A 230,686-nucleotide genomic window follows, 5' to 3' on the forward strand; every position below is an offset into this window, starting at 1 on the left:
GGGCATTCAGAGCGCAGAACGGATCATGGCGAAACTGATTCTGAAATTCGCGCGAAGGCCGAAGCTGCGATTGAAGCTGGATTGGTCGCAATTGTTTGTATTGGCGAAACCGAAGAAGAGCGCAAATCAGGTAAGACGCTGGATGTTTTAAAAACTCAGCTTGCAGGTTCAGTTCCGGATAATGCAACAGCTGAAAACACGGTTATTGCCTATGAGCCTGTTTGGGCGATCGGCACGGGCTTGGTGCCAAGCAATGGTGATGTTGAAGAAGCGCACGCGTTTATCCGTTCAGAGATGGCGTCACGTTTTAATGCTGAAGGCGAGAAGATGCGCTTGCTATACGGCGGATCAGTTAAACCATCAAATGCTGCTGAATTGATGGCAATTGCAAATGTTGATGGTGCATTAGTTGGCGGTGCGAGCTTGAAATCTGAAGACTTCCTCGCCATTTGTAAAGCAACAGCTGGTAATCTGGGGTAGTTTGAGCATTCAAACACCTCAATTTACATCTCTTTTCGAGCTGGTTTCGAATTGGGGCTTGGAAATATCGCAAAGCTCGTGTATGGAGCCGCGATAAAGTTTTATTGTTCGTGGCTTTGGCCCAGAGATTTCGGAAGAATTTATGGAAACCGTACTGATCGTAGTTCATTTGATGATTGTTGTCGCGCTTGTCGGCGTTGTGTTGTTGCAGCGTTCTGAAGGCGGTGGCTTGGGTATCGGTGGCGGCGGCAGCGGCGGCGGTCTGATGACAGCGCGCGGTGCAGCGAGTGCATTGACACGTGTAACAGGCATTTTAGCGGCTGCTTTCTTTGCAACATCTTTGGCACTTGGCATTCTTGCAGCCAACAACAATCCTTCATCTGGTATTCTAAACCAGATCGAAAGCACAACGCAGGGCGATGGTAACGGTATTTTGAACCAACTTGGCGGTTCAGACACAACAACAACGCCAGAGCCAGAGAGCACAGAACCTTCAGTTCCAACTGGGAACTAATCGCTCCACGCTTAACGAATTTGAAAGCCCAGCTCATCCAGCTGGGCTTTTTTTTGTAAATATTCAGGCACCGTAGTTTTTACATTTTGGAAACTATCCACGAAAAACATTGCCTGATTTTATTTTTTGACTAGCGGAATCGGTAAAAACGAGCTATCGCTTCAATCCCATGGCACGATATGTATTTATAACTGGTGGCGTGGTTTCTTCCTTAGGAAAAGGTGTTGCTTCTGCTGCTCTAGGCGCTTTGCTGCAGGCTCGAGGGTATCGAGTGCGGCTGCGTAAACTTGACCCTTATTTGAACGTTGACCCGGGTACTATGAGCCCGACTCAGCATGGTGAAGTATTTGTCACCGATGATGGCGCGGAAGCTGACCTTGATCTAGGTCACTATGAGCGCTTCACAGGCCGTTCTGCTGTGAAGATGGATAACATCACCACTGGGCGGATCTATAAAGATATCATCGACAAAGAACGCCGCGGTGATTATCTAGGTGCAACCGTTCAGGTCATTCCGCATGTAACCAATGAAATCAAAGACTTCGTGCTTGATGGCAATGAAGGCTATGACTTCGTATTGTGTGAAATCGGCGGTACTGTGGGTGATATTGAGGCAATGCCATTTATGGAAGCCATTCGCCAGCTTGGTAATGATTTACCGCGTAATAGCGCAATTTATCTGCATCTTACTTTGATGCCGTTTATTGCAGCTGCAGGTGAACTTAAAACCAAACCTACTCAGCACTCGGTGAAAGAGCTGCAAGCTATGGGTATTGCGCCGGATATTTTATTGGTCCGCGCAGATCGAGAGATCCCTGAGGAAGAGCGACGTAAACTTTCGCTGTTCTGTAATGTACGTCCTTCAGCGGTTATCCAGGCGCTAGATGTCTCAAGTATTTATGACGTTCCGCTTGCATATCACCAAGAAGGTCTTGATGATGAGATCTTAGCCGCCTTTGGCATTGATCCAGCGCCAGCGCCACGTTTGGAAGCTTGGCAGGATGTTTCAGAGCGTATTAAATCGCCTGAAGGTGAGGTTACAATTGCGATCGTTGGCAAATACACCGGTCTAAAAGACGCTTATAAATCGCTTATGGAAGCGCTTTATCACGGCGGAATTGCCAATAAAGTCAAAGTTAAATTCCAATGGATTGAATCGGAAATCTTTGAAAAAGAAGATCCAGCACCATACTTGCAAAAAGTTCATGGCATTTTGGTGCCGGGCGGCTTTGGTGAGCGCGGAACTGAAGGTAAGATCGCAGCGGCTCGTTTTGCACGCGAAAAGAAAGTGCCTTATTTCGGCATTTGTTTGGGTATGCAAATGGCGGTGTTGGAAGCTGCGCGCAATCTGGCTGGCATTGAAGATGCAACATCCAGCGAGTTTGAAAAAGGTGGCACCAGCATTGTTGGCTTGATGACTGAATGGGTTAAAGGCAATCAGCTGGAAAAACGCACAGCGAGCGGCGATTTGGGTGGTACAATGCGCTTGGGCGCCTATACAGCCTCGCTTAAAGAAGGCACGCGCATTTCTGATATTTACGGATCGCAAAGCATTTCTGAACGTCATAGACACCGTTATGAGGTTGATGTGAACTATGTTGAGAAGCTCGAAGAATGTGGTTTGACCTTCTCAGGTCTATCGCCAGATGGCGTGTTGCCAGAAACTATCGAATATGAGGATCATCCGTGGTTTATCGGGGTGCAATATCACCCAGAGCTCAAATCTCGTCCACTTGATCCACATCCGCTCTTTGCAAGCTTTATTGAAGCAGCCTTGACGCAATCGCGCTTGGTTTAAGAGTTCGATTATATTGCCCGTGGTCTTTGGCATATTTGAAAAAGATGCAGGATACATGTGGAAGATAAATGACACTTGTTCATATAGTTGATGCATTCACAGATGTTCCTCACACGGGAAACCGGGCAGGTGTGGTCTTGGATGCATCAGATTTATCGGTTCAGGATATGCAGGATGTAGCCAAATTCACAGGCTATTCAGAGACTGCTTTTGTTTTGCCTCCCGTTGGAACCGATCATGATTTATGGGTGCGATATTTCACTCCAAGCATTGAAGTCCCGATATGTGGCCATGCAACGATTGCGACCCATTTTCTTCGGACACAAAAAGGATACAAAGATGAATATCCTTTGAGAGTGAAAACCGGAGCTGGAATCCTGCCTATTTCTATCACAAATGTAGATGATGAGCTGATGGTGGAAATGGTTCAAGCGCAAGCGACATTTTCGCAAGAATTCGATCAAGAACTCCGAAAAGAACTTGCTGATGCTTTGAATTTGTCGCTCACTGACTTTTGTAATAAACCTATCCAAATTGTATCTACCGGACATTCGAAGGTGATGGTTCCGATGAAAAGTCGGGAGTTGATGGATAGTCTTACACCTAATTTCGGTGCGCTTGCTAATTTGAGTAAGAAAATTTCGTGCAATGGATTTTTCACATTTGTTGTAGAAGGTAGGCGAGATTTACCTGCAACGTTTGGGCGTATGTTTGCGCCAGCAATTGGTATAATGGAAGATCCGGTTACGGGTAATGCAAATGGTCCTGCGGGCGCCTATCTTGTAAAACACGGCATTATCACATGTGAAAAAGAGCTCAGTTATACGGCACATCAAGGTATTGCGATGAAGAAGCCCGGGAAAATGCAAGTATCAGTTAGACGAAATAATGATGCTCTGAATGTAAAAATTGCAGGCAAAGCAGTCGTTGCTGGTACTCTAGAGTACAATTAACCCGAAATTCATCCCAATTATTGTACGAAGGCCAATTATTGTCAGCAGGATTGTGATCTATTGCCTCGCTGCGGTTATCTCCAGCTAATCCTAGAGCTAATCAACAACCCAAAGAACAGGCAGGGGAATCGGTTGTCGGGCGTGAAGGGTGATATAGATCATTGACTGAGCGAAGCGGCACTCACGCAATCGCGTTTGGTTTAAACGCTCAGAAATTAAGCCATTTTCATTGAGGAACGTCCCAACCATCCGGTTTGGGGCGTTTTTTCATGGCCTGTGCTGATTGTCTCAAAACCAGATCGCTGCCAAAAAGCAATCCCATCTTTGTTATTAGGATTTGCACCAACATGAACGCCACGATCACCTTTTTTGATCGCAATTGTGAGCCATTTTTGCAGTAAACTTGTCCCAATACCGCGGCGTTGCATAATTGGCAGCAAATTCATATGCATATGCGCGGGGTATCGAGTTGATATCTCCTCATCAACCAAACGCGGATTATGCATTCGATCAATGCGAATTTGATCCATCGTCCAGTTATCACGATCAGCGGGATTGGGCGCTTCATATTGATTGCGCAATTTGGGCCACCATTCCCGCTCCAAACGCTTTTCCCAATTTTGTGTATCAAGAGTGCCTACGACATAACCAACAACCTGATCATTATATTCAACCACAATTGCATGTTCGGGTTCTAAGAGAACATAAGGTGCTGAATAGATGTGTCCCATCAGTTTCGGATCGTCATAAAGCGCTGTTGCATCACGTCCGTTGTCTCCGGTTTGTACGGAAATTTGATAGATATCGCTTAGATCTTCTGATCGGAACGGTCTTAAAATATGCATGTGCGTGTGATCTTCTCCGGAAACGGAATTCCATGAAAGTTGTTGTATCACACTAGCACAATGATCGTTTAAAATTCATCCCAGTTTTTACGGTCAGAATTTGCATCTCCTGCCAAGCCTGCAGCAAGTCTGCGACCAAGGGAGCGAGCAGGGGAGTTTGATGGAGATCGTGACGGGCGATATTGATCATCAACTGGTCGAATTGAGCTGTCGTGGCGAGATGTTTCAGAACGCTCTTGAAAACCGCGTGGTGCTGGGCGTTGATGGCGCTCATCGATGTTTTCTCGCGAAGAATATCCATTTCCCTGATTATAATTCTCAAAAGGACGGCCGGATGTTAGGCGAAAACGTTGAATCAAACCCTCGAGTTGAGATGACAAATCAATCAATCCTTCGCATGATCGATTGGTTTCTTGCACCATGGTCGCATTTTGCTGGGTAACCTGATCCATCTGATTAACGGCTGTATTAATCTCTGCAAGCGCCGTTGATTGCTCGGTGGCTCCCGTTACGATGGATTGAATAACCTCGTTAATCGAGGCCACACTACTTTCAATTTCAACCAGCGCTGAACCAGTGTCATTGACCAAGGATACGCCGGTTTCAACTTGCGAAGATGAGGTGTCGATCAAAGCCTTAATTTCTTTTGCCGCATTGGTGGTGCGTCCCGCAAGTTCGCGCACTTCTTGGGCAACAACCGCAAATCCTTTTCCAGCTTCTCCAGCGCGCGCGGCTTCCACACCAGCATTAAGTGCAAGCAGGTTAGTTTGGAACGCAATTTCATCAATAACCGAGATAATTTGGGAAATTTGCGTGGCAGATTCTTCTATTTTCGTCATGGCATCAATTGCGTTGCGTACAACAATGCCAGACTTTTCAGCACCATTTTTGGTTTGTGTCACCATATCACTTGCTTTGTTGGCTTTTTCTGTTGATTGGCGCACAGTTGCTGTCACTTGATCCAGCGCTGCAGCTGTTTGTTCAAGTGACGCGGCTTGCTGCTCTGTTCTGCGTGATAAATCATCGGATGATGCGTTTACGCTATCAGCAGAAAGCCGGACCTGTTGGGTTGCTTGTGAAACATCACTTAGCGTTGAGGCAAGAGTTTCAATTGAAGAATTGAACGCGTTCCGTAATTTTTCAAATTCTGGGGCAAATTCTTCTTCCAATCGATGCGTAAGATCACCTCTTGATAGCTGCGTTAGTCCATCCGAAAGCTCAGCAATACAATGCGCTCGTTCTTGTGCTGCTTTTGTTTCACGCTCAAGATTTGCCACATCCTCATCAGATTTTGCCTGACGTTCATGCTCTGCGGCATCGCGCAATCTTTGTCGTTCAATTGCAGCTTCTTTAAGCTCTGAAACAGATTTTGCAATATCCCCAATCTCATCATTACGCTCTGTAAGGCTTAACTCTTTCGAATAGTCTTCATTACTCAACAACGCCATATAGGCGGTAATTTCGCCAAGTGGTTTGATCGCTTTGAGGCGAAACAACATAACACCAATGACGACAATTAATATCGCAGCGCCGATTGCGGCATAAATGACTAGATCATAGAAAAATGCTTTTGACGCTACTAATTGTTCGGTGTTTAAAAGCTCTGTATTTGCTAATTCAACGAATTCTTCAACAGCTGTTTGCTGGGCTTGAAATGCCTGTAAAAGTGCACCTAATGCAATATTGATTTCAAGATCACTATTTGTGCGTAAGGCCGGAATAAAGGTTAGATCGAGCACTTGCCAGAATTCTGCGCTTTTTGGCAGAACCTGATCTTCAAGGGCGGTACGCATTTCAATAGGAATGTCACGTCTTTGCCAGTGGGAAACTTGGCTATCAAATTCAGTTCGAAAATCTGTAATTTTTGCTGCGTTTACATCGCGAAGCGTTGGATGGACAAACATTTCATTTGCCAACAGATATGCCTGATTCACATTCATCTGTGAGGGAGCAACATCACCGAGCAAGTCTTTACCGGTGACTATTTCTTGATAAATCGGACCATTTACGCGCAACTGAGAAGAGGTATATTGTTGTGTGATCACCAAAGCCAAAATGCCAAGGGTCACAATGGTTGCGAAGATACTAAGTTGTCCTGCGATTGTCTTTGTCATAATTTCAATCTGTCTGCATTCAATTCATCGTAATGTTCGATAATTCTCATAATTACGAACACACGATTCCATTCGTTACTGCTATTTTTAGGCATCGAAGCTTACGCAAGGGTGGATTTTGTGGCGGGAATTGACTGTAATTAGAATGTCAAAATTCGCTGCTAAATGGGGTAAAACAGGAAAAACTACGGAGATTTAGCTCTCAATCTTGCATTTTTGGTACTTATTGCTATGACACAATCCATAATCTCCCAAGTTAACAAACGAATGATGACAGTTTTGCATAAATAAACTCGTTTATTGACGATAAATCCAAAAAGGAAAACGACACATGACATCCATTGTGGACATTAAAGCCCGCGAAATCATTGATAGCCGAGGAAACCCAACTGTTGAAGTTGACGTTACACTCGAAGATGGTGCGTTTGGACGCGCAGCAGTGCCTTCCGGCGCATCAACTGGTGCCCACGAAGCTGTTGAGCTACGCGATGGCGGGTCACGTTATTTGGGTAAAGGTGTTCAAAAAGCAGTTGGTGCTGTCAACGGTGAGATCTATGACACAATCGTCGACATGGAAGCTGAAGAGCAAATCGCCATCGACAAAGCAATGATTGATCTTGATGGTACGCCAAATAAAGCGCGCTTGGGTGCCAATGCGATCCTAGGTGTTTCACTTGCTGTTTCAAAAGCTGCAGCTGAATCTTCACGTTTGCCGCTTTTCCGTTATGTTGGCGGTCCAAGCGCACACGTATTGCCAGTTCCGATGATGAACATCATCAATGGTGGTGAGCATGCAGATAACCCAATTGATTTCCAAGAATTCATGATCATGCCTGTTGGCGCTGATACATTGTCAGACGCTGTTCGTATGGGTTCAGAAGTGTTCCATACACTAAAGAAAGAGCTTTCTGCAGCTGGTCACAACACAAGTGTTGGTGATGAGGGTGGTTTTGCGCCAAATATCGAAAGCGCACCTGCGGCTCTTGATTTCATCATGTCATCAATTGAAAAAGCTGGCTACAAGCCTGGCGAAGACATGTATCTTGCACTTGATTGCGCCTCTACTGAATTCTTCAAAGATGGCAAATATGTGCTTGAGGGTGAAGGCCGTACACTAGACGCTGGCGAAATGGCTGGGTACCTTGATGAGCTTGTCAATAAATACCCGATCATCTCAATTGAAGATGGCATGGCTGAAGACGACTGGGATGGTTGGAAACTATCAACTGAAATGACTGGTTCTAAATGTCAGCTCGTTGGTGATGATCTGTTCGTAACAAACTCATCTCGTCTCCGTGACGGTATCAAAATGGGTGTTGCAAACTCAATCCTCGTTAAAGTCAACCAAATCGGTTCATTGTCTGAAACACTAGATGCTGTTGAAACAGCGCACCGTGCAGCTTACACATCTGTGATGTCTCACCGCTCTGGTGAAACTGAAGATGCAACGATTTCTGATCTAGCTGTTGCTACAAATTGTGGCCAGATCAAAACAGGTTCATTGGCACGTTCTGACCGGTTGGCGAAATACAACCAGTTGATCCGTATTGAAGAAGAGTTGGGCTCACAAGCCGTTTATGCTGGCCGCTCAATTTTGCGCTCCTAGTATCAGCGCATATACTAAATTTAAAAAGCGGCTTTCCAGCCGCTTTTTTTGTGAGAATTTTTTCCGTTTGATAAGACTAAATTAATCATCATGGACGATATTACTAACCACGAGGTCTAGTAATGCGTACTCGCTTTAAACGAAAAATGATTGCCCTACGAGCAGGGATGTATTTGCTTGGGTTGGGCTGTGTTTGTTACTTTGCATATCATGCAGTAACGGGTACTTATGGCTTGCGTTCTGGCAAGGAAATGCAGGATCGAATTGCCGAGTTGCAGTTGCAAGCAGAGGCATTATCTCAACAACAACAGTATCTTGAGAAGCAAGTCAGATTAATGAGCGATGGCTCAATGGAAGCTGATATGCTTGATGAGCGTGCGCGCAATCTACTTGCGGTGTCACGCGAAGATGAAATAGTCATTTACCTCGATTAGTCATGTTAACTGAATATCAGTTAATATTAAAAAATCCTATATAAAACATGGCATTAGTGCGAATGGCAGCTATGCATTAATACTGTTGCTGTTATTTAAAATTTGAAATATGATCGCCCAAACAGCAACTTTGGGAGATTTATATGGCTGCTCGAAAGACCACTCGGTCGACGTCCCGCAAATCATCAACAAAAAAGCCGTTATCGGCCAATCCGTTAGTGATTTCGACAAAGAAACTGAATTATCTGCATATCGCGAAATGTTATTGATCCGCCGTTTTGAGGAAAAAGCAGGTCAGCTATACGGTATGGGTGTTATTGGCGGTTTCTGTCACCTTTACATTGGTCAAGAAGCAGTCGTTGTCGGCATGCAAATGGCACTTAAAGATGGTGATCAGGTAATCACAGGTTATCGTGATCACGGTCACATGCTGGCTAAAGGCATGACAGCGCGCGGTGTGATGGCAGAGTTAACAGGTCGCCAGGGCGGATACTCCCGCGGTAAGGGCGGCTCCATGCACATGTTCTCCAAAGAAAAAGAATTCTATGGTGGTCACGGCATCGTTGCAGCGCAAGTTTCGCTGGGTACTGGTTTGGGTTTTGCCAATAAATATCGCGGCAATGATCACGTATCAGTGGCTTATTTCGGTGACGGCGCAGCTAACCAGGGTCAGGTTTATGAGAGCTTTAACATGGCATCTCTTTGGAAACTTCCGGTTATCTATATTGTAGAGAATAACCGTTATGCGATGGGTACATCAGTATCGCGTGCATCTGCACACACAAACTTTGCTGATCGTGGTGCTGCATTTGATATTCCTGGCTACCAAGTCGATGGTATGGATGTTCGCGCAGTACATGCTGCAGCACAAGCTGCTGTTGAGCACGGGCGTTCAGGTAAAGGTCCAATTATTCTCGAAATGATGACGTATCGTTATCGTGGTCACTCAATGTCTGATCCTGCGAAATATCGTACAAAAGACGAAGTTCAAAAAATGCGTTCCGAGCAGGATCCTATCGAGCAAGTGAAGCAGCGTTTGCTTGAAGGTGGTTTGGCAACCGAAGATGAGCTGAAGGCCATCGATAAAGAAATCCGCACAATTGTTGCTGATAGTGCTGATTTTGCGCAAAACGATCCAGAGCCGGATGCATCTGAGCTCTATACAGACATTTTGGTTTAAGGGAGGTCATTACCAATGCCTATTGAAATTCTAATGCCTGCCTTGTCTCCAACAATGGAAGAAGGCAATCTTGCTAAATGGCTGAAAAATGAAGGCGACAGCGTGGCTGCCGGCGACATTTTAGCTGAAATTGAAACAGACAAAGCAACAATGGAAGTTGAAGCTGTTGATGAAGGCGTGATCGGAAAGATCATGGTGCCAGCGGGCTCTGAAAACGTTAAAGTCAACGAAGTGATCGCAGTTCTGCTTGAAGAAGGCGAAAGCGCAGATGATATTGGTAAGGCCGCAGCACCAGCTGCAGCGCCAGCGCCGGAAGCCGCTCCTGCCGCGGAAGCTCCAGCACCAGTTGCAGCCGCTCCAATTGCCGTTGAAGTTGCATCTGATCCAGATATCCCAGCCGGAACCGAAATGGTGCCTATGACGGTGCGTGAAGCTTTGGGTTCAGCCATGGCTGAAGAAATGCGCTCCGACGATGATGTATTCGTTATGGGTGAAGAAGTTGCTGAATATCAAGGCGCTTATAAGATTACGCAAGGTTTGCTCGATGAATTTGGCGCGCGCCGCGTGATTGATACGCCGATTACTGAGCATGGTTTTGCTGGTGTGGGTGTTGGTGCGGCAATGGCTGGTTTGAAGCCAATTGTTGAGTTTATGACATTTAACTTTGCAATGCAGGCGATTGACCACATCATCAACTCAGCTGCAAAAACACTATATATGTCAGGTGGCCAAATGGGCGCACCGATCGTATTCCGTGGGCCAAATGGCGCAGCCGCTCGTGTGGGTGCGCAGCACTCTCAGTGTTATGCTGCATGGTATAGCCAAATTCCGGGTCTTAAAGTTGTCATGCCATATACAGCTGCTGACGCAAAAGGCTTGCTAAAAGCTGCAATCCGCGATCCAAACCCAGTGATCTTCTTGGAAAATGAAATCCTATATGGTCAAACATTTGATGTGCCAAAAGTTGATGATCTTGTGTTGCCAATCGGTAAAGCACGTATTCATAAAGCTGGTAAGGATGTAACCATGGTTTCATTCGGCATCGGCATGACTTACGCGGTTAAAGCTGTTGAAGAACTCGCCGAGATAGGCATTGATGTTGAATTGATCGATTTGCGTACAATTCGCCCAATGGATCTTCCAACAGTTATCGAATCTGTGAAGAAAACAGGTCGTTTGGTCACTGTTGAAGAAGGCTTCCCACAAAGTTCAGTTGGTTCTGAAATTGCAACACGCGTGATGCAGCAAGCATTTGATTATTTGGATGCGCCAATCATCACAATTGCAGGTAAAGATGTTCCAATGCCTTATGCGGCAAACTTGGAAAAACTGGCTCTGCCAAATGTGGGTGAAGTGATCGACGCGGTTAAAGCGGTAACTTACACAAGCTAAGGGAAGGGAAGATTATGCCAATTAATATTACCATGCCTGCCTTATCTCCAACCATGGAAGAGGGCACGTTATCATCCTGGCTTGTGAAAGTGGGCGATGAAATTGGACCTGGCGATGTTATCGCCGAAATTGAAACTGATAAAGCGACAATGGAAGTTGAAGCGGTTGATGAAGGCACAGTCCTTGAGCTTCTCGTTGAGGCTGGGACTGAAGGCGTGAAAGTCAATTCAGTCATCGCGACAATCTCAGGTGAAGACGAGGGTTCAGCTCCTGCACCAGCGGCTGCACCTGCGCCAGCGGCAGAAGCACCTAAAGCTGCGCCTGCTGCAGCACCTGCGCCAGCAGCTCCGGCTGCAGCGCCAGCTCCTGTTGCATCAGATGGTTCTCGCGTATTCTCATCCCCGCTTGCGCGTCGGATTGCAAAAGATGCAGGTCTGGAGATTTCAGCTGTTTCAGGATCAGGTCCAAAAGGCCGTATCATCAAACGCGATGTTGAAGCAGCAATTGCAAGCGGTGTGACAAGTGCACCAGCTGCTGCGCCAAGTGCGGCTTCTTCAGCAGCGCCTGCGGCTTCTAAACCAACATCAATGTCAGATGAGCAAGTGCTTAAATTGTTTGAAGAAGGTTCATATGATCTGGTCAAACATGATGGTATGCGCAAGACAATTGCGTCTCGTTTGCAAGAATCAAAGCAAAACGTACCGCATTTCTATGTGTCTGCGGATTGTGAACTTGATGCGCTATTGGCTCTACGTAGCCAGCTTAACAAAGGTGCGCCTTTAAAAGACGACAAGCCTGCATATAAGATCTCAGTCAATGACATGGTGATTAAAGCTATGGCGCTTGCCTTGCGCGATGTGCCGGAAGCCAATGTGTCTTGGACAGACGATAATATGGTCAAGCACAAGCATGTTGATGTGGGTGTTGCTGTATCCATCGAAGGTGGTTTGATTACTCCAATCGTTCGTAAAGCAGAGCAAAAAACGCTTTCAACCATTGCCAATGAAATGAAGGATTTGGCCGGTCGTGCGCGTGATAAGAAGCTTTCACCATCTGAATATCAAGGCGGCACAACAGCTGTATCTAACCTTGGCATGTTCGGCGTGAAAAACTTCTCAGCGATTGTAAACCCTCCGCATTCAACCATTTTAGCGGTTGGTGCGGGTGAAAAACGCCCTGTTGTTAAAGATGGCGCGCTTGCCGTTGCAACTGTGATGACGGTTACACTTTCAACGGATCACCGTTCTGTCGATGGTGCTTTGGGTGCTGAGCTGATGGCTGCATTTAAAGGCTATATCGAAAACCCAATGGGGATGCTGGTTTAGGAACGGGTAATGAAAAACGTTCTTTGCTTCGGTGATTCACTAACTTGGGGTTTTGATGCACAAACTGGCGGCCGTCATGCATTAGACGACCGCTGGCCAACCGCACTGTCAAAAGCTCTGGGTTCAGATGTGCACATTATTGCAGAAGGCCTTAATGGTCGCACAACTGCATTTGATGACTATATGGCTGATTGTGACCGTAATGGTGTGCGTATATTACCGACGCTCCTAGCTACGCATAAACCGCTTGATTTGGTCATTGTGCTTTTGGGCACCAATGATCTGAAACAAATGGTGGTTGGCAATGCAGTGGCCAGCGTAAAAGGCTTAGAACGTATTATTCGTATTATCCAGCGGCATGAATCGCATGAAATGGGTGCATCTCCCGATATTTTGATCGTTTCACCACCAAAATTTTGTGAGACGGCCAACACAGATATCGGAGCGTTGTTTGTAGGTGGAATGGACGAATCTAAAAAGTTCCCGACCCTACATGCGGATTTAGCAGATGCATTTGGTTGCGGCTTTTTCGATGCCAATTCCGTGTGCGAAACGACACCGATTGATGGCATTCACTTAGATGCCAAAAACACAAAAGACTTGGGCGAGGGATTGGCCTCGACTGTTAAACTTATGTTGGGGCTTTAGCCTCAGAATTTAGGAGACATAAATCATGTCTAACAAATACGACGTTATTATCATTGGTTCAGGTCCTGGTGGATATGTCACTGCCATTCGCGCAGCACAATTAGGCCTGAAAACGGCTATTGTTGAGCGCGAGCATTTGGGCGGTATCTGCCTCAACTGGGGGTGTATCCCAACTAAAGCGCTTCTCCGCTCAGCTGAAATGATGGATCATGCAGCTCATGCAAAATCATACGGCTTGACGCTTGAAGGGAAGATGACGGCAAAGGTTGAAGATGTTGTGGCGCGTTCTCGCGGGGTATCTGCTCGTTTGAACGGCGGTGTTGGCTTCTTGATGAAGAAAAACAAAATCGACGTGATTTGGGGCGAAGCAAAGCTTAAAAAACCAGGTGAGATTGTTGTTAGCAAGCCATCTAAACCTGCATATGAGCCACAAAACCCGATTCCAAAAGGTATTTTGCCAGAAGGTACTTACACAGCCAAACACATCATTGTGGCAACAGGCGCACGCCCGCGTGCATTGCCTGGTATTGAGCCTGATGGAAAACTGATCTGGACCTATTTCGAAAGCATGGTGCCAAAAGAGATGCCTAAATCTATCGTTGTGATGGGTTCTGGTGCGATTGGCATCGAGTTTGCAAGCTTCTACCTTTCAATGGGTGTTGAAGTCACCGTTGTTGAATTAATGAAGAACATTATGCCTGTGGAAGACGAAGAGATCTCCACAATCGCGCGCAAAGCGCTGGTCAAACGCGGCATGAAAATCATCAATGAGGCAAAAGTCACCAAAGTTGATAAGGCGGCTAATAGCATTACAGCCCATGTTGAAACCAAGGACGGTAAAACTCAAGCAATCAGCGCTGATCGTTTGATCTCAGCTGTTGGTGTTCAAGGCAATATCGAAAATCTTGGCCTTGAAGAGCTTGGTGTAAAAACTGATCGTGGTTGTGTGGTCATTGATGGCTACGGTAAAACCAATGTTGAAGGTCTTTATGCCATTGGCGACGTTGCTGGTCCACCAATGCTTGCGCATAAGGCTGAGCATGAAGGTGTCATTTGTATTGAGAAGATTGCCGGTGTTCCGGGTGTTCACCCAATGGATAAAGGCAAAATCCCGGGCTGTACATATTGTCACCCGCAAGTGGCGTCTGTTGGTCTGACAGAAGCTGCAGCGAAAGAAGCTGGCCGCGACATTAGAGTTGGTCGCTATTCATTTGTTGCAAATGGTAAAGCCATCGCACTTGGCGAAGACAATGGCATGATCAAAACGATCTTTGATAAAAACACGGGCGAGCTTTTGGGTGCACATATGGTTGGTGCTGAAGTTACAGAGCTTATTCAAGGATTTGTTGTGGCTATGAACTTAGAGACAACGGAAGAAGAGCTAATGCACACCATCTTCCCGCATCCAACCTTGTCAGAAATGATGAAAGAAAGCGTGCTTGATGCCTATGGACGAGTGTTGAACGCATAAATGAAGCTATTTTTGATCCCAATGTTAGTCGGTTTTGTGCTTGGAGCGTTTGGTGGCATGGCTGCCATTCAAGGGCGTGGCTCGGTTGATTTGGGATCAACAAGTTATGAAGGCTGGACGGGAATACTCGTTGTTGCGGGCATTTTGGCCGCAGTTGGATTTGTAATCGGTCTGATTTTATGGCTGCTGGTCAGAACACTGAAAACAGCGCAAAAGATTGACGCGGATTAATCAACGCTTCATACCGTCACATTGTATAAGTTACGAAATTACCTATCTTAGGTTAAAGCGAATTTGGAGTTTATAAAATGGTTACCGTCATCGATACGACCAGACCAGAAAAAGCAAAGCTTAGACATCCGGAAAAAGCGCATAAACCGGATAATGAAATTACAAAAAAACCTGATTGGATCCGCGTTAAAGCGCCGGTGTCCAAAGGTTACAAAGAAACCCGTAAAATCGTTCAAGACAACAATCTTGTAACGGTTTGCGAGGAAGCTGGCTGTCCAAATATCGGCGAATGCTGGGATAAAAAACACGCTACCTTTATGATCATGGGTGAGATTTGCACCCGCGCATGTGCATTTTGTAATGTTATGACTGGTAAACCCAACGCGCTGGATCAATCAGAGCCTGAAAATGTGGCTAAAGCCGTCGTTGAGATGGGCCTAAAGCACGTTGTGATCACATCGGTTGACCGTGATGACTTAGATGATGGTGGCGCAGAGCATTTTGCGCAAGTGATTGGCGCGATCCGTAAAGCATCTCCTGAAACAACAATTGAAATCCTGACACCTGACTTTTTGCGTAAAGATGGTGCTTTGGAAGTTGTTGTCGCTGCCAAACCTGATGTGTTTAATCACAATCTTGAAACTGTAGCGTCGAACTATCTTACTGTGCGCCCTGGTGCACGTTATTTCCATTCAATGCGATTGCTACAGCGCGTTAAAGAGCTTGATCCAACAATTTTCACCAAATCGGGTATCATGGTTGGACTTGGCGAAACACGCAACGAAGTCTTGCAATTGATGGATGATTTCCGTGTTGCAGATGTTGATTTCCTGACAATCGGTCAGTATTTGCAGCCAACGCGCAAGCACCACAAGGTCGTAAGCTATGTGACGCCTGATGAGTTTAAATCATATGAAACAAATGCTTATGCCAAAGGTTTCTTGATGGTATCAGCGAGCCCGCTCACGCGTTCTTCGCACCATGCGGGCGATGATTTTGCCAAGCTTAAAGCGGCGCGCGACGCTAAAAACGCAAAATGAGTTTAATCGTTTATGCCTAAATTTGAGCGTACGCATATCGTCAATCACAAGGCGCATGACATGTTTGATCTTGTCGCAGATGTGGAAAAATATCCTGAATTTTTACCTATGTGCGAAGCGCTTACGATACGCGAAACACGTGAACGAGCTGGTAAAACCTTGTTGGTTGCTGATATGACCGTTGGGTATAAATCGATCAATGAAACATTCACAAGCCAGGTATTTTTAAAGCCTGATGACATGGTAATTGAAGCGAAATATATCGATGGTCCGTTTAAACATCTCGATAACCGCTGGCGCTTTACAGATATTGAAGGCACAAACACCTGCGAAGTTGATTTCTATATCGACTACGCGTTCAAGAACATGGCTTTGGGCGTGTTGATGGGTTCGATGTTCGAGCGCGCTTTTGCCAAATTCACGCAAAGCTTTGAAGCTCGCGCTGATAAGATTTATCGGGTATAAATCAAACCGTCAAAACGGGGGTGCATTGTGAAAATTTTTTTATATATCTGCGCAGGCATATTGCTGATCGGCCCACTTCTCGCGTGGACTTGGATATCAGCCATGGCATGCGCCTTTGTAAATTCATCGAGTTGCGGCGTTGATATCGGCGACTTTATCAACCCGGAATTTTTAACGCTTTATGCATTGCCGTTTTTACTTGGCATTGTTTGTTTTTACTTTGCCCGCAAACGTAAATCTGCAGGCAAAGAAGAATTAAAGAGCGATCAGTCTCGCTAACTTATCGCGTTATTTACTGGCGTTAATCGCAGCCGTTTGAAACGCTTTGTCGTCCAGTTTATCAGTTGGGTTTCTTGGTGCGCCACCACCTTCACCCATATATTCATCACGTGTTCCGATGAAGTAATAGCCGCCTTTACCGCGTGGTGCGATGACATAGCGTTCATGAAGTTCAAAATCACCTTCTGTGCAACGGATCTCGCCAACATGGATTTTTGTACCATCAAAGGTCTTGCGGCCCGAGCTTGATTCAAAATCCCCCTCGCATTTCTTTTCCTCTGCAGCGATCGATGCTTCGATCAATTGGCTTTCACTCATTCCACCATTATCCGGAACAATATGCGTCACCAATAAACGTGCGTTACCTTCCGCAACAGCATGATAACCGCTGAGATCTTCTTCAAGCTGATCATTTGGAATAAGTTTAATGTCCGACAATCCTGCATAGCCAATCAGTGCAAACATTTTTTGTGTTGCTTCAAGTTGATGTGCTGGGTTGTTGTCGTTGATTATGGTTGTCTCAGCCATATCTGGTGCAGCAGCAGCCGGCGCTGATACACTTGGTGCGGGTTGTGACGTTGCAGGCTTATTTTGTGCCGTGCTTGTGCCAAACCCTTTAGACGCATTTGTGCGCGCGACATGATAATCAACGCATTTAGACAGGCGCGCTACAACGCGTGATGTGCCGGTTAAGCGGAAGTCATAGGTATAAGAACCATCATAGACATATAATTTATTGCCACGACGAAAACGCGAGATCATCGAAGGATCGTACGGCATTGGCATAGTGACGAGCTTAGGCGTGGCTGTTGTTGCCGTTGCTGAAAACCAAGCGCTGCGATCAATACGATATTGCATAGTAAATTGGTTGCCAGTCGTTAAATTCCAGTGCGGCGAGCCAAATCCAAGCACCCATCCATAGGTTTCATCGATCTGAATGCTCATCGATATGCCATTGCGATAATTAGCTGTCGCTGTGCAGGATAAAAACGAACCGTCTTGATCTGAAACGAACGCTTCACCATTCCATGCACCTACTCTAAAACTTTCAACGGATCCAGCAAAGCTAGGAATGGAAAAGGCGACCAGCGTTAGGCAGGTTTTTGCCAGCAATTTGATCATGAGTTGCTCCCCGATATATCGTGTAATTTGGTGTTTTTATGTTTTGTCTACACTCTGCTAAACTTTTTGAAAAAGTCAATTAGTCGAGCGAAATTGTTGATAAAAATCAATAAAGTTCATACTTTAGTATTAGCCGATAACCATCAAAAGTTCGTTCAAAGCGCGGTCAACAGTTGCTTGCCTGATGTCATCGCGTGACTTATCTGAACCTAAAAGCAATTTATGGGTTTGAACGCCATCATGATTGGCAATGCCCATATAGACGAGGCCAACGGGCTTTTCATCTGAGCCGCCGCCTGGCCCCGCAATTCCGGTCACCGCCACACTCACATCGGCTCGAGAGTTATTGAGCGCACCTAACGCCATCTCATATGCAGTTTGATCGCTGACGGCGCCGTGCTTTTCTAAAGTTTCTTCAGATACGCCAAGCATATCCATCTTGGCTTGGTTGGAATAGGTGACAAAGCCGCGGTCTACGACACTTGATGAGCCTGCAATATCGGTTAAGGCACCTGCGATTAAGCCTCCCGTGCAGCTTTCAGCCGTTGCAATCATCATTCCAGCTTCGGTGTATTGTGTGATGACATCAGCAGCTTTGCTCATGATTTTGCACCATAGACAACTGTTGCTGTTGCAATTGCTGCAATGCCTTCTTCACGGCCAATAAAGCCAATTTTTTCATTCGTTGTTGCTTTGACGGAACAACGCACAACATCGATGCCCAAAATACTAGCCAGACTTTCGCGCATTTTTTCGCGATGCGGTCCAATTTTTGGCTGCTCAGCAATCAAAGAAACATCTGCATTGGTGATGATACCGCCGTGATCGCGAATGATTTTCGCCGCATGTTCCAAGAAAATATAAGAGGCTGCGCCTTTCCATTGTGGATCGGTCGGCGGGAAGTGGTCGCCAATATCACCTTCGCCGCAAGTGGCAAGCAATGCATCTGTTAAAGCGTGAAGCGCCACATCAGCGTCTGAATGGCCGGAGAGGGCTTTGTTATGGGGGATATCAATGCCGCATAGGGTTACATGATCACCATCGACCAATTGATGAACGTCATAGCCATTGCCGGTTCTGACATCTGCAAATGCAGGCGTGAATTTTTCATTGGCCATTGTTATATCTTCCAAAGTCGTCAATTTAATATTGTTTTGTTTGCCAAGAACGATGAACACATCATCACCCATCCACTCAATCAACGCGCAATCATCTGTGAAATCAGAGCGTTGCGATTGTTCGGCCTTTAAATGTGCGGAAAATATTGTCTCAAAGTTAAAGCCCTGCGGCGTTTGTGCTGCATAAAGATTTTCGCGAGATACAGTATCTTCGATAATCATATTATTATCTGAACGCTTAAGCGTATCAGTGACCGCTATAGCTGGTAAAACAGCCTTATGATCGGTCGATAAAGCGTTTAAAACATCGCTGATTAACGTCTTTTCGATAAACGGGCGAACACCATCATGGATGAGCACAAATTCTGGTTCAAATTCAGATGCTGCCTTTAATCCATTTAAAACAGATTGTTGGCGTGTCTTACCACCATGAACCATTGTAATGTTTGTAAGGTCCAAATCTCTGCAGGCGTTTGCAATAAGATCATCATCGTCTGCATGCGTTACAATAATGATATGCGATATCCCATCATGCTGGATAAATTTTTCTAATGCATGGGTTATAACTGGCTGATTGCCGATGATGCGATACTGTTTCGGTCCATCAATCAAGCCACCTGCGCGTTCACCGCGTCCTGCCGCCACAATAATAGCCACATTTTTATGAACTGAATAATTTGACATAAATGCGATATATTTTCCAAAACAAAATAAAGCCTAGCCCGTTGTAAACTTTAAGTAAAAGACTTACCAGATCAAATTAAGCATATCGAAATTATTTTGAGTAAATCGATATTATCTCTTGGCAAATAGGTTTTTAGTGTCTAAAAATAAGGCAATACGTATTATTGCACTTTTGAAAGGCAGATTGTGCTAGAGCTCATTCGCCAGCCGCTGAATATCAATCAAATTGAAACCAGAAATAGGGTGATACAAGCCCCTTTGTCCGGGATTTCTGACCTGCCTTTTCGTCAATTGGCCTATGAATATGGTGCTGGCATGGTTGTGACCGAAATGGTCGCAAGCCGTGAATTGGTATGTAATTCGGCAGAATCATTTGTACGCATGCAGGGCGAGGGTATCAAGCCTCATGTCGTTCAACTTGCGGGTCGCGAAGCCAAATGGATGCGCGATGCTGCTAAAATTTGCGCCGATAGTGGTGCCGATATGATTGATATCAATATGGGGTGTCCTGCGAAAAAAGTTACCGGTGGATATTCCGGTTCTGCCCTTATGAAAGATCTCGATCTTGCTCGAGAGCTCATCGACGCAACGGTTAAAGCGGTTGGTATTCCTGTATCTGTAAAAATGCGTTTAGGTTGGGATGTCGATAGTATCAACGCCCCTGAACTTGCCAAAAGTGCCGAAGATTTAGGCGCGCAACTGATAACCGTTCACGGAAGAACACGTAACCAGTTTTACGAAGGTAAAGCTGATTGGCAAGCCATTCGTCGTGTTCGTGAAGCTATTTCTATCCCGCTCATCGCAAATGGTGATGTTGAAACTGCGCAAGATATTCAGGCAATTCTTGAGATTTCGGGTGCGGATGCCGTGATGGTCGGGCGTGCCAGTCAGGGTCGTCCTTGGCATTGCGGCGCTCTTGCTGGCAACGATAATATTCCAAGAAGTACGAATGAAATTACAGCATTTGTCGAGCGTCATTATCTCATGATGATTGATCACTATGGCGAAAAGATAGGTGTGCGCCAGTCACGCAAACATCTGAACTGGTACTTAGAACGTTTTGCGGCCGATATTTCCGCTGAAGATCGCGCCGATATCCTGTCGTCAAAAAGCATAAATCATGTTGTTAAAAAAATGACGCAAGCCATTGAAAATAAATTTTTAATTCCAGAAGGAGAAGTCGCTTGATATCCATCAATAAAGATCAAGCTGCTCTGGTGCTCAATGCATTGCCGCACGCTGTTGTCATGGTCGATGCGGAAGGCTTTATCATCTCTGCAAACTGGGAAGCTGAAGCGTTTTTAAGTGCCAGTTTGTCCCATCTGACAAATCATAAATTGCAAGAGTTCATGCCCTTTGGAAGCCCGGTATTAAATCTGCTGGAACAGGTTCGGGAACGCGCCGGTCCGGTTAGCGAATATCGCGTTGATTTAAGCTCTCCTCGTTTGGGTGAAGAAAAGCTGGTGGATATTTACGCATCTCCTGTTGGCGGCAACAGCTCAGATGCTGTGATCGTATTTCAAGAGCGTTCGCGAGCTGATAAAATTGATCGACAACTCACCCATAGGGCTGCGGCAAGGTCAGTTTCCGGCTTAGCCTCAATGCTCGCGCATGAGATTAAAAACCCATTATCTGGCATACGTGGTGCTGCGCAATTGCTTGAATCATCGGTTAGTGATGAGGACAAAGCACTAACAAGACTTATTCGTGAAGAAACCGATCGTATTGTATCCTTGGTCGATCGCATGGAAATCTTTTCAGATGAACGCCCAATCGATCGCGTGGCGATAAACATTCACTCAGTACTTGATCATGTGATTGCAATAGCAAAAGCGGGCTTTGCGCGCGATATTGAGTTTGAACAATTATACGATCCGTCTTTGCCTTTGGTATATGCAAATCGAGATCAATTAATTCAGGTGTTTTTAAACCTTGTAAAAAATGCTGCTGAAGCAGTTGCCGATACACCAAACCCCAAAATTTCAGCCATGACGGCCTTCCGTCCAGGGATTAAACTATCTGTTGGCTCATCACGTGAGAGGGTTTCTCTACCGTTGGAATTTACAATTAGAGACAATGGCCCAGGGATTCCAAATGATTTGCTTCCGCATTTATTCGATCCGTTTATCACGACAAAAACCAATGGCTCGGGTCTTGGTTTAGCGTTGGTTGCTAAAATCATCGGAGCTCACGGTGGGATCGTAGAATGCGACAGCCAAAAGGGAAAAACCCTTTTCAAAGTACTTATGCCTATTTCACAAAATGAAAAGGATCATGACACCTCCCAGTCTGATCCCCAAGGAGCAGAATAATGTCAAAAGCAACGATTTTAGTCGCAGATGATGATGCCGCCATACGAACAGTCCTAAACCAAGCTCTCAGCCGTGCTGGATATGATGTCAGAGTAACATCTAATGCGGGCACATTATGGCGCTGGGTTGCTGCAGGTGAGGGTGATTTGGTGATCACAGATGTTGTGATGCCTGATGAAAATGCATTTGATTTGCTGCCACGGATCAAAAAGGCGCGTCCAGATCTGCCAATATTAGTTATGAGTGCGCAAAACACCTTTATGACGGCGATACGCGCGTCAGAAGGCGGTGCATATGATTATTTGCCAAAGCCGTTTGATTTAACTGAGATGACATCGATCATCGACCGCGCGCTCTCTGAACCTAAGCGCAGCACAAATCCAATAAGTGATGATCATTCTGAAACAATGCCTTTGGTTGGGCGTTCAGCTGCCATGCAAGAGATCTATCGGGTTCTCGCGCGCCTAATGCAAACAGATCTAACGCTTATGATTACAGGTGAATCGGGCACAGGTAAGGAGCTTGTTGCACGCGCATTGCATGATTATGGCAAACGTCGCAACGGTCCATTTGTTGCGATTAACATGGCTGCGATCCCACGAGATTTGATTGAATCTGAACTGTTTGGTCACGAAAAAGGCGCCTTCACCGGTGCGCACAACAAATCAACCGGCCGTTTTGAACAAGCTGAAGGTGGTACGTTATTTCTCGATGAGATTGGCGATATGCCAATGGATGCGCAAACTCGTTTGCTGCGTGTGCTTCAACAGGGGGAATATACAACGGTTGGCGGACGAACGCCTATTAAAACTGATGTTCGTATTGTGGCTGCGACGAATAAAGATCTGAAGATATCAATTAACAAAGGTGAGTTCCGCGAAGATTTATTTTACCGTTTAAATGTTGTGCCTCTTCGCTTACCGCCATTGCGCGATCGTGCGGAAGATGTGCCGGATCTTATTCGCCATTTCATGCAGCAAAATATAGGTGAAGGGCTTGATGCTAAACGTTTCGAAAAAGATGCGCTCAATCTTTTGAAAAACCATTCCTGGCCTGGAAACGTGCGTGAGTTGGAAAACTTAGTACGCCGTATCATGGCACTTTACCCCCAGGATGTGATTACCAGCGATATCATCGCAACTGAGTTGCAATCAGGTGATGAAACAACACCGGAATATATTTCGGTCGCGCAAGGGCCGATGACGATTGCGCAGGCTGTTGAAGAGAATATGCGCACTTATTTCACAAGTTTTGGTGATGGTTTACCTCCTGCTGGATTATACCAGCGTGTGCTCGAAGAGGTCGAATATCCTTTAATTCTTGCCGTTCTAACCGCAACCCGCGGGAACCAAATTAAGGCTGCAGAGTTGTTGGGATTAAACCGCAACACATTGCGTAAAAAGATCCGCGAGCTGGGAATTGCGGTTTATCGCTCGTCAAAACCAAGCTAATTTGCAAACTTAAGCGTTGCATTTTCGCCACATTGTTGCTTCATTGACACAATTAGATTGATGATTTGAAACGATTCTGAGGTTAATTAAGAACATTGACGCCGATTGATGCAGATTTTGATGCTTCGACTGAGAAGAATTCGTTTTTTCGTAACCCACGATTTCTCCTGGTCATCGTAGCGCTTTTTAGCGCGGCCATCTCATTTGTAGTTTTGCTTGGCTTAACGCCTATTAGACCTGAGCAAAACGTTATCACGGCTGCGGTGATCATTAACTCGCTTTTGGTCGCGTGTCTGCTGATCATGATCATTGTTGAGTTTGTCAGGTTATTAAAGGCAAGAAAAGTCGGTAAGGCTGCCGCGCAACTACATATCAGGATTGTCGCACTTTTTAGTATTGTTGCCATCACGCCAGCTATTTTGGTTGCTGTGATTGCTTCGTTAACGCTCGATGTGGGGCTTGATCGTTGGTTTTCTATCCGCACGAAAGCAATTGTAAATTCCTCTTTAAATGTTGCGGAAGCTTATGAGCTTGAAAATGCGCGTTATTTAAATGGTCAGGTTTTGTCCATGGCGCAGGATTTGGATAGTTCACGATCTCTATACTTCTTAGACCGCACCGGTTTTTTAGAGTTCTTCAATCGTCAAACGGTTGCGCGAGAATTGATTGGTTCAAAGCTTGTTCAGCAAGATGGTACGATCATTTTGCAAACAGAGCTTGAGGATGGGGGCACCGTCCCCAATATTCCCGAAGGTGCCATTGATGATGCTCAAAATGGATTACCGGTTTTAATCGCTTCCGGCCGAACAAATTTGGTGGGAGCGGTTTTAAAACTTCGCAATATTCCAGATGCATATCTTTATGTTGTGCGTAGTTTGGACGACGAGGTAATTCGTGCAAAACAGCTTATGGAAGAGGCAACGGCGGAGTATAATGCGCTTGATCAAGGTCGCTCCAACCTTCAAATCGCTTTTGGTGTGTTATTTACCGGTTTTGCGCTGATTTTGCTATTGTCAGCTATTTGGATGGCGATTGCAGTTGCAGATAGACTGGTTCGCCCAATTCGTCGATTAATCACGGCATCTGATGAGGTAGCAAAAGGAGACTTAAACGTTTCGGTCCCTGTACACAGCTCAGATGGTGACGTGGGGTCACTGACCATGACATTTAACAACATGATCGCAGATATTCGGGCGCAGCGTGATGAGTTGCTTACAACTAAAGACCAAATTGATGATCGCCGCCGCTTTACAGAAGCTGTGCTAACGGGTGTTTCAGCAGGTGTTATCGGTGTAGATGCTGATGGCATCATAACCATTGTTAATAAATCCGCATCAATCATTCTTGATCGGCCTGTTGATGGCCTGATTGGTCAACCAATTGAGGATGTAGCGCCAGGTTTTGTGTCTATTTTTGTTGAGGCGGGTCTGAAATACCGCAATGAATTCCGCCGTCAGGTTACAATGGCAAATGGTGGTAAAGAGCACACTTTGGATGTGAAGGTCACACGCGAGGAAACATCAGATGGTCATGAATCTTATGTTGTAACGGTCGATGATATTACCGATTTGGTGATCGCTCAAAGATCAACTGCTTGGGCAGATGTCGCTCGACGTATTGCACATGAGATTAAGAACCCACTCACACCAATTCAGCTTTCTGCTGAACGGATTAGGCGTCGCTTTGGAAAGTATATCCCAGAAGATGGCAAGCAAGTGTTTGAACAATGCACAGATACAATCGTGCGTCAGGTTGGTGATATTGGCCGTATGGTCAATGAGTTCTCCTCATTTGCGCGTATGCCAAAACCGGTCAAAACACAGCAAGATTTGCGCGATATCTTAAAAGATGCGGTATTTACCCTTGAAGTCAGCCGCTCTGAAATTAGTTTTGAGCAGGATTTGCCGGAAGAGCCGATGCTGGGAGACTTTGATTCTCGTATGCTCGGACAAGCGTTTGGTAATCTTATTAAGAACGCAACAGAAGCTATTGATGCAGTTCCAGATGACACGCCGCGCGATAAGAAACGAATTTTGGTGCGAGCAGTACAGTCCGCAGATAAACATGATTATATCGTCGATATTATCGATAATGGCAACGGTTTGCCAAAGGAAAACCGACATCGTTTGTTAGAGCCCTACATGACCATGCGGGAAAAGGGTACAGGGCTCGGCTTGGCAATTGTAAAGAAGATTGCGGAAGATCATGATGGCTCGTTGGAGTTACATGATGCACCATCCGATTTTGATGAAAATCCAGGTGCAATGTTTAGGGTCATCTTGTCAGCACATGCAAGCGAACAACCAGAAGAAAATGAAGAAGTAGTACAAGGACAAGCAGATGCCGTCTGATATTTTGGTCGTTGATGATGAAGAAGATATTCGGGAAATTGTATCCGGTATTTTAGATGACGAAGGGCATGAAACAAGAACTGCATATGACAGTGACAGTGCACTGGCAGCAATTGAAGAGCGTGTCCCGCGCCTTGTGTTCCTTGACATATGGTTACAGGGAAGCCGGTTAGATGGTTTGGCTTTGCTGGATAATATCAAATCGAGATATCCCGATTTACCCGTTATTATGATTTCCGGGCACGGCAATATTGAGACAGCTGTGTCTGCCATTCGCCGTGGCGCATATGATTTCATTGAAAAGCCGTTCAAAGTTGAGCAACTCATCATGGTGTGCGAGCGGGCGATTGAAACCTCAAAATTAAAACGCGAAGTCCGTGATCTTAAAAAGCGGACCGGTGGCGACAATATTGAGCTTGTCGGTCCATCGCAATCGATCACTCAGCTTAAGCAAAATATTGATAAAATTGCGCAAACAAATGCGCGCATTATGATCAAAGGGCCGTCAGGGGCTGGCAAAGAACTTGCAGCGAGAATCATCCATAAAAATTCAAATCGATCAAATGGACCCTTTGTTGTTCTAAACTCTGCAACGATTACACCTGAACGCATGGAAATTGCGCTTTTCGGGACAGAAAATAACAATGGTAATGAGCGCAAAATTGGCGCTTTGGAAGAGGCGCATGGCGGCATCTTATATTTAGATGAAATCGCTGATTTGCCGCTTGAGACACAAGGCAAAATCGTTCGCGTTCTCGTTGAGCAACAATTCGAACGTGTTGGCGGCACCAAACGCGTTAAGGTGGATGTGCGTGTATTATCCTCAACAGCACAGGTGTTGGAAGAGTTGATTGCTCAAAAGCTCTTCCGTGAAGATCTTTATCATCGTTTATGTGTTGTGCCTCTTAAAGTGCCGGCTTTGCGCGATAGAAGTGAAGATATCCCATTTTTGGTCGATCATCTCATGCGTCAGATTTGCGAACAAATGGGTGTGAAAAAGCGTACGATTACAGATGATGCACTTGCGATTTTACAATCGCATTCTTGGCCTGGAAATATCAGGCAGCTTAAAAATTTGATCGAACGATTGATCATCCAGGCCCAAGATCAGGATGCATCTATTCCCATAGGTATTGAAATGCTGCCAGACGATGTCTCAGAAGCTGTGCCGCAAATGGGTGAGGCGGGCCAACAACACATTATGTCATTGCCAATTCGTGAAGCACGTGAAGCATTTGAACGCGAATATCTGCTGGCACAAATTAATCGATTTGGTGGCAATATCTCCAAAACGGCTAATTTTGTTGGCATGGAACGTTCAGCACTACACCGAAAATTAAAATCACTTGGTGTTTAAAACCACCTTGCACCCATAGTAATGTCATCGCGAATAGTTTAAACCAAACCCTCAGACGGCCTAAGCCGAATTGAATTTGGATAAAGGAAAGCCATGAAAGTTATTATTTGTGGTGCAGGGCGTGTTGGTTATGGCATCGCCGAGCGATTAGCAGCCGAAGAAAATGATGTATCTGTTATCGACACATCAGAAGAATTGGTCCAGGCCATCCGTGATACGCTTGATGTTCGAGGATATATTGGCCACGGCGCGCATCCAGATGTGCTGGCTCGAGCTGGGGCAGAGCAAGCGGATATGATCATTGCTGTGACTTTGTCTGACGAGGTCAACATGGTGGCCTGTCAGGTTGCGCATTCGCTCTTTAATGTTCCCAAGAAAATTGCTCGGATTAGAGCTCAGGGCTATTTGCATTCGCATTGGTCTGATTTGTTCTCACGCGAGAACATGCCAATTGATGTGATTATTTCACCTGAAGTCGAGGTCGGTTGGACCGTATTGCGCAGAATTGCGCTTCCTGGTGCGATCGATGTGACAAGTTTTATCGATGATAAAGTGGTTATGACAGCCATTGAATGTCGTGATGATTGTCCTTTGGTTGATCGACCTTTGGTGCAATTAACCGAAACTTTCCCCGATTTGGTGACCACCGTTGTCGGTATTTGGCGCAATGAGGAGTTTATCGTTCCAAGTTCGTCAGAGCAGCTAAATACGGGCGATGTGGCTTATGTTTTAACTGAACAAAGCCAGGTAAATCGCGTGCTCGGCCTATTTGGGCACAACGAAGAAGAAGCTCGCCGCATTGTTATCGCAGGTGGTGGTAATATTGGTGAGTTTGTTGCGAAAAAGATCGAGCAAAATCAACCCAAAACCCGGGTTAAAATTCTCGAACTTAATCGCGACCGCGCTCTCAAAATTGCAGATGATATGCAGCGAACTGTGGTACTAAACGGTTCATCCATTGAGCAAAAAATACTCATTGAAGCTGATATTCAGGATGCTGATTTGATGATTGCACTGACCAATGACGATCAGATCAATATTTTGTCTTGTGTGATGGCAAAGCATTTGGGATGTGAGTCTAATTTGGCATTGGTCAACAGCCCAACATACCAGCAATTTACCAAGTCTTTGGGAATCGATGCGGATATCAACCCACGCTCAGTGACGATCTCTCGCGTGTTGCAACATGTTAGACGAGGGCGCATTCGCTCAGTCTATACATTGCAGAAAGGAGCCGCAGAAATCATTGAAGCCGAAGCATTGGAGACCTCAACACTCGTTGGTAATCCTCTTAAGGATCTTGACTTGCCAAAGGGCATGCGCATCGGTTCAATTTATCGCGATGGTAATATTATTCGCCCTGACGGCAACACTAAAATTCGGGCTAAAGACCGGGTTGTGATATTTGCCAAAGCTGAAGCGGTTAAAAGTGTTGAGCAATTGTTCCGCGTTAGTCTTGAGTTTTTCTAAAGGGCGTTTGAATGACTGGCATAGTCCACGTAATTGCCCTTGCCATAGCTGGCTTATCCTCAGTTTTGCTGTTTCCAATCCTCGTTGGTTTTGGGGAGGGGAACACTCAGCTTGCAACGACCATGCTAATATTTGGAACACTCGGTATATTCGTTTCCATAACAGTATTGGCAGCTATCGCCGATCAAAACTATTCTTTGTCGCGATCATTTAGCTTTTTATCACTGGTGATTTTGTGGCTAGTCACACCATTATTTGCTGCATTCAGTTTCATGATTTTTGCCAATATGCATTTCAGTGCGGCATGGTTTGAGGCTGTTTCAGCGCTGACAACATCGGGTGCATCGCAATTGCCGTTAGAAGTCTCCCCCAAATCACTTTTGGTTTGGCGCGCTTGTGTAGAATGGTTTGGCGGCTTTTTAACCTTGGTGTCTATTCTTCACGTTCTTGCACCGGGTGAATTTGGGGGGCTGTTAAATACGGAACGCCAACTCAAACCAAGATCCGTCAGTAAGACTTGGCTACCAAATTCTGGTAGTTATCAGCGGTTAATTGGCGAATATATGTTCATCACCCTCATCATTGCTTGTGCTTTAATGATCACGGGTGTGAATGGGTTAGATGCTATTATGTTGTCGATGATATCGCTTGCAACAGGCGGCTTTGTGCCATTTGAAGGCGATCTTGACCAGACAGTGGGTCGATTTGGCCAGTTGGTAATTATATTTGGACTTTTCATTGGCACGGTCAATATCTTTTGGCGTCGAAGTATTATTCGCCAGCCGCGTGCATTTTTTCGTAAAAATGTAGAACTTAACTACATTCTTCTAGGTCTCGGTTTTTTATCGCTTATCTATGCTCTGCGTTTTGCAACATTGGCAGGCGGGCAAATATCATTAGAAAAAATGATCGATTATCTTGTCGAAGGGTTGTTTTCAGCAACTTCCTTGGTTGCGACGAGCGGAATGCAAACTCGCGAAGGTGCGATTGCAGTGATGCCAGACATATTGGTCTTAATCGTTATTGTTATCGGTGCGAGCATTTACTCGACAACAGGCGGCATTAAAATATATCGGCTATCGATGATGGCACGTCATGCACTTAGAGAATTATCTAAATTGATCCATCCTGGCAGTGTCAAAAACCTGCGCTTTGGCGATGTTGTGATCGATGAACAAAAGATGGGGGCCATCTGGTCGCATTTTATTTTGTCATTGATTGTTATTGGTACAGGCGCATTTATTATCTCAATATTTGGTTATTCATTTGAGGCCGCCATCACACTTGCGATATCGCTATTTTCAAATGCTGCTCCAGTTTATGATGCACTTACACCCCCACTTGTTGATTTAACGCAAGATCAGCTGTCTTGGCCGCCATTAGATGCTGTGGAAAATTATTCCTATATTTTGTTTAGTTTACTAATGTTGATTGGCCGATTGGAAGTTATCGTTGTATTTGCCGTACTAAATATAAGGTATTGGATGGATCGATGACTCGCGGTAAACTGGGAAATAATATATAATAATAAGGTATTTACGGCTACATTTCTTACTCCTATTAAAATATTATTCCAAAAAAATCTTTGCATCCCTAGATTTTGGGATTCAATGTTTGTAGCCTTATTGCTAAGTCAAGTTTAAGTAACCGTTTCTACGCAACCGCATGCAGAAACAAAAAATAGATCCGATAAAACAAACTAGAATACGGAGAAATAAGTCATGGCGGAAAAATCACAAAACTTGCAGGACATTTTCCTCAATAGCGTTCGCAAACAAAAAATGTCATTGACGATATTTTTGATCAATGGGGTGAAGCTAACAGGCGTTGTTACTTCATTTGATAATTTTTGTGTTCTCTTAAGACGAGATGGCCATTCACAACTGGTCTATAAACATGCTATTTCGACCATAATGCCAGGTCAGCAACTACAGATGTTTGATATCGAAGAAGGTGCTGGCGATCAATAAGGATCAATAGTCATCGATACGTTCGACAAAAAATCAATTGAAAAAATAGATGGCCTTTATGCAACTCAACCTGATGAAGAGGTAGGTGCAAAGGCCATTGTAGTTGTGCCTTCTATTAAGCAACGCGTTAAAAAAGATGCAGCCGGGAATGTGATTTCTCATATTCCCCGCGATGATCAAGCGCGCAAAGAAGAAGCGATAGGTCTAGCGAGTGCAATTAACCTGAATGTCGTGGATGCACAAATCGTAACTTTAGCAGCTCCCAAACCATCTACATTGATGGGGTCTGGTAAAGTGAAAGAAATCCACGATCTTATTCACCTTTATGATGCTGAACTTGCAATTGTCGACCATCCGCTAACCCCGGTGCAACAAAGAAATTTAGAAAAAGAGTGGGAATGCAAGGTGATCGACCGCACAGGTCTCATCTTGGAAATTTTTGGCCGCAGAGCGTCCACCAAAGAGGGTGTGTTGCAGGTCGAGCTTGCGCATTTAAATTATCAACGTGGTCGTTTGGTCAGGTCTTGGACCCACTTGGAACGCCAACGCGGTGGTGGTGGCTTTATGGGTGGCCCGGGTGAAACGCAGATTGAGGCCGACCGCCGAATGCTGCAGGATCGTATTGTGCGGCTTGAGCGCGAGCTCGAGCAAGTGCGCAGAACGCGGAGTTTGCACCGTTCCAAACGCCAAAAAGTACCGCATCCAATTGTTGCACTTGTCGGCTATACCAATGCCGGTAAGTCTACATTATTCAACAAGATAACCGGTGCTGGCGTGTTAGCGGAAGATATGTTGTTCGCAACACTTGATCCAACATTGCGTCGTATGGCGCTTCCGCTTGGCCGTATGGTTATATTGTCTGACACAGTGGGTTTCATCTCAGATCTTCCAACGCATTTGGTTGCGTCTTTCCGAGCGACTTTGGAAGAAGTCGTTGAAGCTGACCTTATTTTGCATGTGCGCGATATGACGGACCCTAACCACGAAATGCAGGCTAATGACGTGATGAATATCCTGAGCGATTTGGGCCTTAAAGACAAAGACAATGCCAATATTTTGGAAGTTTGGAATAAACTTGATGGCTTGGAACCTGAAATTGCCGAGCAATTCCACGAAAAAGCCTTAGCTCATGAAAAGGCAATTGGGGTGTCTGCACTCACAGGTGAGGGGATTGATGAGCTTCTAACCCGTATTGAAACTGAATTGTCGGGTCTTGTGGTTCAAAGAACTATCTCATTGCAACCAAATCAGATGAATGTGCTGCCTTGGATATATGAACATGGCAAGATTATTGATCGAATTGACCAAGAAGACGGATCAGTGAGCCTTGATATTGAATTGACAGAGCATGATGCTCAGGAGCTGGTTAATCGCTATAGACTGAAGTTTTTATAGCGTTTTAGCTTCTTGCCAATAGGCTTCCATTTCTTCCAAGGATGCGTCTTCAAGACTTTTATTTGATTGTCGTAATCTGTCTTCAATATGGGCAAATCTTTTACGGAATTTGGTGTTTGTGTCTCGCAATGCCATTTCGGGATTAACATCCACATGGCGGCCGAGATTAACCAGTACAAACATAAGATCGCCAAGTTCATCTTTAATTTTATCATTGTTTTTATTGGCAATTTCTGCGCGCAATTCGGCAATTTCTTCTTCCATTTTGTCCAAAACCAGATTGGGATCATTCCAGTCAAAGCCAACTTTGGAGGCTTTCTTTTGAATCTTTAATGCTTCCTCATTTGCTGGCATTGCGCGTGAAACTTGATCCAAAAATCCATTGCCTTCGCTTGGTAATCCTCGTGCTGCTCTGCGTTCTAATCGTTCGCGTTTTTCTTCTGCCTTGATTTCATCCCATTTGATTTTAACAGCTTCGCCGGTGTCAGCATCCCCGGTGCCAAACACATGGGGGTGGCGACGGACCATTTTCTTATTGATTGCAAGAACAACGTCTTCAAAGGAAAATAATTCTTCTTCTTTGGCCATTTGCGCATGAAATACGACCTGTAATAACAGGTCTCCCAGCTCATCGCAGAGGTCTTCTGGGTCATTTCGCTCAATAGCGTCTGCAACTTCATAGGCCTCTTCAATTGTGTATGGTTTTATCGACTGAAAGTCCTGTTTGACATCCCAAGGACACCCGGTTTCCTTATCGCGTAAGGCCGTCATAATATTCAACAAATCGCCAATATCGCCGGATGCTTTCATAGTCATTTCTTTCATAAATTTGCCAATGCCGTAGAAATTGAATTTAGAGGTATTTTGGCCAGATGAGAATTGATTTTCTCTTCAACTCACCGAAAAGAGAAAACTGATGCTCTTTGGTTTGTAAACTTCGACAATGGTTCCTTCAATTTGCGCGCCATTTTGATGAAAATGCACTTAAGAAACTACTTGGGTACAATTATGTCTAACGTTGAGAACAAATTGATTGCATTTCCTGCCTTCTTCAAGGTGGAAGGCGAGAAAGTTGCGATCTTCGGAAATGGTGACGAAGCATTCGCAAAATTGCGTCTGTTATCAAACACCCGTGCCGACATCATCGTTTATGCTGATGCCCCTGAAGCTGACCTTGTTGCTTTTGCGAAAAAGAACCAGGTTAAGATCGTCAGAGAGACATTTACGAAAGAACATCTAAAACACGCTGTGATGGTTTTTGCCGGAACTGGTGATGATGCTCTAGATCGCAAAATTGTTGATGAAGCTCGTGCACTTAAGATTCCTGCGAACGCAGTTGATCAACCTGATTATTGTGATTTTTATACGCCGGCGCTTGTTAATCGTGCGCCGCTTTCCGTTGCTATTGGTACAGAAGGCGCAGGACCCGTTCTTGGTCAAATCGTTCGTGCGCGTATTGATCAAATGTTATCTCCCTCACTTGGTCCTCTTGCACGTTTAGCCCAGCAATACCGTAAAGCAGTTGATCACATGCTGCCGCGCGGTGTGACACGTCGCGTATTCTGGCGTCGTTTCTTTACCGGTGATATCGCCGACAAAGTTGCCATGGGCGAAACCTCCCAAGCGCGTCGCATCGCAACTCGTATTTTGCGTGAGCGCGAAGAAGCACAAGGTCATGTATGGCTTGTTGGCGCTGGCCCTGGCGCTGAAGATTTGCTGACTTTGCGCGCGCAACGCGTGATGATGGAAGCGGATGTAATCTTATATGATGCATTAGTGCCTGAAGCTGTGGTCAATATGGGTCGCCGTGATGCAGAACGCGTATCAGTAGGTAAACGCAAAGGCTGTCATTCAAAGTCACAAAACGAAATCAACGAATTGCTTGTCTCGCTTGCAGGTTCAGGTAAGCGCGTTGTGCGCCTTAAATCAGGTGATCCACTTGTTTATGGGCGTGCGGGCGAGGAAATGGCAGCATTGCGTGATGCCAATATTTCCTATGAAATCGTTCCTGGGATCACATCAGCATTTGCAGCGGCCGCGGATTTTGATCTACCGCTTACATTGCGCGGTGTTTCATCATCACTTGTCTTCACAACAGGTCATGATCTAACGGGCGAAGCATTGCCAGATTGGGCACGACTTGCAATTTCAGGTGCAACAATAGCCGTTTATATGGGGCGCACTGTTGCAGCAACTGTTGCAGAACGCTTGATGGAAGCGGGTCTTGATGCCAACACAACTGTTGCAGTTGTTGAAAATGCCGGCCGCGACACCAAAAAAATGCTGCATGGCACGCTTAAAAACCTTCCAGCACTAGAGCACCGAAATGATCTATCCGGCCCTGTGATGGTCATTATCGGTGACTCAGTTGCTGGGGCGTCTTTTGAAAATTCGACGCCACTTATTCAATCTGTTCCACAAGAACAGCCACAAAACACGTATCTCGGAGTGTAAATTATGTCTAAAGTATTGACTGCAAACAAACTTATCGATGGAAACAGCGTTTGGCTTAATGCGCAAGGTGAGTGGATTGAAACAATCGCTGACGCATTTATCGCACGTCATGATGAAGCTGTTGCTGCTTTGGAAGAAACTGGCAAAAAAGCTGTTTCAGATAATCTTGTTGTTGATGTTGCTGTCATCGACGTGAAAGAGACAGAGCAAGGCATCTGGCCTATCCGCTTGCGTGAGCGTATTCGCTCTCACGGTCCAAGCGTTGCTTATGGTTATGAAGCACTTGTTCAAGAGCAAACTCAAGCTGCTTAGTTATCGACAAGTGGTGGTCTAAGTTAAGCTTTTAAGGAATACTAATGTACAGATATGATGAATTTGACCATGCTTTTGTAAAAGAGCGCGTCGCACAGTTTCGCGATCAGGTAGAACGTCGAGTTAATGGAGACATCACCGAGGATGCCTTCAAACCTTTGCGTTTGATGAATGGTCTATACCTTCAGTTGCACGCCTATATGCTCCGCATTGCTGTGCCTTATGGCACAATGTCACCGGTGCAAATGCGTAAACTTGCGCATATTGCACGGACATATGACCGCGGTTACGGGCATTTCACAACGCGCCAGAACATTCAGTTTAACTGGCCAAAGCTTTCAGATATCCCTGATATCCTCGAAGAGCTTGCAAGCGTTGAAATGCACGCGATCCAGACATCTGGTAACTGTATTCGTAATGTAACAACTGACCAGTTTGCAGGTGCCGCAGCAGATGAGATCGCTGATCCTCGTCCTTACGCTGAGATTTTGCGTCAGTGGTCATCTGTACACCCTGAATTTTCGTTTCTACCGCGTAAATTTAAAATCGCTGTAACTGGCGCACCGCATGATCGCGCTGCGATCCAGGTACATGACATTGGTTTGCAACTTGTGAAGAACGAAGACGATGAAATCGGCTTTAAGGTCTATATTGGTGGCGGGCAGGGCAGAACGCCAATGATCGCTAAGAAAGTCCGCGATTTCCTTCCCGAAGAAGATCTGCTGACTTATGTAACAGCGATTATGCGCGTTTATAACTTAAACGGACGTCGCGATAACAAATATAAAGCACGTATTAAGATCCTGGTTCATGAAACTGGTCTTGATGAGTTGAAAGCGCAAATCGAAGCTGAATGGCAGCATTTGAAAGACACAGATCTTAAATTGCCGGATGCTGATATTGAAGCGATTACCAAGTATTTTGAAAAACCAAATCTTGCAGATCGTGCCGAAGGTTGGGGTCAGTTGGCTCAGTGGAAGAAAGCGGATGCTGCTTTTGCCACATGGATCCAGCAAAATGTTGGCCCGCACCAGCATCCTGATTATGGCACAGTGACAATTTCACTCAAACCAATTGGTGGTGTGCCGGGTGATGCAACGGACGCGCAAATGGATCTTGTTGCAGATTTGGCGGAAGAATATGGTAATCACGAAATCCGCGTTACACACGAGCAAAATCTTGTGTTCCCGCATGTCGCGTTAGCTGATTTGGAGCCACTTTATCGCGTTCTAGCAGCAAACGGTTTAGCGACAGGTAATGCAGGTCTTGTAACTGACATCATCGCTTGTCCGGGTCTTGATTATTGTGCGCTTGCAAATGCGCGTTCAATTCCGGTTGCGCAGGAGATTTCAAATCGTTTCGGCGATGCTGAGCGTCAGAAAACAATTGGTGAATTGAAGATCAAAATCTCAGGCTGTATCAATGCCTGTGGTCACCACCATGTGGGTCACATTGGTATTTTGGGTGTGGAGAAAAAAGGTACTGAATTGTACCAAATCACACTTGGTGGTTCTGCTGATGAAAACACATCTGTGGGCCAAATAATGGGTCCTGGTTTTGAACCTGAAGCCATCACCGATACGATTGAAAAAGTTATCGACACGTATCTCGAACTTCGCTCATCTGATGATGAAACATTCATCGAAACATACCGTCGTTTGGGTATGAAACCATTTAAAACAGCGCTTTATGGCGAAAAGACAGCCGCTTAGGAACTAATGATGTCAAAAATCTGGACAAAAAACGGCTTTCAAAGCGAAAACGAATGGGGTTTCCTGTCAGAGGGTGCTGAGTATCTTTCTGTTGAAGATGCAAAGGGTTCAAGCGAAGGCAATTTAGCGGTTCGCGTTGAACCAGCTGATGATGTGAACGATCTTGCAGACAAGCTAGAAAGCATAGCTCTAATTGCGGTGAATTTCCCGACCTTTAATGATGGTCGTGCTTTTTCGCATGCAGCTCTACTTCGCGATCGCTTTGGTTTTAAAGGTGAAATCAGAGCTTTTGGTCAAGTATTGTTAGATCAGGTGCCACTGATGCTGCGTTGTGGTATCGATAGTTTTGAAGTCAGTGATGAAGCAACTATCAAACATCTTGATGCCGGTCACATTCCTGGTATTGAGCATCACTACCAGCCATCCATGAATGAGCCTGCAAAAGCGAATTCATATTCTTGGCGTTATATGGCCAATTCTGGCTGATCATTATGCCAGTTTGAATTTATTTATCACGGCGACTTGCGTAATGCGGGTCGCCGCTTGCATATTAGCACTGTCTCACATTGTGAGACTCGCAATGACTGATTAACGGTAAGTGCGTGTAGGGGAAGTGTCTAATGATTGATAAACTGGAATTCTTTATTGCGCTCGCAAAACATCAGCATTTCGGACGCGCAGCCGATGCATGCGGCATCACCCAGCCCACACTTTCATCTGCCATTCGTCAGTTAGAAGATCAGCTAGGCGTTGTCCTTGTTCAGCGTGGTTCAAGGTTTAAAGGGCTCACACAAGAAGGCCAGCGCGTGCTTGAATGGTCGCGACGTATTGTTGATGACACACGTTCAATGCGCGAAGAAATGCGAACAGCGCGCAATGGTTTGTCGGGTCATGTTCGCATTGCAACCATCCCAACAGCATCGGCAATGCTGCATGAGTTAACAGCTCCCTTTATCAAAAAACACCCAAAGGTGACGCTCTCTGTAACAGCCTGTACTTCAATCGAAGTGCTGGCGAAGCTTGAGAATTTCGATATTGATGTTGGTATCACTTATCTTAATGATGAACCTTTGACCGGCCGCACTGTTTCTTTACCGCTTTATGCAGAGCGTTTTCAGCTTATTGTTAAAGAAGGCAGTAAGCACAGTGAACGCAAAGATATTACATGGGCAGAACTTGGTGATATCCCATTATGTTTGCTTACACCGGACATGCAAAACCGCCGAATTGTAAACAAACACTTAGAAGATGCGGGTGTAAGTGTGAAACCTGCCCTTGAATCAAATTCCATGTTGGTTTTGTTCTCTCATATCATGAACGGTGAGTGGGCGAGTATCATTCCGGTGAATATCGCCGATCTCATGGGATTTGGTAAAAATCTACGTGCCATTCCAATCAAAAACCCTGATGCCAAACACATTGTCGGTGTGGTTGCTGCAAAGCGTGAACCCAATACACCAAATGTTTCGGCGCTGCTGCAAGAAGCACATGTTTTAGCTAAGAAAAATCTTATTGTTTAGCTTGAAATAACGATTGAAATTATCAATCGTTCAACGGAATAGGATTATTGATTTCCACCCTGAAACAAGCAATTGTGGGCATATGAAACTATGCTTAAGGGTAGATGCATATGTCATTACATGCGAATGCTGAAGAAGTAATATCGGTTACTTCAGAAATTGTGCAAGAATTACAATCACTTGAAGGGCCTATGCTGCCAATCTTGAATGAGATACAAGATCATTTTGGTTTTGTACCGCAAGATTCGTTGCCAGTTATTGCCGATAAATTAAATCTATCAAGAGCGGAGGTTCATGGTGTTGTCAGCTTTTACCATGACTACCGCAGCGAACCTGCTGGCGATCATGTGGTAAAAATTTGCCGCGCCGAAGCGTGTCAATCCATGGGTGTAAACGCGCTTTCAGAGAAGCTTTTATCGCTATTGGGCATTGGCTGGGGTGAGACATCTGAGAATGGGAAAGTCACAGTTGAAGCAACATATTGCTTAGGATTGTGCGCATGCGCTCCTGCTGCTATGGTGGATGGGAAATTGGTCGCCCGTCTTGATGATGCTAAAATCGAAGCTCTTGCGAAAGAGGTGAGCCAATGACCACGAAGATCTTTATTTCACAAGATAGCGCAGCGGTTGCACTTGGTGCGGATGATGTCGCATCAAAAATCGCAGATAAAAACCAAGATGTTCAGATCGTTCGCACCGGTTCTCGCGGTATGATTTGGCTTGAGCCAATGGTCGAAGTTGAGACAGATCAAGGTCGAGTAGCTTACGGTCCGGTCAACACCGATGATGTTGGCGAACTTATTGATGCGGGCATGTTAGATGGCAAACAAGACCATGCTTTAAGTCTTGGTTTGACAGAAGAAATTCCGTTTTTCAAAAAACAAACACGCCTCGTTTTTCAACGTTGCGGCATCACAGACCCGCTCTCTATGGAAGATTACAAAGCAAATGACGGTTTAAAAGGTCTTCAAAATGCGCTTGCGAAAACACCAAGCGAAGTTGTGAGCCAAATCACTGAATCAGGCCTTCGTGGTCGAGGTGGCGCAGGTTTCCCAACAGGAATTAAGTGGAAGACAGTTCTCGAATCGCACAGCGTTCAGAAATATATCGTTTGTAATGCCGATGAAGGCGATAGCGGTACATTTGCTGACCGCATGATCATGGAAGGCGATCCGTTCGTGTTGATCGAAGGTATGATCATTGCAGGTCATGCTGTGGGCGCGACAAAAGGTTATATCTACCTTCGCTCTGAATACCCCGATGCTGGTATCATCCTCAACAAGGCCATCAAAATCGCCAAAGATGAAGGTGTTTTGGGTCTGTCTGTGCTTGGATCAGGATATCCATTTGATATTGAAGTACGCATTGGGGCAGGGGCATATGTATGTGGTGAAGAAACATCATTGCTCGAAAGCTTGGAAGGTAAGCGCGGCATTGTGCGCGCAAAACCACCACTTCCAGCGCATAAAGGCTTCATGGGTAAGCCAACTGTGGTCAATAACGTGATTTCACTTGCATCCGTTCCGATCGTTATGGATAAGGGTGCGAAATTCTATGCTGATTTTGGTATGGGTCGCTCTCGCGGCACAATGCCAATTCAAATCGCAGGTAATGTTAAACAAGGTGGATTGTTCGAAGCAGCCTTTGGCATGTCACTGGGTGAAATCGTTGACGAAATCGGCGGTGGCACAAATTCAGGACGTCCAGTTCGCGCCGTGCAAGTGGGTGGTCCATTGGGCGCTTATTTCCCACGTGATTTGTTTGATACGCCATTTGACTATGAAGAATTCGCCGCAAAAGACGGATTGATCGGACATGCCGGTATCGTTGTCTTTGATGACACGGTAGATATGCTCGCACAGGCACGTTTTGCTATGGAGTTCTGCGCAATTGAATCCTGCGGTAAGTGCACGCCTTGTCGGATCGGTTCAACGCGCGGCGTCGAAGTGGCTGATAACATCAAAAACGGTGTTGATGCGGAAGAGCAGATCGAAATTCTCACCGATCTTTGTAATACAATGAAATTTGGCTCACTCTGTGCCTTGGGTGGTTTCACACCTTATCCAGTGATGAGCGCACTCACCCATTTCCCTGAAGATTTCTTTCCTGAACAGCAAGTTCAAGCGGCGGAGTAATAGACATGACTTTGATTAAAGAAATAGATTTCGGAACGCCTGAATCAAAATCAGAAAACATGGTTTCACTCATCGTCGATGGGGTTGAAGTCACAGTGCCAGAAGGCACATCTGTCATGCGCGCCTCGCAAGAAGCCGGGATTAAAGTGCCAAAGCTTTGCGCCACAGATATGGTCGATGCTTTCGGATCATGCCGTTTGTGTTTGGTTGAAATTGAGGGCCGCCGCGGAACGCCTGCATCTTGTACAACACTTGTTGAGCCGGGCATGGTGGTTAAAACGCAAACCGAGCCACTTAAAAAGATCCGTAAAGGAGTGATGGAGCTATATATCTCCGACCACCCGCTTGATTGTTTGACATGCGCAGCCAACGGCGATTGCGAATTGCAAGATATGGCTGGTGAAGTTGGTCTTCGCGATGTTCGTTATGGCTATGAGGGTGAAAACCACGTTGTTGCGCGCCAAAACGGTGAAGCAAACCCAAAATATAAGCCTAAAGACGAGAGCAATCCTTATTTCACTTATGATGCATCTAAATGTATTGTTTGCTCACGCTGCGTGCGTGCATGTGAGGAAGTGCAGGGCACGTTTGCATTGACTATTGAAGGTCGCGGGTTTGATAGCCGCGTTTCACCGGGCATGGTGGGTGACGACTTCATGTCATCTGAATGCGTATCATGTGGTGCATGTGTGCAGGCCTGTCCAACAGCCACTTTGCAGGAAAAATCCGTCATCGAAATCGGTCAGCCGGAACATTCGAAAATCACCACATGTGCGTATTGCGGTGTGGGTTGTTCGTTTAAAGCTGAAATGCGCGGTGAAGAACTCGTCCGCATGGTGCCGTATAAAGATGGTAAAGCAAACCGCGGACATTCATGTGTCAAAGGCCGCTTTGCTTGGGGCTATTCAACGCACAAAGACCGCATTTTAAACCCAATGGTTCGTGAAAAGGTCACTGATCCATGGCGCGAAGTGACGTGGGATGAAGCATTCAAGCATATCGCTACAGAATTCCGCCGTATTCAATACCAACACGGTCGTGGCGCAATTGGCGGTATCACATCATCGCGTTGTACAAACGAAGAAACATATCTCGTTCAAAAACTAATCCGCGCAGGCTTTGGCAACAACAATGTTGATACATGCGCGCGCGTTTGTCACTCACCAACTGGTTATGGTTTGGGTCAGGCATATGGCACGTCTGCCGGAACGCAGGATTTTGATAGCGTCGAGCACACAGATGTCATGATTGTGATTGGTGCCAATCCATCTGCCGCGCACCCTGTATTTGCGTCTCGTATGAAAAAGCGTCTACGTGCTGGTGCAAAGTTGATCGTTATCGATCCGCGTAAGACGGAAACTGTTAAATCAGCGCATGTGGAAGCAGCACATCACTTGCCATTACGGCCAGGTACGAACGTTGCAGTTCTAACTTCACTTGCACATGTGATCGTAACGGAAGGCCTATTTGATGAAGCCTTCATTCGTGAACGGTGTGACTGGTCAGAATTTGAAGATTGGGCGTCATTTGTATCAGATGAGCGTCATGCACCAGAAGCAATTGAAGAATATACAGGTGTTCCAGCTGACGAATTACGCCAAGCAGCGCGTTTGTTTGCAACAGGTGGAAATGGCGCGATCTATTACGGCTTGGGAGTAACTGAGCACAGCCAAGGTTCAACAACGGTTATGGCGATTGCAAACCTTGCTATGGCAACTGGTAATATTGGTCGTAAAGGTGTGGGCGTAAACCCACTTCGTGGTCAAAACAACGTGCAGGGCGCTTGTGACATGGGTTCCTTCCCGCACGAATTGCCGGGCTATCGTCATATTTCAGGTGAAGCAACGCGCGATATCTTTGAAAAAATGTGGGGTGTTGAGCTTAATAAAGAGCCAGGGCTTCGTATTCCAAACATGCTGGATGCGGCTGTTGAAGGTTCATTCCGCGGAATTTACATTCAAGGCGAAGATATTTTGCAATCAGATCCTGACACAAAACACGTTCAAGCTGGTCTTGCTGCTATGGAATGTGTTGTGGTGCATGATCTTTTCCTTAACGAAACAGCCAATTATGCGCACGTCTTCTTGCCAGGTTCAACATTCCTAGAGAAAGACGGAACCTTCACCAATGCTGAACGCCGTATCAACCGTGTTCGCAAAGTCATGAGCCCGAAAAACGGTTTGGCGGATTGGGAAGTCACGCAAAAGCTGGCTCAAGCCATGGATGCTGACTGGAATTATAGTCATCCATCTGAAATCATGGATGAAATTGCAGCGACTACACCAAGCTTTGCCAATGTGTCTTATGATCTGTTGGAAGAAAAAGGTTCAGTTCAGTGGCCGTGTAATGAGAAAGCTCCTGAGGGTACGCCGATCATGCACTTGGACGGTTTTGTCCGCGGTAAAGGGCGCTTCATTCGTACAGAATATGTTGCAACTGATGAGAAAACAGGACCTCGTTTCCCGCTACTTCTAACGACCGGTCGTATCCTGTCTCAGTATAATGTGGGTGCGCAGACGCGCAGAACAGAAAACTCGCAGTGGCATGAAGAAGATTTGCTTGAAATTCATCCGCATGACGCTGAACAACGAGGCGTTAAAGAAGGTGATTTCATCCGTCTTGCTTCACGTTCGGGTGAAACAACATTGCGCGCCACGATCACAGATCGTGTGGCAACGGGTGTTGTGTATACAACATTCCACCATCCGGATACGCAAGCTAACGTGATTACCACTGACTTCTCTGACTGGGCAACAAACTGTCCTGAATATAAGGTGACAGCGGTACAGGTGAGCCCATCAAATGGTCCATCTGAGTGGCAAATTGGCTATAATGAGCAAGCAATGCAATCCCGGAGAGTTGCACCGGCTGAACCAGCCGAGTAAAGTTTGTTGTGCTATGACCGAGAAAACGCCAAAGATGACAGATAATGCGCCGCGTCGAATGACGTTTGCGCATGTCTCGCGCACCATTGAGCGCGATGGAAAGACTGTGGCAGCTTCTCGTGCAGTTCCCGAAGAAGTGCCAGTGGCGCTTAGTTTCGGGGGCACCACGCATGCAGTCATGATGGCGTCACCCGCTGATCTAGGAGATTTCGCAATTGGCTTTTCGCTGTCTGAGCGCATTATCAGCCATAAAGACGATATTACATCTATGGATATCATCGATGTGGGCGAGGGGCTGGATATTCAAATGCAGCTCAAGGATGATCTGCAATCTGAATTTGCCGCCAAACGCCGCGCTATGGCAGGGCCCGTGGGATGCGGATTGTGTGGGATAGAATCAATTGAAGACGTGATGCGCGCATTGCCCAAACGAAAGGAAAACACTTTCTGTTTGGAGCATTCAAGCATTGCTAAAGCGATTGATCAGCTCAACGATAAGCAGGAAATGCGCGCTGAAACTGGTGCCGTGCATGCAGCCGCCTTTATCAATTCTGATGGTGATATCAAAGTGTTACGCGAAGATGTTGGCCGTCATAACGCACTTGATAAAGTTATCGGTTCCATCGCGAGCCAAAATCTGAACGCGTTTAACGGTGCGATCGTTATCACATCTCGCGTGTCTGTTGATTTAATCCAGAAAGTTGTTGTGTCTGGTGCACCGATTTTGATTGCCGTGTCCACACCAACAGCGCTTGCCATTCGAACAGCAAAAGAGGCTGGTTTGACATTGATTGCGCTGGCGCGAAAAGACAGTTTTGAAATTTATACCCGGCCTGAACGTGTTCGTCTGCCGCTGAATAATAAAGAGGATAATGCCGATGTCGCATGATCAAAGTACAGAGCAAATTCGCGCAAATAACGACGCCAAACTCATTCGCATGGGCAACCAAATTGCGACGTTCTTCTCCTCGCAAGCGGGCGATACAGGTGGCCAGGATGTAGCAGAACACATTAATAAATTCTGGGAACCGCGCATGCGTCGACAGTTTTTTGTGCTAGCGGATAGCTCAAGCGACAAGTTCCATGATTTGCTAAAAGCCGCAATTCCGCATATCAACAAGCCCGAAGAGTTAGAAGAAAGCTAAAAGCATAATCTGCTAAGTTTTTGGGAGGGCGTGGTGTGATTTGGAATAACAATCGATTATGCGATTTACTTGGTATTGAACATCCAATCATACAAGCGCCCATGGCAGGCGCAACCAGTCCTGAAATGGTGGTTGCGGCGTGTAATGCAGGTGCCCTTGGATCGCTCGGTAGCGCAGAATATACATCTGACAAATTAATCGCAGAATTTGACTTTATTCGCGCCCACACAAATGCGCCGTTTAATGCCAATTTCTTTACTCATGATGAGCCAAATATCGATCCGATCAAAGGACAAGCTGCGCGCGATCGATTGAAACCATGGTATGATGGATATGAACTTGGAAAAGTACCTGAAGCAATTCCTTCAAGCCGTTCTTTTCACAAAGAAATATGCGATACCATTTGCGAGATAAAACCAGCTGTGGCAAGCTTTCATTTCGGCCTTCCAGATGCGAAATTGGTTGCCCAAATAAAATCATGCGGTATTAAAATTCTTTGCAGTGCGACATCCGTTAAAGAAGCTATATGGCTTGAGCAAAATGGCGTTGATGCAATCATTGCGCAAGGGTTTGAAGCTGGTGGCCATTCAGGCTGGTTTATGGATCGAAACGGTGCGGATTTAACCGGTATGTTTGCATTGGTGCCGCGCATTGTTGATGCTGTTTCTGTGCCGGTGATCGCTGCAGGCGGGATCATGGATGGGAGAGGGGTGGTTGCTGCCCTCGTCCTTGGTGCATCTGGTGTACAAATGGGAACTGCATTTATCTCGTCGCCTGAGAGTCTTTTGAGCGATGTTCATAAGAAAGCAGCCAGCCAAGCTTCGGGCGATGATACAGTTCATTCAACCGCATTTTCAGGCCGTAAAGCCCGTTCAATTGTCAATAAATATGCGAGCGAATTTTCACATGTTTCTGACTGGCCGGATTTTCCAATCGGCAATACATTGAGTAAGCCATTGCGTAAAGCTTCATCCGACCGCGGTCTGCCAGATGCAATGGCCTTATGGGCGGGCCAAGCGGTTGGCTTAAATCAGTCTAAGTCCACCGCCGAAATTATTGAGAATATTGTGCGCGAGACAAAATCAATATTGTCAGATTTTCGTTGATCGATGATCAGTCCACTAGGCTTTCTTTATCCGTAGCGTTTAAATTCATATACAGATTGTCGCGTAGAATACGAACCGCTTTATTGATCTCGCTTATTTTCTTCACGCTCAGATCGGAATTGTTGAGAAGCTCGCTTGCAATGCATCCCGCATTAAATCGCAGGTCCTGACCTTTTAAGGTGAGGGAGGTAATAACTTCTCTTTCGTTTTCAGGATTTCTAACGCGTGTGACGAACCCAGCAGCTTCAAGCCGTTTAAGCACCGGTGTAATCGTGCTTAACTCCAAGCTCAACTCACGCGCGATTGAACCAACAGTCTGACCATCTTCTGCCCATAACAGGTTAAGAACAAGATATTGCGGGTAGGTAATACCCATCTCATCAAGCAAGGGTTTATATGTGCGCTGTATCGCCAAACTCGCTGTATAAATCCCCAAACATATATGATCATCAAGGCTTGGCGGGATTGGAAATTGTTGCTGTTCAGTCATGTAAGGCACCTAAATAAATTACTTATTGCGATAAATATTATCTTGACAGGTAAATGTCAAACACATAACACTTATCGCGATAAGTATTATAACATGTATTAACAAGGATGATGAAAATGTCAGTCAATGTACTCTACACAGCCAAGGCTTTTGCCACAGGTGGTCGCGATGGTTATGCACAAACTGAAGATGGAAGCTTTAAGGTCAAACTCGCCACACCAACAGAGCTTGGTGGTGATGGTAATGGTAACAACCCAGAGCAAATTTTTGCAGCGGGATATTCAGCTTGCTTCTTAGGTGCGATGAAATTCTTCGCGTCACAAAACAAACATCTTAGCGTGCCAGAGGATGCAAAAGTTTCAACATCGGTTGGCATTGGTCCACGAGAAGCTGGCGGATTTGGCATCACAGCTGAAATTGAAGTTTCATTGCCTGGTGTTGATGCAGCAGCAGCGCAAGAGCTGGTCAATGGCGCGCATGAACAAATCTGTCCGTATTCTCATGCGACCCGCAACAATGTTGATGTGAAAGTTTCGATAGCCTGATAGCGTCTAACGTTTGATCGGGTGAGGTTATGTGCCGGGCTGTCAGGTGATTGCTCGGCATATTTTATGCAATATCTGCGCAACATATTGAATTCTATATTATAATAAAGTTCCATAATATATCTTATGCGACTTTTGTATTTTGTAATCTCGTGTGGATGGGTGTCTTACGCACCACACAGCATGCTCCGCACAACAGGCACACTCTGCCTCATAATTATATAACCAAAAAGTGCGAGAGATGTAATTCACAAGATTGATTAGCTTCTGTAATGTGAGACGCGAATGACTGCGGAGAACTTCATGAGCCAAACAATCGCTAATCATAATGCAGATCGCTTGCGCGCGCTTTTAAAACAAGATGACATTATTAAGATGCCGTGCTGCTTTGATGCGCTCTCTGCCAAGCTGATTGAGCAAGCAGGATTTGATCTGACGTTTTTATCTGGCTTTGGCGCGTCAGCTTCGCGTCTGGGTGCACCAGATACGGGTCTCATGTCCTATGGCGAAGTGCTTGATCAAGCGCGTAACGCCATGCAAGCCATTTCAATTCCGATGATTGCAGATGGTGATACGGGCTACGGCAATCCGATGAATGTGCATCGTACCGTTCAAGGGTTTGCGCAAGCCGGATGCGCGGCAATAATGATCGAAGATCAAGTAGCGCCTAAACGTTGTGGTCATACGCAAGGCAAAAGCGTTGTGAGCCGTTCAGAAGCGATTGAGCGTGTTCATGCAGCGATTGATGCGCGTCAAAGCCATGACATTTTGATCTTAGCTCGCACTGATGCACGCCGAGAGCATGGGCTGGATGAGGCGATTGCACGTATGGAAGCATTTGCGGAGCTGGGAGCTGATATATTTTTTGTTGAGGAGCCTTATAACGTTGATGAGATGAAGGCGATCTGCGGCGCTGTCGATGGAGTGCATATGGCGAATATGCTGGAAGGTGGGCAGACCCCTATCCTACCGCCTGATCAGCTTGCCGAGATTGGCTACTCTATTGCTGCTTATCCGCTCACGCTGATGTCAGCTGCGATGAAAGCGATGAACACAGTGCTTGATAATCTCGCTAATGGTCAATCGTCAGAGGAACATTTGCTTGATTTTGCCGATTTACGCGAACAAATCGGGTTTGACGCGTATCACAAGAAAGCAGAAGAATTGGCAAAACGTAAGCGCGATAAATAGCTTAACTGTCTTCGCTGTCCACGATTTGATGAACTTCAATCACATTGCCATCTGGGTCATAAAAGAAAACTTGATGCCAGCCTTTAACGGCATTGCTGCCCCAGTCTGAATAAGGCACGTCATGTGTTTTTAAATGAGCTTTAAACGCTTCAATATCATCCGTTCGATAAGCGATATGCCCACGTTCTAGTGGGTTGACCACTTGGCCTGACCGGAATGAATTTAGAACATCTTTTGGGGTTAAATGCATTTGGATATCACCATCGGTGACAAAGGAAACGTCCCCCACTAAACCTTTGTCTTGATTAAGAGGTGGCAATTCTTTTGGGTCTTCATCACCCAGTGTTAAAACATCTCGATAAAAACGATCCATCTCTGGGACATTTGTTGAGCATAAATTGATGTGATGGAGCTTTAATTTCATAATTATAACCAACCTGTTGCTAATGCGCTTGCCCATTCTGGTCGACCGTTTTGTTCGGCCAATTCAGACATTTTCATGTGATCATACGCGATCTGCCGAAAAGTCACATCCCAGCCGAGTGTGGTTTTCTCAACAATGGCGTAAGACGCATTCGCGTTTCCCGTTTCAACCTTGTGATAAATAGGTTGATCATCATCATAGCCTGGGCACCCTACACTACCAGGATTTACCAGCATTTGCCCATTTGTGAATTTGCATGTTCGAGGAAGGTGAGTATGACCACATAAAATCAGTGAGCAATCAACGCCCGTTGCATGCGCTTCGATTTCCTTTTGCGTGCGGGTAACAATTTCAGCCTTTTCGGTGACACGTTCCATCCAGTAAGTCATATCGCTCGTCGGCGTGCCATGACATAAAAATACATCATCTTGGAAGATCAATGTTTCAGGAAGCGCGCGCAGCCAATCAAAATGCGCTGGCGAAAGCTGACCATGAGAACAGGCGTCTGACGGTCCCATATCCTCGCGCTTTTGCTCGATTAAATATCGATCATGATTTCCGCGAACTGTGGGAAAATTATATCCCATCAATATGTTTGCCGTTTTCCCCGCATCTAACGGACCACTAAAGCAATCTCCCAGATTAACAACATCCGAAATCTGTTGTTTTTCAATGTCTTTAAGCACCGCTTCAAGCGCAAGATAATTGCCATGAATATCAGCAATGACAGCTAGTTTCATCTGTTTAACCCCGAGATTGCGCTATGCGACTGCATTGAAACTTTTTGATTTCAGATTAAGATAGACTGGATTTTGGCGAAATTGCCAACATAAAATGGAGCGGGTCCCATGTTCAGAATAATCTTCATCGCATTCCTGTCTAAATGCATGCTGTTAGTGCTACCGTCTTTTGCCTTTGCGACAGGCGGCGTGCATTGTGAAACCAAGGATCAGCATGCGTCGATCAGCATTGGCATGGGACGGGTTCCAATATATGCACCGCTGAACGCATGGGTCAGTCATGGTGATAAAGTGTGGATGGATGTGCCGCGCGAGGATGAAATTGAATTGGGCCTCAGCCAAGGCTTGATCAAGAATAACACGCTCACCGTTGATTTCGTCGATGTTCAAGCATCAGACATCATTATCTCACTCTTTGTGGACTATTCAGGCGACGATGAAGGTGAGGATGGGTATAAAGGCACCCTCTCCTTTTTAACTGGCGAAAGCTATACAGTTTATTGTTTGTTTGAGTAGGCTTCGAGCTACTTACAAACGCGGGATGCGATATATTTCGCAAAGTCGAAATTAGGCCGCTCGAGATGCGATAATGGACCGGGTTTAGCAAGACCTGAACAAATGCCTTTATAAACGGCTTCGGTGCATCCCTTATCTTCCATATTCACATCGTCCAGCAATGCTTTGGTGGTGGCTAACATGTTTTCCCCATCAGGATCATTGGCAAAATCAGGTGACATGCCGCCGCCATATAGGATCTGCACTTGATTAGGGCCCTTAGGGTGCAAGCTTAAATACCAAAAATAGCCCGGTGTAAGCGTGATCATTAAGCTTGGATAAATCGAAATCAAATAAGTCGTAATCCGGCGTTCGCCTTTTAAACGCGTATTATCCGGATGCGCGATAGACAGCTTAAATTCAGGATCCTTGAGGATTGTGTGATAATTAAAGCTTGGCGGACTGGTTGGACAATCCATTTTGTTTAAATCAACAGACCAACCAATGGTATCGGAGTGGCAAACTGGCAAGTGATAGCTTTCCATAAAGTTCTCGGCCAAAACCTTCCAATTGGTGTCCCATAAATGGGTTTCTGAAAACGTCTGCTGGTAACTTGCCATGTCGAAGTCTTCGATCATGGCTTCAGCTTCTGAAAGTTCAGATGCAACTGGCTTTGCATCGGGATTAAGCGATACCATGATCCAGCCGAGCCAGATCTCGCATTTAACTTGCGGAAGTTTCAGCTTGTCCTTACAAAATGCATCATTACGTCCCATACCAGGTGCACCACGCATAGAACCATCCAAATTATAAGTCCAGGCATGATAAGGACAGACGATCGTCTTGGTGTTGCCAGACCCTTCAAGCAGCGTGGACATACGATGCAAGCAAACATTGGATTGTGCTCGAATTTGACCATCGCCATCTCGTACGACCATAATTGGCTGACCGGCAAGCTCAAATGTCAGGTAATCGCCCTTGTTCTTTAAAGTTTCCGCCCTGCCCGCACAAAACCAGTCTTTCTTGAATATGTGTTCAATTTCGAGGTCTAGAAATTCCTGGCTGGTGTAAACACTTTTGGGCATTGCCCTTGCTTGATTAAAGGGTACATTAACATTCTGGCGCAGCTCTTCGGCAGCTTCAATTTTAGTGTCCACAATTCCCATGGCAAAAGTTCCCATTCTTGCGTTTACAATCGTATAATTGTGGTAAAAACGAATTGCGTCAATTCTAAAATTTAATTTCAAAGGTTGAGCTTATTTTATCTCATGTTTACATCCGGTTATGAATAATAAGAGGAAATAAAACATTCGTGTCATCAAACCATATCTTAATCACCGGATGTTCAGGCGGTGGTAAAACAACCTTGATAAACGCATTGGCGGAAGAAGGTTTCAAAACAGTTTCTGAACCGGGTCGACGCATAGTTGGCGAAGAACTTACATCCTCTGGCAATGCTTTGCCTTGGGTAGATCTACGAGCATTTTCAGAACGTGCATTAGCGATGGCGGAGGACGATCTTGCTCAAATGAAAAAGGAAAAAGATCTCGTTTTTTATGACCGAGGATTACTAGATGCAGCGCTCGCCGTTAGCCATTCTGGAGGTGATGATTACAGAAAAATACTCGGAGATACGTTTTGCTATTCCAAAGATGTTTTTTTAGCGCCACCCTGGGAAGAGATTTTTGAAAATGATGGTGAACGTAAACATGATTTTAAAGCGGCAGTTGAAGAATATGAGCGTATTTCAGCAGCTTTAAAAGAGCTTTGTTGCAACATTCATTTGCTTCCCAAAGTAGAGGTCAATGATCGCATCATTTTTGTTTTAGAAATATTGCAAAAATAAAATAATGAGCCAGATAGTTTGATTACCAACGATATCAGCAAGATAGCTTGTTATAAGAAAATCTGATGATAAATATCAAATAATAGTATTATATCTTATTAAAATTATTTGTTACGTAACAGACATATTCGATTCCTATTTTAAATGGGAATTCAAGGGTAGAATAATAACAGACGTAATTTGGAGAGAAATATGAACGATATGTCCACAGGTAAGTGCCCGGTCATGCATGGCGCTATGACATCAGCTGGTGTCAGTGGCACACGAAATGCTGACTGGTGGCCCAACCAATTGAACCTGAAAATTCTAAACCAGAACACAGCGCAAGTTGATCCATTTGGTAAGAAGATTAATTACTCTGAAGAGCTAAAATCACTTGATTTTGATGCTTTGAAAAAAGATCTTGCTGATTTGATGACAGATAGCCAAGATTGGTGGCCGGCAGATTATGGTCATTATGGTCCATTCTTCGTTCGCATGTCATGGCATAGCGCTGGTACTTATCGTACAGGCGATGGCCGAGGTGGTGCAGGTACTGGCACTCAACGTTTTGCGCCACTCAATAGCTGGCCAGACAATGTCAGCTTGGACAAAGCGCGTCGTTTGGTTTGGCCTATTAAGCAAAAATACGGCAACAAAATTTCCTGGGCTGATTTGCTTGTGCTTGCAGGTAATGTCGGCATGGAAACTATGGGCTTTAAGTCATACGGCTTTGCATTTGGTCGTGAAGACTGGTGGGAGCCAGAAGAAGACATCTACTGGGGTAAAGAAACAGAATGGCTGACAAATGAGCGCTATTCTGGTGTACGTGATTTGGAAAATCCACTTGCGGCCGTGCAAATGGGTTTGATCTATGTAAACCCTGAGGGTCCAGATGGTAATCCTGATCCAGTGGCATCTGGTATTGATATCCGCGAAACATTTGCGCGTATGGGTATGAATGACGAAGAGACAGTTGCGCTTGTTGCTGGTGGCCATACATTTGGTAAGGCCCATGGTGCCGGTGATGCAGGTCTCGTTGGCCCAGATCCTGAAGCTGCTCCAATTGAGCAAATGGGCTTTGGTTGGAAAAACGGTCTTGGTGATGGTCATGGTGTTCACACAACATCATCAGGCATTGAAGGTGCATGGAATGCGACCCCTATCGAATGGGATATGGCATATTTCGACGCGTTGTTTGGTTATGAGTGGAAACTTGTAAAATCACCGGCAGGCGCCCAACAATGGATCGCAATTGGTGGCGAAGGTACTGTGCCGGATGCACATGATCCAAACAAAAAACATGCGCCAATGATGACAACAGCTGATATGGCCCTGCGTATGGATCCAGTATACGAGAAAATCTCTCGTCACTACCATGCAAACCCTGATGTCTTCCACGATGCATTTGCACGTGCCTGGTTCAAACTACTTCACCGTGATATGGGTCCAAAAGTACGTTACCTTGGTCCTGATGTGCCTGAAGAAGATCTTATCTGGCAAGATCCAATTCCTGCCGTTGAGCACGAAATTAATGCAAATGATATCGAAGCTCTGAAAGCTAAAGTTCTTGCGTCAGAGCTGACAATTCCTGAACTTGTTTCCGTGGCTTGGGCATCCGCTTCAACTTTCCGCGGTTCAGATAAGCGTGGTGGTGCAAATGGTGCACGTATTCGTCTTGCACCTCAGAAAGACTGGGATGTAAACCAACCAGCTCAACTTGCAAAGGTTCTGGGTGTGTTGGAAGGTATCCAATCTGAATTCAATCAATCTGGTAAAACTGTTTCAATAGCTGATTTGATTGTTTTGGCAGGTTCTGCAGCTGTTGAAAAAGCAGCTAAAGATGCAGGTCACGATGTGAGCGTTCCTTTTACACCGGGTCGTGGCGATGCAACTCAAGAACAAACAGATGTTGATAGTTTTGCTGTCCTTGAGCCGGAAGCTGATGGTTTCCGCAATTACGCCAAAGCAAACTTTACGGTATCTGCTGAAGAAATGCTTGTTGATCGCGCGCAACTTCTCACGCTAACTGCACCTGAAATGACAGTATTGGTGGGTGGACTTCGTGTTCTTGGCGCCAATTTTGGTGATACAGATCACGGTGTATTCACATCTCGCAAAGGTCAGCTTACCAATGACTTCTTCACATCAATTGTTGATATGAGTGTTGAGTGGTTTGGTGTTGAAGGTTCAACAGAACTCTTCGAAGCACGTGATCGGAAGACTGGTAAGATCCAGCGAACTGGTACACGTGTTGATCTCGTGTTTGGTTCAAACTCTATCCTTCGCGCATTGTCAGAAGCCTATGCACAAGATGATGCAGAAGCAGCATTTGTAGAAAACTTTATCGCTGCATGGACAAAAGTTATGAACCTTGATCGTTTCGACGTTGCATAATTTATAATTTACAGAAAATAATAATGACGGCGCCTTTCACCAGGCGCCGTTTTTTATTGCGTTAAAGTTCATCTAGATAGGCTCGGACGCAAGTTTGCACATGCCGAAAGCGATCGCCGCCCAAATGCTTGCCACCATACCAGCGGGTAACGACGACGATTTGGTTTTTAATCTCATCGCGCTCGAGCATTCGCAAGATCACCATCCCTGCTCCGCTTTCACCATCATCATTTTTAAGTGCGCCTTCATCGCAAATAACACCCCATGTGTTATGGGTGGCTTTGGCAAACTTCTTATTGCGCTTGAGTTCTTTGATAAAAGCCTTCGCTTCATCCGCTGATTGGCAGATGCCACCTGAAACCGCATATTTTGAACCACGATCGCTCACAACATTATCAATAATCTTCATGGCAGGTTTTCAACTCTATTGGGGAGGTTGAGCGGCGTTATGATTTGAATATCAGAATGCATTTGGTTTTGAAATGGCGGAATGAGTTTGTGAAAGGCTGCAATTTGCGTAAACGCATTTCGTAAATCCTGTGCAACATCATGATGAATAACGGCCGTGATTTTTTCTGCATGTAACAGGTCGATATTTTCTTCATCCAGATCATGGGCAATATAGATTTTTGGATTAAGCTGAAAATCATGAAGTGTTTGAATAATTGCTTCATTCCCACCACCCATGGAGTATACCGCGTCGAGCTGTTCTACCCCTTTAAGTGCGTTTTTAACTTCATCGGATGTATGTATAGATAGTCCATCACCACCTTTTGCAATAATCAGCTTTGCATCAGGTTTTGAACGATTTAATGATGCTTGAAACCCTTCTAACCTCAGATCCTCACCTGAAAAATTCGATCGCCGAATGGTCGTCAATATTGTTGAATTGGGATTAAACAGCAGTTTATCCATCAAATAGGCGGCTGTTTTACCCGCTTGATAATTATCAATGCCTGCATATGCAATGCGTTTTGAACTTGGTTGATCAGTGACAAATGCTAAAACGGGAATATCGTTATCAACAAGATCATCAATTAATATTTGAACACTTTTGCGCTCTTGAGCTGCTACGATGACACCTTGCGAACCACGCTTTTTAATGGCGCTTAGCAAATGAAGGATTTCCTGTTCAGCAAACTTAGCTTTTAAATGAAATCTTGGTCGGAATACTGCCGGGCTTAAGCCAGTAATCACGCGATTACAGGCAATTTCAACTTCGCGCGAAAACCGTTTGGGCGCCTCTACAATAATATCTATAAATAATCGGCGTCCTTTTGCTGATAATTGTGCTTCTTGATCTTCCAACTCTTTAAATGCTGCATCAACGCGTCGCTTCGTTTGTGGGCTCACATGCGCGCGACTGTTGATCACGCGGTCCACCGTTGCCGTACTTAGTCCTGCCTGAAGGGCAAGCTCTTTTATTGAAAATCTATGAGTCATTGATGTGTTTTTGATGTATTTTACATCTTTAGGCAAGCTTGGTTTCTGATATTCTTTTTAAAAATTGGAGGAATCAAACATGGCAAATTACGCACTATCCCAAACATCGGGCTATTTCTTGCCCAACGATTGCAAGCTTTCAGACCTTGAAGCCTTAACCGCATTATCCTTGGAAAAGGATGATTTAACTTTTGCAACAGATGTTCAAAAGAACATACCCATTTATGACATGAACACCTTGCGTGATCGTTTGCGTATGCCCTCTGCTCGACGAGCTTTAATGGCGGAGTGGGCCTATATATTCAGTGATAGTGCGGGTGTTGTTGTTTTAAAAAATGCCTATGAAGATACGACTTGTATCGATGAAGCCTCTGAAATTTTCCAACAAATCATTGCAGAAGAGAAACAAAAGAACGGTGAAGGCGCTGATCACTTTGCAGCGGCTGGCAATAACGATCGAATTTGGAACTCGCTTCAAAAGCTCTGTGAAAAATCACCAAAAGTGTTTGCCAAATATTTTGCCAATCCAGCAATAGATACAGCCTGTGAAGCATGGCTTGGGCCTAATTATCAAATGACTGCACAAGTGAACTTAGTGCGCCCCGGTGGTAAAGCCCAGACCTGCCACCGAGACTATCATTTAGGTTTCCAAACTGAAGAGATGTGCGCGCGTTATCCGGTTCAGGTGCATTTGTTATCACCATTAATGACGCTGCAAGGCGGCATTGCTCATTGTGATATGCCGATTGAAAGCGGGCCAACAAAGTTGCTACCGTTTTCGCAAAAATACGCCGCTGGATATGCTGCGTATCGTCGTGCCGACTTCCAGCAGCATTTTGAAGACAATTATGTGCAACTGGAACTGAATAAAGGCGATGCACTGTTTTTCAATCCAGCGCTCTATCATGCCGCTGGTGAGAATACGAGCCAGGACATTGAACGCTTGGTCAATCTTATGCAAATCGGCAGCGCTATGGGTCGCACGCTTGAGAACATCGACAGAATTGGCATGTGTAAACTGCTCTACCCTGCCCTTAAAGACGTGATCGCGAATGAAAACTTGTCGCCAGCGGAAATAAACGCTGTTGTATCGGTCTGTGCTGAAGGCTACCCGTTCCCAACAAATCTTGACACCGATCCGCCTGTTGGTGGATTGGCACCGGAAAGTCAAAAAGATATCTTCATGAAAGCCCTCGGCGAAAAATGGTCAGATGTTAATTTCGAACGTGCTTTAGATGCGCAAGCCGAAAAACAAATGCCGTAGATAGTTTGTTCAAGTGCATGCAAGAATCGGGCTGCTATCAAACAACGAACTTGGCATTGTCATCGCTAAAGAAAGGCGGTGACAAATGACCCATGAAATTTCAGATCAATATTGGAAAGCTGTGGTGGAATCAGATTCAAGCTTTGATGATTTATTCCTTTACGGAGTGAGCTCAACCGGTATTTATTGCAAGCCAAGTTGCACATCTCGAACACCTCTTCGAAAAAATACAATAGCTTTTGAAAATGTGCATGCGGCAATAAGTGCAGGATTTCGCGCTTGTTTACGGTGTAAACCCGAGAAATTGGACTAGTACAACCCCCAAAATTTAGTCAAACTGCTTCTATACATATCGGTCGATTATTTTCATTTTAGAATATTGACCATATAGTCAAAAAATGCGTAGTCTATAAAAATAGCAAGCGTTTGATTTGCCTATTTTGAAGTCATTGTGATGTTTAAGGGGATTATTTCATGACAGCACCCGGCGAAAACCTGAAGATTAATGGCGATCGTTTGTGGGATAGCCTCATGGATATGGCAAAAATTGGCCCCGGTATTGCAGGTGGTAACAACCGCCAGACTTTGACCGATGAAGACGCGGAAGGCCGCGCACTCTTCCAATCCTGGTGCGAAGCAGCCGGCATGACAATGGGCGTTGATACTATGGGCAATATGTTTGCAACGCGAGAAGGCACAGATCCTGATGCCCTCCCCGTTTATGTAGGTTCACATTTAGACACGCAGCCAACTGGTGGTAAGTATGACGGTGTCTTAGGTGTTCTAGCCGGACTTGAAGTCATCCGCACAATGAATGATCTGGATTTGAAGACCAAACACCCGATTGTCGTAACTAACTGGACCAATGAGGAAGGCACACGCTTTGCGCCAGCCATGCTCGCTTCTGGCGTTTTTGCCGATATGCACACCCAAGACTGGGCATATGATCGTGAAGATGCAGAAGGTAAAAAATTCGGTGATGAGCTTAAACGCATCGGCTGGGTCGGTGATGAAGAAGTTGGCGCACGTAAAATGCATGCGTTTTTTGAGCTGCATATTGAACAAGGTCCGATCTTAGAAGCTGAAGATAAAGATATTGGCGTGGTCACTCATGGTCAGGGGCTGTCTTGGACGCAAGTGACCATCACAGGCAAAGAAAGCCACACAGGTTCAACACCTATGCCAATGCGCAAAAATGCTGGCCTTGCCATGTCAAAAGTATTGCAATTGGTGGATGAGATCGCATGGAGCCATAAGCCTGATGCAGTTGGTGCGGCGGGCCATATTGATGTGTTCCCAAATTCCAGAAACGTTATTCCGGGCAAAGTCGTCTTCACAGTTGATTTCCGCTCTCCGAATTTAGCTGTGATCGAAGACATGGAAAGCCGTCTCAAATCAGGTGCGAAAGCAATCTGCGATGAGATGGGCATGCAGGTCGAATTTGAAAAAGTTGGCGGTTTTGACCCGGTTGAATTTGATGAAGCGTGCGTGACAGCGGTCCGCAATGCAGCAGAACGATTAGGATATAGCCATAGAAACCTCATTTCCGGCGCTGGTCATGATGCCTGCTGGATTAACCGTGTTGCACCAACGGCTATGGTTATGTGTCCATGTGTTGACGGATTATCGCACAATGAGGCGGAAGAAATTTCAAAAGACTGGGCAACGGCAGGCGCAGATGTTCTAATGCATGCAGTTATCGAAACCGCAGAGATTGTGGCATAGTCGAAATAATAGACGATAAAACGTCAGGCAATCATAATAAGGGAAAGTTCATGACAAAAGTTATCAAGGGTGGAACAGTCGTCACAGCTGATTTGACGTATAAGGCTGATGTTCTTGTTGAAAATGGCGTGATTACCGAAATCGGTCCTGATCTTTCAGGCGACGAAGTTTTAGATGCAACAGGTTGCTATGTGATGCCAGGCGGCATTGACCCGCATGTGCATTTGGAAATGCCGTTTATGGGCACCTATTCTTCCGACGATTTTGAAAGCGGCACACGCGCTGCACTTTCTGGCGGTACAACGATGGTTGTCGACTTTTGCCTGCCTTCACCGGGTCAATCGCTCCTTGAAGCAATTCAAATGTGGGACAATAAATCCACACGTGCGAATTGCGATTATTCCTTCCATATGGCGATTACCTGGTGGGGTGAGCAGGTCTTTGATGAAATGGAAACCATCGTCAAAGAAAAAGGTATCAACACATTTAAGCATTTCCTTGCCTATAAAGGCGCTCTCATGGTCAATGATGACGAGCTTTATGCATCTTTCTCCCGATGTGCAGAGCTCGGCGCCATCCCAATGGTTCATGCTGAAAATGGCGATGTGGTTGCAGAACTATCAGCAAAACTTTTGGCAGCTGGTAATGTCGGACCAGAGGCACATGCCTATTCACGTCCACCGCAAGTGGAAGGTGAAGCCACGAACCGCGCTATCATGATTGCTGATATGACGGGCGCGCCGTTATATGTTGTTCATACATCTTGTGAAGATGCTCATGAAGCTATTCGCCGTGCGCGCCAGCAAGGTAAGCGCGTATGGGGTGAACCGCTGATCCAGCACCTCACATTGGATGAAAGTGAATATTTCAACAAAGACTGGGATCACGCAGCGCGTCGTGTGATGTCGCCTCCGTTCCGCAATAAGCAACATCAGGATAGCTTGTGGGCTGGCCTGCAATCAGGTTCACTCTCGGTTGTTGCAACCGACCACTGCGCATTTACCACGGACCAAAAACGTTTTGGCGTGGGTGATTTCACCAAAATTCCAAATGGTACCGGTGGTCTGGAGGACAGGCTACCAATGCTTTGGACCCACGGCGTGTCTACGGGCCGTTTGACTATGAATGAGTTTGTGGCCGTAACATCAACCAACATTGCCAAGATCATGAATATCTACCCGAAAAAAGGTGCGATTTTAGTCGGTGCAGATGCTGATATTGTGGTTTGGGATCCCGAAAAAGAAAAAACCATTGCAGCAAGCGCGCAGCAATCTGCCATTGATTACAATGTGTTTGAAGGCAAACATGTCAAAGGCCTGCCGCGTTATACACTCTCCCGTGGAGCAGTGACTGTTGAAGATGGAGATATCAAGACCAAGGAAGGTCACGGTAAATTCGTCAAGCGTGAGCCAAACGGTACGGTCAACAAAGCGCTTTCAACCTGGAAAGAGCTCACCAATCCGACACCGGTCGAACGCACCGGTATACCAGCGACAGGGGTTTAATCTATTGAACCGAGACCATGTTCGTCGGCCTGTGAAATAGGAATATAAGTTGGAACAAAATTCTCAAGCTGTGATTGCGGCAAAGAACCTTAATCTCGTTTTCGAGACCAATGATGGTTCCGTGCATGCTCTCAAGGATATCGATCTGACCATCAATAAGGGAGAGTTTGTCTCCTTCATCGGGCCTTCGGGTTGCGGCAAGACGACCTTTTTGCGTGTTGTTGCTGATCTAGAGCAGCCAACGGGTGGTTCGATTACCGTTAATGGCATGACACCACAACAAGCGCGTGAGGCTCGCGCATATGGCTATGTGTTTCAGGCGTCTGGTCTATATCCTTGGCGGACAATTGCTGGAAATATCAAACTTCCGCTGGAAATCATGGATTATAGCAAAGAAGAGCAGGACAAACGGGTAAAACAAGTGCTTGAGCTTGTTGAACTCGATAGCTTTGGCAATAAATATCCATGGCAATTATCTGGCGGTATGCAGCAACGCGCAAGTATCGCAAGAGCGCTCTCCTTTGATGCGGATATCTTGCTCATGGATGAGCCATTTGGTGCGCTTGATGAGATTGTCCGCGATCACTTAAATGAGCAGCTTCTAGCGCTATGGGCGCGGACAGAAAAGACCATCGGTTTTGTGACACACTCAATCCCAGAAGCGGTTTATCTTTCGACCAAGATCGTTGTTATGAGCCCGCGTCCGGGCCGTATTGCCGATGTGATTGAAAGCACGTTGCCAAAAGAACGTCCATTGGAAATCAGAGACTCAAAAGAGTTTTTAGAAATCGCAGCCAGAGTGCGTGACGGATTGCGCGCCGGACATCTGGACGATTAATCATGAAGAATTTGATCGCTGTCTTAACTGTTGTTTTCGCCATTATCATCATTTGGTATGGCGCGGCATTTATGATGAATAAGCAATGGACGCTTGATCAGGCAGAACGGGTTGGCACGACAGTTACAACATCTGAAGTGTTTAAAGACACCATGGCGCAAGAGCGGCCTCAGCTCCCTGCCCCGCATCAGGTTATCACTGAGATTTGGAAAACAACTGTTGAGAAGAAGATCACGTCCAAACGCTCATTGATCTATCATGCTGGGATCACGCTATCTTCAACATCGCTAGGGTTTTTGATGGGGTCTTTACTCGGCATTACTTTGGCGATCAGCATAGTTCATTCGCGCGCTATGGATTTATCTGTCATGCCGTGGATTATTGCCAGCCAAACAATTCCGATATTGGCGATCGCGCCGATGATCATTGTGGTATTAAATGCAGTGGGCATATCGGGCTTGGTACCAAAAGCAATGATCTCGATGTATCTCTCATTCTTCCCGGTCGCTGTAGGAATGGTAAAAGGTTTACGTGCGCCAGACACAATGCAGCTTGATCTCATGAAGACCTATAGAGCAAGCGCCTGGCAAACATTGATTAAATTGCGCCTGCCCTCATCCATGCCGTATCTATTTACATCGTTAAAGATCGCCATGGCGGCATCCCTTGTGGGTGCAATCATTGGTGAATTGCCAACTGGTGCTGTCGCAGGACTTGGCGCAAGATTGCTTGCGGGCAGTTATTATGGTCAAACCATTCAAATTTGGTCAGCGCTTATTTCAGCTGCGGTATTAGCGGCCGTGCTTGTTATGCTCATTGGTGCGCTACAAAACATCACCCTTAAACGCATGGGGATGTTGCGATGATTTGGGCGTTCGTTGCAATTCTGTTTTGGCTGGGTGCATGGGCGCTCAATATCTATTTATCGCGTGGCAAACTCACCAAGCGCAATAAATTCATGATCCCCTTCCTGTTTGGCGTGACGATTCTTGTGCTCTGGGAAGGCCTTGTGGTTGGTTTAAACGTCTCACCTATCATATTACCACCGCCGTCAGCCGTTGCAGCCAAATTTGCTTCAAGCCTTCCGATTTTGTGGGAAGATTTTGTCCAGACCTTCGTTAAAGGTGCGTTATCGGGTTATATCATTGGCTGCAGTTCAGCCTTTATTCTGGCAATTCTGATCGATCGATCACCATTTTTGCAGCGCGGATTGCTGCCAGTTGGAAACTTTGTCGCTGCGCTACCGGTGATTGGCATCGCGCCTATATTGGTGATGTGGTTTGGCTTTGACTGGCAGTCAAAAGCAGCGGTCGTTGTAGTCATGGTTTTCTTCCCCATGCTGGTGAACACCGTGCAAGGGCTAAAACAAAGCGATCATATGCAGCGTGATTTAATGAAAACCTATTCAGCTAATTACTGGCAAAGTCTATTAAAGCTGAGACTACCAGCTGCTATGCCGTTTATTTTTAACGGTTTAAAAATTTCGACAACGCTTGCACTCATTGGAGCAATTGTCGCGGAATTCTTTGGCTCACCCATCAAAGGCATGGGCTTTAGAATAACAACTGAAGTGGGTCGCTTGGCTCTAGACATGGTTTGGGCAGAGATCGTCGTTGCTGCCCTTGCTGGATCTGCTTTTTACGGCATAATGGCCTTAATAGAAAAGGTCGTAACATTTTGGCATCCATCCCAACGATAGAGAATAAGAAGATGGAACCGAAACCAATTAACAAGAAACTGGATGGAGTGAACAGATGAAAAATCTAATCAAAACAACACTCGCAGCTGCACTCGCCCTTGGCGTTACAACAAGTGCATATGCGGCAGACAAAGTTGCTTTGCAGCTAAAATGGGTAACACAAGCGCAGTTTGCAGGCTATTACGTTGCTGCAGATAAGGGCTTTTACGCTGAAGAAGGCTTGGAAGTTGAAATCAAACCAGGCGGACCGGATATTGCCCCAGCACAGGTTATTGCCGGTGGCGGTGCGGATGTCGTTCTAGACTGGATGCCATCAGCTTTGGCGTCACGCGAAAAAGGCTTGGGTCTGGTTAATATCGCTCAGCCGTTTAAATCATCAGGTATGATGCTAACTTGCCGCAAAGATTCAGGCATCACATCACCTGCAGACTTTAAAGGTAAAACGCTAGGCGTTTGGTTCTTTGGTAACGAATATCCATTCCTATCATGGATGAGCAAGCTTGGCATTCCAACAGATGGTTCTGAAGGTGGTGTAACTGTTCTTAAACAGGGCTTTAACGTTGATCCAATTCTCAACAAACAAGCTGATTGCGTGTCAACTATGACATATAACGAATACTGGCAGATCATTGATGCTGGTTTGTCAGCTGATGATTTGGTTGTCTTTAAATATGAAGATCAAGGCGTAGCAACATTGGAAGATGGTATCTATGTTTTGGAAGAGAACCTAAAAGATGAAGCCTTTAAAGACAAAATGGTTCGTTTTGTTCGTGCGTCTATGAAGGGTTGGAAATATGCTGAAGAGAACCCAGATGAAGCCGCAGAAATCGTTCTTGATAACGATGCATCAGGTGCTCAAACTGAAAAGCATCAGAAGCGTATGATGGGTGAAATCGCCAAGCTGACTGCTGGTTCAAACGGTTCACTTGATGCAGCTGACTATCAGCGTACTGTTGATACCTTGTTGGGCGGTGGTTCAGATCCTGTGATCAGCAAAGCACCAGAAGGCGCTTGGACATCTGAAATCACAGATTTGGCTCTGAACTAAGCATAACAAAATTTGAAAATCAGAAAGCGTCTCAAGTGATTGGGGCGCTTTTTTTATTCAGCTGCTTGAAGCGGTCTTTTCAATGTTATGAGGGATAAAACAATATCTAATATGCGAACCAGCATGACACGAATTGGTTTTTCCAAAATCAAATGTACAAGGTATGATAAGCCAATAAATAAAGGGATTAGCAATAGTGCAATTAACAATGGGGAAATACCCATATCTGTTGTGTGGCGTAAGACAGCATAACCAATTTCCTGATGCAACAGATAAAGCGGGTATGAGATTGCCCCAAGCGCCAATGCTAGTGATTTTTTTACAGGCACATCTTTCAAATAAACCCCAAGGAACACTATAGCGATACACATGAAAGAACAAAATGTCGTCGTTACTAAACTAGGTTCTGCGAAAAATTCAGGATATTCGCTGCGTGTCGCAAGATCCTGAATACCCAAACTCAACGAGAACACAGAATAAAGCATCAAGACAATATGTGTCAGCGTCCATTGTTGACGCCGAGCATGCCATATCACAATGCCTGCAACGAAAGCGCCTGTGTAATAGGTGATAAACACCATCTCAATGACGGGGTTTTCGAAAACCAAAATATTTAAAAGTGAAATTGCCAGCCAGATGCTACAAACAGATAATAAATTGCGATGAAATACACCAAAACCAATAAGGACAAACACCCAAGCATAAAACACAAATTCCAACACAAGTGTCCAATAAACCCCATCAACAAATGGCTGACCGAGAATTTGTGGCAATAGGATCAAGTTCGCTGCCCAGGTTTTGATCGTCAGCGCTTCAGGTAAACCAAACATCATAAGTGCAATCGCACTAATCGTCATGCAAGCCCAAAATGCAGGCATTAGGCGCGAAATTCGATTAGCCATAAATTGCGGCGCATCCTTCCATCCGGATGAATTGGCGCTCACATGAGTAATAACAAAGCCTGAAAGTATGAAAAACAAAGGTACGCCTAAAAAGCCATACTTAAAGAATACAGCGACTATTGAAATATCGCTAACGTTATACCCAGTAACCCCTGTTGCAGGCCCAATATAGCCGTAATGCGTGATGACGACCCAAAGAGCAGCCAAAAAACGCAATAGGTCTAAATTTGCGAAATATTCCTTTTTACTTTCCATAAACTATGAAATGTCTCAAATCGGAGTATTTATCAAGAAAACGGTAGAATCCGGGTTAACGAAATCTTTCTTAAAAAGATAAAAGTTTACCCATATTATTGCTCAATCGCAGATAATTACAGGATCGTGTTTTTCAAAACATTAGTTGATTTTTGATCAAATTATCGTCGCAGTTTCGCCCCTCGCCCAACATAATATTTCGACATCTTAATCTCGTTCGCAACACAAAAACGCAGCGATTATTTGCTGAAAGTTGAGAACATAAACGGCGCCTAAGTCAGCCACAAACCAAAAGGCTCATTGGCTTGGCGCCACCTATAAAAAAGGAGATTTATGATGAAAAAGATTCTAGCGATTACAACTGTATCATTGATGGCAATTAGCACAGCACACGCTGCTGAATTTGCTGATTTGGACATCAATAAAGACGGGGTTTTGACATTCGAAGAGGTCAATGGTGTCATGGCTGACGTGACTGAAGAAGTTTTCAACAACATCGATCTCAATCAAAACGGTGCGTTAGATCAAGACGAGTTTGCTGCCGCTGAACTCTAAGAACTCAAAACCGCACTAAATTATACAACAAACATCCCTAATAGAGATTGGGCGGCCATTTGGTCGCTCAATTTCTTATTGTCCTTTGGGTAATGCTTAAAGCGTCCGGACTATCTGCATCCCATCATATGCCGGCTGCATGTTGTCAGGTGTATAGGCCATAACCGCATCGTAATCGAGCGGGGTATGCATATGCGTAGTGATCGCGTTTTTGGCACCCAGTTTTTCAACCCATTCAATTGCCTGATCAAGTGAGAAATGACTGACATGCGGCTTCATCAAAGTTGCATCAATGATCAGTGTTTCAAGACCTTGCAGCTTTTCAATGCTCTCTTGGGGGAATTCATTGACATCGCAGCAATAAGCAAAATCACCTATACGAAGACCAATGGAACGAATATTGCCATGAATTTGATCGATCAATTCAATCTCAATAGTGCCACCCTCACCTGTAATACAAAGTGGTTTGTTTAAATTTGAGAATAAATTGGTTTGCACAATCGGCGGGTAATTACTGTCTTTGGGCGATGTAATTACATAGCTAAATGCGGATTTAAGATGCGTGAGCGTTGTTTCGCTTAAATAGATATCGATCTTCTTCCTGCCATCAAGCGCAAATGTTCTTAAATCGTCAATGCCATGGATGTGATCTGCATGCGCATGTGTATAAAGCACACCGTCAATGCGTCTTACTTGCGCTGAAATCATCTGTTCGCGAAAATCTGGGCCCGTATCCACCACAACAGTGGTTTTATCGCCATTTTCAGCAAATTGTTCGATAAGCAGACTGGAACGACGACGTCGGTTTTTGGGATTATCTGGGTTACAAGCACCCCAATCACCAGATGGACGGGGAACGCCTGGAGATGACGAACATCCCAATATTGTAAAAACCTGTTTTACGGGCGTAACGTCCATTAAAATACCATCTTTTTAAACAGGTCTCGACAGTTTTGAGTAGTCTGATCCCAAAGCGCATCTTCGCTTAGGCCAACAGTTTCAGCCAAAACCCGTGCTGTATGAACTGTATAAGACGGTTCATTGCGTTTGCCGCGAAATGGCATTGGTGCAAGATATGGCGCATCTGTTTCAACCAGCAAACGATCATGTGGCACAGATTTAGCAATCTCACGCAGTTCATCTGACTTTTTAAAGGTTAGTATGCCTGAAAAGGATACATAGCCGCCGAGTTCAACACCTTTTTTAGCCAATGCGGCGCCAGATGAAAAACAATGCAAGATAAAGGGAAACGCGCCTTTGGCGCTTTCGTCTTCTAATATTGCAATCATGTGATCATCAGCGCTACGCGAATGCACAACCAATGGCAAACCGGTTTCGCGTGCTGCCCAAATATGGTTGCGCATAACCTTTTCCTGCACCTCAGGAGGGGCATTATCATAATAATAGTCTAAACCCGCCTCACCGATCGCAACGCATTTAGGATGCTCAGATAATTCAAGCAGTCTTTCATATGGGATATCAGGCTCTTCGCCAGCATTAAGTGGATGTGTGCCCACTGAACAAAAGACATTTTCATATCTTTCAGCTACAGCTTTAACCTGATCAAACTTATTGATGCGGGTGCAGATCGTCACCATTTTACCAACACCCGTTTCTTCAGCGCGCGCGATCAATTCATCCCGATCTTCATCGAACTGTTCAAAATCAAGGTGACAATGGCTATCGATTAAAAGGCGTTCAGCGGACATTTTTATTCGCTTTTTTCCGTTTCAACATAGCGCGGGAATACCCCTGAAGGCTTAGGTAAATCTATCCCAGCTACAAGTCGGCCCGCCTCACCCAATTGTGCAAAGGAACGTTCATCTTCACCCACCGCCAATAGATCGAGCAATTTGCCAGATGATGTTGGCATGACAGCTTGAGATAAAATCGCAACCTGACGAATAATCTCAGCGGTTAGATAAAGCACTGTGTTCATGCGAGCAGGATCTGTCTTTTTAAGCGCCCATGGCTCTTGTGAAGCAAAATAGCGGTTTGTCTCAGATACACATGCAAACACTGAACCCACATATTGGTGCACGGCTTGCGTTTCCATGGCTTTGCGAGAAATTTCCAAAAGACCATCTACCTGTGAAAGGATCTCTTTATCTTCATCGGACAATTCACCACACACCGGAACTTTTGCTTCGCAGTTCTTACCAATCATAGAAAGCGAACGCTGTGCAAGGTTACCAAGATCATTAGCAAGATCTGAATTAATACGGTTCACGATTGCCTCGTGGCTATAACTTCCGTCGTTACCAAACGGGACTTCGCGCATGAAGAAATAACGCGTTTGATCTAGACCATAATCTTCAACCAATGACGCTGGATCAACGACATTACCGGTTGATTTAGACATCTTTTCACCCTTGTTGAACAAAAAGCCGTGCGCAAATACGCGTTTTGGCAGATCGATACCTGCAGACATCAAGAATGCCGGCCAGTAGACAGCGTGAAAGCGAATAATGTCTTTGCCGATGATGTGTGCGTTTGCAGGCCAGAAATCCCATTTCGCATCATTCTCATCCGGAAAACCAAGACCGGTGATATAGTTGGTGAGCGCATCTACCCATACATACATCACATGCTTATCATTGCCGGGCACCGGCACACCCCAATCAAAAGTCGTACGTGATATTGAAAGATCTTTCAGGCCAGACTTAACAAATGAAATAACTTCATTACGGCGGGAATTTGGACCAATAAAATCAGGATGATCCTCGAAATATTTTAAAAGAATATCTTGGTATTTCGACAAACGAAAGAAATAGCTTTCTTCCTCGACCCATTCAACGATTGTGCCTTGCGGTCCATAGCGTTCGCCATCTTCGCGAACTTCTGTTTCATCTTCCTGATAATAGGCTTCATCACGAACAGAATACCAACCGGAATAGCTGTCGAGATAAATATCGCCATTGGCTTCCATGCGCCGCCAAATCTCTTGGCTTGCTTTATAATGACGTTCTTCACTTGTCTGAATGAAATCGTCGTTTGAAGCACCTAAAATTTCAGTCATTTTTTCAAACTCGGCAGAGTTTTTTGCAGCCAATTCTGCAGCTGTAATGCCAAGCTTTTCAGCTGTTTGCAGCATTTTTTGACCGTGCACATCCGTACCCGTTAAAAAATACACATCTTTGCCATCCAAACGCTGAAAGCGCGCCATGACATCTGTTGCAATCAATTCATAGGCATGACCAATATGTGGTGCGCCATTTGGATAAGAAATTGCAGTCGTGATGTAGTAACGATTAGTGTCGGTCATTTTAGTTCAATCTGAAATTCAATAGTTCTTGAAAGTTATATTGGCTGTTTAAGTCAAAACTCTTGCTATGGCTATGCCTTACAACAACCTTTTTGTAAACTTATTGCAGCGCATCCATCATTGAAAACAGGCTAAGGAGTGTCTGTTTTCTATCAAGATTATAAGTATCGGATTCGAGCTTGTGCTGGGTGAGTTTGTCCGACAATTCAGCCAGCTCTGAGGCTTTTTGGCTTTGGCCGTTATGAGCGCTCTGTTTTGCCAGATTCATCACATGGCTGATCATATGTTCAACAAAGAAGTTATAGCTGACATCCTGATCACGCGCTGCAAGGCTTTCACATAGTTTGTGCGTTGTCTTGCGGTCAACGGTGCTATCAGGCGCGATAATCTCGTTAAATGTTTGAATGAGCTCAGCACCACCGTAATTTAACACCGTTAAAGCACGAGAAACCGAACCGTCTGATAAATGCAGTAATTGCTTAATATTGTCCTGATCAAGATCACGCAGCGCATCAAGATGCGTTAAAGCCTTCTCAAGTGGTTCGTCATCAAGCGGTTTAAGCCGAATTGATAAACATCGCGATCTGATGGTTGGTAGCAAGCGTCCCGGGGAATGTGATAAGACCAAAAACAATGCTCTTTTGGGTGGCTCTTCTAAGATCTTCAAAATTGCATTGGCTGCTGATCTATTTAAATCATCTGCAACATCAATAATAGCAATACGCCAATTGTTTGATCCCGAGGTTTGCGAAAAAAAGCGCCCTGTCTTGCGTATGTCATCAACAGTGATTGCAGATTTGACTTTACCCGTTTTGGGATCGGTTTCGCATTTAATATGCATCAAGTTATGAGACGCGCCACCAGCAATTTGTTTAAATACCGGACTGTCTTCGTCGGGATCTGCCAAATTGTCCGGCGCTTGATCATATTCAGGATTGCTCAGCACATGGTTAGCAAATTTAAATGCAAGCGTTGCCTTGCCGATGCCTTGCGGCCCTTCAAGTAAGATAGCGTGATGTACTTTACCGGTCTTATAAGCATTGGCTAGAAATGTTTCGCTTGAAGCGTGGCCAAATAGCTTGGTGTTTTCCTTAGGTGGTATAGCGCCATCTATTACATCGCTCATGCAGTTTTGCTCTTATTCTGCGCCCTGGATTTTGGTTTCTTTTGCGATGGCAACAATGGTAGAACCATCTCAACTGCTTTAAACACGTCGTCTGCAATATCATCGATATCACCCATACCATCCACAACGGTGCAGCGGATCGGTTCGTCTTTAGCAAGCTCCAAAAACGCATTACGTCGCAGCTCATGCGTTGCAAGCTCTTCTTTTTCAAAGCGATCTAACTCTTGCCCAGCACTGCGATCTTTTGCCCGCGCGATACCCATTTTTGCGGGTACATCGATAATAATAGTTAGATCGGGCACCATCCCATTAACGGCAACACGCTCTAAGTTCTTTAACAAAGTTGCTTCGATATTACCTGTCACACCTTGATAAATTCGAGTAGAATCGGCAAATCTATCGCACAATACTATTTTGCCAGCTTCTACAGCTGGGCGAATGACCTGTTCGACATGGTCACTGCGTGCAGATGCAAATAAGAAAGCTTCCATCCGAACACCAAATTCTTCAGCAGCACCTGATAACAAAACATGTCTGGTTGCTTCAGCGCCAACAGAACCGCCCGGCTCTCTTGTGACAACAACGTCATAGCCGAGTTTTTCTAACGTCGCTGCAGTAAGCTTGATTTGGGTTGATTTACCGGCACCTTCACCACCTTCAAAAGTAATAAAACGCCCCTTATACATTTTCAATTATACCGCCTGCGACTCGGATTGTGACTGAACTGTTTTCATCAGACTCACGTTTAAACTTTGCACAAGTTATAGGAAACTCTTTGAAAATAGAACCGCAAAAATACCATCTAACTATCGCGCTTTTAGATCATATCACAGCCAAAACAACAGCATTTCTTTAAATGCATCCCATGCTTGGCGGTGAAGCGGGCCAGGTTCAACCGAATTGGCCGCATACAATGGTGCTGTTCGGCTCAGTGTTTCGCCAACCCAAATTCTAATCTCAGCGATTTCATCACCTTCTTTAACCGGCGCTGAGATCGGCCAATTATATGCAATTCTGGCTTTCAAACGTTCTGTATTTCCAACACCCAACAATATGTCAACATCGCTGTTTGTGATCAAATTGACCTTGCCACCCAGCCCTCCATAAACGGGTGCTTGTCCTACTTCTTCACCTTCTTCAAAGATCAATTTAGGCTGAAAATTACGTAATCCCCATTCCAAAATCTTTTTGGTTTCAGAAATGCGTTGCTTTTGATCCTTCATACCGCTCATAGCAAGGAACAAGCGCTGACCATTTTGTTCAATTGAAGACACAATTCCGTAACCAGAAGCTTCAGTAAACCCGGTTTTTAAACCATCCACGCCAATCCCAGCGTTTAACAGCGGGGCGCGGTTAAGTTGACGAATTTTATTCCAGGTAAATTCTGTTTCAGCATAATATTTATAAAACTCTGGATACGTATTGAACATGTGTTGCGCTAAATGCACGAGTTCTTTCATCGTAACTTTCGCATCGGGGTGCGGCAAGCCGGTGGGATTTGCAAAAACGGATTGAGCAAGGCCAATTTCTCTGGCACGTTCTGTCATGCGTGTTGCAAAGTTTTCTTCGCTGCCTTCCATGCCTTCAGCTAAAATAATGCAAGAATCATTTCCGGACTGAACAATTGCCCCTCGAATTAAATCCTCAACACGAATATCAGAGCCCAATGCTGCAAACATAGTGGAGGTTCGTGAAGGTGCGCCACCCGTGCGCCATGCATGTTCTGAAACATTATATTGATCTTCAAGGGTGATCTCTCCACGCTTGAGCGCGTCAAACACCACTTCCATAGTCATTATTTTTGCAAGCGATGCAGGTGGAATGAGGTCATTTTCATTTTTTGCAAACAAGACAGTGCCAGTTCGCGCATCAATTAAATATGCTTGCTTTGCTTTTGTTGTGAAGTCGATGGCAAATAGCCGAGATGACATCAAAAACAATGCAACAAGGATAAATAATGCTTGCTTAGATGTGTTTACGAAGGCGTACACCTAGAAATCTCCCTCACATGCATTTAACAACGAGCAATTTATGGATTGCTGTTATACATCAAATGCAAGAGTTTTGAAGTAGATTAGTTAGATTTACGTAACTTGTATTTTTGCAACAGCTTAGCTTTGATAAGTTTCTGTTTAACTGTTTCCGCTTCGCTAACAGATGTAAGCTCAATCGGCTTGTCAAAATCAGGTGTTACAGAAGGAGTTTCAACAACTGCAACATTGTTGTCAGATGGTGTTACAGTGCCTGTAACTTCTGCTGAAGGGACATAAACCTTAGGTCCTGCAATTGTCGTTAACAAATCACGACGCGGTGCTTTAGCAACAGGCGCTCTGTTAACGGCAACGGTGGTTGGCTCAGCAATTTTCGGTTTTGACTTGAAGATGTTTGACGCAAATTGCGTGCTTCTTCCAACTATTCCCTGCCCGTTTTCACGATAAGAAGAGCTCAAATAAGCCATGTCTTGTCCATGCAGAGGCGCACGGCCAATATATTGCACACGAACCTTAGCAACGCCTTTAGCTTTAGTTTCCAAAGTGTCTGCGGCGCGTGATGACAAATCAATAATACGACCATGTGCATAAGGACCACGATCATTCACGCGTACAATCACTGATTTACCGTTCGCTTGGTTGGTTACGCGCGCATAACTTGGCAGCGGGAAAGTTGGATGAGCAGCTGAAAGGTGATTTTGATCGTAAATTTCACCATTAGCTGTTAGACGACCATGAAAGTTCGGACCGTACCAGGAAGCCATACCAACCTTATCATAGTTGAATTCTTCCTTAGGATAGTACCACTTTCCTTTGATTTTGTAGGGCTTACCAACAACTGAGCGGCCACCACCCTTTTTAACGCGATTTGATGTCGTTAAACGCGGACTAGCTGCAACACCATAAGCAGCAGATGAGAACTTTGTTTCGTTATTAATATCAGCTTGACCGACATTAAGTGCCGTTGAAATGCCGCTACTGGTTGAGTTGCACGCAGACAAGCCGAAGCCCAGCATTAAAAATGCTGCAACTTTTACCAAGCTACATGAAGCTGATGCGCCTACCGAAGCAGAAATTTCTCTAACGTTATTACTCAAAGCCCACTCACAAAAATCCCCAAGGATATAACATCTTATCCTTTTGTGACCAATCATGGCTAATATAAGGCAAAAATGCGTCCATGCCTATAAGACACAGCGATTCTCGCCTAATTTCGCTCGATTATGTACGCTATGGTTTCTCAAACCTTAACAAATGGCCGTTTACACTAGTTTTTGGCCATTCTCAAGTTTGCGACATTAGCGTTGGCAGGCTTGGGATTTGATAAAATCAAAAAAAATGACAAAAAATGTAAATATCTGGAAATCACCGCTTGCAATCGGCTTCAGATTGTTTCAATAAGGCGGCGCTGGAGAGGTGGCTGAGTGGTCGAAAGCACTGGTCTTGAAAACCAGCGAGCGTGTAAGCGTTCCGTGGGTTCGAATCCCACCCTCTCCGCCATACCATTTCCGCTAAAAGTATATCAAAGACTTAAAGACTTGCAGCCTTGTGCCGAGTCACTATTCCAGTTTTGCACCCCTTTTTTGATTGTTTTTTAGCGTGAAAATCGTCGATATATTTTACTGTTAATTTTTAATGTTGGGTGGTGGTAACTGTTCACATGCAACCTCAAAAATAGGAGTACCTCATTGAACGAACGGGTTTTTTCCGATGAACTAGGAAAAGAATTGTACATATTATCGCAAAGATCTTATGTATTTACGATTCTGTGGGCAATATGTGTCTACGATGAGAATAAATATGGCGTTGAAGAACTCTACGATCAGTTGCCAAGACCAAAACCCAGCACAAGTACTTTTCGGTCTGTACTCCAAGAATTGGAGAGAAGCGGACTTATCAAAATTGGTATTTGTAAAACGAAACGAAGTAAAAAAAATATCACTTTGAGTCTAAAGTTGCAAAAATACAAAAGTAAAATAAGTGCATTATTTTGATAAAATTCGTACTAATAATTCATTGCTTGATTTATTATTAGCCATGTTTCCCGACTGTTGTGCTGTAATCAAAGACAACATTAGTCACCACTTTTATGTAGCATAATGGACATTATGTAAAATTAAAAAGTTGAAAAAAAGCATAAATTATTAATTCAATTACATAAATCAAAATAATGATTTGTGTTGAATATGTGCACTATGAAGCAATACCGGGTAGACTGGTAATAATACATGGCATGGGAAAACCCTCTTCGCCATTTCACTTTCAAAAATCTTTTCTACTACATCTCATGGCAACTTCGCATCTGCGTGTCTTTCGCATAGTTTATGCGAACCTGTTTAGGTGATTAGGTTAAAAGTTATCGGAAACAGTTTTGTATCCAATTAACTTGCATAGCCAGACATTTAAAGATAAACCAAACCCGCTTATATAACTGATTGAAACACGAGCCTAAATGTCAATATATTTTTCTGATTTTAAACGAACAGCCAATAGTCTCGAATACTGCTGGTTGGCAGGTAAAGTTGAACTTGGTGATCGTTATCGCAGGAGTAAGCTCGGTATACTCTGGGCAGCGGGCTCATTTTTGATTCTGTTTGGTGTAAAACTGCTTGTTTTTGGTGTGATACAAGACAAGCCAGGAGCAGATTTTGGTTCATACCTCATGCTGGGCTTTGGCATGTACGGATTGTTAAGTTCAAGTCTCTTGGCCGGATGTAGTACATTTATAAGGCATAAGACCTATATTTTATGCCATGATGCACCTTATACAAACTACATACTTATTGGCCAATTTGCCGAATATTATCGATTTTTGATAATAACCTGTATCATTTTCATTTATTTGCTGTTTTATCCACCTGTTATCAACTGGACAACGTTAAGCTTGGTAGCAGCCATGGTAGTTTATTTTTTCAATTCGATTATATTTTCGACTTTACTAAGTATTATTTGCGCTAAATCACGAGATTTTTTGGTTTTGGTTCAGTCCATTATGGGAATAATGATTTTTGCAACTCCGGTATTTTGGGTGCCAAAAGCTGGAACCGTGCTAGAGACCGTTGCACTATATAATCCATTTACTCATTATATAGCACTGATCCGAACACCATTGCTGACGGGAACAATCCCGACTTTTAGTTGGATAGTGGTCGGTGTGATTACCATTTTAATAATTCCAATTGCGGTCAAGACTTACGATCTATCGCGTGCTAGAATTCCATTTTGGGTATAGAAAATGATTAGTTTAACCGCACAAAACATGTCTTTGGAATACCCAACATCTGGACTATCCAAAAAAGCCAAGCAATCAGAAAACTCATCCTCAGTTGGTGGACGATTTATCAAAAAGGGCAATTCTACCTATGTTCGGGCGTTAAACAATGTTTCTTTCTCACTTAAAGAAGGTGACCGTTTAGGGTTGGTTGGAAACAATGGTGCAGGCAAATCTACCTTACTGCGCGTATTAGCAGGTATTTACTTGCCGACTTCCGGCAAAGTGGTTTGTAACGGTCGCCGCGGAAATGCGTTGAACGTAAATCTTGGATGGCGTCCTGAATTATCAGCAAGAGACAATCTTCATTTACGTGCACTCATGAATGGCTTGCGAGGCGGTGAGATCAATCGTTTGATTGATCAAATAACCGAAGAATCGGAAACACGCGCATTTCTCGACGAGCCACTTCGAACATACAGTGCTGGAATGCGCTCACGCCTCACGTTTTGTTTAACAACATATTTTGACTACGACATATTATTGCTAGATGAATGGATCGGTGCAGGTGACCGACCTTTCCAAAATTTTGTAGCTGAACGAATAAAAAAATTCACCAACGTCAAAATTCTAGTGTTTGCATCACACAACCATAAGATGGTAGGAAATATTTGTAACAAGTATGCGAATATGTCACAAGGCCAATTTCAATATGTTGATCAAATCGACTAACTGGCAAGCTGATACTAAAATTTCAACGACACGGATCAGGTTCTCGGCATCATGAGTTCAAAAAAAATAATTCGATATTTTTCATTAACGGGATGCATAGATCGGGAACATCAAGCGTTGCCTCTCTTTTTGTAAATCTCGGTGGGGATATCGGGATAAGTGTCATGCCAGCTGCAAGTGATAACCCCTACGGTTTTTTTGAAAATTGGAAACTGGTAGAATATCACGACAAAATTTTGCAGGAATTTCGAGTTTCTTGGGATCGACCACATAATATTGCTTGGGAAAATGTCCCTGAGGAAAAGAAGCAACGATTTGTCGACGTTTTATGTGAGATTGTGCAGCAAGAATTTGTAACAACTAAACCCATGATCATAAAAGATCCTCGGATGGTTATGTTAATGCCAATCTGGGATGATGTCGTAAAACAGTTAGATTTGAAATCCAAACATATCGACGTTGTTCGCAATCCAGAAGATACATCCCGTTCATTGTTGATAAGAAACGGTATTGAGCCTCAATGGGGTATGTATTTATGTCATAGTTATATGGACATGCTTTTTCGCAGAAAAAATCGTAGTGAAAAAGACTGCTTAGTATTTTTTGAAAAGTTTCTTAATGATCCAGATACAATTGAATCAGAGCTCACTGCGTTTTTTGATATAAGTGAAGAAAAACATGCAGGATCAAAAAATACTGTAAATGCAGCTCTTGTTCATAAGCGACCCGTTACCGAAAGATATTCTAAAATCGGCAAGTTATATGACGATTTGTTATCTGATGACAAATTAACAGAAGTTCCTGATATCATCTTAAAAGATAAGTCCCGAGACCTATTTAAGGTATCTGAGCAATCATTTCATGATGAAATGAATCTCATGGAAACATATCGCCTAACCTCAGTGAATTTAAGCTATCAGAAAGCTTTAAACGATAAGCTAAAACAAGATATGGATAAATTTTATCGTGATATTGAGCAACTAACTAGAGTCAGTAGAGACGATATAGATAATCTAATTCAAGAAAACCAACAGGATAAAAAACTACTGGAACAGAAGATAGATTCTGCGCAACGCAGGTCTTTCAGATCAGAACGACATCAGCAAGAATCTAATATTCAATTTCGCAAAGAAATTAAAAAGTTGGAATTGGGCATTGAAAATACCAGTTCAGATTTAAATATTTTTTCAACTTTAAAATCTTTATTTACATCCTTTCGTAATCAAACTGGCAAAATAAACAAACACAGTTTTAAGGCTGTGCTGGTTCGGTTGGCAAAATCAATATTTAGAACAACATTCAGATTGTTGCCTTTGCCGGCTTCGGTTAAAAACAAAATGGTCGCTCAATTACGATTAATGCTCGCAAAACGGCGTCTAAAAATATTGAGGCAACCGAGAATCTCTGAACTAGAGGCTGTCATAAAACCGAGTTCTAATTCTGACATTCAGGCGCGCGCCAACAAGATCGAATTTATGGACCATCCAAGTCCGGATATTTCCATTATTATACCGGTATATAACCAGCTTTCATATACGATTATGTGTCTGGAGAGTTTGGTTAATCAATCCGATAAATATACGTTTGAAATTATCGTCATGGATGATTTATCAAGCGATGCAACTGAAACAATTATTCAAAATATTCCCGGTGTCCGATATTGTCGCAATGATGTAAATCTTGGATTTGTAAGAAATTGCAACGCAGGTGCTAAGCTGGCAAAAGGTGATTATCTAGTATTTCTAAACAATGATACAGTTGTTCGGGAAAATTGGCTGACATCTTTACGAGATACATTTGATCAAAATGATACTGTTGGTGTTGCGGGTTCCAAACTTATTTACGAAAACGGGATGCTTCAGGAAGCAGGCGGCATTATTTGGGAGGATGCATCCGGATGGAATGTAGGTAAGTTACAATCGCCTGATCACCCAAGTTTCAATTATTTGCGTGATGTGGATTATGTTTCAGGTGCATCCTTGATGATACCAAAAGCACTATTTGAACAGTTTGAAGGCTTTGATGTTAGTTTTGCTCCAGCATATTACGAGGACGTCAGTCTATGTTTCGAAGCGCGCAATGCTGGCTATCGGGTCCTATATCAACCATTATCAGAGGTAATTCATTTTGAGGGTGTTTCGTCAGGAACAGACCTTTCTACCGGTATTAAAAAACATCAGGTTATCAACCAGAAAAAGTTCAAAGAAATATGGAGTTCGGTACTCGATAAACATCTAGAGAATGGAACTACACCGAACGTGGCACGTGACAGAACAGTTAAAGGTCACATTCTTTTCATCGATGCCGAAACCCCTACCCCAGATAAAGATGCTGGATCTGTCAATGCAATTAATATGATGTCCGCTTTATCGGAACTTGGATATAGAGTGCATTTTATACCGCAAGATAATTTCGCTTTCGGTGGACAATACACAAAGAACCTACAAAAAATTGGTATTAATTGCATTTATTATCCTCATTTTACCGGCGTACAAGATTATTTGTTGCGAACAGATGAAGTATTTGATTTTGTCTTTTTATCGAGGGTTTCTGTTGCATCTGATGAAATTCAAACAGTTAAGAAACTACTGCCGAGTGTTCCCGTTATCTTCTACACAGTTGATCTGCATTATTTGCGAGAGACGCGAGAAGCAGAACTCAACGGCAACAAAAGTATGCTAAAGAAAGCCAATCATACGAAGAAAAAAGAACTCCAAATCATAGCTCTATCAGATAGAACAATTGTTTTAAGCGAAAAAGAGCTAGATATTTTGCAAAATGTCGAGGGTTGCAACAACATAGACGTATTGCCTCTCATTCATAAACACACAGAACGTAATTTCCCAGAATTTGAAAAACGTTCTGGCGCTGGATTTGTTGGAGGTTATAATCATGCGCCAAATTTGGGCGCAGTCGAGTTCTTGATAGATGAAATTTGGCCTAAAGTATTAGATTTGTGCGAAAAAAATGGTCTGCCACCGATACCTTTGTTTGTTGGGGGGTCAAACATGCCTGATGATATCGCTCAGAAAATTGAAGCTTCTGATTTTGCGCAAAACTTGGGTTTCATTGAAGATTTAGACGTGTTTTTTGATCAGTGCCGAATAACTGTCGCTCCTTTGAAAGTTGGCGCGGGACTTAAAGGTAAGGTAACTGAAAGCTGGAGTAATTGTGTGCCAGTCGTTGGCACTTCAATAGCTTTTGAAGGTTTACCACCAAATGAAGCTTTGGATAACATTATGCTGGCATCCGATGATCCAGAAAGGTTCGCGGAAATTGTTTATGATATTTACAATAATGAGGAACGCTGGACGAACGTGTCTGAAAACGCTCGAAAATACAGCGAAATTGCTTTCGGTTTTGGCGATTCTAAGCACAAACTTGCAAAAATTTTAGAACTTGCAAAGAGCTCCTAGCTTTACATTGGAATTTCTTGACCCATGACGACTAACAATAAAGATAATCCAAAGCATGTTTCGCAACCAGTTTTTATTATTGGTGCGCCACGTTCTGGAACATCAATAATGACCTGGGCCATAGGACAGCATCCTAACATTCAACCAATGCCTGAAACTGCCTGGATCGCAGAACAAGCCGTTGGGGCGTATAACGCGTGGTTAAAAGGCAGTGAGCGCGGTAAATATTCTCATTTATCAAATATGAATTGGCCATTAGACAAATTTATGATGCGCCAAGCTGAAAGTGTGCACAACATCGTAAATGATATTTACGAAGCGCGTTGTGAAGCATTTTACGGTGATTATCGTAAATCAGGAAGCAAACTGAATTTTAAAAATTCGTCTAATTCAAAGCGGATGCATATTCGGCGATCGGTTGATGATCCCAAAACACGTTGGGTTGATGGCACTCCAATGAACAGCTTTTATCTATGGGGTCTGTTGAAACTTTTTCCCGATGCTAAGTTTATTCATAACCTTCGGCAACCACGTGATGTCATTAAGTCATTGATTGAATTTGATAAGGCAGGTGGACAGCCAATGAATATGGTCCAAGCAATGCATACTTGGAAGTCACATACGCTACAAGCTCACTATCTGCGATCTATTTTAGGTAAGCAAAAAGTCTTTTTATTGGATTTTAAAAGAATCAAGAGCGATAGAGAAGCTTTGCTCAATGATGTATTTGCATTCCTGGGTGAAACTGAATGTTATGATGCTAACGATGTTTTTGGTCAGGTTATAAATTCATCTGAAACCGATGCGAAAAAGCACAATGATAGGATAGAATCTCACAAAGGGTTCAAAGAATTAGCTCAGTTATATGATGAGATACTAAATGATAAAAGCAGACAAAGCACTGAAGATGCATCTCAATTAATCCAACAACAATTCTTGGAAGAAATTGAACGGAGAAATTCTCCGAAATTATCCGACCTCCCCTTCGATTTAGGAAAGAGTATTCTAAAGTTAAAAAACTCATTCAAAAGTAACCGTGGCTAGTAAGCTATCAAAACCCTTTTAGTTTAATATCAAGACAAAATTTTACCATTAAACTCCACTATCCCATGAAAGAAACAAGTTATGACGCCTCCGATTAAACCTATTTTTATAATTGGTGCACCACGATCGGGCACGTCCATCTTGACATGGGCAATTGGCCAACATCCCAATATTCAACCAATGCCAGAAACAGCTTGGTTAGCTGTCCATGCGCTGGGTTCTTATAATGCATGGAAAAAGGGATCTGAACGGGGTAAATTCTCTCACCTATCAAACGTTGATTACCCGCTAGAGCCTTTTATGGAGAATGTTGGTGATGGCGTAAACCGCATTGTTAATGATGCATTTGAACACAGATGTGCAAAAGTTTACGGGGATTACAAAAAATCTCAAAAGCTTGAAATACAAAATAGTGATAAACGCAAATCGAATTTTCAGCTTCTTCGAAATGTAGATGACCCTAAATCAAGGTGGATTGATGGGACGCCCGCAAATTCATATTTTTTGTGGGGTTTGAGCAAGATGTTTCCACAGGCTCGTTTTATCCATAATTTAAGAACACCTTATGAAGTTGTTCGGTCATTGGAGGAGTTTGAAAAAGCCGGTGGTGTAAACAAAAATTTGGATGCTGCGTTTCAAGAATGGTATCATCACACGTTACATGCATATAATTTTCAAATGGCCGCGGGAAAAGACAAAGTATATCTATTGGATTTCAAGCGAATTGGTGAGGATCCTGCGGCGCTCATGCAGGATATTTTCGCATTTTTAGGTGAGGCCCACAGCGATTATTCTCTGGACGTTTTTGAAAAGAAAATTAACTCATCAAAAGTTGCTCAAAACGAGCTCAACACCAAAATAACAAAGCACGCTGACTACAAAAAATCTATCGAACTATATGAAAACGCGTTGAATTGGGAGAGGTCAGAGAGCCAAGATGAGTATCTTTCAAAAGTCAAAGCTCAATTTTTGGATCAGGCAAAACAAACAATGCCGTTTTAGAATAGATTCGGCACACATCACATGACACAATATTTCAAACATATTGATGGACTAAGAGCCATTTCGGTGTTGGTGGTTTTGCTGTTCCACTTCAAAGTTTACGGCTTTGAACGCGGTTTTTTGGGTGTCGATGTATTTTTCGTCATCAGTGGTTTTTTGGTTACTCGAATTGTTGTAAGTGATTTTCAAGCGGTTGGACACTTGCAATGGAAAAGGTTTTTTACACGTCGCGTTAGGCGTTTATTCCCAGCTTTAGCCGTGACATGTTTTTTCACCGCGTTAGCTGCATATTTTTTTGCTGATCCGGTGCAATTAGCAAGTTTTGGTCGGGCATTAGCTGCAACAATTTTTAGTCTTTCAAACATACTATTTTGGTTTGAAGCAGGTTATTTTGATACGGCCAGCGAGGGCAAACCATTGCTTCATACCTGGTCATTAAGTGTCGAAGAACAGTTCTATTTCATTTGGCCGCTCTTATTAGCATATTCAATGAAGCTATTTGGTTGGTCACGGATAAGATTTTTTCTCCCGTCAATTCTTCTTTTAGGCTCGCTCACGCTATGCATTATCTGGCTAAGCAGTAATTTTGATGCTGACAAAACTTCAACAGTGTTTTTCTGGATGCCCTTTAGAATTTACGAGTTCATGATTGGTGCATTGTGTTTTGCGATCTGGAACGCTCGAGAGGATGGGGCAAATAGTAGTTCCATCAGGCCTACATTTGCTTTAGTTGGCTCTATACTAGGGTTTAGCCTATTCTCAGTGGCGTTATTCTTACCCCTTCCCTTTTTGGGATCTGGTAATCTATGGTCAGATGTTCAACTCGGCGTGCTTGTTTGTCTTGGCGCTGCATTGCTTATATTCTTTTATAACAATCCCTTATCAAAGCTAATATTAGAAAATGCCCTTTTCAGATGGATCGGACAACTTTCCTATTCGTTGTATTTAGTCCATTGGCCGTTATGGGTCTTTGCACATAAGTTGTTTGATAATGCGCCGCTCTGGCAGTTTTCATTCATGATGACAACCAGCTTTGCCTTGGCGTGTTTACTTCACTACTTCATTGAAAATCCAATTCGGCGACATGGTTTAAAACCATTCGTCAATCGCATTCAGATTTCGCTTTTTCAACGTTGGCCAACGAAAACCGAAATTACACTATTTGGATTTATTGCAGTTTCCATTGCGGTATTTGGATATATTCTGCACACTGCTTCGTCTTTGCCGTGGCGGACAAACGCCATTTATAATGCTCAAATGGTCAAACAAGGCAAGGAACGACGGTTTGAACTTATCCGTAAAGGATGTAACCTGCTACAATTAAATTCCCCCCGTTGCGATTTAACCAGAAATACTCAAATTTTGGTATTTGGTAATTCTCATGAGCCAGATGGGTATAACAGCTTCCACCAAATATTTAACGCAAATACTGATGTAAATCTTATTAGCTTTGGCACGACAAATGGCTGTAAAACAAGAATTGAAAACGGTAAAATTTTAGATGATACGACCGCGCGAAAATGTGACGAGCGCGCCTCCAATCTAAATGAACTAATAGAAAGTGGTATTGTTAGCCATATTGTTTATTCAGCCAACCAACCTTATGCACCAAACAAAATTAATTTATGGAACATCATTAACCAAATGATGGAAAATGGGACATCTGCATCGAAAGCTATTTCTAAAAAAGCACCCAAACTTATTGTGATGGGTGGATTTATCAATACACGGAAAGATTGTGCGGAAATAGCAAATATCAACAATCAGCCGAGCGCATGTTTTCATCCTGACACGGTAAGTGCTTTTCCAACAAAAGAGCGGGATAACACCCGTCTCGATAATACTGAGATATATGATTATCTTTATATAGATCGTATTGGAATGCTATGCCCAAATCATGAACTTCAGTCATGTCGAGTGGAAGCATATGGCGAACCATTCGCTTATGATCGCCATCATTTATCGATGGGGTATTCAAAACTCGTGGGTGAATTAATTCAAACTCATTATGAAGACGAAATAAGCAGAATAGAGTTACCTAACTAGATAATGTTGTTTGCAACCACGTTAATTTGTAAAACTTATCAATAATCATTGATTTAGTTCTTTATTTCGTGGCGGCAGTATCATAATAGAGCGTTACGAAATTTATTAAATTGTAAATCCGCTATTCGGAAGCTCTACCTTAAATACAATTATTTGGAGTACCTTTATGGTTCGATCATTAACACATCTTGATCAATTAGAAGCTGAGGCCATTTTCATTATGCGTGAAACGATCGCTGAAATGGAAAATCCAGTAATGATGTATTCAATTGGTAAGGATTCCAGCGTTCTATTACATCTGGCTCTAAAAGCATTTTATCCATCTGTGCCGCCGATGACATTTTTGCATATCGATACGACTTGGAAATTTTCTGAAATGATCAAATTTCGAAATGAAGTTGCCGAGAAGTATAAATTAAAACTCACAGTTCACACCAATCAAGAAGGCATTGATAAAGGTTTCAATCCGTTTGATCATGGTTCCGCATACACAGATGTTATGAAAACCCAAGCGCTCAAACAGGCCCTGAATATGGGTAAATATGACGTTGCAATTGGTGGTGCCCGTAGGGACGAAGAAAAGTCTCGCGCAAAGGAACGTGTGTTTTCGTTTCGTGCAAAAAACCACATCTGGGATCCTAAAAATCAGCGTCCGGAACTGTGGGATCTTTACAATACTCGAATTAACAAGAGCGAGACAATTCGCGCGTTTCCACTATCAAATTGGACCGAACTTGATATCTGGCAATATATCTACACCGAAAATATTTCCATTCCTTCACTTTATCTTGCTGAAGAACGACCCGTTGTTGAGCGCGATGGCAAGTTGTTTATGGTCGATGATGATCGAATGCGTCTCTTACCGGGTGAAAAACCGATGATGAAGTCTGTGCGGTTTCGCACGCTTGGTTGCTATCCATTAACAGCAGCGATTGAAAGTGAAGCAAATACCTTGGAAAAAGTAATTGAAGAAATGCAATTGGCCACGACTTCTGAAAGAGAAGGTAGACTGATTGATAAGGACCAATCCGCTTCAATGGAGAAGAAAAAACTGGAGGGCTATTTCTAATGACATCCTCCCTTTTTGCAGAAACATCTGGTGGCATGCTGCGGTTTATTACATGTGGCTCGGTCGATGATGGTAAATCAACGCTTATTGGTCGTCTTCTTTACGATTCAAAACTGTTGTTTCAGGATCAAATCGCTACTCTGGACGAACTTTCGTCAAAACATGGCACAACGGGTCAGAATAATCTTGATTTTGCGCTGCTCGTTGATGGCCTTCAAGCTGAAGTAGAACAAGGGATTACGATTGACGTAGCCTACCGTTTTTTTGCTACGAACAAACGAAAATTCATTGTTGCCGATACCCCAGGTCACGAGCAATATACCCGAAACATGGTCACAGGTGCATCTAATGCAGACCTTGCAATTCTGCTTATTGATGCGCGTCAAGGCATTTTAACTCAGACAAGACGACATGCTTATTTAGTCTCTCTACTTGGCATTAAAAATATCGTGCTTGCAATTAACAAGATGGATTTGGTGGACTACAGCGAAGAACGTTTTAGAAGTATTCGCGCTGATTTTGCCAGCATTGCCAGCTACCTTGATATTGAAAATTGTTTTGAAATTCCAATTTCAGCTCTTAACGGAGATAATATTACATCTTCGTCGGAGGCGATGCCGTGGTATCAAGGTCCTCCTTTATTGGCATATCTTGAAGAAGTGTCTTTAAGGCAAACGGATATGGTCAAAGAACCATTCCGTTTCCCGGTTCAGTGGGTCAATCGTCCACATTTAGATTTCAGAGGTTTTTCAGGAACAATTCAATCCGGCACAATTGCCAAGAATGATGAAGTTGTGGTTTTGCCGTCTGCTAAGACAACATCGGTCAAAGACATCGTGACCTATGAAAATTCGTTGGATGAAGCACAAGCGGGTCAAGCCGTTACGCTCGTGTTTAATGACGAGGTAGGTATTTCCCGCGGTGATGTTATCTGCGCCCTTAAAGACCGTGCGGAAATGGCAAACCAGTTCCAAGCTGATCTCGTTTGGATGAGCGAAGATACTATGTTGCCGCGCCGAGATTACATCCTGAAAATTGGAACCCGTCATGTAAACGCGTCTGTTCTAGTAATTAAACACAAGATCAATGTGAATACATATGATAAAGAACCGGCAAAAACGTTGGAATTAAACGAGATTGCCAAAGTAAACATCGAAACTGATACGCCAATTGTCTTTGATAGTTTTGAAGATGTACCTGCCCTTGGCCGGTTTATCTTAATTGATCGATTTACAAACGCCACAGTTGGTGCGGGCATGCTGAACTTTGCACTAAGACGTTCTGAAAATCTACATCTCCAGTCTATCGATATTACAAAAGAACAGCGTGCGATACAAAAGAACCAAGAGCCAAGGGTGCTATGGTTTACAGGGCTCTCCGGCTCAGGAAAATCAAGTTTGGCCAATGCGGTTCAAAGCCAGCTTTATCAAGATGGCAAACACTGCTACGTACTCGATGGAGACAATGTGCGTCATGGCTTAAACAGCGATTTAGGCTTCACTGATGAAGATCGGGTTGAGAATATCAGACGCGTTGCTGAAGTTGCTAAACTCATGGCCGACGCTGGTTTGATTGTGATCGTATCCTTTATCTCTCCATTTAGATCCGAACGCGAACTAGCACGCAAACTGATTGATGACGGTGAATTTATTGAAGTGTTTGTCGATACACCGTTGGAAGTTTGCGAACAACGAGACGTAAAAGGCCTATATGCAAAAGCAAGAGCTGGTGAACTTAAAAACTTCACAGGCATTGATAGTGCTTATGAAGCGCCTCTTAAACCAGAACTTCATCTTGATGGCACTCAGCCAATCAAAACTCTCAGCAAAGAAGTTTTAAAACTATTATAACTGGTTCGTTCAACTGTTTAAAAATCCAGTGTCGTTGAAATAAATATAGGTAAATAAATGATCCTAAGTGAGTTAATTCCACCATTAGCCCAGGCGTCTCGCGATGCAGGTGCTGTAATAATGGATGTTTATAAATCTGATGACTTTGACACTGAGCATAAAAGCGATGGCTCACCGGTTACCCGGGCGGATAAAGCAGCAGAAGAATGTATTCTTCCGGTTTTAAAACAAATCGCGCCATCCATTACGATCATTTCAGAAGAGAACAGTGAAAGCCACAAGCTTGATGCGCCCGAGCAGTTTTTTCTGGTGGATCCTTTAGATGGCACTAAGGAGTTTTTAGCCCGGGATGGTAAAGGTTCATTTACTGTCAACATCGCCCTCATTCAAAACAATGAGCCAGTATTAGGAATTGTTTATGCGCCGGCATTAGACAGATTATTTGTGGGTTGCAAAGATGGTCCTGTATTTGAAGAACACAATGGAAAGCGCACTGATATATCGGTACGAGACATTCCACAATCGGGTGTCACCGCTGTTGCATCAAAATCCCATCGCGATAAAGTTACCAATAACTGGCTTGCAGACCATGGAATTGAAACAACAGTATCAATCGGCTCATCACTTAAGTTTTGCTTAGTTGCTGCCGGCGAAGCAGATGTCTATCCACGATTTGCGCCAACCATGGAGTGGGATACAGGTGCAGGAGATGCAGTACTTCGCGCTGCCGGCGGCCAGGTAGTTGCAAAAGATGGCAAGCCACTCATGTATGGCAAACCAGATTATCGAAATACTGATTTCATTGCGCAAAGCGAGCATTTCGCTCGCAGAGATACCAAATAATTTGGTGGAATTTTTGAAGAACTAAAGATCAGCATCGCTATTTATATTATCCTGGTTCTTCAACGATGTCATTCAAACAACATGCTGTCCTGAAAACTGCCAGCGGCTGCATCTTTTTCAGATAGAATAGGTGTTATGTCATTAGGCCAAGCAATAGCTACATCGCTATCATCCCAGCGAAAGGCCCCTTCGCTCTCGGGTGCATAATAACTGGTTGTTTTGTACAAGAATTCTGCTGTTTCAGTCAGGGTTATAAAGCCATGCGCAAAGCCTTCCGGTATCCAAAATAGCTTTTTATTTTCCGCAGAAAGTGTCTCGCCCACCCATTTTCCAAAAGTTGGAGATGATTTTCTAATATCAACTGCAACATCAAATACAGCGCCCTGAACTACGCGAACAAGTTTGCCTTGAGCATTGGGTGACAATTGATAATGTAATCCTCGGAGCACACCCTGGCTAGATTTCGAATGATTATCCTGGACAAAAGTAACTTCTCGACCGATGGCATCTTCAAAAATCTTTTGGCTGTAACTCTCAAGGAAAAAGCCGCGTTCGTCTTCGAATACCTTTGGTTCAAAAATCTTGACGTCTGGAATGTTTGTATCAACGACCTTCAAACTCAACATCCTCTGTTATTTGCATGAGGTAACGACCATAGCGATTTTTTAACATAGGTTTTGCAAGTTCCACAACTTGGCTTTTGGTGATCCAATTCTTCCGAAACGCAATTTCTTCAGGACAGGCAATTTTTAGCCCCTGGCGATGTTCAATAGTTTGCACAAATTGATGCGCTTCAACTAAGCTTTCATGTGTGCCGGTATCGAGCCATGCATATCCACGGTTCATCAATTCGATAGATAATTGACCTTTTTCCAAATACAAATTGTTAAGTTCGGTTATCTCAAGCTCACCACGCTCAGATGGTTTGATTGTTTTAGCGTATTCCGGTGCGTGAGAATCATAAAAGTAAAGCCCAGTAACCGCATAGTTCGACTTAGGTGAAACGGGCTTTTCTTCAATACTTATAACAGTGCCATTTTCATCAAATTCAGCAACGCCATAGCGTTCTGGATCCGTCACATGGTAGGCAAATACTGTGGATCCTTCATTTTGACCAGCAGCAGCTAATTTGTCATGTAGTGAATGGCCATAAAAAATATTATCGCCAAGTATGAGTATAGACGGGGCTCCATCCAAAAACTCCTCGCCAATAATCAGCGCTTGCGCTAACCCATCCGGTGATGGTTGCACGGCATATTCAATCTTAAGACCCCATTGACTTCCATCACCCAACAGACGTTCAAAAAGCGGCGTATCCTGTGGTGTTGAGATAATTAAAATCTCATTCACATCAGCCAACATAAGTGTCGTCAACGGATAATAAATCATCGGTTTATCAAAAACCGGCAATAGTTGTTTTGAAACAACCTGGGTTGCTGGATAAAGTCGCGTTCCAGATCCGCCAGCGAGAATGATACCTTTACGTTTCATGTTGCAATTCTTTCCTAATTATATGTTGCGCGACCTTTGAAAATTCTTCTTCCCAATCTGGCAGATCAAAAGATAGACACGCATTAAGCTTGTCAGTCTTCAGTAAGGAGTTTGATGGTCTCTTTGCCGGAGTAGGATATTCATCTGTGGTGATCTCTTTGAGATTAGCTGCTGTTACTTTCAAATTAACGCCCAAATCTTCCGCCATCAATAAAAGCTTTTTGGCAATGCCAAACCAGCTGGTTTTACCCTCAGGGGTCAGATGATAAATGCCATTTGGCCAACTCGCCAGTGCCTTGCGAGCCTGAATAGCATCTGAAATAACTCTTGATATTAATGCTGGTGTTGTTGGTACACCATACTGATCACCAATTACGCCTAAACTTTCACGGCTTTTAGCCAAACGTAATATAGTTTTTGCGAAGTTCCCGCCATGTGTTCCGATGACCCAAGTTGTGCGGAATATCAAATGATCACAATCGCTTCTTGTTATTTCCTGCTCACCAGATAGTTTGGTTGACCCATAGTGATTTATGGGATCGACATCATCAATTTCTATATAAGGATCAGATTTTTTGCCGTTAAAAACATAATCTGTAGAAATATGGATAAACAATGCTCCTAAGGAAGAAGCTTTTTGCGCCATTACCTTCACAGCCTGTGAATTAATAAAATGGGCCATTTCACGTTCTTCTTCTGCTTTATCCACCTGCGTGTATGCCGCTGCATTAACAATAATATCCGGACCAAACATGGAAATTTTATTCTCAATAGAACCCACGTCCGTTAAATCCACAATATTTCGATCGCAAGCTTCGACTTCACCCAACAAAGGCAAAGTTTGGACTAACTCACTTCCAAGCTGTCCATTTGAACCAAACAGAAGAATTCTCATGAATACTGTTTCTCAATCCACTGCCGATAGTCACCGCTGATTATTTGGTCAACCCAGTCGGAATTAGAGAGATACCACTTAACAGTTTTAACAATTCCAGTTTCAAATGTTTCAGCAGGACGCCAATTGAGATCTTTTTCAATTTTCGTAGCATCAACCGCGTAACGTCTGTCATGACCCGGTCGATCGGTGACATAGGTGATTAAGTCGCGATAATTAGAAATTGATGCATCCGACTTGATCGGTCGCAATTCATCAAGAATATCACATAATGTCGTTACAATTTCCAAGTTGGTCTTTTCATTCAATCCACCAACATTGTAAACCTCGCCAACTTGCCCACCTTTGAGCACAGCTCTAATTGCGCTGCAGTGATCACCGACATAGAGCCAATCACGAATTTGTAACCCATCACCATAAATAGGAAGCGGTTTATGCGCTAAAGCATTATGGATAATCAGTGGAATTAGCTTTTCAGGGAACTGAAATGGTCCATAATTATTTGAACAGTTAGTAGTTAGAACTGGCAAACCATATGTGTGATGATAAGCTCTAACCATATGATCTGACGAAGCCTTACTTGCGCTATAAGGACTATTTGGCTCGTAGCGATTGGATTCTTTAAAAGCCGGCGCATCTGGCTGCAAAGAGCCGTAAACTTCATCTGTCGACACGTGTAAGAAGCGGAAATCAGCTTTGACATTGGCGTCGAGATCGTTCCAATAATTTCTCGCGGTTTCAAGTAGTCTAAAGGTTGAAAGAATGTTGGTCTGGACGAAAGCTTCAGGACCATGAATTGAACGATCAACATGTGATTCAGCAGCAAAATTTATAATTGCACGTGGCTTATGAAGTTCAAGTAGTTCTTTAACACTGTCTGAATCGCCAATATCGCCTTTAGAAAACACATATCGATTGCTTCCTTCAAGCGAAGCAAGATTACTCAAATTTCCTGCATAAGTGAGCACATCTAAATTGATAACAGTTTCGTCGGAATTGTTAAGCCAATCCATTATAAAATTCGAGCCAATAAAACCAGCCCCACCTGTCACCAGAATACTCATTTATTCAAATCCTATTTAATAATATACCCAGACCTAACCCTAAAGTTCCAAACAGGGTTTGTTGATATATTCCTGACTTTTTAAAAAGAAATAACCGTTTTAATAAAGTTGAATTACGCGCGCACACAAAATCATCCAGGCGTTGTTGATTTTCAGTTGTAAACAAATGCTTTATCTTCACTAGCGCTTCAAGATTTATACTGTTTTGAGCTCGTACCTTCCCATCAAACATTCTTTGTAACCGCAACAACCGCGCATTCCAGCCATTATCCAGCCCAACCACATTGGTTGAATGTTGTCGGTAACGCATGCATGGCGCTTTGTCAAAATAAACAAGACCGCCAGCCCCAGATACAATTTGATAACACCACCAGTCATGAGAAACAGGTTTTGCATCATTGGATGCTATTACGATTAAATCGCGAGCTGCTCTATTCATCACCATTGTACATCCACAACCTATGCTTTGTACTAAAGCGTTGGGAAAATCCACAGGTTTTAAAAAGTCTGGCGACGAACCAAGTTCATTTGACCCATTTTCATCTGTGATTATCGTCCTTGCACAATAAAGAACGGGAGTATCTTTTGGATATTGGTTTATTATCCTCAAAGCATTTGAAATTTTATCTGAAAACCAAATGTCATCTTGATCACTAAAGGCATAAAACTCATACGCATCATCAATACTGCCCAATGCACTTAGAAAGTTTTTGGCAAAACCCCGGTTTTCTATCTGGTTGCCAAAATAAATACGTTTTTCATCTGATGAGCTTAAATCTAGATTATCCTTATTCAATGCCTCACTCGAACAATCATCTGAAATGAATATGTCTAAGTTTGAATGGGATTGATCCAATATTGAGCGGAGTTGTTCATCAATGTATTCATTGCCATTGTAGTACCCCAAAATGACTGCTGTGCTATCGTTTCCTTGCGCTGTTTTGTTATCATCTGGCAAATTTGACCACTGTATTAATCGATCGGTTGTTACTTCATTTGCAACCAATTTAGATGGGTTATTATTGTAGGTTTCAGACGGCATAATTGCTTCATTATAGTACAAGGCTAAAATTGAAGTACCGTTACAGCAGAACGCATCATTTTAAAAGGGTCAATCGTAGAACCTTGGGTATGGAAATCAAGGTTTGAGTTATTAAGCGGTGATTGCCGTTCTAAATTGACTTTTCATAATAATTGAGGGGCGAAATACATCGTTAGGCTGTCTTAAAATTTGTATAGTAAAAAATAAGACTCGACCCAAACTCAATATGAGCATATTTATCCGCCCTAGTTTAACGAAGCAAAAAGTTTACGTACACAGATGAAAACAGCTATTATTACGGGTATCACCGGTCAAGATGGAGCCTATCTTTCAGAATTGTTGCTCGATAAAGGATATAAGGTATTTGGAACATACCGCCGCGCAGCTTCTACAAATTTCTGGCGTATGGACGAATTAGGTATTTTAGATCACCCAAATCTACAACTTGTAGAATATGATTTAACGGACCTTTCTTCAACGATTCGCCTGATCGAAAAGGCCCAACCTGATGAATTTTATAACTTGGCTGCGCAAAGCTTTGTCGGCGTGTCGTTTGATCAACCCATCACAACCGCTGAGATCACAGGTGTTGGCGTTGTAAATATTTTGGAAGCTATTCGGATAATTAACCCAAAGATCCGCTTTTACCAGGCTTCGACATCGGAAATGTTTGGTAAAGTTCAGGAAATACCTCAGCGTGAATCCACCCCGTTTTATCCAAGAAGCCCTTACGGCGTTGCAAAGCTATACGCGCATTGGATGACGATTAATTATCGAGAATCCTATAATATTTTTGGTACGAGTGGTATTTTGTTTAATCACGAATCTCCTCTTCGAGGACAAGAATTCGTAACGCGTAAAATTACCAATTCTGTTGCAAGGATAAAACTTGGTAAACAAGAGCTCCTAGAACTTGGCAACATGGACGCAAAACGAGATTGGGGTTTTGCAAAAGACTATGTTGATGGAATGCATCGCATGCTCCAGGTTGACGAACCTGATACCTTCGTTCTCGCTACAAACAGAACAGAGACCGTTCGAGATTTCGTAAATTTATCTTGCGCTGCTGTTGGCATCGATTTGGAGTGGAATGGCTCCGCTGAAAATGAAGTTGGTGTGGATACAAACTCTGGTAAAACCATTGTTAAAGTCAATCCGCAATTCTACCGACCTGCAGAAGTCGAATTGTTAATTGGTGATCCTGCCAAGGCGAAGGAAAAGCTTGGATGGGAACCCAAAACGTCTCTTGAAGATCTTTGTAAAATGATGGTGGATGCTGATTTAAGGCGCAACCAAAATGGTTATTCATTCTAAAATTTGAAGGCGAGATTGAATGCGCATATTGGTCACCGGAGGGTTTGGGTTTACGGGCAAGTATTTACTGGCGCGTCTGCTCGAACTTGGTCATGACGCGCGCCCATCGACTAGCAAACTGGATAGTTTGCAAGAATTAGATCAAGAAATCGCAGATTTTGATCCACAGGCGGTCATCCACCTCGCAGGAATATCGAATGCACGCCATTCTGTTGTTGAGGATTTTTACAAAGTAAACCTCATTGGTAGCCGTAATCTTCTTGAATCGATCGCAAAAAATTGTTCGAATATTTCCTGTGTTGTTCTTGCCAGTACTGCCCATGTTTATGCGAGTGAAGACGGCGGTGTGCTTGCAGAAAATTCTCTGATTAAACCTGGTAATGATTATGCGGTGAGCAAATATGCAATGGAACTCATGGCTGGTTTATGGGCAAATAAGCTTCCAATTGTTATCACCAGACCGTTTAATTACACAGGGATAGGCCAGCCCGAGGAATTCGTAATTCCAAAAATCGTGGAACATTTTAAATCTAAAAAATCTCAAATATCTATGGGAACAACCAATCTTTTCCGAGAGTTTGGCGATGTGAGAGATGTGGTCGATGTGTATGAACATATTATTTCGAACCCACCAATTGGTGAAACAATCAATATTTGCAGCAATAACCCTGTTAGATTAGATGATGTTTTAAAATCATGTTCAGAGATAACCGGACATCAACTTAAGGTAGAGGTCAATCCTGCTTTTGTTCGTGAGGGTGAACCGGAAACACTCATTGGCGACAGAACAAAATTATCTAAGTTTTTCCCAGATTTAAAAGCGCGGGAACTACACGAGACGCTCACCTGGATGCTCACATCACAATAGTGATCAAACGATATAATAATCTTAACAAAGTTCTGGTATCAGTTTTGGTCAATGATTTGACGACAAAATTAGCCGCATATAGAGAGGCATGTTATGGACACAAAACAGACACAACAAAGTGTGCTTCCAATTATTTTATGTGGTGGCTCAGGAAGTCGTTTATGGCCCTTATCGCGCAAATCTTCTCCAAAGCAGTTTCATAATCTCGCCAGCGCAAAAACAATGTTATGCAATACGCTTGAACGCGTAAGTGGTGTTGTTCCTGGTTCAATCTACGCCCCTGCCCGCATTATTGGTGCGGCGAATTTTGAAGGTATAATTGCAGAACAAAGCAACGCAAGTCGTGTTGAGGTTGAAAAGTTTATTCTAGAGCCGTGTATGAGAGATACATGTGCCGCGGTTGCAGCAGCGATTTGCGATATTGCGATCAATAATCCAGAGCAAATTGTTTTAATTTTACCGTCTGACCACCATGTGGCGGATGTCGAAGGTTTTAGATCGATTATTAATCGAGCAGCTCACGCTGTTAAAGCAGATGGTGGTATCATGACAATTGGTATCAAACCGAGCCATCCTGAGACGCAATTTGGTTACATCGAGCGTGCCCAAGGGACCGGACCGATTTATGACGTAGAACGTTTTCGCGAAAAGCCCGATCTTGCGGCGGCTAAAGCTTATCTGGATCTTGGAACATTCTTTTGGAACGCTGGTATATTTATGTTCAAAGCCGGTGAAATGGCAGCTGAATTTGAGCGGCAACAAATGGATATATGGACATCTGCTTCACGTGCTGTGAATGAAGGCGAACAGATCGGGAAACAACTTTATCTGGACAAGTCACATTTTAATGCATGTGAAAAGATATCGATCGATTACGGCATCATGGAGCATGCGGCAAAGATTAGAACTATTCAGGCCGCATTTGATTGGAGCGACCTTGGTTCTTGGAGCCAGCTCCATGAAGCTTCACCGCAGACCAATAAAGGCAATGTTATTATCGGCGATGTTGTGACGACCGAAGTTCGCAACAGCTACATACGAGCTGAAGATCGACCCGTAGCAGTAGCTGGTCTTGATGACGTTGTCGTGGTCTCTCAACCCGATGCACTTGTGGTTGTTTCACGAGACAAGAGCTTTTTGGTTAAAGATCTTCACTCAATGATCTCCAAAACACCATGGCCACCTAAGATATTAAATACCTCTGGTAAACAGATTCCATATAAGACAAAAGTTCAAGATTGGATTTTTGAACAAGCGTTACCTTATTGGGCTAAAAACAGTATTGATTACAAACACGGCGGAGTTCACGAAGCCTTAGATTATGCTGGAAAGCCCGTAGACCTTGGACAGAAACGTCTTCGTGTGCTTGCGCGACAGATTTATTGCTACGCAGAAGCCCAAATGCTTGGGTGGGATGGTGACTATCAAAAGGTGCTTGATCACTGTGTGAAAACACTCATTGAAACTGGTTGGCATAAAGATGGCGGCTTCATCCATCTTTATAATCTTGATGGATCTGTGCAGGATGATACGCGTGACGCATATGATCAGTGTTTTGTCCTGCTTGGATTTGCAGCACTATGGAAAGCGCAAAAGAACCCGCTTGCGAAAGAATGGGGTGAAAAAACGCTACAATTCATGGACAAGCAATTCGCTGATAACGTTAATGGCGGGTATTTCGAAACGCCAGGAGGATCAGATATTCGCCGTGCAAATCCTCATATGCATTTCTTTGAAGCAATGTTGGCTTGGTATGATGCAACTGGTGATGAAGAGTATTTAAACCGCGCTAAAAAAATCATCGATCTGTTTAAGACGAAATTCTTTGATCATGAAAATTGGCGGCTTCATGAAATGTTTGATGCAAATTGGGTGCCGTTGGATAACGACATCAATAAGGTCGAGCCAGGGCATCATTACGAATGGGTTTGGTTACTATTAAAATATGTAACACTTAGTGGCGATGATAGCGTTAAAGAATATGCTCGAAAGCTTTATGCAACGGCATTGGCATTTGGACATTATCCAAAAACAGATAGTGTCGCACTTACAATGAGTTACGACGGCAGCGAATTATCGTCGACCGGCCGAATGTGGTGCCAAACGGAAGGGTTAAAAGCAGCGCTTGCACTAAAAGAACACGGCATGACCGTCGATGGTAATCTAGCCTCACGCATGCTTGATCAGATTTACAACAGATATTTAGACACCCCTCAAATGGGTGGTTGGTATGATGCGACCGACAGCGAGGGAAGAGTGGTTTCTACCAATATGCCAACGAGCACATTTTATCATGTCCTTTGTGCATTTGCTGAATATTTAAGAGTTGAAGGCTTAGACTAAGCACGAGTTGAAAGATTGAAGGGTCATATTATGGCGGCAAAATTTGGAACCAGCGGTTTACGTGGTCTTGTGGAAGAAATCACCGATGGCACCTGTGATAAATATGTCCGCGGCTATCTTCAGCACTTGAAAAATAGTGGAAAAGCTAAAGAGGGTTCAAAAATCTATATCGGCTATGATTTGCGAGCTTCAAGCCCTCTTATTTGCGAGCAAACCATCATTGCATCCCTTAAAGAAAACTTTATTCCAGTAAATTGTTCAGATTTGCCGACCCCTGCTCTTGCATATTACGCAATGGGCAATGGCGCAGCTTCCATAATGATAACAGGTTCTCATATTCCCGCTGACCGAAATGGAATTAAATTTTATCGTCCAGATGGTGAAATTGATAAAACAGATGAGCAGGAAATTCAGAAATACGCGCAGCAGATTTCTACAGATGATCTAAAATCAAATATCGATCTTAGCGATGTATCAAATGAGCGCGACGAAGCCGTTCAACAGTTCACCCAACGATATAAATCTTTGTTTTCAAATCAATATTTCAATGGAAAACGCATCGGTATTTATGAACATAGTTCCGTTGCACGTGATATCTTAACAGAACTCTTTGAGGCATTTGGAGCAACGGTTTTCTCACTGGCGCGTTCTGAGACGTTCATCCCAGTAGATACAGAAGCTGTGAGCGATGAAACCGTTGAAAACTTGAAGAGCTGGACAAAACAACATCAACTTGATGCTATTTTGTCAACTGATGGTGACGGTGATAGACCATTATTGTCGGATGAAAATGGAAACTATATCAAGGGTGATATACTTGGCTTGATTGCCAGCAGTTATTTAAGAGCGTCTGTAATCGCAACACCCGTTAGTTCAAACTCTGGCATTTCAAACATAAAAGACACAAAAGTGTATCAAACGCGTGTGGGATCGCCCTATGTTATTGCAGCTATCAATGAAGCAATTTTAAAAGATAGTGGCCTGATTGTTGGATTTGAAGCCAATGGCGGCTTCTTGCTTGCAAGCGATACGGAGATGGGGGCTGGATCGATCACCGCCCTACCCACTCGCGATTGTGTTTTGCCAATGCTAGCAGTTTTATCGATGAGCATTGATCAAAAAATGCCCCTTTCAGAACTTGTTGCAAGTTATAACATGCCAATTACCCATGCAGGCCGCATCCAAGAGTTTCCAACAGAAATTAGCTCGGCATTTGTCGCAGAACTCACCAACTCTGAAGCAAAACGTGATGAGTTCTTTAAGGCGTTTGGATCAGTATCGAAAATCAATATCATTGATGGATTACGCGTACAGCTCGATAACGGCGACATCATCCACCTAAGACCATCTGGTAATGCACCAGAAATGCGTTGTTATGTTGAAGCTGAGGGCATTAGTGCAGCGCAAGCACTTGTTGATAAAACTGTTGCTGCAATTAAAACCTACAACAATATTTAAAATCAGCTTTTCACTGCCTTTTTAAAAACATCATAAAGCGCTTTTGCGGAGCGTTTTGCTTCGAACTTTTGTAATTGAGCACTGGTATTTGCCATTTTTGATTTATAAAGTTCATTATTGGAAATGAGTTCAGATAATCCGTTCGATATCGCTTCAACACTATGCGCATCAACAAGTAAACCTGCATCACCAACGACTTCAATTAGCGAGGAATTGTTTCCAGCAAGTGCCGGCACGCCATATTTCATGGCTTCGGCAATTGGTAATCCAAATCCTTCATATGTCGAAGGCATCGCCAAGATATACGCATTTTTATAAAGGTATTGGAGCGATTGCTCATCAAGATAACCCATGAGATGAACAAAGTCATTTAATCCGTAATTGGAAACAATCTCATCGAGTTTTTTTCGCCCCAGCCCATGCCACCGACAATAACCAAATGACAGGCATTACGCGCCGACGCATCTAATTTTGAATAAGATTCCAAAAGCCGTTTGATGTTTTTGCGGGGCTCTAAGGTTCCGACAAACAAGATATATTTTTGCGATGTGATAATGTCATCTATCTCAGGAATTTGTGCTGGGATTTCTTGTGTTAAATTGATATCAATAGCTGGATAAACCAGGTTCATTTTATCAATTGGAACATTAAGATAGGTATTGAGATCCTTAATAGTAGCCTTTGATGAAACAACCACGCAGTCAGCCGAATTGACTACAGATGGCATTTGGATACGTTCTCTAAGTTTGGAGCCAGCCTTCATCGTTTCACCTGCCATTTTCCAAACCATATCGTGAATTGTCACAACAGTGCTGCAACTTTTCGGACTGATATATGGCAGGCGGTGCGATGGCCCCCATAAAATATCAATATCATCTTTGTAAGCCCAAAATGGCAGAGTAGTTTCACCCCAAATCTGTTGGAATAGACCATTAACCGGTATCTTTAATTCTCGAATATTGGCGTTTTGAAATGGCTTGCGATATTGCGGAAGAATTGGAGCGGGACTATAAAGATGCAGCTCAATATCCGAATTTAACGCAAGTTGTTGGCTCATATCAAAAGTATATCGTCCCACACCGGTGATTGGGCGCGATAAAGATCTGGCATCAATACCAAGTTTGATCATGAGACTTAAACCTAACGAGTTTGTACCCTATTTCAGCATATCCTGATAAACATCATAATATCTTTGCGCCTGCGTTTCAGCGGTAAATATTGTTTCATACCGTTCGACTGCCGCTTTACCATAACGCGCTGCAAGATCATCATCTTTGAAAATTGTTGTCATCGCTTCTGCCAATTCGCTAGAAGATGCAGGCTGAACAACCAGACCAGTTGTTTCGTGTTCATTTATATAACTTGTACCTGAACCTATTTCACACGAAATTAGAGGCTTCCCCATCGCAGCTGCTTCTAGCAGCGAAATACCAAAAGCCTCTGATCTAAGATGAGACGCCATAATAAAACCGCGGCATAACTCAAGAAGTGCAATTTTGTCATCATCAGATACAAAACCTAAGAAATGAACATTTTCGGCACCCAGTTCATTGGCCTGTGCTCTTAGTTCTTCCTCAACACCACCACCACCAGCAATAACCAGCGGAATATTGGTTTGTGCGGCAGCTTCAATTGCGTGTTTCAACCCTTTATAATAACGCAAAGCCCCAACAAAGAGGAAAAACTTCTCTGGCAATTTGGCGTGCCATTTTGAAATCTTGGTCTGGACTGTATCGGTGATCTCAGGTTTGGGTATACCAATTGGGATTGTAACGATTTTATCTTTGTAGGACTGTAATATACTGCTGCTGGCTAAATATTTTGGTGATGTAGCAATCACTTTATCCATTTTGCCAAGAAAGTAATTCATCAAGGGTCTGTATACTCTCAACAAGTTTTTCTGCTTGATAATATCACTCTGATAGGTGATCAAACATGGCCTATTTTTGGGAGATAAAAGATACAGCAAATCTCCAAATGGATTTGGAAAATAGAAGTGAATAATATCAGCTTTTTTTGAAAGCTCGCGGAACTGTTTGAAAGCTGACCAGGAAAACCCGGTAGATGCAACAAAAAATGATTGTTTTGCCAGGACCACATCATACGTGTTTACAGGAACTGTTTTCGTTGTAGGAATATCAGCCAGAGACAAAACCGTATTCTCAACCCCCAATTCATTGGTATGATTGGATAAGTTATCAATGAATACTTCTATACCCCCAACAGTTGTTGGGAAAGATGTTTTGTAAACATGTAGGACACGCATGCATAAGCCTCATCAATAAAGTCGGCTTTTGGTAAACTAGCAAATGAGATATAGCAACTCATCTCCCAGCTAAAATAATAAGTGAGAACAATAAAAAACGCATGGCGGACTAATTATCCAACCATGCGTTCGTTTAAAAAGAAAACTATCTTTTATCTATGCAGCTTTATAATGTTCTACTGTTGTTGAACCAGTGCCGCTTAGCTTAAATTCACGAAGCAGCGCATTAAGCTCCTGAACTTCCTGAGACAAAGTATGGCCTGAAGCTGTGACTTCCTCAGCCATTGCCGCATTTTGTTGTGTGCCTTCGTCAATCGAATTCACCGCACGGTTGATTTCTTTTAGGCCACTTGCTTGCTCTTGTGCAGCGTCGTCGATCTTATGCACGTGTTCGTTCATCTCAGTCACAAACTTAACGATAGACTTTAATGCTTCACCAGTTTCTGCCACCAAGTTTACACCAGACTGCACCTGGCCACCTGAACGTGTGATCAACTCTTTAATTTCTTTCGCAGCTGTCGCAGAACGTTGTGCCAATTCACGCACTTCTTGTGCAACTACGGCAAAGCCTTTACCTGCCTCACCAGCACGCGCCGCCTCTACACCAGCGTTAAGCGCAAGCAAGTTTGTTTGGAAAGCAATATCATCAATGACACCGATAATATCAGCGATCTGATCAGATGAATCTCGAATATCCGACATCGCAGACACAGCTTTTGTTACCACCTCACCTGAGCGTTCTGCTTCATTCTTAGTGGTCTTGACCAATTCACCAGCTTCGCCAGCTAATTGGGCTGTGGAACTCACTGTTGCAGTGATTTCCTCCAGCGCAGCAGCTGTTTGTTCAACGGCAGCAGCCTGTTGTTCAGTGCGTTTTGATAATTCATCTGAAGCACTGCGAATTTCTTGTGATCCACCGTCAATTGCCTGCGCATTATGACCAATGCGAGCTAGTGTTTCATTCAAATTACGCAATGTCTGGTTAAAATCAACACGTAAACTATCGAGTTCTGGAATAAACTTATCATTGATACTCTGATGTAAATTACCGTCAGATAATTCACGCAATGCAGCGCCAATTGTATTGACCGCATGCACGCGTCCTGTAATATCTGTCGCATATTTTACGACTTTAACAACATTACCGCTTACGTCGAAGATCGGGTTATATGAAGCCTGGATCCAAATTTCAGACCCACCTTTGCCAAATCGTTGGAATTCACCTGCAACAAATTCACCTGCAGCGAGTTTCTTCCAAAAATCACTATATTCAGCACTGTTGGCGTATTCTTTATCGACAAACATCCGGTGATGTTGACCTTTAATCTCAGTTAGATCATATCCTACCGCACCACAGAAATTTTCGTTTGCTGTAAGGATAGTCCCATCAACTTCAAATTCGATAACAGCCTGCGCGCGTGAAATAGCGTTGATCTTCCCATCATTCTCAGCTGCTTTAAACTTAGCTGCTGTAATGTCGGACGCAAATTTAACAACTTTTACCGGCTTGCCTGTGCGCCCTAACACAGGATTATATGTCGCCTGAATCCAAATTTCGTTCCCAGACTTGCCAAACCGCTTATATTCACCGGAATCGTGTTTTCCAGCCGCTAGAGATTCCCAAAACTCTTTATAAGCAGGTTTAGCCGCTTCTACCGGATCGACAAAAATTGAATGATGTTTGCCAACAATCTCATCTCGTTCATACCCTACAGCTGAACAAAAGTTATCATTCGCGTCTAAGATATTACCCTGACAATCAAATTCGATAATCGCCAGAGAGTTGTGCAGTGCCCGCAGAATTGAATCAGCACCCGAATTAAAAACCATATTATTTAACAAAATAAGCTCCATAGCCACTTATTCGTGAAACTTGGATGTCTAAATAGCCTGACATTCCCGCAAACATCTTTGACTACCTAGTTGAATTCAGAAAAAAAGATCTAAAATCAGTACATCAGTGATCAAATCTCTAATGCATCATCATGACTTATTGAGATAAATAACGCTCTTTCATTCGAGCATTTTTAAGTAAAAAAACATACTTACTTATGGTTACTAGAATGTACTATTTTGATTAAAATCACGTTAAAAAACAATGCTCAAAATGCCATTATGGGTATTGTTAATTGTATAATAACATGTATTGGTTGTGCAAAAATCGAAATAATCGTTGTATAAATTAAGAAAAACTTGGAAATAAACATTCAAATTTGTAGTATAAATACTGCACTATATTACGGATTGAGACAAATACTAGAAAAATTACAAAAACACAATTTTATGCTTTGCAACTGTATTCATATGATAAAAACATGTGATTCTAGTCAATACGGTGCTTATTTGGATCTAACAATTGGAATTCTGCGTAATTTTTACAAATTAAAGCTATTGGAGTTTGATCGACGAGATGACTACACCGGTCTTAACCCCCATTACCCAAGCGTTAAATGACGGAGCACTCTCACGCAAAGAGCTGAAGAACCTCATGCAACGTTCGGACAAACCAGCGTTCGTACACTTCTTAACCTGGTATCTTGTGCTGTGTGGCACCGGGTCTTTGATATATTTCACTTATGACAATATCTGGCTACTTTTACCCGCAATGTTGTTGCATGGCATCGTCATGGTCCATCACTTCTCCTTGCAGCACGAATGCACCCATTATACGCCTTTTAAAACACGTTGGTTAAATGACGTGTTTGGTAATTATTGCGGATTTGTGATCATGCTGCCACACAGACACTTCAGATATGAGCATTGCGATCATCACACCTATACGCAACTAAAAGGGCATGACCCGGAGATGATTGAACTCCCCGCCTCCATTTGGGGATATCTTTATTACATCTCATCAATCCCATATTGGAAAGCGAAATTCACCGAGCTCTTTCGCCATATATTCGGAAGATTAAATGATGATGAAAAGCGATTTGTTCCAAAAGAAGAATATAAAACGATATTCTGGGAAGCGCGTATTATGGCAATCGCATATTTCGCTATCATCTCGCTTTGCATTTATTACTCATGGTCTGCACCTTTATTCTATTGGCTCATTCCAGTGATACTAGGTGAGCCCGTTATGCGCGCTATTCGGCTAACCGAACATGTTGGACGACCAACTGTTCGCGATATGACGGAAAATACCCGCACCAATCTTGTTTCCAAACCGTGGCAATTCCTCAGTTGGAATATGAATTACCACGCAGAACATCATTATGCGTCTTCTGTGCCCTTTTATGCGCTACCAGAACTTCATAAAAAATTAGACGGTTATATCCATGTAGAAGAGCGTGGTTATCTCGGAGCTCATCTTGATATTATCTCTCAGCTGCTTGGTCGAAAACCGCGGGCTGATCAGGATCAAGGACAAAATAATTAGTTTGGTTATTAAGTAATGGCGCGAGAAAAATTCTGGCAAGACGTGATTGCCATCAAAGATCTAGAAAAGGGTGATGCAACGCCTGTTAGCCATAATGGCCGTGAAATCGCAATTTATGACACCGATGATGGGATATTTGTTTCTATGGCGCGCTGTACCCATGGTGCGGCCAATCTATGCGATGGCTATTTCAACGGTAAACATATTGAATGTCCGCTCCACCAAGGCTTATTTGATGCGCGGACTGGAGAGGCACTTGCAGCCCCTGCCCGGATATCACTTAAAATGATCGAATCTCGCGTGAAAGACCAAATGGTGCAGATTTTTATTTAAGTTACTTTAGAGCGGTTCTCTAGCTTTCTAAACAGATAAGATAATCCAAAGCAGATGATGAAATATAAAGCCGCTGTGGTCAGCCAGGCTTCAAAGATCAAACGCGTGGCCGATGCCAGCTCCTGGGTTCTAAACGTCAATTCTGGAACAGATATGAGCGAAATAATAGCACTGACTTTGATGAGCGATATAAACTCATTGGCAAGCGGTGGTAATACCTTCTTAAAAGCTTGCGGCAATACAATGTAGCGCATTTGATCAAACCAGCTCAAGCCGATCGATAACGCCGCTTCGCGCTGTCCTTTACCAACAGATTGAATGCCAGCACGAATGATTTCGCCCACAAAAGCACTTTCAAATAATGCCAACACAAACGCGCCTGAAATCAGTGCTGGGAACTTGCGCATGTCGCCAAAGAAGAATGACCAATATTCAGCCGTCTCCGAGCGAGCAATCTTACGAGCCCAGCGTTCAATACCAAACGCATCAACCAACTGTTCAGACAGGAAAAAGTAGAAAATGAACAAAATAACCAATGGGGGTACATTCCGCAGCATCTCAAGATAAGTGCGTGCGAGCATGCGTATCGCAAGATTTTTCGCAACGCGCGCCAAGCCTAAAATGGTGCCAAATATAAGTGCCATAATCGATGCGTAAAAACATACACGCAGCGTGGTAAACATACCTTCGAGCAAGAAGTTGGTCACAAAGCGTTGTTCATCTTCATCCCAGCGAATGAGATAGTTTGGTATTGGCGCCCAATTCCAATTGTAATTAAGCGCACCCTCAACACGATAGGTAACAAATAGGATGAAAGCCGCAATGATGGCTAGAAGCACATAATCGCCTGTTTTCAATTTTGATAGAGCCTTCATGATCAAGCTGTCATCCAATTCATTACGAAATTAAAATGCGCGGGATGCAAAATTCCACCCCGCGCAAATGTCCAATTACTCGACCAGATCTTTCCAGTCCTGAGTACCAAACCAATATGCCTCACGCTCAGCGATATAACCTGTATGCGTGTTGATTTTGATCCAGTTGTTCAAAAGGTTGAGCGCATCTGGATCACCCTTACGAACAGCAAACGCTTCAAATGCAGGGTTAAATTCACGACCACCTAGACCGATTTCCAAGATGTCCGGGTATGAAGCAACTTCCAATGCAGGTGTTGGGCGTGAACCCATTGTTGCGTGGGCATTACCGTTCACAACTTCCTGAGTAGATGCACCTTCTTCGTCAAACTGAAGAAGTTTTGCTTTCGGGAACAATTCAGCCATTGTTGTTGCAGGCGTTGTACCACGACGAACAGCAAGCGTTACATCTTCACTGTTGTAGTCTTCAAGTGTGAAGCCTTTTGTCATTTCTTTGTTAGAAATCAATGCAAGACCTGAATAGATCACAGGATCTGAAAAGTTGAGTGTCATGTTACGCGATGTTTTCACGCTCATGCCTGAGATGATGATATCGAACTTACCACCAACCAATGCAGGGATAATTCCATCCCATGCTGTTGGCACAAATTCAACGTCCACGTCCATGTCGGCTGCAAGCTTCTTAGCAAGATCGATTTCAAAACCGATTAACTCACCTTTTTTATCGCGCATAGCCCATGGTTTAAAAGTTGATAGGCCAACGCGCATAACGCCATTATCTTTAATTGTTTCGATAACGCTTTCAGATGTCAGTGCTTGCGTTGCAGTCTGAGCAGTTGCTGGCAGTACCAACGCTGCAGTTGCCAATGCGGCAAATGCTGCGCTTTTTATTTGACTCATAAATGTCATTTGGATTTTCTCCTTGAGGTTTCCAGTCGTGTGTTATTGAGTTTGTGTTGCAAATCGCCTCTCCACACCTGAGACGAAAATGGATAATATAAGCGTGAATATCAGGTATACGGCTGCCACCGTGAACCAGATTTCAAAACTCATATATGTATCGGAAATAATGTTACGTCCCGCAGTCGTTAATTCCAGCACAGCGATAACGCTGACAATGGCCGAATTCCTGATCATCTGAACTGCTTCACCCGTCATAGGTGGAATGATCAGACGAATGGATTGCGGGATGATGATGTAACGATAAGCTTGAGTTTTCGACATGCCAATCGAGCTGGATGCTTCCCACTGCCCTTTTGGCACCGCGTTGATCCCAGCGCGAATGATTTCAGATATCTGAACACCTGAATATAAGCTGAGGCATAATATACTCGCAGCGTAACGATCTAACGCGAACACCCGACCAAAGATATAATAGCAAACGTATAACAGCACGATGATTGGGATGTTACGGATGATCTCTAAAAGCGTGATGGACAGCGCCCGGCCAACAATTAGATCTGATAGTCTTAGAAGCGCCAGCGCCAGGCCAATACCGATTGCGATAACGAAAGAAATTGCGGATAAAATGATTGTTCCAACCATTCCACGCGGAATTTCTTTCCACACAAATACCCCGTCCTCAATTTCATAAATATATTGAGGTACGCGAGACCACTGCCAATTATAACCCATGGTTTGAGAGCCGCTGTAAGCGGCATAGATAATCAAACCTATAATAATCAAATATTGGATTATAGACGCCGGCAAGGACGTGGTAATACGTTTTATCTGCATGGCATCAGTGATCCAGTATTTGATCTAAAAATGCCCTGCAACGTTCGCTATCAGGATTGGTGAAAAACTTTTCAGGCGGTGCAGTTTCAACGATCTCGCCATCTTCCATGAACACCATCGTATCGGCAACCTTGCGTGCAAATCCCATTTCATGGGTTACGCAGACCATTGTGATGCCACTTTCTGCAAGTTCAACCATCACATCCAAAACTTCATTGATCATTTCAGGATCGAGCGCAGAAGTTGGTTCGTCAAAAAGCAGAATTTCCGGTTCCATGCACAATGAGCGTGCAATGGCGACACGTTGTTGCTGACCACCAGATAATTGCGCAGGATACTTATCGGCTTGCTCAGGTATGTGAACACGTTCGAGGTATTTACGGGCTAATTTCTCAGCCTCATCATTACTCATTTTACGAACGCGTTTTGGCCCAATCGTAAGATTTTCTAGTACCGTCAAATGTGGAAAAAGGTTGAACTGTTGAAACACCATTCCAACATTTTGGCGAATCTCGCGAATGTTCTTAGTGTTTTCATCAAGCTGGAAACCATTGACTGTTAGGCGGCCAGAAGAATGTTCTTCTAGCCGGTTCACGCAGCGAATAAGTGTTGATTTGCCGGATCCAGATGGTCCACAGATAACCATTCGCTCACCTGATTTGACAGTCAGGTCAACATCTTTAAGTGCTTGAAATTTATCGTAAAATTTATTTAAGCCTTGGAGTTCAATAACGGCTTGTTTTTGGTTCAACGTCTTTTACCTGTTTTTACAGTGACCGGCATAGTATCAAGATCGCCAGCTGTAATCTTTTATTCGTGTTGACACACATAACGTCTTATCGAGTCCCGTCACGAATTGCGGCCATTGTGCACATAAATTCCAGATAGTTAAGTGATTAATTTGCAGATAAACTTTAAGTGATGGTTCAAAACTTATTCAAAAACCATCAATTGCAGCAGATGCGCCAAAAACACTCATAGGCAGATAGTGACAATGTGTTTAATAATACGGCTCGCAAATCAGACTGGATGTAGTTAGATGAAAAATTTTGAAGTTTTGGTTGTTGGTGGCGGATTGGCTGGCATGTCTACAGCGCTCGCGTGCCACAAAGCCGGCATGAATGTTGGCATCATTGCAAAGAAACCAGTCAAAAACGATGGTCGTACAACTGCATTATTTATGCCGTCAGTCAACTTTTTAGATGAATTAGGTGTTTGGGATAAAATCAAAAATGAAACCTCAGCGCTAATAACAATGCGAATTTTAGACAATACCAGCCGTTTGATCCGCTCGCGGCCAGCATCTTTTCCCTCGTCTGAAATTGGTCTTGATGCGTTTGGTTATAATTTCCCAAACCACCCTCTTCTTGAAGCGCTTTATGCTCAAGTGGAAGAAACTGATATTGAAGTTTTTGACAGTTTTGCCAGCGACTACAGCGAGCGCGACGTTTCAGCCATTGTGACCCTTGAAAGTGGTGAAGAAATTGCTGCACAGCATATTCTAGCTTCAGACGGCCGCAATTCACTCATCCGGGAGAAGGTGAACATCTCCGCCAAAACCTGGGGTTATAAACAAAAAGCAATTGTTTTAACTTTTGCGCATAAATTTTCGCACCAGAATATATCAACGGAATTTCACACAGAAAAAGGTCCGTTTACGCAAGTGCCACTGCCGGGCAAACGCTCTAGTTTGGTTTGGGCAATCAAGGATGATGAGGAAGAGTATTTCTTAAACTTACCAAAATCAGAGCTCAATATGCTCGTCGAACAAGGTCTGCACTCAACCCTTGGTCCCGTTGAAATTGATTCAGAATTACAGTGCTTTCCATTATCCAGCTTGATCGCAACACGATTTGGCAAGGGGCATGTCATGCTGATTGGCGAAGCAGCACATGCATTCCCACCCATCGGCGCGCAAGGGCTTAATCTTGGTCTTCGTGATGTTATGACGGCCATTGAATGTGTAACCGCACACCGAAATGCACCCGTTCAAGCTGCAGAAGCTTATGATCGCAAACGCCGCGCGGATATCCACACCAGAACATTTGGCATTGATATGTTTAATCGCACGTTGCTGACTTCATTTTTGCCAGTACAGCTCATTCGCTCAGGCGCGATCTCAGCAATTAGCTCTATCGCACCGTTAAGACAGTTTGTGATGCGACAAGGTGCATTACCTGGCGTTAAGAAAGAAAAGCAATCTGCTTAAGGGAACATATCATACGGCAATGTGCCAGTTCTAAAGAGCCATAACCAGGTCGATGTCGTCACCACCGAAAAGACCGTGCTGATTAAGATGCATGCGGATGCACGTTCTACCCAATAACCATATTGCTGGCCAATGACGAACACATTGGTTGCTGTTGGTAATGAAGCGAGCAATACGGCAACCTGCACCCAGATCGGATCAAAATTTCCAAGCCAGCTGAGTGATAGATACATCAAAGCTGGAAACACAAGCAGTTTGATTGGGACAATATAGCTGATCTCGATCGGAATGCGGTTTAACGGACGCAAAGCGAGCGTTACACCCATCGCAAACAGTGCGCAAGGCGCAGCAGCTTGGGCGAGGATATTGATCGTATTATCGGCAGCATCTGGCAGATCAACTGAGAAAATCGCTGCCATCACACCAAAGAATGTTGCGATAATAAACGGATGAAACGCGATATTTTTAACAACTTTAAGAACGAGCGCACTGACATTTGTTTTCTCTTTGCCGGTTAGCGCCATCATCAAGGGCGCCATTGTGAAGTGCAAAATGTTTTCAACACAAAAGATGAGCGCAACAGGCACCGCAGCCGCTTCACCAAAAGCAAGCAGCGCCATCCCCGGCCCCATATACCCAATATTGCCGTAAGCGCCTGCAAGTCCCTGAATGGTTGAGTGGCCAATATTGTTGCGACGGATGAAATATCCAATCGCAAACACAAGCGCAAATATGATGAAGGCGACATAGGTGGTTGTGGCTAAAAAATCAGCGCGTTTGAACTCTTCAACCGGCGTTGTGGATAAGAGCTTATAAAACAGGGCCGGCAGAGAAACATAAATGATAAAAACATTAAGCCAACCCATAGCCCCATCTGGCTGGTGGGTGAATTTGGCAACAACATAACCCAGCAAAATCAGCCCGAAAAATGGCAGAACTAACGTGATTATCTCAAGCATGTATAAGTTAGCTTTCCAAAAAGTATTCGAAGAATCATTGCTCTTTTCAAAGCTGATTATTAATTGATATACTGGAAATATAAGAGTTCAAAGGAATATCGATGCAAAGTAGATCTGCGAAATTTGGATTAGGCGAAATTGTAAAACACCGGATCTATGATTTCCAAGGTGTTATCTATGATGTTGATCCGGTATTTGCCAATACCGATGAATGGCTTGCTTCTATTCCTGAAGATGTACGCCCTGATAAGAACCAACCTTTTTATCACCTTCTCGCAGAAAACAGCGAAATTGAGTATATCGCCTATGTTTCTGAGCAAAACCTTTTGTTAGTTGAGGATGCTAAGCCATTACGCCATCCTCAGATCAATGAGCACTTTGTTGGTTTTCACGAAGGCGTCTACCTGCCATATGACAGTGTTTCTCACTAAAACATTTGCATAAAAAAAGCCGATACAATCGCTTGTATCGGCTTCTTCGTAATATGAGTTAAAAACTACTCTTTAGCAGCGTCTTGTGCGGCTTGTAGTTTTGCACGTGATTCTTCAAGCTTCTTACGAATTTCATCTTCGCGCGCTTTAGCTTTTTCTTCGCGTTCTGCTCGGCTAATTGCCTCACCGTCAAATGCTTGGGTAAAACCGGTTAGTGAGATGCGAATTGGATTAGCAGCACGCTGCGCATTTACTGATGTAAATACAGCTTCACCGCCAGCTTTGAACGAACCGACGATTGCATCTGTCAGCTGAACCTGAGCGATACATTTATCTGGCAAGCAGATTGCGTATGGAATTTTAGTTTGCTTTCCACCATCAACCTGCAATGAAATTCCAGGCTGAATAAAACGTGCTGTTGGTACAGTTACCTGCAACAAACGCTGGTTTACTTTACCTGACACCTGAACAAGACCAACAGCTGTGACCAGCTGACCAGATGGTGCAGTGACAATGTTTTGGACAATACAAACATCATTATCAGCTTGCTTGTTACACTCTTTAAACCAACCAGCGATTGCCTGAGGCGCGGTTTGTGCATTGGCTGCTAGTGGTGCAAGCGCAAAACCTGCACCAAGTACTGCGACTGCAGTGATATTTGTAAAAATTGATTTCAACATTACTGTTCGGACCTTATCGGATTAATTTGTATTTCGCCTAACTGCCGACCAAATAAGGCAGCAACAAGGCTTTGTGCCCTCCATCTAACCCGACAATCCAATAATTTCCAGAAGTTATTTGAATATTTTAATCAATTTCCATTTTTGACACATGCCTTTATTCGGTACATGCTGCTTCAACGCGAGAATCAACAGTTTTACGGGAGAAAACAGTGATGAAGTTTGCTTCAGCTCTTTTGGTCGCAACATTTGTATTGGGCTCGACAATAGCCAATGCCGAACCGCTTCATGGAATTTCCATGCACGGCAAGCCTGCCCTACCAGCAGATTACACTCATTTTCCCTATGCAAACCCTGATGCACCCAAAGGCGGTAAAATTGCCTATGGCGTTGTTGGTACGTTTGATAGTTTGAACCCATTTATCTTGAAAAGCATGCGGACCCGCGCGCGCGGCATTATCGATCCCGAATATGGCAATCTTTACTATGACACGCTTATGCAGCGCTCTCGCGATGAAGCTTTTACCATGTATGGACTTTTGGCTGAAACAGTCGAATGGGATGAAGAGCGGACATATTTACAATTCAACATCAATCCAAATGCCCGTTGGCATGATGGTAAACCCGTCACCGCTGATGATGTGATATTCACATTTGAAGTCCTGCGCGATTACGGACGCCCACCATATAATCGACGCTTAAACCGCGTTGAAAAAATGGAAAAGATTTCAGATCTCAGCGTTAAATTTACGTTCAATGAAAAATCAAACCGTGAATTCCCGCTTATTCTCGGATTAACGCCAATTTTGCCTAAGCATGACACTGATCCAGAAGGTTTTGATACGTCCACAATGGATATCCCTGTAGGTTCCGGGCCTTATAAGATCAAAGAAGTTCGCCCCGGGGAAAGCATCACCTATGAGCGTGATCCAAACTATTGGGCAAAGGACATTCCATCGAAAGTCGGCTTTGATAATTATGATGAAATTCGCGTTGAATATTTCTTATCTCAAACAGCTCAATTCGAGGCGTTTAAAAAAGGCCTGTTTGATGTCTATCCTGAAGGAAACCCGTCTAACTGGGCAAGGTCTTACGATTTTGCGGCAGTGAACGACGGTGACATCATTAAAGAATCTTTCCAAAAACAACGCCCTTCCGGGATGTTTGGCTTTGTCTTCAATACGCGCCGCGAAATCTTTAAAGATATCCGCGTTCGCAAAGCCTTATCTCTGATGTTTGATTTTGAATGGATCAACAAAAACCTTTATAATGACGTATACACGCGAACGAATAGCTTTTGGCAAGGGTCAACGTTATCAAGCTATCAAGTACCTGCAAATGACATCGAGAAGGAGCTTTTAGCACCCTTCCCGGATGCTGTGAGCGAAGACATCATGAATGGCAGCTATGCATTGCCAGTCACCGACGGTTCTGGTCGCGATCGTAAATTACTACGTGAAGCATTAGGACTATTTAAAGAAGCAGGATATGAGATCAAGGATGGTAAACTTGTCGATACAAGCGGTAAGCAGCTATCATTTGAAGTTCTGCCGCAAAACGAAGATCAAGAGAAACTAGCACTTGCCTATCAGCGTTTTGTCAAAGCACTTGGTGTTGAGATGACATTGCGGACAGTTGATGATGCGCAATATCAGCAGCGTTCGCAAACATATGATTTTGATATGATTATCAAGGCATTTTCGTCTTCGTTCTCCCCAGGTGCTGAGCAGATCTGGCGTTGGAGTTCACGCGCTGTTGAACCCGAAGGCACATTCAACTTCGCGGGCGTGGCAAATCCAGCCATTGATGCGATGATTGATGCGCTTGTTAACGCACGCACCACAGAGGATTTCCAAGCCGCAGTTCGAGCCTATGATAGAACATTACTATCCGGCCATTATGTCATTCCAGCTTATCATTTAGATCAAACTTGGATTGCCCGTCGAAATTACATTAAATTTCCGGAAGGCAAGCAACCCATTTATGGCTACCAACTTCCTGTTTGGTGGGATTCACGGGCTGAATAAACCAATTTAATATAAGGAAACGACAATGGACGCTTCGGCTCAGAAACCGCAGGTCACGATTGATATTGTCTCAGATGTCATGTGTCCCTGGTGCTATATTGGCAAGAAACGCTTGGAAAATGCGCTTTCAGAGGTGGGTGAAAATGTTGATGTCAAAGTCCAATGGATGCCCTATCAGCTGGATGCTACTTTGCCAAAACTCGGCAAGGATAGAAAACAGTATTTTATCGACAAATTCGGTTCGCTCGATGCCTATGCGCAAGTTTATGCACCCATCAGAGAAGCGGGCGCTGCTGAAGGTATTCCGTTTAAATTAGATGACATCAAAGTCTCACCAAACACGATGGATGCGCACAGGCTCATTCATTGGGCGGGACAGGATTATGGTCTTGAAGTCCAGCATGAACTTGTTTCGGTCCTCATGCGCTTTTACTTCGAAGAAGGTAAGAATATTGGTGACAACGAGGCTTTATTAGAAGCTGCAAAACTTGCAGATATGGGTGTTGACTATATACGCGAGCGTTTGGAAACAGATGAAGATAAAGATGTGATCACTGGGCAAATAAACGCGATGCAATCAGCTGGTGTTTCTGGCGTGCCATTCTTTATCGTCAATAAGAAATACGCCCTTCAAGGTGCGCAACCCAAAGAGCATATTGTTCAAGTTATTCAAGATATTGCAAGCAAGTCTTAATGTAAAATCTAACCGGCCTTTGCGATCTCTGCAAGTTTCGTCATGGTAATCGCTGAGCCTGCCAATCGCTTATCAGCATCAGGTAATTTACGTGCGAAGAACACGCTCTGATCGGGTCTGATTTTAGCTTGGTTATTCGGTATAGAGATATGCGCAACCAATCCAGCAGGGTTCGGGAATTCGCCATTTCTGAAATGAACGACAATACCTTTTGGACCTGCGTCAAGCTTCTCAACATTGGCTGTACGGCACAACGTTTTGATATAAACCACTTTCAAAAGATGTTTAACTTCCAGCGGTAACTTACCAAATCTGTCGACCAATTCTGCACCAAATTCATCAATTTCAGAGAGTTCATTGATCTCGCCAAGGCGACGATAAAGGCTTAAACGCAGATTGATGTCTGGCACAAAATTCTCTGGAATCATCACAGGCGCACCCACCGTGATTTGTGGAGACCAGCCGCTATCACTTGATAATTCATCGCCCTTAAGTTCAGCAATCGCCTCTTCCAACATGTGTTGATAAAGCTCAAAACCAACTTCTTTAATATGACCAGATTGTGCATCACCAAGCAGATTACCTGCACCACGAATATCAAGGTCGTGACTTGCAAGCTGGAATCCTGCGCCGAGCGTATCAAGCGATTGTAACACTTTGAGGCGGCGTTCAGCTGTTGCTGTCAGCGTTCTGTTCACAGGAAGCGTAAAGAGTGCAAAAGCACGTAGTTTAGAGCGCCCGACACGTCCACGAAGCTGATAAAGCTGCGCCAAACCAAACATATCAGCGCGATGCACGATCAAGGTATTTGCCGCTGGAACATCAAGACCGGATTCAACAATTGTCGTTGATAAGAGCACATCATACTGCCCTTCGTAAAAAGCGGTCATAATGTCATCAAGCTCGCCTGGTGGCATTTGCCCATGAGCAACTGCAACTTTCAACTCAGGTAAATCTGATTGAAGGAACGCGTGAACCTCTTCCAGATCTGAGATGCGCGGGGCAACATAAAAGCTTTGTCCACCACGATAATGCTCGCGCAACAAGGTCTCGCGGATAATCATTGTATCAAATGGCGAGATAAATGTTCGAACTGCCAAACGATCAACCGGTGGAGTAGTAATCAGCGAGAGTTCACGAACGCCTGTCATGGCAAGCTGCATCGTGCGCGGTATAGGCGTTGCAGATAGTGTCAGCACATGCACATCTGACTTCATTTCTTTAAGGCGTTCTTTGTGCTTCACACCAAAGCGCTGTTCCTCATCAATGACCAAAAGCCCAAGATTGGCAAATTTGATAGATTGCCCAAGCAACGCATGCGTTCCGATGACAATATCTGTTTTTCCTGATTCAAGTTCTTTCTTGGTATTGGCCAGCTGTTTAGCGCCAACGAGACGTGATGCATGCCCGACGCGTAAAGGCAATCCACGCATACGCTCAGAAAAGCTCTTATAATGCTGACGGGCAAGCAATGTGGTTGGCACAACAACAGCGACTTGAACTCCGTTCATTGCAGCAATAAAGGCCGCTCGGATCGCAACTTCGGTTTTCCCAAAGCCAACATCACCACAGACAAGTCGATCCATCGGAAGACCGGCAACGAGATCTTCCCGAACCGCATCAATAGCGTTTAGCTGGTCATCTGTCTCATCATAAGGAAAAGCTGCAGAAAACTCATCATAAAGCCCCTCAGGCGCTGCAAGAGCCGGCGCATGGCGTGTATGACGCGCTGCCGCAATGGCAATCAACTGATCTGCCATATCCATTAAGCGTTTTTTCAGCTTGGCTTTGCGTGATTGCCAAGCAACACCGCCGAGCTTATCTAAAACCGCATTTGTCTCTTCCGATCCATATCGCGATAAAAGCTCGATGTTTTCAACGGGAAGATAAAGTTTATCATCGCCAGCATATAAAAGCTCCAAACAGGCATGAGGCGCGCCGGCTGCTTCAATGGTTTGCAGGCCAACAAATTTCGCAATTCCGTGCTCTGCATGAACAACAAAACTGCCCTCATCTAACCCAGCAACTTCAGAAATATAATCTGACCCACGCTTTTTGCGCTTTGAGCGGCGCACCAGTCGATCACCTAAAATGTCCTGCTCACCGATAATCACCAGATCGCCGGTTTCAAAGCCGCCTTCAAGCGACAGCACGGCTGATCCAGCCTGCCCGTTTTTAATTTTGGCAACATCAGCAAATGTTGGAATAGGTTTGATACGTTCAAGCCCGTGTTCACCCAAGACTTGGTTTAATCGATCAAGCGAACCGTCGCTCCATCCAGTAATCAGAACTTTTTTACCGTTTGCGCGTTGATCAGCGATGTGTTTGACAACCTGATCAAACACATTGACACGATTTTCGCTTTGATTTTTAGCTGCCGACGCCCATCTAGGACCAGTTTTGATGTCGAGCGTGATAACTTGGCGATGGTCAGTCTCCGGCTCTTCATAGGGCGATAGTTTGACGGATTTCTCGCGATCTAAGAACCCAGAGAAATTCTCAATACTGAGATAAAGATCATCCGCGAGAATAGGTTTATATGGCGTTGATGCACCAACATTGGCTTTAGACCCTTCAAGGGTGTTGAGGCGCGAATCGTAATGATCGTCAATCTGGTCACGACGTTCTTTGGCAGCTTCCTTGACCATGTGATCGGTGGTGATCGTAAATCCATCAATATAATCAAAGAGCGTTTCAAGTTCTTCATAAAACAATGGCAGCCAATGTTCCATTCCGGCAAATCTACGTCCTGCACTGATCGCCTGATAAAGCGCGTCATCGCGGGTATTAGCCCCAAATTGCGATAAATAGTTCTTGCGAAAACGCGAAATATTAGAGGCGTTAAGCGCCACTTCGCTCATAGAATTGAGTTCGAAAGATCTCAGCTGCTTTGTTGTACGTTGTGTTTCAGGGTCAAATACACGAATGCTTTCAAGCGTATCACCAAAGAAATCTAGGCGTATTGGCGCGTCACTTCCCGGGATAAACATATCCAATATGCCGCCGCGCACCGCATATTCGCCAACTTCCCGCACGGTATCTGTGCGATCAAAACCTAAGCCTTCAAGCTTTGCGGGCATGTCGTCCATATGCAAATGCGCACCAGCTTTGGCTGCGAATGCCATATTTTTCAGCTGTTCAGCCGGTGGCAGCTTTTGCAGCATAGCATTGACGGTGGTGAGAATGATCTTCGGTTTGGAACCTTTCTGATGACGCACCAACTGCCCCAAAACAGATAATCGTCTTGCTGAGATATCAGTGCCAGGTGAAACGCGATCATACGGCAGGCAATCCCAGCCAGGAAAACTTAGAACCTCAATATCTGGTGCGAAGAATGATAGCATTTGCGCCAAATCAGCCATGCGCTGACCATCTGACATGACATGGGCAATGCAATGACCTTTTTGCGCAAGTTCTGCAATGACCATAGCTTCCGCACCCGCGCTCACATTAGAAATTGTGAGAGGGCCAAATCTGTTTTCGATGACAGATGTGGAAAATCCGGCAATCGCGCTCATTTGAAATACCTTGATATTGGGCTGCTAAAAGTCTGGCTTGAAATCAATTATGCGACGAAACAATGGTGTGTTTAGCTCTTCAGGAGTAGGAAGTTCACCTAAGATCCACTTAGACAGGTCAGTGTCTTCATGCGACATGATAAATTCAAGTTCATCAAGATCACTATCAGCGAGGTTTTTAAGCTCGTTATCGATGAAGTGTCCGAAAACCAGATCCATTTCTTTTGTGCCACGATGCCAGGCGCGAAAATGTATTCGTGCCCGTCGTCGATCTAATTCACTGCTGCTTTGTTTTGTTCCAGTCATGAGACTTCTATACATAACTCAAATCATCTTGTCAGCGCGTCAAATAAGACTTTTCGCAAATAAAATCGAGTGATACAAAAAGATATGCGACCAAATGAAATAGATCTGTTTTTCCGAGCTGTCAGTTCCCTCAGTGGAATTGGCCCGAAGGTGGCTGATTTACTCGCCAGATTAACCGGACGCGAAAACCGGGACGATACCAAGATCGTTGATCTATTATTTCATGTGCCATCAAATTTAATCGATCGGCAAATTGGACCGGGTATTGCGCATGTACTAGAGGGTAGCGTTTCCACGCTTAAAGTATTTGTCGATCGTCACCAGCCGCCACCACGTGGTCGCAGAAACGTCCCTTATCGGGTATATGTTCATGATGAAACCGGGGAAATGGCACTGACATTCTTCAAAGCGCATGCGTCTTGGATGGAGAAAAGCCTGCCAATTGGTGAAACAGTGATCATTTCAGGTAGAGCTTCTTGGTTTAATGGCCAAGCGTCAATGGTGCATCCTGATTTCATGATGAAAGAAGCGGACGCTAAAGACTTGCCTCGTTATGAAACTGTATACCCAATGACTGCGGGCTTATCGGCCAAAATTCTTAAAAAAGCGCTCAAGGAAGCGTTAGACCAATTACCAGATCTTAAAGATTGGATGGATGAAACGCTTGCGGCGCGAAATTCATTCCCAAAGTTCTCCGAAGCTCTAAAAATGGTGCACAATCCGCGCGATGCCAATGATATGGAACCGCTCTCCCCGCCAAGGCGCAGGTTGGCTTATGATGAATTTCTCGCAGGGCAATTATCGCTCGCTTTGGTACGCCGTAAGATCAGAAAACTACCCGGCGATCCGCTGCGGGTCGAAGGTAAAATTCGCCAACAAATTCTAGCATCTTTGCCATTTCCGCTCACCAATAGCCAAAAAACCTCGATTGACGAAATTCTCGCAGATATGGGCAAAGAAGAACGTATGTTGCGGTTGCTACAGGGTGATGTTGGCGCTGGTAAAACGGTCGTTGCATTGCTGACAATGGCCGACGCGATTGAAGCTGGCGGTCAAGCAGTCTTAATGGCGCCAACGGAAATTTTGGCTCGTCAGCACCATGCATCAATTAGCAAAATGGCTGAGGTTGCAGGGATAAACGTTGATATTCTGGTTGGTAAAAGTAAAGCTGCAGAACGACGCGAAACGCTTGCCCGGATTGAAAGCGGCGAAGCTCAGATCATCATCGGCACCCATGCATTGTTTCAGGATGCAGTCGTTTATAAAAAACTATTGATGGCAGTTGTCGATGAGCAACATAGATTTGGTGTGCACCAACGTTTGCGCCTCACTTCAAAAGGCGTTGCACCTCATATGCTCGTCATGACCGCAACGCCTATTCCGCGTACCTTGGTATTGTCAGCTTTTGGCGACATGGATGTCTCAAAGCTTACAGAGAAACCAGCGGGTCGGAAACCAATTTCCACGGTTAGCATTGATCGCGATCGTTTAGGTGAAATGTATGAGAGACTACGAAATGCGACCGCAAACGGTAAAAAAGCCTATTGGATTTGCCCGCTTGTCGAAGATTCTGAATTAAGCGATCTGACATCTGCAGAAGCAAGACATAAAGAGCTATCCAATGCGCTGCCGGGGGTGAATGTTGGACTGGTTCATGGACGCATGTCGGGTGAAGAAAAAGACGAAGCGATGATGGCGTTTAAACGCGGTGATACGCGCATTTTGGTTGCCACCACTGTCATAGAGGTTGGTGTTGATGTGCCTGATGCGAGTATTATCGTGATCGAACATGCTGAACGTTTCGGTTTGGCGCAACTTCACCAATTGCGCGGCCGCGTTGGCCGTGGTGATGAAGCATCCAGCTGCGTATTGTTGTTTAAATCGCCTTTGTCTGAAACTGCAACAGCGCGACTAAACATTTTGCGAGAAACTGAAGATGGATTTCGTATAGCGGAAGAAGATCTAAAACTACGTGGTGAAGGCGAACTGCTTGGAACCCGTCAATCAGGAACACCAGGTTTTCATATTGCCAGATTAGATGTTCATGCTGATTTGCTAGAGACCGCGCGGAACGATGCGCGTTATATTATCGAAACAGATCCAGAATTAAAAAGCGAACGCGGACAAGCTATTCGCATGCTACTTTATCTCATGCGACGAGATGAGGCGATCAGGTTTATTCGCGCGGGTTAGCTTTACTTAGTTCCATCACCCCCAAATCTAAAGTTGACTTATTTTTGCTATTTGTTATTTAACTATATAGTTAAATAAAGGATGAAGATGCAAAACTTAACATCAACTTTTTCAGCTTTGGGAGACCAAACGCGTTTTGCAATCGTTGAACAATTACTCAACGATGGTGAGTTGAGCGTAAAAGAGCTCAAAAAAGACAGTAAAATCTCCCCACCGGCTTTTTCAAGACATTTAAAGGTTTTGCGAGAAGCTGGATTGATCAAACAACGTATTGATCAACAACGGCGCCTTTATTCAGTTGAACCCCATGCTGTGCGCGCAATTCATGCTTGGACAATGGACCATCAAGACTTCTGGATGGCGAGTATTGATCGATTAGAACAGGCTCTCAACAGCCATGAGAAGGAATAATCACATGAGTGAAATTGTGATCAATAGAGAATTTTCTCAAGCACCTGAAACAGTATTTTCATTCCTATCTGAACCCTCAAATTTGCTAAAATGGTGGGGACCTGAAGGCATCACCGTAACCGAGAGTTCGAAGTTGCAATTTAAAGAATTGGGCGCTTGGGGGTCGGTCATGACCAATGACAAAGGTGAAAACTTCAGGGTAACCGGTGAAGTTTTAGAGATCGTCCCTTTTAAATCGATCCGTTTTACCTGGGCTTGGCATGATGATGAGGATAAACGCGGTCATGAAAGCGTTGTGCAGTTTAGTGTCGAACCAATCGATGGAGGCGGTACAAAATTTAGCCTTATCCACAAAGGTCTGGCCGATGAAGTATATGCTGAAAACCATATGAGAGGCTGGACATCGAGTATTAAACGCCTTGAAGCTTCGATTGCCTCATAAAATAAACATCGAATAGAAATCGTGTGAACCGCAGTTAGTCTGGTTTTTAGAACGCTTTGCGATGCCTGTTATGCGTCTTCATCATCTTTGATGATTCTATCTTCTAAATTTTCTTTGTGGTCGGGCGAAACAAGACCTGCAGAAATCACAAGTTTAGCAGCTTCTTCCACATTCATATCCAACACATGCACATCTTTGCGTGGCACGAACAACAGAAAACCAGATGTCGGATTAGGCGTGGTTGGCAAGAACACAGACAATGTGTCTTCATCGCTCAAATGTGCACCCACCTCACCTTTTGTATCTGTTGCAATAAACACGATAGCCCACAAACCTTCTCGCGGGTATTGAATAAGGCCAGCTTGGCTAAACGAACTTTGACCTTCATCAAGCGCTGTTTGGAAGATTTGTTTGAGTGCCTTGTACAGCGAGCGTACCAAAGGCATACGATCTAGAAGTGATTCACCAAAATTTAAAACCGAACGGCCAATTAAATTCGCGGCCAAAAAGCCTGCAACTGTGATAACTAAGAGCGCAAAAATAAGCCCCAAACCAGGTATACCGAATGGCAAATAGGTTTCTGGGTTATAGACTTTCGGAATGTATGGTTTTGCCCAACTATCCACCCATAAAATGAAAGTCCATGTAAGATAAGTCGTAATAACAAGCGGCGCACACACAACCAAACCTGTTAAAAAATAGGTGCGTAATTTTGCACCGGCAGATCTTTTAACGGGTTTTTGCTGCTTTTTATCTTTTTTCTTCATTGTGGCCTTTGGGATTATATCAGGGTCAATCTTGGGAGTTAGACATAGATAGCATATGGTGATCTGTTGCCAGGTCACAAGCATTAAATAGCAATAAATAGAAAATGATGGCTATTTTTTGTTAGCCATCATCAATTGAATATTTTTTGAGCAGAAATACCGTGTTTTTACTTATTCAACGGTCACGGATTTTGCCAAGTTACGTGGCTGATCAACATCAGTCCCCATAAAGACAGCTGTGTGATAGGCAAGCAACTGAATTGGCAACGAATAAATAATCGGCGAGATAAATTCAGGCACTTCAGGCATCACGATGGTCGACATTGTATCGATCGAAACATGTTCTGCACCTTTTTTGTCGGTAATTAAGATGATTTGGCCACCACGTGCTGCAACTTCTTGCATATTCGACATGGTCTTTTCATAAAGACCATCAAATGGCGCGATTACAATCACAGGCATATCTTCGTCAATCAGTGCGATTGGACCATGCTTTAATTCACCCGCAGCATAACCTTCAGCATGAATATAAGAGATCTCTTTTAGCTTCAAAGCACCTTCAAGCGCCAATGGGAAGTTAGTACCACGACCGAGATAAAGAACATTTTTATATTTTGCTAAGTCACGAGATAAAGCTTCGATCTTCCCCTCACCTGAACTTAGCGTATCACTTGCCAAACGCTCAATGCTCACGAGCGCGCGAACCAGTTCTTTTTCTTCAGCATCGGTAATGGTACCACGCGCACGTCCTGCCGCGACCGCTAAAGATGCAAGTACTGCCAATTGACATGTGAATGCTTTGGTTGATGCAACACCAACTTCAATGCCAGCAAGTGTCGGGAATACAATATCAGATTCCCGAGCAATGGTTGATTCAGGAACATTCACAATTGCACCAATCTGAACGCCAGATTGTTTGCAATAACGAAGACAAGCAAGAGTGTCTGCTGTTTCACCCGATTGCGAAATAAAGAACGCGGCCATCTTGCCATTTAACGGCATCTCTCGGTAGCGAAATTCAGATGCAACGTCTATTTCAACCGGTAGTCTTGCATAGCGTTCAATCCAGTATTTCCCGATTAAACCTGCATAATAAGCTGTGCCACAAGCAGAAACTGCTAATCTGTCTAATTTCGCAAAATCAATCCCTTCAGGAATTGGCTTAAATGTCTCGGATGCAAAATCAACATAATGACTGATCGTGCGGGAAATCACTTCAGGCTGCTCATGAATTTCTTTCAGCATAAAGTGTTTGTAGTTGCCTTTATCAGCAACCATTGAAGCACCTTGCGAAGTTTGACGCATGCGCTCGACTTGATTGCCATTTTCATCATAAACATCAACGCCATTATGTGTAACAACGGCCCAATCACCATCTTCAAGATACGTCACATCATCAGTAAATGGCGCAAGTGCAATGCTATCAGAGCCCAAATACATTTCGCCATCACCATGTCCCACAGCCAAAGGCGGCCCGTGGCGCGCGCCGATAATCATATTGTCATGATTTTCAAACAAAATAGCGAGCGCATAAGCTCCCTCAAGACGTGATAATGTTTGGCGCGCAGCTTCCTGAGGTGTTGCACCTTTTTCAAGATAAGACGAGACGAGATGCGCTACAACTTCTGTATCTGTTTGACTAGAAAATTGTGCGCCGCTTGCAATCAACTCATCACGTAAAGGTGCAAAATTCTCAATAATACCATTGTGAACGACAGCGACGCCTTGGGTGAAATGTGGATGCGCGTTTTGCTCTGTTGGTGCACCATGGGTTGCCCAGCGCGTATGACCGATACCAATCGTTCCTTCAAGCGGGCTATCTTGTAAACGGCTTTCAAGGTTCACCAATTTACCTTCCGCACGCCGACGTTCAAGTTTCCCATTATTGAGAGTTGCAACACCGGCTGAATCATAACCGCGGTATTCTAAACGTTTAAGCGCATCAACTAATTGCGGTGCGACAGCAGACTTACCAACAATTCCAACAATTCCACACATTCAATAATCTCCAAATCGGCCTTCAGTGACCGCGTATAGGCAAGTAAAGCCTGAATTCAATTTTTTAAAGCCGTCCAATTTCACGTTTCGTTACGTTATTTTTTCGTTCGTTGCGCTTTTATGGCAGCATTTTTTTCTCGAATACGCTTTGCAGCGCCGCTCACATTGATCTGAGGCACACGCGATACCGCCAAATCGTTATCGGCCACGTCTTGATTGACAACAGTACCCGAACCCACAAATGCATTATCACCAATTTTCACAGGCGCGATGAGCGATGAATTTGAGCCAATAAAGCTATTGTCACCAATTTCAGTTAGATGTTTGTTATAACCGTCATAATTACAGGTGATGGTCCCGGCACCAATATTTGCACCCTCACCCACAATGGAATCGCCAATGTAACTCAGGTGGTTGACCTTAGATCCCTTGCCGATTTTAGCCTTTTTCACTTCACAGAAATTACCGACTTTAGACGACTGCCCCAAGTCCGCACCAGGACGTAAACGCGCGAATGGTCCAATCGATGCACCCTCGCCGACATTTGCACCCTCAAGATGGCTGAATGCCAGAATTTTGGCGTTTTTCTCAACGTTTACACCCGGGCCGAACCAAACGTTTGGCTCAACAAGGACATCTTGACCAATCTGGGTATCAAAAGACAAATAAACCGATGATGGGTCGATCATTGTCACACCAGATAACATAGCCTCTTCGCGCTTTCGGCTTTGCCATTCAGCTTCAAGTTCAGCAAGTTCCGAGCGCGTATTACAGCCCATTAAATCACTTTCAGGGGCAACAATCGCAACAGATTTTTTCCCAAGCTTTTGACACACAGCGACAATATCGGTGAGATAATATTCACCCTTTATGTTGTTGTTGTCGATCTGATCAATCAGCTCCAGAGCAACTTTGCCATTAATTGCAATCAATCCACCGTTACAAAACGTGATCTTACGTTGCGCTTCACTGGCTTCTTTTTCTTCCACAATGGCAACAAGCTCACCATTTTCAATCACCATACGGCCATATCCAAATGGATCTTCAGCTTCAAATCCGGCAACAACAACGTCAGCACCATCTGACAAGCCTTTGCGAAGCTCGGCTAATACCTCTTTTCGGATCAGAGGTGCATCCCCCACAAGCGCAAGAACATCGTCATAACCCTTCGCGATTTCCTCGCGCGCTTGTAGAACGGCATGAGCAGTGCCATCGCGGCTTTCCTGCAAAAACGCGCTAACTGGAACACCCGTCTGCGCTGCTGTTTCACGCACTTTTTCCGCATCTCTACCAAGAACAAGCGAAACATGATCAATATCAATTTCAGCTGCAGTGGATACAATGTGAGAAATAATCGGCAGACCGCCAATGGTATGAAGCACCTTAGACTTTGATGACTTCATTCGGCTGCTATCTCCGGCCGCCAAAATGACAGCCAAACATGATCTCGACATAAATATTTTCCTCGAATCGATAAATCCCTGTTGCTCTTTTACCTCATTCATCTAAATAAAATGTTGTTTTTTAGGCAAAATTTTATCAAAAATCCTCATTTAAAGCTAAAGGTCTAAAGCGTGGCGACAAACGAAAATCAAAATAATACTGTTTGGCCATGGGTTGTTTTAGCCTTCACACCACTGTTTTTCTCTACAAACATCATTTTTGGTCGCGGTGTTGTATCAGAAGTTGCCCCCTTTACACTTGCTTTCTTACGCTGGTCATTTGTTACTGCCATTTTGTTCCCATTTGTCATGCGGGCAAAAAGCACAACAATTCCATTTATCAAACATCACACTTTCCTATGGTTGGCCCTAGGCTTTTTAGGAATGTGGATTTGCGGTGCGATCGTTTATCTCGCTTTGGGTTATACAACTGCAATTAATACTGCACTTGTTTACACAACAGCTCCAATTTTTACCATTTTAATTCAGTTCATCTGGCAAAAACGCTCAGTCAAACTGCGTGAGATCATTGGCATTATCGCGGCGACCATTGGCGTTGCTTATATTGTCCTAAAGGGTGATTTATCAGCATTTATGCAGCTGGATTTTAATCTGGGGGATATATTGATCTTGTTCTGTGCTGTGTCATGGGCGGGGTATTCGGTTTTGCAAAAAACAGAACCATGCCGCGGAATACCAATGTTATCGATGCTGGGATTAACAACTTTATCAGGCGCGATATTGCTTGCTCCATTTGCCGCATATGAGTTCCTATCAGGTGCGCAAATGCCCGTTTCTGAACACGCATGGCTCAGCATTGGTGGCATTATTTTATTCTCATCGCTATTGGCATTTACCGGTACACAACATGGCATTAAGCACCTTGGCCCTCATGCAACTGGTTTCTCGCTCTATTTGCTACCGGTTTATGGCGTCTTGCTTGCGGTTATATTCCTGGGCGAAATATATATGCAGCATCATCTGATCGGATCCATTTTAGTATTGGGCGGGGTTATTCTAGCAAGCGCACCCATTCATATCAAAAAACGAAAAACTGCCTCTTAATAATTATCCAATTGTACCTAGAACCGGGAATGTTTCTAAAAGCCAAAACCCGACGGATGCAATTGCTCCCGTTAAGAACAAAATGCCGGTTAGCACCAATAATATACCCATGATTTTTTCAACCATGCCCAAATGGCGTCGAAACTTGGTTAGAAAATTCATAAATTTGCCTGAAAAGCTTGCTGCGATCCAAAACGGCACGGCCAACCCCAAAGAATAAGCACCAAGCAACAACGCACCGGAGCCAACCGTTTGGCTGGATGCGGCAACGCCCAATATGGCGCCTAAGACCGGACCAATACATGGGGTCCATCCAAATGCGAAGGCTAAGCCCATAAGGTAAGCACCGGAATACGTGGCGGGTTTACCACTGCCCTGAAACCTCATTTCACGCGCCAACAAGCCAATTCTAAAAACACCGAGGAAATGCAATCCCATTATGATGATAATCACACCACCAATTTGGGCCAAGACATCAATATGCTGACGCATAAGGCCACCCAGTGTTGAAGCACTAGCGCCAAGCGCGATAAACACCGTTGCAAAACCCAAAGTGAATAATAATGAAGTGAGCATGATTGTTTTTCGAAACGAAGAATCAGTTGCGCGTCCCTCATTGGGCTGAGATTGACGAAAATCATCCATAGAAACACCTGCCATATAACAAAGATATGGCGGCACTAACGGTAACACGCATGGCGACAGGAAAGAGATAGCTCCAGCCAGGATCGCCGTAATGACCGAAATTTCAGCTATTTCCATTGATTTCTCCGTATAAAACTTGGTCAATAACCCTTTATAGAATAAGGTCTTAACATGCCAATCACAGTTTCGAATATTTAACGTGATAAAAAAATGTCGCAGATGTGTTTTTTTAGGTTGACCGATTGGAAACTCACCCCTATGTTCCGGCCAATTCTTGAAGGTGCTTCGAAGCAATTTCAAGCATCCCTTTTGGGAGCGCGTAGCTCAGCTGGTAGAGCAACTGACTTTTAATCAGTAGGTCCAGGGTTCGAACCCCTGCGCGCTCACCACTCTCTCAAAATAAAATCGATGATATGTTTGATAGCTATATGCAGCGGTATCTTATCATTGCCGTAAAGCAGAGCTAATCTAATTATATAGAAAACATATTTAGTTTGAGGTTATATTTGATATTATTCAAATTACCTTCTTTCAAAAATTTCAAAGTATATATTGTTTGTGCTGACTTCTATTATTCAGTACACCGAATAGCAATTCTGGCTATTCTTTCCCGCTTATAACCTTGTCACCAGCTATAATATCGACAATCAAATCATCGAGAATTTGATAGCCGTCTTTGGTGAGATGCAACAAATCACTTTTGTAATTCGCACATGGGCTCGCCACATTTTTAAAAGTTTTGTAGCGGGTGTGATAATCTTCGCTAAATTTGGTTATACCGCAGCTCAACACTTCATCGATATTCACAAACCTCACATTTTCATCTGAAAATTTGTCTTTTGCGGGCTGATACATATTCAGCCGCGCAGGCATATAATCTGAAAAATCCAAGCCCCGCGGTGGTGTTTCCAAAACAACGATTTTGCTCTCCAGCCAATTACGCGTCAAAATTTCCATAATATTCACAATACCTTGCGAAATCGCGCATTCAGGATCCGTTCGTAAATTATTCGTGCCAATCCATAGAACAACATATTTAGGGCTATATTCAGATAGGTTCATTTGCATTAAACGCCATATAACCTGCTGTGTGCGGTCCGCCCCTAACCCAAGGTTTAATACTTTAAGATCAGGCAACCTTTTTTCCAGTTCTTTGACCTTCCAAGAACGTGTTAATGAATCACCGAGTAAAATCACCTCTGCATCTTTTGGAGACTTATCGAGAAGCTCCTGCGCCTGAAGATATTTATCGCTTGTTGCCGGCCTTTGCGGCGTTGTGGTGTGATAAAGCGCATATTCAGCACAAGCCTCATCCTGAGCATAGCTTACGCTGGTAAAAACAAGCGCCCCACAAATATAAACCAACAAAGTTGATAATTTTAACAAAGGCTTTTTCAACTCATTCATCAGGGATCTTCTTTTAACGTTGCGATATTGTGCAAATTTTCGCCTATGCGCGAAGATATAACATATTTTTACACATAATATGATGAATTAGTTAAGCCCGAATGCATCTTTACGTTCAAGATAGGCAGCTTTTATGAGTACAATCAACGCGGGATTTTCACATTGCGCAACCGATTTGAGTTTCATATGGCGCAGTTTAGCACCCGCGCCTTCCAATAAGCTTTCAGGATCGTCCATATCAGCCCCGTTATAAAAACCCAAATTGATCCAGTTTGCGTGGGGCTGAATGTAACAATAGCCCTCGCTCATCCGTTTGGGTCCAAGACCATATGTAGCTGCGCGATCGCCCATTCGCACAACTTGGCATGAATTCGGATCAACCGATAAAATCAGCTCTTTAAGGCGGACCAAAATGGGTTGTAACTCTTGAGGCGTTAAATGAACCAAATCTTCAAATGAGCCATATTTTGTCTTAGACATAGATACCTCAGTTTTCTCAAACCTTACGGATATCCTATCATGAAAGCTGAAATTTGTCAGCCGAGACGTAGACGCTGAGACAAACTCAATTTTGATATCGAGTTGAAATAACGACAATACACGTGATATTAATTTGACGAAGGAATAAAAGATGCCTGACAATTTGCAGCTATATTTTATGCTTATCTACTTAATCATCATTTTAGGTGTTATTTGCTTTCAAATAGCTCTGATTTTTGGTGCCCCTTGGGGACGTATAACTCAAGGCGGGATACATGAAGGTGCCTTACCAACAAGCGCTAGAATAATTGCATTCATTTCCATAATCTTACTTATGGCAATGGTTTTATCCATGCTTTCAATTACCGGACATGAACCAAACTGGCCAAGCTGGACCGGGTGGGCTACCGTCGCCATCAATCTTATTATGTGCATATTAAACTGGATTACACATTCAACTAGCGAGAGAATTTTGTGGGGACCGATTACAAGTATCATATTATTGTTAGCTTTCAGCATAATGCTGATATAGGCAAATAAATCCAATCCATCTTGTAATAAGACAATTAGGCATCCAAGAAATTACTACATTTTTACAATAACTTAATCTGATCAAATATTATCTCATCTAATCGAGTATGCAAAACTACCCCTTATTAGTCGCTAACGAAATTAACGAAGCGTCAACCATAACAAAATACATCTATAGGTGTTGGGGTGAAGCTTATAGCTTCTAGTTAAATGATATTAATCTTTAACAAAGGGCATCGATATGATCTCAGGTATCTCGAGTAATGTGTATTATCAGCCACCTCAAATGGTTGGTTTGGAAAATGCTGTCGAAGGCAGCGAAGAAAAACAGGGGCAGCGACCTCCTCCCCCGCCGCGAAATGGCGAAGGTGGCGAAATGAGTGGCGGACCAAGCTCCACGTCATTAAGCGCCGAAGGTTCAATTAGTTCTATGATGATGGGACAGACTCAAGGTGGAAATGATCGCCCACCACCTCCTCCACCTGGTGGCGGTAGAGAAGGTGGTCAAGGTGGGGTAGAATCCACTGAAGCCGCGGCTTTGGAATTGCTAATTGAAGAAGATGAGGAGGATGAAGAAGCGCTTTCCACCCTCGCATCTGATGATGAAGATGATACGACCACAGATATATTGGACATTATCTCTGCGATTTAACAAAATCTGTTATCTATATTATCAACGGCTCCAAACATTATCGGGGCCGTTTTTTTCTTAAAGTACATTCACTGATGGAAAATACCCCATTTGAGTTTTGTTTGTTTCGCGGTTTTTGCTAAAATCAGAATCGTCAAAACAAAGAGTAAAATTTCTGCAATTGGACCCGCATACCAAATTCCAATCTCGCCCAACCAAATCGGTAAGAAAAAAGTCAGCGGTATTGCAAACAAATAAGGTTTTGTAAGACCTAAAATCGCAGCATTTTTAGCAGAACCAATAGCTTGAAAATAAGCTCCAATCATCATTAAGGGTCCCATCATGAAGAAAACGGATGTCATAATCGGCAAAATCCGCTTAACTTCTGAAATCGCTTTCAGATCGTCAACAAAATAACTCGCAATCAGTCCAGGTATATTCGTCACAATAATCTGCACAACAGTGCAGTAAATCAATGCTATCCATAAAGCGATGCGCAGACTTGCATCTGATCTATCCCACAGCTTTGCACCGAAGTTATTTCCGGTGATAGTTTGCATGGCAAACGACAATCCCAATAATGGCAAGAATGCAAAAGTAATGACACGTGTGATAATCCCATAAGCTGATACTGTATCAGCATAATTTTGGCTACCGACCCATTGCAATGCGGCGATTATGGCAACAGCCCCCAATGCAAGACCCAAGAACCCCAAACTTTGCGGCGCACCCAGTGCTAAAACCGAACCCCAAAAACGTTTGAGAGAATATTCTAGCAAGTTCGACGGTCGAAGCTCTGTTTTACCAAATATTCGAAACAATAAGATAATCACAAGGGCAAGCGCTTGGGCGGCTGTAGTTCCATATGCGGAACCGGCAACGCCCATATCTAATAATGCGATCAACACATAATTAAATACGATATTGGCAATCGAGACCAACAAACTCATGGCGCTCATAAATCCAATATGTCCTTCATTACGGAGCGCATCTGAATTCACAGATAACACAAACAAAAGAGGTGAGAAAAAAACTGTAATTGCTAAATAAGTTAATCCCATCTCGGCCAATTCTTCAGAACCGCCAGCTGCGAGCAGTGTCATTGATTGTCCAAATACCAAAAACATTAGGATTAAAACCAACCCTAAACCAAAGGCTAATCCATGGGCGCCTGCAAATACCCCACATGCGCCTTGCAAATCCTGCGCTCCTAAATATCGAGCTAAAACACTCGACATTCCGGACGAAACCAAAGTGGATAAAGCAACAATCAACATATAAATAGGAAACATCAGCGTAACGGCGGCTAACGCTTCGGGGCCAACAAATATACCCAGAAACAGCGCATCTGCGACTGATAGCAAACCATTCATCCCCATGACAAAGACTATAGGTAAAGCGGTCTTTAAATAAATGGTCCTTAATGAACCTGACGTAAAAGTATTTGCTGAAGTATCAGACATAATCGATATCTTTCTAACCAATATCGCGCTGAGAAAGATGGGGTCTCGCATTGCCATCCGCGCGATCTGCGGAAAGAAACATATGAAATGTTATAGTTGGAACTTAACCAAGATCAGGTGTCCGCGAGAGGCAGGTGTCCAAAACCTGGCGCTTCTTTAGGCCGAAACAACACGAGCGTCAAGCAATCTACAAATACAAAAATGCTCGCCTATGAGATAATTGAACCTCATCTGCGAGCATTAAGATACCTAATTTAATATTTATTGCTTATGCAGTGCCACGCACAGGACGATTATTGTTGATGTTAAAAATCATCCCATCGAGTAACTCGTCCAGATCAGGTCGTGATGCCGGTCCATTGGAGATATCGACCAACATCAATGAGCCATCTGGACGGATTGCAAATGTTCCAGGTTCTGAAAATGGATCGGTGGTTTCGGCTTCTGAAAGCGGCTCGGAAACATAAAGCCCAAGCGTGCGCATTCTATCCACTGTTAAACCGTAGCCCAACTCAAAGTTCCAGCCAAACTCATCACGGTCAGCGATTGCTTTTTCTTTCGTATCAGCAGAAACAACAATTACATCCATAACCGCTGTCCATTCCGACAGCATGTCATTTAATTTATTCAAATAACGCTTACAGCGCGGACAGTGACGACCACGATAAACTACAAGCATTGTCCAACGATCTTTCTCTTCACCTATGGTCACCGGTGTATCGCTGTTTAATGTTGCGATTTCAAATGTTTCAACTTTTTCGCCGACGCGGGGTTTATTACTCATTCTTCAAAATACTCTGTATGGTTGGTGTGAATTTGTTCAATTGTCGCATCTAATCGTGATAAATGCCTGCGCGCCACATCAACGGCTTGGTCCGGCGTGCCATTTCTAAGTGCATCGGCAATGCGAATGTGATCATCTAACAAAACAGCGAATTCGTCTTTTCTGTCCAGACTTAAAACACAAAGACGATCAACCTTTTGTTTGCTCTCTTCAATTGTTGTAAAAGCCAAAGAACAACCGCCAAGTTCGCAAATGAGCTTGTGGAAGTTATAATCCAGTGAATGAAAACGATCAGCATGCCCATCAGCCAAGCATTGGTGCTGCAATTGCAGATTCTCATCAAGCTTTTTGGCTTTCGAATCATCCCAGATTGAACAAGCATGGCGAATAACTTCAAGCTCAACGGCAAGACGCACAAAACGCGCGTGACCAATTAACTCCATGGAAAACCCGCGTACTTCTGTCGCGCGTTGTGGTCGAATTAGCAATAAATCCAAGTTTTCAAGACGATTAAAAGCATCACGTACTGGTTGTCTAGAAATACCAAATCGTTTGGCGATATCTGATTCTGATAATTTCGCTCCTGGCAAAATATTTAGCGAGGTAATATCTTCATACAATTCGCTAAACACAATGTCAGTCGCAGTGCGTCTTTCAAATTTTTCCGCTATGTCCTGCATGAAATTTTTCTTTCGCTCCCCGGTATTAACAGCATTTTGGATATCCCGATTTTTAAGGCCTTGCAAGTAGCCAAAACCTGAATATCCCCCTCTTCCCGCGTTAAACAGCTGAAAGCAAAAAATGCGTTCCAACGTTTCAAATTATCTTAACTGAGAAAATCCCACTTGACAATACTAGCATACTAGTCTTCTAATAAGAACAACAAACAGGCAATTTTCGACCCAGAAATAAACTGGGCGGCTGAAATAAGGGCGGAGAAAAATATGAATTTAGACGTTGCAGGGTCACAGGATTTAACTGGAAAAGTGGCCATTGTAACCGGCGGCGGCCGGGATATTGGGCGTGCTTGCGCAATCAAGTTAGCCCAATGTGGTGCAGCTGTTGCTATTAACTACCACAGCTCTTCAGCAGGCGCAGACAGTGCTGTTGAAGAAATCAAAGCCATGGGCGGCCAAGCAATCGCATTGCAAGGCGATATGACATCTCAAGATGATGTTACATCATTGATTGACCAAACGGTTTCATCTTTCACTGGCAATATCGATGTTTTGGTGCATGTAACAGGTGGACTTGTTGCAAGAAAAACACTTGCAGACATGGATATCGAGCATTGGAACTACGTGATGGAGCTTAACTCCACGTCTTTCATGCGCGCTGCAAAAGCAGTTCTACCACACATGAAAAATGGTGGTTCAATTGTTGGGCTTGCGAGCCAAGCCGGACGTGATGGAGGCGGACCAGGTGCATCAGCATATGCTGCATCAAAAGGTGCCGTTATGACATTCACACGTGCTTTGGCAAAAGAATTAGGACCAGAAATCAGAGTTAATTCAATCTGCCCAGGCATGATTGATACTGATTTTCACAACACATTTACAAAATCTGATGTGCGCAAACATGTTGCAAACATCACACCATTAAAGCGCGAAGGAACGCCTGAAGATGTTGCAAACCTTGCAGCATTCTTAGCCGCGGACAGCGCAGCATTTATTACAGGGACTAATGTCGACATCAATGGCGGCATGCTCTTTTCGTAATAAGAATTCGTAAGAATTCCAAATAGTTACCAAAACAGTACAGGGAGGAAATCATGTACAAAAAACTATCAACTACTCTTCTTGGGGCCGCTACTGCATTGTCATTATTGTGTGGTGCTGCTGCATCCGCTGAATGGCGCGCATGGAACATCCATAACGATGGTCACCCAAACACTGGCGCTATGGATCGTTTTGCTGAGCTTGCTGCAGAAAAAACAAACGGCGAAGTAAAAATTGAAGTATTCCATGGTGGTGTACTTGGAACGCAGCCAGATGCACTTGAGCAAGTGCGTATTGGTGCGATCGATGTAGGTAACTTCTCAATGGGTCCAATCGGTCCAATGGTAAACGAAGCTAACCTTGTTTCACTTCCATTCATCTTCAAAAGCGTGCCACACATGTTCCGTGTGATGGAAGGCGAAGCTGGCGAAATCATTTCAAAAGCTATGGCTGCTGAAAACCTATTGCCATTGGCATGGTTTGATGCAGGTGCACGTTCATTCTACGCACAAAAAGCAATCAACACACCAGCTGATGTTGTAGGCCTTAAAGTTCGTGTTATGAACAACAACCTCTACACATCTATGATCTCAGCAATGGGTGGCAACCCATCTCCAATGGCCTTCTCTGAAGTTCAACAAGCGCTGAAAACTGGTGTTGTTGATGCTGCTGAAAACAACTTCCCATCATACAAAAGCGTTGGTCACTTTGAAGTTACTAAAAACTACTCTCTAAGTGAGCACTTGATCATTCCTGAGTGTATTTGTGTGAACACTGCAAAGTTTGAAGCTTTGTCTCCAGACATGCAAGCAGCAGTAAAAGCTGCGGCTCAAGAAGCTGCTCTTTACCAGCGTGAACTATGGGCTGTTGATACAGAAAAAGCACGTAAAGACGTTGAAGCTGCTGGCATCAAAGTCAACGAAATTGCTAACAAAGCTCCTTTCCAGGAAGCAATGGCAGCAGTTTATGACGAATACCTAGCTGCAAACCCTGACATGAAGACACTTGTTGAGCTTGCTCAATCAACTGACTAGTCTAAATTTCAGGTCTAAAAATAAGGCGTCTGGCCTCGCATAGAGTGTCAGGCGCCTTTGTCTGGAGGGTTTTAAATGCCACAATCTGTTACGCAAAATGCGCTCATTCGCAAAATGAATACTGCGTTCGATTTCATAACAAAGATATGCTTTATTCTTGCTGGAACAGCGCTGGTCTTAATGACAGTATTGTTCGCTTGGTTGGTATTTGGCCGTTATGTATTAAACGATACACCGACTTGGGTTGAGCAACTTTCACTTTTATTGGTCATGGTTATTGCATTCTTTGGCGCAGCCGCTGGCGTTCATCAGCATACGCATTTATCAGTGGTCGTATTTCGCAGCATTGTTCCGGAAAATATCCGACTAGCTTTCGTTGTGATTTCAGATTTTCTAATGATGTTATTTGGCGGGCTCATGTTCTGGTACGGTATCGATTTGACCGTGTTCAAATGGCGCGCACTCATTCCGCTTCTTGAATGGAATGAAGGGTTACGCTCGCTACCCCTTACAATTTGCGGCGCACTTATTTTTCTAATCTCAGTCGGTCATCTTATTCGCGTGTTTACCCGCACAGATGAACGCCACGACAGCATAGAACAAGGATAACAGCATGGGATTGGCGTTACTTCTGGGAACTTTTGCAGTTTCCGTTATCATCGGAATGCCCGTTGCGTTTGCGCTTGGCATCGCTTCATTGGCCGCGTTTTGGTATGAGGGACTTCCCCTCCTCGTTGGTTTCCAACGTATTATTTCAGGGATCAATGTTTTTTCATTGATGGCGATCCCGTTTTTCATTTTCGCCGGCGACTTAATGTTCCATGGCGGCATTGCAATGCGTTTGGTTCGTTTTGCACAATCTGCTGTTGGCGCTGTACGCGGTGGTCTTGGCGTTGTGAATGTGTTCTCATCCATGCTGTTTGGCGGTATTTCCGGCTCAGCGATTGCCGATATTTCAGCGCTTGGTTCGATTTTGATCCCGGTGATGAAAGACAAAGGTTATGACGCTGACTACGCAGTAAACGTCACCGTTACATCATCCATTGCCGGTATTATTATTCCACCTAGCCACAATATGATCATCTTCGCTCTTGCAACAGGTGGTGCAGTATCCATCTCAAAACTGTTCTTGGCTGGCGTTGTGCCAGGCATTTTGATGTGTCTATGTCTTGCTGCAACTGCATATTTTGTTGCCGTAAAACGTGGCTATAATGCAGAAAAGTTTCCTGGTTGGAAAATATTGGCGCTTAACTTCGCAAGTGCGATCCCAGGTCTAATGACTGCGATTATCATTGTTGGTGGTACACTTTCAGGCGTGTTCACAGTAACAGAATCTGGTGCATTCGGTGCAATGTACGCGTTCATTGTAACGCTACTGGTTTATCGCAACATCACATGGACAAACTTTAAAACTGCTGTTGTTTCATCGGTTCGAACAACGTCCATGGTTATGATCTTAATCGCATGTGCAGGTGCATTTGCTTACATGCTTACTTTCTATCGCGTACCGACAAAAACAGTTGAATTGCTCACTGGTATAACAGACAACCCGATCTTGATCTTATTAATGATCAACGCAGTTCTTCTTCTGTTGGGTATGATTATGGATATGGCAGCGCTTATTCTAATCTGTACGCCAATATTCCTTCCTGTCGCAGCAAGCTTGGGAATGGATCCAATTCAGTTTGGAATTATGATGCTTGTCAATCTTGGTTTGGGATTGTGTACACCACCGGTTGGCACCTGTTTATTTGCTGGTTGTGCAGTGGGTAAATTGCCCATAGAAAAGGCTGTTAAAACCATATGGCCTTTCTATATCGCAATTTTCATTGCGCTTATGTTGATCACATATGTACCGGCAATATCACTCACATTACCAAACCTGATTTCAGGCTAAGTAATTCCAAAACACAAAAACAGCCGCTGGATGATCCAATTCAGCGGCTGTTTTTATTTGCGACCAGAGCATTACGTATTTTGGCTAAGTGATCAATCCATCATATTCTTGCGTTTCACACCCCAGCCTATGGTTTTAACCTGATTACCGGGAAGCTCAGGATCATCGCCCCAAATCGCTTCATAGGTATCTCGAGCACGCCCAGCTTTTTGCAACGATACAAAAACAACAAAAATAGCGATCCACCAGGCAAGAATAACAACCCACATCCATATCGCTGCATTGACGAGCCAAAGCCCAAACAAGGTCGTAGCCCACGCGACAAGCAGGCACAGATAGCCCACGCTTTTATGGAAATATTCAAAGGCATTTCTGCGCGGGGTCATATCAAAGTGATCACCTCGAATTGTACCCGTGCGCTCAACTTCTGTTGGCCCGCCTTTGGTGCCGCGTAACCAACCCGCAAGATATTGCGCTGAACACAATACAATTGTTAGCCAGCCCACCCATTTATGAAAGAAAGCATTTTCATAGCTACCAGTTTCACCCCAAACCAGCCACATAGCTGCAATGATCAGCGCGCCACCGAAATATTGGAATATTAAGTGGCTGGTCCACCAGGTTTTATTATCTAATTCTTCCGGCCAATTTTGTTTGGGCATGATCTTAAAGAAGCGTGCTGATAAAATACCCAATGGGATAAGGAATGACCACGTGGCCACCATCAACCGGGCGTGCCAAGACACGCCTTGACTTATCTCGTGGAGCCGACTTGGATCAATGGGTGATAGCAACCATTCCATTGCAATATCAGCCTTTAACCGCACCCGCTGTCATGCCGGTGATAATCTGGCGTGAAGCAAATAAAGTGAAGATAATTGGTGGGATCGCCAACAACATGCCCGTTGCCATGATCACACCCCATTCAATGTTGAATTCGGACATATTGTTCACAATCAAGATCGGAACAGTCTTAGTGTCTCTATCTGACAAGGCGCTGGCGAGCAGATACTCGTTCCAAGCAATGCGGAAGGTAAAAATTGCTGCCGCAGCGAGACCGGGCTTAATAAGTGGCAGGACGATCAGGAAAAACACGCGATATGGACCCGCGCCATCAATACGCGCAGCTTCCTCTAATTGACGCGGGACTTGAACAATGAAGCTCTGCAGGATCCAGATCACAAATGGCAGGTTCATCGCAACATAAATCAAGATGATGCCTGAATGCGTACCTGCAAGACACACGTCCCCTCGTCCGCCAAACGTATCGCGGATGAAAGCGCCAATAAAGGAAGTTTTATCGATACAGAATTCATTGTTCCACAGACCAAATACTGGCACCAACAGTACGGCCGGTGGAACCATGCGGACCATGAGCGTACCGCCGGAGACGACATCGCGCCCCATAAATCTAAATCTAACCAAGGCATAAGCTGCCATACAGCCGATAACTAACGTTAAAATCGTTGAGATGAGAGCAATCACCAACGAATTGATCAGCGATCCGCCAAACTTGAGCGAGCAAAAATCCAAATGATCAAGTTCATATGGCAAGACATCACAAAGTGCAGTTTCGTAATTTTGGATCGTTGGCAGGAACAGCAATCCAGATGTGCCGGATAAAATATCAACATCAAGCTTGAAGGAATTGACAAACATCAGCGCGACAGGACCGACGGCCATGAAAACCAATGCCGCAAGCAGTGCAAAATAACCCGGATGTTGTTTGTCGTAATTTGTATTAGAGTTTGACATTATTCATCCCCCTCTTTTGCGGCTCTTAAACGCGCAGCACGGTTCTCGACATACTTGTTGTAAGCAATCATGGAAAGCGTGAATATAAGTAGTAAAATCAATAGGTAATTGGACATCGCAGCCGCGACACCCAGCTCTCGGAATTCCGTCGCAGTCCGCGAAATTCTAAGCGCTAGAATTTCTGTTGAAAGACCTGGGCCACCTTCTGTCATGACTAAAATCACCTCAAGCACTTTAAACGCATCGATTAATCGCAGCAGGCAGGTAACGATCAATACCGGCATCATCAATGGTATTTTGATATGTATTATTTGCTGCCAACCGGTTGCGCCATCAATACGCGCAGCTTCGAGCGTTGACTTTGGCAAAGACTGAAGCGCCGCAAGCGTGAGAATGAAAATAAACGGTGTCCACTGCCAAATATCGGCGATGATGATCGACATCAATGCATGTTGACCCAGCCAATCCACACCTTCAAATCCCATGGATTTCAAAAAGCGATTAAACGTGCCAACGGTCGGGTGATACATATAGCGCCACATGAGACCGACAACCACAGGGGCAATCATCATTGGCAGAATGAACATAGTTCTTAAGATAGATATGCCGCGGATATTGCGATCAAGAAGTAAAGCCAGCCCTACTCCGAGCAACATTTCAATCGACACAACAGCAAATGCAAATTTGAGAGTTACGCCCAAGCTCTCGTGAAAAGACGGATCATTGAGCAAAGTTATATAGTTTTTAAAGCCGACGAATTCTGTTTCGCCAATAGTCTGACTGGGATCCCATTCGCGGAATGATCCATAGACCATATAAAGCAACGGATATAAGAGCGCTATCAGCATGATAATTGCAGCAGGTGCAAGGAACACAAACGGCGCAAGTCGATTTATAGAAGCATTATTCATCGTAATTGCCAAAAACAAAAAAAGGTTTGTTGATTAGGCCCGCCCCTTTAGGAGGCGGACCATCGCGACTTCTTGGAGGAAATTACTGCCAGGTGTAGTAACCGGCTTCTTCCATCACAGTTTTGGTGCGTTCTGCAACGCCATCAAGCGCTTCTTTGATGTCAAGATCTTCTGTCAAAACTTTAGACAATGTCGTACCGATATCAGCGTTGATTTTACCCCAAACTGGGATGATTGGACGCCAGTCAGGATCAGCGTATTTCAATGCTTCACCAAATGTCGCCATGTGAGGGAATTTCGCGTTCACATCCGCATCAGCGTGTGTTGAGAAACGTGATGGGTTACCACCAGCAAGCGCTACAAGCTTGTCGCCTTGCTTGGATGTGAGCCACTGCATGAGCAAGAATGCTGCTTCTTTGTTCTCCGCATTTTTAGGAATGCCGATACCAAAGCCACCAGTTTGTGAGCCGCGACGCGTACCCATTGGGTGCATAGCCCAACCTACTTTACCAACAACTTTGGATTTTGAAGGGTCATTGATTTGACCGGCAACAACTGTCGTATCGAGGAACATGGCAGTATCACCATTTAGGAATGAACCTAAAGCTTCACCAAAACCAAATGAAGACGCACCTTCTGGTCCACAATCAACAATTTGCTTCAATGCATTTGCAGCTTTAACACCCGCTTCATTGTTAACAATTGGGTTCCAATTATCATCAAAAACGCGACCACCAAGTGGCGCCAAGTGCAACAGGAATGCGTGTGAAGCGTGGTGACCAGATGCAGCGCGGGATGAAAGACCACCCATGCCTGGCTCTAGCTCAGGAATTTTACATGCAGTTTCCAAAAGCTCGTCATATGTTTCAGGAACTTTTAAACCATGTTTTTCGAAGATGTCTTTACGGTAACCCAAAACAGATGTTTCAGAACCATATGGCACACCAAATAGTGAACCTGTTTTACCTTCAAGATAGCCTTTGTTACCACCAGCAAAACCGATGTTATAAACATAACCATCGATCAGATCATCAGCATCATAGCCGGGATCAGCAAGTTTTGGGTTCATGAAGTAACGTGCAAGGTTTTCAAGTTGATCAGCGTAAACATAATCAGCTTTTGAGAAAACCACGTAAGCGATCAGATCATAATCACCTTCGTCCTGACCAAGCTCAAGTGTTTGGCGCTCGCGCATTTTCAAATAAGGCAGTTGATCAACTTCAACCTCAATACCTGTTTCCTTTGTGAATTCAGGCAAAATCTGCATTACAGCGTTATAGTGCGGGTGTGCAGGAAAGTTTACAACAAGTGTTGTACCCTCATATTCCTTGTAAGGGTTTGAAAGCGCAGTTGAAGCTAGCATCGCTAGTCCAGCTGTAATTCCAGCAATTTTTGACATTGTTTTCAGCATAAGATCCTCCCAATATACTGCTGTCCAATTTGGACGTTACAAACGATTTTCTGATTTACGATCAAAGATCATGATGTCCTCTGGCTTAACGCCAAAGGTAACAGTTTCGCCTGACTGAACGCGGCGCGTACTATTAATTTCGACCAACACTTCTTCACTGCCACATCGTGTTGAAAGTACTGAAGTGGTGCCCAGATATTCCGCAACACTCACTTTTAATGTGATATTTGCCTTGGAGTTTTCATCCAGGCTTAATGATGACGGTCGGATACCAACATAGACTTCAATGTCCGCTGCATCTTTGAGTTTGGATGATAATTCATCAGACAACGGCATAGAAAAACCATTACCTGAAACCCAGACATGATCATCTTTTGATGAAAGCATTCCATCTAGGAAGTTCATTGTTGGACTGCCCATAAAGCCAGCAACGAATTTATTCACCGGGCTTTTGAAAAGCTCTTCCGGTGATCCTTGTTGCTGAATGATCCCGTCACACATCACAACAATTCTGTCACCAAGCGTCATTGCCTCAACCTGATCATGGGTGACATAGATCATGTTTTTATTGATGCTTTGGCGCATCTCAGCAAGCTCCGTGCGCATCTTTGCGCGCAGTTTCGCATCCAGATTAGACAAGGGTTCATCAAATAAAAATGTCGACGCGTCCCGCACCAATGCGCGTCCCATCGCAACACGTTGACGCTGACCACCAGATAATTCCGCCGGCTTTCGTTCAAGCAAATGGCCGATATTGAGCATATCCGCAACGGTCTTTACTTTCTGGTCAATTTCAGTTTGCGGACGCTTTTGCAAACGCAATGCAAAAGACATGTTCCGTGCAATATTCATATGCGGGTAAAGCGCATAATCCTGAAACACCATTGCGATGTCGCGATCTTTAGGTTCTAACTTGCTTATTGGTTTTCCATCGAAAAAGATCTCACCACCGGAAAGCGTTTCCAAGCCAGCTAAAATCCGTAATGTCGTCGATTTCCCACAACCAGAGGGTCCGACTAGAACAGTAAATTCACCATCATTGAGTTTAAGATCGAGCGGTGGCAGCACGCGTACGGAGCCATAACTCTTCTCGATCTGTTGAAGCATAATTTCGGGCAAAGTGCTTTTCCCTCCCAGAGACACGTTGCATATAATCTTGCTATTATGAGATAGGAATTTGCTTTCTGCCGCAACCGAGTATACAAATAATCTACGTTAGCGCTAACGTAATTATGATAATAATATACTTAAACTAACCCACTAAAGAGATTGAAATTGAATAAGAAATTACCTTCCAAGCCAAAGCCAAAAATCGAGGAAGTTGCTCAAGCAGCAGGCGTTAGCATTATGAGTGTTTCTCGTGCAATGCGAGGCGTTGAAGGTATTTCGCAAAAGAAACGGGAGCAGATTCTCAAAATTGCGCGCCGCATTGGCTACTATCCAAACAACGTGGCCGTCTCGTTAGCTGCCTCCAGTTCAAACCTTGTGGGTGTATCGGTTCCAACACTCTTTGGCACCGTGTTTTCTGAGATCTATGACGGCATGCGTTCGACATTGGAGAAATCCGGATTTGCCACCATTATCGACATTTCAGACTATTCAATCACCCACGAGGAAGCATGGGTTGAAAGAATGATTTCCTGGCAGCCAGCAGGCTTGGTACTCACAGGTGTCGATCATAGCCAACGTACGCGAGATGCATTGCGACGCGCCAAAATACCTGTACTTGAAATATGGGACTATACAGAAGATCCCATTGATCTATGCGTTGGCATTAATCACGTTGAAGCTGGTGCGCAAATGGGAAAACATCTCACCGGATTGGGATACAATAGTCCCGCTTATATCGGTGTGCGAAGCGGTAAAGATCTTCGCGCCGACCGCAGACTTCAGGGACTGGAATTTAGCTTTGCAGAAAAAGGCAAGCATTTTTGCGCGAAAGATCGCGAAGCAACGGTTGCAACATTTGAATCAGGTTATCAAGCCACGGCTCGCTTATTTGAAGATGAAAGTATTAATCCAGATGTTATCTGCTACCTTCACGACAACATGGCTTTTGGTGGTTTGATGTATTGCGAGCAAAACGGTATTTCGTGCCCGGAAGATATTGGAATTGTAGGTTACAACGGCCTTGCTATTAACGAGGTTCTTGCCAAGAGGATTACCACTGCCATTACCCCACGCTATAAAATGGGACAGGACAGCGCTTCACTCCTGATTGCAAAAATCCTGGGCGCGCAAACCAAAAGCACTATCTCGCACTCTGTGATTATTGAACAAGGTGAGACAACCAGATCACAGATCTAGCATTAAAGCTTGCTGGAAATGTTTACGGGAAATATTTTGAATATGTCCACGGATCATTCGCAGTTTGTCGTTTAAAGATGGCGCGATCATGCAATCTGAATGGTTTATCCATCCAAAACTCCATATATGTCGGTGTAATTTTATAGCCGTTCCAATAGTCCGGACGGTCAATTTTACCAAGCTTAAACCGCGCTGCTTGTTTAACCACGGCCATTTTCAAGTCATTACGATGCGCAATTGGGCGAGATTGCTGGCTTGCCCATGCGCCAATACGGCTGCCGCGCGAGCGAGAATTAAAATAGGTGTCCGCCTCATCCGCTGATACCATTTCTACAGTGCCACGAATTCGGATTTGACGCTGCAATGATTTCCAGTGAAAAACACATGCAGCTTTCATATTGCCTTCAAGCTCATTGCCTTTTTGCGATTGTGAATTGGTGTAGAATGTAAAACCAGTATTATCCATGCCTTTGAGCAAGACCATACGCGCATTTGGCATGCCATCTTTGTCAACCGTTGCAATGGACATTGCATTTGGATCGTTAATCTCATGCGTTTCAGCCAATTCCATCCATTGCTTGAACAAATCAAATGGCTCAGAATCTTCAATTAAATTTGAATCGTTATCAAAGGCTTCATCGAGTCCATCGAATTCATTTTCCATTCGCTTAACCTTACTTGGTGTGTTCACTTGAGCCAGACATTAGTGAAATAAAATATCCGCGCAACCCTTGGCTGGATGCACATAACGTCGCAATTGTTTATTTAGAATGCGCTATAAATTACTCAGCCCAAACTTTTCCAACAATTCGACAAGCATTTTACCAGCCTGTACGCGGTGCTCTTTGTGCACCTTAACGGCAATATCGCTTTGACCTGACTGAATAGCTTTAAGAACTTTGCGGTGATCTTCATTAGATTTTGTTGGAATAGGTCGAAGCCTGAGCGTAAGCATACGCGCGCGCTTTACTTGATCAGTATACATATCAAAGATGTTGATCACGCGCTGGTTTTCACCCAGGCGAACCAATTCAGAATGAAATTTATCATCGGCGATTGCCCAAGCCTCAAGATCTTCTTTTTCAAGCGCATTTTCCATATCGCGAATGGCATTTTCAGCCTCAACAAATTCCTCATCAGGGTGGTTTTTAGTGGCAGCCAGCTCAGCAGACAAACATTCAAGCTCTGTGAGAACCTGATAGATTTCCGTCATATCTTTTGGCGATATAGATAGTATTTTAACACCATGCCGCGGAACAACTGATACCAAGCCCTGCGCTTCCAAAATCAATGTTGCTTCGCGAACAGGAGTTCTGGACATTCCTAATAAACTAGCAAGTTCAGCTTCCAGATGATTTGACCCCGCCTGCAATTCATTTGATAAAATCATGTCTTTGAGCGTATCAACTGCATGAAAAGTATTTGGTTTTTTCTTTTGGCCTACAAACTTTTCATTTGCTTTTATATTCGTATTTTGCATGGTCTATCTATATGCCCCAAATACATGAATTCACTTGTGTAAAAGAGCAAAACACCAAATGTAAAACAGCTCCTTTATCTGCAAATACAATGCAGTTTTATCTTTCAAATGCAATATTTCCACGCAAGTAAAGCGCGATAACTACAACTATTTAAGCGCTAGAGCGCATTTACAGTCGGGCATAGGCTTTCGTTCAAATTCACCTCCAAAAATTTACCCATTAATAAATTTGACAATTTATTTATTAATGTATACGTAATTTAAAAACCAATATTGAATTTAGGAGGAACACATGAAAAATAAAGTATTGAAACTCGCAGCTGCGGCGGCGATCACGTTTGGAATGGGCAGCGTTTCTATGTCAGCAGAATATCCATTCCGCGACATCACAACTGCTGTTGTTTGGGGTGCAGGCGGCGGAACAGACTCGATCAACCGCATGATCATGGCTGAAATGGAAAAGCACCTACCCGTCGGCATTTCAGTGATCAATCAAACAGGTGGTGTCGCTGGTTCAAACGGCATGGTTTATGTTATGAACCAACCAGATGATGGTTACACAATGGTTGGTCTGTCTGAATCAAATGTGACAGCCGCTGTCCAAGGTGGTTGGGACAAGAAATTTGAGTTCTGGCATCCATTCATCGTTGGTGGTTCACCAGATCTGATCTCAGTGCCAGCGAATTCACCATACAACACACTAGAAGAATTGGTTGATGCTGCAAAAGCTGCACCAAATTCTATTCCTGCAGCGGCTTCAGGTTCTGGTTCAATCCACCACCTCAATCTACTCGCGATCGAAAATGGTTCAGGCGCAAAGTTCAAATTCGTACCTTACAAAGGGTCTGCACCTGGTCAAGAAGCTGCTATTGCGGGCGAAGTTGCACTTGTTGTGACATCTTTGGCTGAACAAGCACCACTCATTGCAGGTGGCAAACTAAAGCCTTTGGCAATGCTGACACCAGAAGCTGCTGATTTTAATGGTCAAACCATTCCATCAGCGTTTTCCAGCTATGATGGCTTGGACAAATATCTTCCATTGAAACAAGCCATCGGTTTTGCGTTGCATGCGTCAGCTCCGGATGAAGCAAAAGCTGCCATCACAGCCGCGTTTGATAAAGCTGTGGCATCTGACGTTGTTGCTGAATGGGCGAAAGCAAACAACTATGACGTATCAGGCAAATCCGGTGCAGAAGCATCTGCAATCTTCTCAAAGCTTGAAAGCACATTTGCATGGACACTTTGGGATCTTGGTGCAGCGAAAGTTGATCCGTCAACTCTTGGTATCGCAAAACCTTAATTCGATATCATAATTCCACCCCGGAACGTTGCTGGCTGGTCAATTTGATCAGCCAGTAGCACTTTATATAACAACTAAAAAAGCGATTATCATGGAAGATAAAACCGTTCTTAGAGCCCGAGATTTTTGGACCTCGTTGATCCTAATGGCGACTTCGGTCTTTTTCATCTACAAAACCACTGACATACCATTCTTCGACACCAAGTCCGCGGGTGTAGATGCTGCTGAATGGTATAATTCAGCAGCACTTGTACCCTATGGTATCTTCTATGCAATGTTGGCTTTATCAATCGTCTTGTTGTTTATTTCAATTAGAGACGGTGGTGCGCATCGCGCATTATCTCTGGCTGGAATCGGTTTTACCAAAGAAGAAACAATACGCATCACAAGCGTGTCTGCAATTTTGCTTTTATATATTTTCGGTTTAGTACCACGCATTGATTTCATTATCGGCTCAGCGTTAATGATCACATGCCTCATTTGGGGCTTTCATAAAGGTGATCAAAAATCCATGTTAACGAGCATTGCTGCAATGGCAATTGCATCCATTTACGCGTTGGTCGCACATTTCCCTCGTAGTGAATGGACAAAACCGCATGACGACGATTGGGTCACACTTGCGGTATTTGCAGCATTAACATTGATCATGTTCATCAAAGAACGCAGAGCAAAGAAGTTAGATAATATCGTCAAATTTACGCCAGTGATCTCAATTCTCGTGCCAACAATTTTAGTCTGCGCAATGGCCTTTGGTTTTCGCCAGAATGTGCCAAATCGTCAGGGCCTCATCTTCTCACATATTGAATATCACTATTTTGTAACGATCAAACCAATTTGGCAGGGACAATAAGATGGATTTTGTGCTCACCCAGCTTGCCGGATTTGGTTCTTCATTTGTCGGGCTCATTCTCGACCCGATCACCTATGCATATTTAATACCTGCAGTGTTCTTAGGTATCGTATTTGGCGCCCTGCCCGGATTAACAGCAACGCTTGCTGTAACTATTCTCACCGGTTTTTTCGGCAATAAATTCCCGCTTGATCAAGCATTGATCGCATTAATTGGTGCTTATGTTGGCGCAATTTATGGCGGCTCCTATCCATCCATCTTACTCAATATTCCCGGCACCGCCGCATCTGCAGCCACCGCGATGGATGGCTATCCACTTACCAAGGCGGGCAAAGGCGCATCAGCGCTTGGCATTACCACCACAGCATCCTTCATTGGCACGCTATTTGGCACATTCTGCCTCTTAATCTTCGTATGGCTTTTACTGCTCATCTCGCAGAACATCGCCTCCCCTGAAAAAGCTTTGCTGGCACTTTTCGGTATTCTCTTATCTGGAACCTTAATGTCTCAAGACCTTGTGATTAAAGGCTGGATATCCGGCCTCATTGGGCTTGCGATGGCGATGGTTGGTCTCGACCCTATCTTATCCGAAACACGATATACCTTCGACTGGTCCTACCTATTGTCAGGCTTTCAGGTTGTTCCAGTCTTAATGGGTGCTTTTGCAATCCCGCAGATCATGGATGGCATGCGCGCTGCTGCAAACTTGGCAAAAGCACCCAAACTCCAACGCATCCGACCTGAGCTGAAAGAAATCACCAAACGCATGCCCGTGATCTTAAGAAGCGGCGGCATTGGCACGGGCGTTGGTGCTCTGCCCGGCGTTGGCGAAGATGTAGCAGGTTGGGTGTCTTATGGTGTGGGCAAAGCCGCGTCCAAAAACAGTGAAGAATTTGGCAAAGGCTCAGTTGATGGTTTGATATCTGCAGAAGCTGCCAATAACGCTGCCATCGGCGGCGCGCTTATTCCGTTATTAGTTTTGGGTATTCCAGGCTCACCACCTGCCGCTGCGCTTTTAGGTGCGCTTAAAATCAACAATGTGATCCCGGGGCCCACAATTGACCCGGCCGTCATTATGCATGTCGTTGCAGTGCTCGTGCTCGCATCTTTTACAATGTTCTTAATGGGCCTTTTCACAGCACGCATATTCGTCACAATCTTGCGTATCCCAAAAACCATCTTCCTACCTGTTGTGATGGTTCTCACCACAATTGGTTCGTTTAGTGTGGGTGGTGGGATCAATGATCTGTTTTTGATGGCAGGTGTCGGAATCATCGCTTATGCAATGAATGCCATGCATTATCCGGTGGCACCATTAGTGATTGGCGTCATTTTAGGTGGCTTGTTTGATGAAACCTTCCGCCGTTCGCTGCTCATCTCTGATGGAGATATAAGTGTGTTCTTTACCCGTCCTGGCGCAGCTATTTTGCTAGCGCTGAATATCCTATTGATCATCAGCCAAATCCCGTTTCTAAAGAATTTTATCGGACAGATTTTTAGACGCAAAAAAACGACTGTATAAAGGTGTTATCGCTCTCTCATCGCATGAGAAATCTGATCCCGTATTGGTTTAAGTAAATAGGACATAACCGTGCGTTCATCGGTTTGGATAAATGTTTCAACCGGCATTCCTGGAACAAGCGATTTACCTTGCAATTTACCAAGCTCAGATTCTGATATTTTCAATCGAACTTTATAATATTGTGCGCCGGTCGCTTCATCTCGCAACAAATCGGCTGAAATTGTCTCAACCTTTGCATTGAGCTCTGGCGTCGTTCTTTGATCAAAACTAGGCAATCGAATTCGCGCAACTTGATCTGCAGATATCTGATCAATATTTATGGGTTGAACCTGCGCCTCTACAACCAACAGATCATCCTTCGGTACAATAGACATTGCAACATCACGCGGGCCCAAAACGCCGCCAATAGTTGTAACAGACAAATTATGCACAAACCCGCCTAATGGTGCGATAATATCAACACGTCTAAGCTGATCCTCAGCGGCAATTTTTTGTTCTTCAAGTCGTCCAATCTGTGTTCTTACATCCTGAATTTCTTCTAAAACACTTGCAAGAAACTCTTCGTCCAACTGCAAAATCTGAATATTACGCTCACTAATGGATTCTTTTGTTTGCGCAATTTCCGAAGTAAATCCGCCAATTTCACCACGAAGTTTTACAATATCGCGGTTAAGCAGCGCGACTCTGCTTGCAGAAACCAATTGTTGCCCCAAAAGATCGTCAAGATTGGCAAGTTCATCCTCAACAATTTGTGTCTCAGCAAGCTTTGCTTCTCGCTGTGCTTCAAGACCTCTAATTTTACTTTCAAACTGTATAATTTGCTCGCGTAATTGCTGGCGTTTGCCATTTAAACTGTTTCGACGTGCATTAAACAGACCAACTTGGCTATCACGAACTTTCTTTTGTGCATTAATATCAAAATCATTTGTTGCAAAATTTACATTATCTGCTCCTTGCTGTTCAGCGAGTAAACGAGCTTCCTGAGCGTACAAATCAATAAGCAGTTTTTTAACAACAGACAAATTTGCGCTTGAAATTGTATCATCTAAACGAATTAACAAATCCCCAGCTTCAATCACATCGCCATTTTTAACAAAGATCGATTTTACAATGCCGCCCTCTTGGTGCTGCACTTGTCGTGTATTTGTTTCAACAACAACATTGCCCGATGCAACCACCGCACCGCTGATTTCGGTCAGATATGCCCATGAACCAATGCCTCCGATTAATAAGCCGACGACAGCAAGACTTATAAACATATGTTTGCGAAGGCTGGATTTGAATTGGGAGGTAGATGCCATCTCTAAGCCCCTTTTTGATTTGGAACTGGGGCAACAACTTTTGCCATCACATCGGTCTTCGGACCAAAGGCTTTTGCCATACCCTTATCAACCATCAAGATTTTATCAACTGCTGCTATCGCACTGGGTCGATGCGCAATGACTATGACAATTGACCCAGCTTTGCGCAATTCCACAATTGCGTTGGTGAGTGCATGTTCGCCATCTGAATCTAGGTTAGAATTCGGCTCATCCAAAACGACCAGAAATGGTTTATCATAAATTGCACGTGCCAGAGCAATTCGCTGTTGCTGACCAGCAGACATTGCAAAACCAGACTTTCCAATCACAGTATTATAACCATCCGGGAGCGCGGTAATCAGCTCATGCACATTGGCAAGACTCGCAGCCTCTCGCACTTTATCCGCATCAGCATCTAGCGAAAAACGAGAAATATTTTCAGACACGGTTCCATCAAAAAGCTGAATATCCTGAGGCAAATAGCCAATAATGTCGCCCCAGCGGGACATGTCCCACTGATCAAGTTTAGAGCCATCAAACCTGACAGATCCCCTTGCTATAGCGGTTACGCCCACCAATGCGCGTGCAAGAGTAGATTTTCCCGAACCAGACGGACCAATAATTCCCAACCCATCACCTGCCGACAATTCAAACGACACATTTTGTACAATGACTTTTTTTGATCCAGCAGGCCCACAAGATAAATTAGTAATCTTGAGTGTCTTGGATGGAATAGGCAAATCCATAACGTCATCATTGAGTTGACGCATAGATAAAAGATCATTTAGCCGGTTACGAGCCTGACGCGCACTGACAAATAAAGGCCACTGCCCAATAGCCTGCTCAACAGGTGCGAATGCCCGTGTGGTCATAATAGATGCTGCAATCATCACACCCGGCGAGATTTCTTGAAGAATTGCAAAGTAAGCCCCCACACCAAGCATTGCTGATTGCAAGACCATGCGGATGGTTTTTACGGTGGAGCCAAAATTTGCCCCACTATCGGCAGTGTTTTGTGATGCAGTTAAAAACAAATTGTTTTTATTTTCCCATCGCGACTTAAGGGCCTTCATCATTCCCATAGCCTGAATAACTTCGGCATTGGAGCGACCATGTTCAATCAAGCGATGCCGTTCAGCTGACGCAACAACAAGATCCTTTGCAGGTTTGCTCGATACGTATTCTTTCAGTAAAATCAGAACAAAAATGATGATGACACCAGCAAGTGCTATATTTCCCAAAACTGGATGAAATAAATATACAATCCCCAAATAGACTGGCAGCCAAGGTATATCAAACATCGCAGAAGGTCCCGGCCCTGCCATAAAGCTGCGAATAGTGTCTAAGTCTTTTATTGGCCTAACTTTTGACGCTTCCGGACCCAACACAAGTGGAAGAACGGTCGAGAGATCAAAAACTGAAGACGTGAGTTTAGCGTCAAGCCAAGATCCAACTCGCGCTAAAATACGCTGTCTTAATCCCTCCAGCACGCCATAAAATATGAACATACCAAGCGCAAAACCAGAGATAACCAGAAGTGTTGGAACAGACCCACTAGCTAACACACGATCATATATCTGCAACATATATAAAGGGCCGGTAAGCATTAGCAGATTAATTACCAAGCTTAACAGACCCACACCAATATAAGTTGGTCGGAGTGACTTAAAACTTGTTTGAATGACAGACCGCGGCTGAGCCATTTAACTTCACTTTGTGTTTTATTATAATTTTAGAAAACACACTACTAATTCAACCAATTAGAGTAAAGCACTGACTTCCGGAATAGTTAAACAGAAATAACAAGTTTTATTGCGTTTTGAACGAAATATCGTGAAAAAGGTCATTTTCGGTCAAGCAATATAGCTTCTTGATACTCAGAAATCGATTTTGCGAGTAATTTGCTCGTCTTTTGACGCCAATCGGGATCGGTTAAAAGCTTCTCATCTGTCAAATTAGACAAAAAGCCTAATTCGATGAGTACCGACGGCACATCTGGTGCAAGCAATACGCGAAAACCAGCGCGTCTATGAGGATTATTAATCAACCGAATTTGCCCTTTAAAATCTTCAACAATGCGATCAGCCATCACATCCGAAAATCCTTGGGTTTCACGTCGGGCAAGGTCTACCAAAATTCCGGTCACATCATCTGGCACATCTTCAATATGAAGACCTGCAAGAACGTCAGTCAGGTTTTCAGAATCTGCAAGATTTGATGCAAAGTCATCCGAAGCCTCCCGTGACAATGTATAAATAGACGCGCCACGCAATGATCTTTGACGAATGGAATCTGCATGTATTGATATCAATAAATCTGCTTCTGCTTCTCGAGCAATTTGCACACGTGCTGATAGTGACATGAAAGTATCGCTGTCTCGTGTCAGCAAAATTTCAACATCATCTATGTCTTCAAATGCAGCTTGAAGGTCTTGGACAAAGCCAAGCGTGATATCTTTTTCAATTGCACCATTGCGCCCTTCAGCGCCGCCATCAATCCCGCCATGTCCGGCATCCAGCACCAACACAAATTTATCAGACGTCTTGTTTTCAGAAACCCTTATACGGCTACTCTTTTCAACATTCTCTTCATCCTCAGCACTGGCCTCGACAATTTCCCAGTCTTGCTCTTGAAGAACAGCATCAAAATCTTCTTGCTCAGCGATGCTTATATCCATCACGAGGCGATAGGTATCACCTTCAAGTGTTTGTAATTGCTGATCTTCTAAAACGGCAGGTGTTTCAAGAGATATAATGATGCGGGACTTGTCTTCAGACATTATACCATAGCGGATATCGGATAATATTCCTCTCGCCGTAAGCTGATCATCACCGAATGCAAGCTTAGTGTCATCAAGATCCAGTACAATACGATTTGGACGCGCCAGGTAGCGTATTTTAAATTTTGGTTCTTTATTAAAATCAACCAAAATACGGGCGCGCTCACTATCACCGACAACGCGTGCACTATAGGCTATATTTGTTGTTTCCTGAGCCTTAACGACAGAGCCAGACCACAATATATGTATCATAACAAAACCAAACGACAGTAGAAGCGTTCGCAATAAACCTTTATGTCTGTTCAGTATCACTTGCACATTCGTCCCTTTAGCGCCTGATAGAATCACAAATTATATAAGTATTGCATCCGTTTATTGAGATAAAGGCGGCAAATGCAAGGCAATATGGTTTTTGAATAAAATTGAAATGCCACAAAAGCCTATTATATAAGGCCCGAAGCATGAACGCCCGCACAAAGCGCAAGGTTGAATACTGTTTATGCTTGCAACATCGTAATCTAAGGATTACAACGATCATAGGTGGAACTTCGACGGGGTAGAATCAATAAATTATCGCTAGTTGTCTGGTAATCAGACGAGTGATATGAGCAATTCACCCGACGTCTTTTATAAGTAAAAGCCTGATATATTTGACCAAATTCCAACTATTAATAGGAATTTGAAGCAGGTATTGAGATGAAACGAGAAAGAATTCGGTTCGCATTAAATTTGATGCTGAACCGCTTAAACATCGGCGAATATGCGCCGTTTTAATAAGGTGATTTTGATCACCGGCCTTTAGAAGAGGCCAAGTCATCGGCTTTGTGAGCGATGCAAATTGCATATGCAACAAAGCTAATTAGAGTATAAATGCGGGCGTTGAACCTTTTATGTTAATGATACAAACACCAGCAGGCGCAATTAGGACGGTGATAAAAAATGTCACTCCTTTAGACGCTGCTCGTGCATTAACCGGTATTTCCCCAAGCCCGCGTTCAACATCCGGCACAAAACCCTCCAACCATTATGCATTTGAGGTCTTAGATCCTCCTGGTAATGACGGTTGGGCACATTGTGCCGAGGAGCAAACAATTCAATGGCAGACAAAATGCTTATTGACGCGTCTCACGAAGAAGAGACACGCGTCGTCGTCGTACGTGGAAACCGGATAGAGGAATTTGATTTTGAATCGCAGCATAAAAAACAGCTGCGCGGAAACATCTATTTAGCAAAAGTAACGCGGGTCGAACCCTCGCTGCAGGCGGCTTTTGTTGACTATGGCGGAAATCGTCATGGTTTTCTCGCTTTCTCAGAAATCCACCCTGATTATTACCAAATCCCATTAGCTGACCGTCAAGCATTGCTCGAAGCAGAAGCTGCCGAGGCTGCTGAAGACGACAATGATGATGACGTAAATGATGCAACATCAAATATTGAAGATGATGTGTCGAAAGATGAAGCTGCTGAAGCATCTGAAGAAGTTAAAAGTGATGAAACAGATGACGCTGTAGCTGAGGAAAAACCCAAACCAAAAAAACGTCGTACTCGCCGTAAAAAAGCTGAAGTTACTGCGGATACAGAACATAAAACAGAAGCATCAAATGATGATGTAGACACAGCAGCCCAAGCTGCAATTGAATCTCCAAGCGAAGCTACTGAAAATTCAGATGCGTCGACCCCAACGGAGAGTGAAGAAGCCGCCTCGCCTGAGGAAAAACCGGATGATAAGCCAGACACAATGGCTGCGATGGTTGAAACAGACGATGAAATTTCTGAGCCCGCTCCAGAACAACCTGAATCAGAAGCATCCGAGAACGATGCTGCAGAGGTTAAAACTGATGAGAATCAGGAGTCTGACGCGGCAACAGAAGACCAACCCGTTGAACCAGCATCTGATGATGCACAAGCGAAATCAGCCGATACAAACTCGGAAGAAACCGAAGAAAAGCCTAAAAAGCGTCGCAGATCTCGCTCGCGTAAATCCAAAAAAGCTGAACCTGAGATTGCCGAAACAGATAATTCTGAATCCGATGAGGACGATGATGCCAATGTTGAAAATATCGGCTCAGATGATGCGTTAGAAGAAGTTCCTGTTGCACCGCGTAAAACACGCAAACAATATCGTATACAAGAAGTGATCAAACGCCGCCAAATCTTGCTTGTGCAAATCGTCAAAGAAGAGCGCGGCAATAAAGGTGCAGCATTAACGACTTATATGTCCTTGGCAGGTCGTTATTCAGTTCTTATGCCGAACACGGCTCGCGGTGGCGGGATTTCTCGTAAAATCACCAATGTTCAGGACCGCAAGCGCTTAAAAGAAGTCGCACGAGAGCTTGAAGTGCCGCAAGGTATGGGCGTAATCCTACGCACTGCAGGTGCAAGCCGAACAAAAACTGAAATTCGTCGCGACTTTGAATATCTCATGCGTTTGTGGGAAAATGTCCGTAATTTGACGCTTAATTCAACAGCACCTTGCCTTGTCTATGAGGAAGGTAGCCTGATCAAAAGATCTGTTCGCGATCTTTACAACAAAGATATTGGCGAAGTGATTGTTTCTGGTGAAGAAGGCTATCGTGAAGCGAAAGACTTCATGAAAATGCTCATGCCAAGCCATGCCAAGGTCGTACAACCTTATCGTGGGACGCGTCCGATCTTTGTCAATAATGGTATTGAAGCCCAACTTGATCAGATGATGTCACCACAAGTGACTTTAAAATCTGGCGGATATCTTATCATCAACCAAACAGAAGCTTTGGTTGCAGTTGACGTGAACTCAGGTCGTTCAACCCGTGAAAGCTCAATTGAAGACACTGCTCTTGCAACAAATCTCGAGGCTGCGGAAGAAGTCTCTCGCCAACTCAGATTACGGGATTTAGCCGGACTAGTTGTGATCGATTTCATCGATATGGAAGAGAAACGCAATAACCGAGCTGTTGAAAAACGCCTTAAAGACTGCCTCAAACATGATAGAGCGCGCATTCAAGTTGGTCGTATCTCGCATTTTGGCTTATTGGAAATGTCGCGCCAGCGCATCCGCGCCAGTGTTCTTGAAAGCACAACTGCTGTTTGCCCACATTGTGAGGGCCGTGGTCTTGTGCGATCGGATTCATCCCTTGCATTGCATGTCCTACGCGCTATCGAAGAGCAATTGCTTAAGACCCCGCGTAATGATGTTAATGTGAGATCAAATTCAGACATCGCGCTTTACATCTTAAATCAAAAACGTGACACACTCACCGAACTTGAGCAGCGTTTTGGTGTTACAATTTCGTTTAACGTTGATGCATCAATAACAGGTCAGGATTTCTTTGTAGAAAAAGGCCCAGTTAGCACAAAAACTGCAAAGGTTGACCCTGAGCAACTCGCAGCATCGTCTTATGGCGAAGCTGATTCAGAAATGATGGATACTTCCGACCAAATTGTTATTGAAAATTCTGATGTAGATAATGATGAAGAAGAACAGCCACGTAAAAAGCGTCGTCGCCGTCGTCGTCGTGGTCGCGGGAATTCACAAGACAATCAAAACAACGCGTCCTACGAAGAGCAATCGGATGAACAATCTTCTGAAAATGAAGGTGAAACAAGTTCAGACAGCGCACAAAATGGTGACAATGAGCAGCAATTATCAGACGACGATGATGCGCGTCCGAAAAAGCGTCGCCGTCGTGGAAAACGTGGCGGTCGCAAAAACCGCGAGCGTGAAGATGCAGCTTCTGAAGCAACGGATCGTGAAGGCGTGTTAGAAACGCTTGCATCTGGTGCATCTGAGGAGGTGATCACTGAAGCAAACCCTGCTCCAGAGAACGGTTCAACTGTAGAAGCCGGCCCAACAACTGACACAGGTGCAGAACCAGCTGCCGCTGAGGCAACATCAAACGAAGAAGCTTCCGAGGAAGTTGCTAAAAAGCCGCGTCGTCGTAGAACCAAGAAAACCAGCAATGATGAGGCGATTGAAACGCTGAAAGACACAGCTCCTGAGCCAAGCACTGTTGTTGCCGCAGCTGTCAGCTCTCAAGATGCTGAAATTAGTCAAGAGCCTGCAAAACCGAGCCGCAAGTCTCGTACTAATCTTGATGCAATTGCGACTGAACCGGTTGTGACATCATCTCAGTCAGGTGATGGTGATGGCGATGGTTCACCGAAGAAAACAGGCTGGTGGCGCAGAGCTTTTAAAGGCTAAGCGTCAACCCATCTGAAAAATCAACAAATAGCCCGGTCGTTGTGATCGGGCTTTTCGTTTTTTAGCCTAACCAGTTTTCCAATCGATCAACCGCTTCAGCGATCTCTTCTTGTGATCCAGCATATGAAAAACGCATAAATTTAGCACCATCTTTGACATCAAAATCAAGGCCAGGTACTGCTGCAACATGGATGTCATTGAGCATTTTTTTAGAAAATTCCATGCTGTCATTGGAATGCGAACTTACGTCCACATAAGCGTAAAATGCACCATCCATAGGTGAATTTAGCGGCAACCCCACGCGTGGCAAAGCGTTTAACAACAGATCACGATTTGCCCGGTAACCTTGCACAACTTGGTCCAGTTCATCGCGTTCAGTCAATGCAATTTCAGCTACAATCTGCGATAATTCTGGCGCTGAAATGTACATGCTTTGCGCCAGGCATTCGACAGGGCGGATAAGATGTTCAGGCAAAATCATCCAACCTATGCGCCAACCCGTCATACAATAATACTTGGAAAATGAATTGATGATAACAGCATTATCGGTAAAAGAAGCTGCTGTGGTTTCTTGGCCAGCAAATGTAAGGCCATGATAAATCTCATCTGAAATAAAAACGGTTTCCCTCGCCTCGCACCAATCAGACAACGTTTTTAAATCAGCTTCACTCGTTACCGTACCTGTGGGGTTTGCTGGACTTGCCAACAAAACTCCATCAATTTTAACGCCCGCATTTCGCTCAGCATCCTCAAGCACCTGCGGTGTTAAGGTATAGTTTGATTGCGCGCTTAATTGCACTTCAACGCAATTGAGCCGTAGTGCCTTTAAAATATTGCGATATGCAGGATATCCTGGCTTTGCGATAGCAATTGTTGCCCCGGGTTCAAACAGGCTCAAAAATACCAAATTAAATGCCGCCGAAGAGCCATTGGTGACCATAATCCTTTCAGGATCAACGTCCACGTCGTAATAAGACTTGTAGTGTTCTGCGATAGCTTTACGCAAAGAGCTGATCCCGACTGCATCGGTATATCCCATTGTTTTAAGATCAAGCGCGTTCTTGGCTGCTTCAAGGGCTCGTTGTGGCGCTTTATGAGATGGCTGACCTGTTGCCATTGAAATGACCGGATGCCCGTCCATCACAGCTTTAATCGCCGCTGACAACACATCCATTGCATAAAATGGTTCGACTATATTTTTCGCGCGCAAAACAAACCTCAATTGATAATTTTGCACTAGCTCTGCCCGATTTCCTCCACTTTCACAAGATACAAATCCCTCGTTATTCTGAAGGCTCACAATAATGTGTAGTTTTTCAGCGGCTTATGGATATCCAGAGCAAGAAAAAATGCTATGTTGTTTCGCATAATGCATTATAACTACGTCATGTTCATTGATGCACAAAATGGAGAACCAAGTGCTTCAAATAAATAGGTTTTATCGATCTCTCTTTGGCGCATTCGCCATCTTTAGTTACTTGATGTCCACACAAATCACGATGGCTCAGGGTCGCAAAATCGCCATTGTGCGCGACGCAGAAATCGAATCTTTGCTCAAAGACTATGCCGCACCTATCTTCCGGGTAGCAGGTCTGCAGAGCAAGGGCATAGAAATCGTATTGGTCAATGACAATAGTTTTAACGCATTTGTTTCTGGTCGACGTGTGTTCATAAACACAGGCGCCATAGTGCAAGCTGCAACACCGAACGAAATTATTGGTGTCATCGCTCACGAAGCAGGTCATCTAGCGGGAAATCACCAAGAACGCCTAAGAGCACAGCTTGATGCTTCCAAAACCCTCGCCATTGTCGGAATGTTGCTTGGTGCCGGCGCTTTGGTTGCAGGCTCAACATCAAATTCAAGTGGTGCAAGTTCCACAGGTGGCGCAATCATTGCTGCAGCCCCTACCCTGGCAACGCGTAGCATATTGAACTACAAACGTGGTGAAGAGATAAACGCGGATAATGCGGCGCTAAAATACCTGAATAAAACCAAACAATCTGCAAATGGAATGTTGCTTACATTTGACCGTTTTGCTCAGCAGCTTGCTTTGGCTGGTGTTCGCCCAAACCCATATAAATTAAGCCATCCATTACCACGAGAACGTATAAGTCTATTAGCTGAAGGTGCGAAAAAGAGCCCATATTTCAGCAAAAAAGACCCCAAGTCTCTGCAAACGCGTCATAATATGGTGAGAGCTAAAATAGCCGCATTTGCAGGCGGTTTAGCTGGGGTACAAAGGCTATTTAAGTCATCTCCAAACTCGATACCAGCGCTTTATGGTCGTGCAATTGCGCTTGATAATGCAGGCAGATCACGAGACGCACTGAAAATTCTCGGCCAGCTTATTAAAAATCAATCTAAAAACGCTTATCTCTATGAGCTACGTGGCGAAGTGCAATTGAAACTTCGTCAAGCAGATCAAGCAGTTAAATCATTCTCAACAGCGGTTAAGCTTGATCGTAGCAAGTCTGGTCTGATCAAAGCGCGACTAGGTTTTGCATATGTTGCGACTGGTAATAGATCAAACGCAAAAAAGGCAGTTTCAGCATTACGAGCTGGCCTGCAAACAAATCCAAATAATTTCAACGCTTACCGCACCCTTTCAAACGCACATGCGCTTGCTGGTGATATAGGCGAAGCAGAACTTGCAATGGCCGAAGGGCATTTTCGCGCGGGAAATACCCGCGATGCAAAAGTCTTTGCTGGACGAGCAGTGCAAAAACTTGTCCCCGGCAAACCAAGCTGGCAAAGGGCAAAAGATATTCTAACCGTAGGCAATTAGCCATTTCAAGCGGTCGATTTTATTCAAAAGGAATTTTCAATGCGAACTCTTATTTTAAAGCTATCAGCGATAATCATTATCGGATTGTTAACTATATCAAACACTTATGCGCTTGATGATCTGGAAAAAGAGGAAATTGGGAAATTTATCCGAGAATACCTTATTGCCAACCCGGATATTATCGCTGAGGCGCAAGCTGCTCTTGAAGTTCGAATGGCCGAGCAGGAAAAGCTTCGCACGCAGGAAATGATCGCGGGCATGGCTGATCGTTTATACAATTCAAAAGATGACGTCATCATCGGAAACCCCGATGCAGATGTCACAATCGTTGAATTCTTCGATTACAATTGCGGTTTCTGCAAGCGCGCGATGAACGATATGCAAGAAATTGTCTCGCTTGATAAGAATGTTAAATTCATTTTGAAGGAATTCCCAATTTTGGGTGAAGAGTCTTTAGATGCAGCACGTGTGAGCATGGCTGTGTCTAAAATTGCACCGGAAAAAGGCGCTGATTTTCATATGGCACTTTTGGGCGACGGTGGCCGTGCAAATAAATCAAAAGCTATGAAAGTAGCTGAAGATTTAGGAGTAGATATTGCAGCGCTTGATGCCGCTCTGGAAGATGAAAAACTTCTCGATCCTGTCAGCGTCACATACGGGCTTGCGCAAGAGCTAGGCATCAACGGCACCCCATCTTATGTCATTGGTAAAGAGGCCGTTTATGGCGCTGTTGGCGTTACAGAATTGCTTCTTAAAGTCAAAAACCTACGTTTGTGTGGCGAGACCACTTGCTCGTAAACTTTTCAAATTAACTATGCTTATAAAAACAGGATGAGAGATTCGTCCTGTTATGAGACAATGCAGAAACGTTTTTCTAACGAATTTTAAGTAACGATCTCTCCAATTGAGTTGATGAGCGAATAATTCGTTACAAAAGTAACATCTTTGTGACAAAACGCTTTGATTCCTGCATTGACGCGGGTATACGGACGGCAAGAGTTTTACGGGGCAAAATAATGTCAAACAAGGTATTTGTTCTTAACGGTCCTAATCTGAATATGTTGGGCAAACGGGAACCGGGTATTTATGGTGATCTATCTTTAGATTCCATCGGACAATTGTGCCGTGATACTGGCAATTCTTTAGAGTTTGAAGTTGATTTCCGACAATCCAATCATGAAGGGACACTTGTTGATTGGTTGCATGAGGCAAATGAAGGTGCTTTTGGCGTTATTTTAAACGCAGGCGCTTACACTCACACCTCAATTGCGCTGCATGACGCTATCCGCTCTATCGTTACACCGGTGATTGAAATCCATTTATCAAATGTGCATGCACGCGAAGAGTTTCGGCATAAGTCGATGATCGCTCCAGTTTCGCGCGGTGTCATTTGCGGATTTGGTCCCAATAGTTATAAACTGGCGATACAAGCACTCGCCGACATTCGTAATTCGTAAATTAAAAGGCAATTCCAATGACAGCAAAAAAGAAGAATATCGACCAAACACTGGTCCGCGATTTGGCAAATATTCTAAACGAAACAGACCTAACTGAAATTGAAGTTGAGCAAGATGACTTCCGTGTGCGTGTTTCTCGTGCAACAACAGCTGCAACTCAAGTTGTCGCAGCTCCTGCACCAGCACCAGTTGCTGCTGCGCCAGCAGCTGTAAGTGCTGCGGCTCCAGCTCCGGCGGCTGCACCTGCGGCAAATAGTGCAGCTGAACCATCACCAATGGTTGGCACAGTTTATCTAGCACCTTCACCAGAATCAGATGCTTTTGTTAAAGTTGGCCAAGCAGTGAAAGAAGGCCAAACATTGCTGATCATTGAAGCAATGAAAACAATGAACCAAATTCCTGCTACAAAGTCTGGTAAAGTTGTAGAAGTGTTGGTTGAAGACGGCCAACCAGTCGAGTTTGGTGATCCACTTGTCATCATCGAATAGTCGAGGACCTTCGAATATGTTTTCAAAAGTTCTCATAGCCAACCGTGGCGAGATTGCACTTCGCGTGCTGCGCGCTTGTAAAGAGCTTGGCATTCAAACTGTCGCTGTACACTCCACAGCTGATGCCAATGCCATGCATGTGCGCCTTGCAGACGAAAGCGTTTGTATTGGACCGCCAGCATCTCGTGATAGCTATCTAAACATCCACCAGATTGTTGCAGCCTGCGAAATCACAGGTGCTGAAGCTGTGCATCCAGGATATGGTTTCTTATCTGAGAATGCCAAATTTGCTGAAATTCTAGAAGCACACGGCATTGTCTTTATCGGACCAACATCTGATCACATCAATATCATGGGTGATAAGATCACAGCGAAAACAACTGCTGAAGATCTTGGTATCCCGGTTGTTCCTGGTTCTTCTGGTGAAGTTAAGACCGAAGCTGACGCGAAGAAAATCGCCAATGACATCGGCTACCCAGTCATCATCAAAGCTACAGCTGGTGGCGGTGGCCGTGGTATGAAGGTTGCCAATGATGATTCAGAGCTTGCGATTGCGCTCTCAACAGCGCGCACGGAAGCTGGTGCTGCATTTGGTAATGAAGCGGTTTACATCGAAAAATACCTAGCCAAACCGCGTCACATTGAAATTCAGGTTCTTGGTGATGGTAAAGGTGGTGCGATCCACCTTGGCGAGCGTGATTGTTCATTACAACGACGTCACCAAAAGGTTTGGGAGGAAGCAAATTCCCCTGCCCTTAATGTTGAGCAACGCATGAAAATTGGTGAAGTCTGTGCAGACGCTATGCGCAAGCTGAACTATCGCGGTGCTGGTACAATTGAATTCTTGTACGAAAACGGCGAGTTTTATTTCATCGAAATGAACACGCGTTTGCAAGTTGAGCATCCAATCACAGAAGCCATTACAGGCATTGATCTTGTAAACGAGCAGATCCGTATTGCATCTGGCGCACCAATTTCCGTAAAGCAAGAAGATATCAGCTTTACAGGACACGCGATCGAATGTCGTATTAATGCGGAAGATTCAAAAACCTTTGTACCTTCACCTGGGACAATCACGCATTATCACCCACCAGGTGGTCTAGGTGTTCGTGTCGATTCAGGTGTGTATCAGGGTTATAAGATACCGCCATATTACGACAGTTTGATCGGAAAGCTCATCGTACATGGTCGTACACGTAACGAATGTATGATGCGTTTACGCCGCGCGATTGATGAATTTGTGGTCGATGGTGTGAATACAACAATCCCACTGTTCAGCAAGCTGCTTGAAAATCAAGACATCGTAAATGGTGACTATGATATTCACTGGCTTGAAAAGTTTTTGGCAAATGATGAATAATCGTCTGTCATAACATTCTATAAGGCCGGATTTTTTCCGGCCTTTTTTATGCCCGCGATTGAGTTTTAGAGCTTCAAAGATTATCCTCACTCCATGACAAGACAAACTGATAAAATGATGCTGACGCCGCAAATATTGCTGAAAGCATATAGCTGCGGTTTGTTCCCAATGTCTGAATCTGCGGATGATCCTGAACTATTTTGGGTAGACCCTGAGGTACGCGGTATTATCCCGCTTGATCAATTTCATACACCACGCAGCCTTAAAAAAGTTATCAATCGCGGTGTTTACGAGATCAAAATCAACACCGATTTTGCCCGTGTTATGAGAGAGTGCGCTAAAGAAACCGATGATCGTCCCACCACTTGGATCAATGATACGATCTTAAAACTCTATCATGACTTGCACTTAACCGGACATGCGCATTCAGTTGAAGCCTGGAAAGATGGCGAGCTAGTGGGCGGTTTATATGGCGTCTCACTAGGCTCAGCATTCTTTGGTGAAAGCATGTTTTCAAGAAAAACTGACGCTTCAAAAGTTTGTTTAGCTTTTCTTGTCAAGCATATGATTAATAAGAATTTTACACTATTAGACACTCAATTCACAACTGACCACCTTATGCGCTTTGGTGCAATTGATATCCCACGGGATGAATACGCTATTTTATTGAGCAAGGCGATGGAAGTGATGTCCATTCCGTTTTACTCAAAATCCAATATCACCACCATTTAAGCTGAATTACGGATCGCGCTTGGGTTCACACCAAAGGCCTGTTTAAACGCGTGATTAAGTGCTTCAGGTGAATTATAACAATATCTGTGCGCAACTTCTTGAACCCGATCGCCGCGGGACAAATCCTGTCGTGCGAGTGTTAATCGCCATTTACGAATATAGGCTGCTGGGGTCTCTCCAACCTTATCTTTAAAGATTTCAGAAAAACGACTAATCGAAAGACCAGCAATTTCTGCCAGTTCTTCATTGCTCCACATCTTGCCAGGTGCATCATGCACCGCAACAATTGCGCGAGACAATCTCTTATCAGCTAAACCACCGAGCAAGCTGATACTTGTGGCACCTTGCTGAATTTGCTTGCGCAACAAACCAACAACAAGAATTTCACTCAAACGGCTCAACACTGAACTTGAACCACAACGCGGCGCGTTATACTCAGCCAACAACATTTCAATTAATGGTCTAATATCGCTTTCGCTATCGATCTCCAGCTTAACCAACTCATTTAATGCAGAAAAAAACGGATTGCTTTCGCCACCCCAAGACACAAAAGCTGCAAAAGAAACATCCTGTTCATCACATACAGGTTCAAGCTTGTGCCCTTTGGGCGTTAAATAAAGCCACTTTGGCCATTCATTATCCTTGCAATGGACAATGACAAAATTGGCCTGATCAAAACTTGTCGGCGACACTTTTAACTCAAACCGTTCCATAAGTGCAGAGAGACGATCCAACGATGTCATTTCAGTATTTCCTATCAGTTTTTTCGCCTATATCTTATATTAATTCGATCTATAGTCTTTTTTAGATTCAAAAACAAGGACTTTAAACATGCTAATTCCACGCCAGAAAACCCCGTCATTGTCGCTTCCTACACTCAGCCACGGACAGTTTGACCTAAGCAGCGAAAACAGCGAACGCGGGACGATCATTTGTTTCTACCGCGGTTTACACTGCCCAATTTGCGCAAATTACCTTACAGAACTGGAAAAACGTGTAGATGATTTTGCAGAACGCGGCGTAGCAACAATTGCTATTAGTTCAGATGGCCAAGAACGTACTCAGCAAATGGCAGACAAAATCAATGCTGAAAAATTACGCTTTGCATACGATCTGGATCTTAAAAAAGCCAAAGAATGGGGACTTTATATCTCAACATCTCGCGGCAAAACATCAATTGGTATTGAAGAACCAGCATTATTCTCAGAGCCAGGTCTGTTCATGGTAACACCTGAACAAACACTTTATTACGGCTCTGTTCAAACCATGCCATTCTCACGTCCGCATTTCTCAGAACTTGTTGGTGCATTAGATTTTGCAATTGCAAACAACTACCCAGCGCGCGGCGAATATACCGACGCTGTATAATTCCGGTTTATAGAATTCAAAAAAGCCAGATGATATTTTTGTCATCTGGCTTTTTTACGTGTTCAATTCAGATCGTACTAAGATTGAAAATGTGGGAAAGATCGAATGTCTGTCCCGTCTGCCTGTCTTTGTTTGGTATACGACTTAAAGGCATCAATCGCAGGCTCCGCTTGCCAGTTCAACAACGCTTCTCGATAGCTTGGTCGCTTGGATATATGCGCAAACCACTTTTGCAGATGAGGAGTTCTATCAAATGGCCAATCCATAAGCTTGAATCGATGCACATTTGGCATCCAGGCAATATCACTCAATGTAAATTCATCGCCTTCCAAGAACACTCGCCCGTCTGACAAAGCCTTTTCCAGATATTGAAAGCCCGCATCTGTTCGCGCAATTGCGTCATCTATACGCTGTTTATCAAAACCTTTTGCAAAATCTTTACGGAACTGCTGCAGCCACTCATTTTTATGTAAGCGCTGAAAAGCATCAACAACATCTGACGATGGCGGCGGTCCGGCTCGAAACAAAAATTCAAATGTCAAAAGCTTCAGATCAAGCTGCGCTTCATCTGCCATTTCCAACAATTTGGAAGCACCAATTTTGGCGAGTGAGCTTTCATCGCCTGCGATATGACTAATGATGTCAATGGATTCAATAAACAGCTTTCCATTATCGACAAGCGCAGGAACCAAGCCTTTTGGATGAATAAGCTGATATTCTGGTGAAGCATGTTCGTCTTTTTCCAAATTAATCACATGACTTGTGAATTCTTTATTGCGTTCAGCAAGCGTAATTCGCACGCGTTGTGAACAACTCGACATAGGCGCATGCCACAGATGCAAGCCATCGAGCGATTTTAAAGAAACATCCTGCGGTTCAATTTCTGGCATTATTTTACTCCTTAGAAGTTGACCCGATCACCACCTTTTAGATCAAGGATTTCACGTGCCTCATCTGGGGTGGCAACCTCAGAACCCAATTCTTCAACAATCCTGCGAATTTTTTGAACTTGCTGAGCATTTGATTCAGCCAATTGTCCGCGTTTAATAAACAAGCTATCTTCAAGACCAACCCGCACATGACCACCCATTTGACTTGCAGTTGTTGCCATTGGAATTTGTGCTGAACCTGCGGCTAAGATCGACCAACGATAATCATCGCCAAAAAGCTTGTCAGCCGTCTTTTTCATGAAGACCAAATTATCGATATCTGCACCAATTCCGCCTAAAATGCCCATGACAAACTGAATGAATATTGGTGCTTTAAATAGCCCAATATCGACACAGAATTTAAGGTTATAAAGATGGCCAACATCATAACATTCATGTTCAAACTTAATGTTGTGCGGTGCTAAGGTTTCAGCCGCCTCTTTAATATCTTTAAATGTGTTTCTAAAAATATTGCCATCTGAATTTGCAACATAATCTTTTTCCCAATCAAACTTCCAGTCATCATCACCATAGCGCTTAGCAAGGGGGTGAAAGGAAAAGTTCATTGAACCCATGTTCATTGAACACATTTCAGCGCTGAAGGTTGCAGCCGGTTTGATACGGTCTTGGATAGAAAGCGTTAGCGAGCCGCCAGTTGAAATATTGATAACAGCATCTGTTGCCTGTTTTACACGTGGTAAAAAGGCATTGAAATCATCGACATTCACCGATGGTGCACCTGTTTGATTGTCTCTTGCATGCAAATGCAAGATGGAAGCCCCCGCTTCGGCCGCCTCAATCGCCTGGCTTGCAATATCATCATGGGTATATGGCAATGCATCCGACATTGTTGGGGTATGAATAGCACCCGTCACAGCACAGGTTATGATCGTTTTATGTTTTGATGCCATGATGTACTCCTAGTCTTCCTTTGCGCGTTCTACACGCCGATCCAAAGGAAATAATTGTAAATTAAATCGTGAACGGACGAAGCCCCAAACGCCCTGCGGTGCTTTGAGCATGACAATGATTGCCACCAACCCTAAGACCATGAGATAGATTGTACCTAAATCAGCGAGCGTTTCTCGCAGGGCGAAAAATATCAGTGTACCGATGATCGGGCCTTCAATGGTCCCTATTCCACCAATCACAACAATGAAAATCACAAATGCGGTCCAATCATTGACGGAAAAGGCAGCATCCGGTGATATCCGCAATTTTTGAAGGAATATGATCGAACCGATCACCGCAGTTAACGCTGAAACCGTTATATATACGGTGAATTTATTCCACCAAATATCAATCCCAAGTGACTTTGCAGCTGTTTCGTTATCGCGAATTGCAGTGAGCGCCAAACCTCGTTTTGACCGCAAGAAAAAGTAAACAACTGCAATGACCGCAATAGCTGCACCCAAAGCAAGCCAATAACTTAAAGCTTCTCGACCAGAACGGCTGCTAGAGAGAGATTTAACAATGGCAACAGGAAGGGAGGAACCCGACCCGCCACCCAAAGCGCTCACCTGCGCAAAGGATAGTCGAAAGACTTCCGCTATCACCCAGGTCCCAATCGCAAAATATGCGCCTTGAAGTCTAAATACCAACAACGCAACAGGAAGGGAGATGAGTGCGCCTAAAATACCAGATACACCGATTGCGACCAATGGATGAAGTCCTGCAAACAAGGTAAGTGCGAAAAGCATGTAGCCGCCAAAACCAACAAAAGCCTGCTGACCCACAGATACAAGACCAGCATACCCTGCCATCAAATTCCATAAACTCGCCAAAGCAAGATAGAGGAATAATTCTGCCATTAAGCGCATATCAGCGCGCCCTGCCCAATATGGAGCGGCAATTAACAACACGAGCACCACGACACCCAAAAGCGCCATTACATGTGTCGTTTTATCGGAACGTTTGATTTGAAAAGTTGTGTCAGCCATCAGTTCACCTTAGGGAAAAGGCCATTTGGTCGAATGGCAAGGATGATTAAAAATACAATGTGACCGGATAAGAGCTGCCAGCCAGGGTTTATATTCGCGCCAACAGTTTGAGCGACACCCAAAATAACCCCGCCAACTAACGTGCCCCAAAGGTTGCCAAGACCACCAATGATAACCGCTTCAAATCCAAAGATCAGACGCCCGCCACCAATGGATGGGTCAAAACTTGTACGAATACCAAGTAAGATTGCCGCAATTGCGGTCACTGCCAGCGCAAGCGCCATCGCCAGACCATAAATATGACGTCGATTTAGCCCCATAAGCTGAGCAATATCTTGATTATCAGACACAGCTCTAAAAGCCCGGCCTAAGGCTGTGCGATAAAATACCCACTGCAAGCCACCAATGACCACAACTGCAATTAGGAAAGTAAGCAGCGGAAGAACTCCAACCGAAAGACTACCCAAAGGAACACTTGCAGTTTCCAAGCTGCCGGCGTTCATCTTTTGCGGATCAGCTGTATATAACTCAAGCAACCCATTTTGAATGATCACAGACAAACCAAATGTTACAAGAAGCGGTGGTAGGATATCGGTTCCAAGTGTTTGGTTTAATATACCGCGTTGCAGGACATAGCCGATACCAGCCATTAATGGCACAACAATAAGCAATGCAAGCAGCGGATGCACGCCCAAAACAAGAGTTGTACTTAAACCAAGATAAGCACCCAATACAATCAAATCGCCATGCGCAATATTAACCAGACGCATAACACCAAAAATTAGAGATAAGCCGGCCGCAAATAAAGCGTAAAGACCACCCAGCAATGTGCCTTGAATGATAGCATTTATCCAATCCATGCCTATTCCACCCCAAAATATGCGCGAGAAATCTCATCGCGGCTAACTGCAGACGATTGCCCTTCAAGTGATACACGCCCCTCTTGAAGACAATAAACTCGCGAAGACACTGAAAGTGCTTTGGTAATATCTTGCTCAACAATGATGACGCTCATGCCATCGTCAATAATGCCCGGCAGAGCGTCATATATGGTTTTGATAATGACAGGCGCGAGCCCTAGACTAATCTCATCCATGAGCAAAAGATCAGGATTGGACATAAGAGCACGTCCGATAGCAACCATCTGTTGTTGCCCCCCGGAAAGCGCTGTTGAAGGCACATTTCGACGCTCTTGGAGGATAGGAAATAACTCAAACACACGACTTAACGACCACACGCCCTCGCGTCCAATTTGGCCACCAATTAAAAGATTTTCTTCAACTGAAAGTGACGGAAATAATTGCCGCCCTTCAGGCACCAACGCGACCCCCAGCTTAGCGACTTGATCAGCACGCAAATTGCCAATGTTTTGCCCACGATAGCGTATTTGCGCAGCCTCATTGTCTATAAGACCACAAACTGAGCGCATTAATGTCGATTTACCCGCACCATTTGCTCCAATGATGGCTAAGACTTCACCGTCCTTAACATCCATATTTAAATCATAAAGCGCCTGAAAGTCGCCATAATGGGCGTTAAGTCCAGACATTTGTAAAATGGGTTCATTATGATTAGGCATCAGCTTCAATCCCCAAATATATTTCCTGAACCTCTGCACTTTTCATAATTGCTTTGGGTTCGCCCTCAGCGATTTTCTTGCCAAAATCAATCACAACCAAACGATCTACCACCGCTAAAAGCGCATGAACGACATGTTCAATCCAGATGATGGATACACCTGATTTGTGGATATTGGTGATCGTCTCTACCAAAGAATGGCATTCAGCTTCCGTTAACCCGCCTGCAATTTCATCTAACAGCAATAATTTAGGTTTTGCGCATAATGCTCGGGTTAGTTCCAAACGCTTACGTTCAAGCAATGTCAGCTTACCGGCCGGAACATTGGCTTTAGCAATCAAACCAGTTTGCTCAATCACATCAAGACAAAACTCATCGGCAGTCTTACCATCAAGACCCGCAGCTTGCGTTGCGGCAACAAGCGCATTTTCAAATACGGTCATTCCAGAAAAAGGCTGCGGCACCTGAAAACTGCGTGCAAGCCCTGCCCGACACCGTTTTGCAGCACTTTGCTTTGTGATATCAGAACCATCGAAAATGATGTTTCCACTGTTTGGTGACAGCATTCCTGTAATGAGATTGAACATTGACGTTTTACCAGCACCATTTGGTCCGATAACCCCCAATGCCTGACCTTCTTGCAGGTCAAATGTCACTTCATCGGCAACCACAACAGCACCAAATGATTTAGTCACGTTTTTTAACTGCAGAATTGGAGACACAGTAAATCCTTTAAAATCTTGTACCCGGCACCAAAATTGATGCCGGGTCTTATGGCATTCGCTCTAAAGCGTGAACAATTCACCTGTAAGAGGGATTTCAGGTGCTGTTTCATTGGCCACAATCTTAAGATCCATGCCGTCACCATCTTTCTGCCATTGACCAGCAACCAGAGGCGTTTTCGTAACATTGTTGATTGGACCATTTGCCCAATTCACATTGCCGACAATTGTATCAACATTAGAACCTTTAATGGCCTCAACAATTGCAGCGGGATCTTCAAGATCATCTGCGCGCTTAATCACATCAGCTGCCACTTCAAACAATGCATGCTTAAAGCCAATTGGTTGTGTCCAAGGACGACCCGTTGCAGCAGAATACCCTTCCGCTAAGTCTTTCGCGCTCGCACCCGTTAGTGATGATGAGAATGGATGCGCAGGTGACCACCATACTTCAGATGATAAACCATTGCCCCGTTCACCAAGTGATTCAATAACCGATGGGAACAATAGCGCTTTACCGATGGTCACCACTTTAGGATTAAATCCTTGTTGCGCACATTGCGCCCAGAAAGTTGCAAAATCCGGCGGGATCATATTCCCGGTGATCATCTCACAACCAGCTTCTTTAAAAGCTGCGATCTGATTTGAAAAATCATCTGATAGTGGCTGATATCTGCCTGGATCGATCAGATCATAACCCGCAGCTGCCAACGGTTTTGGCAATCCAAGTTCTGCATCACCCCAAGCGTTACCATCAGCATCATTGGGGAACAACCCGCCAACAGTTTTCTTAACGCCACTTTTGTCCCACATAGCAAGGAAAGCTGCGATCACATCTTCCAAACCCCAAAAGAAATGGAACGTATTTTCAAACCCTGTACCAGGAACGCCATTACGTCCGAAGAAATATGGCTGCCAAGGACAGTCGGTGGTAATGCAAGGAACTTCGTTTAATTCGCATTGGTCTGAAACCGGGTTAACTGTTTCAGGCGTTGAAGCAGCAACCATGATGTCAACTTCATCGCTAAGGATAAGGTCGGCGGCAACTTCTGCAGCTCGGTTTGGATTAGATTGACCATCTTTGGAGATAATCTCAATATTCCATGTTTTACCGTTATTTTCTAAACCCGCAGCAAATGTTTTGGCAATTGCCTCAAGAACATAATCATCCGCTTCAGCAAACCCTGCTAGCGGACCTGTACGCGGGCTAACATGTCCAATCTTAAGAGTTGGATTATCTGCATAGGCTTTTGTAATGTTCAAAATAGCAGGTGCTGCAAGAATGCCGGCGCTTGCGGTTATAAATTTACGACGTGTCACATTGTTTGACACACTTGGTTTACTCTTCTTCATCTTCCTTCTCCCTTTTAAAATCTAAGAAACTACTGAGGCAAAATCCCATCTAGTTTTTTAAGATGACTGGCAACACGCTCGCGAACTTCCGCAGCTTCTGCCTCTGTCCATGACTGAAATCCCTCTCCCGATTTCATGCCAAGTTTGCCCTCATCCACCAATGTCTGGAGATAAGAAGATGGCTTTTGCTCACTCTCCAAATCAAATAAAACATTATCGTGAATATCGAGGGTCAAATCTGTTCCGACCAAGTCGGCATTTTCCAATGGGCCCAAAACCGATAATCGGCGCCCAAAACTCGATTTAACTACCGTATCAACAGCTTGCGCATCGCAAATACCGTTTTCAACAAGGCTGATCGCCTCACGCCAAAGCGCGTGCTGCAATCTATTTCCGATAAATCCAGGAACATCCTTTTTCACCAACACGGGTGTTTTGCCTGCGTCTTTCAATAAGCTCATCATCTGATCGGCAACACGCGGGTCTGTCCATTCGGTATTGACCACTTCAACAAGTGGGATCATATGCGGAGGGTTCCACCAATGTGTCCCAATCGCGCGCGACTTGTGACGAAGCTGCGACATGATTTTTGTAATTGGCATTACGGATGTGTTGGAAGCTAAAATACATGTCTTAGGCGCATGTGTTTCAATTTCAGCAAATATCGACTGCTTAAGATCCAACTTTTCAGGAGCCGCTTCAAATACAATATCAGCTCGGCGAACACTGCTTGCGATCGTATCACGCGTTGTAACTTTCGCTATCGCCTTTGATATTTCATTCGGATCAAGCCCCATCAAATCCATGCTATTTGCAATACGTGCATGGACGCTATTGCGTGCATCTTCCGTCGGATCATAAATAATCACACTATGCCCGGCGCGCGCCAAGGTTAAGGCAATCCCGTGCCCCATCAACCCCGCGCCAATAATGGCTATATTAATAGTCTTAGCCATAATTATCCCGCTGTATAACCGCCGTCTGCGTATAGAATATGCCCGGTGTAAAATTCAGAAGCCTTGGAAGATAAGAACAATAATGGACCGGCCAGATCCTCAGGTTCACCCAAGCGGCCTTTTGGAACACGAGCTAAAAAGCCTGATCTCACAGCTTTGGCTTTTTCTGTATCTTCAAACATCCATGAAGTAAGCGGAGAGCGGAACACAGTTGGCGCAATCGCGTTGACTGTTATTCCTGTTGGTCCAAGCTCACAACCAAGCGCTTTAGTGATGCCATCAACCGCAGCTTTGGACGCACAATAAGCTGTGTAACCTGCAGGGTGGCCAAGAAGTCCTCGTGCCGACGAGACGAGAACAATTTTGCCACCCTTCCCTTGCGCTTTCATTTGGCGCGTCGCTGCCTGGGAGATTAGCCAGCTTTGGGTTACATTTGCATCCATAACAGATGTAAATGTTTCAGGTTCCATGTCGTCAATCATGGCAACTTTATTCATGCCTGATGCAACAACTAAAATATCCAATGATCCAAGTGTATTTGCGGTTTGTTCAACCATATCAGCACACGCATCAGCATCGCTTGGACGCGTATTAATTTCTAAAACCTCAGCGCCTGCGTCCCTGCACTCTTGGGCAATTTCACCAAGAGCGTCTTTTGAGCCTGCAGCAAGCGCAAGCTTACAACCCGCCCCAGCTAAGACACGCGCAGCAACCATACCAAATGCGCCCGATGCACCAGTAATCAGGGCAACTTTTCCCTTCACATCAAACATTTTAAGTGGATCATCAATAGTCATGGCTAAGCCTCCGGCGGATATGGAATTACAACCAACATTGTGCAAACCAGGTTGGATCGGTTTTCGATTTTGCGCACCTCATTAGGCGCAATCGTGCAGCTATCGTATTTTCGAAGAACCGTTTCTTGGCCATCAATGATCACTGTCATCTCACCTTCGAGAACGACATAAACCTTTTCAAATGGTGTTGAATCTGGCCCCGCGCCACCATTTGGCAGAAACTGGCTAAGCCCTATCCATTGGTTTTCCGGACCACCATCCTCAAACCCCTGCAAGCGTAAACCTGTAACACCAAAATGATTTGGTGCCTCATAGGTTTCAGCATCTTCAAAACGTTTTAGCAGCACAATTATCTCCTCCCAAAGCGGTGCAAATAAGCTTCGGAGCGCGCTAACTAATGAGCGCGATCCGAGAATGTATGTTTTTAGAAGTTTTCGCCGGCTTCAATGCGATAGCCTTGACCCTTGTCAATCATTGCAACCAAGCGAATGATACAACCATCACCTCGATCCCAATTCCACGGGAAGAATGCAAACGTACAGCGCTTGCCGGTGATCGCATCAAGATCACCACCAACATTTTCGATACCCAAAATACCATTGCTGAACAGTTTATTATGTACAGGTTCCCACTCAGGGAAATCATCTTTCCAATTACGTCCACCTGACCATTCTGTATATTCATCTTCTAGATGCGGCAGAATAGGACCATTACGTTGTGGACCGATCGCGGTCGCCAACGGGTGGTCATTTGCCTGAGTGTCATGACCAACAACTTTAATGCCTTTTTCAACCATCCAATCAGCTGCTGAAGACACCAAACCGGGGCAATAAGCAAAGTAATCGCCATCTTCATATTGTTTGTGCCAGCCCGTATTGATGATCAATACATCGTTTTTACGAATAGCGTGACCACATGCTTTTTCAAGATCATCGCCAGTAATTGGCTCCCATTTCTTCTTAGGGATTGAAACAACAAGACCAGAACCAAAGAAATGCGGCAACGGAACTTCATCAATAAACGGTGTTCCTGGCACCACATGCGCCGGCGCATCAATATGTGTCGTTACGTGCATGGTTGTAGTGATCGTTTGGCTTAGTACGCCTGATTTAGCCATATAATGCTTACGCTCAATGGCAACATCTTTAAAATAAGGCCAGTTTGGGCACTGGAAACCATATCTGTGGCTTAAGTTATAAAACTCAATCCCCATGTCGTTATCTGTATTTGCCTGGAATTCTATACCGCGAACTTCAACCATGTTTTTCCTCCACCTGTCGTAAATTTACGACGAAATTTAATAGTCTGAGGCAGTCATCATATTGATCATCTTCTTGCCTGTCTCACATATTGATGCATGCGTACCGTATTGCGGTCAAGTAATTTTTACGCTATCGTGGGTTTTCTGTATCGCATTACGGGTTAATGGTGTAACAGAGCCCATATTGTGGATGAATCTATGAGTGAGAGAGCATGTTGAAGCGAAAAGAATCAGATCAAGACCGCCGTGATCAAGACAGACGAGATCAAGGACGCAGCGGTGTACAGGTGATATCCCGCGCAGCGGATATATTGCGCGCATTAAAGAACAATCAATCAGGCATGAGCTTAGGCCAGATCGCTAACCGCATTGATCTACCTAGATCCACAGTTCAGAGAATTGTTAGCGCTTTACAAGCCGAACAGTTTATCATCTCAGATTCAAATGGCGGTGGTTTAAAGCTTGGACCGGGGCTCACAGCTTTAGGCGATGCAACCAAATATAATATTGTCGAACAATGCCGCCTACTTCTCACAGAGCTCACACATGAAACCGGGGAAACAGCGGATTTATCTGTTTTGCGTGGCGGCGCAATGATCTTTCTAGATCAAGTCCCGGGGACCCATCGATTACGCACGATTTCATCAGTCGGCGAAGTTTTCCCCCTCACTACGACAGCCAATGGCCGGGCATGTCTATCAGCTCTTGAAGACGACAAAGCTCAAGAATTAATCTTGGACGAATGGGAGCGCTGGAATGTGGATGGAAATATTGAAGCGTTTATGGAAAACCTTGCACGCATTCGCGAAGATGGTTTGGCCTATGATGCTGATGACCATACAAATGGAATTTCTGCGATAGGATTTTCATTTAAAGATTGGGCCGGCGATGTACATGCAATATCGGTTCCTGTTCCATCAACACGATTTGATGCAGAACGTGAAAACATTGAACGCGCAATCAGACTAACCTCCAAACACATCGATAAGATGGTTGAACGCGGCGACATTTAACCAACCACCGTTCGAAACTTAAGACTAAATTGCGAATTTTTAACCACCTATTATAAATGGGGTTCGACCAATTTTCGTTCTAATTGCACTTCAAGAGCTGCTAATGCTTTTCTAAGCTGTTGTTCATATTCAACAGCAGCTTTGTGCGTTTCGCAGCAATGGCAATCAAGCCTATGGTCTAAGAGATGCGCAACCGTGAGCGCATAAATATCCAAATTTTCCGTCACGATATCATCCGCCGGCACACGGTTTAAAATGATCTGCCGTTGAAGGGCATCACGCGTAATGGATTCTATTTCGTCTTGAGAAAAATCAACCTTCACGCAAACCGCAAAATACTGTCGCATGGTGAACCAGCGTTGTCGTACTTGCTTCTGGTGAACAAAGGTTTTCATATCAATACTGTGACACAAATTTATATCTGTTCAAGAATGCAACCTCAAAAAAACTGAGAATTTAGCAAAATCACGTTATCGTGTAATTGCAATTGACAACTAATTGTCATTCAGATTTGCTGCACTGCAACTAAACTCGTAATCATCCGCACAATAAAGAGGCAAATGTTGATGAAACGCGCAGAAACCCTGGTAAAGGCAGCATATTTAAGTTTGTTGTGTATAAGTATGACTATAGCGCCCCTTGCGGCTCAATCCCTGACAGATAACGAATTTAACGAAAAGGTGCGAAACTACCTTTTAAACAATCCAGAAATTATTTTGGAGGCGATGGAGTTACTGGGCGAACGAGAAGCCGAACGACAAATGGCTGAGCGCGTCGCCCCTGTCTACAAAGAACTTATAACAACTGATACGGATCTGGTGATCGGTAATAAAGATGCCAAAATTAAGCTGATTGAATTTTTCGACTATCGCTGTGCAGTATGCAAATCAATTGTCCCAACTTTAGAAACTTTTGTGAATGAAAATCCCAATGTTGCGATAATCAAAAAACATCTGCCGATACTCACACCTTCCTCTGAACGTGCCAGTCGCTATTCACTTGCAACCAACATGGTGTATGGCGCCGAAAGCTATGAGGCCATGCATAAAAAGCTCTATGCCAGTCGCAGACCGCTCAATGAAGCGACATTTGAAAAAGCCTCAAATGAGTTGCGCCTTGATCACGCAAAGATCATGGAAAAATTCAATGCAGACGAGATCAGCCAAATCATCAATACAAATCGCGATATCGCCATTGAATTAGAGATCCGTGGAACCCCTGCATTTTTAACTGCTACCGAGCTTAAAATTGGTAATCTTGACCTGAAAAGTCTCTCAGATCTCTCAGACATCACCAATTAGTCGACAAAAGCTTTCTCAACCACATATTCAGCTGGCTTGCTATTCGCACCTTCTGAGAGGCCAGCTTCTTCACACAAGGCCATAATATCTTTATTAAGCGCAAGATTGCCGCAAATCATCACACGATCAATTTCAGGGTCCCAACCGCCTATTCCTAGTGTATCAAAAACAGAACCATCGCGAATGTGATCACTAATGCGCCCCATATTATCAGATGGCTCTCGTGTCGTGGTTGGATAATATAGGATCTTATCCTGCACAATCTCACCAATAAGCGGATCAGATGGAAGTTCTGCAATGATCCCTCGCCCATATTCAAGTTCAGCGTTGGTCCGGCAAGTATGTGCAACGACAACTTGGTCAAATTGCTCATAAGTCTCAGGATCTCGCAAAAGGGACGCAAACGGTGCAATACCAGTTCCTGTGCAAATCATCCATAAACGTTTACCTGGCACCAATGCATCTAAAACCAATGTGCCAACAGGCTTCGTTTTTAGAATGATCTGATCACCAGATTGAATTTTCTGAAGACGGGATGTCAAAGGTCCATCTGGCACTTTGATAGAGTAGAACTCCAACTCTTCATCCCATGAAGGAGACGCAATGGAATAAGCACGTAAGATCGGTTTACCATCCTCATTAGGAAGCCCAATCATAACAAACTCGCCTGAACGAAATCGCAAACTAGTCGGGCGCGTCACACGAAATGAAAAAAGACTATCAGTCCAGTGGTGTACGGATTGAACTGTTTGTGCATCGGGTAAGCTATGTAAATTCATTTTGCGCCTCTTAAGATTTATGCAGCAGGATTTGCAGAAAAAATTGTTTCATATTTGTTGGGTTTACCATCAAGCTCTGGTGCGTCCGGTAATGGATCCTTCGCGTCAGTGATCACTGGCCATATCTCAGCATATTTGGCGTTGATCTCAACCCATTTTTCAGCGCCTGGTTCGGTATCAGCAATAATCGCGTCCGCAGGACATTCGGGTTCACAAACACCACAATCGATACATTCATCGGGGTGAATAACAATCATGTTCTCACCTTCGTAAAAACAATCAACAGGACAGACGGAAACACAATCGGTGTATTTGCATCCAACACAATTGTCAGTAACAGCGTAGGTCATATTCTCTCCATTTCTTTCCCACCGTTTAACCGACAACAAAATCTCCGTCCGTCAATAAATTGCTATTGCAGTGCACAAATATCATTGAGGATGAGTGCAACTTAGGAAAATAGGCTGGGAAAATGATAACTGCGCTCAATGTAAAAGAAGGTCACAAAACACTTTTTATCACATGGTCTGATGGAGATGAGAGTACAGTGACGGCCAAACACCTTCGACAAAATGCACAGGATGCGATTTCAAAACGCGCGCGCTACGATGGGAAAGAAAACCCTGTATCCGACGACCTTCAAATCACGGATATCAGCGTTTTGGGCCATGCCAGTTTGAACATTAAATTTTCAGATGGTCATGAGCGGGCAATTTACCCTTTTGGCTACCTCAAAGAACTTTCAACGACGATGACAACAAATTGACATTATCGAATTGCGGAACGGCGCAATCTGATTTTATGAACAGACTAGGAGTGAACAATGGATGAGATTCTGGATGGCATTAGTCAAATAGATTGTGACATTTTGGTCATCGGCGGCGGCACAGCTGGCCCCATGGCTGCACTAAAAGCCAAACGTAAAAATCCAGAAGCAAACGTTGTTCTTCTTGATAAAGCCAATGTAAAGCGCTCAGGCGCTATTGCTATGGGTATGGACGGGCTCAACAATACAATTATCCCTGGCCACGCAACGCCAGAGCAATACACCAAAGAAATCACTATCGCCAATGACGGTATTGTCGACCAAGCACCGATTTATCGCTATGCCGAAGGGTGTTATGAAATCATCCAAGAGCTTGATAGTTTTGGCATCCGTTTTCAAAAAGACCAAAACGGCGAATATGACGTTAAAAAAGTCCACCATATCGGAACATATGTATTGCCGATGCCCAATGGTGACACAGTAAAAAAAGCACTCTACCGTCAGCTACGAAAAGCGCGGATCAATATCTCAAACCGCTACATGGCAACGCGTTTGTTAACGGGTGAAGGTCGTATCGCTGGTGCGATTTGCGTGAACACAAGAAATGCTGAATTTCTGGTCGTGCGCGCCAAAGCGGTCGTGATGTGCCTAGGTGCTGCTGGGCGATTGGGATTGCCAACATCAGGTTATATGTATGGTACCTATGAGAACCCAACAAACACCGGTGAAGGCTATTCCATGGCTTATCACGCGGGTGCGGATCTAGCGAATTTAGAATGTTATCAGATCAATCCTTTAATCAAGGATTATAACGGCCCGGCCTGTGCCTATGTGGCAGGTCCAATGGGAGGATATACAGCCAACGCCGAAGGCGAACGCTTTATTGAATGTGACTATTGGTCGGGTCAAATGATGCAAGAGTTTTATGATGAATTACAGTCCGGAAAAGGCCCGGTTTATCTAAAACTCAACCACCTAGCAGAAGAGACCGTTGCAGAAATCGAACGCGTTTTACACATTGTTGAGCGTCCGACCCGCGGTCATTTCCATAAAAACCGTGGCACGGATTATCGCAAGCAAATGATTGAGATGCATATCTCTGAAATTGGGTTCTGTTCTGGTCACTCAGCCTCTGGGGTCTTTGTGGACGAACACGCCCGCACCAGCGTTAAAGGACTTTATGCAGCTGGTGATATGGCCAATGTTCCGCATAATTATATGCTTGGCGCCTTTACCAATGGTGCATTCGCCGGCCTTGATGCCGTCGATTTCATCAAAGATGTTGATTTTGCAAAATTCGATCAAGGTGATGTTGAGGCTGAACGCAATCGCGTTTTGGCACCGACTAAGCGTGATGATGGTATCCCGCCAAATCAGATCGAATTTAAAACGCGCCGATTGGTCAATGATTATCTGCAGCCGCCGAAAGTCACGGCCAAGATGGAAACAGCTCAGCGTCGTTTTACTGAAGTTCGCGATGACATGGAGAATGCCATGTATGTGCAAAATGCGCACGAACTCATGCGTTCACTGGAAGCTTCGACCATTATGGATTGCGCAGAAATGGCTGCTTCTGCATCTCTTTATAGAACAGAAAGCCGTTGGGGCCTTTATCACAACCGCGTTGAATACGAAAAAGATGATGAAAACTGGTTCTGCCACACACTTCTTAAAAAGGGTGAAAACGGATTGCCAGAAAGCCGCAAGCAGGATGTGAAGCCGTATATCGTTGAAATCGATGACGATGAAAAAGACGCATACAACAAACAACGTGTTCAACCCACAGAAGCCGCTGAATAGGATTTTATAAAATGCCATTAGCACAAACACAAACTTCGGTTCCGGTTGTCGTTGATGACGATCTATGTATCGCTGATAAAGGTTGCACGGTCTGTGTCGACGTTTGCCCGCTAGACGTTTTACGCATCAAAGACATGGCCGAGGGTCCAAAATCCAAAACAGCCTTTATGCAGTATGATGAATGTTGGTACTGCATGCCATGCGAAGCTGATTGCCCAACAGGTGCCGTCACAGTGAATATTCCTTATCTATTGAAGTAGTTGATATGAATGCAATTTTTGAAGATTTTGACGATATAGAAGACTTAGCAGACGCGCTGGATGATCCAGATGCCGGCGCAAGAATTGTCGCTGTCATGGACCTTGCAGATAGTGCAGATCCCGCCGCAATCCCCTATATTGCAAAAGCTATTACCGATGTTGATGAAGGTGTACGCCTAAAAGCTGCGCAGGCATTAACAGACTTTGATGGCCCTGAAACATCTGCCGCGTTGATTGTTGCACTTAAAGACACATCAGAACGTGTCAGAGAAGCAGCAGCGGTTAGTTTAACTGAATTAAAAGATCCAGAAGCCGGCACACCACTGCTCGACTGTCTTGATGATGAGGATGAATTTGTCATTGTTGCAGCTTTAGGCGGCTTAAAAGAACTAAGACGACCTGAGGCACTTGGTCCAGCTATAAAAGCACTGGTAAATGTGTCCACGGCCATCAGAGGCGCCGCTGTTGGCGTAATTGGTTGGCTACAAGATGAGAGCGCACTACCTGCACTTATGTCGGCGACAACAGATGAGAACTCAGATGTTCGTCGCGTAGCTGTCGCCGCACTTGGTTTTTCAAAAAATGAGCGGTCTGAACAGACATTAATTAAGTCACTGGAAGATGAAAATTGGCAGGTGCGAGAAGCTTCAGCTGAAACGCTTCCGAAGACTGGCGGTTCCAATGCAGCTGACCCTTTGATGACTGCGCTTGATGATGAATATTGGCAAGTAAGATTGAAAGCGGCGCGCTCACTGGCGGCCCTTAAAATTGAAAAAGCGGCTGATAAAATTGGTTCTATGATCACAACGCAAATACCAAATTTACGTAAAGAATGTTCAGCCGCCTTGGGTGAATTAGCCGTACCAGGCACTGAAAAATACCTCGTCGATTTCGTCGATGACGGTGATCCAGATGTACGTAAAAATGTCCGCTGGGCATTGGAGAAAATTGCACAAAAAGCGTCCTAAACAGACGCAAATATCGCATTAAATTAAAGCCTGCCTCGACCTTCGTCGGGGCAGCTTTTAGTGCCTTAAAAAACACCAATAAATTGTTGAATTTATTCAGGTATTTTCAGTTATATCATGCAGTAAAAACCGCATATTTATTCGCCAAGCAACGCACCAATTGCCCAAAAATTACTCAATAATAGAATAAATCTATTTTTTGATCATTTTTTTGTATTTTACGTTTGACTCACCCTGGAAAATCTCGTTAGCTTTCCTCAGAGCACCGATAAAAAATTAAATATTCCAGGAGAGAGCCATGGGTTTTAGAAATCTTATCGGAGGAGTCGTGCTGGCATCAGGACTTGCCACATTAGCCAGCAATGCTTCCGCAGACACAATCAATATTGCAATCGGTCACCAGTCCATGTGTACCGATACATACACAGCCGGCATTGTCGTCAAAGAACTTGGCCTGCTGGAAAAATATCTTCCAAAAGACGGCAAATATTCAGATGCTGAATATGAGGTTTCTTGGGCCGATTATAGTTCCGGCGGACCAATCACCAACCAGATGTTAGCTAACAAACTGAATTTTGGTGTAATGGGTGACTATCCCCTCATCGTGAATGGCGCAAAGTTTCAAGAAACTGAAAGCTTACGCACAGTCTATGTAGCCGGCACTGGTTACAACCTTAAAGGTTCAGGTAATGCGATTGTTGTGCCTGTTGATAGCGACATTTACTCTATCGACCAGCTCGAAGGTAAAGAAGTGTCAACGCCAGTCGGTTCTGCCGCTTGGGGCATGCTACTAAAAGCAATGCAGGACAATGAAATTCCAACAAGTGAATATGTGCTGAAAAACCAAAGTCCAGCCGTTGGTGCTGCGAATATCGCAGCGGGCAAAATTGATGCACACTCTGATTTCTGCCCATGGTCTGAAATCATGGAATTCCGCGGCACTGGTCGTAAGATCTATGATGGTTCAGAAACAGGTGTCCCATATCTTCATGGTGTTGTGGTTCGAGAAGACTTTGCCAAGGAATATCCTGAAGTCGTGCAAGCCTTCATTAAAGCTGTATGGGAAGCTGGTGAATGGATCCGTGAAGATCCTATGAAAGCTGTGAGCTTGATGGAAGGCTGGACCGGCGTTGAGAAGGAAGTGTTATATCTCTACTTCTCAGAAGGTGGTCACCTAACGCTTGAGCCATCCATCAAAACCGAATGGGTTGATGCGCTTAAGTTCAACCACGGTGTGCTTGTAAAAGAAAAAGCGATTCCACCACTTGATTTTGATGCCTGGATTACTGAGGACTACATCAAAGCTGCCTATACAGATCTTGGTGTTGATTACGAAGCGGATAAAGCTGCGCTCGTTGACCCAGTTGAAGCCAACAAAGGTTTGCCAATGGAAATCTGGCATGCACGTGATGGTGTGAGCACATATCCATCGATGCCTGAATTTCTGACCGCGCTTGCTGAAATGCAAGCAACTGGTGCCAAGCTAAACTCAACTTACGTTTATGACATTGAAACTGGGTTGAAACTTTTTGGCAAAACAGCGTTCTGGGTCAAATCTGGTGAGACATATTCGACATTCCTTCGAAAAGGTGAAGCCGAAACTTATGCCAGCGCAAATGCTGGTGAGCTGATCACTTTTGAAGCCGCTGTGGCTGATTTTGCCCCGTCTGAAGGTTAATCGAAAACCTAAATGACGAGAAAGCAGGCGCTGTTTATCCCCAGCGCCTGTTTAAAACCAGAAAATGTATGATGTGAAAGGTGCGCGGTAACATGTCTGATCTCACGGCTCAGAAAATGAAAATTGTCGAGAAAGAAGATGAGAATAACTCTTCTGAGGCAACTCTTGCGCAACCCGCTTCAGCTCAAAAACCACCACGATGGACCGATAGGTTCAATGGTGAATTTTTCAAATTTTTAGGAATTGTATTTGCCTCACTGGCAACAGGTGTTTTGATTTGGCATTTAGCCTCAAAATACAATCTCAACCTCTATGTTGATTTCCAAAACGTGCCTTCACCCGGGAAAGTATTTGATGCTTTTGTTGGGCACATTCAAACAGAGATCTTCTTTATTCATATTGGTGTCTCCATGCGCCGGATCCTCATAAGCTATGGTTTAGCAGTTATCGTTGGCGTTGCCATCGGCCTTATGATGGGTCGGTCAAAAATCGCTAAAGCATTTATCATGCCCTATATCGAGGTAATCCGCCCTATTCCCGCAGTGGCTTGGATCCCGCTTGCGATTTTGATGTGGCCAACAGAAGAAAGTTCGATCATCTACATCACCTATTTAGGTGCCCTCTTCCCGATCATATTAAATACTTTGCACGGTGTTGAACAAACACCTGAAGTTCTGGTTCGCGCCGCTCGCTCACTAGGGGCAACACGCGCGTCAATCTTCTGGCATGTCGTCATTCCAGCGGCATTACCATCGATCTCAGCCGGTCTTGCCATTGGCATGGGTGTTTCCTGGTTCTCTCTTCTCGCAGGTGAAATCATATCAGGGCAATACGGTATCGGCTATTTCACTTGGGATGCTTATAGCTTGATCAATTATCAAGATATTGTGGTCGGAATGCTTGTCATAGGGCTATTAGGCACGGCGTCTACCGCCGCGATCAAACTGATCACCAGCCCGCTACTAAAATGGCAGAGGTTCACAAGATGATGGGTGCAATTTCAGTTATCGGACAAACGGTCCGTACGAGTTGGCGCCGCCTGATAGCATGGGGTGTGGTAGTTTCGGTGCTCTTCCAAATAATCATGCTCATAGCGCTTATTGTGCGATTTCAGGCGGTGCCAAACTACGTCACTTTCTATGATTGGATTGGTAATGTTGCATGGATTATTCAATCCACACCATCTTGGCGCGATATGTTGCCAATTATCTCAGAAGAATGGCTGATCGAAATCGGTAAAATGAATTATGATTATGGTACGGGCATATCCGAATGGAGCCTGAATGTCGTACCATCAAAAGTCCTCGTCATGTTCTTTTTGGGCTGCTTAATTGGACTATCTTCCATGCTCATGCAATCGGACGAATGTTCGACAAGTTCCAAAAGAGGAATGGCATTAGGAACCGGTGTTGGTGGCATCTTAATTGCGATGACAAATGCAACAATGAGCTGGGTTGTGTGTTGCGCAACCCCTTCTTGGGTTGTCGGGCTTGCAATGCTGGGACTTGGTGTTTCAACTTCGCTTGCCCTTGAAACCATGGGCCCAGCTTTAAGTGGTGCAGGATTACTTGTTCTACTTTCTGTCATCTTCATCTTGGCCTGGAGAAAATCGAACAAACGACAATATCTGAATGCCGGAGTTAAATATGCTTGACGTCATCAATTTCAAAAAGCCGGATATGAAGGAAAGTTCTGCCGGACAAGGTCGCATCGAATTCAAAGACGTCTCAGTGACCTTCGGTAAAGCGGACTCTGAGCATCGGGCTGTAGAAAACACAACGATCACAATCGAGCCCGGCGAATTTGTTTGCATCTTAGGCCCATCCGGCTGCGGTAAATCCACATTGATGAACACTGTTGCCGGCTATGTAACACCGACAACAGGAACGGTACTTGTGGATGGACAAGAAATATCAAAACCTGGTCCAGACCGTGGCATGGTGTTTCAACAATATTCACTTCTACCTTGGAAAACCGTATACGAAAACATTGCCTTCGGACCCAAAATGGCTGGCAAAAGCAATGATGAAGCCGGATCTATCGCGAATACGTTTTTAAACATGGTGGGTCTTTCTAAATTCGGATCAAGATATCCAGCAGAACTCTCCGGCGGCATGCAACAACGCGTCGGCATTGCAAGGGCATTGGCAAACTACCCATCAGTGCTTTTAATGGACGAACCGTTTGGCGCCCTCGATGCGCAAACTCGGCTCATGATGCAAGAAAACCTGCTCGATATCTGGAAAGAATTCGGTATTACAGTTTTATTTGTCACGCATGATGTTGATGAAGCGGTTTTTCTTAGCGATCGTGTATTGGTGATGAGTGCAGCACCTGGCAAAATCATTAATGACATGCGCATAGGCCTTGAGCGCCCGCGCATATCTGAAATGGCCACCAGTCCAATATTCATCGAAGCAAAACATGAATGCCTTCAATCCATTCGCGCCGAAAGCCTGCGCGCTTTTGAGGAGCAAAATCAATGAGACATCTTTTTGCAAGCATAATCTTTTTGGCCTTCTCGACCAGTTTTTCAATCGCGCAAGTCCAAGGGGTGGAACTTGATGAGCCGCTGGACATCGAAGCTTTTACACTCAGCGATCAGAACGGTGAAACATTTACCCAAGATGATTTGAAAGACAATTGGACATTGATCATGTTTGGGTTCAATTCCTGTCCGGATGTATGCCCATTCACCCTTGGAAATTTGGAACATGCAGTTAGTGAAACATCGATGCGTGTTCGTCCTGACAATGTACCAAAAGTCGTATTTGTATCAGTCGATCCTGAACGGGATGCAGATGTTGTTACTGATTATGCAACATTCTTTCACCCGGATTTCAGGGGCGTAACTGGCGAGCGTGCCGATATAGATCGTTTGATCGAAAACACTGACAGTTTTTATCGCCTTATGCGGCCTGACCAAGATGGATATTACGAGGTTCAACACAGCTCAGCCGTCAGCGTCATCGATCCGGATGGCAAGATACGCGCGAAATTACAACCACCATTTGATGCGGGTCTAACGGCAGAATTCCTCGCCAGATTGCAAATCACGTACCGAAAAGAAAAGGCGCAAACAAATTGAAGTATCTAGTACTATTTTCCATTTTACTTTGGTCATCAATTAGCCATGCATCTGATCTGATGGTCATGGATCCATGGGTACCACTCGCACCACCAGCAGCTAAAGCACACGCTGCTTTTGTGATGATCCACAATCATAGCGCCAATCCAAAAACTCTTATTTCAGCCAGTTCGGACAACTATAAAATGGTTCATATCCATAAAAGCGAAGAAAAAGATGGTGTCGCAACAATGTCGATGGTCGAACAAATCCAAATCCCAGCCGGCGGCATGCTGAATATGAAACCCGGTGGTTTACATATCATGCTCATGGGCCCCAAAAACCCGGCAAATCTTGGTGACGAGATCACTGTAACACTTAACTTTGAAGATGGAACAAGTGTTGAAATGAAAGCGTTGGTCAAAAAGAGACATGCCCATACTCAACACACCCATTAGAGCTGCCCTATTTTCACTGATCTTCTCTAGTTCGGTTTCCGCCGGAATGATCACTGATGAAGGTCTGGCACCTTATGAGATTTGCGGGCTCTGTCATTCGCTAGATGGTGTTTCAAAAATGGCCAAGTTTCCAAAACTCGCCGGCCAGCCACCTTTATATATCAAAAAACAGATTAAAGACTTTATGGAAGAAAAGCGAACCAATGATGGCGGTCAGATGGTCGCCATCATGACTGAAGTTGATCCGAGCACCATCGATGAAATTGCAAAATGGTTCGCTTCGCAGACAGCACCCTCGCCCGACGTTGAAACCGATCTAGATCTATCACTGGGCAAAGATCTGTTTGAAAAACAAAAATGTGCGACCTGCCATCGTGGGGTTGGTCAGCAAGCGCCACATATTCCCTATCTATCTGCACAGCATCAATCCTATCTCGCCAAGCAAATGCGAGACTTTAGAGATGGAAATCGAAAAAATGATGCGGGACAACTCATGCAAAATGCCATGGGGCCTTTAACTGATGACGAAATTGAGCTTATATCTACATATCTCGCTTCCAAGGAGCGAAACTAATGCTGCAGAGAAACCCTGTTATGTTGGAAGAGCACATCGATAGTCCAAGCGCCATTTATCTCTCTGAATATCTCATGGGGTTGAATGAAGGCAGCACATTTTTATCAAACTTATCTGACGAAGACCTTGCAACTGTTCGCAGACTTGGAACGAAAGTCACCGTTCAAAAAGGCCAAAACCTGTTTTTCCAAGGGGATAAGCACAATGGCGTCTGGATTGTTGAATCGGGCCGGATGCGTTCCTATTACACAGGGCCATCTGGTCGGGAGATTACGTTAGCCTATTGGACCCCTGGGCACTTTGTCGGCGGACCGGAGGTTTTTGGTGGTGGACTTCATATTTGGTCCGGTGATGCTATGGAAGAAACCGAGTTGTTATTCCTGTCTGGCGCGACGATGAAACGACTGGTCCGCGAAATACCTGATATCGCGATCGCTGTGATTGATGGTCTTGTATACAAAGGAAAGTGTTATTCTGCACTCATCCAAATGCTTGGCACGAGAAGTGTGTCTGAACGTCTCGAACAGTTACTTGTGATATTAGCATCGGCGCAAGGCATTCACGAAAATGATGAAATCATAATTGAAAGATCAATTACCTTCGAACAAATTGCCACCATTGTGGGTGCGACCCGTCAATGGGTGACACAATCATTCGAGAAGCTTCAAAAACGCGGTATTGTCACGGTTAATCGCAAAAATATTCGGATTAAAAACATTGATAGTTTGTCCGGAATGTTTTGAACCCGAACTAATTACTTATCATTTTTCCTGAGCTAAAAACACACGCCAACTTCCCAACTCAGAAATGTCAGTCGCATCTTTAACGCCTTCAGCCTCACACACAAATCCTTGAACAGATCTGCCATCATCAAGTTTTATGCTACCAATTCCCAATGGTGATGGGATGGTTTGCATAAAGCTTCCAAATTCAGAAACTGGCATATCCCACAATTCCATTTCAATCTTATGGCCTTCGCCAGCTTCGCATCTAACCATGCCTGGTCTGTATGGTGGCCCGCCAGCCAAAGCATAAAATTTATAGTCCGCCGCTGAGGAAACTTTTTCTGCAAAACGTGCACCACGCGAGAGAAGATCTTTATTGAGTGGAAGCCCATCCATATGTGCACCACAAACCGCAACGGTGATTGTATTCTTCGCAGTTTCTGCAAGTTTTACACTTGATGAGAAAGCCCAGTCTGTGGCCCCCAAATTCCTTGCGCCAGCTGCTTCAAGCGAAAGACCAACAGAAGCAACCAATGCATCCTCACCTTTTGGAGCAAGCAAGGTCACACTGCCGGGTCGTCCATCTGATCTTGCAGGTGTCGGAACAGCGATCCCACACATATCCATCAAATTTACGAAATTAGTATAGGTGCCGAAATTGTTGTTGGGTGTGATCGGATCATCTTCTAAATCTTGGACACTATAAAATGTCGGAATGGATGGCACACACATAATATCAACGTCGGCAAGCTCGGGTTCGACGGCACGGGTTAGTTCTTTGAGTTTATAAAACCCTTTAAAGGCATCTGCTGCACTGCGGCTTTCAGCCAACGTAATGATCTTTTTTGTTACCGGAAGAATGGCATCAGGCTGTTTTTCCAATAAATCCTCAATCACTGTGTAGCGCTCTGCAACCCAGGACCCATAATAAAGCATATTCGCGATCTCATAGAGCGGTTCAAAGTCGATCTCTTTTATCGTGTAACCCTGAGACTTAAGCAATTCAACGCTGTCGGCAAATGAAGCTTCTTGAACCTTATCTCCCATAAATTTAATAGAGGATGGGCTTGGAATACCAACCACCAAATCTGATTTTGGCTTTGTTAAAGGGTAAGACGTAATATCGCGCGCATAAGCGTCGTCTGCATCGTATGAATTTGCTACTTCGAAGGCGGTGTAAGCGTCATCAACCGTGAGCGCAAAAATAGAAACCGTCTCAATACTACGGCAAGCAGGCACAACGCCGGATGCAGAGAACGCACCCAATGTTGGCTTCAAGCCAACTATGTTATTCAGCGCTGCGGGAACGCGACCCGAACCTGCGGTATCAGTACCCAATGAAAATGTAACAATACCATGCCCAACTGCTACGCCTGAACCTCCAGAAGAACCACCAGGTACAATTTCAGGATCAATCGAATTAAGTGGTGCACCATAAGGCGTGCGAACGCCAACCAATCCAGTTGCAAACTGATCTAGATTTGTTTTCCCAATTAAAAGCGCGCCCGCTTTTTTAAGCTCTTTAACGAGAAAGGCATCTTCTTCTGCTTCAAATGCATAAGCTGGGCAAGCGGCCGTTGTTTCATAGCCAGCCGCGTCGATATTGTCTTTAATGGCAAATGGAACACCCCATAAAGGTTTAGATGGATCAAACGCACCAAGCTGTTCAGCTTCTTTTAAAAGAACATCCTTTTCGAACAAAGTGATGAAAATTCCAGGGTCACCGACCTCATCAATTTTGCTATATACCTGTTCGATAATGTCGGCTGGCTTTGTTCCATTTTGATAGACTTCATGAAGCGAGGGAATTGTGAGTGGAATTTGGGTCAAGGGTTTTATCCTTCTATTCAATTAGTCTATTTAACGATCTTTGAAAGCGATGGCGCAGCATCAAGTAGTGACTGAGTATATTCAGACTGCGGTTGTTCCATAACTTTTTCTACGGGTCCCATTTCGACAATTTCTCCATCTTTCATGACGATTACATCGTCACAGAGCAATCTAACGACATGTAAGTCATGAGATACGAACAGATATGTCATTCCTAGTTTTGCACGAAGATCCGCCAGTAAATTTAAAACAATGGCTTGAATGGAAACGTCCAACGCCGCAGTAGGCTCATCCAAAATAAGAAGTTGCGGATTAACGGCGATAGCGCGCGCGATCCCCACCCTTGCCTTTTGTCCACCTGACAGCTGGTGGGGAAATCTCGTTAGCAGCGAATGCGGTAATCCAACGAGATCTGCCAATTCGTAAACGCGGTCATGTCTCGCTGCTGAACCCAAATCGGTCAGATGCTTGATTGGCTCCAAAATAGATTGAAAAGCACTGTGTCGGGGGTTCAAACTATCCGTAGCATCTTGAAACACCATTTGAATGTCTTTGCGCATGTCATGTTGCGCAAAATCGCGGAGTCTTATTTTACCAATATCCTGTCCGTTAAAAATAATATCCCCTGAAGAACAATCCAAAAGCCTTGTTATCATGGATGAAGCCGTCGATTTTCCGCAACCACTTTCACCTACAAGCGCTAAGCTTTTTCCTTGCTGAAGTTCAAACGAAATGCCTTTAACAGCATGAACGGGTCCGTTCTTACCGGCATAAGTTTTAACAAGATCATTGACCTTAAGCAAAGTTTCACCGGACTGGCTACGCTCGGGTAAGGGTTGCTGTTCTTCCACTGGTAAAAGATCCCGAATGGACGCGTTTTTGCGTGGTGTTGCAGCAATTAATTTGCGCGTATAGGCATGTTCAGCGTTGTTAAACAGCTTCTTGGGCTTACCCGTTTCAACAAGTTTGCCATCCTTCATCACAACAATTCTGTCGCAATATTGCGCAGCAAGTCCTAAATCATGGGTGATGAGAATACTACTCATCTGCCGCTCTTTTGATAGCCTTTGGATAAGATCCATCACGGTTTTTTGGGTGGTAATATCAAGCCCAGTTGTCGGTTCATCTGCAATGAGCAATTGTGGATTACATGCGAGCGCAATAGCAATCACCACCCGCTGACACATGCCGCCCGATAATTCAAAAGGATATGCATGATATCGCTCTTCAGCGTTTCGTATTTGCACGGACTTGAGCATGGATATTGCTTTTGCGCGCGCATCATAACGTGTGGCCTGCGCATGAGTTTTAAGAACATCTTCAAGCTGGTGTCCAACTTTGCGAATTGGATTAAGCGCCGCTCTTGGATTTTGGAAAATCATTGAAATTTCACGTCCGCGAATATTACGCATATCTCGCGCTGACGCGTTTCGTAGATCAATACCACCATATTCGATATCGCCTGCGGTGATTGTTCCACCGGCATCTAATATGCGCATCAAAGCATAGGACGTCACAGATTTGCCTGAGCCGGATTCCCCCACTATCCCCAGAGTTTCTCCTTTTTCAACGCGCAAATTCACATTGCGCACCGCATGGACAACACCTTTTCGGGTTTGAAAATCTACAGCGAGGTCTTTGATTGATAGCATCGCTAGGTCCTCTTCCGCGGATCAACGATATCACGCAATCCATCGCCTAAGAGGTTGAAGGTAAAGACAGCCAACATCAGCCAAAGACCTGGGAATAATGCGAGCCACCATTCGCCGGAGATCACGAAATTTGCACCTTCTGCAACCATAATTCCCCATTCCGGTGTCGGTGGCCGTACACCTAATCCAATGAAACTCAAACCAGCAGCATTTAAGATCGCCCAACCCAAATTAAGCGATATTTGCACCATCATTGGCGGCAAGGCATTGGGAAAAATATGTACTGCTAGAACGCGTATATCAGAATTGCCAGCGAGTTTTGCAGCCAGAGCAAACCCGGCATCACGGCGGATATTGACCTCAGCACGAACCAAACGTGCGTAAAAAGGAATATTGATTAAAGCCGTTGCGTAGACAATGTTTTCAATGGTGTTTCCAAGCGCGGCAACAATACCCATTGCCAATACAAAAAGCGGAAACGCCATAATGGTATCTAACAGTCGATTTAAAATCGCATCTAACCAACCGCCCCAATACCCAGCGATAGAACCCAGTATTGATCCGATTACAAAGGATAATGCAACCGCAGAGACAGAGATCAATAGATCCAATCGGGTAGCGACAATCACTCTGCTAAATACGTCTCGTCCCAAATTATCGGTCCCAAACCAATGATCAACTGAAGGCGGCATAAGTGCGTTTGACGTGTTTGATGCAAGTGGGTCATAAGGAACAATTAGCGGTCCAAACAACGCGCAAACAATAAAGAATGCTAAGAGAATAAATGCGAGAGCTGTGATCGGATTACCGCGCAACACATAGAATATATGCGCAAATAAGCCCTCGCTCTTAGTTGTTGATGCCATGCTCATTTTAATCTAACGCTCCTCAAAACCGATGCGAGGATCAATCAATGAATATGCAATATCAATTGTTAGATTAAGCAGGACAAATAGGATTGCCATAGCCAGCACGAAGCCTTGGACAGCGGCATAATCAGACGCGACGAGCGCTTCAATCGCATAGGACCCGATGCCAGGCCAAGCAAAGACTTTTTCGACCAATACATTGGCCCCCAAGGTGAAGGAGAACACCATACCAAGCGTCGTAATCACGGGCAGCATCGCATTATGCAGCGCATAGCCATACAAGATTTTCGAAGATGAAAGACCTGCCGCACGCGCGGTTCTAACAAAATCTGAGGATAAAGCAGATAGCATTGCAGCGCGGGTCATTCGTGCGATCGGAGCCATCGTAAACAGCGCCAAAGTCGTTGCAGGTAAGATTAATTGTTTAAGTGCACCGAACCATGTTTCCCAATCACCTATGAGTGCAGCATCAATGAGGTAAAATCCCGTGATCGTATCAGGTTCGATATAGATGAAGTCCAAACGACCGAGCGGAGATGGTGCAATACCCAGCAGGTAATAGAAAACATAGATCAATAAAATTCCTGTAAAAAACGTCGGAAGCGATACGCCCGCCGTGACAATCACGCGGCAAATATGATCGCGTAATGATCCCGGTTTTGTTGCTGCCATCACGCCAAGTGGCACAGCTATCGAACAAGAAATAAACAGCGCCATAAGCGTAAGTTCCAACGATGCCGGTAATCTTCTCGCCAGATCGTCCGTTACGGCTTGCCCTGTGGAAATGGATTGCCCCAGATCGCCACGCAAGAGATCTCCGACATAAATGATAAATTGCTGAGGCAGGGATTTATCCAAGCCAAGTGCTTCGCGCACCTGAGCAATGGATTCTTCAGTTGCTGAGGCACCGGCGAAATATACCGCCGGATCACCGGGAAGTGCGCGTGTTAAAATGAAGCTAACAACCACAACACCAAACAACACAGGAATAGCCTGGGCGATGCGCAAGGAAATAGTTTTAAATCGCCCAGACATAATAGATTAAGCGCCTTTTAGGTTACGAACATCAAGCTGGCGGTGGAACCAGTATTCGAAATCTTTAACGCCGTTCATGCCAACGCTAAGCGCTGGTTGCCACAATGCAATGCGAGGCACTTCATCCCAAATAATTTCAATCATGCGCTTAATTTTTGGCGCATAATCAGGGTCATCAATTGGCATATGAAGCGTTTCAAGCGTGAGAACTTCAATTTCTTCATTTCGGTAATTCGATGAATTGAACAAATGCCCTTCAAGGAAGCACCAGAAGAAATAATAACAAGGATAGTTCAGCCAACCACCAAATGTTTCAAGGTGCAGCGGCAAACGTTTTTCAACAAGGGATGCCGTACGCCAGTTTGCGCTAGGAACTTTTTCAATCGTTGCATTCACACCAATCTTGGCAAGGTTTTCCTGAATAAGAAGCGCCACTGGCTCCATCCAATCGATTTGCCCAAGCGAAATGGAAAGCGGCACATCAAATCCTGACGACATGCCAGCTTCTGTAAGCAAGTCTTTAGCGCGATCAAGATCAGTCGCATATGGGAATTTTTGCGGCCATGCGATATCTGATGGTGTCATGGAAGGACCGCCCCACATTGGTTCCCCTCGACCATAAGCACCCGCATCGAAGACTTCTTGATAAGGCACAGAATATGCGATCGCCTGACGCACACGTTTATCTTTAAATGCGTCAAATGCCAAATTCGGACAAAGACTATAGATAGAATTTTCAATCGGTGTAGTTTGGATTGCCAAACCATCAATTTCAGACAATTCCTTAGCGTCTTTATTCGGCATGTTAAACGATAGATTTACATCGCCGCGTTCAAGCAAAGCACGTCGCGTTGCTGGGCTTGGTACTTCGCGCACAATCACACGTTTAATTTCTGGTACTGGACCAGAGGTGTAATCGTCATTGCGCTCATAAACCAATTGCTCACCCGGTTTCCACTGCGCAACTTTAAACGCTCCCGAGCCTGCAGGTGTTTTATGAAGATATTCCGTTGCCCAGGGATCATCATCGGTTGCATTTGCCAAGGCAACTTTCGAATTGATGACAAATGGGACCGGAACTGCAAGGTCGGGAAGTGTGAGTTTAGATGGACGAATGAGTTTGATCTTAAATGTCAGATCATCAACAGCTTCAAATTGATCAGGGCTTTCAAGCGAACCAGCTTTCATCTGAACCGCTGGGAAACCGCCTAATGAAACCGCACGATCAAATGACCATTTCACATCTTGCGCGGTGATGGGTGATCCATCCTGGAATTTTCCACCTGGCTTAAGTTTAAAGATCATTTCATTTTCAGTGATCTCCCAACTTTCAGCGATTTCTGGTTCAATGACCGAGTAATCATAAGACACACTGCCATTTGGCGTGACTTTAGTGCCAAAAGTGACCAAACGGTCATATACATTCACAGCCACTTGGTAGCTCGGTCTATTGGTTCCCGTGCGGTGAAGATCAAGGCTGTTGATGGTTTGACCCATGACAGCGACGATCACATCGCTGGCGGCACTTGCGGGAAGGACTTTTAGAAAAGGTAATGAGGCTGCGGTAATCGCACCGCCGCTTAATTTTAGAAAATCACGTCTAGATGCTGACATCGTACTGCTCCGAAAGTTATTGTTTTTTGAAGGTTTTTTTCGCCATCTGGGAGGTAGATGGAAACCTTATTGGGAGCTTCGGACTATTCAGCGTCGATTACAAATGCTATTATTTCACAAAAGCGGTTCAAAAAATGAATAGGTCAAATGCGACACCTTATTACTTTCCAGTACATCGAAGCGATAGCGCGCGCAGGTTCTATTCGCAAAGCAGCTGAAGATATGAACATCACGGCGTCCGCATTAAACCGACGCATTCAAAGATTTGAAGAAGAATTCGGATCAGAAATATTTGAACGATTACCCCGCGGTGTACGCCTTAATCCTGCAGGTGAACTATTAATCGGTCACATCCGCAACCAAGAATCTGAATTAAGGCGTGTGCAAAGTCAGGTCGCAGACCTTTCCGGCATAAGACGGGGTCATGTTTCTATTGCCTGTTCACAAGCTTTAGTGCCCTATTTTCTTCCATCCCAGATTTCCATTTACCGACGTGAGCATCCAGGCGTTACATTTTCTGTCAATGTGCGAGATCGCGAGGCTGCTGAGACAGATCTTAGCAATTTTAAAAGTGATATAGCACTTGTGTTAGAACCCAACTTTATGGTCGACTTTCAAGTGCAATCTGTTGTGCCGCAGATCATTAGTGTGATTATGCGCGAAGATCACCCGCTAAGTCATACAGCAGAAGTTAGACTGCGAGATTGCCTTGACTATTCATGCGTTCTCCCAACAGCACAATATGGTGTAAGACATTTGTTAGAGCGCGCAGCTGAGGACAATTCACGCACGCTATCTCCAGTTATCGAATCTGATTCATTTGATTTTATGCGGCACTATGCGCTTCATGAAGATGCAATTGCATTTCAGATCCCTATTGGACTAGAGCCGAAATCGGGACTGACCTACCGACCTCTTTCAGTAAAAGATGTCCCACCTGGCAACCTTCTTTTAGGTCAAATGCGAGGACGCGCCCTGCCCGTTGCATCTGCGAAGTTCCTGCAACAATTAGAAATTGCATTACAGGTTTACAATTAGCGCAACCATCAACCGGTGCAAAAAATGAACCGCAACAGCGCAAAAATAGCAGAAGCCATCAACGCAAAGTCTCGTTAGTCTCATCCCAGACACATTTGGAAACAGTTCAAACCCGAACCCGTCGGCCGCTCACGACCAAAATATGGAGAGACATAAATGATTAAGAAGAATTTGACCCGCAGAACTTTTCTCGGCACATCAGCAACGGCTCTTGGCGCAACTGCGCTTGCAACGTCAGGTCTAACTGGTTTTGCAAACGCAGCCGATTTAACGGTTGGTTTTATCTATGTCGGCCCAAAGGATGATTTTGGTTACAACCAAGCCCATGCAGAAGGTGCTGCAGCTGTTAAAGCCATGGCTGGTGTGACAGTTATTGAGGAAGAAAACGTACCCGAAACTGTTGATGTTCAAAACACAATGGAAAGTATGATCAATTTCGATGGTGCAACATTGCTCTTCCCGACATCATTTGGTTATTTTGACCCGCATATTTTAGAAATAGCCCCTAAACATCCTGATGTTCGCTTCCAGCATGCGGCAGGCCTCTGGTCAGCTGATAAGCACCCAATGAATGTTGGTTCGTATTTCGGTTATATTGGCATGGGACAATATCTCAATGGTATAACTGCAGGTCACGCGACAAAATCTAAAAAGATCGGCTTTGTAGCGGCTAAACCAATTCCGCAAGTTCTTCTGAACATCAACTCATTCTTGCTTGGTGCTCGCCAGGTTGATCCAGAAATCACTTGTCAGGTCATATTCACGGGTGAATGGTCACTTGCGGTCAAGGAAGCTGAAGCTACAAACGCACTTGCTGACCAAGGCTGTGATGTAATCACATGCCATGTGGATGGTCCAAAAGTTGTCATGGAAACAGCAGCTGGTAGAGATGCCTTTGTTTGCGGTTATCACGCAAACCAGGGTCCTTTGGCACCTGAGAAATATCTCACAGGCGCTGAATGGAATTGGGCATCGATCTATACGAGCATGGTCAAAACAGTTCAGGATGGTGGTTCAATTGATAACTTTGTTCGCGGTGGTTTAGCTGAAGACTTCATCAAAATGTCACCGTTGGGGCCAGCTGTATCAGATGCTGCCAGAGCGCAATTTGAAGCCACAAAAGCAGAAATCATGGCCGGAGGCTTTGCTGCCATAAAAGGTCCACTCAAAGACAATAAGGGCAATGTCATTGCCACAGATGGTCAGAGCTTTGTCGAGACGGATATTGCGCTTGAAAGCATGGACTATTTGGTTGAAGGCGTCATCGGCTCAATTAGCTAGGATTGATGTAGCACAGACATGAATGAATTGGCGACAACTCCTCTCCCGTCCCAATCTGGTCTAGGCATTCAAAAATGGATGCCTAGACTTGAGTTTGTCGCCATTCCTGTTTTCGCAGTGATCTGCGGATTTTTAATATTCTCGGTTTTTTTAGTCTTACTCGGCAAGTCCCCCATAGACTTCTTTTCACTGGTCTATAAAGCGGGTTTTAGCACCCCATTTTCATGGCAAAACACACTCTCGCGAGCAGCACCTCTGTTGCTAGCGGCCCTTTGTGTAGCGCTACCAGCCAAATTAGGCCTCGTCGTTATTGGCGGCGAAGGTGCCATTGCACTTGGCGCGGTTGCTGCAGGCGCGATTGGCGCTTATCTCACCAATATTTCGGGCGTGATCGCGCTACCAATTTTATTTCTTGCAGCTGCTTTGACGGGTGCATTGTGGATCGGAATTGTTGGGTTTTTGCGCATCAAGAGAGGTGTCAATGAAACGATTTCATCGTTATTGATGGCGTATATTGCGATCGCGATTTCCAATCATTTAATTGAAAGCGTTTTTCGCGACCCGGCAAGTTTGAATAAACCTTCCACTGCATCTTTATCAGACCAATTACGCGTGGGCTCAATACCTATTGGGATAGATGTTCATTGGGGTTTTCTCGCAGGCATCATAGCTTGCATATTGAGCTGGATATTAATTGAAAAAACCACACTTGGATTTTCAGCCCGCATCGCTGGCGGCAATATTCGCGCAGCTCAAGTTCAAGGATTGCCCGTTTCAAAGCTTATTATCGGGTTCACTGCTTTGGGCGGCGCAATTGCCGGAGTTGCAGGGTTTTATGAAGTTACTGCCGTTCACGGCTCGGCGAATGCTTCAGTCTTTGCAGGTTACGGGTATACAGGCATATTGATCGCGTTTCTAGCCCGCCATAACGCTTTAGCCATTATACCGATCACCATCATGCTGGCAGGGTTTGAAGCCTCATCCGGATTAATCCAGCGCAGAATGGATTTGCCTGATGCGACAATTCTTGTGTTTGAAGGCATTGTCTTTGTCGCAATCTTATTTTCTGAAACGCTTTATGGCCGCTTTCGCTTCTTCAAATACGAATATTGGCAAGAAGATAGAAAGGCACCTGTATGAGCGAGGTTACAGATATCGGACTATGGGGTGTACCGCTCGCGATCATTGGCGGCGCTATTCGTGTGTCGACCCCGTTTTTATTTGTTTCGTTAGGCGAATGCATCACCGAACGATCCGGCCGTATTAACCTAGGTCTGGAAGGCACGCTCATATTTGGCGCTATGTCAGGATATGCCATTGCCGTGAATACTCAATCTCCCTGGTTGGGCGTTTTGGGAGCCGCGTTTTTTGGTATGTTATTTGGGCTCTTTCATGGATGGATATGCAAATTCAAGGGCGTGAATGATATCGCAATCGGTATCGCCTTAATGCTTTTAGGAAGCGGATTGGCGTTCTTCTTTGGTAAACCCTATATCCAACCCGTTGCACCTGATCTTCCCGCCATTTCATTTGGTTGGTGGTCCGATATCGAGCAAGTTCGCGCTGCCCTGCAAGTCAATGTTCTGTTTATCATTGGATTAGTCATCGCATTATTCTTAGCTTGGGGTTTTAAATCAACCAAGATTGGCCTGACAGTTCGCGTTGTGGGAGATAGCACAGACGCAGCGCGTGCTATCGGATTAGAACCGAATAAAATCAGACTTTTATCGACAGCTGCCGGCGGAGCACTTGCTGGCATCGGCGGCGCATATTTATCGCTTTATTACCCAGGTAGCTGGAATGAAGGCATCTCCTCCGGACAAGGCCTAATGGCAGTGGCGCTGGTTATCTTTGCGCGCTGGAATCCAATTAATTGTTTTTGGGTTGCGCTATTATTTGGCGGTGCCGGCGCACTTGGCCCTGCCTTGCAATCTGTGGGCATATCGCAGGGTTATTATCTATTTTTTGCAGCACCTTATGTGCTCACACTTGGTCTTTTGATCGCAACCTCTTCACCTAACAAAGCTATGGAAAGTGCGCCGGGTGAACTTAGCATTACGAAATAACGGAGAATGATATGAACGGTCTTGGTGGTCTCAATAAATCCGAAAATGGCGTTGTCATTGGTGTTGTGCAATTGCAATTACCGAACACGGTTACCAAGGATGACCTCGCCCAACAAAAAGATCGCATAGTAGAATTGGTTGGCAAAGCACGACGCAACAATCCAAACACTGATCTCGTCGTTTTCCCAGAATATAGTCTTCATGGCTTATCCATGGACATCAATCCAGAAATCATGTGCACCATTGATGGTCCTGAAGTTGCTGCATTTCAAAAAGCCTGCATTGATAACGACATTTGGGGATGCTTTTCCATTATGGAGCTTAATCCCGGCGGCATGCCATATAATTCCGGCATCATTATCGATAATAAGGGGGACATTTGTCTTTACTATCGTAAAATGCATCCATGGGTCCCGGTTGAACCTTGGGAACCGGGCGATCAGGGCATACCCGTCTGCGATGGACCCAACGGGTCTAAAATTGCACTCATAATTTGTCATGATGGCATGTTCCCCGAAATGGCACGCGAATGTGCCTATAAAGGCGCAGAAATAATGATCCGCACTGCTGGTTACACAGCGCCAATCAGAGAAAGCTGGAAATTCACCAATCAAAGCAACAGTTTTTGCAATCTCATGGTCACCGCCAATGTGTGTATGTGTGGCTCGGACGGCACATTTGATAGTATGGGCGAAGGGATGATCGTCAATTTTGATGGATCAATCATCGCGCATGGCACGTCAGGACGTGTTGACGAAATTATCACCGCTGAGGTGCGCCCGGATTTGGTCCGTGAAGCCCGCAATAACTGGGGCGTTGAAAACAACATTTATCAGTTCGGTCACCGTGGCTATGTGGCGGTTAAAGGTGGCGCACAGGATTGCCCCTACACTTATATGCAGGACCTCATGAAGGGTGAATATGTGCTGCCGTGGGAAAACGATATTAAGGTTACGGATGGAACTTCTTGCGGGTTTGAAGCACCGATACGAATTTATGGTGACAACCAATCTAAGGAGGCTGCGGAATGAGCTATATTGAAGCTGATCCCTACAAATGGCCATATAATGGTGATTTAAGACCTGAAAACACGGCACTTATTATCATTGATATGCAAACGGATTTTTGCGGTAAAGGTGGCTATGTCGACAAAATGGGATACGATATATCCCTCACCCGTGCGCCGATTGAACCCATTAAAGCGCTGCTTAAAAAGATGCGTGACGGCGGTTATCACATTATCCACACCCGCGAAGGTCATAGACCGGATCTAGCAGATTTGCCTGCAAACAAAAGATGGCGTTCGCAACAAATTGGAGCTGGCATTGGTGATCCGGGCCCATGCGGTAAAATTCTTGTTCGCGGTGAGCAAGGCTGGGACATCATCGAAGAGCTTTATCCCATCGAGGGTGAACCCATTATCGACAAACCAGGCAAAGGTTCGTTCTGCGCAACTGATCTTGAGCTGTTGCTCCGCACGCGCGGAATTGAAAATTTGCTTCTTACAGGCATTACAACCGATGTATGCGTACATACAACAATGCGTGAAGCTAATGATCGCGGTTTTGAATGTTGTTTAGTTGAAGATTGTTGCGGTGCGACCGATCTGGGCAACCACAATGCAGCGATTAAAATGGTCAAAATGCAGGGCGGTGTATTTGGCTCTGTTTCTGACAGCAAATCACTGATTGCCCAATTGCCATGACAATCACCCCCCAAACCAATCTCACGCAAAGCGCCGCAAGTGTTGAAGCTATCAACATGACAATGAAATTTGGTGAATTCACTGCGCTCGACAATGTCGGGATTAAAGTGAAAGCAGGAAGTTTTCATGCATTACTTGGCGAAAACGGCGCCGGAAAATCTACCCTCGTCAAATGTATTATGGGTTTTTATCATGCAACGGATGGTCAGGTTTTAGTTGATAATAAAGAAGCGCAATTGGATGACCCCAAAGATGCGCAGGCTTTTGGCTTGGGAATGGTCTATCAGCATTTCACATTGGTTCCATCCTTAACTGGAGCCGAAAACCTTCTCATTAGTCGCGTCAATGCACCCAGCATCATCAACTGGTCTGACGAGAAGAATTCTATGTCTATGTTCATTAAGAACATGCCGTTTAAAGTTCCACTTAATGTACCAGTGTCTCGCCTTTCGGCTGGTGAAAAACAAAAGCTAGAAATTTTAAAACAACTCTATCTCGGCAGCAGATTTCTTATACTTGATGAACCAACGTCCGTTTTAACGCCTGCGGAAGCAGATGAAGTATTATCGCATGTGAAAAAACTGACGAAAGATAACAAAGTCTCGGTTTTGATGATCACCCACAAATTCAAAGAGGTAACCAAATTTGCCGATGAAGTGACGGTTCTTCGCCGAGGTAAATTTGCTGGAGGTGGTGATGTATCAACTCTCACAGCTAACGATATGGCGATCATGATGATGGGCAGCGAAACACCCAAAGTTGAATTTAATCGCAATGCGGCAAAGGACGACATCGTCTTAAAACTATCAAATATTAAAGCTCAGGACCGCTCTGGACTCAAATCAATATCAATTCAAAATTTAGATGTCCGTGCTGGCGAAGTGCTTGGTGTCGCGGGCGTATCAGGCAATGGGCAAACAGAGCTTATGGAGATTTTAACTGGGCAGCGCCCCATTTCCGATGGCTCAATTACGGTTCAAGACCATCCTTTCTCAGGCACACGTGAACAATCGAAAACCCATCAGGTTCGATATCTCCCAGAAGAACCGCTGCATAATGCATGCGCCTCAAAAATGACAGTTGCGGAGAATCTCGCTTTTCGAATTTTTGACAATGACAATGGGCAAAAACGGTTTTGGAAAAGTGATGATCAGATAAAGTCATTTGCGCAGGAAATGATCAAAGAATTTAACATCAAGACCGTCTCTGCTGACAGCCCAATTTCAACGCTTTCAGGTGGCAATGTCCAACGCGCCGTATTGGCACGCGAGCTAACCGGAGATGTGAAATTACTCATCATCTCCAATCCTTGCTTTGGCTTGGATTTTTCAGCTGTTCTCGCCATTCGAAAACGTATCATAGAGGCACGCAATAAAGGTGTTGCTGTGCTTTTAATTTCTGAAGACTTGGATGAAATTATCGAATTATCTGATCGCATCGTTGTCATGTCAGAAGGCGCAATAAATTATGAAACAAGTGCAAACGATGCTGATATCACAAAGATCGGACATTATATGGCGGGACACGGCTAATGGGATTAATAACAGCGCAGCCATTTGACTTTGAATTTAAGCCCTCAGACATCGCACTTATTGTTATCGACATGCAAAGAGACTTTGTCGAGCCAGGTGGCTTTGGTGAAACGCTTGGCAATGATGTGTCCTTGCTGCGGAGTATCATTCCAAAAACGAAAGAGTTGCTCGAAGGTTTCAGGGAGTTGGGACTACCGATCATTCACACACGTGAATGCCATAAACCGGATTTATCCGATCTACCTGATGCCAAACGAGATCGCGGTAATCCAAGCTTACGAATTGGTGATGGAGGCCCAATGGGACGGATATTAGTTTCAGGAGAACCCGGCGCAGATATTATTCCCGAACTATATCCAATCGAAAATGAGATCGTCATCGACAAACCAGGAAAAGGCGCATTTTATCAAACTGATTTACCTCAAATTCTGGCAAAGATCGGCATAAAACAATTGGTATTTGCAGGTGTAACAACCGAGGTCTGCGTTCAAACAACCATGCGCGAGGCCAATGATCGAGGATTTGATTGTATCCTGGCAACCGACGCGACGGAAAGCTACTTCCCTGAATTTAAAAAATCGGCAATAGACATGATCAAAGCACAAGGCGCAATTGTCGGTTGGGTCAGTTCTGTCGAAGACATATTAGATGGGTTGAAGACATGAACCAACTCATTTTCAGAAAATTAATCTCAGAAGGTTGGAAAGATTTTAAATTTGAACCCTTTCGAGAAGGTGTTGAAATTTATTGGATTAATCACAATAGCCCACAGGTCGCGCTGCTAAAATATCAACCAGGCGCATCTGTACCACGCCATCGTCATATGGGGCTCGAGACCATAATCATCTTGGAAGGTGATCAAATAGATGAAAATGGTAAAGCAGAAGTCGGCGACGTTGTCTTCAACGATGTAGGATCTGAACATTCTGTCCGGTCTGAAACTGGATGTGTAGTTCTCATTCAATGGGAACTGCCGGTTCAGTTTTTGTAAGATCAGAAGTCTCACATCGCAAAACCAATCGGTTATACAGATAAACGCTCTTACATAAACATATGTCGATGTTGAAAGACTGCTTAAAAACACAAATCTAAACCACTAAGAAATCCAAATTCGGAGAATTTGGTGCGCCCGAGAAGACTCGAACTTCCACGGATTGCTCCACAGCGACCTCAACGCTGCGCGTCTACCAGTTCCGCCACGGGCGCACACTTAAAAACCAACTCTTGAGGTATTATATGAGTCAGCGTGCCAGCATGTAGCAAATGGTTTTACTTGACACAAGACACGTTTACGGAAAAAAACACCTCAATTAAAACAAAGGCCACATTAAATGCTTCGTGATGAGATTAAACTAGATTTCAAGCCATCAATCGACAGCGCACCTGTCAGATGGCGTGTCCAAGAAGGGCTAACTCCCTATCCTGAAGCCGTGAAATTTATGGAGCAAGAAGCGATCAAAATTGCCAATGGCGAAGCTGATGAACTGGTATGGCTTGTTGAGCATCCTCCGCTTTATACAGCCGGCACCAGCGCTAAAGCCCAAGACCTGATTGAACCTGATAGGTTCCCCGTCTATGAGACTGGCCGCGGGGGTGAATATACTTATCACGGCCCGGGCCAGCGTGTAGGATATGTCATGCTTGATCTTAAACGTCGAAAGCAAGATGTCAGAGCCTTTGTCTCAGCTCTTGAAGCATGGATTATCGGCACACTTGATGAGATGAATATCACTGGCGAGCGCCGCGAAGACCGTGTGGGTGTATGGGTTAAGAGACCTGAAAAAACACCTCTGCCCGATGGATCTATGAGCGAAGATAAAATAGCCGCAATTGGCATTCGTCTTAAAAAATGGGTGAGCTTTCACGGTATCTCATTAAACATTGAACCGGAGCTTAATCACTTTAACGGTATCGTGCCATGTGGCGTACAGCAATACGGTGTGACGAGCCTGGTGGATCTAGGGCTTCCTATCACGATGGAAGACGCAGACTTATCTCTACAGAAGATCTTTGAGGATATTTTCGGCCCAACATATCCTGGATAGTTGGTTATACCAACATTTTCTTTTTGGCAATTATCATATCCAGATAGATAAAATCTGGGTCATCACCGACTTTTTGGCTGTCACGCCACATAATTGAAAACGCAGTTTTTGCAATGGCCCAATCAAGCATGTGGGATTTACTGATGCTAAATTTTTCGGACCATAAATCGAGTAAATAGCAAAATCGCTCTGGATTTTGCACCTGTGTCTCCGCACCCTTCGGGTTTCGAAACGCATTTGCCAACTCATAGCCGCGATCTCCCACCACACCCTTGGCATCAATGGCACTATATCCCCGTTGTCCCAACAAAATATTGTCATGATGCAAATCACCATGAAGTGCACAAATATCGCGCTGATCTTCAATCAATTGAAATGCCAGTCGTCTACTATATGAAAAGTTTATCCAATTACGATCATTGCACTCTAACCCGCGTTTAACATTTGGCAGATTGGCGGCAAAGTCTTGTAGTTTAGGCCAATCACTTCGGATCTTAAGCTGATTTGCATGAAGACTATTAGCTACATCAACAAGTATTTCGGCAGCATTTTGATCATTTCCATCGCGGGTCATATCACCCAAAGATGGACCGTCTAAATATTCCATCAACGCTGTGTTCGAATTGGTTTGAAAAACACGGGCAGCGCCACGCCCATTGCACATGCGCAAGAAATCAAATCCCGGCCCTTCATTGCGCATGTCGTCGCCCTTGTAGACCTTCAGCACAGCAAATGATTGATCACTACGCTTCACACGCCAAATTTTTGCTATACCAGTTTCTGCAATGAGTTTTGGTTCTGAGACATTGAATTCAGTTAAAACAATGGAATCTATTGGGGATTTATCGTTCATTGATACACCATATAAAAAACGCCCCGCCGTTACCAGCGGAGCGCTTGATTTCCTCCCAGAAATCCAAACAAAATTCGTTTGAACAGATTATACGTTGTAAAGTAACGCGATCTCTTGTTCTTGCTCCTGATCAACAATTTCAGGCGCATCAATCAATTGAGCCAATCCAACCGCACGCAAATGCTCGTGGATGCTAAACTTTTTCGCAACATCGATAATTTTGTTCAGGTCGATTAAGATTGCACGATCGGCATCACTGATATCTTCGATTTTTCTACGATTAGCACCCGAAGCATAGATGCGATGCGTGATCTGATCCAAAGCCAAACTCGCCACAGATGAAGGCGCACGTTTTGCCAATGATAGGATCCGTAAAAGCGTTGCAAATTCGTTTTTGGTTTCTGTCAGACCGTCCCGTGTCAAACTTTGTTTGAGCCAAAGCGCCTGCGCATCATCAATGACGGCATGTTCGCCTTCAGCAAACAACACATAATCTGCAATTGATTTTGTAAATAGTTCGTCCCATTGCGGACATTTGTCATAACACGCGGTCTCAAGTGCGAGAAGTGTCGCGACATCCTGACGGTTTTGTACACCGTTTGGAAGCACCTCTTGACGTAGCAAAATTACGTCAATTGGCAATATTTTTTGTTTGGCAACCAGCTTCCATGCTGGTCCCGCCATAAGCAATTCACCCATTTTTCCATCTCCTCATGAAATGTGTACGCAATACATAACCAACAGGTGTTTCCATTCACCCAACAAAGATGGTTAAGATTTTAATTTTTTTTAATTAAAAGGAACCGAGCGGCTTAACTCGTCCAAAACATCCATACTGCTCGATGTTGCAATGATACCAACATCGACTTGGGCTTGAGGTTTTCTAACCTTGCCTTTTGAATTCTCTGGGAACCCCAACATCGCTTGGTGCAATTGATCCAATACCAAAGCACAGAATGATGGTGCAGCTGGAACAGCGCGCTCTAATAAGCTTTTAAGAAGCTGAAACTCGTTTTGAGTTCGCACGAGCCCATTTTGCGTGATCACGCGACGCAACCAGTCAGCATTGCTATCACTAATGCCGCCATAAGGTTCGCAATGGCATAGAATGTAATCTGCAAGAGATGTGACGTAATAACTGGTCCAGTCAGCGCATTTATTGGTACAGACTTTTTCCAATGCGACCAAGGTCGCTGCTTGTTTTTCGGTGGTAATGCCGTCTTTGTAGATTGTATTTCTAAGCTCGAATACATCTTGCGGCGAAATAGATTTTGACTTGATGATATCTGTCATGTGGACAGACCGATCCATGTCTGGTGCTAAATGCGTCATTTTTTGTGTCCATCTCGTCATGAAATGTTGTTGGGATCATTCCCCTTAACCCTACAGCGGGCCTTGTCCTAGATTGAAACTCAAGATCCTTAACATTCGATAAACGGTCATTTATGGGTATTGATAAGCAACAAAATCGCGATAAGGGCGATTTATCCTTGTAAGCTTTTTCGTTTTTTGACACTTTGAGCAAAAATAAACTGATTTGGGAGTACAAATATGGATGTTCGGGCTGCAGTCGCATTTCAAGCTGGCAAACCTTTGGAGGTCACAACAGTTTCACTTGATGGGCCAAGAGCGGGAGAGGTTTTAGTCGAAATCAAAGCTACCGGTGTATGTCACACAGATGAGTTCACGCTTTCAGGTGCGGATCCAGAAGGTATATTCCCAGCAATTTTGGGTCACGAAGGTGCCGGTATTGTTGTTGATGTGGGTGAAGGTGTCACCAGCCTTAAAAAAGGCGATCATGTGATCCCTTTATATACCCCTGAATGCCGCGAATGCGAATATTGCCTTAATCCTAAAACAAATCTTTGCCAAGCTATTCGCTCCACCCAGGGTGCGGGGTTAATGCCTGATGGCTCAAGCCGTTTCTCAATCAATGGTGAAAAAGTCTTCCACTATATGGGCACATCAACATTTGCGAACTACACAGTGCTTCCTGAAATCGCATTAGCAAAGATCAACCCAGACGCACCATTTGATAAAGTCTGTTATATCGGCTGTGGCGTCACAACCGGCATTGGCGCTGTGATTAATACAGCAAAAGCAGAACCTGGCTGTCGCGCTGTGGTCTTTGGCCTTGGCGGCATTGGACTAAACGTTGTGCAAGGGCTTCGTCTTATCGGTGCTGAAATGATTGTTGGCGTGGATCTGAACAATGATAAAAAAGAATGGGGTGAGAAATTTGGCATGACCCACTTCGTAAATCCAAACGAAGTTGAGGGTGACTTGGTGCCTTATCTCGTTGATCTAACCAAAGGTGGTGCAGATTACAGCTTTGAATGTATCGGTAATGCCAAGGTTATGAGACAAGCTTTAGAATGCGCGCATAAAGGCTGGGGTGAAAGTATCATCATCGGCGTTGCTGGCGCAGGTCAGGAAATCTCCACGCGTCCATTCCAGCTTGTCACTGGTCGTTCTTGGCGTGGCACAGCATTTGGTGGCGCACGAGGTCGTACAGATGTTCCAAAAATTGTAGACTGGTACATGGATGGCAAAATTGAGATCGATCCAATGATCACACATAAAATGCCGCTTGATGATATCAATAAAGCGTTTGACCTCATGCATGCAGGCAAATCAATTCGCAGCGTGATTGAGTTTTAAGCCGATAAGGATTTTAATATGAAAGTAGTTTCCCAGAACTTCGCCCATGGCGGAGTTCAAGGTGTTTACACCATTGATTCTGTATTTTGTAACTGCGAGATGACATTTGCTGTCTATTTGCCACCGCTGGCCAAAGATGGCCCCTGCCCGGTTCTTTGGTATCTATCTGGTCTGACCTGCAACCATTCCAACGTAATGGACAAAGGTGAATATCGCAAAATGGCCGCTGAGCTTGGCTTGATCATTGTGTGCCCCGATACCAGTCCGCGCGGAGATGGCGTGCCTGATGAGTTGACCAATTGGCAAATGGGCAAAGGAGCAGGCTTTTATTTAAATGCGACGCAAGAACCATGGTCACAATATTACCAGATGGAAAGCCACATCTTACAAGAGCTTCCAAAGGTGATCAAAGATCATTTCCCGGTTGATATGGACAGACAAGGCGTATTTGGTCACTCCATGGGTGGTCATGGAGCCTTAACGCTTGCGCTTAAAAATCCTGATACATTTAAAAGCTGCTCGGCTTTTGCACCCATAGCACAACCTATGACGGCTGATTGGTCACGTCCTGCGCTAGAAGCTTATTTAGGATCCGATGAGAGCAAATGGCGCAATTATGATGCAACCGCTTTGATTGAAGATGGAGCAAAATTCTCAGAAATACTCATCGATCAAGGTGAAGCAGATAATTTCTTAGAAAACGGTCTTAGACCCTGGTTGCTCGAAGCAGCATGTAAGCAAAACGATATTCCGCTCACTTTGCGTATGCATCCAAACTACGATCACTCATATTTCTTTATTTCTAGCTTTATGGATGATCATCTTAAATGGCATAAAGAGCGCCTTTAAGGCGCTCTTTCATTAATCGTTTCTAGCGATTTAGAATTTACTGCGTGACAGCTAAGCAGTCATTTTCGACAGTCACGATACATAATTCACCGTCATCATCGTCTTCAACTGAAGGTTCCGCAGGCTTAGGCATTACTTTTTCCTCAGTTTTAACCATAGGAACTACCGCAGGTTTTTCCATAACTGGTTCAGGAACCACAGGCTTCTTTGAAAGCTCTTCTTCGACGATCTTCTTCATTTCTTTTGCTTCAGATGTCATTTCATCATCAACCTTTTTGGTCTTTTTGCGAAGATCATTGACCGATGTATTTGGTGTAATTTCACCATTTAACAACGGGTCTGCCAAGCGAGGCTTTAACGTTGGCACCAAGGTTGTTGGCTCACGATCGCCATTATCACCTGAATTTGGCACATAAGCAGAGTTACTTTGTCCCCTACTAGAAATCGGTCTTGGTGCATAAAGGTTCAAACCAATAAATTGTCTGATTTGAGCGACAATTTTCTCTTCAAGAACAATAGCACCTGTTCTAGGGTTATCACTGGTAGAATATGCGCTCATCTGTGCAGAATTAAGTGTCGCTCCAGTAACATCATCAGCTAAGCGCACATTCACGCTAACTGTTGGGCCACCCAAGTTAGCCACCCGTGATACTAATGAGAGATTTCCTTCACTCAATGACCCAATGGGTAATACACGTACATAAAGTTTTGCTTCTTTTGCATATCCATTCGGCGGCGTGCCGAGCGAATTACGTAAGGCAAATGCAAGTTGATTTGCAAAACCACGTCCGGAAGCATCAAGTGCAGCAACATCTACCCGAGTAATTTGATAGGTTGGCCCTAGAGACGGCGCGTTGGAGACTGTGCGTTTTTTATTCGCACAAGATGCTAACACCATCATGCATGCAACCAATACCAGCCAAAGCGGCTTAACCCTAAATTTAGACCCAAAATCTTGTGTAACAGCGATCATGATGCGCGAATCCCTTAAACCAAAGCTTAAGGAAACATTTCATTTTATGCTTAACCGAGGGTTAACAGCGCATCACTTAAATCGTAGAATTACGTAGTTGAGTTTTCTATAAGCAAGCAAGCCGCTTGCATATCAGACCAGCGGAACAGCCGCCGTTTTTCCGCTTCATCATCCGTTCCCCACTGGGAGATATTCCAATCTTCATCAACATGTGCGGCTGCCCATGCTTCTTCCGCAGTAAGTTGCTTCTCAGCAATCGATAAACCAAGCAATGCAGAACCGGTTAGCGTCGTTGCACTATGCAAGCCAGTTAGAGCAAGTGGTGAAGAATACCGACGTAGCGCATTCGCATATGCTTTAATGGCTTCTGACGGTTGCTCAACATGCATGATGCCTTCGGTTAAAACAAAACGAGCACCTAAGCTATTTGCCGCCCAATCAATTACCGGGTCCCAGTGTTCAGCCTGCATCGCCACTAAACCAGATGGCGATTCCGCCCGATAGAACAAAAGATCTGTACCTGAGAATTTTACAATTTCTTCAAAGACTGCATCAGGATTATCTGCAACACCGTCAATGGTCGTGTTGGTCATACGCGTGATTGGCATCTTAGCTGGGTCTATATGCTCTTCCTGCGCGCTCCATTCCGCAGCTGCAGCATTCGCAATGATTTCACTTGAAATAGACAGCGATTTCTTTGCCGGTGTTTTAACCGTTTTACCATCGAGCAAAATCACATAGCCATCGTCACTTTGACCAACACTTACGTCTTTATAAAAGCGTTTCGGTAGTGCAGTTTGTTTTTGCACATCACGCATTGGATCTCTTTCTTGAAGAGACTTCTCGTTCATATCATTTAGAATATCACGCATGTTTTACCTAATTATATCAAATATTTCTGACGGTTTGCTCACAATTTGGTTTGCACCTGTGCGCTCCAACTCAGCAACAGAGGCATAACCCCAATCCACACCGATGGATTTAGCTTTTGCATTTTGTGCCATTTGCATATCAAACGTCGCATCGCCAATGACAATTGCGTTCTGAGGTTCAATTCCCACCTCATCACAACATTCCAAAACCATCGCAGGGTGAGGTTTTGATGGACAGTCATCAGCTGTTCTGGAAGTAACAAAATGCGAGCGTAATCCGTGGCCATCCAAAATTGCATTGACCCCTCTGCGGGATTTACCTGTCACAATACCTAAGATGACTTCATCTATTTTGTGCAATTGGTCCAATAGCTCCGCCACACCATCATATAATGGCTCAAGTAGATTTTCACTCATGCGAATTTTAAAAAAGTGATCTTTATAATCCTGCACCAAGCGATCAAGGTCAGAAATCTGCTGACCCGCAAGCAAATCGCTTATCGCATCATGAAGACTTAATCCAATGATTGACTTCGTATCCGATAAACTCGGAGCAGAAAACCCATGATCATCAAATGCCGCTGACATGCATTTATGAATAACATCAGCGCTATCAACCAAAGTGCCATCGCAATCAAATAGGACCAGCTTCATCGATCATCCTCTTGTTCGGCAGCGCGTTCATCAAACTCAAGTAAGTTCCAAGTTTGCACCATATGCGGCGGCAAAGGTGCTGTAACCTCAAGCATACCACCGGATGGGTGCGGAATAGAGATCGAACGCGCATGCAAATGCAAGCGTTTTTGGATGCCATTTGGAAATTCCCAATGATGATCACTGGTAAGATATTTAGGATCACCAATAATCGGGCACTCCAAATATTGCGCATGAACGCGAAGTTGGTGCGTGCGGCCTGTATGAGGCTCCATTTCAAGCCAGGTTAAATCACGGCCTGCGGTTTCAATCGTGCGATAATAAGAAATGGCATGATCAGCACCCTTCTCACCATGCTCACAAACCCGCATTCGATCTCCATCAAGCAATTGCTCCTTGATCAACCATGTCGAAATGCGGCCTTCACGTTTGTAAGGTGCTCCTTTAACGAGCGCCCAATATTTTTCTTGGCATCGCGAGTTCGAAATGCAGCTGTGAGCGCTTGCGCAGCACCACGCGTGCGTGCAACGACTAAAACCCCTGAAGTATCGCGATCAAGACGATGCACAAGACGAGGCTTTTCACCCTTCTTGTTGCGCCAAGATTCAAGCATCATATCAACATGACGGGTTAAACCAGAACCGCCCTGCACCGCTAACCCCGATGGTTTGTTGAATACAAACACCTTCGGATCTTCATGAATAAGCATCTGCGCCAGTAAATCTGCATCGCCATGGTTGCGCATTGTCTTTTCAGTAATCGGTTTGGCACCTTTATGATCAACATCAAGCGGAGGTACACGGATAGTTTGCCCGGGCTGAACACGCGTGTCTGACTTTACACGTCCACCATCTATGCGGACCTGTCCTGAGCGAATGAGTTTTTGCAACTTACCAAAGCCTAGCCCCGGATAATGATCTTTAAACCATCGATCCAGACGCATACCGCCTTCGTCTTCATCCACATTTTTTAATTCAACGCCTGCCATAATGGCCTCTCTCATGCTGCAATAGCAGCTTAAAATATACTTCTCGCCAGCAGTAAACCCAGAACCAATGCGAGGATTGATCCGATCACATTTGCCAGCACATAGCCCGTTGCAGCAGAATATGCGCCGCGCTCAATCAGCAAAACAGCATCCAATGAGAACGCAGAAAATGTTGTGTATCCGCCCAACAGACCAGTCATCAACAACAATCTTAATTCACTGCTAGCACCAAGTTTACGGACGATAAACTCCGCTAAAACACCCATAAAAAATGACCCAATGACATTGACCATCAATGTGCCCCATGGAAAACTTGCACCAAACCACCTTAAAGCTGCGATACCTGTTAGATATCTCAGCAACGCGCCAATAGCGCCACCACTTGCAACAAGGAGGAGATGTTTCATCATAAACGTTCTGATAGACGATTGCAGATCAAAAACCAAGCAAGATTTATGATGTTCACCCAATCGCGAACTAAAAGCCTAGCTATCTCCGCGCCGTCTCTTGTTCCAAAACTCAATTCGCTTATTAATTTCGCGCTCAAACCCGCGATCAGGTGGATCATAATAGATTTGCCGGCCCATCTTATCTGGGAAAAACTCCTGCGCGGCGAAGGCATCAGGTGCATCATGATCATATTGATACCCTTGCGAATATCCTTCTTCTTTCATCAGCTTTGTTGGTGCATTTAAAATATGCTTGGGCGGCATGAGCGAGCCATGTTCTTTTGCGTCTCGTCTTGCAGCTTTATAGGCAACATATACCGCATTAGATTTAGGTGCAGTCGCAAGATAAACGCAAGCTTGGGCAAGCGCTAGCTCACCTTCAGGTGATCCAAGATAGTCATAAGCATCTTTTGCAGCATTGGTAATCACTAGCGCTTGTGGATCCGCCATACCGATATCTTCAGATGCCATGCGCACCATACGTCGGCCCAAATATAACGGGTCTTCACCTGCATCAAACATTCGGCATAGATAATATAACGCAGCATCGGGATCAGACCCACGCACGGCCTTATGCAATGCAGATATGAGATTATAATGCCCGTCCTGGCCTTTATCGTAAATTGGCGCACGACGCTGCACAATCTCAGACAGACCATCTGTATCAAACATCTCTCCATCACGCGCAGAACGCCAAACTTCTTCTGATAAGGTTAGTGCTGCGCGCCCATCACCATCAGCCATACGAACAAGCGCAAGTCGCGCATCTTCATCCAGCGGCAATGGTTTTTCCATAACCTCTTCCGCACGCTTTAAAAGCGCTGTAATACTGTCGGGTCTGTGGGATTTAAAACTGAGCACCCGTGCGCGCGATAAAAGCGCGGCATTCAATTCAAAAGACGGATTTTCGGTTGTCGCACCAACAAGGATAACCGTCCCATCTTCCATCACAGGCAGAAAGCTATCCTGCTGTGCACGGTTAAACCGGTGGATCTCATCAACAAACAACAGTGTCTGACGACCTGATAACTTCCGGGTACGCGCCATTTCAAACACTTTTTTAAGGTCTGCAACACCGGAAAAGATCGCTGATATCTGCTCAAAGGCATGATCACCCTGCCCAGCAAGTAATCTCGCCACCGTTGTTTTGCCGGTTCCAGGTGGTCCCCAAAATATCATTGAGCCCAATGTACCCGCTTCAATCATGCGTGTTAACGCACCATCATCGCCGGTTAAATGTTCCTGCCCTGTCACCTCGCTTAAATTTGCCGGGCGCAATCTATCAGCTAACGGACGAGAAGCCTCCTTCGCCAAAGGCAAATCTTCATTGGGATCGTGAAATAAATCGTTCATGATTTCTTTTACTACTCTTAACGAAGCACCTGACGAATGCGTCGGCCGTTTCGGATCACTTCGACGCGCCAAAGACTGGGTGAACGTTCTAAAGCACTTTCAAATTCAGCCATACTATTGGTTGGTCGATTGGACAATGACGCGATAATATCACCGGGTCTAAAGCCATAGCGCTGGGCACGGCTACCTCGCTCAACACCTAGCACCACAATACCTTTTCGATTGGCTGGAAGTCGCAGTTGATCCGCTAAATACGGATTTAGCTCAGCAACTTCTGCACCCGCAAATGGAACCCGACCAGATATTACGCGAGTTTGTGGCGCAACTTGGCGCGGCGGTTCGGCAAGTTTGATTTGAACGCCTCTGTTCCGCCCGCGAGAATGAACACCTAATTCAACTGTTGAGCCAATGCCAGCTGTTGCCAATCGATAACCGAGTGCATCAGGGTGTTGAACAGGCTGTCCATTAAACGCAAAAACAACATCGCCGGATCGCAAACCAGCTTTTTCAGCAGGACCGCCTGGAACAAGGGCACTGACCAAAGCACCAATGGCACGATTTAAACCCAGAGCTTCTGCAATATCAGATGTGACGGGTTCAAACGTCGCGCCGATAAACGGACGAACAAAAGTATCATTTCCGCCTATAGCTGCCGTTGTAACAGCACGAACCATATTTGCAGGTATTGCAAAGCCAATACCGTTAGACCCACCTGAGCGACTAAATATAGCGGTATTAATGCCAATTAAGTTGCCATTCATATCGATCAATGCGCCGCCCGAATTCCCGGGGTTAATCGCTGCATCCGTTTGAATGAAAAATCCAAAGTCTGAAACACCGACTTGATTGCGCGCAAGTGCTGATACAATTCCGCTTGTTACTGTCTGACCAACACCAAATGGATTGCCGATCGCGAGCACGATGTCGCCAACTTCAAGCGCATCAGAATCACCAAAATTTAGAGCTTTAAATCCGGGACTGTTGCGACGATCATCCTGAATCTGCAAAATTGCAATATCAACGCTCTCATCCTTAAGCAGGATCCGACTTGAATATTCACGTCCATTCGAAAAAGCGACTTTGATATCGTCAGCACCTTCAATGACGTGATGATTGGTAATCACGATCCCTGACTGATCGATAACTACACCTGACCCCAAGGACGATTGGCGTTCAGTTCTATTAGGCATCTGGCGACCAAAGAAACGTTCAAAAAACGGATCACCATCAAAAGGTGAGCGTTGTCTGACCATACGCTCAGCATAAACATTAACGACCGCTTCCGACGTCTGTTTAACCAATGGCGCAAACGACATCTTCAATTCTTGCTGGGATGAAGGAACCCGCCTTATTTGCTCAGCATTCGCAATTTGGACATTTCCAAAGACAAAAATTGTTGCGAGCATCATAATTGCACCAACGATTTTTTGGTAAAAAGTTATGTGAAAACTTTCAAATTTGGTCATAGATGGTCTCTGTTCCGATTAATTTCAACAATATATTGCGCTGATTCAAATGAGAATTACTAGCTATTTACCCCAGAACCAGTTTAATATTTTCGCAGATAACTAAAATATGGGGAAAAATTATGTCATTTGCAAAAGTTGCCTCGCTGGCAATTACAGTAGGTCTTTTGACTATATCAAACGCCGTTGCAGGCTCTTGTGGTTATGAGCGCTGTTGGGGAGCTGTCGCCATTGGATCAAATGGTCAAGCATGGGCGCATAGCTATTCATCAGAACGCGGTGCTATCAACGCCGTTGCAAACAATTGCCGAGGCCGATGCTCCACAATCAAGACATTCTACAACACGTGTGGTGCAATCGCATCTGCTCCAAATGGAGCATGGGGTTGGGCTTGGCATGGTAATATGGAACTCGCCAAAAGCGAAGCCATGGCCTATTGCATGGACAATGGTCGAAATTGCACACCACGCGCCTGGGCCTGCTCAAAGTAGTGTTGATCTGAATAGAGTTTTGTTCTATTTTTGTTCTCACAAAAGGAGATGCATATGGCAACAGCAAAAAAACTCAATTCGACGATAAAAAACTTCATAAGTGCGCAGCATCTATTTTTTGTCGCAACTGCTGCACCCGATGGCAGAGTAAACCTGTCGCCCAAAGGATGCGACTCTCTTCATATCGTGGATGATAACCGCATCATATGGCTCAACCTATCTGGAAGTGGCAATGAAACTGCAGCGCATTTGCGTGAAGCCAATCGTATGACGCTCATGTTCTGCGCTTTTGAGGGTGATGCAAGAATACTTCGATTATACGGGTCAGCAGACGTCTATCATCCCCGTGATGAGAAATGGAATGAATATCTCAATCTGTTTCCTCAAATGGCCGGCAGCAGGCAAATCTTTGATATGAAAATTGATCTGGTGCAATCATCCTGCGGAACCGGGGTTCCGATCATGGAATTTAAACAAACCCGCGCAGATAGCGAAATGCTCCCCTTTTATGAAGATATGGGACCTGAAGGTGTCAAAGATTATTGGCAGCGTAAAAACACGCTTTCTATTGATCAACGCCCGACAGGCATCTTTGCCCAAGACGAATGATTATCTCGCAAAACAGCGTACAAAAGCAAAAAGCCGAGCATAACGCCCGGCTTCTTAAATACGTCGATTAGAACCAGCTTATGCTGCTTCTGTTTCGCCTTCAGCTTCTTCAGCAGCAACACGTGCTTTATCAGCAGCGCCTTTAGCTGAGATATCGCGATCTACGAACTCGATAATTGCCATTGGTGCATTGTCACCGTGACGGAAGCCAGCACGCATGATGCGTAGGTATCCGCCATTGCGCGTTGCATAACGTGCAGCAATTGCGTCAAATAGCTTTTTAACTGCTTCTTTGTCCTGAATTTGTGACAAAGCTTGACGACGAGCATGAAGATCGCCGCGCTTACCCAAAGTTACAAGTTTTTCCACGATTGGGCGGATTTCCTTGGCTTTAGGTACAGTTGTTGTAATTTGCTCGTGTGTAATGAGCGATGCCGCCATATTAGCAAACATAGCCTTACGATGGCTTGATGTTCTATTGAGCTTGCGGCCTGATTTTCCGTGGCGCATGAGCTTATCTCCTTAATGCGCAGATATTATAATCTGCAGTTTAATACTGTTCTTCGTAACGCTTGGCCAGATCTTCGATATTCTCTGGTGGCCATGCTTGGACTTCCATACCTAGGTGCAAGCCCATTGAAGCGAGAACTTCTTTAATCTCGTTCAATGATTTACGACCAAAGTTTGGTGTACGAAGCATTTCAGCTTCAGTTTTCTGGATAAGATCGCCGATATAAACGATGTTATCATTTTTAAGACAGTTGGCAGAACGAACTGAAAGTTCCAACTCATCCACTTTCTTAAGAAGTGCTGGGTTGAACGCCAATTCAGCAACAGTATCTTCTTCTTCAGCTTTCTGTGGCTCTTCGAAGTTCACGAAGACAGAAAGTTGATCTTGCAAGATACGAGCAGCAAACGCCAAAGCGTCTTCTGCAGTAACTGAACCATCAGTTTCGATTGTCATTAGCAACTTATCATAATCAAGAACTTGACCCTCACGAGTGTTCTCAACTTTATAAGAAACCTTTTTAACCGGTGAATAAAGACTATCAACTGGGATAAGACCAATTGGCGCATCTTCTGCACGGTTTGCAGAAGCAGGCACATAACCTTTACCGTTCTTAACAGTGAATTCCATACGAATTTCTGCGCCTTCATCCAATGTACAAATCGGGTGATCAGGGTTTAGAATTTCGATATCACCAACAGTTTGAATATCGCCAGCCGTTACAACAGCAGGACCCTGCTTGCGAACAACCATACGCTTTGGCTCATCGCCTTCCATACGGATAGCAATTTCTTTCGTGTTCAAAACGATGTCTGTGACATCTTCACGAACGCCAGGGATTGACGAAAATTCGTGCAAAACACCATCAATTTGCAGAGCTGTAACCGCAGCACCACGAAGTGATGACAACAATACACGACGCAAAGCATTACCAAGTGTCAAACCAAAACCACGTTCTAGTGGTTCCGCAACCAATGTCGCTTTTAAATCTCCTGAAACAGCAAATTCAACCTTGTTTGGCTTAATAAGCTCTTGCCAATTTTTCTGGATCATATTTTAAACCTTCCTATTGCCGCACTATCCAATCGTGACAGCTATGTGAGAAGACATTCGCGCTAATCATAGAGCGAACAGACAATGAATGATTAACCGCGACGTTGTTTACGTGGACGACAACCATTGTGCGGGATCGGTGTAACATCACGGATTGATGTGATGGTAAAACCAGCAGCTTGCAAAGCACGCAAAGCAGATTCACGACCAGAACCTGGACCGCAAACTTCTACTTCAAGAGACTTCATACCGTGCTCTTGTGCTTTCTTTGCACAATCTTCTGCAGCAATCTGAGCAGCAAATGGTGTAGACTTACGTGAGCCTTTAAAACCGTTTGCACCCGCTGAAGACCAAGCAATAGCATTGCCCTGTGCATCAGTGATTGTGATCATTGTATTGTTAAATGTTGAATTAACGTGTGCAACACCAGTTGCAATATTTTTACGTTCGCGACGACGAACGCGTGCGGCATCTTTTGCCATTTTGTATATCCTTCTTCGATATCAACACCGCCGTAATGCCAGCGGCTACACCCAACCTAGATTACCCTACCCGTATTGTAGGTCTAGAGTTTTCAAGATTGGTATTACTTCTTCTTACCTGCGATAGCTTTTGCCGGACCTTTACGTGTACGTGCGTTCGTGCTTGTACGCTGACCGCGAACAGGCAGACCACGACGATGACGTAGGCCACGGTAACAACCAAGGTCCATAAGACGCTTGATGTTCATTGAAACTTCACGACGAAGATCACCTTCTACTTGGTAATCTGAATCAATAGCTTCACGAATTTGCAGAACTTCTGCATCTGAAAGCTGATTAACACGTCGCTCAGCAGGAATACCTACTTTTTCGACGATTTCTTTAGCAAATTTTGGTCCAATTCCGTGGATATAAGTGAGGGCAATAACCACACGCTTATTTGTCGGAATGTTGACGCCAGCAATACGGGCCACGTCTTATCTCCTAGTTTTCCGAATAATTTCGGCATTCAAATTAAGCTACTCACAACAAGTAGCAACACTTTACAATCTACGACGAGCAAAAACGACCAGCATCGTATCCCCGTATTTTGGAGAAACGCACCGATCGCATTTAGTTCGCGAGTTGCGCGGGTATTAGCGGATGAGTCGGTACTTCGTCAAGCTCTTCCGCTGTAAAAGACGCGATATTTGCGATTAAGCAAATAAAGCGTCGATCTCTTTTGTCACATCATCAATATCAGCCATACCATCAACTGAGCGAAGTAGCCCTTTGGCATAGTAATAACCGATCAACGGTGCGGTCTCTTTATAATATGTTTGAAGACGGTCAACGACAGTTTCAGCACGGTCATCAGGACGACGCTTAAACTCAGTGCCTTCGCACTTATCGCAAACGCCTTCTTTCTCAGGCTTCAAATTAGTATCGTGATATCCTGCACCGCAATTTGCGCAAGTATAACGACCAGAAATCCGCTCAACCAATACACTGTCATCAACGGCTAGTTCAACAACAGCATCTAGTTTCATGCCTTTGCCTGAAAGCAGTGCTTCCGTTGCATCAGCTTGTTGAAGCGTGCGGGGATAACCATCAAGAATAAATCCGTTCACACAATCATCTTGTTCAATACGATCTGAAATGATTGCATTGACGATATCATCGGATACAAGCCCCCCGGCATCCATAATATCTTTTGCACGTTTGCCAGTTTCAGTACCAGCTGCAACAGCAGCGCGAAGCATGTCACCTGTCGACAATTGCGGAATGCTATATTTGTCTACAAGACGTTGTGCTTGTGTTCCTTTACCAGCGCCTGGTGGTCCTAACAGAATTAATCTCATCTACGCTTCTTCCCTCCCCGAAGCTTCGACTTTTTAATCAAGCCTTCATATTGCTGAGCAAATAAATGCCCCTGAACTTGCGCAACAGTATCCAAAGTAACACTCACAACAATCAGAAGTGAAGTTCCCCCTAGGTAAAATGGTACACCGGTACGCGCGATTAGGAATTCTGGAAGCAAACACACAAACACTAGGTAGATAGCACCCACAACAGTGATACGTGTCAAAACATGGTCAATATATTCTGCAGTGCGTTCACCCGGACGAATACCTGGAATATAACCGCCGTGGCGTTTTAGGTTATCCGCTGTATCTTTCGGGTTAAACACAATCGCTGTGTAGAAGAACGCAAAGAATGCGATCAATACTGCATAAAAGATCATATAAGCCGGCTGACCATGACCAAGTGACGCCAACAATGCAGTCGCCCAATCAGGTAGGTTCGACGTATCTGAAAAGCCTGCCAGTGTCGCTGGCAACAACAGCAATGACGAACCAAAGATCGCAGGGATAACACCAGCTGTATTCAGTTTAAGTGGCAAGTGAGAGCTATCGCCCTGGAACATTTTCGTGCCAACTTGACGCTTAGGATACTGAATTAGCAATTTACGCTGAGCACGCTCAACAAACACAATCAAAGCAATCAATGCAATCGCAAGAACAATGACACCAATAATAAGCAGTGTGGAGAGTGAACCTGTGCGGCCGAGTTCTAATGTACCAGCAATAGCTGATGGAAGCGCGGCAACAATACCTGCAAAGATGATAAGAGAAATACCATTACCAATTCCGCGGGCAGTAACCTGTTCACCTAGCCACATGAGGAACATGGTGCCACCTACAAGCGTGATAACCGTTGAAACCTTAAAGAACGTGCCTGGGTCTGTGACAACCCCTGCTCCGGCTTCTAGACCCACAGCAATACCATAGGCCTGCAGCGTTGCCAGTAGCACCGTACCATAACGCGTATATTGATTGATGACCTTACGGCCCTGCTCACCATCTTTTTTAAGCTGCTCCAATGACGGCACAACGGACGTCATGAGCTGCATAATAATGGATGCAGAAATATATGGCATAATACCAAGCGCAAACAGCGCCATACGCTCGGCAGCACCACCTACAAACATATTAAACAAACCAAGGACACCTTGGCTCTGACGCTCAAATGCTTGAGCAAATGCTTCAGGGTTAATTCCAGGAATTGGAATATATGTGCCTAATCGATAAACCAAAAGCGCCCCTAGTGTGAACCAGATGCGCTTTTTTAGATCGTCTGCTTTCGAAAAAGCAGAAAAATTCAAATTCGATGCGAGCTGTTCGGCTGCAGATGCCATGCCATTCTCCGCCAATAATCTAACTTTAGTCAAACGTGTCACCGCAAATTGCGTCGACTTTGACCACTTGAGTACTGAGATGCAGGAATTAACTAATTAAATCAAGCTCAAACAGCCTCTTAATGAAATATATGTCTCAATATAGGGAAACCGCGCGTGGATTTAAATCCCCCGCGCGGTAAACTTTTATTCAGCAGCTACTTTTTCGCCTGAAAGGATGGTGATTTTGCCACCAGCTTTTTCAAGTTTTTCAACAGCAGACTTAGATGCACCAGCAACTTCAAGTGTCAATTTAGCTTTGATGTCACCATCAGCCAAAACGCGAACACCGTCTTTGATTTTTGAAATCACGCCTGCAGCTTTCAATGCTGCTGCGTCAACTGTTGCTTTTGGATCTAACTTCTTAGCATCAACAGCTTGCTGAAGACGACCAAGTGAAACAACGTTAAAGTCCGTTGGGAATGGTGTGTTAAAACCGCGCTTTGGCAAACGACGGTAGATTGGCATTTGACCGCCCTCAAAACCGTTGATTGAAACACCAGAACGAGACTTCTGACCTTTCACACCGCGACCACCAGTTTTACCAGTACCAGAACCGATACCGCGACCAACGCGCTTACGGTTTTTGTTAGAACCAGGGTTATTACTAATTTCATTCAGTTTCATGAATTCTCTCCCGCCTAGTTCTCTTCGACGACACGAACCATGTGGCTAACTGCACGGATCATACCGCGCACAGCTGGTGTGTCTTCGAGTGTTGAACGACGATGCATCTTGTTCAAGCCCAAACCGATTAAAGTCTGGCGCTGAACGTTTGGACGACGAAGTGGGCTACCGATCTGTTCAATAGTAACAGTCTTGCCTTTTTTGTTATCAGCCATGTTTTTGGCTCCTCACGTACGGCGCTAAGGCCTATTGATCATCAATGCCAGCAGCGGCACGGCGAGCTTGCAATGTGGAATACTTGATACCACGTTGCGCAGCGATGTCTTTTGGGTGCATTTGGCGTTTAAGCGCATCAAATGTTGCACGAACCATGTTGTATGGGTTCGATGAACCTGTTGATTTTGCAACAACGTCCTGCATACCTAGTGTTTCAAACACAGCACGCATTGGACCACCCGCGATGATACCAGTACCAGGCTTTGCTGCACGCAAAAGCACTTTACCAGCACCGTGACGACCATGCACATCATGGTGCAAAGTACGGCCAGAGCGCAAAGGAACGAAAATCATTTCGCGTTTTGCTGCATCTGTAGCTTTACGAATTGCTTCAGGCACTTCGCGAGCTTTACCGTGACCAAAGCCTACACGGCCTTTTTCGTCACCAACAACAACCAATGCTGCAAAACCAAAACGACGGCCACCTTTGACCACTTTTGCAACACGGTTGATATGAACGAGCTTATCGACGAATTCGCTTTGCTCTTCTTCTTTTTTGCCGCCTTTACCGCGACGATCTTCTCTTGCCATTGTCCTTGTCCTTGTTTTTTTCCGGTTTCAATCGGCAGATTGAGATTAAAATTTAAGGCCACCCTCGCGAGCTGCCTCTGCTAGTGCTTTCACGCGACCATGATACAAAAATGAACCACGATCAAAAACAACATCTGTGATGCCTGCTTTACCAGCACGTTCGGCGATCAGTTTACCAACTGCAGCAGCTGCAGCAGTATCAGCACCTGTCTTCAAAGACTTACGCAAATCACCATCTAGTGTTGATGCAGCAGCAAGAGTGTTGCCGGCTGTATCATCGATGATTTGAACATAGATGTTCTTTGAAGAGCGATGTACTGACAAACGCGGACGCCCATTGGCAACCGCTTTGACTTTACGACGTACGCGAGCGCTACGGCGCATAATTTCTTTTTTAATGCTAGCCATTTCGCGTCTTCCTTACTTCTTCTTGCCTTCTTTGCGCACAATGCGCTCTTCAGCATATTTAACACCCTTACCTTTATAAGGCTCAGGTTTACGATATTCACGGATCTTAGCAGCAACCTGACCAACAGCTTGCTTATCGATACCAGACACAACGATTTCAGTTGGTTTTGGACATGCTACAGTCACGCCTTCTGGCGGAGTGTAAACAACTTCGTGTGAGAAGCCGAGTGAAAGCTGAACGCCTTTACCCTGCATTGCCGCACGATAACCAACACCATTGATTTCAAGCTTGCGCTCGTAACCTTTTTCGACACCTTCCAAGATGTTTGCGATCATTGTGCGGGACATGCCCCACTTTGAACGTGCATCTTTTGATTTATCGACAGGTGTTACTGTAATTTCGTTTTCTTCAAGTTTGACCAAAACTTCGTCATTAACAACAAAGTTAAGTTCGCCCTTAGGTCCCTTCGCAGTCACTTTTTGACCATCAACTGTGGCAGTGACACCGGCCGGAACCGCAATTGGTTTTTTACCTATACGAGACATTGTTCAACCTATTCTCTGTAAAAGTCTCAACTCTGCCTTAGAAGACAGAGCAAAGAACCTCACCACCTACATTTAGTTCGCGAGCCTGATGATCAGCCATAACACCTTTTGGTGTAGACAAAATCGTAATACCAAGACCGTTAGCGACCTGCGGAATGGACTTAACTGACACATAAACGCGACGACCAGGCTTTGAAACGCGACCAATTTCGCGAATAACAGAACCAGTGTCCGAATATTTTAGCTCAATGCTAATTTCAGATTTTCCATTTTCGAATTCTGACTGCGAATAACCGCGGATATAACCTTCAGATTCCAAAACATCCAAAACGCGTGCGCGTAATTTAGATGCTGGTGATGAAACTGATGATTTACCACGTGCCGCGCCATTACGAATACGTGTGAGCATATCGCCCAAAGGATCAGATAAAGACATGTTTAAATCCCCTACCAGCTAGACTTAACAAGGCCAGGTACTTTACCGAATGAGCCAAGCTCACGCAGTGCAATACGAGACATTTTAAGTTTGCGGTAATATCCGCGTGGACGACCAGAAACTTCACAACGGTTACGAATACGAGTTTTCGAACCATCACGAGGCATCTCAGCCAATTTTAGAGTTGCTTTAAAGCGCTCTTCCATAGAAACGCTTTCATCTCTAATTGTCGCTTTAAGAGCAGCGCGTTTAGCAGCATCTTTGCTGACTAGGCCGCGGCGACGTTTGTTCTTCTCAACTGCGCTTACTTTAGCCATGTTGAATATCCTTCTCTACGTATGCCGTTACGACTGTTCACGGAATGGGAAGTTGAACTCTTTCAAAAGAGCGCGTGCTTCATCATCAGTGTTAGCCGTCGTACAAACGATGACGTCCATGCCCCACATTTGATCAACTTTATCGTAATTGATCTCTGGGAACACAATGTGTTCTTTAATGCCCATGGCGAAGTTGCCACGACCATCGAAGCTTTTTGGATTCAAGCCACGAAAGTCACGTACGCGTGGAAGCGCAACAGTGACCAAACGGTCCATGAATTCATACATACGAGCACCACGGAGCGTGACTTTAGCGCCCAAAGGCATTTCTTCACGAACCTTGAAACCAGCAATAGATTTGCGAGCTTTGGTGATAACTGGTTTTTGACCAGCAATCGCAGCCAAATCAGCAGCTGCAATAGCAGGCTTCTTTGAATCAGCTGTTGCTTCACCAACACCCATATTGATGACAATTTTGTCAACTTTTGGGATCTGCATCTCATTTGCGTAATTGAACTGCTCACGAATGGCAGAACGAATGCGCGTTACATATTCTGTTTTGAGCCTTGGCTCGTAGTTTTCATTAGCCATCGATCACTTCTCCTGAACGCTTGGCCACGCGAACCTTCTTGTCGCCATCAATTTTGATGCCAACACGAGTAGGTTTACCATCTTTAGGATCAGCAACAGCTAGATTAGAAAGTTGGATAGGCGCTTCTTTTGAAACAATACCAGCTTCTGTAGTTTGTGTTTGCTTCTGGTGACGTTTTACAACGTTGATACCAGCAACTACAGCGCGGCCCTCTTTTGGAAGAACTTTAGTGACTTCGCCTGAGCGACCCTTGTCCTTACCAGTCAATACGACGACTTTGTCGCCTTTACGAATTTTTTGCATTGAACCGTTTCCTTACAATACTTCAGGAGCCAGTGAGATGATCTTCATGTGCTTTTTAGCACGAAGCTCACGTGGTACTGGGCCAAAAATACGTGTACCCATAGGTTCACCCGCATTGTTGACCAAAACTGCTGCACTGGAATCGAAACGGATTACGCTTCCGTCAGGACGACGAAGATCTTTTGCTGTACGAACAACAACAGCTTTTACTACGTCACCTTTTTTTACGCGGCCACGAGGAATAGCTTCTTTGACCGAACATACGATGATGTCGCCCACAGAAGCATATTTTCGTTTGGAACCGCCGAGCACCTTGATGCACATGACACGACGAGCACCAGAGTTATCTGCGACGTCGAGATTTGTTTGCATCTGAATCATGTCAGACCGCCTTCTTTATTATGCTGGACAGTTACTACAAAGCCCTATTGCCTGCAGTCTTATCCAACGTTCGAGTTGTATTAGAACAAGTCAGAATTTTTTCAACTAAAAACTGACCTAAAAAAGCATTTTTTCGAAAATAAACAGAGCAAACACAAAATGTCTGCTCTGATCAGGTCGAAAACAGTGGCTGCATAACAGCTAAATTAGCTAGTTACAACAGTCCAACGCTTATCTTTCGAAATTGGTGCACATTCCTCAATAGAAACAGTATCACCAGTTTTGAATTGGTTAGCTTCATCATGCGCCTTATATTTTTTAGTACGGCGAACGATTTTTCTCAACACTGGGTGCGCGAATCGACGTTCGATGCGAACAACCACAGTTTTATCATTTTTGTCACTGACAACAGTGCCCTGTAGAATGCGTTTAGGCATTATGCGTTCCTTTAAGCCTTAGCTTCAGCCGCCTTCTGGCGAGCAATTGTCTTAATGCGTGCAATGTCGCGACGCACTTCTTTAACACGTGATGTTTTTTCCAACTGGCCAGTGGCAGCTTGAAAGCGCAGGTTAAACTGCTCTTTCTTTAGCTTTTCTAGTTCGTCACTAAGCTGGTCAGCGCTCATTGCGTGGATATCATTAGCTTTCATGATAGTTTCCTACTCAGCAACACGTTGAATAAAGCGCGTTTTAACAGAAAGCTTAGCAGCTCCCAAACGCAATGCTTCACGTGCGATTTCTTCGTTTACACCGTCAATTTCGAACATGACACGGCCAGGTTTGACCTTACATGCCCAATAATCAACAGAACCTTTACCTTTACCCATACGAACTTCAGTAGGTTTTGTTGTTACTGGTACGTCTGGGAAAATGCGGATCCATACACGGCCGGCACGCTTCATGTGACGGGTGATGGCACGACGGGCTGCTTCAATCTCACGTGCGTTAACACGATTAGGCTCTTGAGCCTTTAGGCCGTATGACCCAAAGTTCAAGTCTGAACCGCCTTTAGCGACGCCTTTGATCTTGCCCTTAAACTGTTTGCGAAATTTAGTTCGCTTTGGCTGTAACATTTTATTTCTCCGAACCTATCGCGTATCTTACGCGTTTTCGCGACGACGGTTATTATTGTTGCCACCAGAATTGTCATTCTCGGTTGCCTTACGCTCAGAAGCCATTGGATCATGCTCAAGGATTTCGCCTTTGAAGATCCAAACTTTGATGCCGCAAATACCATAGGCAGTCAAAGCTTCTGCAACACCGTAATCGATGTCAGCACGAAGAGTATGCAATGGCACACGGCCTTCACGATACCATTCTGTACGCGCAATCTCAGCACCGCCCAAACGACCAGCACTTGTGATTTTAATACCCAAAGCACCCAAACGCATTGCTGATTGAACAGCGCGTTTCATAGCACGACGAAAAGCAACACGACGCTCAAGCTGTTGTGCAATTGACTGTGCAACCAAAGTCGCATCAATCTCAGGCTTACGAACTTCAATGATATTCAAGTGTGTTTCAGAATTCGTCATATCTGACAATTTCTTACGCAATTTCTCGATATCAGCGCCTTTTTTACCGATAATCAAACCTGGGCGAGCTGTGTGGATAGACACACGGCACTTCTTGTGAGGACGCTCGATAACGACCTTAGAAACACCAGCTTGCTTAAGTTCTTTGATCAAGTATTCGCGGATCTTCATGTCTTCATGAAGCAAATCGCCATATTCGCCTTGATCGGCATACCAGCGGCTATCCCAAGTACGGTTGATGCCTAGACGGAAACCGATTGGATTAATCTTCTGACCCATTATGCGGCCTCCTCTTCGACTTCCCTCACGACAATCGTCAAGTGAGAAAATGGCTTCAAGATACGTGATGAACGACCACGGCCACGAACGCGGAAGCGTTTCATGACGATTGATTTGCCAACATATGCTTCTGCAACAATGAGGCTATCAACATCTAGATCGTGGTTGTTTTCAGCATTCGCGATTGCAGACTGAAGTGTTTTACGCACTTGGTCTGAAATACGCTTACGAGAGAACTCAAGTTCTGCCAAAGCTGTTTCAACCTTCTTGCCACGGATCATTTCCGCAACGAGATTTAGTTTTTGCGGGCTGATACGAAGCGTGCGGGCAACTGCCTGCGCTTCATTATCTGCGAGCCGACGTTCTGTCTTTGCCTTGCCCATCTTTATTTCCTCTTCGCTTTCTTATCCGCGCCGTGACCATAATAGGTACGGCTTGGAGCGAATTCACCAAACTTATGGCCAACCATGTCTTCTGATACAAGCACTGGGATGTGCTTCTGACCATTATAGACACCAAATGTTAGACCTACGAACTGTGGTAGTATCGTTGAACGACGAGACCACATTTTAATCACTTCGCTGCGACCACTTTCGCGAACCTTCTCAGCCTTTTTGAGAAGATAGCCGTCAACAAAAGGACCTTTCCAAACTGAACGAGCCACTCTAGACTTCCTCTCTTATTTCTTACGCTGATGGCGAGAACGCATGATAAATTTATCCGTCGCCTTATTTTTACGAGTACGTTTACCCTTCGTTGGTTTACCCCAAGGAGAAACCGGGTGACGACCACCTGATGTACGGCCTTCACCACCACCATGTGGGTGATCGACCGGGTTCATTACAACACCGCGAACGTGAGGACGCTTACCGCGCCAACGAGTACGGCCTGCTTTACCATCGTTTGTGTTCATGTGATCTTGGTTAGACACAGCACCAACAGTTGCCATGCAAAGACCAGAAACCAGACGAGTTTCACCAGAGTTCAAGCGAAGGATCGCCATGCCTTGGTCACGACCAACAAGCTGAACATAAGTACCAGCTGAACGAGCGATCTGACCGCCCTTCTCTGGTTTCATTTCAACGTTGTGTACGATTGTACCAACTGGCATCGCCTGCAATGGCATTGCATTACCAGGCTTAACGTCAACTGAACTTTGAGACGCGATAACTTTATCACCAGCTGCTATACGCTGAGGTGCCAAGATATAAGCTTGCTCACCATCTTCGTAATCAACAAGCGCGATAAACGCAGTTCTGTTCGGATCATACTCAAGACGAGCAACAGTACCTTGAACATCAAACTTACGACGTTTGAAGTCGATCATACGGTATGTGCGTTTGTGACCACCACCAATGTAGCGGGCAGTAACGCGACCCATGTTATTGCGACCACCTTTACCAGTAAGACCTTCAGTTAGAGCCTTAACAGGCTTACCTTTATAAAGGCCTGAACGGTCCACAATAACCAGCTGACGCTGGCTTGGGGTCGTTGGATTAAAACTTTTTAAAGCCATTGTTCTTTTCCTTATAGACCGGTGGACACGTCAATTGACTGACCTTCGGCCAAAGTCACGATTGCTTTTTTAACATCGCTCTGCTTGCCAACTACACCGCGGAAACGCTTTACTTTGCCCTTACGAACAAGTGTGTTGACAGCTTTAACTTTAACACCAAACAAAGCTTCAACTGCTGCTTTGATCTCAGGCTTAGAAGCCGTGCGAGCAACGTTGAAAACCACTTGGTCATTGTCAGAAGCCAATGTTGATTTCTCTGTGATTGCCGGTGAGACAATCACATCATAATGGCGAAGATCCGTCATGCTAAACGCTCCTCAAGAGCTGCAACTGCATCTTTTGACAACACAAGTTTGCCACGACGCAAGATGTCGTAAACGTTGATACCTTGAACTGGTAGAACATCGATATTTGGAATGTTCTGCGCAGCCAATTTGAAATTCGCATCCAATTCAGCACCACCGATAAACAAAGCATTTTTGATGCCCATTTTATCAAGTGAACCAGACAATGTTTTTGTCTTTGCTTCTTTAGCTGCCATTTCATCAAGGATGATAAGGTCTTCGCTAGCCAATTTCGCTGACAAAGCATGCTTAAGTGCTAGTGAACGAATTTTCTTTGGCATTGCGTGTGAATGATCACGAACAACTGGACCATGAGCTTTACCACCACCACGGAACTGTGGAGCGCGAGCTGAATGGTGACGAGCGCGGCCTGTACCTTTTTGCTTGTACATTTTAGCGCCAGTACGAGATACTTCAGAACGACCTAGCGTTTTGTGAGTACCTTGTTGCTTTTTCGCTAGCTGCCAACGAACAACGCGCTGGATAATATCCTGGCGTGGCTCAAGACCGAAAACTGAATCTGAAAGTGATACTTTACCGCTTTCTTTACCAGCAAGAGTGCTTACTGCAATATCCATTACTCAGCTCCCTCTGTTGCGGCTTCTGCAGGAGCAGCGCCTTCACGAATGCCAGCTGGAACAGGAGCATCTGCAGGAAGTGAAGCTTTAATCGCATCACGAACAGTTACCCAAGTACCTTTTGAACCAGGTACAGCACCTTTGATCAATAGTAGACCACGATCAACGTCTGTTGAAACGATTTCAAGGTTCTGTGTAGTAACGCGAGTCTGACCCATGTGACCAGCCATTCTCTTACCTTTGAAAACCTTACCAGGATCCTGACACTGACCTGTGGAGCCGTGTGCACGGTGAGAGATAGATACACCGTGAGTAGCGCGCATACCACCAAAGTTGTGACGCTTCATAGCACCGGCAAAACCTTTACCGATTGAAGTACCAGTTACATCAACAAGCTGACCTGATACAAAGTGACTTGCGATCAACTCAGCACCAACTTCAATCATGTTGTCTGAAGACACACGAAACTCAACCATTTTTGACTTTGGCTCAACGTTTGCAACTGCAAACTGGCCACGGTCGGCTTTGTTTGTGTTTTTCACTTTAGCGCGGCCAACACCAACCTGAACGGCTGAGTAACCATTTTTTTCTTCTGTCCGCTGAGCTACCACTTGGCAGTTCTCAAGACGCAGAACAGTAACGGGAATGTGCTCACCGGCGTCGTTATAGACCCGGGTCATCCCTACTTTCTGTGCAATAACACCTGAACGCATTGGTTCATCCTTTTTAATTCGATAGAGGAGCAGTTTTGCCTATGTGGACAAATTTGAGCTCATAAAGAACGTTTCTTGTTTAAACTTCTTGCCCGAGATACCCCGAACAAGCTTACTAAATTCGAGATCTTAAAGTTTGATCTCTACGTCAACACCAGCAGCAAGGTCGAGCTTCATAAGAGCATCAACTGTTTGCGGAGTTGGATCGACAATGTCTAAAAGCCTTTTGTGTGTGCGCATTTCAAATTGCTCACGGCTCTTCTTATTAACGTGCGGCGACCGGTTCACCGTAAATTTTTCAATACGTGTTGGCAAAGGAACAGGACCACGTACTCGTGCGCCTGTGCGTTTTGCTGTCGATACGATTTCGCGTGTCGATGTATCGAGGATCCGGTGATCAAACGCTTTTAAGCGAATGCGGATGTTTTGGCCGTTCATAGGGCAGATCCTTGTTTAAGAGATAAGCGCGCGATGACGTATCGCGCGCTTTAAATTAATCTAAATTACTCAGTGATGCTTGCTACGATGCCAGCGCCAACTGTACGACCGCCTTCACGGATCGCAAAGCGTAGCTGCTCTTCCATCGCGATTGGCACGATCAACTCAACGTCAACTGTTACGTTGTCGCCAGGCATAACCATTTCTGTACCTTCACGCAAAGTCACAACACCTGTCACGTCAGTTGTACGGAAGTAGAACTGTGGACGGTAGTTTGTGAAGAATGGTGTGTGACGACCACCCTCATCTTTTGTCAAGATGTAGGCTTCTGCAACAAATTTTGTGTGTGGTGTAACTGAACCAGGCTTACACAAGATCTGACCGCGCTCAACACCTTCACGGTCAACACCGCGAAGTAGAACACCAACGTTATCACCAGCTTCACCGCGATCAAGCAGCTTGCGGAACATCTCAACACCAGTACATGTTGTTTTTGATGTATCGCGGATACCAACGATTTCGATCTCTTCACCAACATTGATAACTCCGCGCTCAACACGACCAGTTACCACTGTACCACGGCCTGAGATTGAGAATACGTCTTCAATTGGTAGCAAGAATGGCTGATCAATTGGACGCTCTGGTGCTGGAATGTAGCTATCAACTTGAGCCATTAGCTCACGAACAGCATCTTCACCGATTGTTTTGTCTGAATCTTCCAAAGCTGCCAAAGCAGAACCTTTAACGATCGGAATATCGTCACCTGGGAACTCATAGCTGTCTAGAAGCTCACGAACTTCCATTTCAACAAGCTCAAGAAGCTCTTCGTCGTCAACTTGGTCAACTTTGTTCAAGAACACAACGATCGCAGGAACACCAACCTGACGCGCAAGCAAGATGTGCTCACGTGTTTGTGGCATTGGGCCATCAGCTGCTGAACAAACTAGGATCGCGCCGTCCATTTGCGCAGCACCTGTGATCATGTTTTTAACATAATCGGCGTGGCCTGGGCAATCAACGTGTGCGTAGTGACGGTTTTCTGTTTCATACTCAACGTGAGCTGTAGAAATCGTGATACCACGTGCACGCTCTTCTGGCGCACCATCAATTTCGTCATAGGCTTTAAAATCACCAAAAAACTTAGTAATCGCGGCTGTCAAACTTGTTTTACCGTGGTCAACGTGACCAATCGTTCCAATGTTTACGTGAGGCTTCGTGCGCTCAAACTTTTCCTTTGCCATATTCAGGCTCTCCGTTTTTTCTAGACGTTCTGAAACTTAATTGATGTTTACAGAACAAACT

At 44.4% G+C, this 230,686-nt stretch carries 231 protein-coding genes, 3 tRNA genes and 2 pseudogenes (1 of these 236 running past the window's edge); 119 read left to right on the forward strand and 117 right to left on the reverse strand.

What is annotated here, in order from left to right:
* The 4 genes from tpiA to ACZ1GZ_RS11870 form a co-directional block, all read left to right on the forward strand.
* On the forward strand, window positions 1-480 hold the 3' portion of the coding sequence (tpiA, locus tag ACZ1GZ_RS11855) for a triose-phosphate isomerase (RefSeq protein ID WP_472665082.1). 291 nt of this gene lie to the left of the window's left edge; 480 of the gene's 771 nt are visible here — the last part of the coding sequence; its start codon lies off the left edge, out of view; its stop codon occupies window positions 478-480.
* A gap of 142 nt (window positions 481-622) precedes the next feature.
* A complete protein-coding gene (gene secG / locus ACZ1GZ_RS11860; RefSeq protein ID WP_472665083.1) occupies window positions 623-994 on the forward strand; it encodes a preprotein translocase subunit SecG in 372 nt (123 codons plus the stop codon).
* Between the two features lie 169 nt (window positions 995-1,163).
* On the forward strand, window positions 1,164-2,792 hold the full coding sequence (locus ACZ1GZ_RS11865; RefSeq protein WP_472665084.1) for a CTP synthase: 1,629 nt from the start codon (window positions 1,164-1,166) through the stop codon (window positions 2,790-2,792).
* A 68-nt stretch (window positions 2,793-2,860) separates the two neighbouring features.
* Complete coding sequence (locus tag ACZ1GZ_RS11870) at window positions 2,861-3,745, forward strand: PhzF family phenazine biosynthesis isomerase (RefSeq protein WP_472665085.1); 885 nt, start codon at window positions 2,861-2,863, stop codon at window positions 3,743-3,745.
* A gap of 215 nt (window positions 3,746-3,960) precedes the next feature.
* On the opposite strand, the gene ACZ1GZ_RS11875 is transcribed toward ACZ1GZ_RS11870, so the two are convergent.
* A complete protein-coding gene (locus ACZ1GZ_RS11875; protein ID WP_472665086.1) occupies window positions 3,961-4,590 on the reverse strand; it encodes a GNAT family N-acetyltransferase in 630 nt (209 codons plus the stop codon).
* A 68-nt stretch (window positions 4,591-4,658) separates the two neighbouring features.
* Window positions 4,659-6,704: a methyl-accepting chemotaxis protein gene (locus tag ACZ1GZ_RS11880; RefSeq protein ID WP_472665087.1), complete on the reverse strand. Its 2,046-nt coding sequence runs from the start codon at window positions 6,702-6,704 to the stop codon at window positions 4,659-4,661.
* 331 nt (window positions 6,705-7,035) lie between these two features.
* On the opposite strand from ACZ1GZ_RS11880, the gene eno reads away from it, so the two are divergent.
* The 11 genes from eno to ACZ1GZ_RS11935 all read left to right on the forward strand — a co-directional run bounded on the left by eno (window position 7,036) and on the right by ACZ1GZ_RS11935 (window position 16,775).
* Complete coding sequence (eno, locus tag ACZ1GZ_RS11885) at window positions 7,036-8,310, forward strand: phosphopyruvate hydratase (protein WP_472665088.1); 1,275 nt, start codon at window positions 7,036-7,038, stop codon at window positions 8,308-8,310.
* Window positions 8,311-8,432: 122 nt separating this feature from the next.
* Window positions 8,433-8,744: an FtsB family cell division protein gene (locus ACZ1GZ_RS11890; RefSeq protein WP_472665089.1), complete on the forward strand. Its 312-nt coding sequence runs from the start codon at window positions 8,433-8,435 to the stop codon at window positions 8,742-8,744.
* A 109-nt stretch (window positions 8,745-8,853) separates the two neighbouring features.
* Entirely contained in the window at window positions 8,854-9,924 is a 1,071-nt protein-coding gene (gene pdhA / locus ACZ1GZ_RS11895) for a pyruvate dehydrogenase (acetyl-transferring) E1 component subunit alpha (RefSeq protein WP_472665090.1), read from the forward strand.
* A 15-nt stretch (window positions 9,925-9,939) separates the two neighbouring features.
* Complete coding sequence (locus ACZ1GZ_RS11900) at window positions 9,940-11,316, forward strand: pyruvate dehydrogenase complex E1 component subunit beta (RefSeq protein ID WP_472665091.1); 1,377 nt, start codon at window positions 9,940-9,942, stop codon at window positions 11,314-11,316.
* A gap of 14 nt (window positions 11,317-11,330) precedes the next feature.
* Window positions 11,331-12,641, forward strand: a complete 1,311-nt coding sequence (locus tag ACZ1GZ_RS11905) for a pyruvate dehydrogenase complex dihydrolipoamide acetyltransferase (protein WP_472665092.1) — start codon at window positions 11,331-11,333, stop codon at window positions 12,639-12,641.
* Window positions 12,642-12,650: 9 nt separating this feature from the next.
* A complete protein-coding gene (locus tag ACZ1GZ_RS11910; protein ID WP_472665093.1) occupies window positions 12,651-13,289 on the forward strand; it encodes an SGNH/GDSL hydrolase family protein in 639 nt (212 codons plus the stop codon).
* A 25-nt stretch (window positions 13,290-13,314) separates the two neighbouring features.
* Complete coding sequence (gene lpdA, locus ACZ1GZ_RS11915; protein ID WP_472665094.1) at window positions 13,315-14,760, forward strand: dihydrolipoyl dehydrogenase; 1,446 nt, start codon at window positions 13,315-13,317, stop codon at window positions 14,758-14,760.
* On the forward strand, window positions 14,761-14,991 hold the full coding sequence (locus ACZ1GZ_RS11920; protein WP_472665095.1) for a hypothetical protein: 231 nt from the start codon (window positions 14,761-14,763) through the stop codon (window positions 14,989-14,991). It begins immediately after the preceding gene.
* A 77-nt stretch (window positions 14,992-15,068) separates the two neighbouring features.
* A complete protein-coding gene (lipA, locus tag ACZ1GZ_RS11925) occupies window positions 15,069-16,031 on the forward strand; it encodes a lipoyl synthase (RefSeq protein WP_472665096.1) in 963 nt (320 codons plus the stop codon).
* A 12-nt stretch (window positions 16,032-16,043) separates the two neighbouring features.
* The gene (locus tag ACZ1GZ_RS11930; protein ID WP_472665097.1) at window positions 16,044-16,496 is read left to right on the forward strand and encodes a type II toxin-antitoxin system RatA family toxin; all 453 of its coding nucleotides are present in this window, start codon (window positions 16,044-16,046) and stop codon (window positions 16,494-16,496) included.
* Between the two features lie 27 nt (window positions 16,497-16,523).
* Complete coding sequence (locus ACZ1GZ_RS11935) at window positions 16,524-16,775, forward strand: hypothetical protein (RefSeq protein ID WP_472665098.1); 252 nt, start codon at window positions 16,524-16,526, stop codon at window positions 16,773-16,775.
* Window positions 16,776-16,784: 9 nt separating this feature from the next.
* On the opposite strand, the gene ACZ1GZ_RS11940 is transcribed toward ACZ1GZ_RS11935, so the two are convergent.
* From ACZ1GZ_RS11940 to ACZ1GZ_RS11950, 3 genes are all read right to left on the reverse strand, one after another.
* Window positions 16,785-17,897, reverse strand: coding sequence for a hypothetical protein (locus ACZ1GZ_RS11940; RefSeq protein ID WP_472665099.1), 1,113 nt, complete (start codon window positions 17,895-17,897; stop codon window positions 16,785-16,787).
* A 129-nt stretch (window positions 17,898-18,026) separates the two neighbouring features.
* Entirely contained in the window at window positions 18,027-18,500 is a 474-nt protein-coding gene (locus ACZ1GZ_RS11945; protein WP_472665100.1) for a CinA family protein, read from the reverse strand.
* The gene (locus ACZ1GZ_RS11950; RefSeq protein ID WP_472665101.1) at window positions 18,497-19,699 is read right to left on the reverse strand and encodes a bifunctional 2-C-methyl-D-erythritol 4-phosphate cytidylyltransferase/2-C-methyl-D-erythritol 2,4-cyclodiphosphate synthase; all 1,203 of its coding nucleotides are present in this window, start codon (window positions 19,697-19,699) and stop codon (window positions 18,497-18,499) included. The genes ACZ1GZ_RS11945 and ACZ1GZ_RS11950 overlap by 4 nt, the downstream gene beginning before the upstream one ends.
* Before the next feature lie 183 nt (window positions 19,700-19,882).
* Between ACZ1GZ_RS11950 and dusB the strand changes: the two genes are divergently transcribed.
* The 9 genes from dusB (at window position 19,883) to hflX (ending at window position 32,005) form a co-directional block, all read left to right on the forward strand.
* Window positions 19,883-20,887, forward strand: a complete 1,005-nt coding sequence (dusB, locus tag ACZ1GZ_RS11955) for a tRNA dihydrouridine synthase DusB (protein ID WP_472668291.1) — start codon at window positions 19,883-19,885, stop codon at window positions 20,885-20,887.
* Window positions 20,884-22,011, forward strand: a complete 1,128-nt coding sequence (locus ACZ1GZ_RS11960; RefSeq protein ID WP_472665102.1) for a two-component system sensor histidine kinase NtrB — start codon at window positions 20,884-20,886, stop codon at window positions 22,009-22,011. The genes dusB and ACZ1GZ_RS11960 overlap by 4 nt, the downstream gene beginning before the upstream one ends.
* On the forward strand, window positions 22,011-23,462 hold the full coding sequence (gene ntrC / locus ACZ1GZ_RS11965; RefSeq protein ID WP_472665103.1) for a nitrogen regulation protein NR(I): 1,452 nt from the start codon (window positions 22,011-22,013) through the stop codon (window positions 23,460-23,462). Before ACZ1GZ_RS11960 ends, ntrC begins: the two co-directional genes overlap by 1 nt.
* A gap of 95 nt (window positions 23,463-23,557) precedes the next feature.
* Window positions 23,558-25,813 carry a sensor histidine kinase NtrY-like gene (locus ACZ1GZ_RS11970; RefSeq protein WP_472665104.1) on the forward strand — a complete coding sequence of 752 codons (2,256 nt, stop codon included), beginning with the start codon at window positions 23,558-23,560 and terminating at the stop codon, window positions 25,811-25,813.
* Window positions 25,803-27,170 (forward strand): nitrogen assimilation response regulator NtrX, encoded by a 1,368-nt coding sequence (ntrX, locus tag ACZ1GZ_RS11975; RefSeq protein ID WP_472665105.1) that lies wholly within the window; start codon window positions 25,803-25,805, stop codon window positions 27,168-27,170. Before ACZ1GZ_RS11970 ends, ntrX begins: the two co-directional genes overlap by 11 nt.
* Window positions 27,171-27,263: 93 nt before the next feature.
* Window positions 27,264-28,640: a Trk system potassium transporter TrkA gene (gene trkA / locus ACZ1GZ_RS11980; RefSeq protein ID WP_472665106.1), complete on the forward strand. Its 1,377-nt coding sequence runs from the start codon at window positions 27,264-27,266 to the stop codon at window positions 28,638-28,640.
* Window positions 28,641-28,651: 11 nt separating this feature from the next.
* Complete coding sequence (locus ACZ1GZ_RS11985) at window positions 28,652-30,136, forward strand: potassium transporter TrkG (protein WP_472665107.1); 1,485 nt, start codon at window positions 28,652-28,654, stop codon at window positions 30,134-30,136.
* Window positions 30,137-30,361: 225 nt separating this feature from the next.
* Entirely contained in the window at window positions 30,362-30,610 is a 249-nt protein-coding gene (gene hfq / locus ACZ1GZ_RS11990; protein WP_472665108.1) for an RNA chaperone Hfq, read from the forward strand.
* Between the two features lie 36 nt (window positions 30,611-30,646).
* Window positions 30,647-32,005 carry a GTPase HflX gene (hflX, locus tag ACZ1GZ_RS11995; protein WP_472668292.1) on the forward strand — a complete coding sequence of 453 codons (1,359 nt, stop codon included), beginning with the start codon at window positions 30,647-30,649 and terminating at the stop codon, window positions 32,003-32,005.
* Here the strand turns inward: hflX and mazG are convergent.
* On the reverse strand, window positions 32,000-32,815 hold the full coding sequence (gene mazG / locus ACZ1GZ_RS12000) for a nucleoside triphosphate pyrophosphohydrolase (protein ID WP_472668293.1): 816 nt from the start codon (window positions 32,813-32,815) through the stop codon (window positions 32,000-32,002). The genes hflX and mazG overlap by 6 nt on opposite strands.
* A gap of 198 nt (window positions 32,816-33,013) precedes the next feature.
* Here mazG and cysG point away from each other — a divergent pair, with 198 nt between their 5' ends.
* The 11 genes from cysG (at window position 33,014) to ACZ1GZ_RS12055 (ending at window position 45,273) form a co-directional block, all read left to right on the forward strand.
* Entirely contained in the window at window positions 33,014-34,459 is a 1,446-nt protein-coding gene (gene cysG, locus ACZ1GZ_RS12005; protein ID WP_472665109.1) for a siroheme synthase CysG, read from the forward strand.
* Entirely contained in the window at window positions 34,460-34,771 is a 312-nt protein-coding gene (locus ACZ1GZ_RS12010; RefSeq protein ID WP_472668294.1) for a DUF2849 domain-containing protein, read from the forward strand.
* Window positions 34,772-34,815: 44 nt separating this feature from the next.
* Window positions 34,816-36,483 carry a nitrite/sulfite reductase gene (locus tag ACZ1GZ_RS12015; RefSeq protein WP_472665110.1) on the forward strand — a complete coding sequence of 556 codons (1,668 nt, stop codon included), beginning with the start codon at window positions 34,816-34,818 and terminating at the stop codon, window positions 36,481-36,483.
* Window positions 36,484-36,492: 9 nt separating this feature from the next.
* The gene (locus ACZ1GZ_RS12020) at window positions 36,493-36,969 is read left to right on the forward strand and encodes a DUF934 domain-containing protein (RefSeq protein WP_472665111.1); all 477 of its coding nucleotides are present in this window, start codon (window positions 36,493-36,495) and stop codon (window positions 36,967-36,969) included.
* Window positions 36,970-37,103: 134 nt separating this feature from the next.
* Entirely contained in the window at window positions 37,104-38,003 is a 900-nt protein-coding gene (locus tag ACZ1GZ_RS12025) for a LysR family transcriptional regulator (RefSeq protein WP_472665112.1), read from the forward strand.
* Between the two features lie 110 nt (window positions 38,004-38,113).
* Window positions 38,114-38,593: a formate dehydrogenase subunit gamma gene (locus ACZ1GZ_RS12030; RefSeq protein WP_472665113.1), complete on the forward strand. Its 480-nt coding sequence runs from the start codon at window positions 38,114-38,116 to the stop codon at window positions 38,591-38,593.
* Entirely contained in the window at window positions 38,590-40,137 is a 1,548-nt protein-coding gene (locus ACZ1GZ_RS12035) for a formate dehydrogenase beta subunit (RefSeq protein WP_472665114.1), read from the forward strand. Before ACZ1GZ_RS12030 ends, ACZ1GZ_RS12035 begins: the two co-directional genes overlap by 4 nt.
* A 5-nt stretch (window positions 40,138-40,142) precedes the next feature.
* Window positions 40,143-43,022: a formate dehydrogenase subunit alpha gene (gene fdhF / locus ACZ1GZ_RS12040; protein ID WP_472665115.1), complete on the forward strand. Its 2,880-nt coding sequence runs from the start codon at window positions 40,143-40,145 to the stop codon at window positions 43,020-43,022.
* 13 nt (window positions 43,023-43,035) lie between these two features.
* Entirely contained in the window at window positions 43,036-43,911 is an 876-nt protein-coding gene (fdhD, locus tag ACZ1GZ_RS12045) for a formate dehydrogenase accessory sulfurtransferase FdhD (RefSeq protein WP_472665116.1), read from the forward strand.
* Complete coding sequence (locus ACZ1GZ_RS12050; RefSeq protein ID WP_472665117.1) at window positions 43,901-44,167, forward strand: formate dehydrogenase subunit delta; 267 nt, start codon at window positions 43,901-43,903, stop codon at window positions 44,165-44,167. Before fdhD ends, ACZ1GZ_RS12050 begins: the two co-directional genes overlap by 11 nt.
* A gap of 35 nt (window positions 44,168-44,202) precedes the next feature.
* Entirely contained in the window at window positions 44,203-45,273 is a 1,071-nt protein-coding gene (locus ACZ1GZ_RS12055; protein ID WP_472665118.1) for an NAD(P)H-dependent flavin oxidoreductase, read from the forward strand.
* A gap of 7 nt (window positions 45,274-45,280) precedes the next feature.
* Here ACZ1GZ_RS12055 and ACZ1GZ_RS12060 read toward each other — a convergent pair whose 3' ends face one another.
* Complete coding sequence (locus ACZ1GZ_RS12060) at window positions 45,281-45,763, reverse strand: MarR family winged helix-turn-helix transcriptional regulator (protein WP_472665119.1); 483 nt, start codon at window positions 45,761-45,763, stop codon at window positions 45,281-45,283.
* A gap of 116 nt (window positions 45,764-45,879) precedes the next feature.
* Between ACZ1GZ_RS12060 and ACZ1GZ_RS12065 the strand changes: the two genes are divergently transcribed.
* Window positions 45,880-46,308, forward strand: coding sequence for an organic hydroperoxide resistance protein (locus ACZ1GZ_RS12065; protein WP_472665120.1), 429 nt, complete (start codon window positions 45,880-45,882; stop codon window positions 46,306-46,308).
* A gap of 303 nt (window positions 46,309-46,611) precedes the next feature.
* Window positions 46,612-47,499, forward strand: coding sequence for an isocitrate lyase/PEP mutase family protein (locus ACZ1GZ_RS12070; RefSeq protein ID WP_472665121.1), 888 nt, complete (start codon window positions 46,612-46,614; stop codon window positions 47,497-47,499).
* A gap of 1 nt (window position 47,500) precedes the next feature.
* Here ACZ1GZ_RS12070 and ACZ1GZ_RS12075 read toward each other — a convergent pair whose 3' ends face one another.
* Together ACZ1GZ_RS12075 and ACZ1GZ_RS12080 are read right to left on the reverse strand one after the other, a co-directional pair.
* The gene (locus ACZ1GZ_RS12075; RefSeq protein ID WP_472665122.1) at window positions 47,501-47,923 is read right to left on the reverse strand and encodes a VOC family protein; all 423 of its coding nucleotides are present in this window, start codon (window positions 47,921-47,923) and stop codon (window positions 47,501-47,503) included.
* Between the two features lie 2 nt (window positions 47,924-47,925).
* Window positions 47,926-48,663, reverse strand: a complete 738-nt coding sequence (locus tag ACZ1GZ_RS12080) for a metallophosphoesterase family protein (RefSeq protein WP_472665123.1) — start codon at window positions 48,661-48,663, stop codon at window positions 47,926-47,928.
* Window positions 48,664-48,771: 108 nt separating this feature from the next.
* On the opposite strand from ACZ1GZ_RS12080, the gene ACZ1GZ_RS12085 reads away from it, so the two are divergent.
* The gene (locus ACZ1GZ_RS12085; protein WP_472665124.1) at window positions 48,772-49,179 is read left to right on the forward strand and encodes a hypothetical protein; all 408 of its coding nucleotides are present in this window, start codon (window positions 48,772-48,774) and stop codon (window positions 49,177-49,179) included.
* Window positions 49,180-49,187: 8 nt separating this feature from the next.
* Here ACZ1GZ_RS12085 and ACZ1GZ_RS12090 read toward each other — a convergent pair whose 3' ends face one another.
* Window positions 49,188-50,324: an aromatic ring-hydroxylating oxygenase subunit alpha gene (locus ACZ1GZ_RS12090; RefSeq protein ID WP_472665125.1), complete on the reverse strand. Its 1,137-nt coding sequence runs from the start codon at window positions 50,322-50,324 to the stop codon at window positions 49,188-49,190.
* A gap of 146 nt (window positions 50,325-50,470) precedes the next feature.
* Between ACZ1GZ_RS12090 and ACZ1GZ_RS12095 the strand changes: the two genes are divergently transcribed.
* Both ACZ1GZ_RS12095 and katG read left to right on the forward strand, forming a co-directional pair.
* Entirely contained in the window at window positions 50,471-51,004 is a 534-nt protein-coding gene (locus ACZ1GZ_RS12095) for an AAA family ATPase (protein ID WP_472665126.1), read from the forward strand.
* 192 nt (window positions 51,005-51,196) lie between these two features.
* Window positions 51,197-53,380 carry a catalase/peroxidase HPI gene (katG, locus tag ACZ1GZ_RS12100; RefSeq protein ID WP_472665127.1) on the forward strand — a complete coding sequence of 728 codons (2,184 nt, stop codon included), beginning with the start codon at window positions 51,197-51,199 and terminating at the stop codon, window positions 53,378-53,380.
* Window positions 53,381-53,441: 61 nt separating this feature from the next.
* On the opposite strand, the gene ACZ1GZ_RS12105 is transcribed toward katG, so the two are convergent.
* Window positions 53,442-53,789: a YigZ family protein gene (locus ACZ1GZ_RS12105; protein WP_472665128.1), complete on the reverse strand. Its 348-nt coding sequence runs from the start codon at window positions 53,787-53,789 to the stop codon at window positions 53,442-53,444.
* Window positions 53,786-54,823 (reverse strand): LacI family DNA-binding transcriptional regulator, encoded by a 1,038-nt coding sequence (locus tag ACZ1GZ_RS12110; RefSeq protein ID WP_472665129.1) that lies wholly within the window; start codon window positions 54,821-54,823, stop codon window positions 53,786-53,788. The genes ACZ1GZ_RS12105 and ACZ1GZ_RS12110 overlap by 4 nt, the downstream gene beginning before the upstream one ends.
* A gap of 79 nt (window positions 54,824-54,902) precedes the next feature.
* Between ACZ1GZ_RS12110 and ACZ1GZ_RS12115 the strand changes: the two genes are divergently transcribed.
* From ACZ1GZ_RS12115 to ACZ1GZ_RS12150, 8 genes are all read left to right on the forward strand, one after another.
* Window positions 54,903-56,087 carry a phytanoyl-CoA dioxygenase family protein gene (locus ACZ1GZ_RS12115; protein ID WP_472665130.1) on the forward strand — a complete coding sequence of 395 codons (1,185 nt, stop codon included), beginning with the start codon at window positions 54,903-54,905 and terminating at the stop codon, window positions 56,085-56,087.
* A gap of 85 nt (window positions 56,088-56,172) precedes the next feature.
* A complete protein-coding gene (locus ACZ1GZ_RS12120; RefSeq protein WP_472665131.1) occupies window positions 56,173-56,400 on the forward strand; it encodes an Ada metal-binding domain-containing protein in 228 nt (75 codons plus the stop codon).
* Window positions 56,401-56,561: 161 nt separating this feature from the next.
* Window positions 56,562-57,812, forward strand: a complete 1,251-nt coding sequence (locus tag ACZ1GZ_RS12125) for a Zn-dependent hydrolase (RefSeq protein ID WP_472665132.1) — start codon at window positions 56,562-56,564, stop codon at window positions 57,810-57,812.
* A 50-nt stretch (window positions 57,813-57,862) separates the two neighbouring features.
* A complete protein-coding gene (gene hydA / locus ACZ1GZ_RS12130) occupies window positions 57,863-59,317 on the forward strand; it encodes a dihydropyrimidinase (protein WP_472665133.1) in 1,455 nt (484 codons plus the stop codon).
* A gap of 49 nt (window positions 59,318-59,366) precedes the next feature.
* On the forward strand, window positions 59,367-60,155 hold the full coding sequence (locus ACZ1GZ_RS12135; protein ID WP_472665134.1) for an ABC transporter ATP-binding protein: 789 nt from the start codon (window positions 59,367-59,369) through the stop codon (window positions 60,153-60,155).
* 2 nt (window positions 60,156-60,157) lie between these two features.
* Window positions 60,158-61,021, forward strand: coding sequence for an ABC transporter permease (locus ACZ1GZ_RS12140; RefSeq protein WP_472665135.1), 864 nt, complete (start codon window positions 60,158-60,160; stop codon window positions 61,019-61,021).
* Window positions 61,018-61,854 (forward strand): ABC transporter permease, encoded by an 837-nt coding sequence (locus tag ACZ1GZ_RS12145; protein WP_472665136.1) that lies wholly within the window; start codon window positions 61,018-61,020, stop codon window positions 61,852-61,854. The genes ACZ1GZ_RS12140 and ACZ1GZ_RS12145 overlap by 4 nt, the downstream gene beginning before the upstream one ends.
* Before the next feature lie 55 nt (window positions 61,855-61,909).
* Window positions 61,910-62,902, forward strand: a complete 993-nt coding sequence (locus ACZ1GZ_RS12150; protein ID WP_472665137.1) for an ABC transporter substrate-binding protein — start codon at window positions 61,910-61,912, stop codon at window positions 62,900-62,902.
* Between the two features lie 53 nt (window positions 62,903-62,955).
* Here the strand turns inward: ACZ1GZ_RS12150 and ACZ1GZ_RS12155 are convergent, their stop codons facing one another.
* Window positions 62,956-64,059: an acyltransferase family protein gene (locus tag ACZ1GZ_RS12155; RefSeq protein WP_472665139.1), complete on the reverse strand. Its 1,104-nt coding sequence runs from the start codon at window positions 64,057-64,059 to the stop codon at window positions 62,956-62,958.
* Window positions 64,060-64,395: 336 nt separating this feature from the next.
* On the opposite strand from ACZ1GZ_RS12155, the gene ACZ1GZ_RS12160 reads away from it, so the two are divergent.
* Entirely contained in the window at window positions 64,396-64,614 is a 219-nt protein-coding gene (locus tag ACZ1GZ_RS12160; RefSeq protein WP_472665140.1) for an EF-hand domain-containing protein, read from the forward strand.
* A 96-nt stretch (window positions 64,615-64,710) separates the two neighbouring features.
* Here ACZ1GZ_RS12160 and ACZ1GZ_RS12165 read toward each other — a convergent pair whose 3' ends face one another.
* From ACZ1GZ_RS12165 to ACZ1GZ_RS12195, 7 genes are all read right to left on the reverse strand, one after another.
* A complete protein-coding gene (locus ACZ1GZ_RS12165; protein ID WP_472665142.1) occupies window positions 64,711-65,532 on the reverse strand; it encodes an MBL fold metallo-hydrolase in 822 nt (273 codons plus the stop codon).
* Window positions 65,532-66,323, reverse strand: a complete 792-nt coding sequence (locus ACZ1GZ_RS12170; RefSeq protein WP_472665144.1) for a TatD family hydrolase — start codon at window positions 66,321-66,323, stop codon at window positions 65,532-65,534. Before ACZ1GZ_RS12170 ends, ACZ1GZ_RS12165 begins: the two co-directional genes overlap by 1 nt.
* Window positions 66,324-66,325: 2 nt before the next feature.
* Window positions 66,326-67,879, reverse strand: coding sequence for a methionine--tRNA ligase (gene metG, locus ACZ1GZ_RS12175; protein WP_472665145.1), 1,554 nt, complete (start codon window positions 67,877-67,879; stop codon window positions 66,326-66,328).
* Window positions 67,880-67,979: 100 nt separating this feature from the next.
* The gene (locus tag ACZ1GZ_RS12180; RefSeq protein ID WP_472665146.1) at window positions 67,980-69,005 is read right to left on the reverse strand and encodes a DNA polymerase III subunit delta'; all 1,026 of its coding nucleotides are present in this window, start codon (window positions 69,003-69,005) and stop codon (window positions 67,980-67,982) included.
* Window positions 69,002-69,691, reverse strand: coding sequence for a dTMP kinase (gene tmk, locus ACZ1GZ_RS12185; RefSeq protein WP_472668295.1), 690 nt, complete (start codon window positions 69,689-69,691; stop codon window positions 69,002-69,004). The genes ACZ1GZ_RS12180 and tmk overlap by 4 nt, the downstream gene beginning before the upstream one ends.
* A gap of 141 nt (window positions 69,692-69,832) precedes the next feature.
* Window positions 69,833-70,936 carry a D-alanyl-D-alanine carboxypeptidase family protein gene (locus ACZ1GZ_RS12190; RefSeq protein ID WP_472668296.1) on the reverse strand — a complete coding sequence of 368 codons (1,104 nt, stop codon included), beginning with the start codon at window positions 70,934-70,936 and terminating at the stop codon, window positions 69,833-69,835.
* Window positions 70,937-71,079: 143 nt separating this feature from the next.
* Window positions 71,080-72,012 carry a septal ring lytic transglycosylase RlpA family protein gene (locus tag ACZ1GZ_RS12195; protein ID WP_472668297.1) on the reverse strand — a complete coding sequence of 311 codons (933 nt, stop codon included), beginning with the start codon at window positions 72,010-72,012 and terminating at the stop codon, window positions 71,080-71,082.
* Window positions 72,013-72,406: 394 nt separating this feature from the next.
* On the opposite strand from ACZ1GZ_RS12195, the gene ACZ1GZ_RS12200 reads away from it, so the two are divergent.
* From ACZ1GZ_RS12200 to cysQ, 10 genes are all read left to right on the forward strand, one after another.
* Window positions 72,407-72,496, forward strand: a tRNA-Ser gene (locus ACZ1GZ_RS12200).
* Window positions 72,497-73,448: 952 nt separating this feature from the next.
* Window positions 73,449-74,228: an ABC transporter permease gene (locus ACZ1GZ_RS12205; RefSeq protein ID WP_472665147.1), complete on the forward strand. Its 780-nt coding sequence runs from the start codon at window positions 73,449-73,451 to the stop codon at window positions 74,226-74,228.
* A gap of 3 nt (window positions 74,229-74,231) precedes the next feature.
* On the forward strand, window positions 74,232-74,939 hold the full coding sequence (locus tag ACZ1GZ_RS12210) for an ABC transporter ATP-binding protein (RefSeq protein ID WP_472665148.1): 708 nt from the start codon (window positions 74,232-74,234) through the stop codon (window positions 74,937-74,939).
* Window positions 74,940-75,103: 164 nt separating this feature from the next.
* On the forward strand, window positions 75,104-78,355 hold the full coding sequence (locus tag ACZ1GZ_RS12215; RefSeq protein ID WP_472665149.1) for a glycosyltransferase: 3,252 nt from the start codon (window positions 75,104-75,106) through the stop codon (window positions 78,353-78,355).
* Window positions 78,356-78,379: 24 nt separating this feature from the next.
* Window positions 78,380-79,399, forward strand: coding sequence for a sulfotransferase family protein (locus ACZ1GZ_RS12220; RefSeq protein ID WP_472665150.1), 1,020 nt, complete (start codon window positions 78,380-78,382; stop codon window positions 79,397-79,399).
* An 81-nt stretch (window positions 79,400-79,480) separates the two neighbouring features.
* The gene (locus ACZ1GZ_RS12225) at window positions 79,481-80,401 is read left to right on the forward strand and encodes a sulfotransferase family protein (protein WP_472665151.1); all 921 of its coding nucleotides are present in this window, start codon (window positions 79,481-79,483) and stop codon (window positions 80,399-80,401) included.
* Between the two features lie 21 nt (window positions 80,402-80,422).
* Entirely contained in the window at window positions 80,423-82,447 is a 2,025-nt protein-coding gene (locus ACZ1GZ_RS12230) for an acyltransferase family protein (RefSeq protein ID WP_472665152.1), read from the forward strand.
* 166 nt (window positions 82,448-82,613) lie between these two features.
* Window positions 82,614-83,516, forward strand: a complete 903-nt coding sequence (gene cysD, locus ACZ1GZ_RS12235; RefSeq protein WP_472665153.1) for a sulfate adenylyltransferase subunit CysD — start codon at window positions 82,614-82,616, stop codon at window positions 83,514-83,516.
* Window positions 83,516-85,366 carry a sulfate adenylyltransferase subunit CysN gene (gene cysN / locus ACZ1GZ_RS12240; RefSeq protein ID WP_472665154.1) on the forward strand — a complete coding sequence of 617 codons (1,851 nt, stop codon included), beginning with the start codon at window positions 83,516-83,518 and terminating at the stop codon, window positions 85,364-85,366. The genes cysD and cysN overlap by 1 nt, the downstream gene beginning before the upstream one ends.
* A gap of 57 nt (window positions 85,367-85,423) precedes the next feature.
* The gene (gene cysQ, locus ACZ1GZ_RS12245) at window positions 85,424-86,209 is read left to right on the forward strand and encodes a 3'(2'),5'-bisphosphate nucleotidase CysQ (RefSeq protein ID WP_472665155.1); all 786 of its coding nucleotides are present in this window, start codon (window positions 85,424-85,426) and stop codon (window positions 86,207-86,209) included.
* A 68-nt stretch (window positions 86,210-86,277) separates the two neighbouring features.
* Here the strand turns inward: cysQ and rfbC are convergent, their stop codons facing one another.
* From rfbC to ACZ1GZ_RS12270, 5 genes are read right to left on the reverse strand one after another with little or no spacing between them, the layout of a single operon-like run.
* Window positions 86,278-86,826 carry a dTDP-4-dehydrorhamnose 3,5-epimerase gene (gene rfbC, locus ACZ1GZ_RS12250; protein WP_472665157.1) on the reverse strand — a complete coding sequence of 183 codons (549 nt, stop codon included), beginning with the start codon at window positions 86,824-86,826 and terminating at the stop codon, window positions 86,278-86,280.
* Window positions 86,813-87,700: a glucose-1-phosphate thymidylyltransferase RfbA gene (gene rfbA / locus ACZ1GZ_RS12255; protein ID WP_472665159.1), complete on the reverse strand. Its 888-nt coding sequence runs from the start codon at window positions 87,698-87,700 to the stop codon at window positions 86,813-86,815. Before rfbA ends, rfbC begins: the two co-directional genes overlap by 14 nt.
* The gene (rfbD, locus tag ACZ1GZ_RS12260) at window positions 87,690-88,595 is read right to left on the reverse strand and encodes a dTDP-4-dehydrorhamnose reductase (protein WP_472665161.1); all 906 of its coding nucleotides are present in this window, start codon (window positions 88,593-88,595) and stop codon (window positions 87,690-87,692) included. Before rfbD ends, rfbA begins: the two co-directional genes overlap by 11 nt.
* Entirely contained in the window at window positions 88,592-89,659 is a 1,068-nt protein-coding gene (gene rfbB / locus ACZ1GZ_RS12265) for a dTDP-glucose 4,6-dehydratase (RefSeq protein ID WP_472665162.1), read from the reverse strand. The genes rfbD and rfbB overlap by 4 nt, the downstream gene beginning before the upstream one ends.
* Window positions 89,660-89,663: 4 nt before the next feature.
* Window positions 89,664-90,701: a glycosyltransferase gene (locus tag ACZ1GZ_RS12270; RefSeq protein WP_472665163.1), complete on the reverse strand. Its 1,038-nt coding sequence runs from the start codon at window positions 90,699-90,701 to the stop codon at window positions 89,664-89,666.
* 279 nt (window positions 90,702-90,980) lie between these two features.
* Between ACZ1GZ_RS12270 and gmd the strand changes: the two genes are divergently transcribed.
* The 4 genes from gmd to ACZ1GZ_RS12290 all read left to right on the forward strand — a co-directional run bounded on the left by gmd (window position 90,981) and on the right by ACZ1GZ_RS12290 (window position 96,684).
* Window positions 90,981-92,015 (forward strand): GDP-mannose 4,6-dehydratase, encoded by a 1,035-nt coding sequence (gene gmd / locus ACZ1GZ_RS12275; RefSeq protein WP_472665164.1) that lies wholly within the window; start codon window positions 90,981-90,983, stop codon window positions 92,013-92,015.
* A gap of 19 nt (window positions 92,016-92,034) precedes the next feature.
* Window positions 92,035-92,883 (forward strand): NAD-dependent epimerase/dehydratase family protein, encoded by an 849-nt coding sequence (locus ACZ1GZ_RS12280; protein WP_472665165.1) that lies wholly within the window; start codon window positions 92,035-92,037, stop codon window positions 92,881-92,883.
* Window positions 92,884-92,976: 93 nt separating this feature from the next.
* Window positions 92,977-95,226, forward strand: a complete 2,250-nt coding sequence (locus tag ACZ1GZ_RS12285; RefSeq protein ID WP_472665166.1) for an AGE family epimerase/isomerase — start codon at window positions 92,977-92,979, stop codon at window positions 95,224-95,226.
* Between the two features lie 30 nt (window positions 95,227-95,256).
* Complete coding sequence (locus tag ACZ1GZ_RS12290) at window positions 95,257-96,684, forward strand: phosphomannomutase (protein ID WP_472665167.1); 1,428 nt, start codon at window positions 95,257-95,259, stop codon at window positions 96,682-96,684.
* A gap of 13 nt (window positions 96,685-96,697) precedes the next feature.
* On the opposite strand, the pseudogene ACZ1GZ_RS12295 reads toward ACZ1GZ_RS12290, so the two are convergent.
* The 3 genes and pseudogenes from ACZ1GZ_RS12295 to ACZ1GZ_RS12305 form a co-directional block, all read right to left on the reverse strand.
* Window positions 96,698-97,813: pseudogene (locus tag ACZ1GZ_RS12295) on the reverse strand (glycosyltransferase family 4 protein); the annotation flags it as partial.
* Between the two features lie 27 nt (window positions 97,814-97,840).
* Window positions 97,841-98,950, reverse strand: a complete 1,110-nt coding sequence (locus tag ACZ1GZ_RS12300; RefSeq protein WP_472665168.1) for a glycosyltransferase — start codon at window positions 98,948-98,950, stop codon at window positions 97,841-97,843.
* A 156-nt stretch (window positions 98,951-99,106) separates the two neighbouring features.
* On the reverse strand, window positions 99,107-100,780 hold the full coding sequence (locus tag ACZ1GZ_RS12305; RefSeq protein WP_472668298.1) for a methyl-accepting chemotaxis protein: 1,674 nt from the start codon (window positions 100,778-100,780) through the stop codon (window positions 99,107-99,109).
* Between the two features lie 580 nt (window positions 100,781-101,360).
* Between ACZ1GZ_RS12305 and ACZ1GZ_RS12310 the strand changes: the two genes are divergently transcribed.
* On the forward strand, window positions 101,361-102,332 hold the full coding sequence (locus tag ACZ1GZ_RS12310) for a fatty acid desaturase (protein ID WP_472665169.1): 972 nt from the start codon (window positions 101,361-101,363) through the stop codon (window positions 102,330-102,332).
* A 15-nt stretch (window positions 102,333-102,347) separates the two neighbouring features.
* Window positions 102,348-102,665 carry a non-heme iron oxygenase ferredoxin subunit gene (locus tag ACZ1GZ_RS12315; RefSeq protein ID WP_472665170.1) on the forward strand — a complete coding sequence of 106 codons (318 nt, stop codon included), beginning with the start codon at window positions 102,348-102,350 and terminating at the stop codon, window positions 102,663-102,665.
* Here the strand turns inward: ACZ1GZ_RS12315 and ACZ1GZ_RS12320 are convergent.
* The 4 genes from ACZ1GZ_RS12320 to ACZ1GZ_RS12335 form a co-directional block, all read right to left on the reverse strand.
* On the reverse strand, window positions 102,662-103,540 hold the full coding sequence (locus ACZ1GZ_RS12320) for an amino acid ABC transporter permease (RefSeq protein WP_472665171.1): 879 nt from the start codon (window positions 103,538-103,540) through the stop codon (window positions 102,662-102,664). The two genes, ACZ1GZ_RS12315 and ACZ1GZ_RS12320, sit on opposite strands and share 4 nt — an antisense overlap.
* A gap of 75 nt (window positions 103,541-103,615) precedes the next feature.
* Window positions 103,616-104,449: a transporter substrate-binding domain-containing protein gene (locus tag ACZ1GZ_RS12325; protein ID WP_472665172.1), complete on the reverse strand. Its 834-nt coding sequence runs from the start codon at window positions 104,447-104,449 to the stop codon at window positions 103,616-103,618.
* A 33-nt stretch (window positions 104,450-104,482) separates the two neighbouring features.
* Window positions 104,483-105,277, reverse strand: a complete 795-nt coding sequence (locus ACZ1GZ_RS12330; protein WP_472665174.1) for an amino acid ABC transporter permease — start codon at window positions 105,275-105,277, stop codon at window positions 104,483-104,485.
* A 4-nt stretch (window positions 105,278-105,281) separates the two neighbouring features.
* Window positions 105,282-106,028, reverse strand: coding sequence for an amino acid ABC transporter ATP-binding protein (locus ACZ1GZ_RS12335; RefSeq protein WP_472665175.1), 747 nt, complete (start codon window positions 106,026-106,028; stop codon window positions 105,282-105,284).
* 288 nt (window positions 106,029-106,316) lie between these two features.
* On the opposite strand from ACZ1GZ_RS12335, the gene ACZ1GZ_RS12340 reads away from it, so the two are divergent.
* Window positions 106,317-107,486 (forward strand): UbiH/UbiF family hydroxylase, encoded by a 1,170-nt coding sequence (locus ACZ1GZ_RS12340; RefSeq protein ID WP_472665176.1) that lies wholly within the window; start codon window positions 106,317-106,319, stop codon window positions 107,484-107,486.
* Here ACZ1GZ_RS12340 and ACZ1GZ_RS12345 read toward each other — a convergent pair.
* Entirely contained in the window at window positions 107,483-108,445 is a 963-nt protein-coding gene (locus tag ACZ1GZ_RS12345; RefSeq protein WP_472665177.1) for an AEC family transporter, read from the reverse strand. The two genes, ACZ1GZ_RS12340 and ACZ1GZ_RS12345, sit on opposite strands and share 4 nt — an antisense overlap.
* 101 nt (window positions 108,446-108,546) lie before the next feature.
* Here ACZ1GZ_RS12345 and hspQ point away from each other — a divergent pair, with 101 nt between their 5' ends.
* Entirely contained in the window at window positions 108,547-108,876 is a 330-nt protein-coding gene (hspQ, locus tag ACZ1GZ_RS12350) for a heat shock protein HspQ (RefSeq protein ID WP_472665178.1), read from the forward strand.
* Window positions 108,877-108,941: 65 nt separating this feature from the next.
* Here the strand turns inward: hspQ and ACZ1GZ_RS12355 are convergent, their stop codons facing one another.
* Window positions 108,942-109,556, reverse strand: coding sequence for an invasion associated locus B family protein (locus ACZ1GZ_RS12355; RefSeq protein ID WP_472665179.1), 615 nt, complete (start codon window positions 109,554-109,556; stop codon window positions 108,942-108,944).
* A gap of 215 nt (window positions 109,557-109,771) precedes the next feature.
* Between ACZ1GZ_RS12355 and ACZ1GZ_RS12360 the strand changes: the two genes are divergently transcribed.
* Together ACZ1GZ_RS12360 and ACZ1GZ_RS12365 are read left to right on the forward strand one after the other, a co-directional pair.
* Complete coding sequence (locus ACZ1GZ_RS12360; RefSeq protein ID WP_472668299.1) at window positions 109,772-111,583, forward strand: extracellular solute-binding protein; 1,812 nt, start codon at window positions 109,772-109,774, stop codon at window positions 111,581-111,583.
* 25 nt (window positions 111,584-111,608) lie between these two features.
* Complete coding sequence (locus ACZ1GZ_RS12365; protein WP_472665180.1) at window positions 111,609-112,277, forward strand: DsbA family oxidoreductase; 669 nt, start codon at window positions 111,609-111,611, stop codon at window positions 112,275-112,277.
* Window positions 112,278-112,285: 8 nt separating this feature from the next.
* Here the strand turns inward: ACZ1GZ_RS12365 and mfd are convergent, their stop codons facing one another.
* Complete coding sequence (mfd, locus tag ACZ1GZ_RS12370) at window positions 112,286-115,795, reverse strand: transcription-repair coupling factor (RefSeq protein WP_472665181.1); 3,510 nt, start codon at window positions 115,793-115,795, stop codon at window positions 112,286-112,288.
* A 24-nt stretch (window positions 115,796-115,819) separates the two neighbouring features.
* Window positions 115,820-116,101, reverse strand: coding sequence for an FAD assembly factor SdhE (locus tag ACZ1GZ_RS12375; RefSeq protein WP_472665182.1), 282 nt, complete (start codon window positions 116,099-116,101; stop codon window positions 115,820-115,822).
* 84 nt (window positions 116,102-116,185) lie between these two features.
* Here ACZ1GZ_RS12375 and recG point away from each other — a divergent pair, with 84 nt between their 5' ends.
* The 3 genes from recG to ACZ1GZ_RS12390 all read left to right on the forward strand — a co-directional run bounded on the left by recG (window position 116,186) and on the right by ACZ1GZ_RS12390 (window position 119,147).
* Window positions 116,186-118,294, forward strand: coding sequence for an ATP-dependent DNA helicase RecG (recG, locus tag ACZ1GZ_RS12380; RefSeq protein ID WP_472665183.1), 2,109 nt, complete (start codon window positions 116,186-116,188; stop codon window positions 118,292-118,294).
* Between the two features lie 87 nt (window positions 118,295-118,381).
* Window positions 118,382-118,705: an ArsR/SmtB family transcription factor gene (locus ACZ1GZ_RS12385; RefSeq protein WP_472665185.1), complete on the forward strand. Its 324-nt coding sequence runs from the start codon at window positions 118,382-118,384 to the stop codon at window positions 118,703-118,705.
* Window positions 118,706-118,709: 4 nt separating this feature from the next.
* Window positions 118,710-119,147: an SRPBCC family protein gene (locus ACZ1GZ_RS12390; protein WP_472665186.1), complete on the forward strand. Its 438-nt coding sequence runs from the start codon at window positions 118,710-118,712 to the stop codon at window positions 119,145-119,147.
* Between the two features lie 68 nt (window positions 119,148-119,215).
* Here the strand turns inward: ACZ1GZ_RS12390 and ACZ1GZ_RS12395 are convergent, their stop codons facing one another.
* The 3 genes from ACZ1GZ_RS12395 to glmU form a co-directional block, all read right to left on the reverse strand.
* A complete protein-coding gene (locus tag ACZ1GZ_RS12395; RefSeq protein ID WP_472665187.1) occupies window positions 119,216-119,914 on the reverse strand; it encodes a DUF502 domain-containing protein in 699 nt (232 codons plus the stop codon).
* Between the two features lie 171 nt (window positions 119,915-120,085).
* Window positions 120,086-121,912, reverse strand: a complete 1,827-nt coding sequence (glmS, locus tag ACZ1GZ_RS12400) for a glutamine--fructose-6-phosphate transaminase (isomerizing) (RefSeq protein WP_472665188.1) — start codon at window positions 121,910-121,912, stop codon at window positions 120,086-120,088.
* 95 nt (window positions 121,913-122,007) lie between these two features.
* A complete protein-coding gene (gene glmU / locus ACZ1GZ_RS12405) occupies window positions 122,008-123,366 on the reverse strand; it encodes a bifunctional UDP-N-acetylglucosamine diphosphorylase/glucosamine-1-phosphate N-acetyltransferase GlmU (RefSeq protein WP_472665189.1) in 1,359 nt (452 codons plus the stop codon).
* Window positions 123,367-123,486: 120 nt separating this feature from the next.
* Here glmU and ACZ1GZ_RS12410 point away from each other — a divergent pair, with 120 nt between their 5' ends.
* Window positions 123,487-124,419, forward strand: coding sequence for a DMT family transporter (locus ACZ1GZ_RS12410; protein WP_472665190.1), 933 nt, complete (start codon window positions 123,487-123,489; stop codon window positions 124,417-124,419).
* Window positions 124,420-124,422: 3 nt separating this feature from the next.
* On the opposite strand, the gene ACZ1GZ_RS12415 is transcribed toward ACZ1GZ_RS12410, so the two are convergent.
* Window positions 124,423-125,181, reverse strand: coding sequence for a cytochrome c biogenesis CcdA family protein (locus ACZ1GZ_RS12415; protein WP_472665191.1), 759 nt, complete (start codon window positions 125,179-125,181; stop codon window positions 124,423-124,425).
* A 196-nt stretch (window positions 125,182-125,377) separates the two neighbouring features.
* On the opposite strand from ACZ1GZ_RS12415, the gene ACZ1GZ_RS12420 reads away from it, so the two are divergent.
* Window positions 125,378-125,453 (forward strand) — tRNA-Lys (locus ACZ1GZ_RS12420).
* Window positions 125,454-125,664: 211 nt separating this feature from the next.
* Here the strand turns inward: ACZ1GZ_RS12420 and ACZ1GZ_RS12425 are convergent.
* From ACZ1GZ_RS12425 to ACZ1GZ_RS12435, 3 genes are all read right to left on the reverse strand, one after another.
* Complete coding sequence (locus ACZ1GZ_RS12425; RefSeq protein WP_472665192.1) at window positions 125,665-126,471, reverse strand: GDSL-type esterase/lipase family protein; 807 nt, start codon at window positions 126,469-126,471, stop codon at window positions 125,665-125,667.
* Between the two features lie 87 nt (window positions 126,472-126,558).
* Window positions 126,559-126,951, reverse strand: coding sequence for a DUF1801 domain-containing protein (locus ACZ1GZ_RS12430; RefSeq protein ID WP_472665193.1), 393 nt, complete (start codon window positions 126,949-126,951; stop codon window positions 126,559-126,561).
* A gap of 261 nt (window positions 126,952-127,212) precedes the next feature.
* Window positions 127,213-127,368, reverse strand: a complete 156-nt coding sequence (locus tag ACZ1GZ_RS12435; protein ID WP_472665194.1) for a hypothetical protein — start codon at window positions 127,366-127,368, stop codon at window positions 127,213-127,215.
* A gap of 355 nt (window positions 127,369-127,723) precedes the next feature.
* Here ACZ1GZ_RS12435 and ACZ1GZ_RS12440 point away from each other — a divergent pair, with 355 nt between their 5' ends.
* Window positions 127,724-128,134, forward strand: coding sequence for a hypothetical protein (locus ACZ1GZ_RS12440; protein ID WP_472665195.1), 411 nt, complete (start codon window positions 127,724-127,726; stop codon window positions 128,132-128,134).
* Between the two features lie 68 nt (window positions 128,135-128,202).
* Here ACZ1GZ_RS12440 and ACZ1GZ_RS12445 read toward each other — a convergent pair whose 3' ends face one another.
* From ACZ1GZ_RS12445 to ACZ1GZ_RS12455, 3 genes are all read right to left on the reverse strand, one after another.
* Window positions 128,203-129,576 (reverse strand): MATE family efflux transporter, encoded by a 1,374-nt coding sequence (locus tag ACZ1GZ_RS12445; RefSeq protein ID WP_472665196.1) that lies wholly within the window; start codon window positions 129,574-129,576, stop codon window positions 128,203-128,205.
* Window positions 129,577-129,844: 268 nt separating this feature from the next.
* Window positions 129,845-130,360 (reverse strand): redoxin domain-containing protein, encoded by a 516-nt coding sequence (locus ACZ1GZ_RS12450; protein WP_472665197.1) that lies wholly within the window; start codon window positions 130,358-130,360, stop codon window positions 129,845-129,847.
* Complete coding sequence (locus ACZ1GZ_RS12455; RefSeq protein WP_472665198.1) at window positions 130,357-131,040, reverse strand: GntR family transcriptional regulator; 684 nt, start codon at window positions 131,038-131,040, stop codon at window positions 130,357-130,359. Before ACZ1GZ_RS12455 ends, ACZ1GZ_RS12450 begins: the two co-directional genes overlap by 4 nt.
* A gap of 264 nt (window positions 131,041-131,304) precedes the next feature.
* Between ACZ1GZ_RS12455 and ACZ1GZ_RS12460 the strand changes: the two genes are divergently transcribed.
* From ACZ1GZ_RS12460 to ACZ1GZ_RS12475, 4 genes are all read left to right on the forward strand, one after another.
* The gene (locus tag ACZ1GZ_RS12460) at window positions 131,305-132,078 is read left to right on the forward strand and encodes an SDR family NAD(P)-dependent oxidoreductase (RefSeq protein WP_472665199.1); all 774 of its coding nucleotides are present in this window, start codon (window positions 131,305-131,307) and stop codon (window positions 132,076-132,078) included.
* A 53-nt stretch (window positions 132,079-132,131) separates the two neighbouring features.
* Window positions 132,132-133,112 (forward strand): TRAP transporter substrate-binding protein, encoded by a 981-nt coding sequence (locus ACZ1GZ_RS12465; RefSeq protein ID WP_472665200.1) that lies wholly within the window; start codon window positions 132,132-132,134, stop codon window positions 133,110-133,112.
* A gap of 75 nt (window positions 133,113-133,187) precedes the next feature.
* Window positions 133,188-133,721: a TRAP transporter small permease gene (locus ACZ1GZ_RS12470; RefSeq protein ID WP_472665201.1), complete on the forward strand. Its 534-nt coding sequence runs from the start codon at window positions 133,188-133,190 to the stop codon at window positions 133,719-133,721.
* 4 nt (window positions 133,722-133,725) lie between these two features.
* A complete protein-coding gene (locus tag ACZ1GZ_RS12475; RefSeq protein WP_472665202.1) occupies window positions 133,726-135,009 on the forward strand; it encodes a TRAP transporter large permease in 1,284 nt (427 codons plus the stop codon).
* Between the two features lie 92 nt (window positions 135,010-135,101).
* Here the strand turns inward: ACZ1GZ_RS12475 and ACZ1GZ_RS12480 are convergent, their stop codons facing one another.
* From ACZ1GZ_RS12480 to ACZ1GZ_RS12500, 5 genes are all read right to left on the reverse strand, one after another.
* The gene (locus tag ACZ1GZ_RS12480) at window positions 135,102-135,812 is read right to left on the reverse strand and encodes a cytochrome b561 domain-containing protein (protein ID WP_472665203.1); all 711 of its coding nucleotides are present in this window, start codon (window positions 135,810-135,812) and stop codon (window positions 135,102-135,104) included.
* A 7-nt stretch (window positions 135,813-135,819) separates the two neighbouring features.
* Window positions 135,820-136,764, reverse strand: coding sequence for a carbohydrate ABC transporter permease (locus ACZ1GZ_RS12485; protein ID WP_472665204.1), 945 nt, complete (start codon window positions 136,762-136,764; stop codon window positions 135,820-135,822).
* On the reverse strand, window positions 136,764-137,675 hold the full coding sequence (locus tag ACZ1GZ_RS12490) for a carbohydrate ABC transporter permease (RefSeq protein WP_472665205.1): 912 nt from the start codon (window positions 137,673-137,675) through the stop codon (window positions 136,764-136,766). The genes ACZ1GZ_RS12485 and ACZ1GZ_RS12490 overlap by 1 nt, the downstream gene beginning before the upstream one ends.
* An 82-nt stretch (window positions 137,676-137,757) precedes the next feature.
* Window positions 137,758-139,086: an extracellular solute-binding protein gene (locus ACZ1GZ_RS12495; RefSeq protein ID WP_472665206.1), complete on the reverse strand. Its 1,329-nt coding sequence runs from the start codon at window positions 139,084-139,086 to the stop codon at window positions 137,758-137,760.
* A 36-nt stretch (window positions 139,087-139,122) separates the two neighbouring features.
* Window positions 139,123-140,205 carry an ABC transporter ATP-binding protein gene (locus ACZ1GZ_RS12500; protein ID WP_472665207.1) on the reverse strand — a complete coding sequence of 361 codons (1,083 nt, stop codon included), beginning with the start codon at window positions 140,203-140,205 and terminating at the stop codon, window positions 139,123-139,125.
* A gap of 156 nt (window positions 140,206-140,361) precedes the next feature.
* Between ACZ1GZ_RS12500 and ACZ1GZ_RS12505 the strand changes: the two genes are divergently transcribed.
* Window positions 140,362-141,393: a LacI family DNA-binding transcriptional regulator gene (locus ACZ1GZ_RS12505; RefSeq protein ID WP_472665208.1), complete on the forward strand. Its 1,032-nt coding sequence runs from the start codon at window positions 140,362-140,364 to the stop codon at window positions 141,391-141,393.
* A gap of 22 nt (window positions 141,394-141,415) precedes the next feature.
* On the opposite strand, the gene pdxH is transcribed toward ACZ1GZ_RS12505, so the two are convergent.
* A complete protein-coding gene (gene pdxH / locus ACZ1GZ_RS12510) occupies window positions 141,416-142,057 on the reverse strand; it encodes a pyridoxamine 5'-phosphate oxidase (protein WP_472665209.1) in 642 nt (213 codons plus the stop codon).
* Between the two features lie 111 nt (window positions 142,058-142,168).
* Window positions 142,169-142,873 carry a GntR family transcriptional regulator gene (locus ACZ1GZ_RS12515; RefSeq protein WP_472665210.1) on the reverse strand — a complete coding sequence of 235 codons (705 nt, stop codon included), beginning with the start codon at window positions 142,871-142,873 and terminating at the stop codon, window positions 142,169-142,171.
* Window positions 142,874-143,165: 292 nt separating this feature from the next.
* Between ACZ1GZ_RS12515 and ACZ1GZ_RS12520 the strand changes: the two genes are divergently transcribed.
* From ACZ1GZ_RS12520 to ACZ1GZ_RS12530, 3 genes are all read left to right on the forward strand, one after another.
* Window positions 143,166-144,173, forward strand: coding sequence for a tripartite tricarboxylate transporter substrate binding protein (locus ACZ1GZ_RS12520; protein WP_472665211.1), 1,008 nt, complete (start codon window positions 143,166-143,168; stop codon window positions 144,171-144,173).
* Between the two features lie 91 nt (window positions 144,174-144,264).
* On the forward strand, window positions 144,265-145,023 hold the full coding sequence (locus ACZ1GZ_RS12525; protein WP_472665212.1) for a hypothetical protein: 759 nt from the start codon (window positions 144,265-144,267) through the stop codon (window positions 145,021-145,023).
* A gap of 1 nt (window position 145,024) precedes the next feature.
* Entirely contained in the window at window positions 145,025-146,545 is a 1,521-nt protein-coding gene (locus ACZ1GZ_RS12530) for a tripartite tricarboxylate transporter permease (RefSeq protein WP_472665213.1), read from the forward strand.
* 5 nt (window positions 146,546-146,550) lie between these two features.
* On the opposite strand, the gene ACZ1GZ_RS12535 is transcribed toward ACZ1GZ_RS12530, so the two are convergent.
* The 4 genes from ACZ1GZ_RS12535 to ACZ1GZ_RS12550 all read right to left on the reverse strand — a co-directional run bounded on the left by ACZ1GZ_RS12535 (window position 146,551) and on the right by ACZ1GZ_RS12550 (window position 151,634).
* Window positions 146,551-147,846 carry an HlyD family type I secretion periplasmic adaptor subunit gene (locus ACZ1GZ_RS12535; protein ID WP_472665214.1) on the reverse strand — a complete coding sequence of 432 codons (1,296 nt, stop codon included), beginning with the start codon at window positions 147,844-147,846 and terminating at the stop codon, window positions 146,551-146,553.
* A 2-nt stretch (window positions 147,847-147,848) separates the two neighbouring features.
* Complete coding sequence (locus ACZ1GZ_RS12540) at window positions 147,849-149,549, reverse strand: type I secretion system permease/ATPase (RefSeq protein WP_472665215.1); 1,701 nt, start codon at window positions 149,547-149,549, stop codon at window positions 147,849-147,851.
* 140 nt (window positions 149,550-149,689) lie between these two features.
* Window positions 149,690-150,877, reverse strand: coding sequence for an N-acetylmuramoyl-L-alanine amidase (locus ACZ1GZ_RS12545; RefSeq protein WP_472665216.1), 1,188 nt, complete (start codon window positions 150,875-150,877; stop codon window positions 149,690-149,692).
* Between the two features lie 607 nt (window positions 150,878-151,484).
* A complete protein-coding gene (locus ACZ1GZ_RS12550; RefSeq protein ID WP_472665217.1) occupies window positions 151,485-151,634 on the reverse strand; it encodes a hypothetical protein in 150 nt (49 codons plus the stop codon).
* An 87-nt stretch (window positions 151,635-151,721) separates the two neighbouring features.
* Here ACZ1GZ_RS12550 and ACZ1GZ_RS12555 point away from each other — a divergent pair, with 87 nt between their 5' ends.
* A complete protein-coding gene (locus ACZ1GZ_RS12555; RefSeq protein ID WP_472665218.1) occupies window positions 151,722-154,805 on the forward strand; it encodes an Rne/Rng family ribonuclease in 3,084 nt (1,027 codons plus the stop codon).
* 61 nt (window positions 154,806-154,866) lie between these two features.
* On the opposite strand, the gene ACZ1GZ_RS12560 is transcribed toward ACZ1GZ_RS12555, so the two are convergent.
* Window positions 154,867-155,979: a pyridoxal phosphate-dependent aminotransferase gene (locus ACZ1GZ_RS12560; protein ID WP_472668300.1), complete on the reverse strand. Its 1,113-nt coding sequence runs from the start codon at window positions 155,977-155,979 to the stop codon at window positions 154,867-154,869.
* A 307-nt stretch (window positions 155,980-156,286) separates the two neighbouring features.
* Between ACZ1GZ_RS12560 and ACZ1GZ_RS12565 the strand changes: the two genes are divergently transcribed.
* From ACZ1GZ_RS12565 to aat, 6 genes are all read left to right on the forward strand, one after another.
* On the forward strand, window positions 156,287-157,591 hold the full coding sequence (locus tag ACZ1GZ_RS12565; RefSeq protein WP_472665219.1) for a M48 family metalloprotease: 1,305 nt from the start codon (window positions 156,287-156,289) through the stop codon (window positions 157,589-157,591).
* A 39-nt stretch (window positions 157,592-157,630) separates the two neighbouring features.
* Window positions 157,631-158,389: a DsbA family protein gene (locus ACZ1GZ_RS12570; protein ID WP_472665220.1), complete on the forward strand. Its 759-nt coding sequence runs from the start codon at window positions 157,631-157,633 to the stop codon at window positions 158,387-158,389.
* 218 nt (window positions 158,390-158,607) lie between these two features.
* The gene (gene aroQ / locus ACZ1GZ_RS12575) at window positions 158,608-159,048 is read left to right on the forward strand and encodes a type II 3-dehydroquinate dehydratase (protein WP_472665221.1); all 441 of its coding nucleotides are present in this window, start codon (window positions 158,608-158,610) and stop codon (window positions 159,046-159,048) included.
* Window positions 159,049-159,065: 17 nt separating this feature from the next.
* The gene (gene accB / locus ACZ1GZ_RS12580; protein WP_472665222.1) at window positions 159,066-159,536 is read left to right on the forward strand and encodes an acetyl-CoA carboxylase biotin carboxyl carrier protein; all 471 of its coding nucleotides are present in this window, start codon (window positions 159,066-159,068) and stop codon (window positions 159,534-159,536) included.
* A 16-nt stretch (window positions 159,537-159,552) separates the two neighbouring features.
* A complete protein-coding gene (gene accC, locus ACZ1GZ_RS12585; RefSeq protein ID WP_472665223.1) occupies window positions 159,553-160,896 on the forward strand; it encodes an acetyl-CoA carboxylase biotin carboxylase subunit in 1,344 nt (447 codons plus the stop codon).
* 93 nt (window positions 160,897-160,989) lie between these two features.
* Window positions 160,990-161,628, forward strand: a complete 639-nt coding sequence (gene aat / locus ACZ1GZ_RS12590; protein ID WP_472665224.1) for a leucyl/phenylalanyl-tRNA--protein transferase — start codon at window positions 160,990-160,992, stop codon at window positions 161,626-161,628.
* Here aat and ACZ1GZ_RS12595 read toward each other — a convergent pair.
* Entirely contained in the window at window positions 161,625-162,371 is a 747-nt protein-coding gene (locus tag ACZ1GZ_RS12595; protein WP_472665225.1) for a helix-turn-helix transcriptional regulator, read from the reverse strand. The genes aat and ACZ1GZ_RS12595 overlap by 4 nt on opposite strands.
* An 88-nt stretch (window positions 162,372-162,459) precedes the next feature.
* Between ACZ1GZ_RS12595 and ACZ1GZ_RS12600 the strand changes: the two genes are divergently transcribed.
* Entirely contained in the window at window positions 162,460-162,996 is a 537-nt protein-coding gene (locus ACZ1GZ_RS12600; protein WP_472665226.1) for a peroxiredoxin-like family protein, read from the forward strand.
* 77 nt (window positions 162,997-163,073) lie between these two features.
* Here the strand turns inward: ACZ1GZ_RS12600 and ACZ1GZ_RS12605 are convergent, their stop codons facing one another.
* The 11 genes from ACZ1GZ_RS12605 to ACZ1GZ_RS12655 all read right to left on the reverse strand — a co-directional run bounded on the left by ACZ1GZ_RS12605 (window position 163,074) and on the right by ACZ1GZ_RS12655 (window position 172,532).
* Window positions 163,074-163,886 (reverse strand): glutathione S-transferase family protein, encoded by an 813-nt coding sequence (locus ACZ1GZ_RS12605; protein ID WP_472665227.1) that lies wholly within the window; start codon window positions 163,884-163,886, stop codon window positions 163,074-163,076.
* Between the two features lie 11 nt (window positions 163,887-163,897).
* Window positions 163,898-164,836, reverse strand: a complete 939-nt coding sequence (gene kce / locus ACZ1GZ_RS12610; protein ID WP_472665228.1) for a 3,5-dioxohexanoate:acetyl-CoA acetone transferase — start codon at window positions 164,834-164,836, stop codon at window positions 163,898-163,900.
* A gap of 9 nt (window positions 164,837-164,845) precedes the next feature.
* Window positions 164,846-165,865, reverse strand: coding sequence for a branched-chain amino acid ABC transporter permease (locus tag ACZ1GZ_RS12615; protein ID WP_472665229.1), 1,020 nt, complete (start codon window positions 165,863-165,865; stop codon window positions 164,846-164,848).
* Complete coding sequence (locus ACZ1GZ_RS12620; RefSeq protein ID WP_472665230.1) at window positions 165,865-166,725, reverse strand: branched-chain amino acid ABC transporter permease; 861 nt, start codon at window positions 166,723-166,725, stop codon at window positions 165,865-165,867. Before ACZ1GZ_RS12620 ends, ACZ1GZ_RS12615 begins: the two co-directional genes overlap by 1 nt.
* 2 nt (window positions 166,726-166,727) lie before the next feature.
* Window positions 166,728-167,444 carry an ABC transporter ATP-binding protein gene (locus ACZ1GZ_RS12625; RefSeq protein ID WP_472665231.1) on the reverse strand — a complete coding sequence of 239 codons (717 nt, stop codon included), beginning with the start codon at window positions 167,442-167,444 and terminating at the stop codon, window positions 166,728-166,730.
* Window positions 167,437-168,165 (reverse strand): ABC transporter ATP-binding protein, encoded by a 729-nt coding sequence (locus ACZ1GZ_RS12630; protein ID WP_472665232.1) that lies wholly within the window; start codon window positions 168,163-168,165, stop codon window positions 167,437-167,439. The genes ACZ1GZ_RS12625 and ACZ1GZ_RS12630 overlap by 8 nt, the downstream gene beginning before the upstream one ends.
* Before the next feature lie 63 nt (window positions 168,166-168,228).
* A complete protein-coding gene (locus ACZ1GZ_RS12635; protein ID WP_472665233.1) occupies window positions 168,229-169,518 on the reverse strand; it encodes an ABC transporter substrate-binding protein in 1,290 nt (429 codons plus the stop codon).
* 29 nt (window positions 169,519-169,547) lie between these two features.
* Window positions 169,548-170,474 carry a 3-hydroxyacyl-CoA dehydrogenase family protein gene (locus tag ACZ1GZ_RS12640; protein WP_472665234.1) on the reverse strand — a complete coding sequence of 309 codons (927 nt, stop codon included), beginning with the start codon at window positions 170,472-170,474 and terminating at the stop codon, window positions 169,548-169,550.
* Window positions 170,475-170,476: 2 nt separating this feature from the next.
* On the reverse strand, window positions 170,477-171,271 hold the full coding sequence (locus ACZ1GZ_RS12645) for an SDR family NAD(P)-dependent oxidoreductase (protein WP_472665235.1): 795 nt from the start codon (window positions 171,269-171,271) through the stop codon (window positions 170,477-170,479).
* A gap of 2 nt (window positions 171,272-171,273) precedes the next feature.
* Window positions 171,274-171,618, reverse strand: a complete 345-nt coding sequence (locus ACZ1GZ_RS12650) for a cupin domain-containing protein (RefSeq protein WP_472665236.1) — start codon at window positions 171,616-171,618, stop codon at window positions 171,274-171,276.
* A 77-nt stretch (window positions 171,619-171,695) separates the two neighbouring features.
* Window positions 171,696-172,532: a cyclase family protein gene (locus ACZ1GZ_RS12655; RefSeq protein WP_472665237.1), complete on the reverse strand. Its 837-nt coding sequence runs from the start codon at window positions 172,530-172,532 to the stop codon at window positions 171,696-171,698.
* A 212-nt stretch (window positions 172,533-172,744) separates the two neighbouring features.
* Between ACZ1GZ_RS12655 and ACZ1GZ_RS12660 the strand changes: the two genes are divergently transcribed.
* Window positions 172,745-173,545 carry an IclR family transcriptional regulator gene (locus ACZ1GZ_RS12660; RefSeq protein ID WP_472665238.1) on the forward strand — a complete coding sequence of 267 codons (801 nt, stop codon included), beginning with the start codon at window positions 172,745-172,747 and terminating at the stop codon, window positions 173,543-173,545.
* A gap of 50 nt (window positions 173,546-173,595) precedes the next feature.
* On the opposite strand, the gene ACZ1GZ_RS12665 is transcribed toward ACZ1GZ_RS12660, so the two are convergent.
* Entirely contained in the window at window positions 173,596-173,940 is a 345-nt protein-coding gene (locus tag ACZ1GZ_RS12665) for a hypothetical protein (protein ID WP_472665239.1), read from the reverse strand.
* A gap of 171 nt (window positions 173,941-174,111) precedes the next feature.
* On the opposite strand from ACZ1GZ_RS12665, the gene ACZ1GZ_RS12670 reads away from it, so the two are divergent.
* Window positions 174,112-174,846 (forward strand): DsbA family protein, encoded by a 735-nt coding sequence (locus ACZ1GZ_RS12670; protein ID WP_472665240.1) that lies wholly within the window; start codon window positions 174,112-174,114, stop codon window positions 174,844-174,846.
* On the opposite strand, the gene ACZ1GZ_RS12675 is transcribed toward ACZ1GZ_RS12670, so the two are convergent.
* Both ACZ1GZ_RS12675 and fdxA read right to left on the reverse strand, forming a co-directional pair.
* Entirely contained in the window at window positions 174,843-175,625 is a 783-nt protein-coding gene (locus tag ACZ1GZ_RS12675) for a ferredoxin--NADP reductase (RefSeq protein WP_472665241.1), read from the reverse strand. The two genes, ACZ1GZ_RS12670 and ACZ1GZ_RS12675, sit on opposite strands and share 4 nt — an antisense overlap.
* A gap of 17 nt (window positions 175,626-175,642) precedes the next feature.
* Complete coding sequence (fdxA, locus tag ACZ1GZ_RS12680; RefSeq protein WP_472665242.1) at window positions 175,643-175,975, reverse strand: ferredoxin FdxA; 333 nt, start codon at window positions 175,973-175,975, stop codon at window positions 175,643-175,645.
* Window positions 175,976-176,097: 122 nt separating this feature from the next.
* Here fdxA and ACZ1GZ_RS12685 point away from each other — a divergent pair, with 122 nt between their 5' ends.
* The 12 genes from ACZ1GZ_RS12685 to ACZ1GZ_RS12740 all read left to right on the forward strand — a co-directional run bounded on the left by ACZ1GZ_RS12685 (window position 176,098) and on the right by ACZ1GZ_RS12740 (window position 185,939).
* Window positions 176,098-176,391, forward strand: a complete 294-nt coding sequence (locus ACZ1GZ_RS12685; RefSeq protein WP_472665243.1) for a gamma-butyrobetaine hydroxylase-like domain-containing protein — start codon at window positions 176,098-176,100, stop codon at window positions 176,389-176,391.
* Window positions 176,392-176,448: 57 nt separating this feature from the next.
* Window positions 176,449-178,191, forward strand: a complete 1,743-nt coding sequence (locus ACZ1GZ_RS12690) for a fumarate reductase/succinate dehydrogenase flavoprotein subunit (protein WP_472665244.1) — start codon at window positions 176,449-176,451, stop codon at window positions 178,189-178,191.
* Between the two features lie 11 nt (window positions 178,192-178,202).
* The gene (locus ACZ1GZ_RS12695) at window positions 178,203-178,451 is read left to right on the forward strand and encodes a 4Fe-4S dicluster domain-containing protein (protein WP_472665245.1); all 249 of its coding nucleotides are present in this window, start codon (window positions 178,203-178,205) and stop codon (window positions 178,449-178,451) included.
* 5 nt (window positions 178,452-178,456) lie between these two features.
* Window positions 178,457-179,419 carry a HEAT repeat domain-containing protein gene (locus tag ACZ1GZ_RS12700; protein ID WP_472665246.1) on the forward strand — a complete coding sequence of 321 codons (963 nt, stop codon included), beginning with the start codon at window positions 178,457-178,459 and terminating at the stop codon, window positions 179,417-179,419.
* A 298-nt stretch (window positions 179,420-179,717) separates the two neighbouring features.
* Window positions 179,718-181,097, forward strand: a complete 1,380-nt coding sequence (locus ACZ1GZ_RS12705) for an ABC transporter substrate-binding protein (RefSeq protein WP_472665247.1) — start codon at window positions 179,718-179,720, stop codon at window positions 181,095-181,097.
* Between the two features lie 92 nt (window positions 181,098-181,189).
* Entirely contained in the window at window positions 181,190-182,086 is an 897-nt protein-coding gene (locus tag ACZ1GZ_RS12710) for an ABC transporter permease (protein ID WP_472665248.1), read from the forward strand.
* Window positions 182,065-182,751 carry a hypothetical protein gene (locus tag ACZ1GZ_RS12715; protein WP_472665249.1) on the forward strand — a complete coding sequence of 229 codons (687 nt, stop codon included), beginning with the start codon at window positions 182,065-182,067 and terminating at the stop codon, window positions 182,749-182,751. Before ACZ1GZ_RS12710 ends, ACZ1GZ_RS12715 begins: the two co-directional genes overlap by 22 nt.
* Window positions 182,744-183,583, forward strand: coding sequence for an ABC transporter ATP-binding protein (locus ACZ1GZ_RS12720; protein ID WP_472665250.1), 840 nt, complete (start codon window positions 182,744-182,746; stop codon window positions 183,581-183,583). The genes ACZ1GZ_RS12715 and ACZ1GZ_RS12720 overlap by 8 nt, the downstream gene beginning before the upstream one ends.
* Entirely contained in the window at window positions 183,580-184,185 is a 606-nt protein-coding gene (locus tag ACZ1GZ_RS12725) for an SCO family protein (protein ID WP_472665251.1), read from the forward strand. Before ACZ1GZ_RS12720 ends, ACZ1GZ_RS12725 begins: the two co-directional genes overlap by 4 nt.
* Window positions 184,182-184,622, forward strand: coding sequence for a copper chaperone PCu(A)C (locus ACZ1GZ_RS12730; protein WP_472665252.1), 441 nt, complete (start codon window positions 184,182-184,184; stop codon window positions 184,620-184,622). Before ACZ1GZ_RS12725 ends, ACZ1GZ_RS12730 begins: the two co-directional genes overlap by 4 nt.
* Entirely contained in the window at window positions 184,597-185,196 is a 600-nt protein-coding gene (locus ACZ1GZ_RS12735) for a c-type cytochrome (protein WP_472665253.1), read from the forward strand. Before ACZ1GZ_RS12730 ends, ACZ1GZ_RS12735 begins: the two co-directional genes overlap by 26 nt.
* Window positions 185,196-185,939 (forward strand): Crp/Fnr family transcriptional regulator, encoded by a 744-nt coding sequence (locus ACZ1GZ_RS12740; protein WP_472665254.1) that lies wholly within the window; start codon window positions 185,196-185,198, stop codon window positions 185,937-185,939. The genes ACZ1GZ_RS12735 and ACZ1GZ_RS12740 overlap by 1 nt, the downstream gene beginning before the upstream one ends.
* Before the next feature lie 18 nt (window positions 185,940-185,957).
* On the opposite strand, the gene atzF is transcribed toward ACZ1GZ_RS12740, so the two are convergent.
* From atzF to ACZ1GZ_RS12765, 5 genes are read right to left on the reverse strand one after another with little or no spacing between them, the layout of a single operon-like run.
* A complete protein-coding gene (gene atzF / locus ACZ1GZ_RS12745; RefSeq protein WP_472665255.1) occupies window positions 185,958-187,751 on the reverse strand; it encodes an allophanate hydrolase in 1,794 nt (597 codons plus the stop codon).
* Window positions 187,752-187,777: 26 nt separating this feature from the next.
* Window positions 187,778-189,403 (reverse strand): dipeptide ABC transporter ATP-binding protein, encoded by a 1,626-nt coding sequence (locus ACZ1GZ_RS12750; RefSeq protein WP_472665256.1) that lies wholly within the window; start codon window positions 189,401-189,403, stop codon window positions 187,778-187,780.
* Window positions 189,404-189,405: 2 nt separating this feature from the next.
* Window positions 189,406-190,275 (reverse strand): ABC transporter permease, encoded by an 870-nt coding sequence (locus ACZ1GZ_RS12755; protein WP_472665257.1) that lies wholly within the window; start codon window positions 190,273-190,275, stop codon window positions 189,406-189,408.
* A 6-nt stretch (window positions 190,276-190,281) separates the two neighbouring features.
* The gene (locus ACZ1GZ_RS12760) at window positions 190,282-191,307 is read right to left on the reverse strand and encodes an ABC transporter permease (RefSeq protein ID WP_472665258.1); all 1,026 of its coding nucleotides are present in this window, start codon (window positions 191,305-191,307) and stop codon (window positions 190,282-190,284) included.
* Between the two features lie 6 nt (window positions 191,308-191,313).
* Complete coding sequence (locus tag ACZ1GZ_RS12765; RefSeq protein WP_472665259.1) at window positions 191,314-192,921, reverse strand: ABC transporter substrate-binding protein; 1,608 nt, start codon at window positions 192,919-192,921, stop codon at window positions 191,314-191,316.
* 147 nt (window positions 192,922-193,068) lie between these two features.
* Here ACZ1GZ_RS12765 and ACZ1GZ_RS12770 point away from each other — a divergent pair, with 147 nt between their 5' ends.
* The 9 genes from ACZ1GZ_RS12770 (at window position 193,069) to ACZ1GZ_RS12810 (ending at window position 201,534) form a co-directional block, all read left to right on the forward strand.
* Window positions 193,069-193,959, forward strand: a complete 891-nt coding sequence (locus tag ACZ1GZ_RS12770; RefSeq protein ID WP_472665260.1) for a LysR family transcriptional regulator — start codon at window positions 193,069-193,071, stop codon at window positions 193,957-193,959.
* A gap of 156 nt (window positions 193,960-194,115) precedes the next feature.
* Window positions 194,116-195,240: a BMP family ABC transporter substrate-binding protein gene (locus ACZ1GZ_RS12775; RefSeq protein ID WP_472665261.1), complete on the forward strand. Its 1,125-nt coding sequence runs from the start codon at window positions 194,116-194,118 to the stop codon at window positions 195,238-195,240.
* A gap of 18 nt (window positions 195,241-195,258) precedes the next feature.
* The gene (locus ACZ1GZ_RS12780; RefSeq protein ID WP_472665262.1) at window positions 195,259-196,380 is read left to right on the forward strand and encodes an ABC transporter permease; all 1,122 of its coding nucleotides are present in this window, start codon (window positions 195,259-195,261) and stop codon (window positions 196,378-196,380) included.
* On the forward strand, window positions 196,377-197,306 hold the full coding sequence (locus ACZ1GZ_RS12785; protein WP_472665263.1) for an ABC transporter permease: 930 nt from the start codon (window positions 196,377-196,379) through the stop codon (window positions 197,304-197,306). Before ACZ1GZ_RS12780 ends, ACZ1GZ_RS12785 begins: the two co-directional genes overlap by 4 nt.
* A gap of 11 nt (window positions 197,307-197,317) precedes the next feature.
* A complete protein-coding gene (locus ACZ1GZ_RS12790) occupies window positions 197,318-198,337 on the forward strand; it encodes a formamidase (RefSeq protein WP_472665264.1) in 1,020 nt (339 codons plus the stop codon).
* The gene (gene biuH / locus ACZ1GZ_RS12795; protein WP_472665265.1) at window positions 198,334-199,011 is read left to right on the forward strand and encodes a biuret amidohydrolase; all 678 of its coding nucleotides are present in this window, start codon (window positions 198,334-198,336) and stop codon (window positions 199,009-199,011) included. Before ACZ1GZ_RS12790 ends, biuH begins: the two co-directional genes overlap by 4 nt.
* Complete coding sequence (locus ACZ1GZ_RS12800) at window positions 199,008-200,543, forward strand: ABC transporter ATP-binding protein (RefSeq protein ID WP_472665266.1); 1,536 nt, start codon at window positions 199,008-199,010, stop codon at window positions 200,541-200,543. The genes biuH and ACZ1GZ_RS12800 overlap by 4 nt, the downstream gene beginning before the upstream one ends.
* Window positions 200,543-201,208 (forward strand): cysteine hydrolase family protein, encoded by a 666-nt coding sequence (locus tag ACZ1GZ_RS12805; RefSeq protein ID WP_472665267.1) that lies wholly within the window; start codon window positions 200,543-200,545, stop codon window positions 201,206-201,208. Before ACZ1GZ_RS12800 ends, ACZ1GZ_RS12805 begins: the two co-directional genes overlap by 1 nt.
* Window positions 201,205-201,534 carry a cupin domain-containing protein gene (locus ACZ1GZ_RS12810; RefSeq protein WP_472665268.1) on the forward strand — a complete coding sequence of 110 codons (330 nt, stop codon included), beginning with the start codon at window positions 201,205-201,207 and terminating at the stop codon, window positions 201,532-201,534. The genes ACZ1GZ_RS12805 and ACZ1GZ_RS12810 overlap by 4 nt, the downstream gene beginning before the upstream one ends.
* A gap of 130 nt (window positions 201,535-201,664) precedes the next feature.
* Here ACZ1GZ_RS12810 and ACZ1GZ_RS12815 read toward each other — a convergent pair.
* Window positions 201,665-201,749: transfer RNA gene (locus ACZ1GZ_RS12815), tRNA-Leu, on the reverse strand.
* A gap of 125 nt (window positions 201,750-201,874) precedes the next feature.
* On the opposite strand from ACZ1GZ_RS12815, the gene lipB reads away from it, so the two are divergent.
* Window positions 201,875-202,588 (forward strand): lipoyl(octanoyl) transferase LipB, encoded by a 714-nt coding sequence (gene lipB, locus ACZ1GZ_RS12820; protein ID WP_472665269.1) that lies wholly within the window; start codon window positions 201,875-201,877, stop codon window positions 202,586-202,588.
* A 4-nt stretch (window positions 202,589-202,592) separates the two neighbouring features.
* On the opposite strand, the gene ACZ1GZ_RS12825 is transcribed toward lipB, so the two are convergent.
* The 3 genes from ACZ1GZ_RS12825 to ACZ1GZ_RS12835 all read right to left on the reverse strand — a co-directional run bounded on the left by ACZ1GZ_RS12825 (window position 202,593) and on the right by ACZ1GZ_RS12835 (window position 204,773).
* Window positions 202,593-203,441 carry an aminoglycoside phosphotransferase family protein gene (locus ACZ1GZ_RS12825; RefSeq protein WP_472665270.1) on the reverse strand — a complete coding sequence of 283 codons (849 nt, stop codon included), beginning with the start codon at window positions 203,439-203,441 and terminating at the stop codon, window positions 202,593-202,595.
* An 87-nt stretch (window positions 203,442-203,528) separates the two neighbouring features.
* Window positions 203,529-204,140, reverse strand: a complete 612-nt coding sequence (locus ACZ1GZ_RS12830; protein ID WP_472665271.1) for a hypothetical protein — start codon at window positions 204,138-204,140, stop codon at window positions 203,529-203,531.
* Between the two features lie 90 nt (window positions 204,141-204,230).
* The gene (locus tag ACZ1GZ_RS12835; RefSeq protein ID WP_472665272.1) at window positions 204,231-204,773 is read right to left on the reverse strand and encodes a hypothetical protein; all 543 of its coding nucleotides are present in this window, start codon (window positions 204,771-204,773) and stop codon (window positions 204,231-204,233) included.
* A 219-nt stretch (window positions 204,774-204,992) separates the two neighbouring features.
* On the opposite strand from ACZ1GZ_RS12835, the gene ACZ1GZ_RS12840 reads away from it, so the two are divergent.
* Both ACZ1GZ_RS12840 and fghA read left to right on the forward strand, forming a co-directional pair.
* On the forward strand, window positions 204,993-206,102 hold the full coding sequence (locus tag ACZ1GZ_RS12840; protein WP_472665273.1) for an S-(hydroxymethyl)glutathione dehydrogenase/class III alcohol dehydrogenase: 1,110 nt from the start codon (window positions 204,993-204,995) through the stop codon (window positions 206,100-206,102).
* 18 nt (window positions 206,103-206,120) lie between these two features.
* Window positions 206,121-206,951 carry an S-formylglutathione hydrolase gene (fghA, locus tag ACZ1GZ_RS12845; protein WP_472665274.1) on the forward strand — a complete coding sequence of 277 codons (831 nt, stop codon included), beginning with the start codon at window positions 206,121-206,123 and terminating at the stop codon, window positions 206,949-206,951.
* A 37-nt stretch (window positions 206,952-206,988) separates the two neighbouring features.
* On the opposite strand, the gene ACZ1GZ_RS12850 is transcribed toward fghA, so the two are convergent.
* The 7 genes and pseudogenes from ACZ1GZ_RS12850 to ACZ1GZ_RS12880 all read right to left on the reverse strand — a co-directional run bounded on the left by ACZ1GZ_RS12850 (window position 206,989) and on the right by ACZ1GZ_RS12880 (window position 213,649).
* Complete coding sequence (locus ACZ1GZ_RS12850) at window positions 206,989-207,924, reverse strand: hypothetical protein (RefSeq protein ID WP_472665275.1); 936 nt, start codon at window positions 207,922-207,924, stop codon at window positions 206,989-206,991.
* Window positions 207,925-208,013: 89 nt separating this feature from the next.
* Window positions 208,014-208,796: an ATP12 family chaperone protein gene (locus ACZ1GZ_RS12855; protein ID WP_472665276.1), complete on the reverse strand. Its 783-nt coding sequence runs from the start codon at window positions 208,794-208,796 to the stop codon at window positions 208,014-208,016.
* A 3-nt stretch (window positions 208,797-208,799) separates the two neighbouring features.
* Window positions 208,800-209,450 carry an HAD-IA family hydrolase gene (locus ACZ1GZ_RS12860; protein WP_472665277.1) on the reverse strand — a complete coding sequence of 217 codons (651 nt, stop codon included), beginning with the start codon at window positions 209,448-209,450 and terminating at the stop codon, window positions 208,800-208,802.
* Window positions 209,447-210,438 (reverse strand): annotated as a pseudogene (locus ACZ1GZ_RS12865) (RluA family pseudouridine synthase). The gene ACZ1GZ_RS12860 and the pseudogene ACZ1GZ_RS12865 overlap by 4 nt, the downstream one beginning before the upstream one ends.
* 29 nt (window positions 210,439-210,467) lie before the next feature.
* Window positions 210,468-210,845: a fluoride efflux transporter CrcB gene (gene crcB, locus ACZ1GZ_RS12870; protein ID WP_472668301.1), complete on the reverse strand. Its 378-nt coding sequence runs from the start codon at window positions 210,843-210,845 to the stop codon at window positions 210,468-210,470.
* A 78-nt stretch (window positions 210,846-210,923) separates the two neighbouring features.
* Window positions 210,924-212,240 (reverse strand): replication-associated recombination protein A, encoded by a 1,317-nt coding sequence (locus ACZ1GZ_RS12875; RefSeq protein ID WP_472665278.1) that lies wholly within the window; start codon window positions 212,238-212,240, stop codon window positions 210,924-210,926.
* Window positions 212,241-212,257: 17 nt separating this feature from the next.
* A complete protein-coding gene (locus ACZ1GZ_RS12880; RefSeq protein WP_472668302.1) occupies window positions 212,258-213,649 on the reverse strand; it encodes a DegQ family serine endoprotease in 1,392 nt (463 codons plus the stop codon).
* Between the two features lie 179 nt (window positions 213,650-213,828).
* Here ACZ1GZ_RS12880 and ACZ1GZ_RS12885 point away from each other — a divergent pair, with 179 nt between their 5' ends.
* Window positions 213,829-214,197: a DUF4189 domain-containing protein gene (locus tag ACZ1GZ_RS12885; protein ID WP_472665279.1), complete on the forward strand. Its 369-nt coding sequence runs from the start codon at window positions 213,829-213,831 to the stop codon at window positions 214,195-214,197.
* A gap of 54 nt (window positions 214,198-214,251) precedes the next feature.
* Window positions 214,252-214,806 carry a pyridoxamine 5'-phosphate oxidase family protein gene (locus ACZ1GZ_RS12890; protein ID WP_472665280.1) on the forward strand — a complete coding sequence of 185 codons (555 nt, stop codon included), beginning with the start codon at window positions 214,252-214,254 and terminating at the stop codon, window positions 214,804-214,806.
* A gap of 78 nt (window positions 214,807-214,884) precedes the next feature.
* Here the strand turns inward: ACZ1GZ_RS12890 and rplQ are convergent, their stop codons facing one another.
* The 28 genes from rplQ to tuf form a co-directional block, all read right to left on the reverse strand.
* The gene (rplQ, locus tag ACZ1GZ_RS12895; protein WP_472665281.1) at window positions 214,885-215,316 is read right to left on the reverse strand and encodes a 50S ribosomal protein L17; all 432 of its coding nucleotides are present in this window, start codon (window positions 215,314-215,316) and stop codon (window positions 214,885-214,887) included.
* Between the two features lie 40 nt (window positions 215,317-215,356).
* On the reverse strand, window positions 215,357-216,367 hold the full coding sequence (locus ACZ1GZ_RS12900) for a DNA-directed RNA polymerase subunit alpha (protein WP_472665282.1): 1,011 nt from the start codon (window positions 216,365-216,367) through the stop codon (window positions 215,357-215,359).
* A 92-nt stretch (window positions 216,368-216,459) separates the two neighbouring features.
* The gene (gene rpsK, locus ACZ1GZ_RS12905) at window positions 216,460-216,849 is read right to left on the reverse strand and encodes a 30S ribosomal protein S11 (RefSeq protein WP_472665283.1); all 390 of its coding nucleotides are present in this window, start codon (window positions 216,847-216,849) and stop codon (window positions 216,460-216,462) included.
* Between the two features lie 104 nt (window positions 216,850-216,953).
* Window positions 216,954-217,322 carry a 30S ribosomal protein S13 gene (rpsM, locus tag ACZ1GZ_RS12910; protein WP_472665284.1) on the reverse strand — a complete coding sequence of 123 codons (369 nt, stop codon included), beginning with the start codon at window positions 217,320-217,322 and terminating at the stop codon, window positions 216,954-216,956.
* A 222-nt stretch (window positions 217,323-217,544) separates the two neighbouring features.
* Window positions 217,545-218,189, reverse strand: a complete 645-nt coding sequence (locus tag ACZ1GZ_RS12915) for an adenylate kinase (protein ID WP_472665285.1) — start codon at window positions 218,187-218,189, stop codon at window positions 217,545-217,547.
* Entirely contained in the window at window positions 218,186-219,526 is a 1,341-nt protein-coding gene (secY, locus tag ACZ1GZ_RS12920) for a preprotein translocase subunit SecY (RefSeq protein WP_472665286.1), read from the reverse strand. The genes ACZ1GZ_RS12915 and secY overlap by 4 nt, the downstream gene beginning before the upstream one ends.
* Before the next feature lie 186 nt (window positions 219,527-219,712).
* Complete coding sequence (rplO, locus tag ACZ1GZ_RS12925; protein WP_472665287.1) at window positions 219,713-220,192, reverse strand: 50S ribosomal protein L15; 480 nt, start codon at window positions 220,190-220,192, stop codon at window positions 219,713-219,715.
* A gap of 14 nt (window positions 220,193-220,206) precedes the next feature.
* Complete coding sequence (gene rpmD / locus ACZ1GZ_RS12930; protein WP_472665288.1) at window positions 220,207-220,407, reverse strand: 50S ribosomal protein L30; 201 nt, start codon at window positions 220,405-220,407, stop codon at window positions 220,207-220,209.
* 31 nt (window positions 220,408-220,438) lie between these two features.
* Window positions 220,439-220,999 carry a 30S ribosomal protein S5 gene (gene rpsE, locus ACZ1GZ_RS12935; RefSeq protein ID WP_472665289.1) on the reverse strand — a complete coding sequence of 187 codons (561 nt, stop codon included), beginning with the start codon at window positions 220,997-220,999 and terminating at the stop codon, window positions 220,439-220,441.
* A gap of 45 nt (window positions 221,000-221,044) precedes the next feature.
* Window positions 221,045-221,407: a 50S ribosomal protein L18 gene (gene rplR, locus ACZ1GZ_RS12940; RefSeq protein WP_472665290.1), complete on the reverse strand. Its 363-nt coding sequence runs from the start codon at window positions 221,405-221,407 to the stop codon at window positions 221,045-221,047.
* A gap of 12 nt (window positions 221,408-221,419) precedes the next feature.
* The gene (gene rplF, locus ACZ1GZ_RS12945; protein WP_472665291.1) at window positions 221,420-221,953 is read right to left on the reverse strand and encodes a 50S ribosomal protein L6; all 534 of its coding nucleotides are present in this window, start codon (window positions 221,951-221,953) and stop codon (window positions 221,420-221,422) included.
* Window positions 221,954-221,990: 37 nt separating this feature from the next.
* A complete protein-coding gene (rpsH, locus tag ACZ1GZ_RS12950; RefSeq protein WP_472665292.1) occupies window positions 221,991-222,389 on the reverse strand; it encodes a 30S ribosomal protein S8 in 399 nt (132 codons plus the stop codon).
* A gap of 11 nt (window positions 222,390-222,400) precedes the next feature.
* A complete protein-coding gene (gene rpsN / locus ACZ1GZ_RS12955) occupies window positions 222,401-222,706 on the reverse strand; it encodes a 30S ribosomal protein S14 (protein ID WP_472665294.1) in 306 nt (101 codons plus the stop codon).
* A gap of 27 nt (window positions 222,707-222,733) precedes the next feature.
* Complete coding sequence (gene rplE, locus ACZ1GZ_RS12960) at window positions 222,734-223,297, reverse strand: 50S ribosomal protein L5 (RefSeq protein ID WP_472665295.1); 564 nt, start codon at window positions 223,295-223,297, stop codon at window positions 222,734-222,736.
* Entirely contained in the window at window positions 223,290-223,601 is a 312-nt protein-coding gene (gene rplX, locus ACZ1GZ_RS12965) for a 50S ribosomal protein L24 (protein WP_472665297.1), read from the reverse strand. The genes rplE and rplX overlap by 8 nt, the downstream gene beginning before the upstream one ends.
* A 12-nt stretch (window positions 223,602-223,613) precedes the next feature.
* On the reverse strand, window positions 223,614-223,982 hold the full coding sequence (rplN, locus tag ACZ1GZ_RS12970) for a 50S ribosomal protein L14 (protein WP_472665298.1): 369 nt from the start codon (window positions 223,980-223,982) through the stop codon (window positions 223,614-223,616).
* Between the two features lie 206 nt (window positions 223,983-224,188).
* Window positions 224,189-224,419, reverse strand: a complete 231-nt coding sequence (gene rpsQ, locus ACZ1GZ_RS12975; protein WP_472665299.1) for a 30S ribosomal protein S17 — start codon at window positions 224,417-224,419, stop codon at window positions 224,189-224,191.
* 11 nt (window positions 224,420-224,430) lie between these two features.
* Window positions 224,431-224,631, reverse strand: coding sequence for a 50S ribosomal protein L29 (gene rpmC / locus ACZ1GZ_RS12980; protein ID WP_472665300.1), 201 nt, complete (start codon window positions 224,629-224,631; stop codon window positions 224,431-224,433).
* A gap of 9 nt (window positions 224,632-224,640) precedes the next feature.
* Entirely contained in the window at window positions 224,641-225,054 is a 414-nt protein-coding gene (gene rplP / locus ACZ1GZ_RS12985) for a 50S ribosomal protein L16 (protein ID WP_472665301.1), read from the reverse strand.
* Window positions 225,055-225,081: 27 nt separating this feature from the next.
* Complete coding sequence (gene rpsC, locus ACZ1GZ_RS12990) at window positions 225,082-225,795, reverse strand: 30S ribosomal protein S3 (protein WP_472665302.1); 714 nt, start codon at window positions 225,793-225,795, stop codon at window positions 225,082-225,084.
* Entirely contained in the window at window positions 225,795-226,178 is a 384-nt protein-coding gene (gene rplV / locus ACZ1GZ_RS12995) for a 50S ribosomal protein L22 (protein ID WP_472665303.1), read from the reverse strand. The genes rpsC and rplV overlap by 1 nt, the downstream gene beginning before the upstream one ends.
* A gap of 2 nt (window positions 226,179-226,180) precedes the next feature.
* Entirely contained in the window at window positions 226,181-226,459 is a 279-nt protein-coding gene (rpsS, locus tag ACZ1GZ_RS13000; RefSeq protein WP_472665304.1) for a 30S ribosomal protein S19, read from the reverse strand.
* Between the two features lie 15 nt (window positions 226,460-226,474).
* Window positions 226,475-227,311: a 50S ribosomal protein L2 gene (gene rplB, locus ACZ1GZ_RS13005; RefSeq protein WP_472665305.1), complete on the reverse strand. Its 837-nt coding sequence runs from the start codon at window positions 227,309-227,311 to the stop codon at window positions 226,475-226,477.
* 11 nt (window positions 227,312-227,322) lie between these two features.
* A complete protein-coding gene (locus tag ACZ1GZ_RS13010) occupies window positions 227,323-227,616 on the reverse strand; it encodes a 50S ribosomal protein L23 (protein WP_472665306.1) in 294 nt (97 codons plus the stop codon).
* On the reverse strand, window positions 227,613-228,233 hold the full coding sequence (rplD, locus tag ACZ1GZ_RS13015; RefSeq protein ID WP_472665307.1) for a 50S ribosomal protein L4: 621 nt from the start codon (window positions 228,231-228,233) through the stop codon (window positions 227,613-227,615). The genes ACZ1GZ_RS13010 and rplD overlap by 4 nt, the downstream gene beginning before the upstream one ends.
* Complete coding sequence (gene rplC / locus ACZ1GZ_RS13020) at window positions 228,233-228,946, reverse strand: 50S ribosomal protein L3 (protein ID WP_472665308.1); 714 nt, start codon at window positions 228,944-228,946, stop codon at window positions 228,233-228,235. The genes rplD and rplC overlap by 1 nt, the downstream gene beginning before the upstream one ends.
* Before the next feature lie 129 nt (window positions 228,947-229,075).
* Window positions 229,076-229,384, reverse strand: coding sequence for a 30S ribosomal protein S10 (rpsJ, locus tag ACZ1GZ_RS13025; RefSeq protein WP_472665309.1), 309 nt, complete (start codon window positions 229,382-229,384; stop codon window positions 229,076-229,078).
* A gap of 65 nt (window positions 229,385-229,449) precedes the next feature.
* Window positions 229,450-230,625 carry an elongation factor Tu gene (gene tuf, locus ACZ1GZ_RS13030; RefSeq protein ID WP_472664966.1) on the reverse strand — a complete coding sequence of 392 codons (1,176 nt, stop codon included), beginning with the start codon at window positions 230,623-230,625 and terminating at the stop codon, window positions 229,450-229,452.
* Window positions 230,626-230,686: the final 61 nt, after the last annotated feature.

Source organism: Lentilitoribacter sp. JB5-8 (assembly GCF_055693385.1).

Coding starts and splice junctions, on each gene's coding strand:
- secG (WP_472665083.1), top strand. CDS start 623: ATGGAAACCGTACTGATCGTAGTTCATTTGATGATTGTTGTCGCGCTT.
- ACZ1GZ_RS11865 (WP_472665084.1), top strand. CDS start 1,164: ATGGCACGATATGTATTTATAACTGGTGGCGTGGTTTCTTCCTTAGGA.
- ACZ1GZ_RS11870 (WP_472665085.1), top strand. CDS start 2,861: ATGACACTTGTTCATATAGTTGATGCATTCACAGATGTTCCTCACACG.
- ACZ1GZ_RS11875 (WP_472665086.1), bottom strand. CDS start 4,590: ATGCATATTTTAAGACCGTTCCGATCAGAAGATCTAAGCGATATCTAT.
- ACZ1GZ_RS11880 (WP_472665087.1), bottom strand. CDS start 6,704: ATGACAAAGACAATCGCAGGACAACTTAGTATCTTCGCAACCATTGTG.
- eno (WP_472665088.1), top strand. CDS start 7,036: ATGACATCCATTGTGGACATTAAAGCCCGCGAAATCATTGATAGCCGA.
- ACZ1GZ_RS11890 (WP_472665089.1), top strand. CDS start 8,433: ATGCGTACTCGCTTTAAACGAAAAATGATTGCCCTACGAGCAGGGATG.
- pdhA (WP_472665090.1), top strand. CDS start 8,854: ATGATCGCCCAAACAGCAACTTTGGGAGATTTATATGGCTGCTCGAAA.
- ACZ1GZ_RS11900 (WP_472665091.1), top strand. CDS start 9,940: ATGCCTATTGAAATTCTAATGCCTGCCTTGTCTCCAACAATGGAAGAA.
- ACZ1GZ_RS11905 (WP_472665092.1), top strand. CDS start 11,331: ATGCCAATTAATATTACCATGCCTGCCTTATCTCCAACCATGGAAGAG.
- ACZ1GZ_RS11910 (WP_472665093.1), top strand. CDS start 12,651: ATGAAAAACGTTCTTTGCTTCGGTGATTCACTAACTTGGGGTTTTGAT.
- lpdA (WP_472665094.1), top strand. CDS start 13,315: ATGTCTAACAAATACGACGTTATTATCATTGGTTCAGGTCCTGGTGGA.
- ACZ1GZ_RS11920 (WP_472665095.1), top strand. CDS start 14,761: ATGAAGCTATTTTTGATCCCAATGTTAGTCGGTTTTGTGCTTGGAGCG.
- lipA (WP_472665096.1), top strand. CDS start 15,069: ATGGTTACCGTCATCGATACGACCAGACCAGAAAAAGCAAAGCTTAGA.
- ACZ1GZ_RS11930 (WP_472665097.1), top strand. CDS start 16,044: ATGCCTAAATTTGAGCGTACGCATATCGTCAATCACAAGGCGCATGAC.
- ACZ1GZ_RS11940 (WP_472665099.1), bottom strand. CDS start 17,897: ATGATCAAATTGCTGGCAAAAACCTGCCTAACGCTGGTCGCCTTTTCC.
- ACZ1GZ_RS11945 (WP_472665100.1), bottom strand. CDS start 18,500: ATGAGCAAAGCTGCTGATGTCATCACACAATACACCGAAGCTGGAATG.
- ACZ1GZ_RS11950 (WP_472665101.1), bottom strand. CDS start 19,699: ATGTCAAATTATTCAGTTCATAAAAATGTGGCTATTATTGTGGCGGCA.
- ntrC (WP_472665103.1), top strand. CDS start 22,011: ATGTCAAAAGCAACGATTTTAGTCGCAGATGATGATGCCGCCATACGA.
- ntrX (WP_472665105.1), top strand. CDS start 25,803: ATGCCGTCTGATATTTTGGTCGTTGATGATGAAGAAGATATTCGGGAA.
- trkA (WP_472665106.1), top strand. CDS start 27,264: ATGAAAGTTATTATTTGTGGTGCAGGGCGTGTTGGTTATGGCATCGCC.
- ACZ1GZ_RS11985 (WP_472665107.1), top strand. CDS start 28,652: ATGACTGGCATAGTCCACGTAATTGCCCTTGCCATAGCTGGCTTATCC.
- hfq (WP_472665108.1), top strand. CDS start 30,362: ATGGCGGAAAAATCACAAAACTTGCAGGACATTTTCCTCAATAGCGTT.
- mazG (WP_472668293.1), bottom strand. CDS start 32,815: ATGAAAGCATCCGGCGATATTGGCGATTTGTTGAATATTATGACGGCC.
- cysG (WP_472665109.1), top strand. CDS start 33,014: ATGTCTAACGTTGAGAACAAATTGATTGCATTTCCTGCCTTCTTCAAG.
- ACZ1GZ_RS12015 (WP_472665110.1), top strand. CDS start 34,816: ATGTACAGATATGATGAATTTGACCATGCTTTTGTAAAAGAGCGCGTC.
- ACZ1GZ_RS12020 (WP_472665111.1), top strand. CDS start 36,493: ATGTCAAAAATCTGGACAAAAAACGGCTTTCAAAGCGAAAACGAATGG.
- ACZ1GZ_RS12025 (WP_472665112.1), top strand. CDS start 37,104: ATGATTGATAAACTGGAATTCTTTATTGCGCTCGCAAAACATCAGCAT.
- ACZ1GZ_RS12030 (WP_472665113.1), top strand. CDS start 38,114: ATGTCATTACATGCGAATGCTGAAGAAGTAATATCGGTTACTTCAGAA.
- ACZ1GZ_RS12035 (WP_472665114.1), top strand. CDS start 38,590: ATGACCACGAAGATCTTTATTTCACAAGATAGCGCAGCGGTTGCACTT.
- fdhF (WP_472665115.1), top strand. CDS start 40,143: ATGACTTTGATTAAAGAAATAGATTTCGGAACGCCTGAATCAAAATCA.
- fdhD (WP_472665116.1), top strand. CDS start 43,036: ATGACCGAGAAAACGCCAAAGATGACAGATAATGCGCCGCGTCGAATG.
- ACZ1GZ_RS12050 (WP_472665117.1), top strand. CDS start 43,901: ATGTCGCATGATCAAAGTACAGAGCAAATTCGCGCAAATAACGACGCC.
- ACZ1GZ_RS12060 (WP_472665119.1), bottom strand. CDS start 45,763: ATGACTGAACAGCAACAATTTCCAATCCCGCCAAGCCTTGATGATCAT.
- ACZ1GZ_RS12065 (WP_472665120.1), top strand. CDS start 45,880: ATGTCAGTCAATGTACTCTACACAGCCAAGGCTTTTGCCACAGGTGGT.
- ACZ1GZ_RS12070 (WP_472665121.1), top strand. CDS start 46,612: ATGAGCCAAACAATCGCTAATCATAATGCAGATCGCTTGCGCGCGCTT.
- ACZ1GZ_RS12075 (WP_472665122.1), bottom strand. CDS start 47,923: ATGAAATTAAAGCTCCATCACATCAATTTATGCTCAACAAATGTCCCA.
- ACZ1GZ_RS12080 (WP_472665123.1), bottom strand. CDS start 48,663: ATGAAACTAGCTGTCATTGCTGATATTCATGGCAATTATCTTGCGCTT.
- ACZ1GZ_RS12085 (WP_472665124.1), top strand. CDS start 48,772: ATGTTCAGAATAATCTTCATCGCATTCCTGTCTAAATGCATGCTGTTA.
- ACZ1GZ_RS12090 (WP_472665125.1), bottom strand. CDS start 50,324: ATGGGAATTGTGGACACTAAAATTGAAGCTGCCGAAGAGCTGCGCCAG.
- katG (WP_472665127.1), top strand. CDS start 51,197: ATGAACGATATGTCCACAGGTAAGTGCCCGGTCATGCATGGCGCTATG.
- ACZ1GZ_RS12105 (WP_472665128.1), bottom strand. CDS start 53,789: ATGAAGATTATTGATAATGTTGTGAGCGATCGTGGTTCAAAATATGCG.
- ACZ1GZ_RS12110 (WP_472665129.1), bottom strand. CDS start 54,823: ATGACTCATAGATTTTCAATAAAAGAGCTTGCCCTTCAGGCAGGACTA.
- ACZ1GZ_RS12115 (WP_472665130.1), top strand. CDS start 54,903: ATGGCAAATTACGCACTATCCCAAACATCGGGCTATTTCTTGCCCAAC.
- ACZ1GZ_RS12120 (WP_472665131.1), top strand. CDS start 56,173: ATGACCCATGAAATTTCAGATCAATATTGGAAAGCTGTGGTGGAATCA.
- ACZ1GZ_RS12125 (WP_472665132.1), top strand. CDS start 56,562: ATGACAGCACCCGGCGAAAACCTGAAGATTAATGGCGATCGTTTGTGG.
- hydA (WP_472665133.1), top strand. CDS start 57,863: ATGACAAAAGTTATCAAGGGTGGAACAGTCGTCACAGCTGATTTGACG.
- ACZ1GZ_RS12140 (WP_472665135.1), top strand. CDS start 60,158: ATGAAGAATTTGATCGCTGTCTTAACTGTTGTTTTCGCCATTATCATC.
- ACZ1GZ_RS12145 (WP_472665136.1), top strand. CDS start 61,018: ATGATTTGGGCGTTCGTTGCAATTCTGTTTTGGCTGGGTGCATGGGCG.
- ACZ1GZ_RS12150 (WP_472665137.1), top strand. CDS start 61,910: ATGAAAAATCTAATCAAAACAACACTCGCAGCTGCACTCGCCCTTGGC.
- ACZ1GZ_RS12155 (WP_472665139.1), bottom strand. CDS start 64,059: ATGGAAAGTAAAAAGGAATATTTCGCAAATTTAGACCTATTGCGTTTT.
- ACZ1GZ_RS12160 (WP_472665140.1), top strand. CDS start 64,396: ATGAAAAAGATTCTAGCGATTACAACTGTATCATTGATGGCAATTAGC.
- ACZ1GZ_RS12165 (WP_472665142.1), bottom strand. CDS start 65,532: ATGGACGTTACGCCCGTAAAACAGGTTTTTACAATATTGGGATGTTCG.
- ACZ1GZ_RS12170 (WP_472665144.1), bottom strand. CDS start 66,323: ATGTCCGCTGAACGCCTTTTAATCGATAGCCATTGTCACCTTGATTTT.
- metG (WP_472665145.1), bottom strand. CDS start 67,879: ATGACCGACACTAATCGTTACTACATCACGACTGCAATTTCTTATCCA.
- ACZ1GZ_RS12180 (WP_472665146.1), bottom strand. CDS start 69,005: ATGAGCGATGTAATAGATGGCGCTATACCACCTAAGGAAAACACCAAG.
- tmk (WP_472668295.1), bottom strand. CDS start 69,691: ATGTATAAGGGGCGTTTTATTACTTTTGAAGGTGGTGAAGGTGCCGGT.
- ACZ1GZ_RS12190 (WP_472668296.1), bottom strand. CDS start 70,936: ATGTCATCTCGGCTATTTGCCATCGACTTCACAACAAAAGCAAAGCAA.
- ACZ1GZ_RS12195 (WP_472668297.1), bottom strand. CDS start 72,012: ATGCTGGGCTTCGGCTTGTCTGCGTGCAACTCAACCAGTAGCGGCATT.
- ACZ1GZ_RS12205 (WP_472665147.1), top strand. CDS start 73,449: ATGTCAATATATTTTTCTGATTTTAAACGAACAGCCAATAGTCTCGAA.
- ACZ1GZ_RS12210 (WP_472665148.1), top strand. CDS start 74,232: ATGATTAGTTTAACCGCACAAAACATGTCTTTGGAATACCCAACATCT.
- ACZ1GZ_RS12215 (WP_472665149.1), top strand. CDS start 75,104: ATGCCAGCTGCAAGTGATAACCCCTACGGTTTTTTTGAAAATTGGAAA.
- ACZ1GZ_RS12220 (WP_472665150.1), top strand. CDS start 78,380: ATGACGACTAACAATAAAGATAATCCAAAGCATGTTTCGCAACCAGTT.
- ACZ1GZ_RS12225 (WP_472665151.1), top strand. CDS start 79,481: ATGACGCCTCCGATTAAACCTATTTTTATAATTGGTGCACCACGATCG.
- ACZ1GZ_RS12230 (WP_472665152.1), top strand. CDS start 80,423: ATGACACAATATTTCAAACATATTGATGGACTAAGAGCCATTTCGGTG.
- cysD (WP_472665153.1), top strand. CDS start 82,614: ATGGTTCGATCATTAACACATCTTGATCAATTAGAAGCTGAGGCCATT.
- cysN (WP_472665154.1), top strand. CDS start 83,516: ATGACATCCTCCCTTTTTGCAGAAACATCTGGTGGCATGCTGCGGTTT.
- cysQ (WP_472665155.1), top strand. CDS start 85,424: ATGATCCTAAGTGAGTTAATTCCACCATTAGCCCAGGCGTCTCGCGAT.
- rfbA (WP_472665159.1), bottom strand. CDS start 87,700: ATGAAACGTAAAGGTATCATTCTCGCTGGCGGATCTGGAACGCGACTT.
- rfbD (WP_472665161.1), bottom strand. CDS start 88,595: ATGAGAATTCTTCTGTTTGGTTCAAATGGACAGCTTGGAAGTGAGTTA.
- rfbB (WP_472665162.1), bottom strand. CDS start 89,659: ATGAGTATTCTGGTGACAGGTGGGGCTGGTTTTATTGGCTCGAATTTT.
- ACZ1GZ_RS12270 (WP_472665163.1), bottom strand. CDS start 90,701: ATGCCGTCTGAAACCTACAATAATAACCCATCTAAATTGGTTGCAAAT.
- gmd (WP_472665164.1), top strand. CDS start 90,981: ATGAAAACAGCTATTATTACGGGTATCACCGGTCAAGATGGAGCCTAT.
- ACZ1GZ_RS12280 (WP_472665165.1), top strand. CDS start 92,035: ATGCGCATATTGGTCACCGGAGGGTTTGGGTTTACGGGCAAGTATTTA.
- ACZ1GZ_RS12285 (WP_472665166.1), top strand. CDS start 92,977: ATGGACACAAAACAGACACAACAAAGTGTGCTTCCAATTATTTTATGT.
- ACZ1GZ_RS12290 (WP_472665167.1), top strand. CDS start 95,257: ATGGCGGCAAAATTTGGAACCAGCGGTTTACGTGGTCTTGTGGAAGAA.
- ACZ1GZ_RS12300 (WP_472665168.1), bottom strand. CDS start 98,950: ATGCGTGTCCTACATGTTTACAAAACATCTTTCCCAACAACTGTTGGG.
- ACZ1GZ_RS12305 (WP_472668298.1), bottom strand. CDS start 100,780: ATGGTTTTTAATTCGGGTGCTGATTCAATTCTGCGGGCACTGCACAAC.
- ACZ1GZ_RS12310 (WP_472665169.1), top strand. CDS start 101,361: ATGACTACACCGGTCTTAACCCCCATTACCCAAGCGTTAAATGACGGA.
- ACZ1GZ_RS12315 (WP_472665170.1), top strand. CDS start 102,348: ATGGCGCGAGAAAAATTCTGGCAAGACGTGATTGCCATCAAAGATCTA.
- ACZ1GZ_RS12320 (WP_472665171.1), bottom strand. CDS start 103,540: ATGAAGGCTCTATCAAAATTGAAAACAGGCGATTATGTGCTTCTAGCC.
- ACZ1GZ_RS12325 (WP_472665172.1), bottom strand. CDS start 104,449: ATGACATTTATGAGTCAAATAAAAAGCGCAGCATTTGCCGCATTGGCA.
- ACZ1GZ_RS12330 (WP_472665174.1), bottom strand. CDS start 105,277: ATGCAGATAAAACGTATTACCACGTCCTTGCCGGCGTCTATAATCCAA.
- ACZ1GZ_RS12340 (WP_472665176.1), top strand. CDS start 106,317: ATGAAAAATTTTGAAGTTTTGGTTGTTGGTGGCGGATTGGCTGGCATG.
- ACZ1GZ_RS12345 (WP_472665177.1), bottom strand. CDS start 108,445: ATGCTTGAGATAATCACGTTAGTTCTGCCATTTTTCGGGCTGATTTTG.
- hspQ (WP_472665178.1), top strand. CDS start 108,547: ATGCAAAGTAGATCTGCGAAATTTGGATTAGGCGAAATTGTAAAACAC.
- ACZ1GZ_RS12355 (WP_472665179.1), bottom strand. CDS start 109,556: ATGTTGAAATCAATTTTTACAAATATCACTGCAGTCGCAGTACTTGGT.
- ACZ1GZ_RS12360 (WP_472668299.1), top strand. CDS start 109,772: ATGAAGTTTGCTTCAGCTCTTTTGGTCGCAACATTTGTATTGGGCTCG.
- ACZ1GZ_RS12365 (WP_472665180.1), top strand. CDS start 111,609: ATGGACGCTTCGGCTCAGAAACCGCAGGTCACGATTGATATTGTCTCA.
- mfd (WP_472665181.1), bottom strand. CDS start 115,795: ATGAGCGCGATTGCCGGATTTTCCACATCTGTCATCGAAAACAGATTT.
- ACZ1GZ_RS12375 (WP_472665182.1), bottom strand. CDS start 116,101: ATGACTGGAACAAAACAAAGCAGCAGTGAATTAGATCGACGACGGGCA.
- recG (WP_472665183.1), top strand. CDS start 116,186: ATGCGACCAAATGAAATAGATCTGTTTTTCCGAGCTGTCAGTTCCCTC.
- ACZ1GZ_RS12385 (WP_472665185.1), top strand. CDS start 118,382: ATGCAAAACTTAACATCAACTTTTTCAGCTTTGGGAGACCAAACGCGT.
- ACZ1GZ_RS12390 (WP_472665186.1), top strand. CDS start 118,710: ATGAGTGAAATTGTGATCAATAGAGAATTTTCTCAAGCACCTGAAACA.
- ACZ1GZ_RS12395 (WP_472665187.1), bottom strand. CDS start 119,914: ATGAAGAAAAAAGATAAAAAGCAGCAAAAACCCGTTAAAAGATCTGCC.
- glmS (WP_472665188.1), bottom strand. CDS start 121,912: ATGTGTGGAATTGTTGGAATTGTTGGTAAGTCTGCTGTCGCACCGCAA.
- glmU (WP_472665189.1), bottom strand. CDS start 123,366: ATGTCGAGATCATGTTTGGCTGTCATTTTGGCGGCCGGAGATAGCAGC.
- ACZ1GZ_RS12415 (WP_472665191.1), bottom strand. CDS start 125,181: ATGGAAATAGCTGAAATTTCGGTCATTACGGCGATCCTGGCTGGAGCT.
- ACZ1GZ_RS12425 (WP_472665192.1), bottom strand. CDS start 126,471: ATGAATGAGTTGAAAAAGCCTTTGTTAAAATTATCAACTTTGTTGGTT.
- ACZ1GZ_RS12430 (WP_472665193.1), bottom strand. CDS start 126,951: ATGTCTAAGACAAAATATGGCTCATTTGAAGATTTGGTTCATTTAACG.
- ACZ1GZ_RS12435 (WP_472665194.1), bottom strand. CDS start 127,368: ATGGCGACGGTAGCCCACCCGGTCCAGCTTGGCCAGTTTGGTTCATGT.
- ACZ1GZ_RS12440 (WP_472665195.1), top strand. CDS start 127,724: ATGATCTCAGGTATCTCGAGTAATGTGTATTATCAGCCACCTCAAATG.
- ACZ1GZ_RS12445 (WP_472665196.1), bottom strand. CDS start 129,576: ATGTCTGATACTTCAGCAAATACTTTTACGTCAGGTTCATTAAGGACC.
- ACZ1GZ_RS12450 (WP_472665197.1), bottom strand. CDS start 130,360: ATGAGTAATAAACCCCGCGTCGGCGAAAAAGTTGAAACATTTGAAATC.
- ACZ1GZ_RS12455 (WP_472665198.1), bottom strand. CDS start 131,040: ATGCAGGACATAGCGGAAAAATTTGAAAGACGCACTGCGACTGACATT.
- ACZ1GZ_RS12460 (WP_472665199.1), top strand. CDS start 131,305: ATGAATTTAGACGTTGCAGGGTCACAGGATTTAACTGGAAAAGTGGCC.
- ACZ1GZ_RS12465 (WP_472665200.1), top strand. CDS start 132,132: ATGTACAAAAAACTATCAACTACTCTTCTTGGGGCCGCTACTGCATTG.
- ACZ1GZ_RS12470 (WP_472665201.1), top strand. CDS start 133,188: ATGCCACAATCTGTTACGCAAAATGCGCTCATTCGCAAAATGAATACT.
- ACZ1GZ_RS12475 (WP_472665202.1), top strand. CDS start 133,726: ATGGGATTGGCGTTACTTCTGGGAACTTTTGCAGTTTCCGTTATCATC.
- ACZ1GZ_RS12480 (WP_472665203.1), bottom strand. CDS start 135,812: ATGGAATGGTTGCTATCACCCATTGATCCAAGTCGGCTCCACGAGATA.
- ACZ1GZ_RS12485 (WP_472665204.1), bottom strand. CDS start 136,764: ATGTCAAACTCTAATACAAATTACGACAAACAACATCCGGGTTATTTT.
- ACZ1GZ_RS12490 (WP_472665205.1), bottom strand. CDS start 137,675: ATGAATAATGCTTCTATAAATCGACTTGCGCCGTTTGTGTTCCTTGCA.
- ACZ1GZ_RS12495 (WP_472665206.1), bottom strand. CDS start 139,086: ATGCTGAAAACAATGTCAAAAATTGCTGGAATTACAGCTGGACTAGCG.
- pdxH (WP_472665209.1), bottom strand. CDS start 142,057: ATGGAAAATGAATTCGATGGACTCGATGAAGCCTTTGATAACGATTCA.
- ACZ1GZ_RS12515 (WP_472665210.1), bottom strand. CDS start 142,873: ATGCAAAATACGAATATAAAAGCAAATGAAAAGTTTGTAGGCCAAAAG.
- ACZ1GZ_RS12520 (WP_472665211.1), top strand. CDS start 143,166: ATGAAAAATAAAGTATTGAAACTCGCAGCTGCGGCGGCGATCACGTTT.
- ACZ1GZ_RS12525 (WP_472665212.1), top strand. CDS start 144,265: ATGGAAGATAAAACCGTTCTTAGAGCCCGAGATTTTTGGACCTCGTTG.
- ACZ1GZ_RS12530 (WP_472665213.1), top strand. CDS start 145,025: ATGGATTTTGTGCTCACCCAGCTTGCCGGATTTGGTTCTTCATTTGTC.
- ACZ1GZ_RS12535 (WP_472665214.1), bottom strand. CDS start 147,846: ATGGCATCTACCTCCCAATTCAAATCCAGCCTTCGCAAACATATGTTT.
- ACZ1GZ_RS12540 (WP_472665215.1), bottom strand. CDS start 149,549: ATGGCTCAGCCGCGGTCTGTCATTCAAACAAGTTTTAAGTCACTCCGA.
- ACZ1GZ_RS12545 (WP_472665216.1), bottom strand. CDS start 150,877: ATGATACATATATTGTGGTCTGGCTCTGTCGTTAAGGCTCAGGAAACA.
- ACZ1GZ_RS12555 (WP_472665218.1), top strand. CDS start 151,722: ATGGCAGACAAAATGCTTATTGACGCGTCTCACGAAGAAGAGACACGC.
- ACZ1GZ_RS12560 (WP_472668300.1), bottom strand. CDS start 155,979: ATGGATGTGTTGTCAGCGGCGATTAAAGCTGTGATGGACGGGCATCCG.
- ACZ1GZ_RS12565 (WP_472665219.1), top strand. CDS start 156,287: ATGTCCACACAAATCACGATGGCTCAGGGTCGCAAAATCGCCATTGTG.
- ACZ1GZ_RS12570 (WP_472665220.1), top strand. CDS start 157,631: ATGCGAACTCTTATTTTAAAGCTATCAGCGATAATCATTATCGGATTG.
- aroQ (WP_472665221.1), top strand. CDS start 158,608: ATGTCAAACAAGGTATTTGTTCTTAACGGTCCTAATCTGAATATGTTG.
- accB (WP_472665222.1), top strand. CDS start 159,066: ATGACAGCAAAAAAGAAGAATATCGACCAAACACTGGTCCGCGATTTG.
- accC (WP_472665223.1), top strand. CDS start 159,553: ATGTTTTCAAAAGTTCTCATAGCCAACCGTGGCGAGATTGCACTTCGC.
- aat (WP_472665224.1), top strand. CDS start 160,990: ATGACAAGACAAACTGATAAAATGATGCTGACGCCGCAAATATTGCTG.
- ACZ1GZ_RS12595 (WP_472665225.1), bottom strand. CDS start 162,371: ATGACATCGTTGGATCGTCTCTCTGCACTTATGGAACGGTTTGAGTTA.
- ACZ1GZ_RS12600 (WP_472665226.1), top strand. CDS start 162,460: ATGCTAATTCCACGCCAGAAAACCCCGTCATTGTCGCTTCCTACACTC.
- ACZ1GZ_RS12605 (WP_472665227.1), bottom strand. CDS start 163,886: ATGCCAGAAATTGAACCGCAGGATGTTTCTTTAAAATCGCTCGATGGC.
- kce (WP_472665228.1), bottom strand. CDS start 164,836: ATGGCATCAAAACATAAAACGATCATAACCTGTGCTGTGACGGGTGCT.
- ACZ1GZ_RS12615 (WP_472665229.1), bottom strand. CDS start 165,865: ATGGCTGACACAACTTTTCAAATCAAACGTTCCGATAAAACGACACAT.
- ACZ1GZ_RS12620 (WP_472665230.1), bottom strand. CDS start 166,725: ATGGATTGGATAAATGCTATCATTCAAGGCACATTGCTGGGTGGTCTT.
- ACZ1GZ_RS12625 (WP_472665231.1), bottom strand. CDS start 167,444: ATGCCTAATCATAATGAACCCATTTTACAAATGTCTGGACTTAACGCC.
- ACZ1GZ_RS12635 (WP_472665233.1), bottom strand. CDS start 169,518: ATGAAGAAGAGTAAACCAAGTGTGTCAAACAATGTGACACGTCGTAAA.
- ACZ1GZ_RS12640 (WP_472665234.1), bottom strand. CDS start 170,474: ATGGCTAAGACTATTAATATAGCCATTATTGGCGCGGGGTTGATGGGG.
- ACZ1GZ_RS12645 (WP_472665235.1), bottom strand. CDS start 171,271: ATGACTATTGATGATCCACTTAAAATGTTTGATGTGAAGGGAAAAGTT.
- ACZ1GZ_RS12655 (WP_472665237.1), bottom strand. CDS start 172,532: ATGGTTGAAGTTCGCGGTATAGAATTCCAGGCAAATACAGATAACGAC.
- ACZ1GZ_RS12660 (WP_472665238.1), top strand. CDS start 172,745: ATGTTGAAGCGAAAAGAATCAGATCAAGACCGCCGTGATCAAGACAGA.
- ACZ1GZ_RS12665 (WP_472665239.1), bottom strand. CDS start 173,940: ATGAAAACCTTTGTTCACCAGAAGCAAGTACGACAACGCTGGTTCACC.
- ACZ1GZ_RS12670 (WP_472665240.1), top strand. CDS start 174,112: ATGAAACGCGCAGAAACCCTGGTAAAGGCAGCATATTTAAGTTTGTTG.
- ACZ1GZ_RS12675 (WP_472665241.1), bottom strand. CDS start 175,625: ATGAATTTACATAGCTTACCCGATGCACAAACAGTTCAATCCGTACAC.
- fdxA (WP_472665242.1), bottom strand. CDS start 175,975: ATGACCTACGCTGTTACTGACAATTGTGTTGGATGCAAATACACCGAT.
- ACZ1GZ_RS12685 (WP_472665243.1), top strand. CDS start 176,098: ATGATAACTGCGCTCAATGTAAAAGAAGGTCACAAAACACTTTTTATC.
- ACZ1GZ_RS12690 (WP_472665244.1), top strand. CDS start 176,449: ATGGATGAGATTCTGGATGGCATTAGTCAAATAGATTGTGACATTTTG.
- ACZ1GZ_RS12695 (WP_472665245.1), top strand. CDS start 178,203: ATGCCATTAGCACAAACACAAACTTCGGTTCCGGTTGTCGTTGATGAC.
- ACZ1GZ_RS12700 (WP_472665246.1), top strand. CDS start 178,457: ATGAATGCAATTTTTGAAGATTTTGACGATATAGAAGACTTAGCAGAC.
- ACZ1GZ_RS12705 (WP_472665247.1), top strand. CDS start 179,718: ATGGGTTTTAGAAATCTTATCGGAGGAGTCGTGCTGGCATCAGGACTT.
- ACZ1GZ_RS12710 (WP_472665248.1), top strand. CDS start 181,190: ATGTCTGATCTCACGGCTCAGAAAATGAAAATTGTCGAGAAAGAAGAT.
- ACZ1GZ_RS12715 (WP_472665249.1), top strand. CDS start 182,065: ATGGCAGAGGTTCACAAGATGATGGGTGCAATTTCAGTTATCGGACAA.
- ACZ1GZ_RS12720 (WP_472665250.1), top strand. CDS start 182,744: ATGCTTGACGTCATCAATTTCAAAAAGCCGGATATGAAGGAAAGTTCT.
- ACZ1GZ_RS12725 (WP_472665251.1), top strand. CDS start 183,580: ATGAGACATCTTTTTGCAAGCATAATCTTTTTGGCCTTCTCGACCAGT.
- ACZ1GZ_RS12735 (WP_472665253.1), top strand. CDS start 184,597: ATGCCCATACTCAACACACCCATTAGAGCTGCCCTATTTTCACTGATC.
- ACZ1GZ_RS12740 (WP_472665254.1), top strand. CDS start 185,196: ATGCTGCAGAGAAACCCTGTTATGTTGGAAGAGCACATCGATAGTCCA.
- ACZ1GZ_RS12750 (WP_472665256.1), bottom strand. CDS start 189,403: ATGCTATCAATCAAAGACCTCGCTGTAGATTTTCAAACCCGAAAAGGT.
- ACZ1GZ_RS12755 (WP_472665257.1), bottom strand. CDS start 190,275: ATGAGCATGGCATCAACAACTAAGAGCGAGGGCTTATTTGCGCATATA.
- ACZ1GZ_RS12760 (WP_472665258.1), bottom strand. CDS start 191,307: ATGTCTGGGCGATTTAAAACTATTTCCTTGCGCATCGCCCAGGCTATT.
- ACZ1GZ_RS12765 (WP_472665259.1), bottom strand. CDS start 192,921: ATGTCAGCATCTAGACGTGATTTTCTAAAATTAAGCGGCGGTGCGATT.
- ACZ1GZ_RS12770 (WP_472665260.1), top strand. CDS start 193,069: ATGCGACACCTTATTACTTTCCAGTACATCGAAGCGATAGCGCGCGCA.
- ACZ1GZ_RS12775 (WP_472665261.1), top strand. CDS start 194,116: ATGATTAAGAAGAATTTGACCCGCAGAACTTTTCTCGGCACATCAGCA.
- ACZ1GZ_RS12780 (WP_472665262.1), top strand. CDS start 195,259: ATGAATGAATTGGCGACAACTCCTCTCCCGTCCCAATCTGGTCTAGGC.
- ACZ1GZ_RS12785 (WP_472665263.1), top strand. CDS start 196,377: ATGAGCGAGGTTACAGATATCGGACTATGGGGTGTACCGCTCGCGATC.
- ACZ1GZ_RS12790 (WP_472665264.1), top strand. CDS start 197,318: ATGAACGGTCTTGGTGGTCTCAATAAATCCGAAAATGGCGTTGTCATT.
- biuH (WP_472665265.1), top strand. CDS start 198,334: ATGAGCTATATTGAAGCTGATCCCTACAAATGGCCATATAATGGTGAT.
- ACZ1GZ_RS12800 (WP_472665266.1), top strand. CDS start 199,008: ATGACAATCACCCCCCAAACCAATCTCACGCAAAGCGCCGCAAGTGTT.
- ACZ1GZ_RS12805 (WP_472665267.1), top strand. CDS start 200,543: ATGGGATTAATAACAGCGCAGCCATTTGACTTTGAATTTAAGCCCTCA.
- ACZ1GZ_RS12810 (WP_472665268.1), top strand. CDS start 201,205: ATGAACCAACTCATTTTCAGAAAATTAATCTCAGAAGGTTGGAAAGAT.
- lipB (WP_472665269.1), top strand. CDS start 201,875: ATGCTTCGTGATGAGATTAAACTAGATTTCAAGCCATCAATCGACAGC.
- ACZ1GZ_RS12825 (WP_472665270.1), bottom strand. CDS start 203,441: ATGAACGATAAATCCCCAATAGATTCCATTGTTTTAACTGAATTCAAT.
- ACZ1GZ_RS12830 (WP_472665271.1), bottom strand. CDS start 204,140: ATGGGTGAATTGCTTATGGCGGGACCAGCATGGAAGCTGGTTGCCAAA.
- ACZ1GZ_RS12835 (WP_472665272.1), bottom strand. CDS start 204,773: ATGACGCATTTAGCACCAGACATGGATCGGTCTGTCCACATGACAGAT.
- ACZ1GZ_RS12840 (WP_472665273.1), top strand. CDS start 204,993: ATGGATGTTCGGGCTGCAGTCGCATTTCAAGCTGGCAAACCTTTGGAG.
- fghA (WP_472665274.1), top strand. CDS start 206,121: ATGAAAGTAGTTTCCCAGAACTTCGCCCATGGCGGAGTTCAAGGTGTT.
- ACZ1GZ_RS12850 (WP_472665275.1), bottom strand. CDS start 207,924: ATGATCGCTGTTACACAAGATTTTGGGTCTAAATTTAGGGTTAAGCCG.
- ACZ1GZ_RS12855 (WP_472665276.1), bottom strand. CDS start 208,796: ATGCGTGATATTCTAAATGATATGAACGAGAAGTCTCTTCAAGAAAGA.
- ACZ1GZ_RS12860 (WP_472665277.1), bottom strand. CDS start 209,450: ATGAAGCTGGTCCTATTTGATTGCGATGGCACTTTGGTTGATAGCGCT.
- crcB (WP_472668301.1), bottom strand. CDS start 210,845: ATGAAACATCTCCTCCTTGTTGCAAGTGGTGGCGCTATTGGCGCGTTG.
- ACZ1GZ_RS12875 (WP_472665278.1), bottom strand. CDS start 212,240: ATGAACGATTTATTTCACGATCCCAATGAAGATTTGCCTTTGGCGAAG.
- ACZ1GZ_RS12880 (WP_472668302.1), bottom strand. CDS start 213,649: ATGATGCTCGCAACAATTTTTGTCTTTGGAAATGTCCAAATTGCGAAT.
- ACZ1GZ_RS12885 (WP_472665279.1), top strand. CDS start 213,829: ATGTCATTTGCAAAAGTTGCCTCGCTGGCAATTACAGTAGGTCTTTTG.
- ACZ1GZ_RS12890 (WP_472665280.1), top strand. CDS start 214,252: ATGGCAACAGCAAAAAAACTCAATTCGACGATAAAAAACTTCATAAGT.
- rplQ (WP_472665281.1), bottom strand. CDS start 215,316: ATGCGCCACGGAAAATCAGGCCGCAAGCTCAATAGAACATCAAGCCAT.
- ACZ1GZ_RS12900 (WP_472665282.1), bottom strand. CDS start 216,367: ATGATCCAGAAAAATTGGCAAGAGCTTATTAAGCCAAACAAGGTTGAA.
- rpsK (WP_472665283.1), bottom strand. CDS start 216,849: ATGGCAAAAGATGCCGCACGCGTTCGTCGTCGCGAACGTAAAAATATT.
- ACZ1GZ_RS12915 (WP_472665285.1), bottom strand. CDS start 218,189: ATGAGATTAATTCTGTTAGGACCACCAGGCGCTGGTAAAGGAACACAA.
- secY (WP_472665286.1), bottom strand. CDS start 219,526: ATGGCATCTGCAGCCGAACAGCTCGCATCGAATTTGAATTTTTCTGCT.
- rplO (WP_472665287.1), bottom strand. CDS start 220,192: ATGAAACTGAATGAAATTAGTAATAACCCTGGTTCTAACAAAAACCGT.
- rpmD (WP_472665288.1), bottom strand. CDS start 220,407: ATGGCTGATAACAAAAAAGGCAAGACTGTTACTATTGAACAGATCGGT.
- rpsE (WP_472665289.1), bottom strand. CDS start 220,999: ATGGCAAGAGAAGATCGTCGCGGTAAAGGCGGCAAAAAAGAAGAAGAG.
- rplR (WP_472665290.1), bottom strand. CDS start 221,407: ATGGCTAGCATTAAAAAAGAAATTATGCGCCGTAGCGCTCGCGTACGT.
- rplF (WP_472665291.1), bottom strand. CDS start 221,953: ATGTCTCGTATAGGTAAAAAACCAATTGCGGTTCCGGCCGGTGTCACT.
- rpsH (WP_472665292.1), bottom strand. CDS start 222,389: ATGTCTTTATCTGATCCTTTGGGCGATATGCTCACACGTATTCGTAAT.
- rpsN (WP_472665294.1), bottom strand. CDS start 222,706: ATGGCTAAAGTAAGCGCAGTTGAGAAGAACAAACGTCGCCGCGGCCTA.
- rplE (WP_472665295.1), bottom strand. CDS start 223,297: ATGGCTAATGAAAACTACGAGCCAAGGCTCAAAACAGAATATGTAACG.
- rplX (WP_472665297.1), bottom strand. CDS start 223,601: ATGCAAAAAATTCGTAAAGGCGACAAAGTCGTCGTATTGACTGGTAAG.
- rplN (WP_472665298.1), bottom strand. CDS start 223,982: ATGATTCAGATGCAAACAAATCTCGACGTCGCAGATAACTCTGGTGCT.
- rpsQ (WP_472665299.1), bottom strand. CDS start 224,419: ATGCCTAAACGCATTCTACAGGGCACTGTTGTCAGTGACAAAAATGAT.
- rpmC (WP_472665300.1), bottom strand. CDS start 224,631: ATGAAAGCTAATGATATCCACGCAATGAGCGCTGACCAGCTTAGTGAC.
- rplP (WP_472665301.1), bottom strand. CDS start 225,054: ATGTTACAGCCAAAGCGAACTAAATTTCGCAAACAGTTTAAGGGCAAG.
- rpsC (WP_472665302.1), bottom strand. CDS start 225,795: ATGGGTCAGAAGATTAATCCAATCGGTTTCCGTCTAGGCATCAACCGT.
- rplV (WP_472665303.1), bottom strand. CDS start 226,178: ATGGGCAAGGCAAAGACAGAACGTCGGCTCGCAGATAATGAAGCGCAG.
- rplB (WP_472665305.1), bottom strand. CDS start 227,311: ATGGCTTTAAAAAGTTTTAATCCAACGACCCCAAGCCAGCGTCAGCTG.
- ACZ1GZ_RS13010 (WP_472665306.1), bottom strand. CDS start 227,616: ATGACGGATCTTCGCCATTATGATGTGATTGTCTCACCGGCAATCACA.
- rplD (WP_472665307.1), bottom strand. CDS start 228,233: ATGGATATTGCAGTAAGCACTCTTGCTGGTAAAGAAAGCGGTAAAGTA.
- rplC (WP_472665308.1), bottom strand. CDS start 228,946: ATGCGTTCAGGTGTTATTGCACAGAAAGTAGGGATGACCCGGGTCTAT.
- rpsJ (WP_472665309.1), bottom strand. CDS start 229,384: ATGAACGGCCAAAACATCCGCATTCGCTTAAAAGCGTTTGATCACCGG.
- tuf (WP_472664966.1), bottom strand. CDS start 230,625: ATGGCAAAGGAAAAGTTTGAGCGCACGAAGCCTCACGTAAACATTGGA.